The organism is Streptomyces sp. NPDC005483, assembly GCF_040606035.1.
Classification (GTDB): Bacteria; Actinomycetota; Actinomycetes; order Streptomycetales; family Streptomycetaceae; genus Streptomyces.
In genome coordinates this window covers 182479-410737 of record NZ_JBEXEA010000004.1, presented here as the reverse complement: position 1 = coordinate 410737, position 228259 = coordinate 182479, and the positions used below count along the sequence as shown (strand labels likewise).

The 228259-nt window shown below is 70.9% G+C and carries 198 protein-coding genes, 1 tRNA gene, 1 other RNA gene and 6 pseudogenes (2 of these 206 running past the window's edge); 110 read left to right on the top strand and 96 right to left on the bottom strand.

Annotated elements, in window-relative coordinates; translation table 11 throughout:
* Positions 1–132 (top strand): annotated as a pseudogene (locus ABZT06_RS10825) (alpha/beta hydrolase); its annotated part reaches 177 nt to the left of the window's first position; the annotation flags it as partial.
* Between the two features lie 155 nt (positions 133–287).
* On the opposite strand, the gene ABZT06_RS10820 reads toward ABZT06_RS10825, so the two are convergent.
* Entirely contained in the window at positions 288–1643 is a 1356-nt protein-coding gene (locus ABZT06_RS10820) for a DUF2252 domain-containing protein (RefSeq protein WP_355738022.1), read from the bottom strand.
* 234 nt (positions 1644–1877) lie between these two features.
* Between ABZT06_RS10820 and ABZT06_RS10815 the strand changes: the two genes are divergently transcribed.
* Positions 1878–3071, top strand: coding sequence for a winged helix DNA-binding domain-containing protein (locus ABZT06_RS10815; RefSeq protein ID WP_355738020.1), 1194 nt, complete (start codon positions 1878–1880; stop codon positions 3069–3071).
* Between the two features lie 400 nt (positions 3072–3471).
* Here ABZT06_RS10815 and ABZT06_RS10810 read toward each other — a convergent pair whose 3' ends face one another.
* Entirely contained in the window at positions 3472–3786 is a 315-nt protein-coding gene (locus tag ABZT06_RS10810; protein WP_355738018.1) for a hypothetical protein, read from the bottom strand.
* A gap of 163 nt (positions 3787–3949) precedes the next feature.
* Between ABZT06_RS10810 and ABZT06_RS10805 the strand changes: the two genes are divergently transcribed.
* Together ABZT06_RS10805 and ABZT06_RS10800 are read left to right on the top strand one after the other, a co-directional pair.
* Positions 3950–4312: an arsenate reductase family protein gene (locus ABZT06_RS10805; protein ID WP_355738015.1), complete on the top strand. Its 363-nt coding sequence runs from the start codon at positions 3950–3952 to the stop codon at positions 4310–4312.
* A gap of 107 nt (positions 4313–4419) precedes the next feature.
* Entirely contained in the window at positions 4420–5097 is a 678-nt protein-coding gene (locus ABZT06_RS10800) for a hypothetical protein (RefSeq protein WP_355738013.1), read from the top strand.
* Positions 5098–5099: 2 nt separating this feature from the next.
* Here the strand turns inward: ABZT06_RS10800 and ABZT06_RS10795 are convergent, their stop codons facing one another.
* A complete protein-coding gene (locus ABZT06_RS10795; protein WP_355738010.1) occupies positions 5100–5966 on the bottom strand; it encodes an alpha/beta fold hydrolase in 867 nt (288 codons plus the stop codon).
* Between the two features lie 67 nt (positions 5967–6033).
* On the opposite strand from ABZT06_RS10795, the gene ABZT06_RS10790 reads away from it, so the two are divergent.
* Complete coding sequence (locus ABZT06_RS10790; protein ID WP_355738008.1) at positions 6034–6483, top strand: MarR family transcriptional regulator; 450 nt, start codon at positions 6034–6036, stop codon at positions 6481–6483.
* A gap of 41 nt (positions 6484–6524) precedes the next feature.
* Here the strand turns inward: ABZT06_RS10790 and ABZT06_RS10785 are convergent, their stop codons facing one another.
* From ABZT06_RS10785 to glnII, 3 genes are all read right to left on the bottom strand, one after another.
* A complete protein-coding gene (locus ABZT06_RS10785; RefSeq protein WP_355738005.1) occupies positions 6525–7532 on the bottom strand; it encodes an SDR family oxidoreductase in 1008 nt (335 codons plus the stop codon).
* A 60-nt stretch (positions 7533–7592) separates the two neighbouring features.
* Entirely contained in the window at positions 7593–8147 is a 555-nt protein-coding gene (locus ABZT06_RS10780; protein WP_355738003.1) for a winged helix-turn-helix domain-containing protein, read from the bottom strand.
* Between the two features lie 372 nt (positions 8148–8519).
* Complete coding sequence (glnII, locus tag ABZT06_RS10775; protein ID WP_355738001.1) at positions 8520–9548, bottom strand: glutamine synthetase; 1029 nt, start codon at positions 9546–9548, stop codon at positions 8520–8522.
* Between the two features lie 279 nt (positions 9549–9827).
* On the opposite strand from glnII, the gene ABZT06_RS10770 reads away from it, so the two are divergent.
* The 3 genes from ABZT06_RS10770 to ABZT06_RS10760 all read left to right on the top strand — a co-directional run bounded on the left by ABZT06_RS10770 (position 9828) and on the right by ABZT06_RS10760 (position 13504).
* The gene (locus ABZT06_RS10770; protein ID WP_355737998.1) at positions 9828–11099 is read left to right on the top strand and encodes a sensor domain-containing protein; all 1272 of its coding nucleotides are present in this window, start codon (positions 9828–9830) and stop codon (positions 11097–11099) included.
* Positions 11090–11743, top strand: coding sequence for a response regulator transcription factor (locus ABZT06_RS10765; RefSeq protein ID WP_355737996.1), 654 nt, complete (start codon positions 11090–11092; stop codon positions 11741–11743). Before ABZT06_RS10770 ends, ABZT06_RS10765 begins: the two co-directional genes overlap by 10 nt.
* Before the next feature lie 183 nt (positions 11744–11926).
* Positions 11927–13504 carry a DUF1996 domain-containing protein gene (locus ABZT06_RS10760; RefSeq protein WP_355737993.1) on the top strand — a complete coding sequence of 526 codons (1578 nt, stop codon included), beginning with the start codon at positions 11927–11929 and terminating at the stop codon, positions 13502–13504.
* A gap of 59 nt (positions 13505–13563) precedes the next feature.
* On the opposite strand, the gene ABZT06_RS10755 is transcribed toward ABZT06_RS10760, so the two are convergent.
* Positions 13564–14001: a hypothetical protein gene (locus tag ABZT06_RS10755; protein ID WP_355737990.1), complete on the bottom strand. Its 438-nt coding sequence runs from the start codon at positions 13999–14001 to the stop codon at positions 13564–13566.
* Positions 14002–14130: 129 nt separating this feature from the next.
* On the opposite strand from ABZT06_RS10755, the gene ABZT06_RS10750 reads away from it, so the two are divergent.
* From ABZT06_RS10750 to ABZT06_RS10740, 3 genes are all read left to right on the top strand, one after another.
* Entirely contained in the window at positions 14131–14631 is a 501-nt protein-coding gene (locus tag ABZT06_RS10750; protein ID WP_355737988.1) for a tetratricopeptide repeat protein, read from the top strand.
* A gap of 49 nt (positions 14632–14680) precedes the next feature.
* Positions 14681–16606, top strand: coding sequence for a hypothetical protein (locus ABZT06_RS10745; protein WP_355737985.1), 1926 nt, complete (start codon positions 14681–14683; stop codon positions 16604–16606).
* A 96-nt stretch (positions 16607–16702) separates the two neighbouring features.
* Positions 16703–17392, top strand: coding sequence for a TetR/AcrR family transcriptional regulator (locus tag ABZT06_RS10740; protein ID WP_355737983.1), 690 nt, complete (start codon positions 16703–16705; stop codon positions 17390–17392).
* Here the strand turns inward: ABZT06_RS10740 and ABZT06_RS10735 are convergent.
* The 4 genes from ABZT06_RS10735 to ABZT06_RS10720 form a co-directional block, all read right to left on the bottom strand.
* Positions 17389–17742, bottom strand: coding sequence for an isomerase (locus tag ABZT06_RS10735; protein ID WP_355737980.1), 354 nt, complete (start codon positions 17740–17742; stop codon positions 17389–17391). The two genes, ABZT06_RS10740 and ABZT06_RS10735, sit on opposite strands and share 4 nt — an antisense overlap.
* 28 nt (positions 17743–17770) lie before the next feature.
* Positions 17771–19390, bottom strand: a complete 1620-nt coding sequence (locus tag ABZT06_RS10730; RefSeq protein WP_355737978.1) for a fused response regulator/phosphatase — start codon at positions 19388–19390, stop codon at positions 17771–17773.
* Between the two features lie 73 nt (positions 19391–19463).
* Positions 19464–24869: a pullulanase-type alpha-1,6-glucosidase gene (gene pulA, locus ABZT06_RS10725; RefSeq protein WP_355737975.1), complete on the bottom strand. Its 5406-nt coding sequence runs from the start codon at positions 24867–24869 to the stop codon at positions 19464–19466.
* A gap of 106 nt (positions 24870–24975) precedes the next feature.
* Positions 24976–26370, bottom strand: a complete 1395-nt coding sequence (locus tag ABZT06_RS10720; RefSeq protein ID WP_355737972.1) for a glycoside hydrolase family 30 beta sandwich domain-containing protein — start codon at positions 26368–26370, stop codon at positions 24976–24978.
* A 129-nt stretch (positions 26371–26499) separates the two neighbouring features.
* Between ABZT06_RS10720 and ABZT06_RS10715 the strand changes: the two genes are divergently transcribed.
* Positions 26500–26847: a hypothetical protein gene (locus ABZT06_RS10715; protein WP_355737970.1), complete on the top strand. Its 348-nt coding sequence runs from the start codon at positions 26500–26502 to the stop codon at positions 26845–26847.
* A 4-nt stretch (positions 26848–26851) separates the two neighbouring features.
* Here ABZT06_RS10715 and ABZT06_RS10710 read toward each other — a convergent pair whose 3' ends face one another.
* The 6 genes from ABZT06_RS10710 to ABZT06_RS10685 form a co-directional block, all read right to left on the bottom strand.
* Positions 26852–28243 carry an alpha-amylase family protein gene (locus ABZT06_RS10710; RefSeq protein WP_355737968.1) on the bottom strand — a complete coding sequence of 464 codons (1392 nt, stop codon included), beginning with the start codon at positions 28241–28243 and terminating at the stop codon, positions 26852–26854.
* A gap of 134 nt (positions 28244–28377) precedes the next feature.
* Positions 28378–28944, bottom strand: coding sequence for a dihydrofolate reductase family protein (locus tag ABZT06_RS10705; RefSeq protein ID WP_355737965.1), 567 nt, complete (start codon positions 28942–28944; stop codon positions 28378–28380).
* Positions 28945–29074: 130 nt separating this feature from the next.
* Entirely contained in the window at positions 29075–30790 is a 1716-nt protein-coding gene (locus tag ABZT06_RS10700) for a glycoside hydrolase family 13 protein (RefSeq protein ID WP_355738290.1), read from the bottom strand.
* 192 nt (positions 30791–30982) lie between these two features.
* Complete coding sequence (locus tag ABZT06_RS10695; protein ID WP_355737963.1) at positions 30983–31891, bottom strand: ABC transporter permease subunit; 909 nt, start codon at positions 31889–31891, stop codon at positions 30983–30985.
* Between the two features lie 13 nt (positions 31892–31904).
* The gene (locus ABZT06_RS10690) at positions 31905–32909 is read right to left on the bottom strand and encodes a sugar ABC transporter permease (protein WP_355737960.1); all 1005 of its coding nucleotides are present in this window, start codon (positions 32907–32909) and stop codon (positions 31905–31907) included.
* A gap of 106 nt (positions 32910–33015) precedes the next feature.
* Positions 33016–34284 (bottom strand): extracellular solute-binding protein, encoded by a 1269-nt coding sequence (locus tag ABZT06_RS10685; protein WP_355737957.1) that lies wholly within the window; start codon positions 34282–34284, stop codon positions 33016–33018.
* A gap of 362 nt (positions 34285–34646) precedes the next feature.
* Here ABZT06_RS10685 and ABZT06_RS10680 point away from each other — a divergent pair, with 362 nt between their 5' ends.
* Complete coding sequence (locus tag ABZT06_RS10680) at positions 34647–35681, top strand: LacI family DNA-binding transcriptional regulator (protein ID WP_355737955.1); 1035 nt, start codon at positions 34647–34649, stop codon at positions 35679–35681.
* A gap of 131 nt (positions 35682–35812) precedes the next feature.
* Positions 35813–36688 (top strand): phosphatase PAP2 family protein, encoded by an 876-nt coding sequence (locus ABZT06_RS10675; protein WP_355737953.1) that lies wholly within the window; start codon positions 35813–35815, stop codon positions 36686–36688.
* On the opposite strand, the gene ABZT06_RS10670 is transcribed toward ABZT06_RS10675, so the two are convergent.
* Positions 36676–39663 (bottom strand): bifunctional [glutamine synthetase] adenylyltransferase/[glutamine synthetase]-adenylyl-L-tyrosine phosphorylase, encoded by a 2988-nt coding sequence (locus tag ABZT06_RS10670; RefSeq protein ID WP_355737950.1) that lies wholly within the window; start codon positions 39661–39663, stop codon positions 36676–36678. The two genes, ABZT06_RS10675 and ABZT06_RS10670, sit on opposite strands and share 13 nt — an antisense overlap.
* A 468-nt stretch (positions 39664–40131) precedes the next feature.
* On the opposite strand from ABZT06_RS10670, the gene ABZT06_RS10665 reads away from it, so the two are divergent.
* On the top strand, positions 40132–40641 hold the full coding sequence (locus tag ABZT06_RS10665; RefSeq protein ID WP_355737948.1) for a pyridoxamine 5'-phosphate oxidase family protein: 510 nt from the start codon (positions 40132–40134) through the stop codon (positions 40639–40641).
* A gap of 40 nt (positions 40642–40681) precedes the next feature.
* Positions 40682–41116: a VOC family protein gene (locus ABZT06_RS10660; protein WP_355737944.1), complete on the top strand. Its 435-nt coding sequence runs from the start codon at positions 40682–40684 to the stop codon at positions 41114–41116.
* 88 nt (positions 41117–41204) lie between these two features.
* Here ABZT06_RS10660 and ABZT06_RS10655 read toward each other — a convergent pair whose 3' ends face one another.
* Positions 41205–41339, bottom strand: coding sequence for a glutamine synthetase (locus tag ABZT06_RS10655; RefSeq protein ID WP_355737941.1), 135 nt, complete (start codon positions 41337–41339; stop codon positions 41205–41207).
* 297 nt (positions 41340–41636) lie between these two features.
* Positions 41637–42440, bottom strand: a complete 804-nt coding sequence (locus ABZT06_RS10650) for an NAD(P)H-binding protein (protein ID WP_355737938.1) — start codon at positions 42438–42440, stop codon at positions 41637–41639.
* A gap of 63 nt (positions 42441–42503) precedes the next feature.
* Here ABZT06_RS10650 and ABZT06_RS10645 point away from each other — a divergent pair, with 63 nt between their 5' ends.
* On the top strand, positions 42504–43190 hold the full coding sequence (locus ABZT06_RS10645) for an AraC family transcriptional regulator (protein WP_355737936.1): 687 nt from the start codon (positions 42504–42506) through the stop codon (positions 43188–43190).
* A gap of 738 nt (positions 43191–43928) precedes the next feature.
* Here ABZT06_RS10645 and glnA read toward each other — a convergent pair.
* On the bottom strand, positions 43929–45290 hold the full coding sequence (gene glnA / locus ABZT06_RS10640) for a type I glutamate--ammonia ligase (protein WP_355737933.1): 1362 nt from the start codon (positions 45288–45290) through the stop codon (positions 43929–43931).
* A gap of 339 nt (positions 45291–45629) precedes the next feature.
* On the opposite strand from glnA, the gene ABZT06_RS10635 reads away from it, so the two are divergent.
* The 3 genes from ABZT06_RS10635 to ABZT06_RS10625 all read left to right on the top strand — a co-directional run bounded on the left by ABZT06_RS10635 (position 45630) and on the right by ABZT06_RS10625 (position 48987).
* On the top strand, positions 45630–46289 hold the full coding sequence (locus tag ABZT06_RS10635) for a DUF3105 domain-containing protein (protein WP_355737930.1): 660 nt from the start codon (positions 45630–45632) through the stop codon (positions 46287–46289).
* An 11-nt stretch (positions 46290–46300) separates the two neighbouring features.
* Complete coding sequence (locus ABZT06_RS10630) at positions 46301–46900, top strand: DUF305 domain-containing protein (RefSeq protein WP_355737927.1); 600 nt, start codon at positions 46301–46303, stop codon at positions 46898–46900.
* A gap of 146 nt (positions 46901–47046) precedes the next feature.
* Positions 47047–48987 carry a S53 family peptidase gene (locus tag ABZT06_RS10625; RefSeq protein ID WP_355737924.1) on the top strand — a complete coding sequence of 647 codons (1941 nt, stop codon included), beginning with the start codon at positions 47047–47049 and terminating at the stop codon, positions 48985–48987.
* 90 nt (positions 48988–49077) lie between these two features.
* Here ABZT06_RS10625 and ABZT06_RS10620 read toward each other — a convergent pair whose 3' ends face one another.
* Positions 49078–49488, bottom strand: coding sequence for a hypothetical protein (locus tag ABZT06_RS10620; RefSeq protein ID WP_355737922.1), 411 nt, complete (start codon positions 49486–49488; stop codon positions 49078–49080).
* A 158-nt stretch (positions 49489–49646) separates the two neighbouring features.
* Here ABZT06_RS10620 and ABZT06_RS10615 point away from each other — a divergent pair, with 158 nt between their 5' ends.
* Positions 49647–51698, top strand: coding sequence for an NAD(+) synthase (locus tag ABZT06_RS10615; protein ID WP_355737919.1), 2052 nt, complete (start codon positions 49647–49649; stop codon positions 51696–51698).
* Between the two features lie 641 nt (positions 51699–52339).
* Here ABZT06_RS10615 and ABZT06_RS10610 read toward each other — a convergent pair.
* A pseudogene (locus ABZT06_RS10610) lies at positions 52340–52741 on the bottom strand (VOC family protein); the annotation flags it as partial.
* Between the two features lie 378 nt (positions 52742–53119).
* Complete coding sequence (gene panB, locus ABZT06_RS10605) at positions 53120–53986, bottom strand: 3-methyl-2-oxobutanoate hydroxymethyltransferase (protein ID WP_355737916.1); 867 nt, start codon at positions 53984–53986, stop codon at positions 53120–53122.
* A gap of 181 nt (positions 53987–54167) precedes the next feature.
* Between panB and ABZT06_RS10600 the strand changes: the two genes are divergently transcribed.
* The 4 genes from ABZT06_RS10600 to ABZT06_RS10585 all read left to right on the top strand — a co-directional run bounded on the left by ABZT06_RS10600 (position 54168) and on the right by ABZT06_RS10585 (position 59432).
* Positions 54168–55757, top strand: coding sequence for an MFS transporter (locus ABZT06_RS10600; protein WP_355737913.1), 1590 nt, complete (start codon positions 54168–54170; stop codon positions 55755–55757).
* Between the two features lie 464 nt (positions 55758–56221).
* Positions 56222–56845: a TetR/AcrR family transcriptional regulator gene (locus ABZT06_RS10595; RefSeq protein WP_355737910.1), complete on the top strand. Its 624-nt coding sequence runs from the start codon at positions 56222–56224 to the stop codon at positions 56843–56845.
* Positions 56846–57068: 223 nt separating this feature from the next.
* Positions 57069–58118, top strand: a complete 1050-nt coding sequence (locus tag ABZT06_RS10590; protein ID WP_355737907.1) for an endonuclease/exonuclease/phosphatase family protein — start codon at positions 57069–57071, stop codon at positions 58116–58118.
* A gap of 93 nt (positions 58119–58211) precedes the next feature.
* On the top strand, positions 58212–59432 hold the full coding sequence (locus ABZT06_RS10585; RefSeq protein WP_355737904.1) for an MFS transporter: 1221 nt from the start codon (positions 58212–58214) through the stop codon (positions 59430–59432).
* Positions 59433–59496: 64 nt separating this feature from the next.
* Here ABZT06_RS10585 and ABZT06_RS10580 read toward each other — a convergent pair whose 3' ends face one another.
* On the bottom strand, positions 59497–59973 hold the full coding sequence (locus ABZT06_RS10580; protein WP_355737902.1) for a hypothetical protein: 477 nt from the start codon (positions 59971–59973) through the stop codon (positions 59497–59499).
* 101 nt (positions 59974–60074) lie between these two features.
* Between ABZT06_RS10580 and ABZT06_RS10575 the strand changes: the two genes are divergently transcribed.
* Positions 60075–61100 carry an ATP-binding cassette domain-containing protein gene (locus tag ABZT06_RS10575; protein WP_355737899.1) on the top strand — a complete coding sequence of 342 codons (1026 nt, stop codon included), beginning with the start codon at positions 60075–60077 and terminating at the stop codon, positions 61098–61100.
* Positions 61097–61912, top strand: coding sequence for an ABC transporter permease (locus ABZT06_RS10570; RefSeq protein WP_355737896.1), 816 nt, complete (start codon positions 61097–61099; stop codon positions 61910–61912). Before ABZT06_RS10575 ends, ABZT06_RS10570 begins: the two co-directional genes overlap by 4 nt.
* A 19-nt stretch (positions 61913–61931) precedes the next feature.
* On the opposite strand, the gene ABZT06_RS10565 is transcribed toward ABZT06_RS10570, so the two are convergent.
* A complete protein-coding gene (locus tag ABZT06_RS10565) occupies positions 61932–65291 on the bottom strand; it encodes a BTAD domain-containing putative transcriptional regulator (protein ID WP_355737893.1) in 3360 nt (1119 codons plus the stop codon).
* Between the two features lie 737 nt (positions 65292–66028).
* Complete coding sequence (locus ABZT06_RS10560; protein ID WP_355737890.1) at positions 66029–66631, bottom strand: DUF6578 domain-containing protein; 603 nt, start codon at positions 66629–66631, stop codon at positions 66029–66031.
* A 114-nt stretch (positions 66632–66745) separates the two neighbouring features.
* On the opposite strand from ABZT06_RS10560, the gene ABZT06_RS10555 reads away from it, so the two are divergent.
* Positions 66746–67543, top strand: coding sequence for a site-2 protease family protein (locus tag ABZT06_RS10555; protein ID WP_355737887.1), 798 nt, complete (start codon positions 66746–66748; stop codon positions 67541–67543).
* Here ABZT06_RS10555 and ABZT06_RS10550 read toward each other — a convergent pair.
* On the bottom strand, positions 67533–67769 hold the full coding sequence (locus tag ABZT06_RS10550) for a hypothetical protein (protein WP_355737884.1): 237 nt from the start codon (positions 67767–67769) through the stop codon (positions 67533–67535). The two genes, ABZT06_RS10555 and ABZT06_RS10550, sit on opposite strands and share 11 nt — an antisense overlap.
* A 14-nt stretch (positions 67770–67783) precedes the next feature.
* A complete protein-coding gene (gene npdG / locus ABZT06_RS10545) occupies positions 67784–68491 on the bottom strand; it encodes an NADPH-dependent F420 reductase (protein WP_355737881.1) in 708 nt (235 codons plus the stop codon).
* Between the two features lie 185 nt (positions 68492–68676).
* Here npdG and ABZT06_RS10540 point away from each other — a divergent pair, with 185 nt between their 5' ends.
* Both ABZT06_RS10540 and ABZT06_RS10535 read left to right on the top strand, forming a co-directional pair.
* Positions 68677–69285 carry a hypothetical protein gene (locus ABZT06_RS10540; RefSeq protein ID WP_355737878.1) on the top strand — a complete coding sequence of 203 codons (609 nt, stop codon included), beginning with the start codon at positions 68677–68679 and terminating at the stop codon, positions 69283–69285.
* Between the two features lie 94 nt (positions 69286–69379).
* Positions 69380–70703 (top strand): annotated as a pseudogene (locus ABZT06_RS10535) (MFS transporter).
* Here ABZT06_RS10535 and ABZT06_RS10530 read toward each other — a convergent pair.
* Positions 70704–70934: a hypothetical protein gene (locus tag ABZT06_RS10530; protein ID WP_355737876.1), complete on the bottom strand. Its 231-nt coding sequence runs from the start codon at positions 70932–70934 to the stop codon at positions 70704–70706.
* A 94-nt stretch (positions 70935–71028) separates the two neighbouring features.
* Positions 71029–72489, bottom strand: coding sequence for an IS607 family element RNA-guided endonuclease TnpB (gene tnpB, locus ABZT06_RS10525; RefSeq protein WP_355737874.1), 1461 nt, complete (start codon positions 72487–72489; stop codon positions 71029–71031).
* Positions 72490–72635: 146 nt separating this feature from the next.
* On the opposite strand from tnpB, the gene map reads away from it, so the two are divergent.
* A complete protein-coding gene (gene map, locus ABZT06_RS10520) occupies positions 72636–73493 on the top strand; it encodes a type I methionyl aminopeptidase (protein WP_355737872.1) in 858 nt (285 codons plus the stop codon).
* A gap of 229 nt (positions 73494–73722) precedes the next feature.
* Here map and ABZT06_RS10515 read toward each other — a convergent pair whose 3' ends face one another.
* Positions 73723–74367, bottom strand: coding sequence for a PhzF family phenazine biosynthesis protein (locus ABZT06_RS10515; RefSeq protein WP_355737870.1), 645 nt, complete (start codon positions 74365–74367; stop codon positions 73723–73725).
* 211 nt (positions 74368–74578) lie between these two features.
* On the opposite strand from ABZT06_RS10515, the gene efeO reads away from it, so the two are divergent.
* Genes efeO through ABZT06_RS10495 form a run of 4 tightly spaced genes read left to right on the top strand, consistent with a single transcriptional unit; the run spans position 74579 to position 78816 of the window.
* Positions 74579–75724, top strand: a complete 1146-nt coding sequence (efeO, locus tag ABZT06_RS10510; RefSeq protein ID WP_355737868.1) for an iron uptake system protein EfeO — start codon at positions 74579–74581, stop codon at positions 75722–75724.
* Between the two features lie 10 nt (positions 75725–75734).
* Positions 75735–76982 (top strand): iron uptake transporter deferrochelatase/peroxidase subunit, encoded by a 1248-nt coding sequence (gene efeB, locus ABZT06_RS10505; RefSeq protein WP_355737866.1) that lies wholly within the window; start codon positions 75735–75737, stop codon positions 76980–76982.
* Between the two features lie 3 nt (positions 76983–76985).
* Positions 76986–77858 (top strand): iron uptake transporter permease EfeU, encoded by an 873-nt coding sequence (gene efeU / locus ABZT06_RS10500; RefSeq protein ID WP_355737863.1) that lies wholly within the window; start codon positions 76986–76988, stop codon positions 77856–77858.
* The gene (locus ABZT06_RS10495) at positions 77818–78816 is read left to right on the top strand and encodes a hypothetical protein (RefSeq protein ID WP_355737861.1); all 999 of its coding nucleotides are present in this window, start codon (positions 77818–77820) and stop codon (positions 78814–78816) included. The genes efeU and ABZT06_RS10495 overlap by 41 nt, the downstream gene beginning before the upstream one ends.
* Positions 78817–78834: 18 nt before the next feature.
* Here ABZT06_RS10495 and ABZT06_RS10490 read toward each other — a convergent pair whose 3' ends face one another.
* The 5 genes from ABZT06_RS10490 to ABZT06_RS10470 form a co-directional block, all read right to left on the bottom strand.
* Complete coding sequence (locus ABZT06_RS10490; RefSeq protein WP_355737858.1) at positions 78835–79572, bottom strand: bifunctional DNA primase/polymerase; 738 nt, start codon at positions 79570–79572, stop codon at positions 78835–78837.
* Between the two features lie 124 nt (positions 79573–79696).
* A complete protein-coding gene (locus ABZT06_RS10485; RefSeq protein ID WP_355737855.1) occupies positions 79697–80314 on the bottom strand; it encodes a TetR/AcrR family transcriptional regulator in 618 nt (205 codons plus the stop codon).
* A 42-nt stretch (positions 80315–80356) separates the two neighbouring features.
* Positions 80357–81340 carry a small ribosomal subunit Rsm22 family protein gene (locus ABZT06_RS10480; RefSeq protein ID WP_355737852.1) on the bottom strand — a complete coding sequence of 328 codons (984 nt, stop codon included), beginning with the start codon at positions 81338–81340 and terminating at the stop codon, positions 80357–80359.
* 783 nt (positions 81341–82123) lie between these two features.
* Entirely contained in the window at positions 82124–83308 is a 1185-nt protein-coding gene (locus ABZT06_RS10475; protein ID WP_355737850.1) for a serine hydrolase domain-containing protein, read from the bottom strand.
* Entirely contained in the window at positions 83260–84555 is a 1296-nt protein-coding gene (locus ABZT06_RS10470; protein ID WP_355737847.1) for a multidrug effflux MFS transporter, read from the bottom strand. Before ABZT06_RS10470 ends, ABZT06_RS10475 begins: the two co-directional genes overlap by 49 nt.
* Before the next feature lie 88 nt (positions 84556–84643).
* On the opposite strand from ABZT06_RS10470, the gene ABZT06_RS10465 reads away from it, so the two are divergent.
* From ABZT06_RS10465 to ABZT06_RS10450, 4 genes are all read left to right on the top strand, one after another.
* The gene (locus ABZT06_RS10465) at positions 84644–85672 is read left to right on the top strand and encodes a Gfo/Idh/MocA family oxidoreductase (RefSeq protein ID WP_355737844.1); all 1029 of its coding nucleotides are present in this window, start codon (positions 84644–84646) and stop codon (positions 85670–85672) included.
* A gap of 21 nt (positions 85673–85693) precedes the next feature.
* The gene (locus tag ABZT06_RS10460; protein ID WP_355737841.1) at positions 85694–86452 is read left to right on the top strand and encodes an SDR family oxidoreductase; all 759 of its coding nucleotides are present in this window, start codon (positions 85694–85696) and stop codon (positions 86450–86452) included.
* A gap of 344 nt (positions 86453–86796) precedes the next feature.
* Positions 86797–88269, top strand: a complete 1473-nt coding sequence (locus ABZT06_RS10455; RefSeq protein ID WP_355737839.1) for an ABC transporter permease — start codon at positions 86797–86799, stop codon at positions 88267–88269.
* 72 nt (positions 88270–88341) lie between these two features.
* Positions 88342–89031 (top strand): ABC transporter ATP-binding protein, encoded by a 690-nt coding sequence (locus ABZT06_RS10450; protein ID WP_355737837.1) that lies wholly within the window; start codon positions 88342–88344, stop codon positions 89029–89031.
* Between the two features lie 22 nt (positions 89032–89053).
* Here ABZT06_RS10450 and ABZT06_RS10445 read toward each other — a convergent pair whose 3' ends face one another.
* Together ABZT06_RS10445 and ABZT06_RS10440 are read right to left on the bottom strand one after the other, a co-directional pair.
* Entirely contained in the window at positions 89054–90034 is a 981-nt protein-coding gene (locus ABZT06_RS10445; RefSeq protein ID WP_355737834.1) for an aldo/keto reductase, read from the bottom strand.
* A 56-nt stretch (positions 90035–90090) separates the two neighbouring features.
* Positions 90091–90417, bottom strand: coding sequence for a nuclear transport factor 2 family protein (locus ABZT06_RS10440; RefSeq protein WP_355737832.1), 327 nt, complete (start codon positions 90415–90417; stop codon positions 90091–90093).
* 137 nt (positions 90418–90554) lie between these two features.
* On the opposite strand from ABZT06_RS10440, the gene ABZT06_RS10435 reads away from it, so the two are divergent.
* The 5 genes and pseudogenes from ABZT06_RS10435 to ABZT06_RS10415 all read left to right on the top strand — a co-directional run bounded on the left by ABZT06_RS10435 (position 90555) and on the right by ABZT06_RS10415 (position 94046).
* Positions 90555–91130 (top strand): DoxX family membrane protein, encoded by a 576-nt coding sequence (locus tag ABZT06_RS10435; protein ID WP_355737830.1) that lies wholly within the window; start codon positions 90555–90557, stop codon positions 91128–91130.
* 69 nt (positions 91131–91199) lie between these two features.
* Entirely contained in the window at positions 91200–91565 is a 366-nt protein-coding gene (locus ABZT06_RS10430; RefSeq protein ID WP_355737828.1) for a MazG-like family protein, read from the top strand.
* Between the two features lie 161 nt (positions 91566–91726).
* Positions 91727–92556: pseudogene (locus tag ABZT06_RS10425) on the top strand (Xaa-Pro peptidase family protein); the annotation flags it as partial.
* 120 nt (positions 92557–92676) lie between these two features.
* The gene (locus ABZT06_RS10420; RefSeq protein ID WP_355737826.1) at positions 92677–93246 is read left to right on the top strand and encodes a hypothetical protein; all 570 of its coding nucleotides are present in this window, start codon (positions 92677–92679) and stop codon (positions 93244–93246) included.
* 362 nt (positions 93247–93608) lie between these two features.
* Positions 93609–94046: a hypothetical protein gene (locus tag ABZT06_RS10415; RefSeq protein WP_355737824.1), complete on the top strand. Its 438-nt coding sequence runs from the start codon at positions 93609–93611 to the stop codon at positions 94044–94046.
* Positions 94047–94251: 205 nt separating this feature from the next.
* Here the strand turns inward: ABZT06_RS10415 and ABZT06_RS10410 are convergent, their stop codons facing one another.
* The gene (locus ABZT06_RS10410; RefSeq protein WP_355737821.1) at positions 94252–94500 is read right to left on the bottom strand and encodes a hypothetical protein; all 249 of its coding nucleotides are present in this window, start codon (positions 94498–94500) and stop codon (positions 94252–94254) included.
* Between the two features lie 135 nt (positions 94501–94635).
* Here ABZT06_RS10410 and ABZT06_RS10405 point away from each other — a divergent pair, with 135 nt between their 5' ends.
* Positions 94636–97206, top strand: a complete 2571-nt coding sequence (locus tag ABZT06_RS10405) for a DUF262 domain-containing protein (protein WP_355737819.1) — start codon at positions 94636–94638, stop codon at positions 97204–97206.
* A gap of 85 nt (positions 97207–97291) precedes the next feature.
* Here the strand turns inward: ABZT06_RS10405 and ABZT06_RS10400 are convergent, their stop codons facing one another.
* From ABZT06_RS10400 to ABZT06_RS10390, 3 genes are all read right to left on the bottom strand, one after another.
* Complete coding sequence (locus tag ABZT06_RS10400; protein ID WP_355737817.1) at positions 97292–100663, bottom strand: ATP-binding domain-containing protein; 3372 nt, start codon at positions 100661–100663, stop codon at positions 97292–97294.
* A 99-nt stretch (positions 100664–100762) separates the two neighbouring features.
* Complete coding sequence (locus tag ABZT06_RS10395) at positions 100763–101131, bottom strand: hypothetical protein (RefSeq protein WP_355737814.1); 369 nt, start codon at positions 101129–101131, stop codon at positions 100763–100765.
* A complete protein-coding gene (locus tag ABZT06_RS10390) occupies positions 101131–103593 on the bottom strand; it encodes an AAA family ATPase (protein WP_355737811.1) in 2463 nt (820 codons plus the stop codon). Before ABZT06_RS10390 ends, ABZT06_RS10395 begins: the two co-directional genes overlap by 1 nt.
* Positions 103594–103933: 340 nt before the next feature.
* On the opposite strand from ABZT06_RS10390, the gene ABZT06_RS10385 reads away from it, so the two are divergent.
* The 5 genes from ABZT06_RS10385 to ABZT06_RS10365 all read left to right on the top strand — a co-directional run bounded on the left by ABZT06_RS10385 (position 103934) and on the right by ABZT06_RS10365 (position 114146).
* Positions 103934–106171, top strand: a complete 2238-nt coding sequence (locus ABZT06_RS10385) for an N-6 DNA methylase (RefSeq protein ID WP_355737809.1) — start codon at positions 103934–103936, stop codon at positions 106169–106171.
* Positions 106172–106262: 91 nt separating this feature from the next.
* Entirely contained in the window at positions 106263–108272 is a 2010-nt protein-coding gene (locus ABZT06_RS10380) for a class I SAM-dependent DNA methyltransferase (protein WP_355737806.1), read from the top strand.
* Positions 108269–109495, top strand: a complete 1227-nt coding sequence (locus ABZT06_RS10375) for a restriction endonuclease subunit S (RefSeq protein ID WP_355737803.1) — start codon at positions 108269–108271, stop codon at positions 109493–109495. Before ABZT06_RS10380 ends, ABZT06_RS10375 begins: the two co-directional genes overlap by 4 nt.
* A gap of 2 nt (positions 109496–109497) precedes the next feature.
* The gene (locus ABZT06_RS10370) at positions 109498–112695 is read left to right on the top strand and encodes a type I restriction endonuclease (protein WP_355737800.1); all 3198 of its coding nucleotides are present in this window, start codon (positions 109498–109500) and stop codon (positions 112693–112695) included.
* A gap of 143 nt (positions 112696–112838) precedes the next feature.
* Positions 112839–114146: a hypothetical protein gene (locus ABZT06_RS10365; protein ID WP_355737797.1), complete on the top strand. Its 1308-nt coding sequence runs from the start codon at positions 112839–112841 to the stop codon at positions 114144–114146.
* A gap of 94 nt (positions 114147–114240) precedes the next feature.
* Here the strand turns inward: ABZT06_RS10365 and ABZT06_RS10360 are convergent, their stop codons facing one another.
* Both ABZT06_RS10360 and ABZT06_RS10355 read right to left on the bottom strand, forming a co-directional pair.
* On the bottom strand, positions 114241–114453 hold the full coding sequence (locus ABZT06_RS10360) for a DUF397 domain-containing protein (protein ID WP_355737795.1): 213 nt from the start codon (positions 114451–114453) through the stop codon (positions 114241–114243).
* Positions 114450–115334 carry a helix-turn-helix transcriptional regulator gene (locus ABZT06_RS10355; protein WP_355737792.1) on the bottom strand — a complete coding sequence of 295 codons (885 nt, stop codon included), beginning with the start codon at positions 115332–115334 and terminating at the stop codon, positions 114450–114452. The genes ABZT06_RS10360 and ABZT06_RS10355 overlap by 4 nt, the downstream gene beginning before the upstream one ends.
* Before the next feature lie 160 nt (positions 115335–115494).
* Here ABZT06_RS10355 and ABZT06_RS10350 point away from each other — a divergent pair, with 160 nt between their 5' ends.
* The 16 genes from ABZT06_RS10350 (at position 115495) to ABZT06_RS10275 (ending at position 132547) form a co-directional block, all read left to right on the top strand.
* Positions 115495–115962, top strand: coding sequence for an ATP-binding protein (locus ABZT06_RS10350; protein ID WP_355737789.1), 468 nt, complete (start codon positions 115495–115497; stop codon positions 115960–115962).
* A gap of 144 nt (positions 115963–116106) precedes the next feature.
* Positions 116107–117693: a protein kinase gene (locus tag ABZT06_RS10345; protein ID WP_355737786.1), complete on the top strand. Its 1587-nt coding sequence runs from the start codon at positions 116107–116109 to the stop codon at positions 117691–117693.
* A 306-nt stretch (positions 117694–117999) separates the two neighbouring features.
* Positions 118000–118566, top strand: a complete 567-nt coding sequence (locus ABZT06_RS10340; RefSeq protein WP_062025128.1) for a Uma2 family endonuclease — start codon at positions 118000–118002, stop codon at positions 118564–118566.
* A gap of 622 nt (positions 118567–119188) precedes the next feature.
* Complete coding sequence (locus tag ABZT06_RS10335; protein WP_355738287.1) at positions 119189–120238, top strand: lytic murein transglycosylase; 1050 nt, start codon at positions 119189–119191, stop codon at positions 120236–120238.
* A gap of 75 nt (positions 120239–120313) precedes the next feature.
* Positions 120314–121396: a sigma-70 family RNA polymerase sigma factor gene (locus ABZT06_RS10330; RefSeq protein ID WP_355737782.1), complete on the top strand. Its 1083-nt coding sequence runs from the start codon at positions 120314–120316 to the stop codon at positions 121394–121396.
* A 235-nt stretch (positions 121397–121631) separates the two neighbouring features.
* Complete coding sequence (locus tag ABZT06_RS10325) at positions 121632–122576, top strand: ABC transporter ATP-binding protein (RefSeq protein ID WP_355737779.1); 945 nt, start codon at positions 121632–121634, stop codon at positions 122574–122576.
* Entirely contained in the window at positions 122573–123343 is a 771-nt protein-coding gene (locus ABZT06_RS10320; RefSeq protein WP_355737776.1) for an ABC transporter permease, read from the top strand. The genes ABZT06_RS10325 and ABZT06_RS10320 overlap by 4 nt, the downstream gene beginning before the upstream one ends.
* A gap of 3 nt (positions 123344–123346) precedes the next feature.
* Positions 123347–124162 carry an ABC transporter permease gene (locus ABZT06_RS10315; protein WP_355737773.1) on the top strand — a complete coding sequence of 272 codons (816 nt, stop codon included), beginning with the start codon at positions 123347–123349 and terminating at the stop codon, positions 124160–124162.
* 5 nt (positions 124163–124167) lie between these two features.
* A complete protein-coding gene (locus ABZT06_RS10310; protein ID WP_355737771.1) occupies positions 124168–125412 on the top strand; it encodes an MCE family protein in 1245 nt (414 codons plus the stop codon).
* On the top strand, positions 125409–126446 hold the full coding sequence (locus ABZT06_RS10305; RefSeq protein WP_355737768.1) for an MlaD family protein: 1038 nt from the start codon (positions 125409–125411) through the stop codon (positions 126444–126446). Before ABZT06_RS10310 ends, ABZT06_RS10305 begins: the two co-directional genes overlap by 4 nt.
* Positions 126447–126553: 107 nt before the next feature.
* Positions 126554–127534: an MCE family protein gene (locus ABZT06_RS10300; protein WP_355738284.1), complete on the top strand. Its 981-nt coding sequence runs from the start codon at positions 126554–126556 to the stop codon at positions 127532–127534.
* Positions 127531–128655, top strand: a complete 1125-nt coding sequence (locus tag ABZT06_RS10295) for an MCE family protein (protein ID WP_355737765.1) — start codon at positions 127531–127533, stop codon at positions 128653–128655. Before ABZT06_RS10300 ends, ABZT06_RS10295 begins: the two co-directional genes overlap by 4 nt.
* An 11-nt stretch (positions 128656–128666) precedes the next feature.
* Positions 128667–129950, top strand: a complete 1284-nt coding sequence (locus ABZT06_RS10290) for an MCE family protein (protein WP_355738281.1) — start codon at positions 128667–128669, stop codon at positions 129948–129950.
* Positions 129947–131224 (top strand): MlaD family protein, encoded by a 1278-nt coding sequence (locus tag ABZT06_RS10285; RefSeq protein ID WP_355737762.1) that lies wholly within the window; start codon positions 129947–129949, stop codon positions 131222–131224. The genes ABZT06_RS10290 and ABZT06_RS10285 overlap by 4 nt, the downstream gene beginning before the upstream one ends.
* A complete protein-coding gene (locus ABZT06_RS10280) occupies positions 131221–131712 on the top strand; it encodes a hypothetical protein (protein WP_355737759.1) in 492 nt (163 codons plus the stop codon). Before ABZT06_RS10285 ends, ABZT06_RS10280 begins: the two co-directional genes overlap by 4 nt.
* Before the next feature lie 37 nt (positions 131713–131749).
* The gene (locus ABZT06_RS10275; RefSeq protein WP_355737756.1) at positions 131750–132547 is read left to right on the top strand and encodes a hypothetical protein; all 798 of its coding nucleotides are present in this window, start codon (positions 131750–131752) and stop codon (positions 132545–132547) included.
* A gap of 101 nt (positions 132548–132648) precedes the next feature.
* Here ABZT06_RS10275 and rnpB read toward each other — a convergent pair.
* The 5 genes and pseudogenes from rnpB to ABZT06_RS10250 form a co-directional block, all read right to left on the bottom strand.
* An RNA gene (gene rnpB / locus ABZT06_RS10270) (RNase P RNA component class A) lies at positions 132649–133053 on the bottom strand.
* Positions 133054–133219: 166 nt separating this feature from the next.
* A pseudogene (locus ABZT06_RS10265) lies at positions 133220–134002 on the bottom strand (DMT family transporter); the annotation flags it as partial.
* 18 nt (positions 134003–134020) lie between these two features.
* The gene (locus ABZT06_RS10260) at positions 134021–134848 is read right to left on the bottom strand and encodes an AraC family transcriptional regulator (protein ID WP_355737753.1); all 828 of its coding nucleotides are present in this window, start codon (positions 134846–134848) and stop codon (positions 134021–134023) included.
* Between the two features lie 48 nt (positions 134849–134896).
* Positions 134897–135475 (bottom strand): Uma2 family endonuclease, encoded by a 579-nt coding sequence (locus ABZT06_RS10255; protein WP_355737750.1) that lies wholly within the window; start codon positions 135473–135475, stop codon positions 134897–134899.
* A 112-nt stretch (positions 135476–135587) separates the two neighbouring features.
* Positions 135588–137036 (bottom strand): RNB domain-containing ribonuclease, encoded by a 1449-nt coding sequence (locus tag ABZT06_RS10250; RefSeq protein ID WP_355737747.1) that lies wholly within the window; start codon positions 137034–137036, stop codon positions 135588–135590.
* 63 nt (positions 137037–137099) lie between these two features.
* On the opposite strand from ABZT06_RS10250, the gene yaaA reads away from it, so the two are divergent.
* Entirely contained in the window at positions 137100–137882 is a 783-nt protein-coding gene (yaaA, locus tag ABZT06_RS10245; RefSeq protein ID WP_355737744.1) for a peroxide stress protein YaaA, read from the top strand.
* 63 nt (positions 137883–137945) lie between these two features.
* A complete protein-coding gene (gene eda / locus ABZT06_RS10240; protein ID WP_355737741.1) occupies positions 137946–138599 on the top strand; it encodes a bifunctional 4-hydroxy-2-oxoglutarate aldolase/2-dehydro-3-deoxy-phosphogluconate aldolase in 654 nt (217 codons plus the stop codon).
* Here eda and ABZT06_RS10235 read toward each other — a convergent pair.
* Genes ABZT06_RS10235 through ABZT06_RS10225 form a run of 3 tightly spaced genes read right to left on the bottom strand, consistent with a single transcriptional unit; the run spans position 138582 to position 141331 of the window.
* The gene (locus ABZT06_RS10235) at positions 138582–139739 is read right to left on the bottom strand and encodes a bifunctional RNase H/acid phosphatase (protein WP_355737739.1); all 1158 of its coding nucleotides are present in this window, start codon (positions 139737–139739) and stop codon (positions 138582–138584) included. The two genes, eda and ABZT06_RS10235, sit on opposite strands and share 18 nt — an antisense overlap.
* 12 nt (positions 139740–139751) lie before the next feature.
* Positions 139752–140495: a C4-type zinc ribbon domain-containing protein gene (locus tag ABZT06_RS10230; protein ID WP_355738278.1), complete on the bottom strand. Its 744-nt coding sequence runs from the start codon at positions 140493–140495 to the stop codon at positions 139752–139754.
* Positions 140492–141331 carry a Nif3-like dinuclear metal center hexameric protein gene (locus tag ABZT06_RS10225; RefSeq protein ID WP_355737736.1) on the bottom strand — a complete coding sequence of 280 codons (840 nt, stop codon included), beginning with the start codon at positions 141329–141331 and terminating at the stop codon, positions 140492–140494. The genes ABZT06_RS10230 and ABZT06_RS10225 overlap by 4 nt, the downstream gene beginning before the upstream one ends.
* A 187-nt stretch (positions 141332–141518) precedes the next feature.
* Between ABZT06_RS10225 and ABZT06_RS10220 the strand changes: the two genes are divergently transcribed.
* Together ABZT06_RS10220 and ABZT06_RS10215 are read left to right on the top strand one after the other, a co-directional pair.
* Complete coding sequence (locus tag ABZT06_RS10220; RefSeq protein ID WP_355737734.1) at positions 141519–142826, top strand: hypothetical protein; 1308 nt, start codon at positions 141519–141521, stop codon at positions 142824–142826.
* Positions 142827–142922: 96 nt separating this feature from the next.
* On the top strand, positions 142923–143075 hold the full coding sequence (locus ABZT06_RS10215) for a hypothetical protein (protein WP_355737732.1): 153 nt from the start codon (positions 142923–142925) through the stop codon (positions 143073–143075).
* Between the two features lie 57 nt (positions 143076–143132).
* Here ABZT06_RS10215 and ABZT06_RS10210 read toward each other — a convergent pair whose 3' ends face one another.
* The 3 genes from ABZT06_RS10210 to ABZT06_RS10200 are packed head-to-tail and all read right to left on the bottom strand — an operon-like array spanning position 143133 to position 146058.
* Positions 143133–144083: a 3-oxoacyl-ACP reductase gene (locus tag ABZT06_RS10210; protein WP_355737729.1), complete on the bottom strand. Its 951-nt coding sequence runs from the start codon at positions 144081–144083 to the stop codon at positions 143133–143135.
* 9 nt (positions 144084–144092) lie between these two features.
* Entirely contained in the window at positions 144093–145169 is a 1077-nt protein-coding gene (locus ABZT06_RS10205; RefSeq protein ID WP_355737726.1) for a Zn-dependent alcohol dehydrogenase, read from the bottom strand.
* A 31-nt stretch (positions 145170–145200) separates the two neighbouring features.
* Complete coding sequence (locus ABZT06_RS10200; RefSeq protein WP_355737723.1) at positions 145201–146058, bottom strand: MaoC/PaaZ C-terminal domain-containing protein; 858 nt, start codon at positions 146056–146058, stop codon at positions 145201–145203.
* Between the two features lie 270 nt (positions 146059–146328).
* Here ABZT06_RS10200 and ABZT06_RS10195 point away from each other — a divergent pair, with 270 nt between their 5' ends.
* Positions 146329–147684 carry a sensor histidine kinase gene (locus ABZT06_RS10195; protein ID WP_355737720.1) on the top strand — a complete coding sequence of 452 codons (1356 nt, stop codon included), beginning with the start codon at positions 146329–146331 and terminating at the stop codon, positions 147682–147684.
* 199 nt (positions 147685–147883) lie between these two features.
* On the top strand, positions 147884–148516 hold the full coding sequence (locus ABZT06_RS10190) for a response regulator transcription factor (RefSeq protein WP_355738275.1): 633 nt from the start codon (positions 147884–147886) through the stop codon (positions 148514–148516).
* A 123-nt stretch (positions 148517–148639) separates the two neighbouring features.
* On the opposite strand, the gene ABZT06_RS10185 is transcribed toward ABZT06_RS10190, so the two are convergent.
* The 3 genes and pseudogenes from ABZT06_RS10185 to ABZT06_RS10175 form a co-directional block, all read right to left on the bottom strand.
* A complete protein-coding gene (locus tag ABZT06_RS10185; RefSeq protein ID WP_355737717.1) occupies positions 148640–149440 on the bottom strand; it encodes a hypothetical protein in 801 nt (266 codons plus the stop codon).
* On the bottom strand, positions 149440–149979 hold the full coding sequence (locus tag ABZT06_RS10180; protein WP_355737714.1) for a SigE family RNA polymerase sigma factor: 540 nt from the start codon (positions 149977–149979) through the stop codon (positions 149440–149442). Before ABZT06_RS10180 ends, ABZT06_RS10185 begins: the two co-directional genes overlap by 1 nt.
* 51 nt (positions 149980–150030) lie before the next feature.
* Positions 150031–151484, bottom strand: a pseudogene (locus ABZT06_RS10175) (MFS transporter).
* Between the two features lie 145 nt (positions 151485–151629).
* Here ABZT06_RS10175 and ABZT06_RS10170 point away from each other — a divergent pair.
* The 6 genes from ABZT06_RS10170 to ABZT06_RS10145 all read left to right on the top strand — a co-directional run bounded on the left by ABZT06_RS10170 (position 151630) and on the right by ABZT06_RS10145 (position 157695).
* Entirely contained in the window at positions 151630–153363 is a 1734-nt protein-coding gene (locus ABZT06_RS10170) for an MFS transporter (protein ID WP_355737711.1), read from the top strand.
* Between the two features lie 378 nt (positions 153364–153741).
* Positions 153742–154395: a class I SAM-dependent methyltransferase gene (locus ABZT06_RS10165; RefSeq protein ID WP_355738272.1), complete on the top strand. Its 654-nt coding sequence runs from the start codon at positions 153742–153744 to the stop codon at positions 154393–154395.
* A 22-nt stretch (positions 154396–154417) separates the two neighbouring features.
* Positions 154418–155320, top strand: coding sequence for an N-acetylmuramoyl-L-alanine amidase (locus ABZT06_RS10160; protein WP_355737708.1), 903 nt, complete (start codon positions 154418–154420; stop codon positions 155318–155320).
* An 86-nt stretch (positions 155321–155406) separates the two neighbouring features.
* Positions 155407–156246, top strand: a complete 840-nt coding sequence (locus tag ABZT06_RS10155; protein ID WP_355737706.1) for a hypothetical protein — start codon at positions 155407–155409, stop codon at positions 156244–156246.
* A gap of 104 nt (positions 156247–156350) precedes the next feature.
* The gene (locus ABZT06_RS10150) at positions 156351–157361 is read left to right on the top strand and encodes an LLM class F420-dependent oxidoreductase (RefSeq protein WP_355737703.1); all 1011 of its coding nucleotides are present in this window, start codon (positions 156351–156353) and stop codon (positions 157359–157361) included.
* Between the two features lie 40 nt (positions 157362–157401).
* Positions 157402–157695, top strand: coding sequence for a hypothetical protein (locus tag ABZT06_RS10145; protein WP_355737700.1), 294 nt, complete (start codon positions 157402–157404; stop codon positions 157693–157695).
* 82 nt (positions 157696–157777) lie between these two features.
* Here the strand turns inward: ABZT06_RS10145 and ABZT06_RS10140 are convergent, their stop codons facing one another.
* From ABZT06_RS10140 to ABZT06_RS10130, 3 genes are read right to left on the bottom strand one after another with little or no spacing between them, the layout of a single operon-like run.
* Complete coding sequence (locus ABZT06_RS10140) at positions 157778–158848, bottom strand: prenyltransferase/squalene oxidase repeat-containing protein (RefSeq protein WP_355737697.1); 1071 nt, start codon at positions 158846–158848, stop codon at positions 157778–157780.
* Positions 158845–159579 (bottom strand): class I SAM-dependent methyltransferase, encoded by a 735-nt coding sequence (locus ABZT06_RS10135; RefSeq protein ID WP_355737694.1) that lies wholly within the window; start codon positions 159577–159579, stop codon positions 158845–158847. The genes ABZT06_RS10140 and ABZT06_RS10135 overlap by 4 nt, the downstream gene beginning before the upstream one ends.
* Positions 159573–161687 carry a glycosyltransferase gene (locus ABZT06_RS10130; protein WP_355737691.1) on the bottom strand — a complete coding sequence of 705 codons (2115 nt, stop codon included), beginning with the start codon at positions 161685–161687 and terminating at the stop codon, positions 159573–159575. Before ABZT06_RS10130 ends, ABZT06_RS10135 begins: the two co-directional genes overlap by 7 nt.
* A gap of 227 nt (positions 161688–161914) precedes the next feature.
* Here ABZT06_RS10130 and ABZT06_RS10125 point away from each other — a divergent pair, with 227 nt between their 5' ends.
* Positions 161915–162565, top strand: coding sequence for a TetR family transcriptional regulator (locus ABZT06_RS10125; protein ID WP_355737688.1), 651 nt, complete (start codon positions 161915–161917; stop codon positions 162563–162565).
* Between the two features lie 28 nt (positions 162566–162593).
* On the opposite strand, the gene ABZT06_RS10120 is transcribed toward ABZT06_RS10125, so the two are convergent.
* The 3 genes from ABZT06_RS10120 to ABZT06_RS10110 all read right to left on the bottom strand — a co-directional run bounded on the left by ABZT06_RS10120 (position 162594) and on the right by ABZT06_RS10110 (position 165457).
* Complete coding sequence (locus ABZT06_RS10120) at positions 162594–163454, bottom strand: tetratricopeptide repeat protein (RefSeq protein WP_355737686.1); 861 nt, start codon at positions 163452–163454, stop codon at positions 162594–162596.
* A gap of 305 nt (positions 163455–163759) precedes the next feature.
* Positions 163760–163993 carry a ferredoxin gene (locus ABZT06_RS10115; protein WP_355737683.1) on the bottom strand — a complete coding sequence of 78 codons (234 nt, stop codon included), beginning with the start codon at positions 163991–163993 and terminating at the stop codon, positions 163760–163762.
* A 6-nt stretch (positions 163994–163999) separates the two neighbouring features.
* Positions 164000–165457 (bottom strand): aldehyde dehydrogenase, encoded by a 1458-nt coding sequence (locus tag ABZT06_RS10110; RefSeq protein ID WP_355737681.1) that lies wholly within the window; start codon positions 165455–165457, stop codon positions 164000–164002.
* Positions 165458–165626: 169 nt separating this feature from the next.
* Between ABZT06_RS10110 and ABZT06_RS10105 the strand changes: the two genes are divergently transcribed.
* The 7 genes from ABZT06_RS10105 to ABZT06_RS10075 all read left to right on the top strand — a co-directional run bounded on the left by ABZT06_RS10105 (position 165627) and on the right by ABZT06_RS10075 (position 173022).
* Positions 165627–166652, top strand: coding sequence for an MBL fold metallo-hydrolase (locus tag ABZT06_RS10105; protein ID WP_355737678.1), 1026 nt, complete (start codon positions 165627–165629; stop codon positions 166650–166652).
* A 333-nt stretch (positions 166653–166985) separates the two neighbouring features.
* Entirely contained in the window at positions 166986–168161 is a 1176-nt protein-coding gene (locus ABZT06_RS10100; RefSeq protein ID WP_355737675.1) for a prenyltransferase/squalene oxidase repeat-containing protein, read from the top strand.
* The gene (locus ABZT06_RS10095) at positions 168158–168799 is read left to right on the top strand and encodes an SCO2322 family protein (RefSeq protein ID WP_355737672.1); all 642 of its coding nucleotides are present in this window, start codon (positions 168158–168160) and stop codon (positions 168797–168799) included. The genes ABZT06_RS10100 and ABZT06_RS10095 overlap by 4 nt, the downstream gene beginning before the upstream one ends.
* A complete protein-coding gene (locus tag ABZT06_RS10090) occupies positions 168789–169892 on the top strand; it encodes an energy-coupling factor transporter transmembrane component T (protein WP_355737669.1) in 1104 nt (367 codons plus the stop codon). Before ABZT06_RS10095 ends, ABZT06_RS10090 begins: the two co-directional genes overlap by 11 nt.
* Positions 169889–171565 carry an ATP-binding cassette domain-containing protein gene (locus ABZT06_RS10085; protein ID WP_355737666.1) on the top strand — a complete coding sequence of 559 codons (1677 nt, stop codon included), beginning with the start codon at positions 169889–169891 and terminating at the stop codon, positions 171563–171565. The genes ABZT06_RS10090 and ABZT06_RS10085 overlap by 4 nt, the downstream gene beginning before the upstream one ends.
* A complete protein-coding gene (locus ABZT06_RS10080) occupies positions 171562–172371 on the top strand; it encodes an ECF transporter S component (protein WP_355737663.1) in 810 nt (269 codons plus the stop codon). The genes ABZT06_RS10085 and ABZT06_RS10080 overlap by 4 nt, the downstream gene beginning before the upstream one ends.
* A 294-nt stretch (positions 172372–172665) precedes the next feature.
* Entirely contained in the window at positions 172666–173022 is a 357-nt protein-coding gene (locus ABZT06_RS10075) for a transglycosylase SLT domain-containing protein (RefSeq protein ID WP_355737660.1), read from the top strand.
* A gap of 43 nt (positions 173023–173065) precedes the next feature.
* Here ABZT06_RS10075 and ABZT06_RS10070 read toward each other — a convergent pair whose 3' ends face one another.
* Positions 173066–174316, bottom strand: a complete 1251-nt coding sequence (locus ABZT06_RS10070) for an alpha/beta hydrolase (RefSeq protein WP_355737657.1) — start codon at positions 174314–174316, stop codon at positions 173066–173068.
* A 102-nt stretch (positions 174317–174418) separates the two neighbouring features.
* Here ABZT06_RS10070 and ABZT06_RS10065 point away from each other — a divergent pair, with 102 nt between their 5' ends.
* Entirely contained in the window at positions 174419–175117 is a 699-nt protein-coding gene (locus ABZT06_RS10065; RefSeq protein WP_355737653.1) for a YoaK family protein, read from the top strand.
* 5 nt (positions 175118–175122) lie between these two features.
* Here the strand turns inward: ABZT06_RS10065 and ABZT06_RS10060 are convergent, their stop codons facing one another.
* The gene (locus tag ABZT06_RS10060; protein ID WP_355737651.1) at positions 175123–175956 is read right to left on the bottom strand and encodes an alpha/beta hydrolase; all 834 of its coding nucleotides are present in this window, start codon (positions 175954–175956) and stop codon (positions 175123–175125) included.
* Positions 175957–176086: 130 nt separating this feature from the next.
* On the opposite strand from ABZT06_RS10060, the gene ABZT06_RS10055 reads away from it, so the two are divergent.
* Positions 176087–178348: an NB-ARC domain-containing protein gene (locus ABZT06_RS10055; RefSeq protein WP_355737648.1), complete on the top strand. Its 2262-nt coding sequence runs from the start codon at positions 176087–176089 to the stop codon at positions 178346–178348.
* Between the two features lie 788 nt (positions 178349–179136).
* Here the strand turns inward: ABZT06_RS10055 and ABZT06_RS10050 are convergent.
* The 5 genes from ABZT06_RS10050 to ABZT06_RS10030 form a co-directional block, all read right to left on the bottom strand.
* Positions 179137–179553 (bottom strand): hypothetical protein, encoded by a 417-nt coding sequence (locus ABZT06_RS10050; RefSeq protein WP_355737645.1) that lies wholly within the window; start codon positions 179551–179553, stop codon positions 179137–179139.
* Positions 179554–179680: 127 nt separating this feature from the next.
* A complete protein-coding gene (locus ABZT06_RS10045; RefSeq protein ID WP_355737642.1) occupies positions 179681–180154 on the bottom strand; it encodes a pyridoxamine 5'-phosphate oxidase family protein in 474 nt (157 codons plus the stop codon).
* Between the two features lies 1 nt (position 180155).
* Positions 180156–180659 carry a hypothetical protein gene (locus ABZT06_RS10040; RefSeq protein ID WP_355737639.1) on the bottom strand — a complete coding sequence of 168 codons (504 nt, stop codon included), beginning with the start codon at positions 180657–180659 and terminating at the stop codon, positions 180156–180158.
* A 60-nt stretch (positions 180660–180719) separates the two neighbouring features.
* Positions 180720–180959 carry a hypothetical protein gene (locus ABZT06_RS10035; protein WP_355737636.1) on the bottom strand — a complete coding sequence of 80 codons (240 nt, stop codon included), beginning with the start codon at positions 180957–180959 and terminating at the stop codon, positions 180720–180722.
* A gap of 34 nt (positions 180960–180993) precedes the next feature.
* Positions 180994–182163, bottom strand: a complete 1170-nt coding sequence (locus tag ABZT06_RS10030; protein WP_355737633.1) for a steroid 3-ketoacyl-CoA thiolase — start codon at positions 182161–182163, stop codon at positions 180994–180996.
* A 243-nt stretch (positions 182164–182406) separates the two neighbouring features.
* Here ABZT06_RS10030 and ABZT06_RS10025 point away from each other — a divergent pair, with 243 nt between their 5' ends.
* Positions 182407–183645 (top strand): cytochrome P450, encoded by a 1239-nt coding sequence (locus tag ABZT06_RS10025; protein WP_355737630.1) that lies wholly within the window; start codon positions 182407–182409, stop codon positions 183643–183645.
* Between the two features lie 26 nt (positions 183646–183671).
* Here the strand turns inward: ABZT06_RS10025 and ABZT06_RS10020 are convergent, their stop codons facing one another.
* Positions 183672–185678 carry a bifunctional glycosyltransferase 87/phosphatase PAP2 family protein gene (locus ABZT06_RS10020; RefSeq protein WP_355737627.1) on the bottom strand — a complete coding sequence of 669 codons (2007 nt, stop codon included), beginning with the start codon at positions 185676–185678 and terminating at the stop codon, positions 183672–183674.
* A 310-nt stretch (positions 185679–185988) separates the two neighbouring features.
* On the opposite strand from ABZT06_RS10020, the gene proP reads away from it, so the two are divergent.
* On the top strand, positions 185989–187353 hold the full coding sequence (proP, locus tag ABZT06_RS10015) for a glycine betaine/L-proline transporter ProP (protein ID WP_355737623.1): 1365 nt from the start codon (positions 185989–185991) through the stop codon (positions 187351–187353).
* 87 nt (positions 187354–187440) lie between these two features.
* A complete protein-coding gene (locus tag ABZT06_RS10010) occupies positions 187441–188112 on the top strand; it encodes an O-methyltransferase (RefSeq protein WP_355737620.1) in 672 nt (223 codons plus the stop codon).
* 10 nt (positions 188113–188122) lie between these two features.
* On the opposite strand, the gene ABZT06_RS10005 is transcribed toward ABZT06_RS10010, so the two are convergent.
* The 3 genes from ABZT06_RS10005 to ABZT06_RS09995 form a co-directional block, all read right to left on the bottom strand.
* Positions 188123–188515, bottom strand: a complete 393-nt coding sequence (locus tag ABZT06_RS10005; RefSeq protein WP_355737617.1) for a hypothetical protein — start codon at positions 188513–188515, stop codon at positions 188123–188125.
* A gap of 156 nt (positions 188516–188671) precedes the next feature.
* The gene (locus tag ABZT06_RS10000; RefSeq protein WP_355737615.1) at positions 188672–189346 is read right to left on the bottom strand and encodes a hypothetical protein; all 675 of its coding nucleotides are present in this window, start codon (positions 189344–189346) and stop codon (positions 188672–188674) included.
* Between the two features lie 6 nt (positions 189347–189352).
* Positions 189353–190048: a hypothetical protein gene (locus tag ABZT06_RS09995; RefSeq protein WP_355737612.1), complete on the bottom strand. Its 696-nt coding sequence runs from the start codon at positions 190046–190048 to the stop codon at positions 189353–189355.
* Positions 190049–190115: 67 nt separating this feature from the next.
* Here ABZT06_RS09995 and ABZT06_RS09990 point away from each other — a divergent pair, with 67 nt between their 5' ends.
* On the top strand, positions 190116–190604 hold the full coding sequence (locus ABZT06_RS09990; protein ID WP_355737610.1) for a GNAT family N-acetyltransferase: 489 nt from the start codon (positions 190116–190118) through the stop codon (positions 190602–190604).
* 121 nt (positions 190605–190725) lie between these two features.
* Here ABZT06_RS09990 and ABZT06_RS09985 read toward each other — a convergent pair whose 3' ends face one another.
* On the bottom strand, positions 190726–192768 hold the full coding sequence (locus ABZT06_RS09985) for an MDR family MFS transporter (RefSeq protein WP_355737607.1): 2043 nt from the start codon (positions 192766–192768) through the stop codon (positions 190726–190728).
* A gap of 160 nt (positions 192769–192928) precedes the next feature.
* Between ABZT06_RS09985 and ABZT06_RS09980 the strand changes: the two genes are divergently transcribed.
* Positions 192929–193873, top strand: coding sequence for a peptidoglycan-binding protein (locus ABZT06_RS09980; RefSeq protein WP_355737604.1), 945 nt, complete (start codon positions 192929–192931; stop codon positions 193871–193873).
* Positions 193874–194533: 660 nt separating this feature from the next.
* On the opposite strand, the gene ABZT06_RS09975 is transcribed toward ABZT06_RS09980, so the two are convergent.
* Entirely contained in the window at positions 194534–195202 is a 669-nt protein-coding gene (locus tag ABZT06_RS09975; RefSeq protein WP_355737601.1) for an HAD-IA family hydrolase, read from the bottom strand.
* A 192-nt stretch (positions 195203–195394) separates the two neighbouring features.
* Complete coding sequence (locus ABZT06_RS09970; RefSeq protein WP_355737598.1) at positions 195395–195976, bottom strand: TMEM165/GDT1 family protein; 582 nt, start codon at positions 195974–195976, stop codon at positions 195395–195397.
* A gap of 343 nt (positions 195977–196319) precedes the next feature.
* On the opposite strand from ABZT06_RS09970, the gene ABZT06_RS09965 reads away from it, so the two are divergent.
* The 4 genes from ABZT06_RS09965 (at position 196320) to ABZT06_RS09950 (ending at position 200226) form a co-directional block, all read left to right on the top strand.
* Positions 196320–196964: an HNH endonuclease family protein gene (locus tag ABZT06_RS09965; protein ID WP_355737595.1), complete on the top strand. Its 645-nt coding sequence runs from the start codon at positions 196320–196322 to the stop codon at positions 196962–196964.
* Positions 196965–197035: 71 nt separating this feature from the next.
* Entirely contained in the window at positions 197036–198700 is a 1665-nt protein-coding gene (locus tag ABZT06_RS09960) for an alkaline phosphatase D family protein (protein WP_355737593.1), read from the top strand.
* A gap of 301 nt (positions 198701–199001) precedes the next feature.
* Positions 199002–199451, top strand: a complete 450-nt coding sequence (locus ABZT06_RS09955; protein WP_355737590.1) for a DoxX family protein — start codon at positions 199002–199004, stop codon at positions 199449–199451.
* A gap of 163 nt (positions 199452–199614) precedes the next feature.
* A complete protein-coding gene (locus ABZT06_RS09950) occupies positions 199615–200226 on the top strand; it encodes a VTT domain-containing protein (protein WP_355737587.1) in 612 nt (203 codons plus the stop codon).
* A gap of 553 nt (positions 200227–200779) precedes the next feature.
* Here the strand turns inward: ABZT06_RS09950 and ABZT06_RS09945 are convergent.
* The gene (locus ABZT06_RS09945; RefSeq protein ID WP_355737585.1) at positions 200780–201010 is read right to left on the bottom strand and encodes a DUF2277 domain-containing protein; all 231 of its coding nucleotides are present in this window, start codon (positions 201008–201010) and stop codon (positions 200780–200782) included.
* Positions 201011–201127: 117 nt separating this feature from the next.
* On the opposite strand from ABZT06_RS09945, the gene ABZT06_RS09940 reads away from it, so the two are divergent.
* A complete protein-coding gene (locus ABZT06_RS09940) occupies positions 201128–202039 on the top strand; it encodes a 2-dehydropantoate 2-reductase (protein WP_355737582.1) in 912 nt (303 codons plus the stop codon).
* Between the two features lie 41 nt (positions 202040–202080).
* Here the strand turns inward: ABZT06_RS09940 and ABZT06_RS09935 are convergent, their stop codons facing one another.
* On the bottom strand, positions 202081–202593 hold the full coding sequence (locus tag ABZT06_RS09935) for a GNAT family N-acetyltransferase (protein WP_355737579.1): 513 nt from the start codon (positions 202591–202593) through the stop codon (positions 202081–202083).
* A 133-nt stretch (positions 202594–202726) separates the two neighbouring features.
* Here ABZT06_RS09935 and ABZT06_RS09930 point away from each other — a divergent pair, with 133 nt between their 5' ends.
* Positions 202727–203713, top strand: a complete 987-nt coding sequence (locus ABZT06_RS09930) for an alpha/beta hydrolase (RefSeq protein ID WP_355737576.1) — start codon at positions 202727–202729, stop codon at positions 203711–203713.
* Here the strand turns inward: ABZT06_RS09930 and ABZT06_RS09925 are convergent.
* Positions 203671–204282: a dihydrofolate reductase family protein gene (locus ABZT06_RS09925; RefSeq protein ID WP_355737573.1), complete on the bottom strand. Its 612-nt coding sequence runs from the start codon at positions 204280–204282 to the stop codon at positions 203671–203673. The genes ABZT06_RS09930 and ABZT06_RS09925 overlap by 43 nt on opposite strands.
* A 505-nt stretch (positions 204283–204787) precedes the next feature.
* Positions 204788–206005, bottom strand: coding sequence for an MFS transporter (locus ABZT06_RS09920; RefSeq protein WP_355737570.1), 1218 nt, complete (start codon positions 206003–206005; stop codon positions 204788–204790).
* Between the two features lie 101 nt (positions 206006–206106).
* Here ABZT06_RS09920 and ABZT06_RS09915 point away from each other — a divergent pair, with 101 nt between their 5' ends.
* The 3 genes from ABZT06_RS09915 (at position 206107) to ABZT06_RS09905 (ending at position 208491) form a co-directional block, all read left to right on the top strand.
* Positions 206107–206853: a hypothetical protein gene (locus tag ABZT06_RS09915; protein WP_355737567.1), complete on the top strand. Its 747-nt coding sequence runs from the start codon at positions 206107–206109 to the stop codon at positions 206851–206853.
* Between the two features lie 41 nt (positions 206854–206894).
* Positions 206895–207443: a YciI family protein gene (locus ABZT06_RS09910; RefSeq protein ID WP_355737564.1), complete on the top strand. Its 549-nt coding sequence runs from the start codon at positions 206895–206897 to the stop codon at positions 207441–207443.
* A gap of 82 nt (positions 207444–207525) precedes the next feature.
* A complete protein-coding gene (locus ABZT06_RS09905) occupies positions 207526–208491 on the top strand; it encodes a YihY/virulence factor BrkB family protein (protein WP_355737562.1) in 966 nt (321 codons plus the stop codon).
* A gap of 29 nt (positions 208492–208520) precedes the next feature.
* On the opposite strand, the gene ABZT06_RS09900 is transcribed toward ABZT06_RS09905, so the two are convergent.
* Positions 208521–208946: a DUF6003 family protein gene (locus ABZT06_RS09900; protein WP_355737559.1), complete on the bottom strand. Its 426-nt coding sequence runs from the start codon at positions 208944–208946 to the stop codon at positions 208521–208523.
* A gap of 231 nt (positions 208947–209177) precedes the next feature.
* On the opposite strand from ABZT06_RS09900, the gene ABZT06_RS09895 reads away from it, so the two are divergent.
* The gene (locus tag ABZT06_RS09895) at positions 209178–210476 is read left to right on the top strand and encodes an MFS transporter (protein WP_355737556.1); all 1299 of its coding nucleotides are present in this window, start codon (positions 209178–209180) and stop codon (positions 210474–210476) included.
* A 51-nt stretch (positions 210477–210527) separates the two neighbouring features.
* Positions 210528–210866, top strand: coding sequence for a hypothetical protein (locus tag ABZT06_RS09890; RefSeq protein ID WP_355737553.1), 339 nt, complete (start codon positions 210528–210530; stop codon positions 210864–210866).
* A gap of 46 nt (positions 210867–210912) precedes the next feature.
* Here ABZT06_RS09890 and ABZT06_RS09885 read toward each other — a convergent pair.
* Positions 210913–210984: transfer RNA gene (locus ABZT06_RS09885), tRNA-Val, on the bottom strand.
* Positions 210985–211197: 213 nt separating this feature from the next.
* Between ABZT06_RS09885 and ABZT06_RS09880 the strand changes: the two genes are divergently transcribed.
* Positions 211198–211968, top strand: a complete 771-nt coding sequence (locus tag ABZT06_RS09880; protein WP_355737550.1) for a DUF4097 family beta strand repeat-containing protein — start codon at positions 211198–211200, stop codon at positions 211966–211968.
* Positions 211969–212047: 79 nt separating this feature from the next.
* Complete coding sequence (locus ABZT06_RS09875; RefSeq protein ID WP_355737548.1) at positions 212048–213424, top strand: hypothetical protein; 1377 nt, start codon at positions 212048–212050, stop codon at positions 213422–213424.
* A gap of 202 nt (positions 213425–213626) precedes the next feature.
* On the opposite strand, the gene ABZT06_RS09870 is transcribed toward ABZT06_RS09875, so the two are convergent.
* Both ABZT06_RS09870 and ABZT06_RS09865 read right to left on the bottom strand, forming a co-directional pair.
* A complete protein-coding gene (locus ABZT06_RS09870) occupies positions 213627–214991 on the bottom strand; it encodes an alpha-lytic protease prodomain-containing protein (RefSeq protein WP_355737545.1) in 1365 nt (454 codons plus the stop codon).
* A gap of 175 nt (positions 214992–215166) precedes the next feature.
* Positions 215167–216792 carry an alkaline phosphatase D family protein gene (locus tag ABZT06_RS09865; RefSeq protein ID WP_355737542.1) on the bottom strand — a complete coding sequence of 542 codons (1626 nt, stop codon included), beginning with the start codon at positions 216790–216792 and terminating at the stop codon, positions 215167–215169.
* 105 nt (positions 216793–216897) lie between these two features.
* On the opposite strand from ABZT06_RS09865, the gene ABZT06_RS09860 reads away from it, so the two are divergent.
* Together ABZT06_RS09860 and ABZT06_RS09855 are read left to right on the top strand one after the other, a co-directional pair.
* On the top strand, positions 216898–217122 hold the full coding sequence (locus ABZT06_RS09860; protein ID WP_053850450.1) for a zinc ribbon domain-containing protein: 225 nt from the start codon (positions 216898–216900) through the stop codon (positions 217120–217122).
* Positions 217123–217179: 57 nt separating this feature from the next.
* A complete protein-coding gene (locus tag ABZT06_RS09855) occupies positions 217180–217806 on the top strand; it encodes a DedA family protein (protein WP_355737539.1) in 627 nt (208 codons plus the stop codon).
* On the opposite strand, the gene ABZT06_RS09850 is transcribed toward ABZT06_RS09855, so the two are convergent.
* Genes ABZT06_RS09850 through ABZT06_RS09840 form a run of 3 tightly spaced genes read right to left on the bottom strand, consistent with a single transcriptional unit; the run spans position 217781 to position 222294 of the window.
* The gene (locus tag ABZT06_RS09850; protein WP_355737536.1) at positions 217781–218611 is read right to left on the bottom strand and encodes an HAD family hydrolase; all 831 of its coding nucleotides are present in this window, start codon (positions 218609–218611) and stop codon (positions 217781–217783) included. The two genes, ABZT06_RS09855 and ABZT06_RS09850, sit on opposite strands and share 26 nt — an antisense overlap.
* The gene (locus ABZT06_RS09845; protein ID WP_355737533.1) at positions 218611–221106 is read right to left on the bottom strand and encodes a phosphoribosyltransferase; all 2496 of its coding nucleotides are present in this window, start codon (positions 221104–221106) and stop codon (positions 218611–218613) included. Before ABZT06_RS09845 ends, ABZT06_RS09850 begins: the two co-directional genes overlap by 1 nt.
* A gap of 24 nt (positions 221107–221130) precedes the next feature.
* Positions 221131–222294 (bottom strand): HpcH/HpaI aldolase/citrate lyase family protein, encoded by a 1164-nt coding sequence (locus tag ABZT06_RS09840; protein ID WP_355737530.1) that lies wholly within the window; start codon positions 222292–222294, stop codon positions 221131–221133.
* Between the two features lie 206 nt (positions 222295–222500).
* Between ABZT06_RS09840 and ABZT06_RS09835 the strand changes: the two genes are divergently transcribed.
* The gene (locus tag ABZT06_RS09835; RefSeq protein ID WP_355737527.1) at positions 222501–223292 is read left to right on the top strand and encodes a TerD family protein; all 792 of its coding nucleotides are present in this window, start codon (positions 222501–222503) and stop codon (positions 223290–223292) included.
* A gap of 6 nt (positions 223293–223298) precedes the next feature.
* Here the strand turns inward: ABZT06_RS09835 and ABZT06_RS09830 are convergent, their stop codons facing one another.
* From ABZT06_RS09830 to ABZT06_RS09805, 6 genes are all read right to left on the bottom strand, one after another.
* Entirely contained in the window at positions 223299–224036 is a 738-nt protein-coding gene (locus ABZT06_RS09830) for a Tellurium resistance (protein WP_280851750.1), read from the bottom strand.
* A gap of 87 nt (positions 224037–224123) precedes the next feature.
* Positions 224124–225272, bottom strand: a complete 1149-nt coding sequence (locus ABZT06_RS09825; protein ID WP_355737523.1) for a DUF475 domain-containing protein — start codon at positions 225270–225272, stop codon at positions 224124–224126.
* Between the two features lie 125 nt (positions 225273–225397).
* Complete coding sequence (locus ABZT06_RS09820; RefSeq protein ID WP_355737520.1) at positions 225398–225973, bottom strand: TerD family protein; 576 nt, start codon at positions 225971–225973, stop codon at positions 225398–225400.
* A gap of 127 nt (positions 225974–226100) precedes the next feature.
* Positions 226101–226676: a calcium homeostasis/redox stress adaptation protein gene (locus ABZT06_RS09815; protein WP_007381726.1), complete on the bottom strand. Its 576-nt coding sequence runs from the start codon at positions 226674–226676 to the stop codon at positions 226101–226103.
* Positions 226677–226772: 96 nt separating this feature from the next.
* On the bottom strand, positions 226773–227231 hold the full coding sequence (locus ABZT06_RS09810; RefSeq protein WP_355737516.1) for a peroxiredoxin: 459 nt from the start codon (positions 227229–227231) through the stop codon (positions 226773–226775).
* A 109-nt stretch (positions 227232–227340) separates the two neighbouring features.
* The gene (locus tag ABZT06_RS09805) at positions 227341–227772 is read right to left on the bottom strand and encodes a DUF3052 domain-containing protein (RefSeq protein ID WP_030931848.1); all 432 of its coding nucleotides are present in this window, start codon (positions 227770–227772) and stop codon (positions 227341–227343) included.
* A gap of 342 nt (positions 227773–228114) precedes the next feature.
* Here ABZT06_RS09805 and aceE point away from each other — a divergent pair, with 342 nt between their 5' ends.
* On the top strand, positions 228115–228259 hold the 5' end (the start) of the coding sequence (gene aceE, locus ABZT06_RS09800; RefSeq protein WP_355737512.1) for a pyruvate dehydrogenase (acetyl-transferring), homodimeric type. Its footprint extends 2603 nt past the window's final position; the window shows 145 of its 2748 coding nt (coding positions 1–145); the start codon lies at positions 228115–228117; its stop codon lies off the right edge, out of view.

Sequence of the window (228259 nt, the reverse complement as noted above, 5' to 3'; positions counted from 1 at the left end):
TTCTCGGGACACGGCGAAAGCTCGGGCGAGCCGGCCGAGTTGAGTCTGCGGCGCCGGTTCGAGCAGGCGGTCGCCGTGATCGACGCGCGTGTTCCGGGGGACGGGCCGCTGGTGCTGGTCGGGTTCAGCATGCCCTCGCCTACTGTCCCGACGCGGCCAAGCTCGCCGGACCGTGGCGTGAGCTCGGACGGAGCGAGCTGGCGCCGGAGGTGTTGAGTGGGCGGCTGGAGTCCTACGTACGGGAGTTGGTGGAGCGGTACGGGTGAGCGGTGGGTCGGGGGCGGGGCTCACTCTCCCGGGGCCGCGCTGATGACGCCTGCCGCGATGGCGGCGCACAGCATCGCGTGGTCGGACGTGGTGCGGGCGGCGTAGGCGAGCGCGAAGTCGGCGATCGCCTGGTCGAAGGTGTCGGAGCCGCCCAGATACGCGGCGATGGCGATGCGGTCGCCGGAGCGGGCGTGGGCGCGTGCCAGGGTGGTGCCGCAGAGGCGGGCGTAGGCCCTGAGGTCGGCCGGGGGCATGGCGGCGACGTCCGCGGGCCCCTGCGTATCGCGCAGTTGGCGCCAGTAGTAGGACCGTCCCTGCGGTCCGCTCATCCAGCCCAGGAAGATGTCGCCGGCCGCCTGGAGCAGCCGCTGGCCCACGACCACCCGGTGGCCGGGATGGACGTACGGGCCGTGCGGCAGATGTTCCTCCAGTACGGACGTCCGCGCCTCCTTGAGCTGCAGGAACAGCGGGTCGTTGGCGTCCCGCCCGGCCAGCAGCACGATGAAGCAGCGCATGCCAACGCTGCCGACGCCGACGACCTTGCGGGCCGCGTCGACGAAGCGGTAGCGGTCCAGGAGCACCCGTCGTTCCTCGGAGAGCGTGGAACGGTAGTCGCTGAAGATCTTGCGCAGGCCGGCCATGTCGGGGCCGCCGGCCGGTTCGAGGAGCGGCGGGTCGTGGACGATGCGGCGGCGGCCGTCGACGACCTCGGTGAGCTTGTCGAGGGCCTGGAGGCTGGTGCGGCGGCGGGCCCGGGCGAGGCTGGACTCCACCTGCCGGCGGTGCCAAGTGGAGCGGACGAAGGGCGGCAGGCTGTCGGCGCCGAGGCCCGCGTACCAGACCTCCAGCTCACCCATGCGGGCCAGCCGGCGCATGGCCGTGCGGTACGCGGTGACCGCCTCTCCCGCCGCCCGGTGGGCTCTGGCCTCGCTGTGCCCGTTCTCGCGGGAGGCCACGGCGACGCTCGCGGCGAGCCGTTTGACGTCCCACTCGAAGGGCCCGGGGAAGGTCTCGTCGAAGTCGTTGAGGTCGAAGAGGAGGGAGCGTTCCGGGGAGGCGTACAGACCGAAGTTGAGCAGGTGGGCGTCGCCGCAGAGCTGCACGGTGAGGCCGGTGTGGGGCTGGGCGGCGAGATCGGCCGCCATCACGGCCGTCGCGCCGCGCAGGAAGGCGAACGGGGAGGCCGACATCCTGCCGTACCGGATCGGCAGCAGCTCCGAGAGGCGGTCGCGGCCCTGTCTCTCCAGTACGGCGACGGGGTCGGGGCGGTCGGCGGAGGGGATCCAGAGGGCGTGGGCGGAACGGCGGACGCGTTCGCGGGCGGCGCGGCCGCGCTCCGCGCGGGCGGCGGGGGTGCCGGTGCCGGGGGTGTTCATGTGCCGTGCCTCTGGGTCACGCCAGCCTCCTGGTCGCCGGTGTGCAGATCACCTCCTGATCGCAGTGAAGGGCCCGAGAGGGATGGTGCGCATGCCGGGTACGGCGATCGGGTGACATGCGCTCCGCCGGAAGTGCGGCGGTATGTCGTCGTTCGTCTGCGGCGCCGTCGTGGCTGGTCGCGCCCTTCCCCGCTGATGGGGCGGGTTGTCAGTGGCCTGCGTCAAGATGGGCCCATGGGTGCTGGGGAGCGGTATATCGGGGTGGGCGAGCGGCGGGCTCGGCTGGCGGTGCGGCAGCAGCTGGCCGGGACGGCTCGCGTGGGGAGTCCGGAGGAGGTGGCCGACGCTCTGGTCGCGCTGCACGGGTCAGACCCCGCGACCGTGTATCTGGCCATCGGCGCGCGGCTCACGGATCCCGCGCGGACCGTCGCCGAAACCGAGCGGGCGTTGTACGAGGACCGGACCCTGGTGCGGATGCACGGCATGCGGCACACCGTGTTCGCGTTTCCGACCGAACTCACCGCGGTCGTGCACGCCTCGACCGGTATCACCGTGGCCGCCCGCGAACGGGCCGGGCTGCTCAAGGACATGGCGAAGGCCGGCGCCCCGGACGCGGCCTGGCTCAAGGAGGTCGAGGAGTCGGCGCTGGCCGCGCTCGCCCGGCGCGGGCAGGCGACGGCGACGGAGCTCTCCGAGGACGAGCCGCGGCTGCGGGAGCAGTTCGCGTACGCGGCCGGGAAGAGCTACGAGGGCGTCCACACCGTCGCGAGCCGCCTGCTGAGGGTGCTCGGTGTGGAGGGCAAGGTGGTCCGCGGCCGGCCGCTCGGCACCTGGATGTCCTCGCAGTTCCGCTGGGCGGTGGCGCCACCGCATCCCGAGCTGGATGTAGCCGGGGCCCAGGCGGAGTTGCTGCGGCGCTGGCTCGCCGTGTGCGGACCGGCCACGGAGACGGACCTGAAGTGGTGGACGGGCTGGAAGGTGACCGACGTACGCCGCGCTCTCACGGCGATCCGCGCGGTGCAGGTGACCGTCGACGAGGGCCCGGCCCACGTCGTGGACGGTGACGCCGGTCCGGTCGCGGAACCCGTGGAGCCCTGGGCCGCGTTGCTGCCCGGACTCGATCCGACGGCGATGGGCTGGCAGCAACGGGACTGGTATCTGGCACCAGCTCTGCGTCCCGCCCTGTTCGACCGCAGCGGCAACGTGGGGCCGACGGTGTGGTGGAACGGGCGGGTGGTGGGCGGTTGGGCGCAGCGGCCCGACGGGGAGATCGTCTGGCGGTTGCTGGACACGGAGGGAGTGGGACGCGAGGCGGAGGCGGCCATCGCGGCGGAGGCCGCCCGGTTGCGGGACTGGGTGGGGGCGACACGGGTACGGCCCCGGTTCCGGACGCCACTGGAGAAGGAGTTGGCGGAAGCCGCCGACTGACCGGAACACTGGTCGACGCCGACGCGGATCGGCCATGGCGCGGCCTGGCGGAGGCCCGGTCGGCCCTGGCGCGGTCGGTCGTGAGGCGGCTGGCGGGGGATCCGGGGCGGCCATGACACGGATCCGGCCATGGCGCGGCTAGCAGAGGACCCGCTCGGCAATGACACGGACCGGTCGTGACGCGTATCGCCCGCGGTACGGCGGACGCCGGCGCAGATCCAGCCACGGCGCCGACTGACGAGAGCCCCGGTCGGCCACGGCGTCGGCTGACGCGCCATGCCGGTCGGCCATGGCACCGGCAGACGGGTCACGCAGAAACAGCCGCGCACCGACCGACGAGGGACGCCCGTCGGGCGTGCTGCCGGGTGCCTCCATGAACTGGGGCCCCCGGCAGCCCGGTTCAGCGCGAGTACCGCATCAGCGCCCGCACCATGTGGCACGTGGTGTCCGACGGCGGGTGGACGCCGATCAGCTCCGCCGCGTCCCGGATCGTCTCGTTGCGGGCCTGGTTCGGCATGTAGACACCGGAGTCGAGCAGGGCGATCGCGAGCCGCATCGCCTTGAGGCGGCGGTTGTGGGTGACATACCACTCGCGGGGACGGCCCGGCGGCAACGGGCGCTTCTCCACGGGGGTGTACGGCAGGTCGAGCAGCACGGGGTGCTTCGCGGTGGACTGGGTCGGGAACGGCTTCGGCTTCAGTGCGGCAGCGGGCACAGGCATCCTCCTGTCGCGGTAAGGACGGTCACCGGGGACCCGGCGACGCCCTCGAACACTGGTTTTATTCTACCGTCCGCCACTGACAAAAGCCCCTGGCCACAAGGCTTTCGGGGGTGCTGTGACGCAGGTGGAAGACGGGTTTTCGCGTACCGTGGGCGCCATGGAGATCTGGATCAATCCGGCCTGTTCGAAGTGCCGCAGCGCCATCAGCCTGCTCGACGCGGAGGGTGCCGAGTACACCGTCCGCCGCTACCTGGAGGACGTCCCGAGCGAGGACGAGATCCGCGAGGTGCTCGAGCGGCTCGGCCTCGAACCGTGGGACATCACCCGCACCCAGGAGGCCGCCGCCAAGGAGCTCGGCCTCAAGGAGTGGGCTCGGGACGACAGTGCACGCGACCGCTGGATCGCCGCGCTCGCCGCACACCCCAAGCTCATCCAGCGCCCGATCATCACGGCGGACGACGGCTCGGCGCTGGTCGCCCGCACCGATGACGCCGTACAGGATGCTCTGTCCAGGAAGTAGCCGGGTGTGACGCAGGTTACGTGACTTGACTCCTGCGACCACTGAGTAACCTCGTTCGGTATCTCGTACATAGCGGCGTACGCTCCCCCAACTCTCAGGAGGCGCGGATGTCGCGCAGGAGAACGCTCGGTACGAAGAAGAAGGTCGCGCTGCTGGTGAGCGCGGCGGCGGTGGCGGGTGGTGGGGCCTTCGCGATGGCCAGCACCTCGAACGCCGCGACTCCGCAGACGGCGGCGGAGTCGACGGTCTGTCAGGGTCTCGCCACCGCGCTCGGCAACAACCAGCGGTTCATCGAGGGGCAACGGGCCACGCCCGACGCGCAGTCGGCGGCCCGGATCGCCAACCGGGAAGCGGTGATCGCACAGATCAAGGTGCAGCAGAAGGCGTCCGGTTGCGCGGTCGGGGAGTCGGCTCAGGACTCCCAGGCCGCCGCGGGGCAGCCCTCGCAGCCCCCGCAGGCCGCGTCCCCGTCGGCGCCCGCCGCTTCCCAGGCACCGCCCGCCTCCCAGGCCCCGCCCGCGGGGAACGCGGCCTCCGGGCAGCAGGTGTGCAACGGCTCGACCGTCACGCTGTCCGGCGAGGCCGGCGCGCCCGCCGCGTCCAGCAACCAGTTCCCGGCCGGTACGAAGCTGAAGGTCACCAACCTGGACAACAACAAGTCCACGACGGTGGAGGTCACTTCGGTCTCCGGCAGCTGTGCCCTGCTCAACAATGCGGCCTTCGAACAGGTGCGGGAACCCGGCAAGTTCCTCATCCGCCGGGCCCTGATCGAGAAGGTGGGGTGAGGCTATTCGCGTCCCTCCCCTAGGAACTCGCTGAGGCGGCGGGCCAGTTCGGGAGGTGCGGACTGCGGCAGCGCATGGTGGGAGGCGCCGGGGACCACGTCGATCTCCGCCCGCGGCAGCAGTTCGCCGGCCTGGGCCGTCACCTTGTACGCGTCATGGGTCCTGCTGTTCGCGGCCACGAGCAGCAGGACCGGCGTTTTCAGGGCGCGCAGCGCGTCGGGGGCGGGGCGTGGACCGGTGACCGGTCTGGCGGCGGGGAAGCCGGCGGCGGCCTCCTGGAGGCGGAGCCAGTCGGGGTCCAGGGCGTCCGCTCCCCCGGTCTCCCAGTCCAGGAAGGCGCGGACCCGGGCCGGCGTGGGGCGCAGCAGCATCGGCAGGGCGTGCAGCAGATACGCCGCCTTGAACCCGGCGAAGCACTGGGTCGGGTCCAGGAGGAACAGGCGGCGCATCCGCTCGGGGGCACGCAGGGCCTGGTGCAGGGCGATCCAGGCGCCGTAGGAGTGCCCGCCGAAGTCGGCCCGGGTGACGCCGAGTCCGTCGAGGAGGGCGTCCAGCCAGGCGCTCAGGTCGGCGACCGTACGGGGGTGACGGTCGGCGGCCGGTGCGCTGCGGCCCGGGGCGCCGATGAGGTCGACGGCGAGGACCCGGCGGGTGCGGGCGAGGTGGGCGGCCTGGGCGTACCAGGACGCGGAGGTCGCTCCCCCGCCGCCCGGCAGCAGGACGAGCGGGGGCGCGTCGGCCGGGCCGCACGCGTTGACGTGGGTCGTGCCGAACGGGGTGGGCACGCGCAGCGCCTCCCGGTCGGCGGGCCACTTGGCCATCACCTTGTCGTAGGCGGCCTTGAACGCGTCGCCGTCGTATCTGCCCATCGGCCCCTCCGATATTATCTCGTTCAGCGAGATACTCGATGAGCGAGATGATAGTCGGAGGGTGCACATGCCGTCCCAGGGACCCGATATGGAGATCGTCCATCTCCTGCGCGCGGTGACCGTCGAACTCGGTCTGCACAGCGCCCGGTTCGCGCAGCGCAACGCCATGCACCCGACGGACGTACGCGCCCTGATCGCCCTCATGGACGCCTCCCGGGCGGGCGAGGAGATGACGGCGGGGCGGCTCGGCGCGGAGCTCGGGCTCAACTCGGCCGGGACGACCTCGCTGATCGACCGGCTGGAGCGGGCCGGTCATGTGCGGCGGGTACGGGGGCGACAGGACCGGCGCAGGGTGGTCGTCGAGGTGGACGAACGGGCGGTGAAGCTGGGGCAGGCCTTCTTCGGGCCGCTGATCGGGCGGGCGGTGGAGCTGCTCCAGGGGTACGACGAGGCCGAACGGGCGGCGATCCGGGGGTTCTTGGCGGGGGTGCGGGACGCGGCGGCCGAGGGTGCCTGACCCCCACCCCGGACCCCCGCGCGCGAACCGGCCCCTGCTTCTCAGCCGTGCGCTCCGGCCGCCAGTACCTTCGCCTCCGTCTCGGGGGCCACGCCCACCGCCGGCCGGTCCGGGCGCTGCGGCGCCGTCCCGCCGATCTCCCGCAGCCAGCGCCAGGTGTCCGCCACCGTCTCGGTGACCGGACGGCAGCGCAGGCCCGCCGCGGCGGCGCGGGAGGTGTCCCCCTCGTGGAGGGTGGTGTGCAGGTCGGTGTCCGGCGGGACCCACACCGGCAGATCGGTCCACGGGGCGATGCCCGCGCCGAGGACGATGTCCGGGTCGGTCCAGCGCAGTTCGGCGTCCGAGCCGGTCACGGCCACGCAGGCGTCGAGGAGTTCGCCCATGGTGGTGTGGCCCCGGGGACTGACGACGTTGTACGGGCCGCTCCTCCCGGTCCCTGCGGCCTCCAGCACCCACTCCGCCAGGTCCCGGACGTCGACGTACTGGAGGGGAAGGTCCCGTGGGCCGGGCGCGAGGACCGGGCCGCCGCGGGCGATCCGGCCCAGCCACCAAGGCAGCCGGCCGATGTTCTCGTACGGGCCGAGGATCAGACCGGCCCGTACGAACAGGGAACGGTCCGGGCCGAAGGCGTCGAGCGCGGCGAGTTCACCGCCCCGCTTGTCCCGCGCGTAGTCGGTCTGGTCCGCGTCGGCGGAGGCTCCCTCCACCACGGGGGCGGCCTCGGTGTACCCGGCCGGCTGGGGCCACGTGTACACCGAGCAACTCGACACGTACGCGTACCGGTCGGCGCGGTCCCGCAGCAGCCGTGCCGCGTCCCGGACCGCACGGGGCGCCGCCGACCAGGTGTCCACGACCAGGTCCCAGGGGCCCCCTTCGGCCAGGGCCGTGAGCCCGCCGGGCGCGGTGCGGTCGCCGGGCAGCGACCGCACCCCGGCCACGGGCGCGTGCCGTCCCCGGTGGAAGACGGTCACGTCCCAGCCGTGTGCCAGGGCCGCCTCGGCGACGGCCCGGCCGACGAACTCCGTACCGCCCAGCAGAAGAAGTCTCATGCCGGTGACTGTGCCCGCCCGGGCGGCTCGGGGGAACCCTGATCTGCCGAGGGCAGACGGTCAACCGCCGGTCGGCGGGGTGTACTTGTAGCCGACCCGCCGCACGGTCTGGATCGCGCCCCGGAAGTCCGCGCCCAGCTTGCGGCGCAGCCGGGCGATGTGGACGTCGACGGTACGGCCGTCGCCCACGTGGCCGTAGCCCCAGACGGTGGTGACCAGCTGGTCGCGGGTGTGCACCCGGTGGGGGTGCTGGACGAGGTGGGCGAGGAGCTCGAACTCCAGGTAGGTGAGGTCGAGTTCGCGGCCGTTCACCTCGGCGGTGCGCTGCACGGTGTCGATCCGCACGAGCGGGGCGTCGGTGTCCGTGACCTCGGGTTCCTGCGGGAAGGGCGGGTGCTGGTCGGCCGGGACGAGCACCAGGTAGCCGATCATCGGAGGCTGGCCCGGCAGGGTGGGCAGGGTGTGCTGGGGCGCGGGCAGCCAGGTGGCGCCCGGGGGGAGGAACTCCGCCATGTACGGGACCTCGTCCGGGCCGACGGCTCGGAGCCGGTGCCGTGTGCCGTTCTCGGACGGGGTGGGAAGGGTGGCGGTGGAGAGGGAACGAGGGGTTGCCATGAGGTCAGCTCTTTCGCGCGAGAGGGTCGTCGGAGGACGTACGTCTGCGCGCTGGCCGAAGGCCGGGATGTACGGCTTTAGAGGGCCGGCGCGTTCATCGCGCGGCAACACACCCGGTCGAAGTCGTGGTGCTGACGGGAAGGCCAGAAGGGCTCAAGGTCATGGCGACCCGTCGCGATGCACTTCCGGTAGCTGGCCATGAGGTCATTGAAGCAGACGTCGGCCGCCAAGAGGAGCCTCCTCTCACTGCTCGGACACTTCCTTGGCGTGAAATGTGCGTGACCCGCCTCCCGCAGCGCCTGCTCACCGCCGGTAACGCGCCGAGGGGCGCCCACCGTGGCCGGTGGACGCCCCTCGGGAGAGCGGTGGGGATCAGACCTGGCCGGCCTTCTCCAGCGCGGAGCAGCAGGTGTCGACGATCAGACGCGTCACGACGTACGGGTCGACGTTGGCGTTCGGGCGGCGGTCCTCGATGTAGCCCTTGCCGTCCTTCTCGACCTGCCACGGGATACGGACCGAGGCGCCGCGGTTGGAGACGCCGTAGGAGTACTCGTTCCACGGGGCGGTCTCGTGCAGGCCGGTCAGGCGGTCGTCGATGCCGGCGCCGTAGTTCTTGACGTGGTCGAGCGGCTTGGAGCCCTCGCCCAGCGACTCGGCGGCGGTGATGATCGCCTCGTAGGTCTCGCGCATCGCCTTGGTGGAGAAGTTGGTGTGCGCGCCCGCGCCGTTCCAGTCGCCCTTCACCGGCTTCGGGTCCAGGGTCGCGGCGATGCCGAAGTCCTCGGCGGTGCGGTAGAGCAGCCAGCGGGCCACCCACAGGTGGTCGGAGACCTCCAGCGGGGAGACGGGGCCGACCTGGAACTCCCACTGGCCGGGCATGACCTCGGCGTTGATGCCGGAGATCGCGAGGCCCGCCTTGAGGCAGTTGTCGAGGTGCGCCTCGACGACGTCACGGCCGAAGATCTCGTCCGCGCCGACACCGCAGTAGTAGCCGCCCTGCGGGGCCGGGAAGCCGCCCTTGGGGAAGCCGAGCGGGTAGCCGTCCTTGAAGAACGTGTACTCCTGCTCGATGCCGAAGATCGGCTCCTGGGCGGCGAACTTCTCGGCGACCTCGGTGAGCGCGGCACGGGTGTTGGACTCGTGCGGCGTCATGTCGATGTTGAGGACCTCGCACATCACGAGGATGTCGTCGCCGCCGCGGATCGGGTCGGGGCAGGAGAAGACCGGCTTGAGGACACGGTCCGAGGAGTGGCCTTCGGCCTGGTTCGTGGAGGACCCGTCGAAACCCCAGATCGGCAGCTCGGCACCCTTGGCGTCGTCCGCCAGGATCTTCGTCTTGGAACGGAGCTTGGCCGTCGGCTGGGTGCCGTCGATCCAGATGTACTCAGCCTTGAAGGTCACGGGCCACTTCCTTCGGGGATGTGTCTACGCACTGCGGGTGCTGCGGCGCTGCGGCACTGAAACGCCGCCTCTCGGTGCCCGCGAGCCTGTCAACAGGCGATTTCCCGGTCATTGCTCGAATGTGAACCCCGTGTTACCTGGTGGTGCTGTGGCGCGATTCACTGTGTGAGCGCGGCGAGGAGGGCATACGCGCGCGGCAGTGGGGTGTACCTGGCACCACCCCCCGACCCTGCGGCCAGGCCCAGTGACCCGCGTCGCCCGCTCGACCAGACTGGCCGTATGACCATGGAGACGCGGAACGGCAGCTGGGGTTCGAGGGTGCGGGACACGGGGCTGGCGGCTGTACGGGGGTTCGCGCTGGCGCTGGTGTCGCTGCCGGGGGCGGTCCTCGGGTTCACGCTCAGCCTGGTGTCCATCGCCCTCGTCCCGGTGGGGATCGGGGCCTTCACGACCCCCTGGGTGCTGACGGGCGTGCGCGCCTTCGCGGACTGGCGGCGGGTGCTCGCGGCCGAGTGGAGCGGGGTGCGGATCCCGTCGGCGTACCGGCCGATACCCAAGGACGCCAACACCTGGGCACGCACCTACGCGATGCTGCGCGACCCGGCGACCTGGCGGGATCTGCGGTGGCTCCAGGTGGACATGACGGCCGGGTTCGTGACGGCACTGCTGCCGGCGGTGCTCGTGTTCTATCCGCTGGAGGGGCTCGCGGTCGCGGCCGGGCTGTGGCGGCCGTTCGCGGAGCTGGGCGGCTACTGGTACGGCTTCGTACACGTCACCGACCAGGCCTCGGCGCTCGCCGCGGGCGCCCTCGGCATCGCCCTGCTGGCCCTCGCCTCCCTCGCGCCCCGCCTGCTGACCGTCCACTTCCGGCTCACCCGGGCCGTACTCGGCGCCGGGCAGGGCGAGCTGGCCGAACGCGTCCGCATCCTCACCGAGACCCGGCGGGACGCCGTCGACACCTCCGCGGCCGAACTGCGGCGCATCGAGCGGGACCTGCACGACGGGGCGCAGGCCCGCCTGGTCGCCATGGGCATGGATCTCGGCACCATCGAGATGCTCCTCGACAAGGACCCCGCGCAGGCGAAGCGGCTCCTCGCGCAGGCCCGGCAGTCCTCCGTGGACGCCCTCGCCGAACTGCGCGACCTGGTGCGCGGCATCCATCCGCCGGTACTGGCGGAGCGTGGACTGGGCGACGCGGTAAGGGCGTTGGCGCTCAGGATGCCGGTCCCGACGGAGGTGGGCGTGGACCTTCCGGGCCGCGCGGAGGCACCCGTGGAGTCGGCCGCCTACTTCGCCGTCAGTGAGGTGCTCACCAACGCGGTCAAGCACTCGGGCGCCGACCGGATCTGGATCGACCTGCATCACGTGGAAGAAGGAGCGGGGATGCTGCGCATCAGCGTCACCGACAACGGCCGGGGCGGCGCGGTCGTCGCGACCGGTTCCGGCCTGGCCGGAGTCGAGCGGCGGCTGGGTACATTCGACGGCGTCCTGGCCGTCAGCTCACCCGCGGGCGGCCCCACCATGGTGACCATGGAGATCCCTTGCGCGTAGTCCTGGCCGAAGACCTCTTCCTGCTGCGCGACGGCCTCGTCCGGCTCCTGGAGGCCCACGGCTTCGAGATCGCCGCGGCCGTCGAGAGCGGGCCCGAGCTGACCCGCGCGCTGGCCGAGCTGGCACCGGACGTCGCCGTGGTCGACGTGCGCCTGCCGCCCACGCACACCGACGAGGGCCTGCAGTGCGCGCTGAACGCCCGGCGGGACAGACCCGGACTGCCGGTGCTGGTGCTCTCCCAGCATGTGGAGCAGCTGTACGCGCGCGAGCTGCTGGCCGACGGCACCGGCGGGGTGGGGTATCTGCTCAAGGACCGGGTGTTCGACGCCGAGCAGTTCGTGGACGCCGTACGGCGGGTCGCGGCGGGCGGTACGGCGATGGACCCGCAGGTGATCCAGCAGTTGCTGAGCCGGCGGGCGGCGGACGACCAACCGCTCGCCCGGATCACGCCCCGTGAGCGCGAGGTGCTCGAACTGATGGCGCAGGGGCGGTCGAACGCGGCGATCGCCGGCAAGCTCGTCGTCACAGAACGGGCCATCGCCAAGCACACCGCCAACATCTTCGCCAAACTGGGCCTTGAGGTGTCGGACGACGACAATCGCCGCGTTCTGGCGGTGCTCGCGTTCCTGGACCGGGGCCGGTGAGCAGACCTTCATTCTCTGTAACTCCTGCTGCTCAGGGGGCTATTGCCACCCGAAGGCCCGGCAAACCTCTGATTTGTTTGTGGGACGGCTGAACACCCATGGGACGCCCTGCGTATGGGAGGGCGCCGCTTCACTCCTGTCGGGCGCCTCGATAGCCCCGAAAAAGGAAGTCAGAGGAGTTCCATGGGACGCAATACACGTAAACGCCGCTCGTCGATGGCCAACAAGGCCATAGCCGCGTCGGCGGCCCTAGCGCTCGGTGGGGGCGGGCTGATCTGGGCGAACTTCTACGCTTCGGCGCACGAGTCCAACAGCAACGGCTGGTCGCAGAACCAGACCAAGGCCGCCGCCGCGCAGGTGGCGACCATCTCGTGCCCCGACGTCGGTCAGAAGCTGACGAACGTGCCTCAGAACGCGCGTCAGGGGGTGGCCACCGAACTGGCCAACCTGGACAAGCAGATCACCGAGGCCTACGCCAGGCTCGCCTCGACGCGACAGGCCCAGGCGGGTGACTCGGGCTTCGTCCAGAACGCCATCGTCGGCCCCCTGAAGGAGAAGCGGGCGGCCACGATCGACCGGATCCGCATCGACATCCAGCGGGTCGGGGGCCAGTTCAACAGCTCGCTCAGCCAGTTGGCGGCCTGCACCACGCAGAACGCTCAGACGAACGCCGGCCAGGCCGGTGGCCAGCAGCAGAACGGCGGTCAGCAGCAGGGCGGCCAGCAGCAGAACGGCGGTCAGCAGCAGGGCGGCCAGCAGCAGGGTGGCCAGCAGAACGGCGGCCAGCAGCAGGGTGGCCAGCAGGGCAACGGCGGACAGGGCGGCAACGGCCCGGTCGCGGCCGACTTCGTGGACATCACCAAGGTCCAGGGCGGCAGCGCCCAGATCGGTGTGGGCGCGAACGGCCTGCCCGCCAACGGCAACTCGGGCTCGCGGGGCAGCTTCACCACCAAGTGCGGCACCAACGCGAACAAGAACCACAACACGGACAACGTGATCGTGGCTCCCGGTGTCGCCAACGGCGCCCACCACCTGCACGACTACGTCGGCAACCAGAGCAACGACGCTTTCGCGAGCGACCAGGAACTGGCGGCGGCCCAGACCACCTGCCAGAACCAGGGCGACAAGTCCTCGTACTTCTGGCCGGTGCTGCGACTGCAGAACGGCACGCAGGACTTCGACCAGAACGCCGACGGCGGTGGCAAGGAAGGCAACGTCGGCAAGATCCTGCAGGCCTCCCAGGCGCAGATCAAGTTCGTCGGCAACAAGAAGGGCAACGTCGTCGCGATGCCGACCGCCCTGCGCATCATCACCGGTGACGCCAAGGCCTTCGTCAACGGCAACGCCAACGCCAACGTGAACTGGTCCTGCACCGGCTTCGAGAACAAGGTGCAGCTGCACGACAAGTACCCGATCTGCCCGCAGGGCAGCCAGGTGGTACGCACGACCGACTTCCAGAGCTGCTGGGACGGTCAGAACATCGACAGCGCCAACCACCGCACCCACGTGGCGTTCGCCGCGGCGGACGGCAGCTGCGCCAACGGCTTCAAGGCGATCCCGCAGCTCCAGGTCCGGCTCGTCTACAACGTCCCGGCCCCGAAGCTCCAGAACGGCACGGTCGTCAACCCGTACGCGGTGGACACCTTCCCGGAGAACCTGCACAAGCCGATCACCGACCACAACGACTTCATCAACTTCTTCTCCCAGAACACGATGAACCAGATGGTCAACTGCATCAACACCGGCAAGAAGTGCCAGTGACGCACTGAGAAAGCCGGCGGTGAGAATCTCTCACCGCCGGCTTTCGCGTGTCCGCGTCCTCAGTGGGCCGAGTGCGTGGCGCCCATCTTCGAGTGGTCCGTGCCCTCCTCGATGTCCCCGCCGAGCGTCTTGCGCAGCACCGTCACCGTCTTGGTGGTGTCACCGACGGCGACCCACTTGCGGCCGACCAGGAAGTGACCGCCGTAGTCCTTGGCGCCGTTGATCCACTCGCGCTGGCCGCGGTCGGTGGCGAAGGTGGCGAGGATGAACTTGCCGTCGGCGTCCTTGGCCTTCTTGCACACGGCCTGGCGCAGTTCGTCGGCGTCGATCTGGATGTTGGGCGTGCACTTCACCTCGGCGGCCAGGTGCTCCAGGCTGCCGGTGGCCGCCGACGGCACCGCGGCGGCGGCCTTCGCGTCACCGCCGGATCCGCAGCCCGCCAGCGCCAGCACCGCGGCCGCGCCGGTCAGCGCGAGCATCGGTCGGGTCAACCTCATCTGTTCCTCCGGTCACGGGGTCAGCTCGGACGGGCCCCGGCGGGGGTCCGTCTCCTCCCATACGGCTGTGGGGCGCGGGACGCTCAAATCCTGGTGTCGTCGCGGGTACGGCTGTGCGAAAGTGTGCCGGTGAACGAGGACTGGGAAAAGCGAGTGACCGCCGCGTGGGACACCTTCGACGACTTTCCCGAGGAGCGTGCGGCCGAGTTCCGGGTCGTGATCGACGCGCTCGTGGCCGAGCTGCCGGACGACAGCCCGGACGGTCCGTTCGAACGGGCCTGCGCCTGGGACTCGACGGGGCACTCGGACATGGCGGCCCCGCTGTACCGGGAGGCGCTCGCGAAGGGGCTGCGCGGGTACAAGGGGCGGCGCGCCAAGATCCAACTGTCGAGTTCCCTGCGGAACATCGGGCAGGCGGAGGAGGGCGTCAAGCTGCTCACGCCCGAACTGGACGGCCCGTCCGACGAGTTGGACGATGCCGTACGGGCCACGCTCGCCCTGTGTCTGTCCAGCCTCGGCCGCGACCGCGAGGGGCTGTCGCTGGTCCTGGGCGCGCTCGCCCCCCATCTGCCGCGCTACCAGCGGTCGATGGCCAACTACGCGCGCGCCCTGGTCGAACCGGAAAGCTGATCCACCCGGGCGGCGGTGACCAACCGACGATTCGCTCGTTCTGCTGAACGTGCAGTCACAGGATGTCGCCCCGCGCCCCGCACCCGCCTCCGGCTCCGCCGCCGACCCCGTCGTCGATGTCGAGCAGGCCGAGGCCGCACTGGTCGAGCACTACCCCCGGCTGGTCCGGCTCGCCTATCTGGTACTGCCGCCGGGCCTCGGCCGGGGCCGGCGGGTCCTGACCGCGCACGCCCTCACCCAGCGTGCCCTGCCGCGGGGCCGGACCGCGACGCCCGTGATCCCGGCCCAGTCGGGCGGCCGCGAGGGCGACCCCGGCTACGCCTTCGTCCGCCTCCAGGTGGTGCGTACGGCCCTGGAGGCCGGCCTGCCGCTCAGGCGCAGGGCGTGGCCCAAGCGCTCCCAACTCCCGCCGCTGCTCCCCCAGGTGTGGGGCCTGAGGTTCTTCCCGCGCTCCGGCGGCGCCGACGAACTCGCCCTGGACCAGCGCCTGTCGGCCATGTCGGGTCCGGCCCGCGCCGCCTATGTCCTGCGCGGCCTGGAGAAGCTCGCCGACGGCGACGTACGGGAGCTGCTGACGGCGGCCGGCGTGGCCGACGTGGGCGCGGCGCTCGACGAGGCCGCCGGTGCCGAGGACCGGTACGCCCTCCTCGACTCCCCCGAGTTCGACCCCTGTTCGCTCCAGGCCCGCCCCACCGACCTGATGCGGCGCAGGCAGCACATGAAGGCCGCGCTCGCCGCCGCGGCGGCCGTGGCCGTGTGCGGGGCGCTGCTCGGCATGCCCGGCGACGGCTGGGGTCCCGACGGCGCCGCCGCGCCCCCCTACGCGCAGAACCCCGCCGCCCGGGCCGCCCTGAACCCGGCCCTGCTGCTCAAGGTCCCGGCCGCCGCGTGGGAGTCCTCGGCGCGCACCGACTTCTCGGTGTGGCCCGCGCGCGGTGACCTCACCGGCGACAGTGCCCTGCTGCGCCGCGCCCTCGCCGTCTGGGCCCGTCCCGGCGAGAGTGTCCAGGTCTCCGCGACCCCCGGCACCCCGTCGGGCGGCCCCTCCGGCCCGCCGCAGCTCCTGTACGCGGGCACCGTCGACAACGCGCGCGTGGTGCTCCTGTACGACGGTCTGCGCATCGTCCGCTACGCCGAGCCGCGGGACGACACCAAGGGAGCCGCCCTCGACTTCGCCCGGGTCGACAGCGCGGACCGGGCCGGGGCGGGCGCGGTCGTCCTGGGCCGGGCCGACGGCAACATCCGCTATCTGACGGCCCCTTGGGTGACGAAGGCGGCCGAGCGGGACCTGCTGAAGCCGGGCTCCGGCGCCATGGACCTCCCGCTGACCGGCGGCGCCACCGCGCCGATGGCCGGCCCCGCGCAGAGCGGCGCCTGCACCTCCTGGAACGTGCTCCAGCTGACGGACGCGTCCGGCACCCGGCTGCTGACCGACCTCGGCGAACTCGTCCCGGCCCGCCTCACCACCGGCCGCCCCGGGTCCGTGAAGGACGCCTCCGGAGCCGGGGGCCTGCGCGCCTGGGCGCCGTACGCCTGCTCGCTCGGTGCGATGCGCTCCTCGGGCGTGCGCAGTGTGAACGCCTGGGCCTACGCCGCGCAGCCGCTGCCCGACGCGAGCGGGACGGCCGACTGGGTGTGCACCCGGGCCGAGACCTGGCAGGGCGGCGGGGAGCGGGTGCTGGCCCAGTTCCACACCCCGGGCTCGACCTACGGGGCGGTCGCGGCGAAGGCCGCGAACGTGCCGGCGTGCGGGGCGAAGGATCCGCAGGTGCTGGCCGGGGTGCTGTGGAAGTCGGGGGCCGGATCCTGGTACCTGCTGGCGGCGGGGAGCCGGGGGACGTCGTCGATCAGCGCGACGGGCGGGGTCACGGGTTCCGCCCGGGGCAACCTGCTGGCGGTGCGGGCGCAGCAGGGCGGCCAGGCCGAGCTGAAGGGGATCCTGGAGGACGGGCGGGCGGTCAGCGGACTGCGGTAGGGCGTCGTCCCCATGTGATCGACTGGTGCCGGACATGTGAACACCGCTGGCAGATCCGGCCCGTTCGAGGCCGGATCCGATCGGTAAGGTGTTCGCATGACAACCGGGGTCCGTCGAAGAATGGGAGTCGAGGAACGGCGTCAGCAGTTGATCGGCGTCGCCCTCGAACTGTTCGCCCGTCGCTCGCCCGACGAGGTCTCCATCGACGAGATAGCGTCGGCGGCCGGTATCTCGCGGCCACTGGTCTACCACTACTTCCCCGGCAAACTCAGCCTGTACGAGGCGGCGTTGAAGCGGGCCGCGCAGGATCTGGCGAGCCGGTTCGAGGAGCCGCACGAGGGTTCGCTGGGCGGCCGGCTGCTGCGGGTGATGCGCCGGTTCTTCGACTTCGTGGACGAACACGGGCCGGGTTTCTCGGCGTTGATGCGCGGTGGGCCCGCCGTGGGCTCGTCGGCGACGAACGCGCTCATCGACTCCGTACGGCAGGTCGCCTACGAACAGATCCTGTCGCATCTGCGCGTGGACGATCCGCCCGCGCGACTGGAACTGGTCGTCCGCTCCTGGATCTCGCTCGTCGAGTCGACGGCCCTGCTCTGGCTGGACGGCCGACGCATCCCGCGCGCCGAGCTGGAGTTGAAGCTCGTGCACGACTTCGCGGCGCTGGCCGCGGTGAGCGCGGCCTTCGACGAGGAGATGACCGCGCTGCTGCGCCACATGCTCAAGGACGAGCCGAACGACGGCCCGTTCACCGACCTCGCCGCCCGGCTGATCTCCCTGGCCTCCTAGAGCACGGCCTTGGTGTAGGAGGCGTCCAGGTCGCGCACCTCGGCGGAGAGGTGCACGGTGAGGCCGTCCACGGGCCCGACATGCTTGCGCAGCAGTTCCACGACGGCCTCGGTGAGCTTCGCCTTGGTCTCCTCGGACCGTCCTGCGAGCAGGGCCAGCGTGACGTTCACGATCGCGTGGTTCTCCTTCTCACCGCCGACCGCCTCGTCCTCGCTGCGCAGCACCCGGGTCTTGCACGCCTCGAGCTTCGCGGCCGCCGTCTCCACCACGACCGGGTGCAGCGCCAAAGCGAACTCCTCCCAGTCGACATGGTCGAGATGCGGGGAGCGTTCGACGGTGATCTGCGGCATGGGCACTCCTGTTCTACGGCGACACAGGTCACCCTAGCCGCAGCGCCAGCATCGCGATGTCGTCCTCCCGGTCGTGACCGAAGGTGTCCAGGAGGGTGTCGCACAGCGCGTCCAGTCCGGGCAGGGCGCCCGAGGAGGCCGCGCGCAGCTGTTCCAGGGAGGCCGTGAGGTCGGTGCCCCGGGTCTCGATGAGACCGTCGGTGACCATGAGGAGCCGGTCGGTGGGTTCGAGGAACAGCTCGGTGGCCGGCGGATGGGGCAGGCCGACCCCGAGCAGCGGGCCCGACGCCTCGGCGTAGTCGGCGGTGCCGTTGTCGCGGACGATCAGCGGCGGGATGTGACCGGCGTTGGCGATCCGGGTGCGCCCGGTGTCCGGGTCGATCAGGGCCAGACAGACGGTGGCCGTGGTGTCGGGGTGGTAGCGCCGCAGTGTCCGGTCGAGGCGCTCGGCGAGCACGGCCGGGTCGCTCTCGTCGACGGCGTAGGCGCGCAGCGCGTGCCGGAGCTCGACCATGACGGTCGCCGCGTCCAGCGAGTGCCCGACGACGTCGCCGACCGCGGTGAGCACGCCCTCGTCGACGCGCAGCGCGGCGTAGAAGTCGCCGCCGATCTCGGTCTGCCGGGAGGCGGGGACGTACCGGACCACTACGTCCATGCCGGGCAGCTCGGGCAGCTTGTGCGGCTGGGGCAGGAAGCTGTGCTGGAGGGTGAGGGCGACATGCCGCTCGACCTTGTACATGAGCAGCGGCTCGGCGGCCAGCGCGGTGGCCTGAGCGAGCTGGGCCAGCAGGGCCTCGCCCTCCAGGCCCACCCTGCGCATCCCGCGCGCAGGCGCGGCCAGGCACACCGGGGCCCGGCCGTCCTGGGTGACGACGAGCGCGAGGCGGGCGTCGTGCTCGACGCCGGGCCGGAAGAACCCGGCGGGCCACAGCGGCGCCGGCACGGTGGTGAGCTGCACTCCGGCCTGCCCCCGGGTGAGCCGGCGCAGCAGGGTGGCCACGGCCCGGTCGGCGTCGTCGTCGGGCAGCGCGACGGGGATGCGGTCGCGGGACAGGCCGCGGTAGAGCATGTCGTCCTGGTCGAGGACGAAGACGGCGGCGGGGGTGCCGGTGAGCCGCGAGACGCCCTCGGCGGCCGCGTCGGACAGTTCCTGGAGGGTGCGCGCCGACTGGATGGTGACGATCGTCTCGGACAGCAGGGTGAGCCGTCGTACCAGTGCCCGGTCGCCGGCCCGCAGTTGCGCGTTGCGTACGGCGGCCCGGACGACGGCCTCGATCTCCAGGGGCTCGGCGGGCACCTTCAGATAGGCCTCGACGCCGGTGTCCATGCCCGCGCAGTGCACGGCGGGGGGCACGGCGGAGGCCGAGAAGTGCACGACGGGCATCCCGGCCGTGTGCGGGCGTTCCTTGAACAGCCGGCACAGGTCGAAGCCGCTCATGTCGGGCAGCCCCACGTCGACCAGCGCCACGTCCGGCAGGGTGCCCTTGAGCAGCCGTGTCTCGAGTTCGGCGAGGGCCTCGCCGCCGGTGGCGACCGGTACGACCCGGTGTCCGGCACGGCTCAGCACGGTGCCCACGGCGTACCGGCTGGCCTCCACGTCGTCCACGACCAGCACGGTCGTGCCGGTCAGCTTGCCTTGTGCGTCCATCTGTCACCCCTCGGGCAACACCGGTGGAGCAGACCGGGGTTCGGGGCCTGCTCCACCAAGGTAATGCCTTCAGCTAGGGATGGCGGACGAAAATGGCCACGGTTCGTGCCGGAACGGCGAACGTGCCCGATTTCTTCTCGTAGGACGCCTCCTTGACGGTAGAGTCCGCCCCCGCCGCCTGCACGGGGTGCAGCCGGTAGGTGCTTCCGGCAAGGGCGTCGACCCGCTGTCCCTGTGCCTTCGGCGTCGCGTTGAAGACGACGACCAGGTCGCCGAGCTCCATCGTGATCACACCGGGTGTCTCCTCCTCTCCGGACAGCGGGAAGGACAGCCGCGACTGCACCTGGTCCGCCGTGCCGAGCGAGAACGCCTGCTCCGTCGTACGGATCCTCAGCAAATCCCGGTACGCGGCCGACGCCCCCTCGATCTGCGCGCAGCCGACCTTCACCGAGCCCAGCAGCGGCCTGGCGTACGGCCACTTGGACGCGTTGTCGGCCGCCGGGGGCAGTCCGCGGCCGAAGCCGTTGCCGTCCTGGCAGTTCCAGTGGATCGCGTTGAACCAGTCGCCGCTGTCGAAGGAGTTGCGGTCCAGGGACTTGGACCGCAGCAGGTCGGTACCGGCCTGGGAGAGCGCCGGGCCCTGCGAGAGGGCCGCCGTGGCCAGGGCGAGGACCTGCATCCGGGCCCGGTCGGAGGCGCTGGTGCCGGCGGGCAGTTTGTACGTCAGCGCGTCGAACAGGGACTCGTTGTCGTGCGCGTCGGCGTAGGCGAGGGCGTCACCGGGCGCCTGCGCGTATCCGGCGGGCTGCCCGTTGTAGTCGACCTGGGCGCCGGTGACCTCCTTGCCGTCGCTGTCGGTGAAGCGGTATGTCGCGAGGTTGCCGGACAGACCCACCTTGATGAGGTCCTGGTAGTGGAGCAGGCGCGCCTTCTGTTCCTGCGACGTCCCGTTCGCGGTGGACGCGTTGGGGTCGGTGTACAGCCCGGACGCGAAGCCCTGGACGCCGGGGTCCTCGTCGAAGGGGCCGCCGCCGCGTACGGCGTCACGGGCGCGGTCGGAGAAGGTCGCGATCCCGGTCCCGGCCATGTTCTTCTGCGTGGCCTGCACGAAGCGGGCGTCGTCGGCGACCTCACCGAAGTTCCAGCCCTCCCCGTAGAGGATGATCTTCTTTCCGTCGACGCCGTCCTTCTTGGGGGTCAGCGCGTCCAGGGCCCTGCGTACGGCGAGGATGTTGGCCTTGGGGTGGTGGCCCATGAGGTCGAAGCGGAAGCCGTCGACCTTGTACTCCCTGGCCCAGGTGACGACCGAGTCGACGACCAGCTTGCCCATCATGGCGTTCTCGGTGGCCGTGTTGGCGCAGCAAGTGCTGTTGGCGACCGAGCCGTCGGCGAGGAGCCGCTGGTAGTAACCGGGGACGATCCGGTCGAGCACGCTCGTCGCGGCCTGCCCGCTCGCCGCGGTGTGGTTGTAGACGACGTCCATGACGACCCTGAGGCCGTCGTCGTTCAGGGACTTGACCATCTTGCGGAACTCGACCGTACGGCCGGTGCCGTCCGGGTCGGTCGCGTACGAACCCTCCGGGACGGTGTAGTGGTACGGGTCGTAGCCCCAGTTGTAGGCGTCCTTCGCGGCGGCCTTGGCCACGCACTCCTGCTGCCGGTCGGAGTCGGCCGGGTAGGAGGCGAGGTCGCAGTCGGGGGTGGCCTGGTCCTCCCGGCGTTCGGGAATGGTGGCGATGTCGAAGGCGGGCAACAGGTGCACGTAGCTCGTCCCCGACTTCGCGAGCTCTCGCAGGTGCTTCGAGCCGTCGCCGCCCTTGTCGGTGAAGGCGAGATAGGTGCCCCGGTCCTTCGCGGGCACGGTCCCGTCCGCCACCGAGAAGTCCCGGATGTGCAGCTCCTGGATCTCGGCGTCCTTGAGGGGCACGGCCTTCGGCTTGGTGTACGTCGCCCAGCCGCCCGGCGCGAGGGACCTGTCGTCCAGGTCGACGACGAGGCTGCGCTCGGAGTCGGTGGTGAGGGCCACCGAGTAGGGGTCGGTCACCTTGTTGGTGACGACCTTCCCGACGCTGGGCGCCCATACCTTCACGACGTACCGGTAGGGCTTGCCCTTCCAGGACGCCGGGCCGGTGACGGACCAGACGCCGGTGGCGGAGTCGCGTCTCATGGCGACCGTGGAACCGCCGAGTTCGAGCTTCACCGACTGCGCGGTCGGCGCCCAGACCGCGAGCGTCGGGCGCCCCTTGCTGAACGTCGGCCCGAGGTCCGCGGCCGTCGCCTTCGGGTACAGGTCGTCGAGCACGCCGGCGATCTGGACTCCCGTCACCGCCAGCACGGCTCCGTTGGCGGCCCGTTGGGAGGCGACGAGCTGACCGCTGAGGGCTTCCTTCACGCGATCGCGGTCACGCGGGTCGACGGACCAGGCCGTGTAGTCCTTCAGATGCGGGAACTTCGCCTTCTGCGCGTCCGTGAGGGCGGTCCTGGTGAGTCGCAGCCACCGCTCGTCGTCGCTGGTCAGGGCTCCGCCCTGGACGGCGATCGAGCCGTCGTGGGAGTACAGCAGCTGTGTGGAGGCCGCCGCCTCGGAACCGTTCCAGGCGACCGTGTTCCGGTCGAGCCAGACCGCCTTGGACGTGGTGAGGTCGAGCGCTGCGGCGGACCCGGCGGGCTGCGGGAGCAGGTACTTGTCCTGGCCGTTCAACAGCCACACCTCGTGACCGTTCGCCGTGAGATCCAGGGACTGGTCGGTGGGCAGGTCCTTCGCGTCGCCCTTGTGGATGATGTAACTGAGGCTCGTGGCACCGTCGTTGAGGGGCACCTCGTAGACCGCGCCGTAGGCGTCGGTCCGCACCGGCTCCAGCGGCTTCGACCAGTCGGTGGGGTTCGCGGCGCCCGTCCAGACGTGCAGACCCCAGCCGTCGTAGTTCCCGTCGGCGCGGTGGTAGTGGACGACCGCCTTGCTCTTGTCCTGCGCCGGGTAGTCGGGCCGCTCGGTCCGTACGGCGTCCTTGCCCTGCTCGATCCACACCTCGCCGGTCTTCGTGACGTCGATCGTGCGGTCGGCGGAGACGTCCTTGTCGCCGTCCTTGTCGATGACGAGGAAGCCGACGTTCGAGGCGCCGGGCTTCAGCTTGACGTAGGCGAAGGCGCCGTACGCGTCCCTGCCGACGAAGGGGTGGCTGTCGGGCCAGGTGGTGGACTCGCCGTCGGCCAGGTCGCCCCAGGCGTACAGACCCCAGTCGGCGTAGTCGCCGTCGGTGCGCTTGTAGTGGACGACCGCGTAGTCGCGGGAGGAGGCGGTCGGGGTCTCCTCGACGGGCGGGGTGCCGGTCTCCGAGGAGGCGGTGGCACTGGCCGTGCGCCCGGCCGAGTCGATCACGACCGCCTTGTAGCGCAGGGCGGTCGCGGCCGGTACGGCCTTGTCGATGACCTGCGTGACCTTGTAGGGCGCGTGGTCGGCGGAGCCCAGCGTCCGCCACTCGCCGTTGCCGACCTGCGCCGCGAAGACGACCCGGTCGAGGCGTCCGCCGGCCACGTCGGCGGTGAGCTCGACGGTTCCGGTGGCTCCGGCGGCCGGGGCCTTGAGGGCGAGCGTCGGCTCGGTGGCGGGCTCGGCGGGCTTGCCGGCCGCCTTGAGGACGATCGCGGAACCGGCGGGGACGGTGACGGTGATCTTCTTGTCGGCGTCGGAGGTGACGCTCGGGGCACCGCCGTAGACACCCTTGAAGGCCATGTCCGCCGAACCGGTCGCGAAGGTGGCCGACTTGGCCTCGCCCGCGTTGTTGAAGGCGACGACGTACTCGGTGCCGGTCTTCGCGTCGGTGCGCGAGAAGGCGTACACCCCCGCCCCGTCCGCCGCGTACCGCTCCTCCTGGACGCCGTCCGCCAGCGCCGGGTCGGTTTTGCGGAGCTTCGCCAGTTCCGCGATCTGCCGGTACAGCGGCGCGCTCGTGTCGTACGCGTCGCTCGTGTGCGTGCGGTCGGTGCCGATCTCGTCGTCGTCGAGGTAGTCGGCCGTCTTGGACGCGAACATCGTCTGGCGGGCGTCCTTGTCACCGCCGGCGCCGGTGAAGCCCTGTTCGTCGCCGTAGTAGACGACCGGGTTGCCGCGGCTGAGGAACATCAGCTCGTTGGCGAGCCGGTCCTTGGCGAGCAGTTCGGCGTCGGTGGCCTTCGGGTTGTCCTGGTTCAGGAAGTACCCGATGCGGCCCATGTCGTGGTTGCCGAGGAAGGTGACCTGCTCGTAGGCGTTGGCCTTGTCGGTCGTGTACTTGTAGTCGTCTCCGAAGACCTTCGCGAGGGACTGTGCGCTGCCGCCCTGGGAGGCGTACTGCCGGGCGGCCTCCTGGAAGGGGAAGTCGAGCGTGGCGTCGAGACGGCCCTGGGTGACGTACGGCGAGGTGATCGACGTGTCGGCGGAGTAGACCTCGCCGAACATGAAGAAGTTCTTCCGGCCCTGCTTTGCCGCGTAGGCGTCGAGGGCCGTGGCCCACTGGGTCCAGAACTCCATGTTCACGTGCTTCACGGTGTCGATCCGGAAGCCGTCGATGCCGAAGTCCCTGACCCAGCGCTGGTAGATCCGCTCCATGCCGGAGACGACCTCGGGGCGCTCGGTCCACAGGTCGTCGAGGCCGGAGAAGTCACCGTAGGTCGTGGACTCACCGGCGTAGGTCGAGTCGCCGCGGTTGTGGTACATCGCCGGGTCGTTGAGCCAGGAGGGGACCTTGGCGCCCGTGCCGGTGACCGTCGGTGTGCGCGGGAAGGAGTCGGCGTCCACCGCCGGGAACTTGCGGGCGCCGGACGCGTAGTCGGCGTCGTCGAACGGCTCCCCGTCCTTCGTCAGATAAGGGAAGGCGCCCTTGGACAGGTAGTCGTAGGACTTCTCCTCGTAGTCGACGACGTCGGCCGTGTGGTTGGTGATGACGTCGAAGAAGACCTTCATGCCCTTGGCGTGGGCCTTGGAGATCAGGGTCTCCAGATCCTTGTTGGTGCCGAAGTGGGAGTCGACCTGGGTGAAGTCCGTGATCCAGTACCCGTGATAGCCGGCGGAGGCGTTGCTCCCCGTCCCCTGCACGGGCCGGTTTTTGAAGATCGGGGCCATCCAGATGGAGGTGGTGCCGAGCCCCTTGATGTAGTCGAGCTTCTTGGTCAGGCCCTTGAGGTCGCCGCCCTGGTAGAAGCCCTTGTCGGTGGGGTCGTAGCCGGTGCTCAGCCGGGAACCGGTGAGCCCGCCCCGGTCGTTCGAGGTGTCACCGTTGGCGAAACGGTCCGGCAGGACGAAGTAGAACTGCTCACGGGTGTCGTCGTGCCGGGCCGGCTGCGCGGCGAGCTTCGCGTCGGAGGGCGGTGGCGGCGGGGTGTCCGCCCGGGCGGACAGCGGCTGGACGAGCGCTGCGGCCAACGCGGTCACGGTGACCGCGGCGACCCGTCCGGCATGCGTGGTGCGGCGCCTGGACGGCACCGGCCATCTGGGTATCACAGACGTGGACTCCTTGCGATGTACGGCTCTGCGGGTCCGACCCCGCGTGACCGTATCGCCGCCGTAAGGATTACAGCAAGAGTCCTGAAACAGCCGGAAAGAACTTTCAGCGCCGGATGGTGTAGGTGACGAGCGAACGGGCCGGGACGGTGGCCGTCAGCGAGCCCCCGGTGACCGGGACCGGCGCCTGGCGGGCGGTGCTGTTCGAGCCGTTGGTGAGGTACGGGGTCGCGGTCCCGCTGGTGATCCCGGTGTTGCGGAGGCTGAATCCGACCTGGTTCGCCTCGGTGGCGGTGTTCAGCGCGACGACCGTGACCGTGCCGTCGGTGTTGCGGAACGCCGAGAGCTTCAGGGCGCTGTCGGTCGTCGTGGCGCCGACCCGGGTGGCGCCGGGGCGGACGAAACGGCTGTAGTTGGCCATCGCCCACAGCCGCTTGGAGACGTGGTAGCTGTCGCCGTCCATCTGGATCAGACCCCGGGTCGCGCCGAGGGAGGCGCCGTACCAGTAGACGTACCCGCTGACGTTCCCCTTGGTGAGGGCGTCGTGGATGGCGGAGGCGACCGTGAAGCCGTCGTAGCCGCTGCCGTCGTCCCAGTTCTCGTTCCAGGTGGTGCCGTTGGGCGACCACTCCGACATCCAGGTGCGCCTGGATGTCGGCAGCGGACTGTCGACCGCGCTGGCGTAGTTGTGGCCGGTGTGGGTGCTCACGTAACCGCGGGCGATGGCGTCGGCCTCGATCGCGCTCGTGTAAGCCTTCTGCTGGGTCCAGCCGAAGGAGTCGCAGCAGGCGACCTGGTATCCGGCCGCCTTCGCGAGGGGACCGAAGAACTTCACGTACTCCGTCGCCTGGGCGGGCGTGAGGCGCATCGAGTCGTACGTCGCCGTCCAGTCGGGTTCGTTGGTGAAGCCGATGTCGGTGATGCCGACGCCCTCCTGGCCGTAGAACCTGGCCCACTGCACAAGGAAGTCGGCGTACGCCTTACGCCAGTCCCCGCTCGCGCAGCCGGCTCCCGAAAGGCCGCACAGGGTGCCGCCGTTGGCATCCGTCCCGTTGGTCTTCATGTAGCCGGGCGCGGTCCAGGCGTCGGCGTAGAAGCGCTTGACGCCGTACGCCTTCGCCTCCTTGGCGAGCCACACCTGGCCCTTGTCGTAGCCGTCCCAGGTGTACCGGGGGGTGGCGTTCGGGCCGCCGGGGTCGGTGGGCTGGATGCCGGAGTCGATGCCCAGGCGCAGGATGCTGAGGCCGGCGCCGGTGGTGCGGCTGAGCAGCAGATCGAGTAACTCGCGCTGATGCTGGGCCGACAGGCCCTCGGAGCCGTTCATGACGGCGGCCCGGCCGAAGTGCTCGGAGAAGCCGAAGCCGTCGATGGGCTGGTAGGCGGTGGAGCCGTCGATGGTGGCGGTGGTGGACGCCTTCGGCAGGTCGGCCGCGGTGACACCGACGACGGCGAGCAGTGCCGCCGCCGAGGTCACCGTCCAGGTTCTGAGCGTACGTATCATGATCCACCCAATCGTGGGAGCGCTCCCATGTCATCGCGGACCGTAAGACCGCCTTCCTGCCCCGTCAACCCCTCCTGTACCGCCCATAATCGGTCGCCCCACCCGCGGCCGGACGACTACGTTCCCCGCATGGATCAGGAACCGCCCCTGGTGCGCGAGGTCTTCCCGGACCTGGTGGATGAACTGGCCGCTCTGCTCGAAGCGGAGGGGGAACGCGACCTGGCCGTCTGCGTCCGCGATGTCCGGCTGGTCGGCGAGTGCGGCTGCGGGGACGACTTCTGCCAGAGCATCCGCACGGCGGACCATCCGCGGGGGCAGCCGTTCGGTCCCGGCCATCGCTGCGTGCCGCTCCTGCCCTCGTCGGGCGAGCTGATCCTCGACGTCGTGGACGGCCGGATCATGTACGTCGAGATACTCGGACGGCCGCCCCTGCGCCGGAACCAACAGCGGGAACAGGGGCGGCAGCCAGAGGTGTAGCGGCTCAGCAGCTCGACTTGCCCGCGTAGATCGCCAGCGCCGTGTCGGCGCCGAGGGTGGCGGTGAACTGGCCGTTGGAGCCGACCGTCACGCTCGTGTTGTTCTGCACGTTGCAGTACGTCCCGGCGGGCAGCGAGGTCTGGTAGGTCCGGCTCAGGCTGCTCGACTCGTGGTTGATGGCGACGTACCCCTTGGCGCCCCGCCCGAAGGCGATCGCGTCGCCGCCGTTGTCCCACCAGTTGGTGACCGACTCACCGCGCACGGCGTTGCGGAAGGCGACCATGCGCAGGATCTCCGGCCAGGCGTGCTGGCACTTCCAGCCGTCCTGCCAACAGGCGTTCACGGAGCCGTTGTCGGGCGGGCCCGCATCCTTGTCCGACCACTCGTAACCGGAGTTGATGTCCGGGGCGCCGTACGGGTAGGCGAGCATGAAGACGTTGGCGAGGGTGTAGCCGGCGTTGTCCTTGTAGCTGAGCGTGGAGCCGTTGCGCTCGGTGTCATGGTTGTCGACGAATACGCCGGCCACCGAGCTGCTCATATAGCCCCAGCCCTCGCCGTAGTTCTTCAGATAGGCGAGGTTCTCGTTGTTGAAGACGCGCTTGAGGTCGTAGGCGTAGCGGAACTCCTGGACGTCCCCGTTGCCCGTGTACTCGGTGGGCTGGACGGCCTCCCCGCTGCCGTAGATGACCTCCTGCTTCCAGTACACCGACGGATTGCTCAGCCGGGACTTGATGTTGGCGAGGTCGGTGGCGGGGATGTGCTTGGCCGCGTCGATGCGGAAGCCGTCGACGCCGTAACCCAGGAGGGAGTTCATGTATCCGGCGATGGTGGCGCGGACGTACTCCTCGCCGGTGTCCAGGTCGGCGAGGCCGACGAGTTCGCAGTTCTGGACGTTGGCGCGGTTGGTGTAGTCGCTGATCGTGGACGTGCAGTCGTCCATGTCGAAGGAGGAGTACAGGCCCGGGTAGTTGTACTTCGAGTACGACGAGCCGCCGGTACCGGTGCCGCTGCCCGCGGCCATGTGGTTGACGACCGTGTCGACGACGACCTTCACCCCGGCCGCGTGGCAGGTGCTGACCATGTTCTGGAACGCGCCGGCGTCGCCCAGGCGCCCCGCGATCTTGTAGCTGACCGGCTGGTACGAGGTCCACCACTGCGAGCCCTGGATGTGCTCGGCGGGCGGGGAGACCTGGACATAGCCGTATCCGGCGGGGCCGAGGGTGCGGGTGCACTCCTTGGCGACGGAGGTGTAGTTCCACTCGAAGAGGACTGCGGTGACGTCCTTGGCGCCCGGCGGGGAGGCCTGGGCGGCGGTGGGGGTGAGGACGGCGACCGTGGCGGCGAGCACGGTCGCCGCGGCGGTCGTGGTTGCCCTTGCGGACCTTCTCGGTATCACGTGGGGGTTCTCCTTACGTGACGGCCGGGCGTCTTTGCCCGGCGCCGGCGAGAACGTACCGCTGTTGAAATGTTTACAGCAAGAGGCGTGAAAGCAAGGGCAAGAACTTTCACGACCTCTCTTCGACGGGCGGCTCAGCGCTGGCTGGCCGGCTTGACCGGAAGGTCCTCGCGCTTCTCCCCGCAGGAGTAGACGATCTCCACCGCCCCCTCGGGCAGGGCCCGCTGGCTGACGAAGGTCAGGCCGGTCTCGGGGCTGAGGGCGGGGGTCAGCTGCATGCCGCCGCCGAAAAGCATGGGCAGGACGACCAGTTCGAGGCGGTCGAGCGCGCCGAGGGCGTGGAAGGTGCCGATCGTGCGCGGGCCGCCGATGAGGTGGACGTCGCCGCCCCGGTTGGCCGCGCGGAGCTTCTCCAGCAGGCGCACCGGGTCGCTGTCGGTGGTGACGTGGTCCGGGGTGCCCGCCGGGCGGTGCGAGCCGAGCACGAACACGTCGAGGTCGGGCCACGGCCAGCGGCTGTTGGTCAGCGCGGGCTCGAAGGTCGTACGGCCCATGAGCGCGGCCTCGCAGCCGGCCAGGAACTCCCGGATCCCATGGCTTTGGCCGGAGACGAAGGCGGGGTCGGCGGTCAGCGCGGGCCAGCCGTTCGGGGTGGTCACATAGCCGTCGGCACTCATGCTCAGGCGGGCGCGGATCTGCATGGTTCTCTCCTTGAGGCGTCGGGCGCTGTTCGCCCTTCCACCCAAGCGTCGATCGCGCGTCACGCCGATCGACACGCCCGGCAGAAAAATCACCGGGCCCCCGAGGGAGCCCGGTGATCCCCGTATGCGCTCAGGCGGTCGTCCACCACACGGTCGTGTCGGCCGGCACCTTCGCGTCCCCGTCGACCTCGGCGACCTCCCCGCTGGCGAGCAGCAGACGGCCGTACGCCGGAGTCGTCACTGACTCACCGCCGGTGTTGGCGACGCAGACGAACTCGCCGCGCCGGAAGGCGAGGACGCCCTCGGGTGCCCGGAGCCATTCGACCGCGTCGCCGGCGCCCAGGTCGGGCTGGGCGCGGCGGACGGCGAGGGCAGTGCGGTACAGCTCCAGGGTGGAGTCGGGGTCGCCGGTCTGCGCCTCCACGCTCAGCTCCGCCCACTCCGGCGGCTGGGGCAGCCAGCTGCCGCCCGCGCCGAAGCCGTACGACGATCCCTCGCGCGTCCACGGGATCGGCACCCGGCAGCCGTCGCGGAAGCCGTCCTGGCCCGCGCCGCGGAAGTACGCCGGGTCCTGCCGGACCTCGTCGGAGAGGTCGACGACGTCCGGGAGGCCGAGCTCCTCGCCCTGGTAGATGTACGCCGATCCGGGCAGCGCCAGCATGAGCAGCGTGGCGGCGCGGGCGCGGCGCAGCCCCAGCTCCCGGTCCCCCGCCGTGCGGATCTGGGTGCCGAGGCCGGGCGGGTTGGCGAAGCGGGTGGTGTGGCGGGTGACGTCGTGGTTGGAGAGCACCCAGGTGGCCGGGGCGCCGACCGGGCGCATCGCCTCCAGCGTGCGGTCGATGACCTCGCGCAGCTCCTCGGCGTCCCAGGCGGTGCTCAGGTACTGGAAGTTGAAGGCCTGGTGCAGCTCGTCGGGGCGGACGTAGTTCGCGGTGCGCTCGATGGTCGGGGTCCATGCCTCGGCGACGAAGATCCGCCCACCCGTCTCCCGCCCCCGCCCTTCTGAGGAAGGCCCTCCGGGCCCCTTCTTGTTTCCGCTGTACTCGTCGAGGATCAGCCGCCACTGGCGGTAGATCTCGTGCACGCCGTCCTGGTCGAAGAACGGCATGACATCGTTGCCCAGAAGCTTGACCTGGTCGTGGGATCCAAGGTCGGGCAGCCCCTCCGCCTTCACCAGGCCGTGTGCCACGTCGATGCGGAAACCGTCCACGCCCATGTCCAGCCAGAAGCGCAGGATCGAGCGGAACTCGTCGCCGACGGCCGGGTGCTCCCAGTTGAAGTCGGGCTGCTCGGGGGCGAAGAGGTGGAGGTACCACTCCCCGTCCGCGACGCGCGTCCAGGCGGGGCCGCCGAAGATCGACTCCCAGTCGTTGGGCGGGAGTTCGCCGTTCTCGCCCTTGCCGGGCCGGAAGTGGTAGCGGTCCCGGAGCGGAGATCCCGGGCCCTCGGCGACCGCCCGCTTGAACCACTCGTGCTGGTCGGAGGAGTGGTTGGGCACCAGGTCGACGATGGTCCTGAGCCCCAGTGCGCGGGCGTCCCGGATCAGCGCGTCGGCGTCCAGGAGGTTGCCGAACATGGGGTCCACGGCCCGGTAGTCGGCGACGTCGTAGCCGGCGTCGGCCTGCGGGGAGGCGTAGAAGGGGCTGAGCCACACGGCGTCCACGCCGAGGTCGCGCAGGTACGGCAGTCGGGTGCGGATGCCCTCCAGGTCGCCCATGCCGTCGCCGTTGCTGTCGGCGAAGCTGCGCGGGTAGACCTGGTAGATCACCGCGTCCCGCCACCAGTCGCTGCGCTTGGCTTCGGCGGAGTGGGGGGCCGGGGCGAGGGCGGAGTGCTGCTGGCTCATGGCGTCCTTGATGTGTAACGGGTTCATCAGGTCAAAGGTAGGGAGATGGCGAGGCGGCCGCAGTCACAGCGGGGTCGGATGGAGACCACGACCGCCTCGGGTCCTTGGGGGCGCGGGGCTGCATCGATATGCGGCTCCGCCGCGTGGGCGCGATCAGCCACGACGGCGCCGCGGCCGAAAGACAACCGGCACCTACCCCTTCGTGCCGCCGGCAGTAAGCCCGGTGACCAGGTTCTTCTGCACCAGGTAGAAGAACGCCGACACCGGTATCGCGATCAGCACCGCCGTCGCCGCCATCAGGTTCCGCTGGGCGTCGTGCTCGCTCACGAAGCTCTGCAGTCCCACCGCGAAGGTGTACTTCGTGTCGGACAGCATGAACGTCGAGGCGAACGCGACCTCACCGAAGGCCGTGAGGAAGCTGTAGAACGCGGCGACCGCGAGCCCCGGCTTGGCGAGCGGCAGGATCAGCCGCGCGAACGTGCCGAAGGGGGTCAGCCCGTCGACGCGTCCGGCCTCGTCGATCTCGAACGGGATGGTGTCGAAATAGCCCTTGAGCAGCCAGGCGCAGTACGGCACCGCGGTCGTGCAGTACACGAGGATGAGTCCAAGATAGCTGTCGATGAGCTGAAGGTCCGAGAGCATCTGGTACATCGGCACCATGAGTACCGCCACCGGGAACATCTGGGTGACCAGGAGCACCCACATGAACTTCCGGTAGCCCGGAAAGCGCATCCGGGACACGGCGTACCCGGTGGTCGCGGCGATCAGCACACCGATCACGGTCGTGCCGAGCGAGACGATCAGGGAGCTCTTGAGCCAGCTGAAGAACTCGGTGTGCTGGAGGACGAACGAGTAGTTGTCGAACGTCATCTTCTTCCAGATGCCGCCCGGGTGGAGGTAGTCGTCCTTGTCCGGGCCGAGCGACAGGAACACCAGCCAGGCGATCGGGAACAGCGCGATCAGGCTCGCGACGATCAGGATGCCGTGAGAGGCGAGGGAGCCGGCCAGGCTCTGCTCTCCGCGGCGGCGGATCCGGCCGGGTGCCTGTGCGGGGCCGGCCTCCGACACCGTGGCGGAGGTCTCGACTGTGGTCGTACTCATGGGAGCTCCTGCCTCAGATCGCGAGCTGTTGGTCATTGCGGTTCAGCCAGCGGCGGTAGAAGGAGGTGAAGACGATCAGGATGGCCAGCAGCAGGATGCCGTACGCGGCCGACTGCGCGAAGTCACGCGGCTGCTGCCCGAAGCCCAGGTAGTAGGCCCAGGTGACGAGGATCTGCGCGTCGGGCGCGGTGTTGCCGAACAGCAGGAAGATCACGGCGAACTGGTTGAATGTCCAGATGATGCCGAGCAGCACGACGGTGGAGCTGACGCTTCGGAGTCCGGGGAGGGTGACGTACCGGAACCGCTGCCAGGCGGTCGCGCCGTCCATCTCGGCGGCCTCGTACAGCGAGGCGTCGATGGACTGGAGCCCGCCGAGCAGCGAGACCATCATGAACGGCACTCCGCACCAGGTGTTGACCATGATCGCGGCGAACCGCTGCCAGAAGGTGTCCTCCAGCCATGCGGGGCTCGGCAGGTGGAGTGCGTCCAGGGCGGTGTTGATGACGCCGCCGTCGGCGAGCATGAACCGCCAGCCGAAGACGGTGACGAAGGTGGGCACGGCCCAGGGCAGCACCAGGATCAGCCGGTAGAACGTGCGTCCGCGCAGCTTCTGGTTGAGCAGCAGGGCGAGGCCGAGGCCGATGCAGTAGTGCAGGGTCACGCACAGGGCCGTCCAGACGATCGTCCAGATGAAGTGCGACCAGAAGCGGTCGTAGGCCGTGTCGCCCCACAGGATGTCGGCGTAGTTGTCCAGGCCGATGAACTTGTAGGTGGCGTCGATGTGGTTGACGCCGATAGTGCGGGCCGTGTTCAGGCTGTTGGCGTCGGTGAGTGTGAGGTAGACGCCGTAGACCAGGGGGTAGAGCACGAGGACGCCGAGGACGACGGCCACCGGGGTGATCATCGCGTAGGCGTACCAGTGTTTCTGGTAGCTGTGCTTCAGGCGTTGGCCCAGCCCGGGCCGCGGCGCGGGGTCACCGTGGCGCTTGCCGGTGGCGCGGTCGATGGCGACTGTCATGTACGACACCTTCTGGAAGTTCTACGGCTCTGAGAAGTGGCTGCGCACAAGCCGGTGGCCGCCGGATCCCTCCCCCATGACCGGGAGATCCGGCGGCCACGCGGGCTCACTTGCTGAAGTCCGGCACCAGCTTCGCGATGGCGACCTCGGCGTTGCCCAGGCCCTTGTCCAGGGACTCCTTGCCGCCCGCGATGCTGTTCAGCTCGGTGTCGAGCGGGGTCAGCAGGGAGCTGTACTCCGGCAGGGCCGGGCGCGGCTGGGCGCTGGCGAGGACCGTCTGGTAGCCGGCGATGCCCGGGTCGGCCTTGACCTCGGCGGTGTAGGCGTCGTCGCGGGTGGGCAGCGTGGAGTTCTTCAGCGCGATCTCGGTCTGCGACTTCGCGGAGGTCATGAAGCCCACGAACTTCTCTGCCGCCTTCTGGTGGGCGGAGTCCGAGCCGGCGTAGACGGAGAGGTTGTGGCCGCCGGTCGGGGCGCCCGCCTTGCCGGTGGAGCCGGCCGGGACGGTGGCGATGCCGAGGTTGGCCTTGTCCGTGAAGGCCGAGCCCTTGTAGAAGTTGGTGATCTCCCAGGGGCCCTGGATGATCGCGGCGACCTTGCCGTTGACGAACGCGTCCTGGATGTGGGCGTAGGCGTCGGCGGTGGTGTCGGCCTTGTGCAGGCCCTTGCCGGAGAAGAGGCTCAGCCAGGTGCCGTAGCCCTTCTGGGCGGCGTCCGAGTTCACCGTGATCTTCTTGGCGGAGACGTCGACGGTGTCGGTGCCCTCGCCGAAGAGGAAGGTCTGGGCGTAGTAGGCCTGGGTGGAGCCCCAGTAGCCGTCGACGCCGGTCTTCGACTTGATCGTGGCGGCCGCGGTCTTCAGGTCGTCCCAGGTCTTGGGGGCCTCGACGCCGGCCTTCGCGAAGAGCTGCTTGTTGTAGACCAGGGCGAGGGTGTCGGTGACGAAGGGGACGCCGTAGGTCTTGCCGTCGTACTGGGCCTGCTCGATCAGGTTCGGCTTGAACTTGGCCTCGTCCGCCAGGGCCTCGGTGCCGTCGAGGGGCAGGAAGTAGCCCTTCTTGGCGAAGGCGGGGGTCCAGCCGACGTCGGAACGCAGCACGTCCGGGGCGCCGCTCGCGCCGGCCGCGGTGTCGAACTTGTTCTGCGCCTGGTCGAACGGGACGTTGACGTACTTGACCTTGACGTCCTTGTTGGCGGCCTCGAACTCCTTGATCAGGGCCTTGTACGTCGGCGCCTCATTGGTGGCGTTGGAGGTGTCCCACCAGGTGATGGTGACCGGACCGTCGGCCTTGTCGCCGCTGTCGCTTCCGCCGCAGGCCGTCGCCGCGAGGGCGAAAGACGCCACCAGCGCGGTGGCCGCTATGCCACGCCGCATGAGTTCTCCTTGAGGGTGAAAAGCCCGTGTGCTGCGGAGAGAGGCCCCGTCTGCCCTCTCCGTCTACCGACTGCGCCTTTGCGGCCGCCGGGCGAGTGGGAACGTAACAGCGATGCAAGACTTGCGAAAGACCTTGCAGAAAAAAAGTGCAAGAGACGGTGGAAGTTACCCCCTTGTGACCCCTCGTCGACCGCCACGAGACCCTTGTTTTACGGGGCTGAGCGGGGCGACTACAGGTTGTGCAAGACTCTGCAAGCTCTTGCCATCCGCGTCCCGGACAGGAATCATCCCCTTGCGGGACAAGGGGCACCGACCAGAACAGAGGGACCGCGATGACGATACGGCCGGTACAGTCCGGTGCCGTGACCACACGGCTAGCCGACATCGCTGCTCAGGCGGGGGTGAGCGAAGCGACCGTCAGCCGCGTCCTCAACGGGAAGCCGGGTGTCGCCGCCACCACCCGCCAGTCCGTTCTCGCCGCACTCGACGTGCTCGGCTACGAACGCCCGGTGCGGCTGCGGCAGCGCAGCGAGGGCCTGGTGGGCCTGATCACCCCCGAGCTGGAGAACCCGATATTCCCGGCCCTGGCCCAGGTGATCGGCCAGGCGCTGACCCGGCAGGGCTACACCCCGGTCCTCGCCACCCAGACGCCGGGCGGCTCCACGGAGGACGAGCTGACCGAGATGCTCGTCGACCGGGGCGTGGCGGGCATCATCTTCGTCTCCGGGCTGCACGCGGACACCTCGGCGGACATGCAGCGCTACGAGCAGCTGCGGGCGCAGGGTGTGCCGTTCGTGCTCGTGGACGGCTTCTCGCCGAAGGTGCAGGCGCCGTTCATCTCCCCCGACGACCGCGCGGCGATGGCACTGGCGGTGACGCACCTGGTGTCGCTGGGCCACACGAAGATCGGTCTCGCCCTCGGCCCCAAGCGTTTCGTGCCGGTCCAGCGCAAGATCGAGGGCTTCGTGCGTACCATGCAGGACCAGCTCGGGCTCGCCGCGGCGACCGTCGAGGCGGACCTCGTCCAGCACTCGCTGTACACCCTGGAGGGTGGGCAGGCGGCCGCGACTGCCCTCATCGAACGTGACTGCACGGCGGTCGTGTGCGCGAGCGACATGATGGCGCTGGGCGCGATACGGGCGGCCCGGCAGCGGGGCCTCGAGGTCCCCCGGGACGTGTCGGTCGTGGGTTTCGACGACTCCCCGCTGATCGCCTTCACCGACCCGCCGCTGACGACGGTCCGCAAGCCGGTGCCGGCCATGGGACAGGCGGCGGTACGGACCCTGCTGGAGGAGATCGGCGGAACGCCCGCGCCGCACAGCGAGTTCGTGTTCATGCCTGAGCTGGTGGTACGCGGTTCGACGGCTTCGGCCCCTGGGGAGCGCTCTCGTCCGTAGGGCGGAGAAACCATGCCTTCCCCCGTGCGCCGGTAGGAGAACGGGACAGTCTTCTCGTCGTAGGACATGCGACCCGAACCCGACCGCGGGATGATCGGTGGGGTAAGGCGCTTCTGGCAGACTTTGTGTCTATGGGTGACTCGACGGTGACCAGTCTGGAAGACCGCGAGGACGCGGCCGCTCCTGACTCCCTCACGGCCGCGGACCGGCCGGGTCTCCTTCGCCGGCTGCGCACCCCGAGCCGGCCGCGGCTGTGGTTCGAGATCCTGCTGATCGCGGTGAGTTACTGGACGTATTCTCAGATCCGCAATGCGGTGCCGGAGCAGAAGACGGAGGCACTGCGCAACGCCGACTGGATCTGGCGGATGGAGCACCATCTGGGCATCGCGGTCGAGGAGTCCGTCAACCACGCGGTGAACTCGGTGACTTGGCTCGTCGTCGGCATGAACTACTACTACGCGACGCTGCACTTCGTCGTGACGCTGAGCGTCCTGGTCTGGCTCTACCGCAGCCATCCCGGCCGCTACGCGGCGACACGTCTGGTGCTCTTCGCGACGACAGGTGTGGCCCTGGTCGGTTACTACCTGTATCCGCTCGCTCCCCCGCGGTTGATGACCCGCGGCGACTTCGTCGACACGGTCATGGTCCACCAGACCTGGGGCTCGATGGCCTCGGGCGACCTGAAGCACATGTCCAACCAGTACGCCGCGATGCCGTCCATGCACATCGGCTGGTCCCTGTGGTGCGGCCTGACGATCTTCGCGCTGGCGTCGGTGCCCTGGGTGCGTGTCCTGGGCCTCGTCTACCCGGCGGCGACGCTCGTGGTCATCGTCGCCACGGCCAACCACTTCTGGCTCGACGCGGTCGGCGGCATCCTGTGCCTGCTGTTCGGCTACACGGTGGCACGGCTCTGGTACGGGGCGCTGCCGTACGCGCTGCCCAAGGCGGTCCCGGACAGGGGGGCGCGGGACAGGAGGGCCCGGGACCGGAAGGTCTACGCCCCGTAGAACAACTCCTCCACCACGCCCCGGGCCCGCCGCGCGGTCCGCCGGTAGTCGTCCAGCATGTCCCCCGCATGGCCCGGCCCGTACCCCAGGTACCGCCCGACGGCGGCGAGCTCACGTGCCTCGGTCGGAAAGGTGTCCCCGGCCCGTCCCCGCACCAGCATCACCGCGTTGCGCACCCGGGTCGCCAGCACCCACGCCTCGTCGAGGACCTGGGTCTCGTCCGCGGAGAGGAACCTGGCGTCCCGCGCGGCGGTGAGGGCGGCGCGGGTACGGGTCGTGCGCAGCCCCGGCACCTGCGATCCGTGCCGCATCTGGAGCAGCTGGACCGTCCACTCGACATCCGACAGCCCGCCGGGCCCGAGCTTGGTGTGCAGTTTCGGGTCGGCGCCGCGCGGCATCCGCTCGGACTCCATGCGTGCCTTGAGCCGCCGGATCTCGCGTACGGCGTCGTCGCCGAGGCCGTCCGCCGGATGGCGCAGGGGGTCGATGAGCTCGATGAAGCGGCGGCCCAGCTCCTCGTCCCCGGCGACCGGTTCGGCCCGCAGCAGCGCCTGTGACTCCCAGACGAGCGACCAGCGGCGGTAGTAGGCCGCGTACGACGTCAGCGTGCGCACCAGCGGCCCGGACTTGCCCTCCGGACGCAGGTCGGCGTCGATCAGCAGCGGCGGGTCGGCGCTGGGGATCTGGAGCAGGCGGCGCATCTCGGAGACGACCTTGTTGGCAGCCTGGGAGGCCTCCCGCTCGTCGACGCCGTCGCGCGGTTCGTGCACGAACAGGACGTCCGCGTCGGAGCCGTAGCCGAGTTCGTGACCGCCGAAGCGGCCCATGCCGATGACGGCGAACCGGGTCGGCAGGGTGTCCCCCCAGCCGTCCCGCACGACCGCGCGCAGGGTGCCGGCCAGCGTCGCGGCGGTCAGCTCGGACACGGCGGCGCCGACGCGGTCCACCAGGGCGCCCTGGTCCGGTTCGGCGGGCTGGGTCTCGGTGCCGTAGGAGCCGACGATGTCCGCGGCGGCCGTACGGAAGAGTTCCCGGCGGCGGACTCCGCGGGCGGCCGTGACACCCTGGACGGCGCCGTCGGCGCGACCGACCGCGGCGAGGATCTCCTGTTCGAGGCCGGCGCGCCCGCGCGGAGCGAGCCCGCCGCCGTCGCCGTCCCCGAGGAGCGCCACGGCCTCGGGGGCGCGCATCAGCAGGTCGGGGGCGAGACGGCCGGCGGACAGCACACGCGCGAGGTTCTCGGCGGCGGCACCCTCGTCGCGGAGGAGGCGCAGATACCAGGGGGTCTTGCCCAACGCGTCCGACACCTTGCGGAAGTTGAGCAGTCCGGCGTCCGGGTCGGCGGACTCGGCGAACCAACCCAGCAGTACGGGAAGGAGGGTGCGCTGGATGGCCGCCTTGCGGGTGACGCCGGAGGCGAGGGCCTCCAGATGGCGCAGGGCGGAGGCGGGATCGGCGTACCCGAGCGCGACCAGCCGCTCCCGTGCCGCCCCGGCGCTCAACCTGATCTCGCCGGGCCCGAGTTGGGCCACGGCGTCCAGCAGCGGCCGGTAGAACAGCTTCTCGTGCAGGCGTCGTACGACGGAGGCGTGCCGCTTCCACTCGCGGTTCAGGTCGGTCACCGGGTCGGCGCGCAGGCCCAGGGAGCGGCCGAGGCGCCGCAGGTCGGCCTCGTCCTCGGGGACGAGGTGGGTGCGGCGCAACCGGTAGAGCTGGATGCGGTGCTCCATGGAGCGCAGGAAGCGGTAGGCGTCGTCGAGCTGGGCGGCGTCGGCCCGGCCGACGTAGCCGCCGGCGGCGAGGGCGTGCAGGGCGTTGAGGGTGGTGCCGCTGCGCAGCGAGCCGTCCTCGCGGCCGTGCACCAACTGCAGGAGCTGCACGGCGAATTCGACGTCCCTCAGGCCGCCGGGACCGAGCTTCAGCTGCCGGTCGAGCTCGGCGACGGGGATGTTCTCGACCACCCTCCGCCGCATCTTCTGCACGTCGGCGACGAAGTTCTCGCGCTCGGCGGCCTTCCAGACGAGGGGTTCGAGGGCCGCGACGTACTCCTCGCCCAGCTCCAGGTCGCCGGCGACCGGGCGGGCCTTGAGCAGGGCCTGGAACTCCCAGGTCTTGGCCCAGCGCTGGTAGTAGGCGAGGTGGCTGGAGAGGGTGCGCACCAGCGGGCCGTTCCTGCCCTCGGGCCGCAGATTGGCGTCGACGGGCCAGATGGACCCCTCGACGGTGGTCTCGGAGCAGACGCGCATCATGTGCGAGGCGAGCTTGGTGGCGGCGCGCAGGGCCTTGCCCTCGTCGGCCCCGTCGATCGCCTCGCCCACGAAGATCACGTCGACGTCGGAGACGTAGTTGAGTTCGTGGCCGCCGCACTTGCCCATCGCGATCACCGCGAGCCGGCACAGTGCCGCGTCCTCGGGCGTGGCCGCCCGCGCTATGGCCAGCGCAGCGCGCAGGGTGGCGGTGGCGAGGTCGGCGAGTTCGGCGGCGGTCTCGGCGAGGTCGGTGGTACCGCACACGTCACGGGCGGCGATCGACAGCAGACAGCGCCGGTAGGCGACGCGCAGGGCGACGGGGTCGGTGGCCTCGGCGAGCCCGCGTTCGAACTCCTCGACGCCGGGGTGCAGGTCCCGCGGCTCGTAGGTGACGAGGGCGTGCCAGTCGCCGGGGTGCCGGGCCAGGTGCTCGGCGAGCGCCTCGGACGCGCCGAGCACCCCGAGCAGCCGGTCGCGGAACGGCTTCGCCGCTATCACGGTGTCGAGCAGCTCCCGGTCGGGCTGCGCCTCCAGGAGCCTTACGAGGCCGTGCAGGGCGAGATCGGGGTCGGCGGTCGCGCCGAGCGCCTCCAGCAGCACCGGGTCGTTGCGTACGCCGCTCAGCTCCGCGCTCTCCAGCAGCCGCTCGGCAGCCGAGGGATCGGTGAAACCGTGCCGCAGCAGCCGCGTGAAGGTACTGCTCCTGCGTCCCGGCGCCGCCGTCATCCCGGCCTCCCGTCCGATCAAGGTCGTATCGACTGAGCCTAACCGGAGAGCCGGTGATGAGCGCCGGGCTGTGGATGCCGTTGCCACACCTGCCGCCCCGACGGACCGAGAAGCGGCGGCCGGGGCCGTGCGGGGCGCGGGCGCCGACCGAGGTGCCGGTGACGTTGATACACGCGCGCCCCCGAGGGCCGAGGAACGTTAGCCGAGACCCCGTACGGGCGCCCGGGCACCGAGTGGAGCGCGGGCGGCCGGCCGGACCGACGGTGGCGCGGGTACACCCACGCCCCGACCGACCGAGCGACGGCGGCCCGGATCTCGTGCGGGGTCGCGGGGGCTCGGGCCGGGGCGTGGTCCCGCCGTCGGGCAGATCGTCGTCCTCCCCGCATCCGGGGTACCCCTTGGGCAGACTGGAAGTGTCGAGCCGGACCGCCGCGGTGGCCCGGGTGTCCCCGAGCCGGAGGCCCTGTGATGACCGAGAAGGAACCCGAGACCCGCCTCGACCCGCGCTACAGCGACCCCGACGCCACGGCACACTCCTGGGCCGACGCGAAGTCGCTGCTGGCCTCCGCCGAACTTTTCTGGATCTCCACGGTACGGCCGGACGGGCGGCCGCACGTCACGCCGCTGCCGGGCGTGTGGGCGCACGACGCACTGCACTTCTGCACCGGCCCCGAGGAGCGCAAGGCGAAGAACCTCGCGCACAACGCGCACGTGACGCTGACGACCGGCACCAACATCTGGGACAAGGGCTACGACCTCGTGGTGGAGGGCGAGGCGGTGCGGGTCTCCGACGACACGAGGCTGCGCGAGCTGGCCGCGGCGTGGGAGGCCAAGTACGGGGACTTCTGGCGCTTCGAGGTGCGGGACGGCTACTTCCATCACGGACCAGGACACGCCGTCGTCTATGCGGTGGCGCCGCGCACGGTTTTCGGCTTCGGTAAGGGACAGCCGTTCAGCCAGACGCGGTGGCGCTTCTGAGAACGGCCCTCTGTACTGACGTCGACAAGGGAGTCACGCCATGGACATGAGCCTCGAAGTGATCATGCTGCCGGTCACGGACGTCGACCGCGCCAAGGAGTTCTACCGCGACAAGGTCGGTTTCCACGTGGATCTGGACGGCGAGGTGATGGAGGGCGTCCGCATCTGCCAGCTGACCCCGCCCGGCTCCGGCTGTTCCATCGCCCTGGTCGACGGCCTCCAGGTCCCGACGGGAGCTCCGCAGCCCGGCACGTACCACGGCATGCAACTGTGCGTGACGGACGCGAAGGCGGCGTACGAGGAACTCACCTCCCGCGGCCTGGACGTCAGCGAGCCGGTCCAGTTCGCCCCGCAGGACGGCGCCACCTTCATGTACTTCAAGGACCCGGACGGCAACGGCTGGGCGATCCAGGAGTACAAGCGCCGGGAGACGGAGCCGCTGCACCGGGTCCTGGCACAGCAGGCGGCTCAGTAGCTCACCTGTAGGGGCGCGGGGAACTGCGCGACAAGCCCCCCACCGGGCGCCAACCGTCGCGACAACCCCACGCCCCTACGGCGGAGCCCTACAGCACCGCCAGGTTCTTCCGCAGCTCGAACGCGGTGACCTCGCTGCGGTACTCCTCCCACTCCTGGCGCTTGTTGCGGAGGAAGTGGCGTCGGCCCTGAGCGACCTCATCCGATCGACGTTGGCGCGGCACGGATCAGCGGTCGAACGGTTGTCATTGGTCGTTGATGGTCACTGTGGGCCCCCTTGGACGGCCCACAGACGGCCCGGCGGCACCGCAACCCTCCGTCAGGGCTGGAGCCAGTCGATCAGCCAACGCTATCGCTCGTACGCCTCCAGAGACGAAGCCGCTCACGCCGGCACGGACCAGAGTCTGGCGTTCTGGGCTGTTCTCACCAGCTCCAGGGAAGCACCAAAAGAGAACGGGCTCTGTCCCTCGAACTATGAGGACCTCTTGCCCGAGAGCCTGGCGGCCGTCGGCGGCGGTGGGTTACGGCATTGCCGCGAATTTCTCCCGATGGTCTCGGGCCCACTGCTCGAACGTGCGCGCCGGTCGGCCGAGCACCTGCGGCACGTGGTCGGTGACGTAGGCCGCACCGCCAGCGCGCGCCCAGCCGATGCCAGTGCTCATCCCGGGCGGCAACTGGTCGAGCGCATTCGTCTCGGTGATCTTGACCGGCCGTTCCAGCACGCGCTCCAGGATCGCCGCCTGGTCTGCGAATGTCAGCAGCTCTGGCCCGGTCAGGTCGTACCGCTGTCCGTCGTGCGCATCGCTGGTCATGGCGGCGACGGCGACCGCTGCCACGTCCCTCGGGTCCACGATGGCCTGCCGGGAGTCGCCGACGAGGTTCGGGATCGGCTCTCCGGACTGGATCAGCGCCCGGTACCACAAGAAGTTGGAGGCGAAGCTCGGCGGGCGGAGCATCGTCCACATGAGCCCGCTGGCCTCGATCGCCTTCTCCGCGGCGAGGTGCCACGCGCCGACGGTCGCCCCGTCGAACCGCTCGCCGCTGCCGATGGCGGACAGCTTGACGATCTTACGGAGGCCCGCCGCCCGAGCGGCCGTGACCAGGGCGATGTCATGGTCCGCGGTCGGCACGGGGGGCACGGTTACGAGGAAGACCGTGTCGACGTCGGCCACCGCGCGCGTCAGAGACGCCGGGTCGTCGAAGTCGGCCCGCACCCCGCCGGGTCGCTCGCGGCGGGACATCGCCCGGAACGGCACGCCCCGTTCGGTGAGCAGACGGACGACGTGACTACCGATGGTGCCGGTGGCACCGGTAACAAGGATCATGTCCCGACGATCGCATCGCTCTCACGCCGCGTGATAGGAAGTTTCGGCACTATCGTGAGCTGCGTGAGCTCTCTCGTCGTGCCGCCTGCCCTTCTGCGTTGGGTGTCCGGGATCGATGTCGCTACGGCGGGTGCTTCGGCGGCGGTCGATGTGCCCGATCACGCCACCACACTTGTCCTGCGCATCGACAAGCGTGAGCTGATCGCCCTGGGTCCCCGCACCCAGGCCGCCTATCACGCCGACGCGCCCGGGCATTCGTGCGTGCGGGTTCGCATGCGGCCGGGGCGTGCCCAAGCCCTGCTCGGCCGCCCGCTGCGTGATCTCGCCGACCGGGCCCTGCCGCTCCGCGAACTACCGGGCCTGGACGTCGACCGGCTCGCCGCCGATCCGGTCGCCGCTCTCGAAGAAGCAATGGCCGATCGGCCGGAGCCGCCGGAGCGGCTCGAAGAGGCGGCACACCTTCTGGTCAGTGGCACTGTCGCCACGACCGCGGCACGGTTGCACATCAGTGAGCGCCGCCTGCACACCTTGTTCACCGCCGGCACCGGATTGTCCCCCAAGCACTTCGCACGCATCGACCGCGTTCGCACCGTGCTCGCGGCCGAAGCCGGCCGGTGGTCGGACATCGCCGCGACGGCGGGTTACTACGACCAGTCCCACATGACGGCCGAGTTCCGCCGCTTCATGGGTGTCCCGCCCGCCGCGTTCACCGCAGGGCGACGCCCCGCAGCGACTCCGTGCACTGCCTGAGTTCCAGGACTGGCAAAGGAGAGTTGCAGCAGCTTGTCGAAGATGGTCACAGGGGTTCGGTCAGCCATGATGGCAAGGCAGGCACAGGTCTCCCGGTGATCACAGAGAGTCGCAACTCCATGGTCGCCAGGGCCTGTTCCTCTTTTGCTTCCGAGGTGCCCATCGAACCTATCTGCGCGAGTTCTAAGGGCCTCCGTCAGTCAAAACCGACGGAGGCCCTTCGGCCCCTCGATGCGAACTACGGGCAGGCTGGTCGCTGAGGTTTGCCATTACCGACGGTCAACGCCGGTCCGTATGGTTGCTGTACTCCGGTGCTGTACGGCGCAGGATGTGCCAAGTGCGGTCATCAGCGCGAAGACATCCAGATATGCGCCACGGCACCACTACCTCAACCCACCACTCTCCCCAGCCCCCATCCCGTCCGCCGTCGACCCGCACACCGTGGAGCGGGCGTGGTTCATGGCGTCCAGGTGGAGCGCGCCACTGTACGAACGACCCGGACGCCATGGGCTGCGTCTGCTCGGCTCTGCCTGGGTCGATGATGGACGGGATGGGAGCTCGCCGCGCACGCCACTTCGGGCCCGCGGCCGCGTACGGCGCCCCCCCCATCCGTCGAGCACCGCCAGCCCTTTCAACGGCCCAGGGACGGCCCAGGGCACGTGAGACGAGATGAGGCTGGGGATCTGCGACCCCCAGCCTCATTCGTCGAAACAACAGCAAACCTGCTCTGACCTGCCCTTACAGCACCGGCAGGTTCTTCCGCAGCTCGAAGGCCGTGACCTCGCTGCGGTACTCCTCCCACTCGCTCTTCTTGTTGCGGAGGAAGAAGTCGAAGACGTGCTCGCCCAGGGTCTCGGCGACCAGGTCGCTGCGCTCCATCAGGGTGAGGGCCTCGCCCAGGTTCTGGGGCAGGGGCTCGATGCCCATGGCGCGGCGCTCGGAGTTGGACAGGGCCCAGACGTCGTCCTCGGCGCCCGGCGGGAGCTCGTAGCCCTCCTCGACGCCCTTGAGGCCGGCGGCCAGGAGCAGGGCGTACGCCAGGTACGGGTTGGCGCCGGAGTCGAGGGAACGGACCTCGATACGGGCCGAGCCGGTCTTGCCGGGCTTGTACATCGGGACGCGGACCAGGGCCGAGCGGTTGTTGTGGCCCCAGCAGATGTAGGAGGGTGCCTCGCCGCCGGCGCCGGCGGTGCGCTCGGTGCCGCCCCAGATGCGCTTGTAGGAGTTGACCCACTGGTTGGTGACCGCGGAGATCTCCGCGGCGTGCTTCAGCAGGCCTGCGATGAAGGAGCGGCCGACCTTGGAGAGCTGGTACTCCGAGCCGGACTCGTAGAACGCGTTCCGGTCGCCCTCGAAGAGGGAGAGGTGGGTGTGCATGCCCGAGCCGGGGTGCTCCGAGAACGGCTTCGGCATGAACGTCGCCTGGACGCCCTGCTCCAGCGCCACCTGCTTCATGACCAGGCGGAACGTCATGATGTTGTCCGCGGTGGAGAGGGCGTCCGCGTAACGGAGGTCGATCTCCTGCTGGCCCGGCGCTCCCTCGTGGTGGGAGAACTCGACCGAGATGCCCATCGACTCCAGCATGGTGATCGCCTGGCGGCGGAAGTCCATGCCGATGTTCTGCGGGGTGTGGTCGAAATAGCCGGAGTTGTCGGCCGGGGTCGGGCGCGAGCCATCCAGCGGGCGGTCCTTCAGGAGGAAGAACTCGATCTCCGGGTGGGTGTAGAACGTGAAGCCCAGGTCGGAGGTGCGGGCCAGGGCGCGCTTGAGGACATAGCGCGGGTCCGCGAAGGACGGGCTGCCGTCCGGCATGAGGATGTCGCAGAACATCCGGGCCGTGCCGGGGGCCTCGGCGCGCCAGGGCAGGATCTGGAACGTCGACGGGTCCGGCTTGGCGATCATGTCGGATTCGTATACACGAGCGAATCCCTCGATCGCGGAGCCGTCGAAGCCGATGCCCTCGTCGAAGGCCTGTTCCAGCTCCGCCGGGGCCACGGCCACGGACTTGAGGAAGCCCAGCACGTCCGTGAACCACAGGCGTACGAACCGGATGTCGCGCTCCTCCAAGGTCCGGAGCACGAACTCCTGCTGCTTGTCCATCTTCCGCTTCCCCATCCTTGCTGGTCAGGCCGCCTGTCTCCGTGTCCCGCAGGAGGCGGTCGGGCACCTGAGCATCACACCACAACAGCATTTCGTGCGCGTTGCCGACCTTGATCGTCCCGGCGACCCGGGAGTGAACGCCTCACGTCCGGTGGATGTACTGCTCCGCTGCCCATCTTGCCTGCTCGGACTGACATACGTAATGCCCGGCCCGCCCCGTCTCACCACGCGTCCTGGTTTCCTGTGGGCTCCCTGCGGGAAGCCACCCCCGCCCCACTACGATCAGCGGACCGGTCGTCACCATCCGTCCCGCCCCTTTCCCCCAGAAGGACACACCTCATGGGTTCCGCCAAGAAGAGCACCGCCACGGCACGCAAGGCGCGCATAGAGGAGATGCGGCGCGCCGAGCAGTCCAGGGAGCGCCGCAACCGCATCCTCACCATCGCCGCCAGCGCGGTCGTGGTCGCCGGTCTGGTCGCCGGCACCGTCGTGCTGGTGCAGTCGCAGTCCGACGACAGCACGGCGGCCGACGGCAAGGGGAAGGGGCACTTCGTCACGGGCTCGGACGGGGTGAGGACCTGGAAGGGCACGCTGGGCCGCAACCACGTCGCCAAGACCGTGAGCTACCCGATGGAGCCCCCGGTCGGCGGCGACCACAACCAGGTCTGGATGAACTGCAACGGCGACGTGTACGCCAAGGCGCTCAACAACATGAACGCCGTGCACTCGCTGGAGCACGGGGCGGTCTGGGTGACGTACACCAGCAAGGCGAAGAAGGCGGACGTGGACGCGCTCGCGGCGAAGGTGAAGAAGACGCCGTACACGCTGATGAGCCCGGACGACAGGCAGAAGGACCCGATCATGCTGTCGGCGTGGGGTCACCAGCGGACGGTGACGGGCGCGAGCGACCCGAACGTGGACAAGTTCTTCGCGAAGTTCGTGCAGGGCGCGCAGACGCCTGAGCCCGGCGCGGCGTGCACGAACGGTCTGTCGCAGTGAGGTTCGCGGGGGTGGCCGTCGCCGTGGCGGGCGTACTCGTCGCGGCGGGCGCGATCACCTACGCCGTGGCCGAGGACGGCGCCTCGGGCGACACCCCGTCCGCGGAGTCCGCGGACGCCGGTTTCGCCCGCGACATGGCCGTACACCACCAGCAGGCCGTCGAGATGTCGTACATCGTGCGTGACCGCACCAAGGACGTCGAGGTGCGGCGGCTCGCCTACGACATCGCGCAGACGCAGGCCAACCAGCGCGGCATGCTGCTGGGTTGGCTGGATCTGTGGGAGCTGCCCAAGGTGTCTGCGGATCCGCCGATGACGTGGATGGGCATGGGTGACATGCCGTCGGCCGGTGAGGGCTCGCTGATGCCGGGCATGGCGACCGACAGCGAGATGAAGAAGCTGGGCACGCTGAACGGCAAGCAGGCCGAGATCTTCTACCTGCAGTTGATGACGGACCATCACCAAGGCGGCATCCACATGGCGAAGGGCTGTGTGCAGAAGTGCACGGTCGGTGTGGAGAAGCGGCTCGCGCAGGGGATGGTCGCCGCGCAGCAGTCGGAGATCGACCTGATGGCCGGGATGCTGAAGGAGCGGGGCGCGAAGCCGCGATGATAGAGGGTTAACCCTCGAACGAGCCTTTTTCATTAGGTTAATTGGGCTCTTCTTGGCATGCCCATTCCCCAGGCATGAACCGTTCGTCGCAAGAGTGGCCACACCGTCGAGTGATCACTCGCGACGAACCGCATCCAGGGGGTTCCATGAGATCCAACCGCGCCACATTCCGCGCCGGGGTGAGCATGGCGGCGACACTGCCGATGCTCGCGGGCGCGCTGGCGCTCGGTATACCCGCGGCTCACGCCGCGGACAGCCCGAACCGTGACACGCTGGCCGGGACCAAGCCCGCGTGGGCCACCGCCAAGGCCGACAAGGGCGCCGCCTCGGACAGTGCCCAGGTCTCCGCCCGGGTCTACCTCGCCGGCAAGAACGCCGCCGGCCTCGCCGCCTACGCGAAGTCGGTGTCCGACCCGGCCTCGGCGTCGTACGGCAAGTACCTGAGCGCGAAGCAGGCGCAGGCCCGCTTCGGCGCCACCAAGGCGCAGGTCGCCGCGGTGAAGTCCTGGCTGGAGTCGGCGGGCCTGAAGGTCACCGGGGTCTCGCAGCACTACGTCTCCGTCACCGGTGACGTGGCCGCCGCCGAGAAGGCCTTCGGTACCCAGCTGCACAACTACACCAAGGGCTCGAAGACCTACCGCGCCCCGGCCAAGACCGCCTCCGCGCCAGCCGCTCTGGACGGTGCCGTCCTGACCGTCACCGGTCTGGACAACGCGCCGCACAAGGCGAGCAGCAAGGAACAACTGCCGCCGCCGGACGCCGTGTTCAAGAACTCCGGGCCGTTCTCCTCGTACTACGGCTCGAAGATCGCGAGCACGCTGCCCGAGGCCTACGGCTCGAAGATCCCGTACGCGATCAAGGGCTACAAGGGCAAGCAGCTGCGCGCCGCCTACGGCGCGGGCAAGTACACCGGCAAGGGAGTGCGCGTCGCCATCACCGACGCCTACGCCTCGCCGACCATCGCCTTCGACGCGGCCACCTACGCGAAGAAGAACGGTGACGCGGCCTACAACACCGGCCAGCTGAAGCAGGTCCTGCCGAAGAACTACACGAAGACCGAGGAGTGCGGGGCGGCCGGCTGGTACGGCGAGGAGACCCTCGACGTCGAGGCCGTGCACGCGGTGGCGCCGGACGCGAACATCACGTACGTGGGTGCCGCGTCCTGCTACGACGACGATCTGCTCGACTCGCTCAGCAAGGTCGTCGACAACCACCTGGCCGACATCGTCTCCAATTCCTGGGGCGACATCGAGGCCAACCAGACGCCGGACCTCGCGGCCGCCTACGACCAGGTCTTCCAGTTCGGCGCGGTCGAGGGGATCGGCTTCTACTTCTCCTCCGGTGACAACGGCGACGAGGTCGCCAACACCGGTACGAAGCAGGTCGACACCCCGGCCAACTCGGCGTGGGTGACGGCGGTCGGCGGTACCTCGCTGGCCGTCGGCAAGGGCGACAAGTACCTGTGGGAGACCGGCTGGGGCACCGAGAAGGCCGCGCTGTCCGCGGACGGCAAGAGCTGGACCAACTTCCCCGGCGCGTTCACCTCGGGTGCGGGCGGTGGCACCAGCAAGACGGTCGCCGAGCCCTCCTACCAGAAGGGTGTCGTCCCGGACGCGCTCGCCACGGCCAACAACGCCGCCGGCAACCGTGTCGTCCCGGACATCTCCGCGATCGCCGACCCGAACACCGGTTTCCTGGTGGGGCAGACGCAGACCTTCCCTGACGGCTCGCAGCAGTACAGCGAGTACCGCATCGGCGGCACCTCGCTGGCCTCCCCGGTGATCGCGGCCGTGCAGGCGCTGGCGCAGCAGGCGGCCGGCGGCAAGGCGCTCGGCTTCGCCAACCCGTCGATCTACTCCAAGTTCGGCTCCCGCGTGTACCACGACGTCACGGACAACCCCACGGGCTCCGGACTCGCGGTGGCGCGTGTCGACTTCATCAACGGCTCTGACGCCAGCGGTGGGTTGAGCACCTCGGTCCGCAGCCTCGGCAAGGACAGCTCGCTGTCCGCGGTGAAGGGCTACGACGACGTGACCGGCGTGGGTACGCCCGCGAACGGTTACGTGCAGTCGTTCGGCCGGCACTGACCGGACGCGCGTCCACGGCGCGCATCCACAGGGGCCCGGTCCCGAAGGCGAGAACCTTCGGGGCCGGGCCCCGGCGCGTGTGCCTCCTGGCTACCGTCCGGGCGTACGGTCCGCCCGCTCGCGACGGCCGTTCAGCACGTGGATCACGACACCCGCGAGCAGCAGGACGGCCCCGACGGCGAGGAACGGAACCGGCGTGTACTCGTCGGTGCAGGACTGTCCGCCCGACACCGCGTGGCACACCTCGCCCGGACCGTCCCGGTTCAGGTACGCGAGGTAGAACAGGGGCAGGGCCATCCCCGAGACACCGCCCACGACAGCGCGTCCAGGACCCCTGCGGAGCAGCAACACCGCGGCCACCGCGGCGAGTACGAGGAAGGCCGCGCCCACCGTGAGGATCGCCGCGAGGCCGATGCCGCCGCACGCTCCCACGAGGAGCCAGGCCAGGAACCAGCCCCATCCCGCCGTACGGCCGGGGGTGCCGTCTCGCGTAGTGCTCATGCCGGTCATGCCGCTCATTAAGGCAAGGTCATGACAATCCAGCAAGGGACGTCAGGGAGTCATTGCCGGACCATCACGCAGACATGGCCTCGGGCAGACCGTCCCGCACCGCGGGGCCCCCTCCCCTATCGCGTCGCTCTGACGATTACACTGATCCCGTGCCTGCCTCGAACTTCTGGTCCATCTATCAGCACGGGTTCGCACGCGTCGCAGCGTGTACGGGTCACACCGTCATCGCGGACCCGCCCGCCAACGCCGAAGCGGTACTGCGCCACGCGCGCCGGTGCGCCGCGGAAGGGGTCGCCGTCGCCGTCTTCCCGGAGCTGGGGCTGTGCGGCTACTCCATCGAGGACCTGCTCCTCCAGGACGCGCTGCTCGACGAGGTGGAGACGGCCCTCGGGGAGGTGGTCGCCGGGTCGGCCGAGCTGCTCCCGGTGCTGGTCGTCGGGGCCCCGCTGCGCCACCGCAACCGGGTCTACAACTGCGCGGTGATCGTGCACCGCGGCCGAGTGCTGGGAGTCGTACCGAAGTCGTACCCGCCCAACTACCGCGAGTTCTACGAGCGTCGGCAGATCGGCGACGGCGCCGACGAGCGCGGTGGGTCGATCCGGGTCGGCGGCGCGAGCGTGCCGTTCGGCGTGGACCTGCTGTTCGAGGCGGCCGACGTCCCTGGTCTCGTCCTGCACGCGGAGATCTGCGAGGACATGTGGGTGCCGGTGCCGCCCAGCGCGGAGGCCGCCCTCGCCGGTGCGACCGTCCTGGTCAACCTGTCCGGCAGCCCGATCACGGTCGGGCGGGCCGAGGACCGCAAGCTGCTGTGCCGCTCGGCGTCGTCCCGCTGTCTCGCCGCGTACGTCTACGCGGCGGCCGGACTCGGCGAGTCGACCACCGACCTGTCCTGGGACGGACAGGCCATGGTCTACGAGAACGGCGTCCTGCTGGCCGAGACGGAGCGGTTCCCGCAGGGCGACGAGTACGCGGTGGCCGACGTGGACCTGGACCTGCTGCGGCAGGAGCGGATGCGGATGGGCACGTTCGACGAGAACCGGCGTACGCATCAGGCGCGCACCGGTGACTTCCGTACGGTGTCGTTCGAACTCGACCCGCCATCGGGCGACCTGGGTCTCAAGCGCCGTCTGGAGCGCTACCCGTTCGTGCCTGCCGACGCCGAGCGGCTCGCCCAGGACTGCTACGAGGCCTACAACATCCAGGTCGCCGGGCTCCAGCAGCGGCTCGCGGCGATCGGCGGCCCGAAGGTGGTCATCGGCGTCTCCGGGGGCCTGGACTCCACGCACGCGCTGATCGTCGCCGCCCGCGCGATGGACCGGGCAGGGCGGCCGCGCAGCGACATCCTCGCCTGGACGCTGCCCGGCTTCGCCACCAGCGACCACACCAAGGACAACGCCCACAAGCTGATGCGGGCCCTCGGCGTCACCGCGGCCGAGCTGGACATCACGCCGACCGCGCGGCTGATGCTCCAGGAGATGGACCATCCCTTCGCCTCCGGCGAGCCGGTGTACGACGTCACCTTCGAGAACGTCCAGGCGGGACTGCGCACCGACTACCTGTTCCGGCTGGCCAACCAGCGCGGCGGCATCGTGCTCGGCACCGGTGACCTCTCCGAGCTGGCGCTCGGCTGGTCCACGTACGGTGTGGGCGACCAGATGAGCCACTACAACGTCAACTCGGGCGTGCCGAAGACGCTGATGCAGCATCTGATCCGCTGGGTGATCAGCAGCGGGCAGTTCGACGAGGAGACCGGCGACATCCTCGCCGCGATCCTCGACACCGAGATCAGCCCGGAGCTGGTGCCGGGCGAGGAGATGCAGTCCACCGAGTCCAAGATCGGCCCGTACGCGCTGCACGACTTCACGCTCTTCCACGTCCTGCGCTACGGCTTCCGGCCCTCGAAGATCGCCTTCCTGGCCTGGCACGCCTGGCACGACGTCGACGCGGGCGAGTGGCCCCCCGGTTTCCCCGAGGCCAAGCGCGGGACGTACGACCTGCCGGAGATCCGCCGGTGGCTGGAGGTGTTCTGCAAGCGCTTCTTCGCCTTCGCCCAGTTCAAGCGCTCGGCCATGCCGAACGGCCCCAAGGTCTCGGCGGGCGGTTCCCTGTCCCCCCGCGGAGACTGGCGGGCCCCGTCGGACAGCTCGGCGGGGGCGTGGCTGCGGGATCTGGAACGGTTCGACGAGGCCGGCACGGTTTGACCGGGCTGCGCGGATGGCCGTGACCGGTGCGGGTCGAATGGACCGGCGTGGCTCGACCAGGCCGTGGGGTTCGAATGGACCCGCGTGGTACGACCGGGCCGTGCGGTTCGACCGGACCGACGTGCCTCGACCGGGCCGTGCGGTTCGACCGGGCCGGCGTGCCTCGACCGGGCCGTGCGGTTCGACCGGGCCGACGTGCCTCAACCGGGCCGTGCGGTTCGACCGGACCGGCGTGCCTCAACCGGGCCGTGCGGTTCGACCGAACCGACGCGCCTCAACCGGGCCGTGCGGTTCGACCGAACCGACGCGCCTCAACCGGGCCGTGCGGTTCGACCGGGCCGAGGCGAACCCGCCGGTGTGGGGCCGGACTGACAAGCCGGCGCGGGGTCGACGGGACCGACCAGAGCCGCTGGCCCGAAACGGACCTAGTGGCCCGGAATCCGTAGGCCCGTTCACGGACCCACTGGCCCGACGCCGAACCCGCAGGCCCGGCGCGGGACCTGCCGGTCCGGCCCGGGGCCGACCGAGCCGGTGCAAGACCACCTCGTCTCGCGAAGACCGGCGGGCCCGGTACGGAGGGATTCTCCGGCGCGGCGAGCCCGGTACGGACCGGTGGACCCCGCGCCGGATTCAGGCCCCGGCCTGACCGGTGGGCTCCCCCGGCCTTCTCGGCGCCCCGTCATCTCCGCGTCGAAGGTCTCCTGGGCCACCCGCATCGCCTCCGCGTACGCGGGCTCCCGGAGCCGCTTCCGCATCTGGTCCTCGGGGCCGTCCTCGACGTGGGTGAACACCCACCAGATGTTGCCGAAGGGGTCCTTGACGCGGCCGCCGCGCTGACCGAAGGCGCTGTCCGCCAGTGAGGTGACGACACGGGCGCCGGCCGCCACCGCCCGGGAGAACGTGGCGTCCGCGCCCGCGCCGAAGACCCGCAGCAGGCTCGGCATGACCGGCCGGCCGGGGGCCCGGTCGAAGGCCAGGACGACCGTGTCTCCGATCCGGATCTCGCCATGCCCGATCGCACCGGACTCGGTTCCCACCCTGCCCTTCGCCGGCCCGCACGTCGGAGAGGACGGGGGTGACCGGGCGTCCACCTCGTCGGCGTCGGTCCGCAGTCGGCCGTTCTGGTGGTAGGAGGTGCGAACCCCGAACGGGTAGGCGACCCCAAGTGGTGTCGACACCGGGGGTGACGGTCCAGGTGACGGGGACGCTCTGCCCGGGGCCGAGGGTACGCACTCGTGCGCCGCCCGTCGGTTCGGCGGTCCAGCCGTCCGGGAGCTTTTGTTTCGGATGCCGACGACGTCAGGCGGCCATCAGGCCAGTTCCTGTCCTGGAACACGTGTCCTGGAACAGAGGGCGCCCCGCCGACGGGGGAAGATCGGCGGGGCGCTTGGTGCCACTGTGGTTCCGGGGGGCCGTGGGCCCTAGTGGACGGAGTGCTCCTCCAGCGGGAACGTGCCGCCGACGACGTCCTCCGCGAAGGCCTTGACCGCGCCGGACATCACCTCGCGCAGGTTGGCGTACTGCTTGACGAACTTCGGGACCCGCCCGCCGGTGAGGCCGAGCATGTCGGTCCAGACGAGGACCTGTGCGTCGGTCTCCGGTCCCGCGCCGATGCCGACGGTCGGGATGTGCAGGACCCGGGTGACCTCGGCCGCGAGCTCCGCCGGGACCAGCTCCAGGACGACGGCGAACGCGCCCGCGTCCTGGACGGCCTTCGCGTCACGCAGCAGCTGCTGGGCCGCCTCCTCGCCACGGCCCTGGACGCGGTAGCCCATGGCGTTGACGGACTGGGGGGTCAGGCCGATGTGGGCCATGACCGGGACGCCGGACTCCACCAGCAGCCGGATCTGCTCGTGGGAGCGCTCGCCGCCCTCCAGCTTCACGGCGCCGACGCCCGCCTCCTTGACCAGCCGGGTCGCCGAGCGCAGCGCCTGCACCGGGCCCTCCTGGTACGAGCCGAAGGGCAGGTCGCCGACGATCAGGGCGCGCGAGGTGCCCCGTACGACGGCCGCCGACAGCATGGTCATCTGGTCCATCGTGACGGGCACGGTGGTCTCGTAGCCGAGATGGCAGTTGCCCGCCGAGTCGCCGACGAGCATGACCGGGATGCCGGCCTCGTCGAAGACGGACGCGGTCATCGCGTCGTAGGCGGTGAGCATGGGCCACTTCTCGCCGCGTTCCTTGGCGAGGGCGATGTCCCGGACAGTGATGCGGCGCGTGCCCTTGCCCCCGTACAGCGCCTTGCTGCCGTCGGAGGGCTTGTCGTGGGCAGCCGAAAGCTGCGTCATTGCAACGGCTCCTTACGTCATCTCGAGGCGCCCTCACGGCGTCCCCGGATCAACTCCATGGTGGCACCTCGTGCCAGTCAGGGCCAGAGGTGGTAGGTGTGACCGTTCAGGCACGTAAGGTCTCGGTAAAGACTTACGATACGAGACGGTTCCGTATCGTAATGGGGTTACTCTCGGACGCATGACTACCGCAGTCCCTGACTCCCGGGTATCGGAGGCGGTGCACCGGCGCCGCTGGGCGATCCTCGGCGTACTGATGCTGAGCCTGCTGATCGTGGTGCTCGACAACTCGATCCTGAACGTCGCGATCAAGACGATCTCGACTCCGGCCCCGACCGGCCTGGGCGCCACCCAGAGCGAGCTGGAGTGGGCGATCAACGCCTACACCCTGGTCTTCGCCGGCCTCCTGTTCACCGCGGGCCTGCTCGGCGACCGGCTCGGCCGCAAGAAGGTGCTGCTGGGCGGCCTGGTCGTGTTCGGCGCCGGTTCCGCGCTCGCCGCCTTCTCCGGCTCGCCGGTCCAGCTGATCGCCTTCCGCGCGCTGATGGGCCTCGGCGCGGCGTTCGTCATGCCGGCCACGCTCGCCGTGCTGATGAACGTCTTCGAGCGCGAGGAGCAGCCCAAGGCCATCGGCATCTGGGCGGGTGGCGTCGGACTCGCCATCGCCATCGGGCCGATCACCGGCGGTGTGCTCCTCGACCACTTCTGGTGGGGTTCCGTCTTCCTCATCAACGTGCCGATCGTGGTGCTCGCCCTCGGGCTGATGATGTGGCTGGTGCCCGACTCCCGTGACCCCAACCCTGGCCGGATCGACCCCGTCGGTGTCGTGCTGTCGGTCATCGGACTGGTCCTGCTCGTCTACGGCATCATCAAGGGCGGCCAGCTCGCCGACTTCACGGACGCGACCGTACTGGCCACCATCGGTGCCGGTCTCGCCGTGCTCGTCGCGTTCGTGGTGTTCGAGAAGCGCAGCGACCACCCGTCGATCGATGTCACCTACTTCAAGAACAAGGTCTTCTCGGCCGCGATCGGCGCCATAGGGCTGGTGTTCTTCGCGCTGATGGGCGTGACCTTCTTCTCGGTCTTCTACACCCAGAGCGTGCGGGGCTACTCGCCGCTGCAGACCGGTCTGCTGATGCTGCCGCTGGCCGCCGCGCAGCTGATCTTCGCGCCGCGCGCCCGGCTGGTCGTCGACCGCTTCGGCAACCGGGCGACGACGACCGGGGGCATGCTGCTGATCGCCGCGATGCTGGTCGCGTTCGCCGGACTGGAGGCGGACACGCCGATCTGGCTCCTCGAGGTGATCTTCTTCCTCATGGGCACCGGCATGGCGCACATCATGACCCCGACCAGCGTCGTCATCATGCAGGCCCTGCCGCGCGAGAAGGCCGGCTCCGCGTCCGCGCTCAGCAACACCTTCCGGCAGGTCGGCGGCGCGCTCGGCATCGCCGTCCTCGGCTCGGTGCTCTCCACGGCCTACCGCAACGGCATCGAGTCCCATCTCGGAGCGGTTCCGGCAGGCGTACGGCACACCGCGGGCGAGTCCATCGAGGCCACGCTCGGCGTCGCCGCGAAGCTCGGCCCCCGGGGCGACGCCCTGGTCGGCCCGGCCAACGACGCCTTCCTGCACGCGATGCACGTCACCGCGCTGTGGGGAGCGGGCGTGGCCCTGGTCGGCGCCCTGGTGGTGGCCCTGTACCTGCCGGGCCGCCCGGCGGAGCGTCAGCCGGGCGAGGAGGAGCAGGAGTTGGTGCCCGCCGCCGGCGAGTGAACCCGCCCGGTGGAGCACCGACAGGGACGGTGCCCACCGGGCAGAACAGCCGGGAGCCCCGATACCGGGGGCGGTACCCGGGCCGGAGACCGGGAGCCCGACGGCAGCAAGCCGGCAGCAGCGGCACCGGCACCGGCACCGGCACCGGCAGGGACTGTGCCCCAACTGGCAGAACAGCCGGGAACCCTGATGCCGGGGACCGCACCCGGGCCGGAGACCGGGAGCCCGCGGCAGCAGGCGGAAGCCGGCGGCAGGCAGCAGCGGCACCGAAGGGATTCCGGCCGGCCTGGGCACGGCCCGGCCAGATGGATCGACCGGCTACGACCAGGAGTTGAGGAGGTCACCGGACCGGAGCGGGCGGCGGGCCGATCCCGCCGAGGACGGGGGCCGAACATCACCCCGCCCCTCCCGCGACGCCGTGGACCAGGGAGAATCACCTCATCCCACAGAGAGGACCAAGCGACGTGAGCGGCCTCGCCGAGAGTGAGCCCAGGCAGACGGGGGCCGGGCGGGGGCGGCCCCGCAGTGAGGCCGTGGAGCGGTCCATCATCGAGGCCGTCATCAAACTGCTGGAGGACGGCGTGCCGCTCGCCGAGCTGTCCATCGAGCGCATCGCACGTACCGCGGGCGTCGGCAAGGCCACCATCTACCGCCGCTGGAACGGCAAGGAGGAGCTCTTCGTCGACGTCGTGCGCACCGCCGAGCCCCCGGACGCCGAACTGCCCGGCACCTCGATGCGCGACGATCTCGTGGCGCTGCTGGAGCAGTTGAGGCAGCGCGGGCTGATGACCCGTTCCTCGGCGCTGCTGCACAGTGTCTTCGCCCAGATGAAGAGCAGCCCGAAGGTCTGGGACGCCTACCACACCAGCGTCATCGCGCCCCGGCGCCGCAGGCAGGTCGCCATCCTGCGCCGGGGGCAGGCCAACGGCGAGCTGCGCACGGACATCGACGTCGAGCTGGTCAACGACCTTTTCACCGGCCCCATGCTCTTTCGCACCATCATGCAGCCCAACGCCGCCCTGCCGGAGGGCCTCTCCGAACAGATCGTCGACACCGTCCTCGAAGGCCTACGCCCCGTCAGTTCCTAGAGCCCGTCCGGGCCCCGCGGCCCGCGTGTGCGCGTTTCGTCACAGAGGGCGCTTTCCCCGCGCGGACGGGGAACTCCGTAAGGCGACTTGTACGTCATCGCCCCCGTACGGTCGTCATGGGACGACGAGACGGAAGCCGATCATCCCCTAGGGTCGTACGGGGTGTCTGACGCCCCACGACAGCGGGGCGAACGGTGTGCACGGCAGGTAGTGAGGCGACGGTATGGCGCAGCAGGCATACGTGACGGAGACGGCGGACGGCGGCTCGGGACCCGAGCGCCGCAGAGACCGGTTCCGGCGCCTGCTCGGCCGCCCCCTCTCCGGCTGGCGCGGTGACCGCCGGATCTGGCGCCGCGGGCTCGTCCTGACCGCCCTCGCGGTGATCGTCGCCCTGGTGATGCTGCTGCACGCGCAGATCCCGAACGCGGTGGGCAACCTCGGCAGTCTCACCGAGACCTTCCTGCCCTGGCTGGGCGTGTTCGTCCCGGTGCTGCTCGTGCTCGGTTTCCTGCGCAGGTCGGCGATCGCGCTGATCGCGGTGCTGCTCCCGGCGGTCGTGTGGCTGAACCTCTTCGGCGGGCTGCTCTCCGACAAGTCCGGCACCGGCGGCGACCTCACGGTGGCCACCCACAACGTCAACGCCGACAACGCCGACCCGTCCGGCACCGCCCGGGACGTGGCCGCCTCCGGCGCGGACGTGGTGGCCCTGGAGGAGCTGACCGCCTCGGCGGTGCCGGTGTACGAGAAGGCGCTGGCGTCGGCGTACCGGTACCACGCGGTCGAGGGCACCGTGGGGCTGTGGAGCAAGTACCCGCTGACCGGTGTGCGGGCCGTCGACATCAAGCTGGGCTGGACCCGGGCCATGCGCGCCGCGGTGACCGCGCCGGACGGTCAGGTCGCGGTGTACGTCGCCCACCTGCCGTCCGTACGGGTGAAGATGGAGGCCGGGTTCACCGCCCGGCAGCGCGACAAGAGCGCCGACGCGCTGGGCGAGGCCATCGCCGACGAGAGGCTCCCCCGCAAGATCCTGCTCGGCGATCTCAACGGCACGATGAACGACCGGGCGCTCAACGCGGTCACCTCCCAGATGCGGTCCACGCAGGGCGCGGCGGGCAGCGGGTTCGGGTTCAGCTGGCCGGCGTCGTTCCCGATGGCGCGGATCGACCAGATCATGGTGCAGGGCGTGGAGCCGTTGAGCTCGTGGACGCTGCCCGCCACCGGGAGCGACCATCTGCCGGTGGCGGCCCGTGTGAACCTCGCCACCTCGTCGTAACCCTTGGGAAGCCTGGGGATGCGGTCTTTGTTCCGTAACTGAACATAAGCTAGGTACGGAACTCCGCTCTCCCCTGAAAGGCTCGACCTCTTTATGCCTCTGGCCCTGCTCGCACTGGCCGTCGGCGCTTTCGGTCTCGGCACCACCGAATTCGTGATGATGGGCCTGCTGCCCGACGTCGCCGACGACCTGGGCATCTCGATCCCCACCGCAGGCCACCTGGTCTCGGCGTACGCGCTGGGCGTGGTGATCGGCGCCCCGCTGCTCGCCGCGGTCACGGCCCGGATGTCCCGCCGCACGGTCCTCATCGGCCTGATGGGACTGTTCGTGGCCGGCAACGCGCTCTCCGCCCTCGCCCCCGGCGAGCACTGGCTGCTCGCGGCCCGCTTCCTGAGCGGGCTGCCGCACGGTGCCTTCTTCGGGGTGGGCGCGGTCGTCGCCACGGGCATGGTGGCGCCGGAACGCAAGGCCCGCTCGGTCTCCCTGATGTTCCTCGGCCTGACCCTCGCCAACATCGCGGGCGTGCCCGTCGCCACCCTCATGGGCCAGCACCTGGGCTGGCGCGCGACCTTCCTCGGCGTCAGCGCGATCGGCCTGGCGGCGATAGCCTCCCTGGCACTCCTCATCCCGCACGACCACGCGCACGCGCCCCGGGTGGGCCTCCGCGGCGAGATGGCCGCCCTGCGGTCCCTCCCCGTCTGGCTGGCGCTCGGCACGACGGTCGCCGGCTTCGGCGCGCTGTTCGCCGCGTACAGCTACATCACGCCGATGCTCACGGACGCGGCCGGCTACGCCGACTCCAGCGTGACGCTTCTCCTCGCCCTGTTCGGCGTGGGCGCCACGGCGGGCAACCTGGTCGGCGGGCGGCTCGCCGACCACTCGCTGCGCGGCACCCTGTTCGGCGGCCTGACCTCGCTGGTCGTGGTCCTGGCCCTGTTCCCGGTGCTGATGTCGACGCAGTGGAGCGCGGCGGTGGCGGTCGTGCTGCTGGGCACGGCGGCCTTCGTCACCGGCTCCCCGCTCCAGCTGATGGTCATGGAGAAGGCGTCGGCCGCCCCCTCCCTGGCCTCCTCCGCCAACCAGGCCGCCTTCAACCTGGCCAACGCCGGCGGCGCCTGGATCGGCGGCCTCGCCCTGGCCGCGGGCCTCGGCGCGACGTCCCCGGCCCTGACGGGCGCCGCCCTGGCCGTGCTCGGCCTCGGGGTCGCCGCGGTGGCCACGGTCGTGGACCGGCGGCGCGCGGGCGTGCCGTCCGGCCGGGAGCGTGTGGTCGCGACCCATCTGCCGGAGCAGGTCGAGACCGTACGGTACTGAGCAGTCGTACGACGGAAGGGGCGCCCGGTGGTCACCGGGCGCCCCTTCCTGTGCCCGGTGCCGGCTACCCCATGGCCCCCCGGGCGGCGTCCAGGAACGCCAGGCGGTTGGCCTCCAGGTAGTCCCGCACGCTCTCGCCCTCCGGCAGGCCCTCCCACACCGTCCGGTTGAGGTCGAGGAAGTAGGCGCGGGCCGCTTCGTGGACGGGGAGGGGGAACTGGACACGGATGAGGCGTTCGGCCACCCAGAGGCGGTTCATGGCGTCGCTGGTCGTGAGGTACCAGGGGTCGGTGCGGTCGTGGTCGGTGGGGCGGGAGAAGGCCGCGCGTTCCGCCTCGGCACCGACCTCGATGAAGCGTTCCAGCAGGGCCAGGCGTTCCGCGCGCCGGGCCTCCGACACGGCGAGCTGCCGGCGCTGCCGCTCGGCGCGGTCCGCCGACTGCTGGGTCCGGTGCTGGACGAGGTAGGAGAGCACGCCGCCCAGAGCGACGCCGCCCAGCGAGATGAGAGACACCCAGACCTGGCCCGACATGCGGGTCATCGTCCCACGCGCGCGGGCCGTGCCGGGGCTGTCGGTGGCGTGCAGGTCCCTGTCGGTGACCTGTCGGTGGTTTGTCGGTGGGGGCTGGCACTGTCCTCGGTATGACGCGAATCGACAAGAACCCCCAGAGCGGGGACTCCGCCGTTTCCGTGCGGGGGCTGGTCAAGCACTACGGCGAGACCAAGGCGCTGGACGGCGTCGACCTGGACGTGCGCGAGGGCACCGTGATGGGTGTGCTCGGGCCGAACGGCGCCGGGAAGACCACCCTCGTACGCATCCTGTCCACCCTCATCACCCCGGACGCGGGGCAGGCCACCGTCGCCGGTTACGACGCCGTGCGCCAGCCCCGTCAGCTGCGGCGGGTGATCGGGCTCACCGGGCAGTACGCCTCGGTGGACGAGAAGCTGCCGGGCTGGGAGAACCTGTACATGATCGGGCGACTGCTCGACCTGCCCCGCAAGGAGGCCCGCACCCGGGCCGACGAGCTGCTGGAGCGGTTCTCGCTCACGGACGCGGCGAAGCGGCCGGCGAGCACCTACTCCGGCGGTATGCGGCGGCGGCTCGACCTCGCCGCCTCGATGATCGGGCGCCCCCAGGTGCTCTTCCTCGACGAGCCCACCACCGGTCTCGACCCGCGCACCCGCAACGAGGTGTGGGACGAGGTCAAGCGGATGGTCGGGGACGGCGTGACCGTCCTGCTGACCACCCAGTACATGGAGGAGGCCGAGCAGCTCGCCTCCGAGCTGACCGTCGTGGACCACGGCAAGGTCATCGCCGCCGGGGCCATCGAAGAGCTCAAGGCGAAGGTCGGCGGACGCTCGCTGCGGGTACGGCCCCTGGATCCGCTGCAGCTGCAGCCGCTCGCCGGGTGGATCGACGAGCTCGGCATCACCGGGCTCGCGACCTCCACCGTGGACACCGAGAGCGGCACCCTCGTCGTCCCGATCCTCAGCGACGAGCAGCTGACCGCCGTGGTCGGCGCGGTCACCGCGCGTGGCGTCACCCTCTCCTCCATCACCACCGAACTGCCCAGCCTGGACGAGGTGTTCCTGTCCCTCACCGGCCACCGCGCCAGTGCCCCGCAGGACACCGTCCCCACCGAGACCCGCGAGGAGGTCGCCGCATGAGCGCCGCAACCGCCACCATCGTCGACGCCGACGCCCGGATCCCCCTGCGCGGGCATCTGCGGCACACCGGCGCCCTCATCCGCCGCAACCTGCTGTGGATCCGCCAGGACCCGGAGTCGATGTTCGACGCGATCCTGATGCCGGTCGTCTTCACCCTGCTCTTCGTCTACGTCTTCGGCGGCTCGATCGGGCAGGCCCTGGGCGGCGGACAGGACGGATACGTCCAGTACGTCATCCCGGGCATGATCGCGATGATGAGCATGACCCTGTCCCAGGGCGTCGGCACCGGCTTCAGCCAGGACTTCAACTCCGGTGTCATGGACCGGTTCCGGTCGCTGCCCATCGGGCGCGGCTCGGTGCTGTTCGCGAAGATCTCCGTGGAACTGCTGCGGATGCTGTTCGCGACCACCGTGCTGATGATCGTCGCCCTCCTGGTCGGGTTCGACATCAACCACTGGGCCGGTCTGTTCGCGGCGGTCGGTCTGTCCGCCGTGTTCGCCTCCTCGATCATGTGGGTGTTCCTCACCCTGGGCGTGATCCTGAAGAACGCGCAGTCCGTGCAGGCGATGGGCTTCCTGGTGCTCTTCCCGCTCCAGTTCGGCTCGTCGATCTTCGCGCCGACGAACTCGATGCCGGGCTGGCTCCAGCACTTCACCGACTACAACCCGCTGTCCACGCTCGCCGACGCGGCCCGCGGGCTGATGGTGGGCGGCCCGGTCGCCCACGACCTGTGGGTCACGCTCGCCTGGTCGGCGGCCATCACCGCGGTCGCGGCACCGTACGCGATCCACAAGTTCCGTACGAAGAACTGAAGTCCGGCTTCGGTGCGCGTCACACCAGGGCGGCGGCCTCCTTCGGGGAGAGGCCGTCGCCCTCCGCGTACGCCGCCTCGTAGGCCGCGTCGCCGAGCACCGCGCGCAGTCGCTGCTCGGCCCTGTCCCGCACGGTGCGCTCGACGGTCGTCGGGACATGGCTGGGCGGCAGCAGCACGTCCCCGACCCTGAGGAAGCGGGCGCCGTCGCGGGCGCGGGCACCCCCGTCCGCCCCGGCGAGGGCGAGCCCCGCGGTGTGCAGGTACATGGTGCGCATGTGCGGGGCGATGGTCAGGGCCAGCGGGTCCTCGGACTTCTCCAACGCCCGGCGGGTCAGGGTCAGGCACTCCTCGTAGCAGCCGTCCAGGGCCTCGAGCCAGGCCTCCGAGCCGAGGATGAAGGCGTCGAAGATGACGAAGTGGGCGATGCCGAACTGCTGGCGCAGCAACTGGAGTTGTTCCCGTGCCTCGGGGATGCGCCCGGTCAGGCCGAGCCAGCCGGCGAGGAACATCCGGGAGGCGGGCATCGCCTCGTTGCGGGCGCCCTCCTGGTCGGCGATCACCTCGCGCAGCAGGCGTTCACCGCGCTCGGCCTCCCCCGTCTCCAGCAGCGTGCTGCCCAGTCGGGCGTTGAGCACGGACCTCTGGGCGCGGGCGCCGAGCTGTTCGGCGCGCTCGATCGCCCTCTCGTAATCGGCGGCGGCCGCGCTCCACTTCCCCTTGCGCTCATGCGCCTCGGCTCGCGCGGAGAGCGCCTCGGCGGTGCCCCACACGTCGCCGAGCCGCTCGTAGAGCTCCAGCGCCTCCTCGGCGTCGTGGATGGCGTCGCCGGCCCAGTCGGAGCGGTTGGCGAGCAGGTTGGCCCGCCACTGGAGGGCCGCGGCGAGCTCCCAGTCGTAGCCCGGCGTGGCACGGCAGGTGTCGACGGTCGCCTGGATGACGTCCCGCAGCCGCTCCATGTCCCCGGTGAGCATGATGGCGAAGAACCACAGAGAGCCCGGCATCCGGCAGGTCTGCGGCATGCCGGGGTCGTAGGTGGCGGCGATGGACCGCAGCTTCGCCTGCGCGTGCTGGTTCTGCCAGGCGTCCAACTCGGTGTCCATGCAGGCGAGATGGACGAGGTGGGCGCCACGCCGGGCCTCCTCCAGCACCTCGCCGGTCCACGGCGGCGGGGTGTCGGTGCAGCGCTCCCACACCGGTACGGCGGGGCGGACCGGCTCGGTGAACGGGTCGGGGCCGAGGCCCTGGACCTCGCGGGACCAGTTGCGGGCCTCGATGCGCAGGTCGCGCATCTGCCAGTACCAGGCCAGCGAAAGGACCAGGCACAGCCCTTCCTGCTCGTCCCGGTCGGCGACGGCCCGGCGCAGGGCGGTGCGGAGGTTCTCGTACTCGCGCTCCAGGCGCTCGATGGCGGCTAGTTGGCCGGAGCCGCGCAGCAACGGGTCCGTGGTGCGGGCGAGTTCGCGGTAGTACGTCAGATGCGCGCGCTCGGCGTCGGCACGGGAGCCGTCCGTCTCGTCGAGGCGCTCACCGGCGTACTCGCCGACCGTCTCCAGGAGCCGGTAGCGCATCTCGCCGTCTCCCGAAGGGGCCGCCACCACAAGGGACTTGTCGACGAGCGAACCGAGCGCGTCCAGCGCGGCCGGACCGCACACCGCCTCGGCGGCGGCCAGGTCGCAGCCGCCGGCGAACACCGAAAGGCGCCGCAGGACGTCGCGTTCCTCCTCGTCGAGCAGGTCCCAGGACCAGTCGACGACGGCCCGCAGGGTCTGCTGACGGGGCAGGACGGTACGGCTGCCGGAGGTCAGGAGGCGGAAGCGGTCGTCGAGGCGGTCGGCGATCTGGCGGGGGGTCAGCATCCGCAGCCGGGCGGCGGCGAGCTCGATGCCGAGGGGCAGGCCGTCGAGGCGCCGGCAGATCTCGGCGCAGGCCGCCGCGGTCTCCTCGTCGGCGTCGACCCGGAATCCGGGCCGGGCGGCGGCACCCCGCTCGGCGAGCAGGCGCAGCGCGACCGGCTCGGGCAGGGGTTCCACGGGGCGCAGCAACTCCCCCGGTACGCCGAGGGGTTCACGGCTGGTGGCCAGGACGGTCAGCCCCGGGCAGCGCTCCAGAAGCGTCTCGGCCAGACGGGCGGCCGCGTCGACCACGTGCTCGCAGTTGTCGAGGATCAGCAGCATGCTGCGCCGGCCGCAGTGCTCCGCGAGCCGCTCGACCGGTTCGTCGAGCCGCTCGCTCCCGGCGGCCCGCATCGCCTCGGCACCGGCGCCGTACAGCACGGTCTCGCGGGCACCGACGGCGGTGAGCACGGCCTCGGGCACGGCCTCGGGGTCGTCGACCGGCGCGAGCTCGGCCAGCCACACCCCGTCCCGCACCACGTCCCCCACGGTCTCGGCGGCCTCCTGCGAGAGCCGGGTCTTCCCGGCCCCGCCCGGCCCGAGCAGCGTGACCAGCCGCGCGCCGGTGAGGTCCCCGCGAATCGCCTCGATGTCGGCTTCCCGGCCGACGAAGGAGGTGAGACGGGCGCGGAGGTTGCCGGAGGGTGGGCCGGGGGCGGGAGCCGGATGAGCGGGGGTTGCGGCGGACCCGGTCGCCCCGCTCCTCTCAAGGACCATGGCGGGCACCCGGCCGCCCGGACCGCCCGCGGCAGACGGCTCGGGCCGCAGCAACTCACCGTGCAGCGCCCGCAGTTCGGTCCCCGGGTCCGCACCCAGCCGGTCCGCGAGCAGCTGTCGTACGGACTCGTACGCGGCCAGTGCCTCCGCCGTGCGGCCCGTGTCGCGCAGGGCGCGCAGGCGGAGGGACTGGAGGGGTTCGTCGAGGGGGTGGGTGTCGCAGAGGGCGGTCAGTTCGGGAAGGGACTGGTCGGCCTGACCGAGGGCGAGCGCGGCGGTGTGGCGGGCGCGCAGGGCGTCCAGCCGGCGGGCCTCCGCGCGGGCCGCCTCGGCCGTACGGTCGGGCAGGTCGGCCAGGGCCGGCCCCCGCCACAGGGCGAGGGCGTCGTCCAGCACCACGGCCGCCTTCGCGGGGTCGCCGTCGGACAGGGCTCGCATGCCGTCACCGGTGAGCCGCTCGAAACGGTGCAGGTCGATGTCGTCGGACGCGGCGGTCAGCCGGTACCCGCCGTCCACCGAGGCCACCGCCTCCGCCCCGAGCGCCCTCCTGAGCCGCCCCACCAGCGCCTGCACCGCGCCCGTGGCGTCGGCGGGCGGATCGCCGTCCCACACCTCGTCGACGAGGACGCTCACCGGGACGGTACGGCAGGGCCGCAGAGCGAGCACGGTCAGCAGCGCGCGCAGCCGCGTGCCGCCGACCGGGACGGAGGTTCCGTCGGGGCGGAGTGCCTGGGTGGTACCGAGGATGCGATAGCGCACGGGGTCCATTGTCTCTGCTGGGGTCGGGGCCGGTCACGGGGTTCCGCTCGCGGGGTGTCGACGGATCGGTCGCCGCCGGATGTGGCGGGTCGGGTGGTCGGGGGGCGCGGGTGGTCGCGCGGTTTCCTCCGGGCGGCTGCGGGCGGGTCGTGGCTGCTCGTGTGGATCCCGCCGGGCAGCCGCAGACAGGCCATGGCCGCCGCCCGGGTCCCACCATGCAGCCCCGGGTGGGTCGTGACCGCCCACCCCCGGCCCCACCGTGCAACCGCAGACGAGCCTTGCCCACCCGCCCCGGATCCCACCAGGCAGCCACAAGCGGGCCATTGCCGCCCACCCCCGGCCCCACCGGGCAACCGCAGACGAGCCTTGCCCACCCGCCCGGATCCCACCGGGCAGCCGCAGAGGGACCGTGGCCGCCGCCCGGATCCCACCAGGCAGCCGCAGACGGGCCGCTGCCGCCACCCTGCCCACCGGGCAACCACAAACGAGCCTTGCCCGCCCGCCCGGATCCCACCAGGCAGCCACAAGCGGGCCATTGCCGCCCACCCCCGGCCCCACCGGGCAACCGCAGACGAGCCTTGCCCACCCGCCCGGATCCCACCAGGCAGCCGCAGACGGGCCGCTGCCGCCCACCCGCGCCCCACCACACAACCGCACACAAGCCCTGCCCGCCCACCCAGGTCCCCGCGCCTCTGGGCCGTCCCAGCCGTCGCGGACACCCGCCCCACCCCCCCACCACCACAGCCTCAGGCCCTGCTCAGCCCCGCCAGCAGCTCGGCCAGCGCGTCGGGCGGCAGGTCCGCCGTCTCCGTGCCGGGCGGTGAGCCGGGCGGGAGGTTCCGGGTCCTGCGGACGGCGTGCGAGAGCCGCGAGTCCGTGTCCGGAACCTCCAGGGTGACCACGAGCCCCGCCTCGGACCGCGCGCCCCCGCCGCCGGCGAACCACTTCGGGCTCGCGTCCACCGACCGCAGCGACCTGCGCCCCGGCACCGGCTCCGTCTCGCCGTACTCCTGGGTCACGACCTGCACGCACCGCACCTGGCCGCCGGCCTCGGGCAGCCGGCCCCCGTGCGTCTCGACCGTGAGCAGCCCGACGAGCGGGGTGGAGTCGCCCGGTGTTGCCACGCTCTCGCCGACCCCGACGACCAGGCCGCTCCTGTCCCGCAGCACCCGCCCGGCGTCCTGTTCCACCGGCCCGGCGAGTTCGGTGAGCTGGTCGCGCCAACCGCCCCCGAGGACGTCTCCGCCCGCCCGGAACAGCAGCGGCCAGCTCACGTCCTCCCCCACCGAGAACGGCGTACCGCAGCACTCCATCTGCCAGTCCGCGTAGAACACGTGCCAGAGCCCCATGTCCCCACCCTTCCATGGAACCCCCGCCCCACCCCAAGACGTTTTCACCTGTGCCCGGTACCGTCGGGCAGTCTCACCGCGCCCACCGCGTGGCCGTTCAGTCCAGGGAGCCCCATGACCACCGCCACCACCCGCCACAGCGACCGGCGGATCAGCCCCGTCTTCCTCGGGATCTGCGCCGTGACGGCGGTGACCGGCTGGGCCACCTGGAGCGGATTCGCCGAGCTGCCCGGCGTGGCGGTGTTCCTCTTCGTCACCGCGGCCTGGGTGATCTCCCTCTGTCTGCACGAGTACGCACACGCGCGTACCGCCTTGCACAGCGGTGACATCACCGTCGGGAGCAAGGGCTATTTGAGCCTCAATCCGCTCGCCTACACGCACGCCCTGCTCAGCATCGTGCTGCCGGTGCTGTTCGTGATCATGGGCGGTATCGGTCTGCCCGGCGGCGCCGTGTTCATCGAGCGCGACCGGATCCGGGGCCGCTGGAGGCACAGCCTGATCTCGGCGGCGGGCCCGCTGACGAACGTCCTGTTCGCCGCCGTGTGCACCGCACCCTTCTGGCTGGACGCCCTCGACGGGGTCCCGCGGGACTTCCGGTACGCGCTCGCGTTCCTCGCGCTGCTCCAGGTCTCCGCCGCGCTCCTGAACTTCCTGCCGGTGCCGGGCCTGGACGGGTACGGCGTCATCGAGCCCTGGCTGTCGTACGGCATCAAGCGCCAGATCGAGCCCTTCGCGCCCTTCGGCCTGCTGTTCGTGTTCGCGCTGCTGTGGGTGCCGGCGGTCAACCACGTGTTCTTCGACGTGATCGACTCGATTCTGGCCTCGCTCGGCATCGACGATCTCGAGAGGTACTGCGGCCAGGACCTGTACCGGTTCTGGCAGACGAGCGACTTCTGCTCGGTCAGCGGGTGACGGACCTCTCGGCCCGGCCCCGCTTGAGGTAGTACCAGCACATGTTGGACGAGAGCCCCGCCAGCAGCACCCACACGACCCCGAGCCAGTTGCCCTGCACGAAGGAGACGACCGCCGCCGCCACGGCGAGGAGGCAGACGACGAGGGCGTAGAGGGCGAGGCGGGGCATTTTCGTGGGCTCCTGTCGGGGGGACACTGCTGCACTACGACGACCAGTGTCCCCCATCGGCTCATCTCGGCTCACACGTCCGTGACCCGCAGCCCCGCGTGCGCCTTGTACCGCCGGTTGACCGAGATCAGGTTGGCGACCAGCGACTCCACCTGGTGGGCGTTGCGCAGCCGGCCCGCGAAGATGCCGCGCATGCCGGGGATCCGGCCGGCCAGCGCCTGCACGATCTCCACGTCGGCCCGCTCCTCGCCGAGCACCATGACGTCGGTGTCGATCTCCTCGACCTGCGGGTCCTGGAGCAGCACGGCCGACAGATGGTGGAAGGCGGCGGCGACCCGCGACTCCGGGAGCAGGGCCGCCGCCTGTTCGGCCGCGCTGCCCTCCTCCGGCTTCAGCGCGTAGGCGCCCTTCTTGTCGAAGCCGAGCGGGTTGACGCAGTCGACGACCAGCTTGCCGACGAGCTCCTCGCGCAGCGACTCCAGCGTCTTGCCGTGGCCGTCCCAGGGCACGGCGACGATCACGATGTCGCTGCGGCGCGCGGTCTCGGCGTTGTCGGCGCCCTCGACCCCGTGCCCGAGTTCGTCCGCGGCGGCCTGGGCGCGGTCGGCGGCACGCGAGCCGATGATCACCTTCTGTCCGGCGCGGGCCAGCCGGTAGGCGAGGCCCTTGCCCTGCGGCCCGGTCCCGCCGAGCACGCCGACGACGAGCCCGGAGACGTCGGGAAGGTCCCAGGGGTCCTTGGCGGGAGCCTTCTGTGCAGCACTGTCGGTAGAGGTCATGGGCCCGACTTTACGTCCGCCCCAGCCGCCCCGGCCGATCGGGTGAGCCGCGTCACGGACACCCGCCCGGAAGCGCGCGGGCGCCGAAGTCCCGGTCACCCGGGGGAGCCCGGCCCTGCCCGGTTCGGGCGAATCCGGGGTGAACCGCGGGTGACGGACGTGCGCTTGCGGCAGGATGCGACGCCATGGACGCCGTACGGGTCGCGCTGCTGCGCGAAGTGCTCGCCGGGACCGAGTGGTTGGGAGCCACGCGGCGCTTCGCGGGCGTGCTGCGCGGCTCGGTGGTCTCGCACGGCGGTGGACTGCTCCTGGTCGGCACGCCGGAGTACGAGCCGTGGCATCTGGCGGCCCATCTGGTCGACGAGGCCGCGTGGTCGGGCATGCCGGAGCTGGCCCCCACTCTCGTACGCCACGACGCGCGCCCCTCCGACCCCCCGCACCTGTCGGTGGGGCCGGGGCGGCTCGCGGCGGCCCGGCGCGGCGAGACCCTGCTGGTGGTGTCCCCGTCCCCGGACCGGCCGGGTGCCCCGCTTCTGGAGCAGGTCCACGACGCCCGGCGGGCCGGCGCGACGGTCCTCTCCCTCGGCCCCGGCGAGGGCGAACTCGCCGCGATGGCCCACGAGTCGCTGGCCGTGCCGGAGGGCACGGACCTCGATCTGGACACCGTGCAGCACCTGGTGAGCGCGGCGGCCGGGGAGAACGCCGTCCCCGCGCCCAGGGGCCGGCGGCGGTTCCGGGACCGGTTGTCGAGACTGGCCGACCAGCTGACGGCGCCGCCTCCGGCCCGCTGGTAGCCCGCGAAAAGCAGTTGCCGGACCGGCAGGCATCCCCGGACCATGACGGGTCGTGACCGACGACGCCCCCCAACCCCCTTCCGGCCTGCGCGCGATGCTCCCCGACCTCGCCCCCTGGCGGACCTCCCGGGACTTCCGGCGGCTGTGGTACTCGGGGCTGATCTCGAACTTCGGCAGCTTCCTGACCTTCGTGGCACTGCCGGTGCAGCTGAAGGGCCTGACGGGGTCGGCGGCGGCGGTGGGCGCGATCGGGGCCGTGGAGCTGATACCCCTCCTGGTCTTCGGCCTGTACGGCGGCGCGCTCGCGGACGCCTGGGACAAGCGGAAGCTGATCGTGTGGACCGAGGCCGGGCAGGGCCTGCTGAGCGCGGCCCTGCTGCTCAACGCGCTGCTCCCGCGCCCCGCCGTCTGGCCGCTGTACGTCGTCGCCGCCGTGTCCTCCGCCCTGGTCTCGGTACAGCGCCCGGCGCTCGACTCCCTGTGGCCCCGGATCGTGGCCCACGAACACCTCCCGGCGGCGGGCTCGCTGAACTCCTTCCGCTGGACGGTCGGCGGGGTCGCGGGCCCGGCGCTGGCGGGCGTGGTGGTGGCCTACGCGGGCCTCGGCTGGGCGTACGGTGCGGACCTGCTGACGTTCGTCGTCTCGGTCGCCCTGATCGTGGGGATCGCGGCGGCCCCCGCCTCCCTCCCCCACTCTCGGCTTCGCTCGAGCGGGGGGACCCCCATGGCGGCGAAGCCCTCCCTGAAGGCCATCGCGGAGGGCGCGCGGTACGCCTGGAGCCGCAAGGAACTGCTCGGCACCTACGCCGTCGACCTAGCGGCGATGTTCCTGGCGATGCCGCTGGCCCTGCTGCCGTTCCTCGCGGACGAACTGGACGCGCAGTGGTCGCTGAGCCATGGGGGTCCCCCCACGCCTTAGAGCAGTGGGGGAGTACGCGAGCATCCCGCTCGGCGCCCTGCTGGTGAGCCTGGTCAGCGGCTGGACCACGCGGGTCCACCGGCACGGGCGGATGGTGGTGCTGTCGGCCGCCCTGTGGGGCCTGGCGATCGTGGCGGCCGGGGTCATGGACGACGTGTGGCTGGTGCTGCTGTTCCTGACCGTGGCCGGCGGCTGCGACATGGTCAGCGGGATCTTCCGGGGGATCATGTGGAACCAGACGATCCCGGACGAGCTGCGCGGACGGCTCGCCGGGATCGAACTGCTGTCGTACTCGGTGGGCCCGACCGTCGGCCAGGTCCGCAGCGGTGGTTTCGCCGCGTGGTGGGGCGTGCGGACGTCGGTCTGGTCGGGCGGGGTGCTGTGCGCGGGGGCGGTGGGCCTGCTGGCCCTGTGCCTGCCGAAACTGATGTCCTACGACGCCCGCACGGACGAGCACGCGGCACAGGTGCGGGAACAGCGAGCCGCAGCCGCGGTGTGATCAGTCGTCGTCGCGGCCCCCCGCCGGGGCGTCGTGCCACTTGGGGTCGTTCTCCCACTCGAGGTTGCGCTCGCGGGCCGTCTCCATCGCGTGCTGGGCCTCCGCGCGGCTCGCGTAGGGCCCGAAGCGGTCCTTGGCCGGGCACTCGGGCCCTTCCTCGACCTTCTTGTGCTCCAGGCAGTAGTACCACTCGCCGGGCTTACCGACCGTGCGCTTCTTGAACAAGGCCATGACCTGCTCCTCTCGCCAACAGCATGTTCCCGTTACCCAAATCTCAGTGATCTGAGCATTCCAGGCGTTTCCGTCTGGAAGGTCCGTGACGGTGTCATCGCAGCGCGGAGTGCGCTGCGGCGTCCTGACTACGGTCTCCCGTTTCCTTCTGTCGCGGGTGCGGCAGGCTTGCGCCACCTGCCCGCCCGCCTCGGCCAGTGTCCTGGTCGGGGCGTTGGCGGCGGGTCTTGCGGTCGGCTCCACGGGGCTTCGACACGCGTGGCGTGTCCTGGTCTCCGGCCACTCCGGTACCAGCGGGGCAGGCCGCGAGAGCGACCAGGTTGCGGGCCGCGTTCTCGTCCCGGTCCAGGACCGGGCCACAGGCGTCGCAGGTGAAGACTCGGACGTGCAGCGGCAGTTTGGCTTTCACCGCGCCGCAGTTCGAGCAGGTCTTGGAGGAGGGGTACCAGCGGTTGGCCACGATCGTGCGGCAGGCGTTGCGCCGGCCCTTATAGGTGAGCTGGCGGCGAATCTCCCCGAACCCGGCATCGGCCACCTGGCGGGCGAGGCGCCCGTTGCGGAGCAGGCCGGCGACGTTGAGGTCCTCGACGACCACGGTGCCGTATTCGGCCCTGATCCGGGTGGTGAGTTTGTGCAACGCGTCGGTGCGCAGGTCGGCCACCCGATGGTGGAGCCTGTTGCGCTCGCGGTTGGCCTTCTCCCACCGTTTCGAGGGCTTCTGGTCGGTCCTGTGGTCGGGGCCCTGCCTACGGGTCACGCGGCGTGAATGGAACTTCAGGAGCTTCAGCATCCCGTCCAGGTGCCGCGGGTTGGGCTCGTAGCGGATCTCGCCGTCACTGTCCGCCAGGACCGCTAGGTGCTTGACACCGACGTCGATCCCTACGGCGGTGTCAGGCCTTGCGACGCGGGTGATGTCCCGGGCAGTCTCGACCTGGAAGGAGACGAACCAGCGTCCACGCTCGTGCCGCACAGTCACCGACAAGACGCGCGTCCCTCGGGTTCGCAGGCGAGCCAGCAACTTTGCCGTCGGTTCGTGTGTGCGGATCGTGCCCAGCCTGGGCAGGGTGACGTGTCGACCGCCGGGCTCGACGCGGATCGTGCCGGTGGTGAACCGGCAGGCCAGGCGGGCCTTCCGCTTGACCTTCCGGCGCGGGACACCCACCCGGCCCCCCTTGCGTCGGCCCTGCCTGGACTTGGCGTAGTTGTCGAAGGCTGCTGCCGCGTTCGCCAGGCCGGTGTTGTAGGCCTCCTTGGAGTTCTCCTGCCACCAGTCCGCGAACGTCGGATCGGTGGTCTTGATCCGGTTGAACTCCTTGCGCAGAACAGGCAGCGACCACGAGCGCCACGGTGTCAGCCCGTCCTCATCGATGCCGTACGAGGCTTCGGCCCTGCGCTGCCACCACGAAGCGGTCACCCACGACACGGCCCAGTTGTATGCGGCGCGAGCCGCACCGCAGTGGGAACGCAGACCCTGCTCCTGCGCAGCATTCGGATCGAACGCGAACCTGTAGCCCTGCACCACGCAGCCGGGCCGCAGCCGAAACGTCCCGCCCATGCGACAGCCCCCCGCTCGAAGATCCCTCATCTACCCAACGAGCACCCCAGAACAAGGTCACCCATTCGATCAGGGAATTGCTGTTCCCATCTCAGCGGGACAGAGCCCAGCGGCCGGCCCCTCCGCCGCTGGATAGACTCGTCCGCATGTCTGGCCAGTCGCTGCTCGTGCCCGGGGAACTGTCCCCCACCCGTTCCGTGCCCGGAAACATCCGTCGCCCCGAGTACGTCGGCAAGCCCGCGCCGACGCCGTACACGGGTCCGGAGGTGCAGACCCCGGAGACCGTCGAGGCGATGCGGATCGCCGGCCGTATCGCGGCCCGGGCGATGGCGGAGGCCGCGAAGCTGATCGCCCCCGGCGTGACCACCGACGCACTGGACAAGGTGGCGCACGAGTACATGTGCGACCACGGCGCCTACCCGTCGACGCTCGGTTACCGGGGTTTCCCGAAGTCCCTGTGCACCAGCCTCAACGAGGTGATCTGCCACGGCATTCCGGACTCCACCGTGCTCCGGGACGGCGACATCATCAACCTCGACGTGACGGCGTACATCGGCGGGGTGCACGGCGACAACAACGCGACGTACCTGGTGGGTGACGTCGACGAGGAGAGCCGCCTGCTGGTGGAGCGCACCCGGGAGTCCCTGGAGCGCGCGATCAAGGCGGTCAAGCCGGGCCGTCAGATCAACATCATCGGCCGCGTGATCGAGTCGTACGCCAAGCGCTTCGGCTACGGAGTCGTCCGCGACTTCACGGGCCACGGCATCAACTCGTCCTTCCACAGCGGCCTGATCGTCCCGCACTACGACAGCCCGCACGCGACGACGGTCATCCAGCCCGGCATGACGTTCACGATCGAGCCGATGCTGACGCTCGGGACGCACGAGTACGACATGTGGGACGACGGCTGGACGGTCGTGACGAAGGACCGCAAGCGGACGGCCCAGTTCGAGCACACGCTGGTGGTGACGGAGACGGGGGCGGAGATCCTGACGCTGCCGTAGTGAGTCCTGGACGCCTTGATGGTCGCCCGGGGCGGAGCAGCCGGCGGGGGACCCGGTGGCGGGCGCGTTCATCCGGCCGGAGCTGTTCCGGCCGGGGCACTTGCGCGGGACCTGGCTCATCTGCCGGGTGCGCGCCTGCGCGCGGTCCTGTCCGGTCGGCGGGCGACGGCGTCCGCTTCTACGTCTTCGCGTTCCACGTCTCGAGGAGATCCCCCTGTCGGCGTGAGCCTCACCGCTCCAGGAGGACCCGTCCGCCCACCTCGACCCAGCCGCCCGGCTGGGGAGCCGTGAGGATCTGGGAGCCGGCGCCCTGGACGATGTTCAGGGCCCGCCCCAGCGCGTCGGTGAGCTGGAGGGCCGCCGCGCCGGTGGCCTCGTCCTCCTCGACACCGTCGCCCCGGCCGGGGAAGCCGCGGGCCCGGACCCGTCCGGCGGCCTCGTCCTCCCAGGCCCAGGCGTAGATCCACTCCCCCGCAGGCGGGACGGCGAGGTCGTCCACCTCGGCGGCGGTGCCGTACTGCCGGAACGTCCGTGGCGCCGCCCACTCGGCCCGCGCCTCGATCCAGCTGAACTCCCCGTCGAGCCGCGTGCCGACGATCCCGGCGGGCGTGACGAGCTCGGGGACGTCGAGCAACCAGGCGGCGCCGACGCACGGGTACCCGGCGAACGCCAGCCGCACGGAGGGCGTGTAGATGTCGATGACGCCCCGCTCGGGATCGTCGACGAACACGGTCTCGCTGAACCCGAGCTTCGCGGCGAGAGCCTGCCGCTCGTCCCGGTCCGGCAGCACGGAGCCCTCACGGACGACGCCCAGCTCGTTGCCGTAGCCGCCGTTCGCCGCGCAGAAGACGCGCAGCACGTCGTAGTCAGTCACGGGGGAATTGAAACATCCGCGGCGGGCACCCCGGGACGGGTGAGGGCGCACGCCCCCGGCGCGGAACCTTTGACCTTCCTTTGACCTTCCCTTGGTGTCTGTTTTGAGCCATCCCGCGGTATCACTCAGGTTAGCCTCAGATAAGTTAGGCTAGCCTCACTTACTTTGTGATGCCCGTCACGTGATGTTTCAGCCAGCACCAGGAGCCCGCATGCGAGCCGCCAGACTGTCCGTCGTCACCGCCACCGCCGTGGCGGCTTTGACCGCCGTCACGGGGTGCACGGAGAAGGGAAGCTCCGGCGACAGCGACCGCGTGATCGACGTGACCGCCACGGACAGCAAGTGCGAGGTCTCCAAGAAGGAGTTCCCGGCCGGCCACGTGGAACTCGCGATCGAGAACAAGGGCTCCAAGGTCACCGAGGTCTACGTCCTGTTCCCGGACGACCGGATCGTCACCGAGCGGGAGAACATCGGCCCGGGCACCAAGCAGAAGGTCACCGCCGAGGTGAAGGCCGGTGCCTACACGATCGCCTGCAAGCCCGGCATGAAGGGCGACGGCATCCGCCAGGAGATCAAGGCCACCGGCGGGACCGCGGCCAAGCGCGACCCGCGCCTCGACGCGGCCGTCGCCGCGTACCGCAAGTACGCGCAGGAGCAGGCCGACGCGACCCTGCCGCTGGCGAAGACCTTCGCAGCCGCGGTCAAGGCCGGGGATCTGGAGGCCGCCAAGAAGGCCTACGCTCCCTCCCGCATCGGCTGGGAGCGCACCGAGCCGGTCGCGGAGTCCTTCGGTGACATCGACCCCAAGGTCGACGTCCGCGAGGACGGGCTGGAGGGCGGCCAGAAGTGGACCGGCTGGCACCGCCTGGAGAAGTCCCTCTGGCAGGACAAGAAGATCACCGCCGAGGACAAGACCCTGGCCGACCAGCTGATCACCGACCTCACCGACTGGCAGAACCGGGTCGGCAAGGCGGACATCACCCCGACCTCCATGGCCAACGGCGCCAAGGAACTCCTCGACGAGGTCGCCACCGGCAAGGTCACCGGCGAGGAGGAGCGCTACTCGCACACCGACCTCGTCGACTTCAAGGCCAACGTCGAGGGCGCCGAGAAGTCGTACGAGCTGCTGAAGCCGGTCGCCAAGGAGAACAACGCCACTCTGGTCACCGAGCTCGACAAGCAGTTCGCGGCGATCGACGCGCTGCTGGACAAGTACCGCGCCGACAAGACGTCCTACGACTTCACCTCGTACGACAAGGTCGGCGACGCCGATCGCAAGCAGCTGTCGGACGGTGTGAACGCGCTCGCGGAACCGCTGTCCAAGCTCGCCGCCGCCGTCGTCACCAAGTCCTCCTGAGGCGGGGGACATGACAGACACGGAGAAGACCACGGCTCCCTCGCGCCGCGCGCTCATCGGCTGGGGCGGGGCCGGGCTCGCGCTCGGTGCCGCCGCGGCCGGTGGCACGGTCGCGATGACCCGCACCGGGGACGACATCACCCCGACCGCCGCCGACGCGGGTGCCGCCGTGGAGTTCCACGGCACCCACCAGGCCGGTATCGCCACGCCCGTGCAGGACCGGCTGCACTTCGCCGCGTTCGACGTGACGACCGACGACCGTGCCGAGTTCGTCCAGATGCTCAAGGACTGGACGGCCGCCGCCCGCCGGATGACCGCGGGCAAGGCGGTCGGCGAGGGGGCGTACGGGGGTCTCGCCGAGGCCCCGCCGGACGACACCGGGGAGGCGCTCGGGCTCAAGCCGTCGCGGCTGACGCTGACGATCGGCTTCGGCCCGTCCCTGTTCGAGAAGTTCGACCTGGCCGGCCGGCGGCCCGAGGCGCTCGTCGACCTCCCCCAGTTCGCCGGGGACAACCTCGACAAGAACCGCAGCGGCGGCGACCTGTGCATCCAGGCCTGCGCGGACGACCCGCAGGTCGCCGTGCACGCGATCCGCAACCTCGCCCGGATCGGCTTCGGCAAGGTCGTCATCAGGTGGTCGCAGCTCGGCTTCGGCAAGACGTCCTCGACCACGCCCGACGCGCAGACCCCGCGCAACCTGATGGGCTTCAAGGACGGCACCCGCAACATCGCGGGCACCGAGACGGACCGGCTGAAGAAGTTCGTGTGGGCGGACGGCAAGGACGCCGACTGGATGGCCGGCGGCTCCTACCTCGTCGCCCGCCGCATCCGCATGCACATCGAGACCTGGGACCGCACCTCCCTGCAGGAGCAGGAGGACGTCTTCGGCCGCGACAAGGGCGAGGGCGCCCCGGTCGGCAAGGCGAAGGAGCGCGACAAGCCGTTCCTGCCGGCGATGAAGCCCGACGCGCACGTGCGGCTCGCGCACCCCGACTCCAACGGCGGGGCGACGATCCTGCGCCGCGGCTACTCCTTCACCGACGGCACGGACGGCCTCGGCCGGCTGGACGCGGGCCTGTTCTTCCTGGCGTACATGAAGGACGTCCGCGAAGGCTTCATCCGCATCCAGCGGCATCTGTCCACCGACGCGCTCAACGAGTACATCCAGCACGTGGGTTCGGCGGTCTTCGCCGTCCCGCCCGGCGTCCGTGACCGGGACGACTGGTGGGGCAGCACGCTGTTCTCCAAGGAGGCCTGACCCGTGTTCTCCAACTACCTGATCGGTCTGCGCGAGGGTCTCGAAGCCAGCCTGGTCGTCTGCATCCTCATCGCCTACCTGGTCAAGACGGGCCGCCGGGACGCCCTGAGGCCGATCTGGATCGGCATCGGCGTCGCGGTGGCGCTCGCCCTCGGCTTCGGGAGCGCGCTCGAATTCGGCTCGCAGGAGCTGACGTTCGAGGCGCAGGAGGCGCTCGGCGGCTCCCTGTCGGTCATCGCGGTCGGCCTGGTGACGTGGATGGTCTTCTGGATGCGGCGCACCGCCCGGCACCTGAAGTCCGAGCTGCACGGCAAGCTGGACGCCGCCCTGCAGATGGGCACCGCCGCCCTGGTCGCCACCGCGTTCCTCGCGGTCGGCCGGGAGGGCCTGGAGACCGCCCTGTTCGTGTGGGCGTCGGTGCACGCGGCCGGCGACGGCACCCCGCGCCCGCTGATCGGCGCGGCCCTCGGCATCGCCACGGCGGTCTTCCTGGGCTGGCTGTTCTACCGCGGTGCCCTGCGCATCAACCTGGCCAAGTTCTTCACCTGGACCGGCGGCATGCTGGTCGTCGTGGCCGCGGGTGTGCTGGCGTACGGCTTCCACGACCTCCAGGAGGCGAACTGGCTGCCCGGCCTGCGCGACAGAGCCTTCGACATCAGTGACACCATCCCGCCGGACAGCTGGTACGGCACGCTCCTCAAGGGCGTGTTCAACTTCCAGCCGGACCCGACGGTGCTTCAGGTCACGGTGTGGCTGCTGTACTTGATCCCGACGCTCGTGCTGTTCCTCGCCCCGGTAGGGTTCGCCTCCGGGAAGGGGAAGGTGAAAGCACCTGATGAGCAGGGATCGCGGCCCTCGAAGGCTCCGCAGGCTTGACCGGAGCGCACTGATAGCAGCCTCTGTGACCGCTTTGTCGTTGACGGCGAGCGGATGCATGGTGGTGCACGGCGAGCGGGAGGTGCTTCCCGCGACCACCCAGGCGGAGGCCGCCAAGGCGCTCCAGCAGTTCACGAACGCGTACAACGCGGCGGACAAGGCCTACGACAGCTCGCTCGACGCGGCCCATGTCACCGGCGCGCTCGGGGCCATCGACGCGGCGCGGCTGAAGGCCGGCAAGGCCAACAGCCCGAGCGGCAACGCCACGCACACACCGCTGAAGCTGTCCGACGTGACGTACACCATCCCGAAGAAGGCGGGCTGGCCGCGCTGGTTCGTCGCCGACGCGGCCGGCAACAAGGGCGGCACCGCGCGCTGGCTGCTCGTGTTCACCCGCGACGGGCTGGACGAGCCGTTCCAGGTGGCGTATCTGACGCTGGTCGCCGAGGGCAAGGTGCCGGAGTTCAAGAAGGACGCGGACGGCTGGGCCGAGGCGGTGCCGGCGAACTCGGCCGAACTGGCCCTCCCGCCCGGCGACCTGGGACCGGGGTACGCGACCTACCTCAAGAGCGGCAGCGACGCCTTCGCCGACGGCGCGTACACCAGCGCCTGGCGGGCGGCGCGGGCGAAGGACGCCAAGCGGCCGGGTCTGGTCACCCAGTACATCGACGAACCGATGACGAGCGGCGACTACGCGCCGCTGGCCCTGCGGACGTCGGACGGCGGGGCGCTGGTGTTCTTCGCCACGCACCTCTACTCGAAGCAGACGGCCGCCCCGGGCACCTCGATCCCCACCACCGACGACGTGCGGGCCCTGACGACCGGCGAGATCAAGCAGTCCCTGACGATGGAGATCGTCTCCAACTCGGTGGCCCTCGACCCGCCGAAGGGCTCGGGTGGCCGGCAGGTCACCGTGCTCGGCCGGATCCAGGGGCTGACGTCCGCGAAGGGTTCGTAGCGGCCCGGAGTCCGGGCGCTACCGGCGCAGGGGCCAGGCCGCGTCCGCGTGGTCCGGCTCCTCGCCCACGTGGCGGGCGCAGGCGTCGGTGAGGACTTCCAGGAGGGTCAGCGGGTCGGGCAGCGGGTGTTCGAGGCCGCGGACCCAGTGCACGGTCTGGTCGCCGGGCAGCCGGGCGGGCGGTACGAGGACGTAGGAGCCGCGGCAGTGCCAGCGCAGGCCGGGGTGTTCGTCCGCCGTCTCGGGGTGGCAGTCCAGTTCGCACGGCCACCACTCGTCCTCGTCCTCGGGGGTACCGCGGGTGAGGGTGAAGAAGAGGAGCCGCCCGTCGTCGCTCTCGGCGACCGGGCCCACGTCGACGCCGGCGTCCAGGAGCCGCTCCAGGGCCTCCCGGCCGGCTTCCAGGGGTACGTCGAGGACGTCGTGGACCATGCCGGTCGCGGTGATGAAGTTGGCCTGCGGCTGGTGCCGGGCCCAGCGCTCGATCTGCGCGCGGTCGGTGGTCGACTGGGTCTGCCAGGCGAAGGACACGGGGTGCCGGGCGGGCGTCGGACAGCCGACCCGGTCACAGGAACAGCGGTATCCGGGAGCGGGATGCGCGGCGGGCGCGAGCGGGAGTCCCGCTGAGGCGGCGGCCAGCAGCAGGGCCTCACGACCGCCGTCGTCCCCGGCGGCGGCCTCCTTCGGCCGGCGTCCGCGCAGCCACTGGGAGAGTTTGCCCTGCAGGCCGGTCCGGCCTCCCGACTCCTCGCTCATCTACCACCCTCGCCTCGCTGTCGTGCAAAACAGCATGCCCTATGGTCCCACCTTCCTCTGCTCCGGGGGGCCCTGAGCGGATATGAGGGGTTGGGGGCAGCAATGCCCGTTGACCGTGTACGGCTCAGCGGGGTGCGATGCCGTGGAGGGCGTAGTCGACGAGGGTGTCGGTGTAGTCGTAGCTGATCGGGCCGGTGTACTGGAGCCAGCGCTGGGCGAGGGGGGAGACCCAGAGTTCGAGGGCGATGCGCGGGTCGATCTCGGGGCGCACCTGGCCGGCCCGCTGGGCGGCGCACACCCGGTCGACGTACAGCTGGAGCGAGGGTTCGAGGAGCTTGGTCACGAAGGCGCGGCCGACCTCCTCGTTGACGACGCCCTCGGCCGCCAGGGCGCGGGAGGGGGCCTCGAAGCGGGGGTCCTTGAGCTGGTCGACGGTGAGCCGCAGTACGGCCTTGAGGTCGGCGGCGAGGTCACCGGTGTCCGGGATGGCGTACGCCTCCTCGGGACCGGCCTCGCGTGCCGCCTGCTCGCTCAGGTCGAGGAACGCCTCCATCAGCACCTGCGCCTTCGACGACCACCAGCGGTAGATCGTCTGCTTGCCGACACCGGCGCGGGCGGCGATGCCCTCGATCGTGGTCTTCGGGTAGCCGACCTCGGCCACGAGGTCGAGGGCGGCGTCGTAGATGGCGCGGCGGGACCGCTCGCTGCGGCGGGTGGTGTCGGGGGCGGGCTGTTTGACCATGGGGCGACGGTAGCAGGGCGGTGAGACGGCGCGTCTCGTGTGCTACGGCGGCGGCCAGGGGTCGCCCCAGGCCGCGTCCCGCGCCGCCCGGTACAGCTCGCCGTGGCGCTTGGTGACCGTGCGCCGGGACAGCCGCTCGTCGGGTTCGCACAGGTCGAGGAGGACCTGGCCCTTGCGGATCTGGGGGCGGCGGATCACCCGGGCGGGTGCCGGGTCGGCCGGGAGGCGGGTGGCGGCGACGTAGCTGAACTTCTCGTCCTCGTACGGCAGCGAGCCGCCCTTGACCTTGCGGTGCAGGGAGGAGCGGCTGACCCGCGCCGAGAAGTGGCACCAGTCCTCGCCGGGGACGATCGGGCAGGCGGCGCTGTGCGGGCAGGGCGCGGCGATACGGAAGCCGGCGGCGATCAGGCGGTCGCGGGCCTCGATGACGCGGGCGTACCCGGCGGGGGTGCCGGCCTCGACGATCACGACCGCCTGGGCCGACGCCGCCGCGGTGTCCACGAGGGCGGTGCGGTCGGCCGGGGTGAGTTCGTTGAGGACGTACGAGACGGTGACCAGGTCCGTGGCGGGCAGAGTGAGGTCCTTGCCGATCCTGGCGCGCTGCCAGTGGGCGTCGCTCAGGGCCGGGTTCGCGGTGGCGATCTCTCGGCCGAGGGCGAGCGCGGGGTCGGACCAGTCGAGGACGGTGACCGCCCGGTCGCCCGGCCAGGTGGCGGTGACGGCCCAGGTCGCGGCACCGGTGCCGCCGCCGACGTCGGTGTGGTCGGCGGGGGCCCAGCCGGGGACGGCCCCGGCGAACGCCTCCAGCGCCGCGTGGACCGCCTCGAAGGTGGCGGGCATGCGGTAGGCGGCGTAGGCGGCCACGTCCGCGCGGTCGCGGAGGATGGGGGCGCCGGTGGGCGTGGTCCCCCGGTAGCTGGCGATCAGCCGGTCCACCGCCTGGGCGGCCTGCTTGGGCGGGAGTCCGTCGAGGAGGACGGCGAGCCTGGTACGGAGGGTCTCGGCCGGGGGGGCGGGGGCGGTCACCCGGTGATTCTATGGGCGACCGGGGTGGGGGTGGACGTCGCGGGTTCCGGGGCACGGTGCGGGGTTCCCGCCCCCCGGTGCAGCTTGGAAGGCCCTGGCGCCCTCTCCGCCCTCGCCCGGCTGTCCGGTGGGCGTTGCGGATTCCCGCGCCCGGTGAGGGGTGGGCGTCACGGGTTTCCGCCTCCCGGCGCGGCTTGGAATCCCGTGTCGCCATCTCTGCCCTCGCCCTCCTGTCCGGTGGGCCTCGACGCTTCCCGCCCCCGGGGCAGGGGTGGGCTTCGCGGATTCCCGCGCCCGGGGCGAGGGGGTTGTCGCAGGTTCCTGCCCCCGCCGCGGCTGGCAGCCCCCTGGCGCCATCTCCGCCCTGTCCGGTGGGCGTCGCGGATTCCCGCCTCCCGGGGCAGGGGTGGGCTTCGCGGATTCCCGCGCCCGGGGCGAGGGGGTTGTCGCAGGTTCCTGCCCCCGCCGCGGCTGGCAAGCCCCTGCCCGCCCGCTGTCCGGTGGGCCTCGCGGGTTCCCGTGCCGTGCGTGGGTGGGCGTCGCGGATTCCCGCCTCCCGGTGCCGGGGCGGGCGTCGCGGATTTCCGCCCCCGTCGCGGCTGGGAAGCCCCTCACCCCGTAGCGGCTAAGAGGCCCCCGTCCCCCTGACCGCCCGCGTCACCCATGGCGCCCTCGCCCGGTTGTCCGGTGAGGTCGCGCCTTCCCGCCCTCGCCCGCGTGTCCGGTGAGCCTCGCGGATTCCCACTCCCGCCGCGGCTGACAAGCCCCTCGACCCCCTCGCCGCTAAGAGGCCCCCGTCCCCCTGACCGCCCGCGCCACCCGTGTCGCCATCTCCGCTCTGGGGCGGTTGTCCGGTGGGCGTCTCCTCGGGTGGACCGTGTTGGCCAGGAGGACGACGAATGTGTCTGTCGCCGGGTCCAGGACCAGTGACGTGCCCGTGAAGCCCGTGTGGCCTGCCGCTCCCCGCCCCGCCAGCTCCCCCATGAACCACTTCTGGTCGATGGCGAACCCCAGCCCGGGTGGCGTCAGCAGGAGTTCCACGAAGTCCGGGCCGAGGATGCGGGCGGGGCCGTACGCGCCGCCCGCCAGCAGGGCCCGGCAGAAGATCGCGAGGTCGCGGGCGGTCGAGAAGAGGCCCGCGTGGCCCGCCACCCCGCCCAGCGACCACGCGTTCTCGTCGTGGACCACGCCCCGCAGCATCCCCCGGTCCACCTTGGCCCACGGTCTGCGTTGGTCCTCCGTGGCCGCCGCCCCCGGGCAGGGGCCGAAGCGGGTGGACGTCATGCCGAGGGGGCGGGTGATGCCCTCGTGGACGAGGACGTCGAGGGACCGGCCGGTGATGCGTTCCAGGACGTGCTGGAGGAGGAGCGGGTTGAGGTCGGAGTAGGTGTAGGTGCCGGGGACCCCGACGGGCGGCTCCGCGCGCAGGAGGTTCAGGCGGTCCTCGTCGTCGTCGCAGTCGTGGAGCGGGAGTTCGGGGCGCAGGCCCGAGGTGTGGGTGAGCAGTTCGCGGACGGTGATCCCGTGCGTCGCGGCCGCCGTGAAGTCCGGAAGGTACGCGCCGACCCGCGCGTCGATGCCCAGCGTGCCGCGCTCGATCTGCTGCACCGCCGCCACGGCCGTGAACAGTTTGGTGAGCGACGCCAGGTCGAAGGGGGTGTCCACCCGGGCGGGAACGCGTGCCTCCGGTGGCAGCTCCACACCCGCGTCGGCCTCGGGGTCGTAGGACGAGTAGCGGACGGCCCAGCCCGAGGCCTCCTCCACCGCGATCACCGGGCCGCGCCCCGCGACGAGGACGGCGCCTGGGGTCCAGGGGCGTGCGCCGGTGGTGAGGATGCGGAAATCCCGGACAAGCCGCCGGAGTTCCCCGGGGTCGAGCCCGGCCCGTTCCGGAGTGTCGGTGCGCAGTCTCGGTGCGCTCAGCTCTCTGCTCCCTCCACAGTCGCACGCCTGTTCCAAGGACGGCACATTGCCATGAAACACAGGAGCGCTACCAGTGCGGCCGCCAGTTGGACGACCGCCATCGGGACGGCCGTGTCCTCCCCGGCCATCCCTACCAGTGGGGAGGCGACGGCGCCGATGAGGAAGGAGGACGTGCCGAGCAGGGCGGACGCGGAACCGGCGGAGTGCTTGGTGCGCAGGAGCGCGAGGGACTGGGCGTTGGGCAGGGTGACACCCATCGCGGACATCAGGACGAACAGGCCGGCGGCGACGGGGAACAGGCCCACCTCGCCGAAGACCCCGGTCGTCATCAGCAGCAGCGCCGCGGCCGCCGCCGTCACCGTGAGCAGGCCCACGCCGAGGACCCGGTCCAGGCCGACCCGGCCCACCAGCACCTTGCCGTTGATCTGCCCGACCACGACAAGGCCCACCGAGTTCACGCCGAACAGCAGGCTGAAGGTCTGCGGGGAGGCGCCGTAGATCTCCTGGACCACGAATGGGGACGCCGAGATGTAGGCGAACAGTGCGGCGAAGGCGAAGCCGCCGGTGAGCATGTAGCCGGTGAAGGGCAGGTCGGCGAGAAGACGGCGCATGGAGTGCAGGGCGTCGGTGACGCCGCCGGTGTGCCGCTCGGTGGCGGGCAGCGTCTCGGGCAGCCTCGCCCACACCAGGCCCGCGAGCAGCGCCCCGATGACCGTCAGGACCACGAAGACGCCCCGCCAGTCCGTCACCCGCAGGATCTGCCCGCCGATCAGCGGAGCCACGACCGGCGCGACCCCGCCGATCAGCATGAGGGTGGAGAAGAACCGGGCCATCGCGACCCCGTCGTACAGGTCCCGGACCACGGCCCGGGCGATCACTATGCCCGCGGCGCCCGCGAGACCCTGGGCCAGCCGGAAGCCGACCAGGAACTCCACGGTCGGCGCGACGGCGCACAGCGCGGTGGCGAGGACGTACACGAGGAGACCGGCGAGCAGCGGGCGCCTGCGGCCCCAGCGGTCGCTCATCGGGCCGACCACCAGTTGCCCGAGCGCCATGCCGAGCAGGCAGGCGGTGAGGGTGAGCTGGACGGTGGCGGCGGGCGCGTGCAGGGAGTCGGTGACCTCCGGCAGGGACGGCAGGTACATGTCCATCGCGAGCGGGGGCGTGGCGGTGAGGCCGCCGAGGAGCAGGGTGACGAGCAGGCCGGTGCGGCGTACGGCGACCGTGGGCGGTTCGCCGGCCGCGGCCGCCTGCTGCTTCAGGTGCGGTGTCGGTGCCCCCTGCTCGGGCATGTGCCCCTCCCTCTTCCAGTGATCCGCCACCTATGCTCTCAGCTCGTACAGGGTGGCGAGGGTCAGGTGAGCGAGGGTGGAGCCGGGAATGACGGAGCAGAGGGTGCGCTGGGGGATTCTGGCGACGGGCGGGATCGCGGCGGCGTTCACCGCGGACCTGGTGGATCTGCCGGACGCGGAGGTGGTCGCGGTGGCCTCCCGGTCCGAGACCTCGGCGAAGGCGTTCGCGGAACGGTTCGGGATCGAGCGGGCGTACGGCGACTGGGGCGCCCTCGCCGAGGACGCGGACATCGATGTCGTGTACGTCGCCACCCCGCACGCGGCGCATCGCGCGGCCGCCGGGCTGTGCCTGACCGCCGGACGCAATGTCCTGTGCGAGAAGGCGTTCACGCTGAACACGCGGGAGGCCGAGGAGCTGGTCGCTCTCGCGAAGGAGCACGGGCGCTTCCTCATGGAGGCCATGTGGATGTACTGCAACCCGCTGGTCCGGCGGCTCAAGACCCTCGTCGACGACGGTGCGATCGGCGAGGTGCGTACCGTGCAGGCCGACTTCGGGCTCGCGGGCCCCTTCCCGCCCTCGCACCGGCTGCGGGATCCGGCGCAGGGCGGGGGCGCGCTGCTCGACCTCGGGGTGTACCCGGTGTCGTTCGCGCAGCTGCTGCTCGGGGAGCCCTCGGACGTCACGGCGAAGGCGGTGCTCTCCGAGGAGGGCGTCGACCTCCAGACGGGCGCGCTGCTCTCCTGGGACAGTGGTGCGCTCGCGTCCCTGCACTGCTCGCTGACCGGCGGTACGGCCACGATCGCCTCGGTCACCGGCTCGCTGGGCCGGATCGACATCCCGAACGGCTTCTTCCACCCGGACCGTTTCGTCCTGCACCGCGACGGGCGCGACCCGGAGGAGTTCGTCGCCGACCCGGCCGACGGGCCCCGCAACAGCCTCAAGCACGAGGCCCGCGAGGTCATGCGGGCGCTGCGGGCCGGTGAGACGCAGTCCTCACTGGTGCCGCTGGAGGGCACGCTCGCGGTGATGCGGACGCTGGACGCGGTACGGGAGCGGATCGGCGTCCGCTACCCGGGAGAGCCGGCCGGGGAGGCCGTCACGCCGGCGTCGGTCTGAGACCACCTACGCTGCGGGGCCATGGACACCAAGAACGTGAAGAGCGCCGTGGTGACCGGCGCGGGCTCCGGGATCGGGCGCGCGGTCGCCGTGGAACTGCTGCGGACGGGCTGGTCGGTGACGCTGGCGGGGCGGCGGACCGAGACGCTGGAGGAGACGGCGGCCCTCGTGCCCGAGGGGGCCGCTCTCGACGTACGGACGGACGTCTCGCGCCCCGACGAGGTGGCCGCGCTGTTCGCCGCCGCCGTGGAGCGGTTCGGGCGGGTGGACCTGCTGTTCAACAACGCGGGGACCTTCGGGCCCGGCGGGGTGCCGGTGGAGGAGCTGCCGTACGAGGCGTGGCGGCACGTGGTGGACACCAACCTCAACGGCGCGTTCCTGTGCGCGCAGGCGGCGTACCGCCAGATGAAGGAGCAGGATCCGCGGGGCGGCCGGATCATCAACAACGGGTCGATCTCGGCGCACACGCCCCGGCCGCACTCCGTCGCCTACACCGCGACCAAGCATGCCCTCACCGGCCTCACCAAGTCGTTGTCGCTGGACGGGCGGCCGTACGGCATCGCGGTGGGGCAGATCGACATCGGGAACGCGGCGACCGACATGACCGCGAGCATGGGGGCCGGGGCGTTGCAGGCCAACGGCGAGGTCGTGCCGGAACCTGTGATGGACGTGGCCGACGTGGCCCGCACGGTGCGGCACATGGCGGAGCTGCCGCTGGAGGCGAACGTGCAGTTCGCGACCGTACTGGCGACGGCGATGCCGTATGTGGGACGCGGCTGAGAAGTCGATTTCCACAAGCGGAATTTCTGATTCCACCCCCTTCGTGGCCGATCGACGGCTTATGCTCATCACACGCCCTCCACAAGAGATTCACACTTGGGGGAAGGCGTTCCGTCGACTCCATCCGAGGGGGGAGCGCGGCGGCCGTCCATGGACCGGATGGGGGTGGATCTCGCGTGGGACCGCGAGGTACGCACCGGTCCGTGGACGGCCACCGCGCACATTCTCAGCTCGCGCACATCCCTTCCCAGCCGACGCACAACCCTTCCTCACGGCCCCGCAATCCTTCGTCCCTACCTTGAGGACGCGCCCACAGCGGGCGCCAAGAACCTTCGAGGAACGGGATGTTTGGCATCTATCTCAAGCGCGAGCTGGGCCGGCGCAAGAAGGCGGCTCTGGTCATCGCTCTGGGTCTGGCGCTCGGTATCGCGCTGGTCATCACCGTCAACTCGGTGTCGGCCGGTATGACTCAGGCTCAGGACAAGGTCCTGAAGTCGCTGTACGGCCTCGGCACCGACATGACCGTCACCAAGACCAGGTCGGCCCCGACGTCCGGCAGTTCGGGCAGACCGAACTTCCAGTTCGACGCGAACTCCGACGACAGCGACGACACACAGAGCTCCGACCGCGTGATGACCCAGGGCGGTCAGGCCCTGGCGGCCGGCGTGGTCACGAAGGTCGCCCAGCAGAAGGGCGTGGCGAGCGCGGTGGGCGCGCTGACCCTCAACGTCACCAAGGTCGACGGCTCCTTCACCCAGGGCAAGGCGCAGAGCTCCGGCGGAAACACCGGGAACAGCGGCCAGGGCGGTCCGGGCGGCGGCTCCGGCGGCAACAGCACCGCCGCGCCCAAGGTCCAGGGCGGCGGCGCCGACTTCGACGTGAACTCCTACTCGGTCGCGGGCGTCGACGTCAGCGACCAGACGCTCGGCCCGCTGGCGGGCTCGAAGATCACCACCGGCAAGACCTTCACCGCGGCGCAGACCGACGCGAAGGTCGCGGTCGTCAGCAAGTCGTACGCCAAGGAGAACTCCCTCAAGGCCGGGAAGACCCTGAAGATCTCCGGCACCAAGTACACGATCATCGGCATCGCGACGCCCGACAGCAGCGAGTCCACCACCGACGTCTACCTGCCGCTCAAGCAGGCCCAGACGCTGGCCGACGCCAAGAACAAGGTCACCACGATCTACGTCAAGGCGACCGACTCCCAGCAGATCGACTCCGTCAAGGCGGCGATCCAGAAGAACATCTCCGGTACGACCGTCACGACCTCCGCCGACCTCGCGGAGACCGTCTCCGGCTCCCTGTCCACCGCCTCCAACCTCGCGACCAGCGTCGGCAAGTGGCTCTCCATCGCCGTGCTCGTCGCCGCCTTCCTGGTCGCCGCGCTGCTGACCTCCTCGGCGGTCTCGCGCCGGGTGCGGGAGTTCGGCACCCTGAAGGCGCTCGGCTGGCCGAGTCGCCGGGTCACCCGGCAGGTCGTCGGCGAATCGATCGTGAACGGCCTGCTCGGCGGTGTCCTCGGCATCGGCCTGGGCCTCGCGGCCGCGTACACGGTGACCATGATCAGCCCCAAGCTGACCGCGCAACTCGGCAACACCGGCGGCGGTGGCGGCGCGGGCGGGCCCGGCGGTGGCGGCGGCCCCGGTCAGCAGGCCGGCCAGAACACCATGGAGATCGCGCTGTCCGCGCCGGTCTCGATGACCACCATCGCGCTCGCCGTGGGCCTCGCGGTGACCGGCGGGCTGATCGCCGGGGCGATGGGCGGGTGGCGGGCCTCCCGGATGCGGCCGGCGGACGCGCTGCGCAGCGTGTCCTGACGCTCCCCTCCCCTCCCCTGCCCTCCTTCTTCTCTACGGCTTTCTTCTCTACGGCTTCTCTACGGAGTTCTCATGCACAGACTCACCGGCGTCACCAAGCGCTACACGCGCGGCAAGGAGACCGTCGAGGCACTGCGCGGCGTCGACCTCACCATCGAGGACGGCGACCAGCTGGTCATCCAGGGCCCCACCGGCGGCGGCAAGTCCACGCTGCTGCAGATGATCGGCGGACTGGACCGCCCCACCGAGGGCAGCGTCGAGCTGGACGGCGTCGACCTCGCGAAGATCAGCGAGGCGAAGCTGACCCGGCTCCGGGCCGAGAAGATTGGCATCATCTTCCAGTCGTTCAACCTCATCCCCACGCTCACGGCGCAGGAGAACGTGGAGACGGCGCTGGTCCCGCTGGGAGTGAAGCCGGCGGAACGGCGTGAGCGGGCGGCCGAGGCGCTCCGCTCGGTGGGGCTGGGTGAGCGACTCACCCACGCGCCGGCCGAACTCTCCGGCGGGCAGCAGCAGCGGGTGGCCATCGCGCGGGCGTTGGTCAAGAAGCCGAAGGTGCTGCTCGCCGACGAGCCGACCGGCAACCTCGACGAGTCGATGCGGGACGAGATCATGGCGTTGCTGGAAGGGCTGTGGCACGAGTACGGGTTGACGTTCATCATGGTCACGCATGACTCGTCGATCGCGCGGCGGGCGCCTCGGCTTGCCACCATCAAGGCGGGACTGATCACGCTGACCGAGCAGTCGTTGGCTCAGGGATAGGCGTCGTCCGGGACGGGGCCGCTCATCGTCCGAGAAGGCTGTCGACCTCGGTCAGCTGGTCGGCGGTGAGCGGGCCCTTCTCCATGGCTGCCGCGTTCTGCTCCGCCTGGACCACCGAACGGAAACCCGGGATCGGGACCGTGCGCGGGCTGCGGGCCCAGATCCACGCGAGGGCGCCCTGCGCGAGCGTACGGCCGTCGCTCGTCAGGATCTCCTTCAGCGCGTCGATCCTCTCCAGCCACTCCGGGTCGGCCGCCGTACCCTCCCCGAAGCCCTGCAGCCAGGCCGGGGGCTTGCTGCGGATGTCCCCCGCGTCCTGCGGACGTTGACGCTTGCCCGCGAGCAACCCCATGGCGAGCGGGCTGCGGTTGACACTCGTGAGCCCCAACTCCTCGCACAGCGCCAGCATTTCGGGTGCGTCCTGCATCACGTTCAGCGCGTGCTGTACGGCCGCACAGTGCTCCCCCTGGGCGAACACCGCGGCGCGGGCCGGGTCGTCGGTGCTCCAGGCGTAGGCGCGGATGAGCCCTTCACTCACGAACTCCTCGCAGAGGTCCCGGAGTTCGGCCGCGAGGAGCGGGTCGAGGTCGGACAGGTGGAGCTGGTAGAGGTCGATGTGATCGGTGCCCAGGCGTGCCAGGGAAGCGGTGAGAGCGCGGCGGGCGTACTCCGGTGTGTGGTCGGAGCCGGTGAGGGTGCGGGTGTCCTCGTCGAAGACGTTGCCCCACTTGGTGGCGAGGACGACGTCGTCCCGGCGCTTGCCCAGCGCACGGCCCAGCACCCGCTCGCTGTGCCCCGCGCCGTAGGTGTCGGCCGTGTCGAAGAAGGTGACACCCAGGTCGAGGGCGCGTCGGACGGCCCGGACGGACTCCTCGTCGTCGACCTTGCCCCAGCCGAGCGGCTGCCCGTCGGCGTCCTGCCATTCGCCGCCGATGGCCCAGCAGCCGAAGCCGAGAGCGCTGACCTCGATGCCGGAGCGGCCGAGAGTGCGTGTGATCTCCATGCCTGAGAACGCTAGGAGTTGGAGCGCACACGAAGGCAAGGGGCCGTAGGGGATTTCTACGCCTGGCCGGTCTCGAAGCGGGAGATCCTGCCGTCCTCGCCGACCGTGAAGTCCCAGCGGGTGCGCATCTCGCCCCAGGCGTCGTTGCGGTAGTGGGCGAGGAGGGAACGACCGCCGTTGGACTCGTTGTCGACGTCGAGGTGGCCGTTGGAGGAGAAGATCTCCCGGTCGATCCACTCGTCGAGATCACGGTCGCTGCCGTCGTCCGCCATGGTCGCACCCGGCGCGAGCAGGGCCAGGAGCGCCTCGCGGTCATGGGCGTTGACCGCGGAGACGAAGGCGCGGACGGCCGGGTCGCGGAGTCGGGCGGTCTGAATCGTCATGCCAGCCAGACTCACACCGCTCCCCCGGGCCCGCCACCCGAACGGCCGCGCGAGTGTTCCGGGCAGGTGTGAGCGGTGCGACGGTGGAAACGCGAGGGGGGTCTCGTCTCGTTCCACTTCTTGTGCTGGGAGTCATCGTGACCGCTTACGACCGACGTGATCTGGGCCTGCTGCTGCTCCGGCTGGGAACCGGGGGTGTACTGGCCGCCCACGGCGCGCAGAAACTGCTCGGCTGGTTCGGCGGCGGCGGCCTCGAGGGCACCGGCCAGTTCATGGAGTCCGTCGGCTACGCGCCGGGCAAGGCGAGCGCCACGGCGGCGGGACTGGCCGAGGCGGGCGGCGGCACCCTGCTGGCACTGGGCCTGGCAACCCCGGCGGCGGGTGCGGCGGCGGCCGGCGCGATGGCCGGCGCGTCCGCGGTACACGCGCCCAACGGCTTCTTCAACGCGGGCGGCGGCTACGAGTACGCGGCCTCACTGGGCCTCACGGCAGCGGGCCTCGCGGTGACGGGCCCGGGCCGGATCTCCCTGGACCACGCCCTCGGCCACACGGTGAACCGGGGCTGGATGGTGCCGGTCGCCCTCGGCGCGACGGCGCTGGTGACGACGCTGGTCGTGGGGGCGCGGAATCGGCGGCTGCGGGAGAAGGAGGGTGGGGGTGACGACGGTCAGGCGTCGCTGTTCGAGGAGGAGGAGGCGTTGTTCGGGGAGTAGAACCGACCGGCCGGCTCCCCCTTGGCCTGACCTTTCTGAGGGACGCGCGCCCGTGACAAGCTGCTCCGCATGAGTGATCACGCCATCACCCCCTCTCCGGACCTCTGTGACCTCTGTGACCTCTGGAAGTCCGTCGACGCCCTGTGGACCTGGTTGGAGACGGATCAGCCGGTGAAGGGCCGCGAGGGGCTCCTCCTGCGCATGCTGAAACTGTCCGAGGAGGTCGGCGAGGTCTCCGAGGCGGTCATCGGGGCGATCGGCCAGAACCCCCGCAAGGGCGTCAGCCACACCTGGGACGACGTGCAGGGCGAGCTGTGCGACGTGGTGATCACCGCGTTGGTGGCGCTGCGCACGCTGACCCCGGACACGCGCGAGGTCTTCCACCGCCATCTACAGAAGGTGACGGAGCGTTCGCTGGGGCACGGACCCGCCTGATTCACCCGGAGTGAGCGCCGCGGCGAACGTCACCCGGTCGGTCTACGCCCCGGGCCCCCGCACCCCACTCCTCGGACGATGTACCGGACGACGGCAGCGGTCGGAGGAGCCCCGTGAACGACACCCCCGCCCCCTTCACAGAACAGGACTACGCGGCCCGTATGACCAGGGCGGTCAGGGACACGACCGGGGCCGGCCTGGCCGGACTGCTCCTGCCCCCCGGCCCCGACCTGACCTGACCTGGCTGTGCGGCTACCGCCCCACCGCGACGACGGAACGCCTCACCCTCCTCGTCCTCACCCCCGGCTCCGAACCCCGCCTGCCGGTCCCGTCCCTCGAACGCCCCGACGCGGAAGCGGCCCCCGGCGCGAACGCCCTCCGCATCTCCGACTGGCGCGACGGCCAGGACCCGTACGCCGCAGCCACCGGCCTCCTCCTCCCCAACGGCCGCTAGGCGTCTCCGACACCACCTGGGCCCTCCACCTCCTCGGCCTCCAGGAGGCCCTGCCGCTGACGACCTACCGCCCCCTGACCGTCGTACTCCCCCTGCTCCGCGCGGTGAAGGACACCCACGAGGTGGCCCGCCTCACGGCGGCTGGAGCGGCGACGGACGCGGCGTACGAGGAGATCCTCACCACCCTCCCTCACGGGCCGAAGCGAAAGCCAGGTGGCCGCCGCCCTGGCCGGTCTGCTCCACGAACATGGCGACAGCCAGGTCTTCACCACGGTGGCGTCCGGCCGCAACAGCGCGAACCCGCACCACAAGTCGGCCGACCGGACGCTCAGGAAAGGCGACATGGTGATCCTGCACCTCGGCGGCCGGAAGGACCGCTACAGCTCGCACACGACCCGCACGATCCACGTCGGCGAACCGACGGAGAAGCAACGCACGGTCCACGACACCGTCCGCACGGCCCAGGAGGCCGCCGTCGAGGCGACAGCCCCGGGCATGACCTGCCGGGAGATCGACCACAGGGCACGCGGACTGCTCGAGCTTCAAGAAGGGCAACTGGATGGACATCGGTCTCGACCTGGCCGGATTCGTCCCCTTCGGTGACCTGGCGCGCGTCGGAAAGGTGGCCAAGGGAACGCTCACCGGCGTCAAAATCCCATGAACGTCCTCGACTTCGGTGTGAAGGCCGCCGACTCCTGGAAGCGTGCGGGTGACATCGTCGAGAGTGTCGGCGGAACCGCGAAGCTCGGCGAGGACGCCGAGAAATGGGTGATGCGGAACTGGGGTGAACTCGGCTCGAAGGCGCATGCCATCCACGTCACCGCCGACACTCTCAAGGATCGCTTCGCGGTCGCCGTCGCCAAGGAGTTCGGGGACTCCACCTTGTACCGGGCGGGGGCGGGAGTGTTGGACAGGCCGTTCCAGAAATTGATGCCGACGTTGGTCGAGAACACACCTCTGGGTCGCATTCCGGCGATCGCGGACTCCGTAAGGCCCGTGGTCGACGGCGCGGGCAACACGGTGTCCCATTACGTCGATCCCAGGTCATGGACGGCCCGCGGTTACGAAGCGGTGATGGGCGCGAAGGGGCTGTACACGGAAGGCGCCCGTCTCGTCACGGACGACGTCCAGTACGCGTCCGAGAAGTTCCATGAGAGCGTCGACAGGGCGCGTAATGCCGCCGGGGAGTTCGCGGACCGCGCAGCCGCCGTGAATCCCTTCGGCTGATCCGATCGGCACCTCCAACCTGCGTCAACAGCGGCCGTATCCTCTACGAATCCGTATCTCACCCGGAGCCGGAGACCAGAATGCACCCCACTCCCCAGGAGCAGCCCTCTTCGGCCTTTTCCGCGCCGATGCAGCCGCCGCAGACCCGGTACAGGTTCGTGGTCAAAGCGAACAACCCTGTCCCGGCAGGCTCTCAGCCCGACATCGAGATGAGCTCGACGATCCGGTTGACGGGTGCTCAGCGCGAGGCCGCCCCGGTGGCGGAGGTCTTCGAACAGCGGACGACGGAGCGGTGGAGTCGCCGGTCTCCGATCCCTTTCTGGATCCACGGCGGAGGCGGGGGTGGGGCTGGGGGCGGGCTGATGTGCTCAGTCCAGCCGGCCGGCCCGGACGTCCACGACGTGTACGCCGCCGACGGCACACCACTGGCCCGCATCACGCGCCGCATGGGCCGCTTCCTCCCCTGGCCCCGCCGTGTCCGGTGGACCGTACAACTCAGCGGCGCGCCCAGGGCCTTTACAGGAAAGATCGGGAGCGGGCACACCTGGACCCTGTACATCCTGACCTCTCCACTCTGGCTGCTCTTCTTTCTCTTCATGCTGGTCTACTCACTGTTCGAAGGCGACACGACCGACACCGGCCTTGACGGCCCAACCCGCACGCGCTGGCGCACGCCTGGAGCCGGAACAGCCCTGGACTACCGGGGAATCAACAAGGTCTACCACTACGAGCCCCAGCGCCTGGACGTCCGCGTGGCCTATGCGCAGGCGGTGTTGCATGCGTGGGAGCGGGTGCGCTGACCACGCTGAAACCGCTGGCCTCGATGGGCTCGGTGCTCTCGGCGGTCGCGTCGGCGGGTCGCGAGGGGTTGGGCAGCGTCAGGAAGCCCGCGGCAGCGATCACCAGGATGCCGGCGTCGAGCAGCAGAATGGTGCGGAACGGTGAGGAGAGTCGGCGCGCTGCCGTAGGGCCTCGCGGTTGGCGCCGACGTTCTGGGCATCCGCCTCACCCCTGCTGGATGTCGGTGATCTCCACGGAGAGCTCCGTGGCCGCCGAAGCGGTGCTGACCAGAGACGGTCTGTAGCTGAGGCTGGTCTGGTTCGTCAGCTCGGCGGTCTGAATGACCGGCCCGGACTGGTCTCCGTGGATCTCGTAGGTGATCTCGTAGACGGCGTCCGGGTCGAGGTCCCCACTGCTGCGGAGGTAGGTGAGCTCCGGTTCCACGGTCACGTGCAGCCCGCTGATCCGAAGCACTGCCGCGCGGTGGTGCGCAGGTCGATCGAAAGGCTGTCAGCGTCGACGTCGACGTAATGTCCCGTGACTGTCAGCGAGAGGCCCTATGGTCGTTCCCACGTGTCAGGAAGCCATCAACTGCCAAGGGGGACCAGGTTGCAGGCCAAAGAGACGTTGTTCGCCGATCTCGTGCAGGGGAGGGCCCAGCAGTTCCAAGTGCCGCTCTACCAGCGGACGTACTCCTGGACGGAGAAGCAGCTCAGACAGCTGTGGAGCGACATCCTGGAGCAGGCCGAGTTGATCGAGCGCGGCGAGAAGGCGAACACGCACTTCCTGGGGTCCGTCGTCCTCGCGCCGTCGCCGCAGAACGATGCGACGTTCCCTCGCTGGCTCGTCGTCGACGGCCAGCAGAGGCTGACCACACTCTCCCTCGCCCTGGCCGCGATCCGCGATCACGTCAGGGACGCCCAGCCGCGCGACGCCGAGCGCATCGACGAGCAATACCTGATCAACAAGTGGCAGAACGGCAGCGACCACTTCCGGCTGCTGCCGACCCAGGCGGACCGGTCGCAGTTCGCCGCGCACGTCCGCGGCCCGCTCACGGAACAGGCCGCCGGCGGCGGTGTCGCAGCTGCCTACTGCTTCTTCCGCCGCAAGCTGGTCGAGGCGGCCGATCCCGCCGCTCCGCAGGACGTGTTCCGCATCGAGCAGGCCATCACCTCCCGGCTGACGCTGGTGGCGGTGACCGCCGAGCGCGGCGACAACGTGCACCGCATCTTCGAGTCCCTGAACAACACCGGACTCAAGCTCAGCCAGGCCGACCTGCTGCGCAACTACCTGTTCATGAAGCTGCCCACCCGCGGTGAGCACGTCTACGAGGCCTACTGGCTGCCGCTGCAGGGCAGCCTGAGCAACGAAGAGCTGGAACAGCTCATGTGGCTGCAACTGGTCCTCGACGGCGACGACCGGGTGCGCCGCCAGGACCTCTACGCGGCTCAGCAGCAGCGCTTCGAGCACGGAAAGGCGACCGAGGAGGACATCGAGGCCTACATCATGGAGTTGCACCGCAGTGCCGCTCTCTTCCGCCGCCTGCTGCACCCCGAGGAGGAGCCGGACACATCGGTCCGCGCCCATCTGCGCCGCCTGGACGCTTGGCAGGCTCAGGTCACCTATCCCGCGCTGATGCTGCTGCTCGACCGGCGCGAGCGGGGGGCCCTCGACTCCTCGGACGCGGCCCGTGCGATGTCGTACATCGAGAGTTTCCTGGTGCGCCGGATGATCTGCCGCGTGCCGCCCAACAACCTCAACAGGATCTTCCAGGCCGTTCCCGGGCAGCTCCCTCTCGACGTGCCCGTCGCCGACGGAATGCACCAGCTGCTCTCCGCCGACAACCGGTTCTGGCCCGCCGACGACAAGCTGCGCGAGAAGATCCGGAAGGCACCCTTCTACCAGTTCGGACGGCCCCAGCAGCGCAAGATGGTGCTACAGCGGCTCGAGGAGAGTTACGAGCATCCGGAGCTGGTGGACTTCGCCGCCGCGCAGCTCACCATCGAGCACGTCATGCCGCAGGCCCCCGGCGACGAGTGGCTCCGGATGCTGGGCGAAGACGTGGCCGACGGAGAGCGCGTGGAGGACCTGCACTCCCGGCTGCAGCACACCCTCGGCAACCTGACGCTCACCGCGGTGAACTCGGAGCTGTCGAACCACCCCTTCGAGCGCAAACAGGGCCTGCTCCAAGGCAGCCACCTGGAGATGAACCGCCGCATCGCCGCCACCGAACGGTGGGGTGCGAAGGAGATCTTCGCCCGCGCCGACGAACTCGCCGACCGTGCGGTCGCGTTGTGGCCGGCACCGCTGCGCGGCGTCGGCCGCGCGGAGCGCAGCCGGGACTGGCAACTGGCGCACCAGGTGCTCGCAGCACTCCCCCACGGCAGTTGGACGTCGTACGGTGATCTCGCCGCGTTCCTCGGCTCCGGAGCCCAGGCTGTGGGCAATCACCTGGCGGGGACACCCGGGGTGGCCAACGCGTACCGGGTGCTCACCTCCGAGGGCAGGGTCTCCGAGGGATTCCGCTGGACATCTGACGACGAGGGCGGCGACGTCCGTTCCCGGCTGACAGCCGACGGCATCCGGTTCACGGTGACCGGATCCGCCGACCCGGTCCAGCGCCTCACCGCCGACGACCTCGCGCTGCTGGTCGCTGAGGACGACGACAGGGAGAGCGAGGACACCGCACAACGGACGCCGGGCGGCAGCCAGGGCGAGGAGACGCGCGCCGACCGGTTCTTCCGCCAGCTCGCGGCGGACGACTCCCCCGAGACGGTCGAGGCGGTACGCGCGCTCTTCGCGCGATGGGAGAAGCTCGGCGGCTGGATCGGGCACGGGGCGGGCCAGGTCATGACGAGCGCGTTCCTCATGCTCGGGGAGGCGGGCGCGCCGGGCCGCGGTATCTGGCCGCTGACGCTCTACCCGGGCGGTGGGCGGGGCGGCACGGCGGAGGTGGTGTTCCAGTACCTGGCTGCACGCGAACCCTTCACCGACCGAGCACTGCGCGCCGAACTCCTCTCCCGTCTCAACGAATTGGAGGGCGTAGACATCCCGGAGGGCAAGCTGGAGCTGCGCCCCAACTTCCGCCTGTCAGTGCTGGAGAAGGACCGCAACCGCGAACTGCTCGCCGAGACACTGGCGTGGTTCCGGGGTCGCTGGGAGGAGCGGGGCACGGCCTGAACGCACGAGCACCGATCCTGATCCACTTCAGGCACCCAAGGAGCGCACGAGCGAGCACGGAAGATCGCGCTCCTGTCGAAAGTGGTTACGCTTCGCCGGAGCCCAGGGCGGTTTCCGCGTCGTGGCCGCCCCAACTGTCGGGGGTGCGCCACAGGACCTGAACCCCGAAGACACCGAACACGGTGTTGGCCGACCAGTCCTCGGCGGGCGGTTCGGAGAGCACCAGGTAGAGGCGATCGGCAGGAGCGGGCAGGGTGTGGTTGATCTCCAGGAGGCGGGTGGCTCCCGCGCGGAGGTCGGCGTAGGTGGAGCGGCCGGCACCGAGGACCTCGTAGAGGAAGTGGCCGTCGTCCGCGATCCGGCTGACGTCGACGACCGGGGAGTCGGTCGGCTGCAGGTCCTCCCAGAGCAGGGCGGCCTTGAGAGCATGCCGCACCGCCTCGTGCTTTCTGCACATGCGGTCGGCGGTCGCCGCGCTCTCCAGCGAGTGCAGAAGCCCTTGCGCTGACGCGGGCGTGGCGGGCAGGTCTTCAGCGGGGGTCACGGGCTCGGTTTCCTTCTGCTCGGACTGCTGTTCAGCGGTGGCGGGTGCGTCGTCGGTTTCGGGTTCGCCCGTGGCGACCCGGTGCTGGAGGGCCTCCCGGGCTTCGTGCAGGGCCTGCGCCCAGCCGGCGCGTGCCAGGTCCGGCTGGAGGCGGCTCAGGTCCAGGTCGCCGTCCTTGAGCATGCGGTTGGTGTGCGCCGCGAGGTCGCGCAGGAGGCTGAGGCGATGCTTGTCCGGGGATCCGAGCACGCGGCGCACGTCCACCCAGTCCGCCTGGTCGCGGCGGAGGACGCGGTTGGCCATGCCCTTGAGCTCGGACAGACGATCACGGGCGTTCTCCGGAACGGTTCCGTCGCCGTTGGTCAGTTCGTCGAGAACGCTGAGCGCCGCCAGGTAGCGTTCCGCCATTCTCGGCGATATGGGCTGGCGACCGCGCTGGTCCGCGGTGAGCAGGCAGTGGTTCGTCTCGTGGGCGAACACCCAGCAGTCCAGTTCGTCGCCGGGGCGCGGGGGCACCGAGCCGTGGCGGACGGTCAGGACCAGAGGGACGTCGATCCTGGGAGACAGGGCCTTGGCCTTGTACCGGCCGCCGGGTGCCCGGCCGATCACACGGACTCGGAGGTCCGTGCCGATCTCGGGGATTTCACCGTCGGCCATGCCCGGTTCGCCTTCGGTGGGCGCTGGTTCGGTACCGCCGCCGTCGGTGGTCGTGAGTGCCTCCGGGAGCGGGGACGTGTGCAGGACGGTCAAGCTCTGGGTGCTGCGGGTGAGCGCGACGTACAGCTGGCGCAGACCGGCCGGGCCCCGGTCGGCGATGGTGGCGGGTTCGACGACGAGGACGTGGTCGTACTCCATGCCCTTGGCCTGGGTGGCGGCCAGCACGGACACCGCCTCGCGTCCCTGCTCGGTGATGCCCTCGGCCAGGTCCAGCTGGCGGCTGATCTCGTTGAGCCAGCCGGAGTCGTCCGGGACGATGACCGCCACGGAGCGCAGGGTGTGTCCGTCGCTGGTGCCGATGAGGCGGATGGCTTGGGCCACGGTGTCGCCGAGGAGTTTCCACGGCTCGGTCGCGACCGTGCGGACGGCGTCCTCTCCCGCCGCACGCACGGCCTGCGGGTACGGCAGCTTGGGGGCGACGGTACGGGCCAGGGGGGCGACGAACTCCATGATTTCGGCGGGCACGCGGTAGCTGGTGTTCAGCTCGGCCACACTCCAGTCGCCGTGGTCGGACAGGAGGGTGCCGAGGCGGTCCCAGTCGGTGTGAGTATGGGGGCCGGTGGCCTGGGCGAGGTCACCGAGGATGGTCATCGAGCCCTGCGTGGCGGAGCGTCGGCGCAGGGAGCGGGCCTGCATGGGTGTCAGGTCCTGTGCCTCGTCGACGACGATGTGCCCGTACCGCTGCGGGGTCTCCCCGGTGATGAGATACCGCAGTTCTTCGAGGCAGACCCGATCGTCGAGCGTCCAGGGATCGGCATCGGCCGTGTCGGCCCGGGGACGGTGCACAGCGGCCTGCTCCGCGGCGTCGAGAATGCCCTCGGCGCAGGTACGCAGAAGGTCTTCGGAGTCGTAGAGGGTACGGAGGGCTTCCCTGGCGCCCGGTGACGGCCAGACGCGTTCGATCAGGCGCTCGACCTGACGGTTGCGTTCCAGGTCGCGGCGGATCGTGTCGTCGCGGCTGCGGCGAGGGGCGACGGCGACGAGTTCCCGCAGCAGGCGGTCGACGAGCAGGCCGCGGAAGCGGTCGCGGCGCTCACGGTAGGAGCCGTCGCCTTGGCGCACGTCCTCAAGGAGGGCGATCACCTCGGAGCGCGGGATCCGCAGGGTCGTGCTGCCGACGGTGACGGTGAACTCCGGCTTGGCCCCCTCGTAGGAGGGGGTGGCGGTGAACTCGTCGACGGCCTCGGGACGGCACTCGATCTCGACGCGCCGCCGCAGGACGGCCGCCATGCGTTCATCGGACTTCACCATCCGCGCCGTGGGGATGTCGGTGCCGAGGATCTCGCCGTCCCACAGGCGCGTCACCTGCACGGCGTTGACGTTCCGGGTGCCGAGCGTGGGCAGCACCTGGCTCACGTAGTCCAGGAACCCCTGATGGGGGCCGACGACGAGGACGTCCTGGGCTTTGAAGTGCCCGTTGTTGACGAGCCAGGTCACGCGGTGCAGGCCGACCGCCGACTTGCCGGTACCCGGGCCGCCCTGGATCACGAGGATGTCGGAGGGCGAGCCGGTGACCAGGGCCATCTGGTCGCGGCGGATGGTCTCGACGATGTCCCGCATGCTGCCGCGGCGAGAGCGCTGAAGCTCGCGCAGGAGGAAGTCGTCGGGCTGCAGCGGCTTCTGACGCTGGACGCGGGCGATGTCGGCGGGCGTTGGGACGGGCGAGCTCGGTACTCCCTCCTTCGGCGTGACGGTGGCCGGCTCCGCGGGCTGGGCCTCCCGCTGAGCGTCGTCTACCGCTGGCCGTGGCTGCGGAACGGGGGCGGTGGCAGTGATCTCGTCGAAGTAGTCCTTAACGTCACGCTGTACACAGCGCAGTCGCCGCCGCAGGAGCACCTCGCCCGGGGCTTCAGGCAGCGCCTCGAACCACTTCTTGGCCAGCGGGCTGGTCCACAAGAGGACCACACGGTCGCTGGTCGCGGGGTCGCTGACGCCACGTCGTCCCACGTACCAGGGCCTGTGCTCGTCCTGTACATCGATGCGGCTGATTACCAGCGACTCGTTGCCGAGTCCGTCGTATGCCGCGGCCAGCTCCTCGGCCACGATCCGGTTGGCGACGCTGTCCTTGCCGCTGGCGGAGGCCATGGCGACTGACCCCGCGGTCATTTCGGCCAGCCGTGCGGCATAGCAGTCGTAGGCGCGGTCCACCGCCTTCTGCTCCATGGCGATGATCTCGTTGCGCGTGGTGGTGCCCATGTACATCCCCTCCCCTTGCAGCACCCCGGAGGACGCTGCGACGGGCATACGCCCGGCCCCGCCGAAATAACTATCAGAGACCTGCCGGGTAACGAACAGTCAGATGGTCAACGACCCGACCAGCTCGCCGACCTCCGCCCGCCAGGCGCGAACCTGGTCGTGCGTGGGGCCGATCTCGTACTGGTGGTAATGGCATCCCAGGCAGAGGTGCGACCAGACGGCGTTGGTGCGGCGAGCGGTCTCCGCCGCGGTGTAGCAGTGGAGGCACAGCATCTTGGCCCGCATCGTGGTGTCGGCGAGCCCTGGCACCGCGGCGTCGAGCACGCGGTCGATGGAGAGCTCCAGGGCGGTCCGCAGAGCGAGGGAGGCTCCGCGGTGCCGGCCGGCGGCCGTGGCGCCCGTACGGGCGGCAAGCAGCTGATCCGCCGTCAGCAGGAGCTCCTCGACCGAGGTGGTGGGAGTGCTCATCACACAGTCACCCCCGGCTTGCGCACCTTCTGCGCCATGATCTCGATGTCGTCCACGAAGCGGTGGGGGTCGGCGATCTGCGCTCCCGTGGCGTGGGCGCCGTTCTGACACTCCTTGAGGAGGTCTACAGCACGCGGCCCGCAAAGGGTGCGCAGTTCCCGGTAGACCTCGCCGGTCCGGCCGACGTCGCCGAACAAGGCCAGTGCCGCGACCTTCATGAGCTTGTCGGCGCTGCCGACGGCGGCCTGCAGCTCGTCCTCGGGCGCGCCGGAGCGGTGATGCCGGATCCAGGCGGCTTCGAGGAAGGCGTTCTCCAGGGCGATACGGCACAGGCTGGGCAGCACGTGGGTCCGTGCCGCCGACGGCAGGTGACTGGTACGGGCGAGGGCCCGCGCGTCGTCGAGTGCCTGCCGTACCGGGTCTGTCACCGGCTTGACCTTCACCTTGGACGACTCGGCCCGCTCGACCTCGAACACCGTCACGGGCAGACCCTGGCTGGTGAACGCCCGCTGGAGCCGGGTGTCATGGGTGAACACGACGACCTGTCGGTGCTCGCCGAGCTCATGCAGGACCTGGGCGAGTCCGTTGACCTTGGCGGGGTCCATGGACTGCACGGGGTCATCGATGACGATGAAGCCGAACGGGCTGTCGGCGGTGGCGGCCCGGGGCAGGAACAGAGACAGCGCGAGGGAGTGCTGCTCGCCCTGGCTCATGACGCTGAGAGCCGAGGCCTCCTGGCCGTCGACGGTGACATCCATGACGAGCTTGCGGACGGTGGCCTTCTCGCTGCCCTTCAGGCTCACGGCCTTGAGATCGATGTTGCTCTCCTGGCGGAGCCGCTCCCAGATGCGCTGCGACTGGTCGGCGAAGCCTTCCATCCGCTGTTCCCGCAACTCGGCGGCCAGCGCCTTGATCCAGGCGCTCGCCTTCCTGATGTCCCGCAGCCGGGGCTTGTTCGCCTCCACGGCACGGGCCCTCTCCGCCCAGCCCGCCAGGCGGGTGACGAGCCCGCGCCAGCGTTCGTCCCGCTTCTCCAGTTCCCTGACGGCGCTCTCCTTGACCGCGGCGCAGGCATCGTCCAGGGTCGCGGCGGTTTCGTGGGCGCGCTGGGCGAGCTCGCCGGGATCACTGATCGTCCGGCAGGCGGTCCAGGCGCGCCACGGGTCGGCCAGGGCGGCGGGGATCTGTCGGGGCGTGTGGACGAGGTCCTGCACGGCCCGCGCGGCCGACCGGAGTTCGCTGCGCGCACCCGCTGCCGCCTCCGCCTCCTGTCGCAGTGCGGCGATCTGGGCGATGGCGTCCGTGGCCCATGCCGGGTCCAGCATCCCGTCGGTCCCGCACACGGGGCAGGCGGCCGCATCGGGGTGACGGTCGTGGTGCGCCACAGCCCGTTCGAGGAGTTCCGCACGCCGCAGGGCGTCCTCGGCGCCGGTGCCGCGCAGGTCCTTGACATCGGCGAGAGCATTGCGCAGGCGGTCCAGGGCCGCGTGAACTTGCGCCATCTCGGGTCCCTGCACGTCGGCTTCGGCTCGCAGCCGGGCCAGCAGACCGTCGTCCCCGGCGGCGGGCAGACCGGCGACGAGGGCTTCAACCGTCTCGAAGTCGGGCGTGGCCGTGTCGACGGCGACGAGTGCCTGCACCGCACGCTCGTCGTCCTCCAACTCGTACAGCGCCTCCTTGAGACCAGGCAGCTCCAACTTCGCCGCCTTGTCCGCGTCTTCGAGCGCCTTGGCCTCCTGGCGGAGCCGGCTGTCGGCGGCGCTGAGCTGCCCCAGGCCAAGGATGGTGGCGATGGCGTCGTACATCTCGGAGGGCTTGCCACTGATCATGCGGTCGAGGTCGACGTACGACAGGAAGGGCCGGAAGTCCCGCAGGCCCTGCTTCCAGTCCGCCTGGTCGAGGGGTGCGCGGCCGTGCCCGGGTCGCTTGAGCTCGGCCCGGGAGGCGTCGAAATCGTCGCCCTCCCAGGTGCGGGTGAGGGTGCTGCGGCCGGTGTCTCCCTCGATGGCGAGCTTGACCTCGATCTCCGGCCTGCCGTCGGTGTCGTGGAGGTTGCGCCAGTTGCTGCTGCGCATCGCGTGCTGCCCCTGCCAGCGCATGTTCACGCCGGTGAAGGCCGTCTCGATGCCCTCGGCGATGCTGGACTTGCCGGAGCCGTTGCGCCCCACGACCAGGTTCACACCGGGTCTGGGGCTGAGCTTGAGCCAGGCGCGCGGTCCGATGCCACGGAACCGGGCGACGGCGACGGACTCGAGGTAGATCCGGCCGGCAGGGGAGGTCCCCCGGGGCTCTCCGTCGCCCATGGCCTCCTTCAGGAGCACCTTCACGGGCTCGCTGAGCGCCTCCTCCGCCAGGCGGGCCTTCACCAGAGCAGCCACGGGCACGGGCTGATCGGACGGGGCCGGACGGGCGGGGTCGTTGGGGTGGTGCGCGTTCTGCCGGGGCTGTTCCGTCACGGTCATGCGGGTTCCTCCCGTGTGTGCGGTGGGTGGCGACTGCGGTGCGGAATGGACGCGAAGTGGACGGCCCCGAGGTATGGCGTTGCGACGAGAAGGGACCGGGAGAGATCGGATGCGTGGCGCGGTACGGCGCCAGGACGCTTCACGGTGAGGGTGCGGAGTCACAGCCATGCTTCCATCCGGAAGCGTGACCAGGTAAGCATAGCCGTGAAAGCACTGTCAAACAGCTTGACGAACTTGACGGCTGTTGTAATGTGTTAACCGTCCCTGTCCGACTGGCCCGAGAGGTGCGGAACTCCACGCCATGCCCCAGCCACCAGCCCGACCGGCGCCCTCCGCACACGTGACAGCCGCCGAGATCTCCCGCATCGCGGGGGTCACACGCGCCACCGTCAGCAACTGGCGCCGCCGCCACGACGACTTCCCGGCACCCAGCGCAGGCACGGAAGCCAGCCCGCTCTACGATCTGCCGGCCGTCCAGACATGGCTGCGTGGCCGCGGTCACACCTCCGCCGCCTCGCCGACCGAGGAACTGCGGACGGCCCTACGGCTGCTGGGGCCCGGCTCGGGGGTGGCCGCGCGACTCTTCCCGCTGGTGGCCGCCGCGTCCCGCCGTACACAGGAGGAGCTGGCCGAACTCGCCGCCGTGCCCGACGACCAGCTGCTCGCCCGAGCGGAGAAGGCCGCGGGCGAGCTCCCGGCCACCGTGCCCGAGGCCGAGCCGGTCCACTACGGCCCGGACGACGCGGGCGCGGTCCGCGCCCTGCTGGGCTGCGTCCGTGAGGCGGGGGCCCAGGCCGCCCTCGACGTCCTCGCCGAACGCGAACTGGACGAGGGCGCCGCCAGCGGCGTCTACCAGACCCCGGAGGGCCTGGCCCGGCTCATGGCACGGCTCCTGCCCGCCGACGTGCCCCGCGTCCTCGACCCCGCCTGCGGCAGCGGTACGCTCCTCGCCGCCGCCGCACGGCAGGGCGCGCGGGAGCTGTTCGGACAGGACTCGCTCCCCGTCCAGGGCCAACGCACCGCGGTCCGGCTGCTGATCGCCGCACCCGAGGCCGAGACGGCGATCCGCGTCGGCGACAGCCTGCGCGCCGACGCCTTCCCCGACGTCACCGTGGACGCCGTCCTGTGCAACCCGCCGTTCGGCGACCGCGACTGGGGTCACGACGAGCTGGCCTACGACCCTAGGTGGGCGTACGGGGTCCCGCCGCGCTTCGAGTCCGAACTGGCCTGGGTGCAGCACGCCCTCGCTCACCTGGAGCCCGGCGGCCACGCGGTCATGCTGCTGCCGCCCGCGTTGGCTTTCCGCTCCTCCGGCCGCCGCGTCCGCTCGGAACTCATCCGCGGCGGGGCCCTGCGCGCCGTCGTCTCCCTTCCGGCGCGTGCCGCGTATCCGCTCCACATCGGCCTGCAGATCTGGGTGTTCCAACGCCCCGAGCCGGGCGGCACGGACCGTGCGGCGGTGCTTTTCGTCGATGGGGAGGGCGAGCAGCGGGACGGCTCCACGGGCACGCCGTCCGCCACCGGTATGGCGACGGCGGGTGCCGGCTCCCGCGGCGGCTCGCGCTCCCGCCGGTCCGGCTCTTCCGCTTCCGCTGCCTCCGCCCCCGCCTCTTCGGCCACCGCCGCCACCTTCGACTGGGAGGGGCTGTCGGAGCGGGTCCTCGGCCAGTGGGCCGCGTTCACCACCGCCCCCGACACGTACACCGACGAGCCCGGCGTCTCCCGCGCGGTGCCGCTCGTCGACCTCCTCGACGACGTCGTCGACGTCACCCCGGCCCGTCATGTCCGGGCGACCGCGGCCGACATCGACCCGGCGGCCCTGGCCCAGCGCGTCCACGACCTGCACGACCAACTGGCCGAGCAGGTCGCCGCCCTGTCATCCGCCTCCGCGTCCGGCGGGTGGCTGTCGTCCGGAGCCTCGGCCCGCGAGTGGCGTACGGCGACCGTCTCCGACCTGGCGCGCGGCGGGGCCCTGACCGTGCTGCGGGCGGCGGCGCCCGGCACCCGCGGCTCCAAGGGCTCCGCCGTCCCCGCCGTGGACCGGCCGGTCCTCACCGTCCAGGACGTCTCCACCGGAAACCCCCCGTCCGGCGGGGCCCTGGACCTCCACGCCGACGCCGCACAGCCCGTCGCCACCGGGGACGTCCTCGTCCGCGCCCTCGCGGGCAGCGGCAACGAGTCCGCGATGACCCGGGTCGCGGACGACCGGGACGCCGGAGCGCTGCTCGGTCAGCACATCCACCTCCTGCGCCCCGACCCGGCCCGCCTCGACCCGTGGTTCCTCGCCGGATTCCTCGGCGCCGACGACAACATCGCCTCCGCGTCCACCGGCTCCACCCACGTGCACGTCACACCGGGCCGCCTGCGCGTACCGCTGCTGCCGCTGGAGGAACAGCGGCGCTACGGGGAGGCCTTCCGCCGCGTGTACGAACTGCGCGCGGCCGTCCGCCGAACCGCCGACCTCGCCGCTGACACCGCGGCCACCCTGACCACCGGCCTCACCGCCGGCGTACTCCTGCCACCGGACACCCTGGGCAGCCCGGATATGTCGGGCACCCCGGACAGCCGTTCTGTCTGAAACGCCCCACGCGTCCCACCGCGTACGACCACACTGGATCCCTGCCGTCCCCCGCCCGGACGGCGTCTCTTCGGAAGGAAGCCGGGACCTCTTGAACAGCAGTAAGCACACGGAGTTGGCGAACCACGCCTGGTCCGTCGCCGATCTCCTGCGCGGCGACTACAAGCAGTCCGACTACGGCAAGGTCATCCTGCCGTTCACGGTGCTGCGCCGCCTGGAGTGCGTCCTGGAACCGACGCGTGACAAGGTCGTCGAGACCGTCGCCAGGTTCGCGGACCAGGACATCGACACCGGCCACTTCCTGCGCAGGGCCTCGGGCCACTCCTTCTACAACAAGAGCGACCTCACGCTGCGGAAGATCGCGGCCGACCCGCAGAACGCGGCGAAGAACCTGCAGATCTACGTCGGCGCCTTCTCCGACAACGCCCGCGAGGTCCTCGACAAGTACGAGTTCAACCAGCAGGTCAGGAAGCTCGACGGCGCGAACCTGCTCTACCAGGTCATCGGCAGGTTCACCGACCTCGACCTGCACCCCGACGTCGTGCCCAACCACAACATGGGTTACATCTTCGAGGAGCTGATCCGCCGTTTCGCCGAGCAGTCGAACGAGACCGCGGGTGAGCATTTCACCCCGCGCGAGGTCATCAAGCTCATGGTGAACCTGCTGGTGGCGCCCGACGCGGACGCCCTCACCGTGCCAGGTGTCGTCCGCACGGTCATGGACCCGGCATGTGGCACGGGCGGCATGCTCAGCGCCGCCGACGACCGCATCAAGGCCCTCAACCCGGACGCGACGGTCGAGGTGTACGGGCAGGAGCTCAACCCCGAGTCCTGGGCGATCTGCCGGTCCGACCTCATGATCAAGGGCCAGGACCCGGAGAACATCCGCTTCGGCAACTCCTTCTCCGACGACGGCCACGCCCGCCGGAAGTTCGACTACATCCTGGCCAACCCGCCGTTCGGCGTGGAGTGGAAGAAGGTCAAGGAGGAGGTCGAGTACGAGCACAAGTCGCTCGGCGACGCCGGCCGCTTCGGCGCGGGCCTGCCGCGCATCAATGACGGCTCGCTGCTCTTCCTCCAGCACATGATCTCGAAGATGAAGCCGGTGGACGTCAACGGCGGGGGCGGCTCCCGCATCGCCATCGTCTTCAACGGCTCCCCGCTGTTCACGGGCGCGGCCGAGTCCGGCGAGTCCAACATCCGCCGCTGGATCCTGGAGAACGACTGGCTGGAGGCGATCGTCGCCCTCCCGGACCAGCTCTTCTACAACACCGGTATCTCCACGTACTTCTGGATCCTCACCAACCGCAAGGACGCCGACCACAAGGGCAAGGTCGTCCTGCTGGACGCGCGCGACCAGTGGCAGAAGATGCGCAAGTCACTCGGCGACAAGCGCAAGGAGCTGGGCGACGGAACGAACGGCCGCCCCGACCACATCGCCGACATCACCCGGCTGTACGCGGAGGCTCTCCAGGTAGCGGGTGATGCGGAGCACCCGTTGCACGGCAAGGTCAAGGTCTTCGCCAACGAGGACTTCGGCTACCAGCGCATCACCGTCGAAAGGCCGTTGAAGCTGCGCTTCGAGGTCACGGAGGAGACGTTGGCGGCGCTGGCGGAGGCCAAGCCGGTGGCCAGGCTGGAGCGGAGCGAGGAGTTCGTCGGGGCGGTGCGTACGTTGCTCGGCTCGTCCTGGACGACGAAGTCCGACGCGTTCATCGCGCTCAAGGACGCGGTGGTCGCGGCCGGCCTGACCTGGCCGTCGGGAGCGCCGTTCGCGAAGGCGGTACGGGAGACGATCGGCGTCCGGGACCCCGAGGGCGAGGTCCAGAAGCTCAAGGGCGCCCCGGAACCGGACACGGACCTGCGGGACTACGAGAACGTTCCGCTGGGCGAGGACGTCGAGGAGTACCTCAAGCGGGAGGTGCTGCCGCACGTGCCGGACGCGTGGATCGACCACACGAAGACCAAGATCGGCTACGAGATCCCGTTCACGCGACACTTCTACGTGTACAAGCCGCCGAGGCCGTTGGGGGAGATCGACGCGGAGCTGAAGTCGCTGGAGGCGGAGATTCAGGCGCTGCTGGGTGAGGTGACCCAGTGAGCCAGGCCTCGATTCCGCTGTGGACCATCCTCCGGAGCCGTGAACAGTACGGCGGCCCAGATCTCCCGCTGCTAACCGTGAAGTCTGAATCGGGTGTGGAAGTTCGAGACCTCTCCCAAGGCCGCCAGCCAAGTGAAGACATGTCCAGCTACCGTGTTGTGCAGCAGGGCGACTTGGTGGTCAATCGGCTCTGGGCGCGCTTTGGAGCCTACGGCACCTCGCAACATGCTGGGGTGATCTCACCTGCATACTGGGTGCTCGATGTCGAAAACTCCAAGGTTGATTCCCGATACCTGCATCACCTCTTGAGGTCCGAGCCCTACCGTCAAGAAATTGGGCGTCGCTCAAAGAACATGCCCCCCAATGGCTTCGATTTGCCGTGGGACCAGTTCAAGAAGATCGAACTACCTGTCCTCCCGCTGGAGGAGCAGCGCCGCATCGCCGACTTCCTCGACGCCGAGACCGCCCGCATCGACGCCCTCGCCGCCGCCATGAACAGCCAGGACCTTTCCCTCAAACAACGCCGTCTTCGTGTTCTCGACTTCGCTTCGGAGCACACCCCGGGGACGCCGTTTGCCCGACTTGGCTATCTGAGCAGCCTTGTAACGAGTGGTTCTCGAGGGTGGGGAGATTTCGTATCTGACACTGGCGCCCTGTTCTTCCGCAGTGCCAATTTGCATTCTGATCGCGTCCAGCCGAAGCTGACCAACCTCGTTTATGTGCAGGTGCCCGCAGCTGCCTCGTCCGAGGCTCAGCGATCTCGCATCGAACCCGGTGATGTCCTTGTCGGAATCACCGGAGCCAATGCTGGATGGGTCTGCATGGCCAACGGTGATGTGGCTGGTGGGCATGTAAGTCAGCACGTCTGTCTGGTTAGACCGGATAAGCGTCAAATTAACGGCAAATGGCTTGCTTTCCTCATCGCCGCACCTGTGACGCAAAGCAAGTTGATGGGGAACCAGTATGGTGGAACGAAGACGCAGCTGTCGTTGCCGGATATTCGCGACATTCGGATTCCGGTGCTGCCTCTCGAACAGCAAATGCAGATGGCTCGCTCTATCGAGCAACAGATCGACGCGCTCGACAGACAGCGCCTCCTCCGTCAACGACAACTCGCGTTGCTCACCGAGCGCCGCCAGGCCCTCATCACCGCTGCCGTAACCGGCCAGTTCGACGTATCCACCGCCAGCGGACGCAACGTAATGGACGGAGTCACCGCGTAGCCATGAGCCCGATACACACGGAGTCCGCCTTCGGTGACGCCATTGTCGCCGCCATGGTCGAGCGCGGCTGGCGCGAAGCCCGCCCGCAGGACTACCGGGCCGATCTCGGCCTGGACACCAACGAGTTGTTCACCTTCATCGGGGCTACCCAGCCCGACGAGTGGAATGAACTGCTCACCGTCTACCGGGGCGACCCGAACGAGGCGCAGCGCGGGTTCGCCGGCCGCCTCGACCAGGCCATCGCGACCAACGGGCTCCTCGATGTGCTCCGCAACGGCGTCAAAGACCGGGGCGTCCTGCTCCGCGTCGCCTACTTCAAGCCGAACCTCGTCGCCCACGACTCCGTGCTGGATGGCTACCGGGCCAACCGCCTCACCGTCGTCCGGGAACTCGTGTACGCGACGAAGCAGGCCGACTGGGGCAACAAACTCGACCTCGCCCTCTTCCTCAACGGAATCCCCGTCGCCACGGCCGAGTTGAAGAACCCGCTGACCAAGCAAGGGGTGGAGCAGGCCAAGGAGCAGTACCGCACCGACCGCGACCCCACCGAACTGATCTTCACGCGCCGAGTCGTCGCGAACTTCGCCGTCGACCCGGATCTGGTCTTCGTCGCCACCCAGCTCAAGGGCAAGAACACCCGCTTCCTCCCGTTCAACACCGGCTCCAACGGCCCCGGTCAGCCGGGCGGCGCCGGCAACCCGGCCCCGACCGCCTACGGCACGTACGCGACCTCGTATCTCTGGGAGCAGGTCTGGCAGCCGGACAACTGGCTGGACCTGCTCCAGCGGTTCGTGCACCTGCACAAGAGCAAGACGCCCGGCGGCGGCAGCACCAAGACGATGGTCTTCCCCCGGTTCCAGCAGTGGGACGCGGTCAAGAAGCTCACCGCGCACGCCGCCACGCACGGTGCGGGACACGACTACCTGGTCATGGCCTCGGCCGGCTCGGGCAAGTCGAACACCATCGGCTGGCTCGCGCACCGCCTCAGCGACCTGCACACCCCCGCCGACCCGCGCGAACTCGACGCCGAGGCCATCGCCAAGGGCCTCAAGCCCGGCGTGCCGGTCTTTGACAAGGTCATCGTCATCACCGACCGCCGCAACCTGGACGCCCAGCTCCGGGAGACGGTCGGCAGCTTCGAGCAGACCGCGGGCCTCGTCGTGAAAATCGACGAGAAGCACGGGGCGAAGGGCGAGCAGCTCGCCAAGGCCCTCTCCCGCGACACCGGGAAGATCGTCACGGTCACCCTGCACTCGTTCCCGGCGCTGCTCGACTACCTCCAGCGCAACCCCACCGAGATCAAGGGCAGCAGTTTCGCGATCATCGTGGACGAGGCGCACTCCTCGCAGTCCGGCGACGCCGCCACGGCCGTACGGTCCGCCCTGCGCGACCTCGGCCTGGACTCCGACTCGGACGACGTGGGCGCGACCACGGTCAAGGCCGAAGACGCCACCCTCGACGAGCAGCTGAAGAAGCGGGCCGAACAGCGCTCCCGCGCCGCGAACCTCTCCTACTTCGCGTTCACCGCCACGCCGAAGGCCAAGACTCTCGAACTCTTCGGCACGCTCCAAGACATCGATGGCAAGGCGACCTACCGGCCCTTCCACACGTACTCGATGCGGCAGGCGATCGAGGAGGGCTTCATCCTCGACCCGCTGCGCAACTACGTCACGTACAACACGTACTGGAAGCTGGTGAACCAGAACCCGGACGAGCGGGAGGTCGACCCGTCGAAGGCGAACGGCCTGCTTGCTCGGTACGCGCTGACCCATGACTCGACGGTCGCCCAGCACGCCCAGGTGATCGTGGAGCACTTCGTGGCGCACAGTCGGGGCCGTCTCGGCGGGCGGGCCAAATCGATGGTGGTGACGGCCTCTCGGCAGTCCGCCGTCCAGATGGCGCGCGCGATCAAGAGCTACATCAAGGACCGGGACTACGACACCAAGTACCCCGACCTGGGTGTCCTGGTCGCCTTCTCCGGCTCGCTCACCATCGACGGCGAAGAGACCACCGAGCCGAAGGAGAACGGCGGGCTGTCGGAGAGCGCGCTGCCGAAGGCGTTCGCGTACACGCGTGCCGACGACAAGGCCGCCCGAGCCGGTGGTCCGGGCCAGCGCGAGTACAAGATCCTGGTCGTGGCGGAGAAGTATCAGACCGGCTTCGACCAGCCACTCCTCACGACGATGTACGTCAACAAGACGCTGACCGGCATCTCCGCCGTCCAGACGCTGTCCCGGCTGAACCGCACCGCCGAGCGCAAGACCCAGGCGGACCTTGCGGTCCTGGACTTCGTCAACAACGCTGAGGACATACAGGACTCCTTCCGCCCGTACTTCGAGGAGGCGAACACCCTCCCCTCCGACCCCAACCTGCTCTACACCGCTCAGAGCCGGGTCATGCAGGCAGCGATCCTGTCCGGCCAGGAGATGGACGAGTTCGCCGCCGCGTACTTCGCCGCCAAGGAGAAGGCGGCGGGCTCACAGTCCAAGTGGGAGAAGCTGCATGCCGAGTTGTACCGGCTGCTGTCCCCGGCGGTCGCCCGCTTCACTCACCTGCTCGAAAGCGAGGACGAGGACGATCAGGAGGCGGCGGAGGGCTTCCGCTCCGACCTCAACGACTACGTCAGGAAGTACGGCTTCCTCGCGCAGATCGTCCCCTACCGGGACGCCGAGCTGGAACGGCTACACCTCTACGGCCGCTACCTCCTCAACCGGCTGCCGCGCCGCGCGGACGGCGGCGTGGACATAGGCGAGGTCGACCTCAGCCACCTGCGGGTGGAGAAGACCGGCGAGTACGACGTCTCCCTGACCCCCGAGGGGCCGGCGACAATGCCGGGCTTCGGTGACGGTTCGGGCAGTGCGAAGGAGGCGGAGAAGTCGCTGCTCTCCGAGTTGATCGAGAAGTTCAACGAACGGTTCGGCACCGAGTTCACCGAGCAGGACGTCATCCGCCCGTTCGAAGAGGCCAAGGCCGACCCGAAGGTGCGGGCGGCGGCCGTCGTCAACGACGAGGAGAACTTCGGCCTCGTCTTCGACAACGTCTTCGCGGACAAGATGGCCGACCACATCGACACCATCGCGGGCATGGGCCGCCAGTACTTCGGCCCCGACAAGGGCTTCAAGTCCAGCCTGGACCGCAGCGCCCGCAAGGCCGCGTGGCGGATGATCCGCCGCGAGGAGGGGCTGGACGACGACGTCTGATGCGTACGCCCCGGCTGGATATGCCAGCCGGGGCAAACTATGGCCTCGATTCGTCTGCAGCCTGACGGCCGTAGGCACACGAGGGTCATGCCGTTTTTGTCGGACGTCAGCCATAGGCTGCTGTTGGAAAACAAGGGGAGACAATGAGTGACGACCGCACGGCAAGCGTTCCGGTGTGGACGCTGGCAACCGGTGATGTCCGGGTGCCAGGATTGGCTGCGGGAGAGTCGATGACGGCTGAGCGCCTGGCTGAGCTGCGCGGAGTGCTGGCCGTCCTGGCCGACCAGCCGATCGTCACACTTGAGGTACATCCGCTGCCCGACAAGATCGACCGCGGCCGTGGCATCCCGCTCGACGCCGCGAGTCCCCTGGCGCAGCACCTGTCACAGTTCATCACGCAATCGACGCGAAGTTCCCTCACGGCGGCCAGAGCAACTGCTTCCGGCGAGAGTCTGTATCGCATGGTGGTCCCGGCGAAGGTCGCCGCCCAGTTCGGGCAGGGCATCGTTCGCCCGATGGCGTCGAAGGTGGCGACCGGAGGCATCCACAGTGCACTCATGAACTCGACGGGCATCGCCGCCAATGCGACGTTCGTGCCAGTCGGTAAAGCGGCAGCAGCAGGCGCAGTCGGTGGAGCCGGTGCGACCGCCGGTGCCGCGGTCGCCGGCGGCACGGCGCTCACCGTGGCCGCTCCGCTCGTGCTCATGGCCGTGGCGGTGGGGGTGAGCGCGCACGCCGACCACAAGCGCCAGCAGGCCATCGAACACATCACGGAACTGCTGGAGCAACTTCAGGAGGACAAGCTCGACGACGAGCACAGCGAACTCGACGGCTGCCGCGGCGCTATCGACAAAGCCACTGCCATTCTGCTCGACCAGGGCAAGCTCGGTGTGTCGCTGGGACTCGACTCGGCGGTGCATGCCATTGACACGGCCCTGAGCAAAGCTGGCCGCCGCCTTGCCCGATGGCAGAGCGCGCTCGACGGGCTGCCCGAGGGCGAGGCCGTCGAACTCGGCACGTTGACCAAGTCGTTCCCCGGCGTCGACGACCATGGCGGCACGTTCCGCACTCACCTCGAACTCGCTTCCCTGGCTATCGCGCTGAAGCGGCGGGTCGTCGTCCTCCAGGCCGTCGATCACGCCCAGAGCGACCCCGGCAATCCGTTCGAGAACTTCACCCGCGCGCTCAAGCGCGATCAGCAGGGCCTCGACGAACTGGAGTCGGGTATCGCCGGTGTCCTGGTACGCCTGTCGGCACTGGAGCTGGCGAGCCCGACCGGTTTGCGACCCGTCTTCACGACCGGTGAAGTCGAACGCCTGATGCGCGCGGCATACCGGATTCGCAAGCTGGGCGACGGCGTCAGGGTCAACAGCCGCACGACAGACGTGGCGATTGCGATTGCCCGCAGCAAGGACGGCTCGGTGGTCGTGTTTCCTGCGCTGGCCGCGTAGGAGTAAGCGCGCTCGCCCGCGTTCGCGTCGCGGGCGGTGGTGTGGCCCAGCCGCATGTGCGACTGGGCCACCACGGGGCTTACGAATGTACGGCTCAGATGGTCTGGCCGACCGCCAGACCGACGAACCCCGCCCACGCCTCGGGGGTGACCGTCAGAACCGGTCCGGATCGGACCTTCGAGTCGCGGATGTGTATGCCGTCGACGGCGGCTGCGATCTCTACGCAGTCGCCCCCCTCAGCGCCGCTGTAGCTGCTTTTGCACCAGGCGAGTTCCAGAGCGGCATCCGAGTTCTCTGCGGTGTTCATAGCTCTCCCAGCAACTTCTCGATGAATCCCAGGGACTCTCGCGGAGTGAGAGCCTGGGACCGGATGATCCCATAGCGCGCGGCGGCGAGACGCACCTCTTCTCGGTCCGTCAGGAGGCTGCTGCGCCCTTGCACCTCCATGTACGTGACCTGCTCGCCGCCCTTTCGCGTAAGAACCGTGAACGGGCCGTCCACTCCCGCGTTGTCCTCACGGTCGAGCGGCATGACCTGGATCTCCACATTGCGCTTCTGGCCGAAGAGCAGCACCTGTTCGAGCTGCCCTCGCAGCACTGCCTTCCCACCGAGGGGCTTACGCAACACGGACTCTTCGAGCACGAAGCTGAGCAGTGGTGCAGGCCAGCGCTCGAAGATCACCTGCCGAGCGAGCCGCGCTGCCACCCGCAGCTCGATCGTCTCCTCGTCCAGCAGCGGGCGTCGCATGGCGAGCAACGCCCGCGTGTACTCCTCCGTCTGCAACAGCCCCTTGACCACGTGGGAGTCGTAGGAGCACAACTCGACCGCCTCCGCCTCCAACCGCGCCATGTCCCGGAAGAACGCCGGATACTGCGCCCGCCCCACCTCCTCCTTCAGCGCCTTGAGGACACCCCCGGCGTCCAGCACCTCGTCCGCGCGGTCGATGAACCTCGGCGGGGGAATCCGCCGCCCCTGCTCGAAGGACGCGATCGACTGGGCCGCGTAGCCCGTCAGCTTCCCGAACTCCGGCCGTTCCAGGCCCGCCCGTACCCGCAGCAGCTTCAACTGCCGCCCGAACGCCGTCACCACGCCCGATCCCGGTTCGTCCTCCGGCCTCGGCCCGGCGTCTTCCCGCGCGCACTCGGCCTCGCCCTGCTCCACCGACTCCACCGACTCCAGCGACTCCATCGGTCCACCGCCTCCCCGGCCCAGTTCCCCGGCCCAACGCGCCCACCCCGAGCCGGTCACGCGGCGCGCCTCGTACACCTCCCGCCCCGTCGCGTACAACCGGCACGCGACGGCGCGTCACCACTGGTCACGCTACGCCACTGCCGGAAGCGTTGAGGGCATGAACAATGAGATCGCCGCTCCTTCTCGTATCGGCCAACCCATCGGCCCCGCAGGACACTTCGCGATGCGGTTCAGCTCCACCCCGCGCGGCGCCCGGCTCGCCCGGCGGCTTGCCGGGCAGCGGCTCGACGCGTGGGGCATCCCCTACGACTGCGACACGCACCACGCTCTAACGTTGATCGTCGCCGAGCTCGCCGCCAACGCCGTCCAACACGGCCGGATCCCCGGTCGCGACTTCCACCTCGCGCTGGCCTGCGACGCCACGACCGTACGGATCGAGGTCACCGACACCCGCACCGACGGCGTACCGGTCGTACCGGTCGCAGCGATGCCCACGGACCTCCGCGACACCGGCCGCGGCCTGCTCCTGGTGGAGCACCTCGCCGACCGCTGGGACTGGCACCCGCGCCGGGACGCCCCCGGCAAGACCGTGTGGGCGGAGTACGTCCTGCCGGCGGGAGGCTGATCGGCCGCCGCCCCCTCCCTGCCCGCCGTCCACCGACCGTCGCGCCCAAGTCCATCTCGCACCGCGACCGCTGGACGGCGGATCGACACAGCGGTCACACTTGACCCCAGACCGTGACTGTTCTTCACGCACACCGGGGGCAAGGTGCCGCAGGAGGCGATCTCCGACCGTTACGAACTCCTGGAGGAGCTCAACCACGGCGGCATGGGCGACGTGTGGCGCGGCTACGACGCCGTGCTCGACCGGCCCGTCGCCGTGAAGCTCATCCGGCAGGCGTCGGTGACCTCCCCGCAGTTGGCCGAGGAGTTCGCCAAGCGCTTCCGTCGCGAGGCCCGCATCACCGCGCGCATCCAGCACCCCGGCGTGCCGCAGGTGTACGACGCGGTGCTCGACGCGTCGTACGAGCGGCTGTTCCTGGTGATGGAACTCGTCGACGGCGTACCGCTGTCCGCCTACCTCGACCCCAGCCGGCCGCTGCCGGTCAGCTGGGCTGCCGCCGTCGCCGCGCAGGTCGCGACCGTGCTGTCGTACGCGCACGACGTGCCGGTGATCCACCGCGACCTCAAGCCGGGCAACATCCTCGTCGCCCGCGACGGCACCGTGAAGGTCCTCGACTTCGGCATCGCGGCGATGCTGCGGACCGACGTCACCAAGCTGACCGCGACCGGCAGCCCCATCGGCACCCACCAGTACATGTCGCCCGAGCAGGTCCGCGGCGGACGCATCACCCCGCAGACCGACCTGTACGCGCTCGGCTGTGTGCTGCACGAACTCCTCAGCGGACGGCTCGTGTTCGAGGCGGAGAGCGAGTACCTGCTGATGTACCAGCACGTCAACGCCGCCCCCACCCCGCTGCGACAGCTGCGCCCCGACGTCCCCGAGGCGCTGGAGGAGCTGGTCCTGCACCTGCTGCGCAAGGCGCCCGAGGCGCGGCCCGCCGACACACAGGAGGTGTACGCGCGGCTGCTGCCGTTCCTCCCGCCGCCGGGCCAGGAGCCCGGCACGGCGGACGCCGGGCCGACCGGCGCGCCCGACCCGACGGACGTGTTCCGTCGCCCCTTCGCGCCCCGCGCCCGCGCCCAGGCCCCGGAGCCCGGCGGTCCGGCGCCGACGGCCGTCCTCCCGGGGGCCCCGCCGGTGCCCGTCCCCGCCCGGCTGCGCGAGGACATCAAGGAGGCGTACGCCCAGTCCGACGCCCTGCTGGAGGAAGAGCGGTTCGCGCAGGCCGCCGAGGTGCTCGGCGAGGTCATCGAACCCGCCGCCCTCGCCCTCGGCTCCGAGAGCAAGCAGGTCCTGGCGCTGCGCCGCCAGCGGGCAGCGATCCGCCTCCTCGGCGGCGACTACCGGGCCGCGCTGCCCGAGTTCGACGCCCTCGCCGACGCCTACGCCCGTATCGCCGGGCCCACCGGCGAGCAGGCCCGCGCCTGCCGCGCCCAGGCTGCCCGCTGCCGCGCCGAACTCGGCCAGGTCACCGACGCGCTGGCCGCACTCCAGGGTGTGCTGAACGTCGTGCGGGCCGTCGACAGCGACGTGAGCGAGGAAGCCGTGGAGCTGCGGCACAACATCGGGATGCTGCTGCTCGCCCAGGGCCGGACCGCCGAGGCGCGGCAGGTCCTCGAACCGCTCCACCAGGACATGTGCATGGTGTTCGGCCCGGAGGACGAGATGACCATCGAAATCGCCGAGGCGCTCGCCGTGATCCGCCTCGACCTCGACGGTTCGGCTTCCTGACCCGCTTCGTCCAGAAGCAGCATCGCCAAAACCATGCTGCTCTGCGGCCGAGGGTTTCGCGACGGTCACGTCGCCGGGTGGTTCAGCGCTCACCGGTGTGGCCGTCAGGTCAGTGGTGCCGCCGACCGTGTTCCGATCCTCTGGCGACGAGTCCACCGCGCCGGTCTCCCACTTGTCGTGGGCTTGCTGGTCGGATGTCGGCCGACGGGAGGGAGCGTGAGCGAGATCAGCGTGCCGGAAGGACGGCAGACAGTACGCTGAATCCAGCGGGATCAGGCCCGCGGCGCAGTGTGCGGGAGGTGCTTCATGACGGCCGAGATGGTGGCCCCGGCATGGATGCATGAGCAGATCACGGCGGAGGAGTACGACTCCTGGTCCGAGGAGCAGTGCGCCGGTATCGAGGTCGTGGACGGGATGGTCGTCGTGAGTCCGAGCGCGTCCAAGCGGCACAACCGGCTGGCTCGGATTCTGGCGAACGCCCTGGATGCCGCCGCGGGCCCGGAGTGGAACGCGGACACGGACTTCGACGTCCGGCTTCAGGACGTCCCGCTCACCAATCGCCGCCCGGACGTCGTCGTGTACCGCGCAGACACGATCGACATCACCCCCACTCGCCCTGAACACGTGCTGCTGGTCGCCGAGGTGGTGTCGCCGGGCTCGGAGACCACCGACCGGATCGTGAAGGTCGACCAGTACGCCAAGGCAGGCATTGCCTTCTACTGGCGGATCGAGCAGGCCGTGACAGGCGTTCCTCTCGTGTACACCTATGTTCTCGACCCCGCGACGAAGACCTACCGGGACGGAGACGTCTTCACCGGCGTCCTCAAGGTCGCGGCCCCCTTCCCGGTGGAGGTCGACCTCGGCCAGGTCTGACCATGCACTGCTTGGCAGCCGGCGACGCGTGAGCGATACGTGAGGGCGGCATGAGCCGGATCAAGCGGCTCGCCGCGCGGCTCTGACCAGGGAAAACAGCACCGTACGGCAGCGCCAGGCAGCCCTCGGCGGGGATTCGATCCCACTCCCATAGCGGGTGTCGCAGGTTCGAATCCTGCCGCGACACAGACAAATAGCTGTTCAGCGGCCCTTCCATCCAAGATCACGGAAGGGCCTCGACCCTTCCAGAACCCATTCATTGCGCGGAGGAGGTGGCGTTGTCGCAGGCCGGCCGGTGGCTGTACGAAGCCTTGAGACCCTCTCGACGGTCGGTGATGTTGCACTTCCGGGTGCGTCAGGATGTTGATCGAGCCCAGGTGGATCTTGTGCGTGTGCAGATCGCCACCGCGGACAAGTCCGCCGCGATCCTCACCGAGCCGCTCACCCTCTCCGTGGACGCGCGTGCGGACCCCGCTTCCCGAAATCTCCCCGCTCCGTGCGACGGACGCGCCGCCCTGCCCCGTAGAGCAGAAGCAGGCGACATCAATCCAAAGGGAGGGAGCGCGACGTGGCAGGGCACAGAGTCAGAGGTGCCAGAGGGGTGGCGATCGCGGCGGTGGCCATGGCGGCGCTGACCGCGTCACAGGCGCCGGGGGCGGTCCCGGCACGGGCCTCCGTACCCCAGCGGGAGGCACCCGTCGAGCACGGGCCGAGCGTGTCGGGCGACACCCTGTACCGCACCGAACTCCCGCCGCTGCGGACCCGGGAGCGCGAGCCTGGGGCGTCGGTGCGTGGGGCAGCGGTGCGTGGGGCGGGGGCGGGCGCCACGCTCCCGGCGAGCGTGTTCGCCGCCTACCGGCGCGCCGAGGCGGAGCTCGCGCGCACCGCTCCCGGCTGCCGGCTGCGCTGGCAGTTGCTGGCCGCGATCGGCCAGGTGGAGTCCGGGCAGGCGCGGGGTGGTCGGGTGACGGCGGACGGTACGACCGTGGCGCCGATCCTCGGGCCGCGGCTGGACGGCGGCGCCTTCGCCGTCGTACCGGACACCGACGGCGGCGCGTACGACGGGGACCCGGCCTACGACCGGGCGGTCGGACCGATGCAGTTCATCCCGTCGACCTGGGCCCGCTGGGGCACGGACGGCAACGGCGACGGGCGGGCCGACCCGGGCAACGTCTTCGACGCGGCACTCGCCGCCGGGCGCTACCTGTGCGCGGGCGGGCGGGACCTCTCCGACCCGGCCGCGTTGGACCGGGCGGTCCTCGGCTACAACCACTCGGAGGCGTATCTCCGCACGGTCAGAGCCTGGTACGCCTACTACCTGGAAGGTCATCGGGTGGTGCCGGACAGCTCCGCGGAGGGTTCGAGACACCTCGAGCCGTCGCGGCCGAAACCTACGCCGGAACACACGCCGGAATCCAAGCCGAAGCCGACCCCGTCCCCCCGTCCCAGCGCCTCCCCGTCCGGGACTCCGTCGGCACCTGGCTCGCCGACCCCTGGCACGTCCCGTCCATCAGCCGGGGGCACGGAGACGAAGGAACCCCAACTCCCCGCGCCCGGCGGGGACATCGAACTGCCCGGCGGGGACCTGCTGCCCAGCGGCGCTCCGCTGGGCAGCGACAGTGCGGACTCGATGGCCTCCACCCCCTCCACAACCGCGGATACTGGGCGGTAATGTCGCCATCCGCCGGACAGCACGAGACCGGCGGATGAGCGCGAAGGGGCCCTCATGGCGATGGACATGCCCGACATGCCTGACATGCCTGCGGAGATACAGGCGGCCCACGACCGTTGGCAGCGCATGTGGAGCCACCGCGAGCAACTGCTCAAGGTGGCCCGGCGCAGGTCGATGAGCCCTGAGGACGCCGAGGACGCGGTGCACGAGGCCATGCTGCGTGCCGCGGAGCGCCCCGACCTGGACGACGAGCGCCTCGGCGCCTGGCTGACGACCGTGACCATGCGGCTGTGCGTCGACCGGTACCGCCAGGTCAACCGTGAGGCCGAGGTACGCAGCAGCCCCACGCTCGTCGCGCCAGGCCCGGTGCCCGTCGAGGAGGCGGTGTGCGACCGGGCCGAGGCCAAGTGGCTGGCCGTGCGCAGCGGGGAACTGCCCGCGCGCCAGGCCGAAGCGCTGCGGCTGAAGTCCGAGGACCTCGACGTCGGCCAGGTCGCCGTGCGCATGGGGCTGAGCTATCGGACCGTCGAGTCGCTGCTCGCCCGAGCCCGGCGCACGCTGCGTACCTCGCTGGCCGGAACGCTGGGCGTCGCCCTGTTCCTTTGGGGGCGCGGGAAGCTGCGCGCGGGCGGACACGCGCAGGCTGTGGTGGTGACCTCGACGGCCGCGACCCTGGTGGTGGCGGGGTTCGTGTTGCCGTACGTCCACGACGGGGACGGGCAGGGCACTCCCCGGCCCTCGGTGTCCCGTATGGCCCAGGCGACCACGCGGACCGTCCGGCCCGACGACGTCGGCCGGGCAGCCACCCCGAACGCCCGTGATCTGTCGGCCGCCTCGACGTCTCACGAAGCGACGCCGACGCCGACAGTGCCGCCCGGCGATCACGACCGGTCGCTGCTGCCACTGTCGGTGCCACCGTTGCCGGACGCCTCGCTGACAGCGGTGCCGTCCGTCCCCGACGTTCCCAACGTTCCCGATGTTCCCGGCGTCCCCGGCGTGTCCGACCTGCCGAACGCGTCCGACCTCCCCCACCTCCCCGATCTGCCGGCCGCGTCCACGGTCCCGACGGCGCTGCCGGCCGTCCCTGAGGCTCCCGCCACACCCTCCGCCGCGTCCTCCGCCGCGGTCCGCGTACCGACGCCGACCCCGCTGCCGTAGAACCGCGCCAAGAGCGCCGCCGTAGGCGGCCGGAGGGAGGTCTCCGGCCGCAGTGGCACCGCCGGAATAGGCGCTGTTCTGGAACCAGTGGCACCACCGGAAATGGCGCCGCCGTCGACCTGACGGAAGCCCCGCCGCAGGCCCCGGAAAAAAATCCGCGTCCCTCGCGACGGACACCCCGCCCCTCCCCGTAGAGCAGATGTCAGAGCTGCTCCATGGCTGAAGGGTGGACCGGATGGGTGTCGAGATCTGTGTGGAAGGGCTGACGAAGTCCTTCGGTCACCAGGTCATCTGGGAGGACGTCTCGCTGACGCTGCCCGCCGGGGAGGTCTCGGTCATGCTCGGCCCCTCGGGTACGGGCAAGTCGGTGTTCCTCAAGACGCTCGTCGGACTGCTGAAGCCGGAGCGCGGTTCCGTGAAGGTCGCGGGCCGGGACGTGACCAAGCTGCGCGAGCACGAGCTCTACGAAGTGCGGAAGCTCTTCGGCGTGCTGTTCCAGGACGGCGCGCTGTTCGGCTCGATGAGCCTGTACGACAACATCGCCTTCCCGCTGCGCGAGCACACCCGCAAGTCCGAGAGCCAGATCCGGCGCATCGTGCTCGAGAAGATGGACATGGTCGGGCTGATCGGGTCCGAAGGGAAGCTGCCCGGCGAGATCTCCGGCGGAATGCGCAAGCGGGCCGGGTTGGCGCGGGCGCTGGTGCTCGACCCGGAGATCATTCTGTTCGACGAGCCGGACTCGGGCCTCGACCCGGTGCGCGTCGCGTACCTCAACCAGCTCATCGTCGACCTCAACGCGCAGATCAACGCGACGTTCCTGATCGTCACGCACGACATCGCCTCGGCCCGGCAGGTGCCGGACAACATCGGGCTGTTGTTCCGCCGCGAGCTGGTCATGTTCGGGCCCCGCGAGAAGCTGCTGACCAGCGAAGAGCCGGTCGTACGGCAGTTCCTGAACGGCCGGATGCAGGGCCCGATCGGCATGGCGGAGGAGAAGGACGCCGCCCAGGTCGAGCAGGAGCTGGCCCAGCTCGGCGACGGAGCGCACACGAAGACTCCCGGCAGTCAGGCTCTGACGCCCCGCCTGTTGCCGGGGCCGGGCATCACCCGCCCGCCCCGATGGGAGGCGATCGCGAGACGCGAGGCCGAGCTGCACCGGAAGGAGGTGGCGGACGCATGAGCCTGTCACCGACCGGGGCGCTCAGGCAGTCGGGGAACCTCTTCGCGATGGCGCTGGACGTCGTCCGGACCGTGCCCCGACGGCCCTTCCAGGCAAGGGAGTTCATCCAGCAGGCCTGGTTCGTCGCGAGCGTCACCATCCTGCCGACGGCCCTCGTGTCCATCCCCTTCGGCGCGGTCATCGCGCTGCAGATCGGCAGTCTGACCCGGCAGCTCGGCGCCCAGTCGTTCTCCGGGGCCGCCTCGGTCCTCGCGGTGCTGCGGGAGGCATCGCCGATCGTCACCGCGCTGCTGATCGCGGGCGCCGGCGGCACGGCCATCTGCGCGGACCTCGGGGCGCGGAAGATCCGCGAGGAGATCGACGCGATGCAGGTGCTGGGCATCGACCCCATTCACCGGCTGGTCGTCCCGCGCGTGCTGGCGTCGATGGTGGTGGCGGTGCTGCTCAACGGGCTGGTGTCCGTCGTCGGTGTCGCAGGCGGCTACTTCTTCAACGTCGTGCTGCAGAACGGCACACCGGGCGCCTATCTCGCCTCCTTCACCACGCTGGCCCAGCTGTCCGACCTGTGGGCGGCCGAGGTCAAGGCGCTGGTGTTCGGTGCGATCGCGGCGATCGTCGCCTCGTACAAGGGACTTACGGCGAAGGGCGGGCCGAAGGGCGTGGGCGACGCCGTGAACCAGTCGGTGGTGATCACCTTCATGTTGCTGTTCGTGACGAACTTCGTGATGACCGCGGTGTACTTCCAAGTCGCCCCGCAGAGGGGTTAGCCGATGCGACTTCTCGACCGCCCGCTCAAGTCCCTCGAAGAGCTCGGCGCCCAACTCTCCTTCTACGGCCGCTCGCTCGCCTGGACCGGCCGCACCCTGCGCCGCTACAAGAAGGAGATCCTGCGGCTGCTCGCCGAGGTGAGCTTCGGCCGTGGCGCGCTCGCCGTCGTGGGCGGCACGGTCGGCGTCATCGCCTTCCTGTCGTTCTTCACCGGCACGGAGGTGGGCCTGCAGGGGTACGCCGCGCTCAACCAGCTCGGCACGTCCAATTTCGTGGCGTTCCTCTCGGCGTACTTCAACACCCGGGAGATCGCCCCGCTGGTGGCCGGGCTCGCCCTGTCCGCCACGGTCGGCGCCGGGTTCACGGCACAGCTCGGCGCGATGCGGATCAGCGAGGAGACCGACGCGCTCGAAGTCATGGGCGTCCCCTCGCTGCCGTTCCTGGTGACCACCCGAATGATCGCCGGCTTCGTCGCGGTGATCCCGCTGTACGTGGTCGGGCTGCTGTCCTCGTACTTCGCCGCCCGCACCATCACCACCGGCTACTACGGGCAGTCCGCGGGCACCTACGACCACTACTTCCAGCAGTACCTGCCGCCGGTCGACGTGCTGTGGTCCTTCGGGAAGGTGCTCGTCTTCGCCGTCCTGATCATCCTGGTGCACTGCTTCTACGGCTACTACGCGAGCGGCGGCCCGGCGGGCGTCGGCGTCGCCGTGGGCCGCGCCGTGCGCACCTCGATCGTCGCGATCAACGTCCTGGACTTCTTCCTGTCGCTCGCGATCTGGGGCGCCAACACGACCGTGCGGATTGCGGGGTGAGCCGTATGAGAGTGCTGAGACTGCGGTTGTACGGCCTGGTGTTCCTCGCCGTGCTCGGCCTGCTGCTGTCCCTGTCCGTCGCCGTGTACCAGCAGGTGTTCACCTCGGCCGTACGGATCAGGCTGGAGGCCGACAGCCTCGGCAACCAGCTCGATCCGCGGGCCGACGTCAAGCTGCGCGGGCTGCTGGTCGGCGAGGTGCGCGCGGTGCACGCCGACGGGACGAAGGCGACGCTCGACATCGCGCTGAAGCCGGAGTACGTCGCGCACATCCCGTCCGACGTGCACGCACGCCTGCTGCCCAAGACGCTGTTCGGCGAGAAGTACGTCGATCTGGTCGCGCCCGCGCACTCCGCGCACTCGTCGGGTCGCCCCATCCGCGCCGGGGACGTCATCACCCAGGACCGCACCCGTGTCGGCATCGAGCTCCAGCAGTTGATGAACGACCTGCTGCCGCTGCTGCGGACCGTGCAGCCCGGCAAGCTCGACGCCACGCTCTCCGCGTTCGCCACCGCCCTCGAAGGGCGCGGCGACCGGATCGGCGACAACCTCACGCGCGTGGAGGACTATCTACACCGCCTCAATCCCCACCTGCCGTCCCTCACCGAGGACTTCGCACGCCTGGCCGACGTCGCCGAGGTGTACGGCGACGCGGCTCCCGACCTGATGGAGATCCTGCGCAACACCGTCACCACCAGCCGCACCGTCGTCCAGCAGCGGGACCGGCTCGCGTCCGCGCTCACCACGACGGCCACCGCCGCGGGCACCGCGGACGACTTCCTCGGCGCGAACGGCGACCGGCTGATCACCCTGGGCCGGATCTCCCGCCCCACGCTCGACCTCTTCGCCCGCTACTCGCCCGAGTACCCCTGTCTCCTCGCCGGCCTGGTCCGTGAGGAGCGTGCCTCCGAGCAGGCGTTCCGCGGCGGCAAGATGCACATCACGCTCGAGGTCGTGCGCCAGCAGGGGGCGTACGAACCCGGTGAGTACCCCCGCTACGGCGAACGGTCCGGGCCCAACTGCCGCGACCTGCCCCATCCGCCGGTGCCCGCACCCGGGGTCCACCTCAACGACGGTTCGAAGAAGGGGAGGCCGTCCGGCCCGGCCGGCGTGTCCGCCACCCGGGCCGAGCAGCGCGCAGTCGGCTCACTCGTGGCACCCGTCATGGGCGTGCCCGCCGACCAGGTGCCGCCGGTGGCGACCCTGCTGTTCGGGCCGATGGCGCGCGGGACGGCTGTGAGCGTCGCATGAGGAACACAGGAGCCCGACAGGCCGCCGCACCGCTGATCAAGTTCAGCCTCTTCGCCCTGGTGACGATCCTGGCGACGGCCCTGCTCGCCGCCACCATCGTCAACATCTCCCTCACCCCCGAGCACACGTACCGCGCGGTGTTCAGCGATGTCACCGGCCTGGAGCAGGGCGACGACATCCGGGTGGCCGGGGTACGCGTCGGCGAGGTCGAGGGCATCAGCATCAAGGACCGGACGCTGGCGCAGGTCACCTTCACGGTCAGCGCGGACCGTCCGCTGCTCAGCAGCACCGGCGCGGTCGTCCGCTACCGGAACCTGGTCGGACAGCGCTATGTCGCCCTGACCGAGGGCGCGGGAGACGGCACCCGGCTGAAGCCCGGCGCCACGATCCCGCTGTCGCGCACGCAGCCCGCGCTGGACCTCAACGCACTGCTGAACGGCTTCAAGCCACTGTTCGCCGCGCTCAGCCCGCAAGACGTCAACCAGCTCGCCACCGAGATCATCCGGACACTCCAGGGCGAGGGCGGCACCGTGAACAGCCTGCTGGTGCACACGGCTTCGCTCACCACGACCCTGGCAAGCCGCGACAAGCTGATCGGCTCGGTGATCGACAACCTCAACACCGTGCTGGGGACGCTGGACGAGCGCGGCACCCGCTTCTCCGGGCTGCTCAAGCAGTTGCGCCGGCTGATCTCGGGCCTGTCCGCCGACCGCAAGCCCATCGGGCAGTCGCTGGTGAGCATCGGCGACCTGACGGACGCCACCTCGGGGCTGCTCACGGACGCGCGTCCACCGTTGAAGGACGACATCGCCGAGCTGACCGAACTGACCGGAACGCTCAACAAGAACGAGAAGACCGTGGAGGGCGTGCTGAAGCGGCTGCCGAACAAGCTGGACGAGCTGACGGGGACCGCGTCCTACGGCTCGTGGTTCAACTTCTACCTCTGCGACTTCGACGGCCGGGTCGTGCTGCCGAAGACACAGCAGGTGCTCACACCGGAGCTGCACGTGGCCAGGGCGAGGTGCGGCGCATGATGAAGCGTTCCCGCAAGCCCCGCCCGGAGCCGTTGGTCAAGGTCCGCGTCGACCCACCCAAGCTCCCGAACATACGGCTGCCCCGCATACGGATACGCCGCCCGCGCCTGACCCCGTTCCGCGAGCGGAACCCGGTGGTGATCGGAGCGGTCGGCCTCACCGTCCTCGGGCTGCTGGCCGTGGCCGCGTTCAACGCCGACAGCCTGCCGCTGATCGGCGACGGCGAGACGTACAGCGCGGCCTTCTCGGAGGCGGGCGGCCTCAAGCCCGGCGACGAGGTGCGGATCGCCGGGGTCAAGGTCGGCAAGGTCGAGGACGTCGATCTGGACGGTGACCACGTCAAGATCACCTTCAAGATCAAGGGCGACCCGGAGTTCGGCACCCAGACCGGCGCATCGATCCGGGTCAAGACCATCCTCGGCGCGAAGTACCTCGCGCTGCAGCCCAAGGGACCGGGGCAGCTGACGTCCGGCAGCGAGATACCGCTGAAGCGGACGGTTCCGGCGTACGACGTCGTACAGGCGTTCAGCGATCTCACCACGACGACCGAGGACGTCGACACCGACCGGCTCGCGAAGGCCCTGGACACCATCTCCACCACCTTCCAGGACTCGCCCGCAGAGGTAAGGGCGTCCATCGAGGGCCTGTCGAAGATCTCCCGGACCGTGGCTTCGCGCGACAAGGCGCTGAGCGAACTCCTGGACCACGCGAACGGCGTCACGGGCGTACTGGCCGACCACTCCAAGGACTTCTCCGCACTGGTCAAGGACGGCGACAAGCTGTTCAAGGAGATCAGCAGGCGGCGCGAAGCGATCCACAAGCTGCTGAAGAGCTCCGCAACGCTCGGCATCGAGCTCTCCGGCCTCGTCGACGACAACGACAAGGAGATCGGGCCCGCGCTCAAGGGCCTGGACCGCGTGGTGCGGATGCTCGAACGCAATGAGTCCAGCCTCGACCGGAGCGTCGAGCTGCTCGCGCCCTACGTACGGGTCTTCACCAACGCCCTCGGCAACGGCCGCTGGTTCGACAGCTATGTCCAGAACCTGGTCGCCGCTCCGGTGGAACCGCGTTCAGGAGGCTCGCAGTGAGGAACCCGAAGAGGCGCCTGGCCCTGCTCACCGCACTCGCCCTGGTCGCCGCGCTCACTTACGTGCTGTGGCCGCGCTCCGAGTCCGTGCGTATCACCGCGTACTTCCCACGCACCGTCGGCATCTACCCCGGCTCGGACGTCCGCGTCCTCGGCGTCCGGATCGGCGAGGTCAAGGGGATCACGCCGCAGGGCGACCGGGTGCGCGTGGAGCTGGAGTACGACGCGGGCCGCAAGGTCCCGGCCGACGCCAAGGCCGCGATCATCAACTCCTCGGTGGTCAGCGACCGTTACGTACAACTGCTGCCGGTCTACCGGGGTGGTCCGGCGATGCGCGACGGCGCCGTCATCCCCGAGCGGCGCACGGCCGTACCGGTCGAACTGGACCGCGTCTTCGACAGTCTGCACACGACGGCCGAGGCGCTCGGCCCCCAGGGCGCCAACAAGGACGGCTCGCTGTCGCGGCTGCTCGGGGTGAGCGCGGACAACCTCCACGGCCAGGGCAAGAACCTCAACCAGACGGTCGAGGACCTCTCGCAGGCGGTCACCACGCTGTCCGACGGCCGCACGGACCTCTTCGGCACGGTCCGGAACCTGCAGGTGTTCACGGCGGCGCTGGCCGCCGACGACACGAGCGTGCGGTCGTTCAACACCAGCCTCGCCGACGTCGCCGGTCAGCTCGCGGGTGAGCGCGAGGACCTCGCGGCGGCGCTTCGGAACCTGGCGGCGGCGCTCGGCGACGTGTCCCACTTCGTGAAGGAGAACAAGAAGTCTCTGACCTCGAACGTGAAGGGTCTGAGCAAGGTGACCAAGGTGCTCGTCACCCAACGGGCCGCGCTGGAGGAGCTGTTGAGAGTCGCACCCACGGGTCTGTCGAACCTGAACAACGCCTACAACCCGTCCGCGGGCACCCTCGACACCCGCAACAACGCCCGGCAGGCACAGGATCCGGCCTCGCTGCTGTGCTCCGTACTGAGGACGACCGGCGACGAAGGCGGCAAGAACCCCGACTGCAAGGAGCTCAAGGAGCTCTTCGACTCCCTGCCGAAGGTGCCTCAGGGCTCCGCGGCGACCGGCACCACCGACCGCACCCTCGGCGGAATCCTGGGGGCCGACGCATGAGCGCACGACGCGTGAGCGCCCTGCGCAAGGGCGGGGCGGTCGCCTGGGCGGCCGTCGGCTCGCTGCTGCTGACCGGCTGCGAGTTCAACGGCTGGTACGACGTCCAGCTGCCCGGCGGTGCCGCCGCGGACGGCCACGCCTACCACGTCACCGTCGAGTTCCGCGACGTACTCGACCTGGTGCCGCAGTCGGCGGTGAAGGTGAACAACGTCACCGTGGGCGCGGTCGAGAAGGTGCGGCTGAACGGCTGGCACGCACGCGTACGGCTGCGGGTCGCCGACTCGGTGAAGCTGCCCTCCAACGCGGTCGCCGAGCTGCGCCAGACCAGCGTGCTCGGCGAGAAGTACGTGGCGCTCTCCGCCCCGCCCGGCACCGCGCCGGTGGGCCGGCTCGGCGACGGCGACCGCATCCCGCTGTCCCGCAGCGGCCGCAACCCGGAGATCGAGGAGGTGCTGTCCGCGCTGTCCGCACTGCTCAACGGCGGCGGAGTGGCCCAACTCAAGACGATCACCGTGGAGCTGAACAAGGCCCTGAACGGCCGGGAGAACCGGGTCAGGTCGCTGCTCAAGGAGCTGAACACGTTCGTCGGCGGCCTGGACGACCAGCGCGCGGACATCGTCCGTGCCCTCAAGGCCGTCGACGCGCTCGCCGAGCGGCTCGGGAAGGAGAGGAAGACGATCGCCGAGGCCGTCGACACGATGCCGCCCGCCCTGAAGGTCCTCGCCGACCAGCGGCGCGATCTGACGAAGATGCTCACCGCCCTGGCGAAGCTGGGCAGGACGGGCACCAGGGTGGTCACGGCCTCGCACGACGACACGGTCGCGAACCTCAGGCGACTGCGGCCGGTCCTGCAGCAACTGAACAAGGCGGGCGCCGATCTGCCCAACTCTCTTGAACTGCTGACCACTTACCCGTTCCCGCGCAACGCGGCGGACGCAGTCAAGGGCGACTACGTCAACCTCGACATGACCGCCGACCTCGACCTGTCGGACGTCTACGAGAACCTGACGGGCGGGTCCGGCAAGTCCGGCAACGGCAACGGCGACTCCAAGGAACCCGGGACCCCCGACGTACCCGGTCTTCCGGACCTGCCGGCCGTCCCGACACCCACCGCGCTGCCCAGCGCCCCGAGTGTGCCGTCCCCCTCGGTCCCCTCGGTTCCGTCGGCCCCGCAGGGCGGCGGCGGTCCGCTGTGCCCGCCGGTGTGCACCAGCAGCTACACCACCCGAGGAGAGCTGCCCGAGGGGATCGACCTCGCGCTCGCGGAGCTGATGCTGAAGGGGGTTCAGCCGTGATCACACGTACGGTCAAAGTCCAGTTGCTCGCCTTCGCCGTCGTCACCGCCGTCGGGGTGTCGTACGTCGGCGCCGAGTACACCGGACTGGTGGACGACGTCCTGGGCCACGGTTACACCGTGCGGGCGGACTTCGCCGACTCCGGGGGAATCTTCCCCGGTGCCGAGGTCACCTACCGCGGGGTGCCGGTGGGCCGCGTCGGCGCGCTGCGGCTGACCGGCTCCGACGGGGTCTCGGTCTCCCTCGACATCAAGGACGGCGCACCGCACATCCCGGCGGACACGCTCGCCGTGGTGGCGAACCGTTCGGCGGTGGGCGAGCAGTACGTCGATCTGCAGCCGCGTACTTCCCACGGCCCGTATCTGTTCGACGGCAGCTCCATCCCACGCGGCAGAACCCGCGTGCCGCTGCCCACGACGGACCTGGTTCTCAGCCTGGACCGGCTGGTGAACTCGGTCGGCAAGGACGATCTGCGGGTCACCGTCGACGAGTTGGGCAAGGCCTTCTCCGGCACCGGACCGAACCTGAGCCGGCTGGTGGACTCGGGCAACGCGCTCGTCGAGTCCGCGTCCGACTCACTGCCCCAGACGATCTCACTCATCGAGGACTCGCGGAAGGTCCTCAAGACGCAGGCCGACCAGGGCTCGTCCATCAAGTCGTTCGCGCACGATCTGGCGGCGCTCTCCGCGCAGCTGAAGTCGAGCGACGGGGACCTGCGCAAGCTGATCGGCAACGCCACGCCGGCCGCGCAACAGGTGAACTCGCTGCTGAAGTCCACCGGACCACGGCTGTCGGTCCTGCTGGCCAACCTCATCAGCGGCGGCCAGGTCACACTGGCGCACCTGCCCGGCGTGGAGCAGGCCCTGGTCACCTTCCCGGCAGTGGTCGCAGGCAGCTACACGGTCGTTCCGGGCGACGGCACCACCCACTTCGGCCTGGTGGTGAACGCCGACGACCCGCCGCCGTGCACCCAGGGATACGGAACGACATGGCGCGACCCCGCGGACACCAGCACGCGCAGGGCGAACACCGACGCGCGCTGCACGGCCCCGCGCGGAAGCAAGACGTCGGTGCGGGGCGCCCAGAACGCCCCCGGCGCGTCCGCCACTTCCGGCGGAACGAACCAGACGGCGTACGTCACCCCGTACGACCCGGAGACCGGCACTGCCACCGGCCCGGACGGAAGGCCCGTCGAGATCGGCTCGATGGGCGGCCAGCAGGCCGTGTTCGGAAAGGAGTCGTGGCAATGGCTGCTCGTTGGACCGATGGCATGAACAGGACCCTGACGGGCAAGGCGTGGTCGGTGGGGCTCGTCGTGGCGACCGTCCTCACCATCGCCCTGACGATCTGGCTGAGCGTTGAGCGCTACGACCAACGCGAGGCGGAGCAGCAGCGCCAGGACATCCTGGCCGCGAGCCGCCAGTCGACGCTGAACTTCACCTCGCTCGACTACCGGCACTACGACCGGGACAGCGCGAACGTCCTCAAGGACGCCACCGGCGACTTCAAGAAGCAGTTCGCCGCGCAGACCGGGCAGTTGACCAGGCTCGTCGCCGAGAACAAGTCCGTGTCCGAGGGCCAGGTCCTCGAAGCGGGCATCGTCCGGTCCGACGAGCACTCGGCCCGCGTCCTGGTGGTCGCCGACAGCAAGGTGACCAACACCGCCGCGCCCGAGGGCGAGGCCCGTACCTATCGGCTGCAGCTCGACCTGGTGCACCGGGGCGGCCGCTGGCTGACCTCCGACGTCGAGTTCGTCGGCTGACCGCACCTCCCCGCCGTACCACCAGAGGAGTAAGACCGTGGCGAAGACGACCACCCGAGGCAGCGGCTCCGGACCCGGCACCCGGCGCACCATGACCGCGGCTGCCCGCGCGGCGGCCAAGCGCGCGGAGCGCGGCCACCGCGAGCCGGGCCCGGCGGCCACCGACGAGGAGGCCCCGGGGCGGCCCGAGGCGCCGGCCCCCGGACGCACCGTGCTCGTCGAGGCCGCGGACGAGGACGGCTGGGAAGACCCGCCCGAGCCCTCGCCGGAGTCCTTCGGGGAGCACCCGCCGCAGGAGGAGGACGAGCCCGGCCCCGGTACGGCGACGCGGCGCGGTCCGCTGCGGCGACTCAACGCGGTCCTGTGCGTCCTGCTCGCCGCGGGCCTGGTCGCGGTCGGCTTGCTCGGGTGGCGCTATCGGGAGGACGTGCGGGCCGAACAGGCCCGGGTGCAGGCGCTCACGGCCGCGCGGCAGGCGGCGCCCGTCGTGCTGTCGTACGACTACCGGCATCTGGACCGCGACTTCGCCGCGGCCCGCGCCCGGCTCACCGGGCACTTCCGCGACACATACCGGAAGACCACCACGACGGTGGTCGGGCCGACGGCCAGGAAGTACCACGGGGTGGTGAAAGCGACGGTGGCGCAGCCCACCGGCGGCTCCCCTGCAGCCTCCGTGGTGTCGTCCTCGGCGGACCGGGCCGTGATCCTCCTCTTCGTCAACCAGGTGACCAAGAGCACTCAGGTCTCAGGCTCCCGGGTGGACCTGAACCGGGTGCGGATGACGCTGACCCGTACAGCCGACGGCTGGAAGGTGAGCGCCATCGACGCGCTCTGACCCGCACGGACACAAGGTCGTTGAGTGCGGAGTCCGAGGCGGTCAGTACGCGCGTCAGCCGGGCGGCGAGGCTCATCGGCCACTCCTATGGACCCTACGGGCAGACGAGTCGGGCTGTACGCCGGGTTCTGTCGCCCGGTCGCCTCGCGGCGGCCGGGGAGACGGCCATCCATCTAGGACCGGCGTTGCCGCCGGTCTCGTGCGGTCTACCCGGGGACTCGGGCGGGCAGCCCTCGAACGTCCCCGCAGGGTCACCATTACGGTGGCCCCTTTTGACCTTGCTCCGGGTGGGGTTTACCTAGCTGCTCAGGTCGCCCTGGGCACTGGTGGTCTCTTACACCACCGTTTCACCCTTACCCGGTGCCGAAGCACCGGGCGGTTTGTTTTCTGTGGCACTTTCCCGCGGGTCACCCCGGGTGGCCGTTAGCCATCACCCTGCCCTGTGGAGCCCGGACGTTCCTCGGGAAGCCCCCTGAGGGACTTCACGCGGCCGTCCGCCCGGCTCGTCTGCCGTGTCGACCATGTTACCGGGCGCACGCCTCGCCTCTGCCCGGCCGGGGTCCCGCCCGCGGCCTCGCCCCCAGGGTGACTCGACGCCGGGCGGGCGGCGGTCGCCAGTACCGAACCCGCCAGGATCAGGGTGAAGGCCGCGACGATGGCCGCCGTCAGGGGCTCGGACAGGAAGATCGCGCCCGCTGCCACCGCCACCGCCGGATTGACGTAGGTGAACACCGTCGACCTCGTCGGACCGGCCTCCTTGATCAGCTCCAGGAAGGCCACGAAGGCGACCGCGGTGCAGAGCACGCCCAGGGTGGCCAGCGCGGTCAGGACCGAGGGGGAGGGCATCGCCGACGGCCAGGTCATCGCCGCCGCCGGGGCGTAGACCAGGGCCGCGAGGGCCAGGCAGGGGGCGATGAGCTGGAGGGTCGGGACGTCCTTCAGGTAGCGCGCGGCGATCAGCGGGGCCGTCGCGTAGCCGATCACCGTCACCAGGACCTCGGCCAGGGAGCGGGCGTCCCCGCCGGTCAGGTGCGGGACCGTGAGGACTCCGACGCCGGCCAGGCCCAGGCCGAGCCCGACGACGCGCCGCACTCCCAGCCTCTCCGTCTCGCCGAAGAAGCGGGCCAGGGCCACTCCTACGATCGGGACGCCCGCGATCAGCAGGCCCGCTGTCGAGCTGGACAGGTGGCGTTCCGCGTCGGTCAGGGTCCACCACGGGCCGATGATCTCGATGCACGCGAAGGCCAGCATCGGGCGCCAGTGGGTTCGAACGGCGGCAGGCAGGCCGCCCTGCCGTATCGCGAAGGGCAGGAGCAGGGCCGCGCCCAGCGCGCAGCGCGTGAACACCACCATCGACGGGGACAGTGGGGCATCCACCGCCACCTTGATCAGCAGGTAGGGGATGCCCCAGACCACTCCCATCAGGGAGAACAGGAACCAGCCGCGTGCAGTCATGCGGCTATGTTCGCCACGTCAGCGGCGGCCGTCTTGAACGCTGTTGCGGTACGCCGCCGGGGTGACCCCGAGGACCCGCCGGAACCAGCGGGTCAGGTGCGCCTGGTCGGCGAAGCCCACCAGGCCCGCGACCTCGGCCGGCTTGAGTCCGGATTCCAGTAGTCCGCGGGCCCGGTGCACCCGGTGCTGCGCCAGCCAGGCGTACGGGGGTATCCCCATCGTCGTACGGAAGGCTCGGAGGAGTTGGTAGCGGGACAGGCCCAAAGCAGTCGCCAGTTCGGCGAGGGAGGGGGGCTCCAGGAGGTCGTCGGCCAGACGGTCCCGTACCGCGTGGGCGATGTGGGCGGCGCCCGGCACCATGTCGTTCGTCGCGCGGGCCGTGGAGTGGCGGCGGGCGAGGGCCGTCAGCAGCCACGGGAGGCGGGACTCCGTCTCCAGCGGGTCGGGGCAGGCGCTCAGTTCGGTGTGGGCGCGGCTGAGGGCTGTGGCGAGTTCGGGGTCGTCGAGGAGGGGCTCGGGGAAGTACGGGAGACCGCCGCCGAGGGTGCCTTCGGTGAGGAGGGAAGGGTCGGGGTACAGGGCGCGGTAGGCGTAGCCGCCGTCGGAGGCTGCGGGGCGGCCGGTGTGCATTTCGCCGGGGGCCAGGACGACGATGGAACCCGGGCCTGGACGGAGGTGGTCGCCTCGGTAGTCGATGACCTCGGAGCCGCCGACGCAGATGCCGATGCTGAACTGCTCGTGCGTGTGCGAGGCGTAGACGTGGCGGTCGAAGCGGGCGGTCAGGAGGTCGAGCGGGGGGCCGCAGCGGCCCAGCCGTGCCCTGGTCCACAGTGCCTGTTCCGCCACGGTCCGTCCCCCTGTCCGTCTTGCTCAGAGGGTGCAACGCCGTGGCGGTCAGAGAAAGTCCGCAGTCTCCAGGTCGAAGGCGAACGGGTCGGGGAGAGAGATCGGCTTGCCGAACGAACGGGTGCAGTGTTCCCGGTAATCGTCCTTCTCCGGAACGCTGAACAGGGTGAGCGACGAGGCCTCGCGGTCTACGAGGAGGTAGAGCGGGATGCCGCCGCGGGCGTAGCAACGCCGTTTCGCCTCGCGGTCCGCCTCGGGTTTGGTCGACGTCACCTCCAGGACCATGGCGACTCCGTCGCAGGGCATCCAGGAGTCGGCACCCCGGTAAAGCCGCCGCTCAGCAGGGGCGAACGTGCCGTCCGGGATCACGTGATTCTTCGGGCAGCCGCCTCCGCTTCGCAGCTTGAGCCCCTTGTTGCCGGAGAATTGCATATCCGTCTGGGCTCGTCTGATCACCTGGTTCACGATCAGCCCGATGCAGTCCTCGTGATCTCCATCCGGCGGCGGCGTCACAACGATCTCCCCCTCGATCAGTTCAGCCCGGAAGCCCTCCGGGGTGTCGAGGGCCAGGAAGATCTCCAGCAGTCCCTCAGCCGGCGTGAGCGGCTCATGGGCCACGGCACTCATGTCACGCCCCTCCTTCTGTCGCTCACCAGGTTGGGACATCGAAGATCACCTGTCCGTGCGATCGGGAACCGTTCCCTCGATCGTGGCACACGACCGGTGCCTGAACACGCGATCAGGCAGGCGCGAAACGCACCTTCGCAGCCATCGGAGACGTCCCCGCAGACGCCCCAGGACCAGGATCCGGCCCCACGACCCGCACCCGCAGCCGCTCCCCCAGCACCAGCCCCTCCCCGTCGATCCGGCCGATGACCGCCGGGGACTCCAACTGCACGGTGCCCACGTCCGGACGGCGCTCCTCCACCTCCACGACGCAGCCGTCGAACACCTCCCCCACCCGGTCCTTCAGCAGCGCCGCCTCGACGAGGTCGACGCAGGCCCGTTCGACCGCGCCCGCGCGTCGGCCGCCCTCGGACATCTCCCCCGGCAAGGCGTCCAGCGCGGCCCCCACCCACTCCGGCACCGGCTCCCCCGCCACCGCCGCCAGGCAGATCTCCGACGCGTACCGGTCGGCGAGGCGCCGCAGCGGGGCCGTGCAGTGGGCGTACGGGGCGGCCACCGCCGCGTGGGTGGTGATGTCCGGCAGGACGCCGTCCCGGAAGACCGTGTAACCCGCGCCCCGCAGCAGCGTCGTGCACTCCTGGAGGAAGGCCGCGTGGTGGGGGATCCAGGGGTCCAGGGAACGGATCAGCGCCGCGTACGACACATGGTGCGGCCAGTCGATGTGCAGGGCGTGCGCGGTGCGGCGCAGGCGGCCCACCGCGCCGTCGGGGGCGGCGGGGAGCGTCCGGAGGACCCCTGTGCCGTACGCCAGCATCAGGTCCGCCGCCGCCATGCCTGTGAGCAGGGAGATCTGGGCGTTCCAGCCGTCGGCGGGCACCCCGGCGCGGTACGTCAGCTCGTACGTGCCGTCCCTCTCGACGATCTCCTGTTCGGGGACCCGCAAGGAGATGCCGCCGCGCTCGGCCTCCAGCCGCTCCCGCAGCTCGCCGACTACACGGAGCAGCGCGAGCGGCTCCTCCGCCGTCCCCGAGTCGATCGCCCGCTGCACGCCCTCGTAGTCGAGCTTGGCCCGGCTGCGGACCAGGGCCCGGCGGACCTCGGCCGCGGTGGTACGGCCTTCCGCGTCGAGGTCGATCGTCCACAGGGCGGCCGGGCGGACCTGGTCCGGGAGCAGGCTCGCGGCGCCCTCGCTCAACACCGGCGGATGGAGCGGCACGCGGGTGTCCGGGAAGTACAGGGTCATCGCCCGCCGGTGCGTCTCCGCATCGAGAAAGCCGCCCGGTACGACGAAGGCGGCGACGTCGGCGATGGCGTACCGGAGGCGGTAGCCGGTGCCGTGTCGGGAGAGGTGCATCGCCTGGTCGAGGTCGGTGGAGGCGGGCGGGTCGATGGTGAAGAGAGGGACGTCGGTGGCGTCGTCGTACCCCTTCAGTACAGGCACGCCTTCCGCCTCCGCCGTCGCCTCGGGCGGGAAGTCCGCGGGCACGCCGAGTTCGGTGCGCAGGGCGGCGAATGCGGTCCGCAGGGGGACGTCGGTCACACGTATGCGGCGGCGGGGCATACAGCGAGGGTAAGCAGATCGGGCCCCGTACGCTGTCCGGAGCTCAACAGAAGGAGATGTTCCGTGCTGGTCCTGCTGCCTCCCTCCGAAGGCAAGGCGTCCTCCGGTCGTGGCGCCCCGCTGAAGCTGGAGTCGCTGTCGCTGCCGGGGCTCAACGAGAGCCGGGAGGCCGTCCTCGACGCGCTCGTCGAGCTGTGTGCCGCGGACGAGGAGAAGGCGCGCGAGGTGCTCGGGTTGAGCGAGGGGCTGCGGGGCGAGGTCGCGAAGAACGTCGAGCTGAGGACGGCGGGGGCGCGGCCCGCCGGGGAGATCTACACCGGTGTGCTCTACGACGCCCTCGACCTGGCCTCCCTGGACGCGGCCGCGAAGAGGCGGGCTGCCCGCTCGCTGCTCGTGTTCTCCGGCCTTTGGGGCGCTGTCCGGGTGACCGACCGGATTCCGTCGTACCGGTGCTCGATGGGGGTGAAGCTGCCGGGACTCGGGGCGCTGGGCGCGCACTGGAAGACACCGATGGCCTCCGTCCTGACCGAGACCGCCGGGAGCGGGCTCGTCCTCGATCTGCGGTCCTCCGCCTACGCGGCCGCGTGGAAGCCGAAGGGTGAGGTCGCGGGGCGGACCGCCACCGTGCGGGTGCTGCACGCGCCGACCCGGAAGGTCGTCAGCCACTTCAACAAGGCGACGAAGGGGCGGATGGTGCGCAGTCTGCTGTCGGCGGGCGTCTCCCCGAAGGGCCCGGCCGAGCTGGTGGAGGCGCTGCGGGAGCTCGGGTACGTGGTGGAGGCGACGGCGCCCGTCAAGGCGGGGCAGGCGTGGGCCCTGGACGTGCTGGTGGACGAGATCCACTGACCTGCCATTGCAGGATATGCAACGACCTTTGCGCACGGTGCATCGCTTCGACAGGATGAGGCCATGGCCTCCTCGCATGCCTCCCATGCCTCCCATGCCTCGCTGCTCGACCTCGCGCCCGTCGTCCCCGTCGTCGTCATCGCGGACGTCTCCGACGCCGTACCGCTCGCCCGGGCGCTGGTCGCCGGAGGGCTCCCCGCGATCGAGGTGACGTTGCGGACGCGCGTCGCGCTGGACGCCGTCCGGGCGATCGCGGAGGAGGTGCCGGACGCGGTGGTGGGTGCGGGCACCGTCCTCACGCCGGACCAGGTTCACGACTCGGTGGCCTCCGGCGCGCGCTTTCTCGTCAGTCCGGGCTGGACAGACGTACTCCTGGAGGCGATGCGGGGGTCCGGGGTGCCGTTCCTGCCGGGGGTGTCGACGACCTCGGAGGTCGTGGCGCTGCTGGAGCGGGGGGTGACGGAGATGAAGTTCTTCCCGGCGGAGGCCGCGGGCGGTACGGCGTATCTGAAGTCGCTCTCCGGGCCGTTGCCGCAGGCGCGGTTCTGTCCGACGGGAGGGATCGGGGCCGCGAACGCCCCCGAGTACCTTTCCCTGCCCAACGTCGGCTGTGTGGGCGGCACTTGGATGCTGCCCGCGGACGCGATCGCCGCGCGGGACTGGGCGCGGGTCGAGAAGCTGGCCCGGGAGGCTTCCCGGCTAGGGCCGCAGGTGTGACGTGTCGTTGAGGAGCCGCACGCTCGCGTTGCCGTCGGCGTAGTACGCGACCGCCGAGATCGAGGCCGCCGAGAGTTCCATGCGGAACAGGGACTCGGGCGGGGCGCCGAGGGCGAGGCGTACGAACGTCTTGATCGGCGTGACGTGGGTGACCAGCAGGACCGTGCGGCCCGCGTACGCCGCGACGAGCCTGTCCCTCGTCGCCGCGATCCGGGTCGCCGTGGCCGCGAAGCTCTCGCCGCCGCCGGTGGGTTCGGCCTCCGGGTCGGACAGCCAGGTGGTGAGGTCGTCCGGGTAGCGCTCGCGCACCTCGCCGAAGGTGAGGCCCTCCCAGGCGCCGAAGTCGGTCTCGATCAGGCCGTCCTCGACGGTGACCTCGATACCGAGCCGGTCGGCCACGGCGGCGGCGGTCTCCCTCGTACGGGTCAGCGGCGAGGCGAGGATGTGCTGGATCGTGCCCCGCTCGGCCAGGGCTTCGGCGGCCCTCCTGGCCTGTTCCCTGCCGATGTCGGAGAGTGCGGGATCGGTGCCGCCGCTTCCCGAGAACCGCTTCTGGGGGGTCAGGGGTGTCTCCCCGTGCCGCAGGAGCACGAAGACGGCGGGCGCGCCCATGTCGGCCGGGGCCCAACCGGGGCTCGCCACGGCCTTGGCGGCACGTACGTCGGCCTCGTCCTTGGGGGCACGCACGTCAGCCACGGCCTCAGCAGAGGACAGCTTCCGTACCGAACTCGCCGACGCCCCCGAATCCATCGCCTCGTTCGCCAGCCGGTCCGCGTGCTTGTTCTGCTCGCGCGGGATCCACTCGTACGTGACCTGCCCGGGCGGGTAGACCCGCCCCGCTTCCCTCGCCAGCGGCTTCATGTCGGGGTGCTTGATCTTCCAGCGCCCCGACATCTGCTCGACGACGAGCTTGGAGTCCATGCGGACGTGCACGGAGGCGGACGGGTCCAGGTCGTGCGCGGCGCGCAGGCCCGCCAGCAGCCCCCGGTACTCGGCGACGTTGTTGGTGACGACGCCGAGGTACTCGTACGTCTCGACCAGCGTCTCCCCCGTCGCCGCGTCCAGCACCACGGAGCCGTAGCCGGCCGGCCCGGGGTTGCCCCGCGAACCGCCGTCGGCCTCGACGATGAACTCCCGCACGCCCGACGCCCCTTACAGGCCGGACTCGGACGTGCGCACCAGGATGCGGCGGCAGTTCTCGCAGCGCACCACGGTGTCGGGCGCGGCCGCGCGGATCTCGTTGATGTCGGTGATGGCGAGCTCCTGGCGGCAGCCCTGGCAGGTGCGCTGGTACAGCTTGGCCGCGCCGATGCCGCCCTGCTGCTCGCGGAGCTTGTCGTACAGCTTGAGGAGGTCGGCGGGGACGGAACCGGAGATGACCTCGCGCTCCTTGGTCACCGAGGCGATCTCGCCGTCCAGCGCCTCGAGGGCGGCGTCCCGGCGGGCGGTCGCATCCTCGATCTTCGACTGGACGGAGGTGACGCGCCCGGTCAGCTCCGCCACCCGCTCCTGCGCGGACTCCAGACGCTCCATGACCTCCAGGACGACGTCCTCCAGGTCGCCCTGGCGCTTGGCGAGGGAGGTGATCTCGCGCTGGAGGTTCTCCAGGTCCTTGGGGGAGGTCACGGCGCCGGAGTCCAGGCGCTGCTGGTCGCGGGCGGAGCGCTGGCGCACCTGGTCCACGTCCTGCTCGGCCTTGGTCTGCTCGCGGGCGGTGTCGCTCTCCTCGGTCTGGGCGGCAACGAGCAGGTCGCGCAGTTGGGTGGCGTCCTTGGTGAGCGACTCGATCTCGGCGTGCTCGGGCAGCGACCTGCGCTTGTGGGTGAGCTGCTGGAGGCGGACGTCGAGGTCCTGGACGTCGAGGAGTCGGATCTGGTCGGCGGGCGCGGCGTTCAGTTGGGGGCTCCAGGTGAAGGGGAGTGGCTGGTCCAGGGGTCGGTGACCGTCTTGGAGACGTGCACGCGCAGGTTCCAGCCGTGGCGGTCGGAGATCTCGTCGAGCTGGGCGGCGGCCAGCTCGCACCAGGGCCACTCGGTGGCCCAGTGCGCCGCGTCGAGCAGCGCGAGAGGACTGTGGGCACGGGCCTCTGACACCGGGTGGTGGCGCAGGTCCGCGGTGAGGAAGGCGTCGACACCGGCCGCGCGGACCTGGTCGAAGAGGCTGTCGCCGGAGCCGCCGCTGACGGCGACCGTGCGGACGGTGGCCTCGGGGTCGCCCGCCACGCGGATGCCCTGCGCGGTGGCGGGCAGGCGGGCGGCGGCTCGCGCGGCGAGTTCGCGGACCGTGGTCGGGGGGTCGAGCTCACACACGCGCCCCAGGCCCCGGCGTCCGGACGGATCCGTCGGGTCCGGCACCAGCGGCCGTACGACCCGGAGGTCGAGGGCGCCCGCGAGCGCGTCGGAGACGCCCGGGTCGGCGGTGTCCGCGTTGGTGTGGGCCACGTGCAGGGCGATGTCGTTCTTGATCAACGTATGCACGACCCGGCCCTTGAAGTGCGAGGCCGCCACGGTCGTCGTACCGCGCAGGTAGAGGGGGTGGTGGGTGACCAGCAGGTCCGCGCCCAGCTGTACCGCCTCGTCGACGATCTCCTGGACCGGGTCGACGGCGAAGAGGACCCGCGTGACCTCCTGGTCGGGTTCGCCCACGACGGTGCCGACCGCGTCCCAGGACTCGGCCCGCTCGGCGGGCCACAGGTTCTCCAGCGCGGCGATGACTTCAGACAGACGGGGCACGGGGAAAGGCTACCTGCCTGGTCTCTCCCTCTGAACCTGAGCCGCCCACCGCCGTCCCGGTCAGCACAGTCGCCCCGTTTTCCTCAGGCGAATCGTTCCTGTGCCACCCCTTTGTGTGAAGCGGGAGCCGGCCCGTCCCACATCTGGGCGCGCGAAAACTACTTTCGTCACTGGAGGTGACCGGACGATGACGGCCTGTGCCATCGAACCCGCGGCGGCGAACGAGGAGAACGGGGGCGGGGAGACCTCGACGACGGAGGGCGCGATCACCGAGGAAGGGGGGCCGCCGCGGACGGGGCCCGCGATCAGCGAGTACGGCGAGGCCCCGCGGACGGAGTGCGTGATCACCGTCGACGGCTCCTACGCGGCCCGCCTCGCCCGGGACGGCGACTCCTGGTTCCCGGAGCGCTGGACTCTGGACGGTCCCGAGCCCTATGCGGTGCCGCTGCCCGGCAACCAGCCCGAGGAGCCCGGCACCGAGGTGCAGCCGATGGGCGACGGGCGCGTTCTGATCAGGCGGTTCACCGACGGGCGGCACGTCTTCCGGCTGCTCTACCCGACCGGGCCGCAGACGGGCGAACTGCCGCTGGGCGCGGTCGAGTGCCCGGCGGACGGGACGGTTCTGCGACTGCTGCCACCGGCGCCGGGCGGCGAGAAGGCGTACGCCCTCGCCGTGGGCCCGCGCTCCAGTGCCGTGTGGCTGGTGGCGGGCGGTGCCTTCGGGCCGGAGCACCTCGCGGAGATCCCGGGGCGCTGCTCGGGCGGGGTGTGGCTGGACCGGACCGGGCGGATGCTGGCCCTGGACCGGGAGACTGGGGGGCGGACCAAGGCGGTCGTGGTCGATCTGCAGCGGGGCGGGGAGGTGTCGCCGCTGCTGCAGATCACCGACGGCAGCGACGACCGACTGCTGCTGGCCGCCCCGGACAGCGGGCTGCTGCTCATCTCCTCGGACGCGCCCTCGCCGGGGCGCGCACGGCTGGGCTGGGGGGTGCTGGGCAGCACGCTGCCGGTGCGTTTCCCGGAGTGCCTGCGGGTCCCGGACTGCGCGGTGACGCCGTTCGCGATCCAGCCGGGGCAGGTGCTGATGCCGGAGGGCTGCGGGGTGGCGCTGCGCGTCGACGGCCCGATGGGCAGCTGGCTGGGCGTGTGGCGGCCCGCCGCCCGACAGATCCTCCATCTCCGGGCGCCCGAGGGGTGGTTGACGGGTGCCGGGCTGTGGACCGAGAACGGGGAGCTGCTCCTGCCGTACGCCACCGCGGACGCGCCGTGCGGGGTGGCGCGGTGGGCGGCGGCCTCGGGGAACGGGGCCCTCGGCGGGGAGGCGGAGGGGCCGGGGGGAACGGGGGCTACGGGGGCGGGGGATGCGGGCCCGGAGGGTCCGGAAGGCGGCGGCGGTACGGTCGCGCAGTCGCCCGAACCGGACCCTCCGGAGCCCGTCGTGGCACGCCCTGTGCCCTTGCAGCAGGCCCCGTTGGGCAATCTTGTAACGAAGTAGTGCCGGTTGGCCCGGCCGCCTGGATTCGCCCTGTGGTGTGCCGGTTAAACTCCCCCCGCTGTAAGAAAGATCATGTTGACGGGGTGAATTACTTCCATGAGCGACGCCAGCACGAAGCAGTCGACTGCCGACGTCCAGGAGCGCACGGGCCACGGTAAGCACCGGGGTCCGGTCTCGGTCCAGGACAGCGACACGGCCCCGCGTGGCCGTCACCGCAAGTCGGTCGAGCAGACCGAGGCCGCGGCCTGAGCGCAGACGACGACACACGGCCCCGCCCTTACTGCAAGGGGTGGGGCCGTTTCGTCTCTACTCCCTTTTGAGGCCCAGCACTTCGGCCGCAGCGAACGTCTCCCCGGCCGGCCGCCGCGCGTAGTGCGGGGTGAGCAGCGCGTCCAGTTCGTCGTAGGTGAACGTGTCCTGCTTGCTGTCGAACTTGGCCTGTACCCGCGGTCGTTCGACGATGGCGACCATCCCTCCGTGTAAGACCATCAGCTGGCCGTTGACGCGCTCGGCGGCCGGTGAGGCCAAGTAGCCGACGAGCGGAGCGACATGCTCGGGGGCGAGGGGGTCGAGTCCCGACTCGGGCTGCTCGAACCCCGCTCCCGAGAAGACGTCCTCGGTCATCCGGGTGCGGGCGCGCGGGCAGATGGCGTTCGCGGTGACGCCGTACTTGGCGAGCGCGAGGGCCGTGGAGGTGGTGAGTCCGACGATCCCGCCCTTGGCGGCCGCGTAGTTGGGCTGTCCGGCGGACCCGGCGAGGAACGCCTCCGAGGAGGTGTTCACGATACGGCCGTACACCGGCCCGCCCGCCGCCTTGGCTCGCTCGCGCCAGTGCGCGGCCGCGAACCGGGTGGTGTTGAAGTGGCCCTTGAGGTGGACCCGGATCACGGCGTCCCACTCGCCCTCGGTCATGGAGAAGACCATGCGGTCGCGCAGGATGCCCGCGTTGTTGACGAGGATGTCGAGCTTGCCGTACTCGGCGATCGCCAACCCGACCAGTTCTCCCGCCTGTCGGTGGTCCCCCACGTCCCCGATGTGGGCGACGGCCTGTCCGCCCTCGGCCCGGATCTCCTCGGCGACCTGTTCGGCGGGGCCCGCGTCGGCCTCGCCGGAGCCGTCCCGGCCGGGCTGCCCGTAGTCGTTGACGACCACGGCGGCGCCGAGCCGGGCCAGCTCCAGTGCCTCGGCCCGGCCCAGTCCCCGGCCGGCGCCGGTGACGATCGCCGCGAGCCCCTCGAGTGGCTGTGGCACGGTCATTGCGGCCCCTCAGATCTCGATGCAGGTGCGGAGTGAGGCCCCGGTGCGCATCTGGTCGAGCGCCTCGTTGATCTCGCTCAGCGGCACCCGGTGGGTGATCAGGCCGTCCAGGTCGACGCGGCCGGCCCGCCACAGGGCGATGGTCCGCTCGTAGGAGCGCAGGACGTCCCCGCCGCCGTACATGGAGGGCAGGATGCGCTTCTCGTCGAAGAACAGCTCGAACATGTTGAGCTGGAGGAAGTCGTCCATGGCGCCCGCGCCGACGACCACGAGGGTGCCGCCGCGCCGGGTGTTCTCGTAGGCCGTGCGGGCGGTCGCCGACCTGCCGACGACCTCGAAGACGTAGTCGAAGCCCTCGCCGGCGGTGACCTGCTGCTTGGCGTCGGCGAGTTCGTCCGGGGAGACGGCCCGGGTGGCGCCGAACTTCAGCGCGGCCTCGCGGCGCGAGGCGACCGGGTCGACGGCGACGATCTCGGCGGCGCCCTTCAGCCGCGCGCCCTGGATGGCGGAGATGCCGACCCCGCCGCAGCCGATGACGGCGACCGACGAACCGGCCTCCACGTCCGCCGTGTTGAGCGCGGCACCGAGTCCGGTGGTGACCCCGCAGCCGATCAGTGCCGCGATGTCGAAGGGCACGTCGTCGGGTATCGGCACCGCGCAGCCCGCGTCGACGACGACCTCCTCGGCGAAGGTGCCGGTGCCCGCGAAGCCGAAGACATCACCGCCGGGGCGCCGGAAGTTGGGGGTGCCCGCGTTCATGAACCCGGCCAGGCACAGCTCGGTCTGGCCGCGCTTGCACGCGGGACAGGCTCCGCAGGCGGGCAGCCAGCAGACGACGACCCGGTCGCCCACCTTCAAGTGGCTGACGCCCTCCCCGACTTCGAGGACCTCGCCCGCTCCCTCGTGCCCGGGGACGAAGGGCGCCGGCTGCGGCAGGACCCCGCCCATCGCGGACAGGTCCGAGTGGCACAACCCCGTGGCCCGCACCCGGATCCTGACCCTGCCGGGCCCGAAGCCCACCGCCTCGACGTCGTCGTGGACTTCGAGCTTTTCCTGGCCGATCTCGTGCAGTACGGCTGCGCGCATGGTGCGGCTCCCCTCGTACGGCGTTCTGGGTTCAGGAGTGTTCGACGACGGTGTCGGCGAGGACGGGCGCGTCGTCGCGTTCCACGGCACTGACGGCGACCCTGGTGGACTCCGGCCTGTGCCACATACGGATCCGCAGGGTCTCCCCCGGGTACACGACTCCGGCGAACCGGGTGCCGTACGACCGCACCCGGGTCACGTCCCCGCCGAGCAGCGTGTCGACGACCGCCTTGAGCGTCATGCCGTAGGTGCACAGCCCGTGCAGGATGGGCCGTTCGAACCCGGCGACCTTGGCGAACTCCGGGTCGGCGTGCAGCGGGTTCCAGTCGCCGGAGAGGCGGTAGAGGAGGGCCTGGTCCTCGCGGATGGGCCGCTCCACGGTCCGGTCGGGTTCACCGGTGGGGGGTTCGAGGCGGGCGGAGGGGCCCCGGTCGCCACCCCAGCCGCCCTCTCCCCGTACGAAGATCTGGGCGTCGTTGGTCCACAACGGGCCCTCAGGGTCCGCGACTTCGGTGCGCATGACCAGGACGGCCGCCTTGCCCTTGTCGTACACGGCGGCGATGCGGTGGGTGGCGGTCGCGGTGCCCTGGGCGGGGAGGGGGCGGTGGTTGACCAGTGACTGGCCGCCGTGCAGGACCTTGGCGAGATCGACGTCGACGCCGGGCATGGACAAGCCGCTGATCACTCCCGGCGATCCCGAGCCCGCCACCGTGGCGAAGCTCGGCAGGACGTGCAACCGGGACTCGAGGGTGTAGCGCAGTTCGTCGGGGTCGGTGGCGGGAACGCCCGCTCCGATGCCGAGGTGGTAGAGCTGGACGTCCTTGGAGTTCCAGGAGATCTCGCCGGTCCGGGGTTCGGCGGCGAGGGCCTTGGCTGCGTCGATGGGCATACGGCTCCTGACAGGGGCTCGGTCAAGACCTCGGTACGGCCGTCCGCACCGTCGGCCGCACCGAGGTCGTCGCGGGCCGATCTAGAACGCGTTCCAGTCCGGCGACCTCTGTATAGCCGAGCGCACCGCAGTTGTGAAGGCTCCTGACGGCGTGTCAGGTGAGTCGTCAGGAGCGGTCTCGCCCGGGTTCCGGCACCGTGACATTTGTACTGCCCAAGTCCGTACACGCACATCTGCCGGGCGGGGTCCGCGAGACGTAGCGTCGCCGGTATGACAACAGGGGACAAGCTCTCGTGCCGCGTGGACGAGATCCGCGAGGGGGTCCGCGAGGCGCGGAAGCACCAGCGGTACTACAAGGCGAACAAGAAGCGCCTCAACGCCGAGTACAAGGCCGCGGAGAAGGCCGGGGAGGTCCACACGAAGGCGGGCCTGGGCAGCGGGTTCGGTCTGCTGCCGTGGCTGCTGTTGGGGATGGGCGCCTTCTCCGACCTCTTCCAGGGCGAGGCCTCCAACCCGTGGATCGGCGGCCTGGGGCTGCTCACGTTCAACTCGCTCTACATCTACGTCGCCTTCCGCGCCTTCCACAAGCAGACCCGGGACGCGGTCTCCACTCGGGTGGCCCTGGTGCTGATGGGACTGGTCACCTGCGGTCTGGCGATGGGATACGGCGGCAACTGGCTGCTGTTCTTCCCCTTGTTCGGGCTCGCGACGGGCGCGGTCGTGCGGCTGCCTCACCTGCGGTGGGTGGGCGCGGTGGTGACCGTGGTCGCCGGCGCGGCCTCCGTCTTCCGCGACGGCTGGGGCGGACTCGACACCGCGTACGCCACCTGGATCTCCACGATGGTCACGGCCGCGATCATGTCCCTCTCGGAGGCGGTACGGCAGCTGCGGGAGGCCCGCGAGGAACTGGCCCGGCGTGCGGTCGAGGAGGAGCGGATGCGGTTCTCCCGCGATCTGCACGACCTGCTCGGGCACACGCTGTCGGTGATCGTGGTGAAGTCGGAAGCGGCCCGGCGCCTCGCCCCCCGCGATCTGGACGCGGCGCTCGTCCAGGTCTCCGACATCGAGTCGGTGGGCCGCCAGGCACTCACCGAGATCCGCGAGGCGGTGACCGGCTACCGCGAGGGCAGCCTCAGCACGGACCTCGACCGGGCCGCCTCGGCCCTGCGCGCCGCGGGCATCGAGCCGGTCGTCCACCGTTCCGGCCACCCGCTCGCCGCCCAGACCGAGGCCCTGCTGGGCTGGGTGGTCCGCGAGGCGGTCACCAACGCGGTGCGGCACAGCGGGGCGGAGCGCTGCGAGATCTCCGTGCAGGGCTCGGCGGAACGGGTACGGCTGCGGATCTGGGACGACGGCCGGGGGACGGCGGCGGGCACGGCGCCGACCCTGGGTGAGTGCGGGGGTGAGAACGCCGGCACGGTGTCCATCCCGGTCGTCGGCGGCACCGGTCTCAAGGGGCTCGCCGAGCGGCTGGCCGCGGCCGGCGGGTCGTTGGAGGCAGGTCCGGGGCCACGGGGTGGATTCGTGGTGCGGGCCGAGCTGCCGGTCGAGTCGGTGGCGCCGAAGCCGTCCGGGGAGCCGACGGGGGCGGTGCGCGCGGCCCGGATCGGCGAGGTGGCGGGGTGACGCCGTACAGGTCCGTCCCCTCTTCGGTTCTCAAGGATGCGGCGGAGGCCGCGGCGCGGGAGCAGGAGACGAGCGGCGCGGCGGGCGGCTCGGGCAGCGGCCCGTTGGCAATGAGGACGGTGAGCCGCGCGCTCCGGCGCAACGACGTCGCACCCCCACCGCTCCCCCCGACGCGCCCTACTCTTGGGCCGTGAACGAGATGCCCCGGGAGCACCGGGCCGCCAAGTCCATCCGTGTGCTGCTCGCCGAGGACCAGGGCATGATGCGCGGGGCGCTCGCGCTGCTGCTCGGGATGGAGCCGGACATCGAGGTCGTGGCCCAGGTCGCGGCCGGGGACGCGATCGTGGACGCGGCGCTCGTCCACCGCCCCGACGTGGCGCTGCTCGACATCGAGCTGCCGGGCATGAGCGGTCTGGACGCCGCCGCCGAACTGCGCGACCAGGCGCCGGACTGCCGGGTGCTGATCCTGACCACCTTCGGACGACCCGGTTACCTCCGCCGGGCCATGGAGGCGGGTGCCGCCGGTTTCCTCGTCAAGGACGGTCCCGTGGAGGAGCTGGCGGTCTCGATCCGCCGGGTGCTGACCGGCGAGACCGTGATCGACCCCACCCTCGCCGCGGCCGCCCTGAGCGCCGGCCCGAACCCCCTCACCGCCCGCGAGTGCGATGTCCTCAAGGCGTCCACGGACGGCGCGACGGTCGCCGACATCGCCGGCAGGCTCCACCTCTCCGAGTCCACCGTCCGCAACTACCTCTCCTCCGCCATCGGCAAGACGGGCACCCGCAACCGGATGGAGGCGGTACGGGCGGCCCGGCAGCAGGGGTGGCTTTGAATTAACGCACCCCGATCCCACAGACACCACCCCGACCAGCGATCACCGGCACACGCGTTGGCATCGCCTCGGCGATGTCGACAGCGGTGCGGGCGCTCCGCGCCCTGAACCTGATACGGCTCCCTACCCGATCACCTCCGCCGTCTTGTAGTCGGCGCCCTTCGGTGCCAGGCACACGAACCAGTTGTAGGGGGAGCCCGCCGCCGACCGGATCGCCGGGACGTCGGTGCCGGTCGCGGAGCCGGCCTTCTCCACCACCGTCGCCGTCTCGTTCGTCCAGGTGCAGTTGACGCGTTGGGCGGTCTTGGCGACGTAGCCGATGACGAGCCGTACGTCCGCCTTGGCGTCGGGCTGGAGCGGGAGCGAGCCGGAGATGAGGTCGGTGCCGGTCATGGTGTCCGACTCGGGGACCGTGTTCTCCATGACCTTCGTGGTCCTGTCGCCGTAGGCACGGTGGACGAAGTAGGTGACCTTGCCGATGAGGTCGGAGGCCTTGTGGGCGTCCGGCGGGGTCTCACCGCGCGAGGCCATGGCGGCGCGCTGGGCCTCTGCCTGCTTCTCGTCCCGCGGGGCCGACCACACGTCGATCAGGACCCGCCACTCGGTGCCCTGGTCGGTGCCGGTCGCCAGCGTGGTGCGCAGGGCCTTGGAGGGGTCGGCGGCGGCCGGGACGGACGGCCGGGTCGCCACCTGCCCGCCGTCCCCGCCCGGCAGCCCCGCCACCGCGAGCGTCGCGGAGGAGCCCGCGAGCACCAGTGCCGTGGCCGCGGCCACCGCCCAGCGGCGGGCCCGGCGCCTGCGGCCACCGCGGAGCACGGCCTGGTAGGGGGCTATGCCGATCTCGACCTCGTCGGCGGCGTCGGCCAGCAGGAGGGCGATGTCGCTGTCGTTCATGTGGTGGCTCTTCTCCCGGTCCGCGCTCATCACTTCCGCCCTCCCTGGGTCACCATGTCGGCCAGTCCGGGTATGGCGCGAAGTTTCGCGATCCCCTTGGCCGCGTTGCTCTTCACCGAGCCGACCGAGCAGCCCATCGCCTCGGCCGTCTGGGTCTCGGTCAGGTCCTCCCAGTACCGCAGGACCACCGCCTCCCGCTGCCGTGGCGGCAGTTGGGCCAGCGCCGTCAGCAGGGCCCCGCGGTCGTCGGCCTGGGCCATGCGGTCACCGGTGTCGGCGATCTCGCGCACCAGGCCCGAGTCGTCCCCCCGCGCCAGGAACTCCTTGAGCCTCCTGCGGTGCCTGCGCGCGTGCGCGTTGATCATCACGCGCCGTACATACGCCTCCGGATCGTCCGCCGAGCCGACCCTGCGCCAGGCCACATAGGCCTGTTCGAGCGTCGTCTGGACCAGGTCCTCCGCGGCGTGCTGCTCCCCCGTGAGGAGAAATGCCGTCCGCATCAGCCGCGGCCAGCGGCCGATGACAAAGCTCTGGAACTCCTCGTCCCGAGCCTGTTTCCGATCCCCCATGGGCACCTCCTAGATGTCTGAAGGAGTCCATGAGCGGCCCGGACCGTTGCCTCACCCGGCAGGAATTCTTCTAGGCAGCCACACCACCATCAGCGCCAGCCCGCAGAGCAGCACCCCCGCCCCCACCCGGAAGGCCAGCGCGTACCCCTCCGTCAGCGCCTCCGGCGAGCCCGCACCCCCCGTCCGGGCCGCCGCGAGTGTCGACAGGACCGCGAGCCCCAGCGAACCGCCCATCGTGCGCGAGGTGTTGACCAGCCCCGACACCAGCCCGGCCTCTCCCGGTGCCGCCCCCGACGTGGCCAGCGAGGCGAGCGGGGTCGAGGCGAGACCCGCGCCCAGCATCATCAGGATCCCGGGTCCCATGATCGAGGTGAGGTAGCCGCCGTCCGCGGTCATCGTCGACTGCCAGCCGTAGCCGGTCAGCGCGACGAGCGTCCCCAGAGCCGCCACCCGGCGCGCCCCGAGCCGGTGCATGAGGCGGGGCGCGAGCTTGGATCCGAGCACGATCGCCAGGGAGCTCGGCAGCATGGAGAGCCCGGCTTCGAGCGGGGAGTATCCGAGGACGTTCTGAGCGTAGAGCGTGATGAAGTACCACGTGCAGAACAGGCTGCCTTCGGCACTGGGAGCCGCTCAGGAACTCCCCCAGAGGGGGCACCCCCAGCGTTCGCCGACGCCACCGCGCGCACCCTGAGCAGGCCGAGCGGCATCAGCGGGGCCGTCGTACGCGACTCGACGACGAGGAAGCCCGCCACCAGCGCGAGCCCGACGGCCAGCGGGACCAGGGTGGCGGCCGCCGTCCACCCCTCGGCCTCGGTCTGCGAGATGCCGTAGGCCAGCACCGCCAGTCCGCCGGTCACCAGCAGCGCTCCCGGCAGGTCGAGGCGCCGTCCGTCCCCGCTACGGCTCTCGGTCAGCCAGAGCAGGGAGCCCAGCAGGACCACCGCGCCGACCGGCACGTTGATCAGCAGCACCCAGCGCCAGGACAGGGTGTCGACGAGGAGTCCGCCGACGAAGCCCCCGGCCGCGCCGCCGCCTGCTCCGACGGCCGTCCAGGTGGCGATGGCCCGGGCCCGCGCGGGCCCCTCCGGGACGGCGGAGGTGACGATCGTCAGGGTCGCGGGGGCCAGCACCGCGGCGCCGAGGCCCTGCAAGGTCCGGGCAAGCAGCAGTTCCCCGCCCTGCTGGGCCAGGCCGCCGGCCAGCGAGGCGACCGTGAACAGGCCGAGGCCGACCAGGAACATCCGCTTGCGGCCGTAGAGGTCACCGGCCCGGCCGCCGAGGAGCATGAACCCGGCGAAGGCGATGGAGTACGCGTTGACGACCCACTGGAGTCCGGATGCGCTCATGCCCAGGTCGGCGCGCATGGACGGCAGCGCCACGTTGACGACGGACACGTCGAGGACGACCAGGAACTGGCCCGCGCACGCCAGTGCCACCACCAGCCAGGCGGGCGGAGCCGACCGGGTGCGGCGGGATCTGCGGGCGACTTCGGCGGCTTCCAGCATGGCCGCCATGGTCTCAACCCGGCTCCGCTTTCCCAAGAGAATATAAAGAAATCGTTAGTATGCCGAAGCATCGGAATAGTTGCCCATGCATACGTAGTTCAAGCCACACGTAAGCCGATCTTCCAGGCCCGGAGGCCTTCCTCACATGACGCACACGCCGACCGACCAGCCCACCCGGAGAGCGTCCGGCGCTGTCGTCCCGGTGCTCGCCTTCGCGGGCATCGTGGTCGCGGTGATGCAGACCCTGCTCGTCCCGGTCATCAAGGACCTGCCGCAGCTGCTGGACACCGAGCCCAGCAACGCCACCTGGGTCCTGACATCCACCCTGCTCTCGGGCGCCGTCGCCACCCCGATCATGGGCCGCCTCGGCGACCTGTACGGCAAGCGCCGGCTGCTCATCCTCAGCCTCGCCGTGATGGTCGTGGGCGCCCTGGTCAGCGCCCTCACCAGCGACCTGCTCACGATGATCGCCGGGCGCACCCTCCAGGGCTTCGCCATGGGCGCGATCCCCCTCGGCATCGGCCTGATGCGCGACATGCTGCCGCGCGAGAAGCTCGGCTCGGCCATGGCCCTGATGAGCTCCTCGATCGGCGTCGGCGGCGGCCTCGCACTGCCGCTCGCGGCCCTGATCGCGCAGCACGCCGACTGGCACGCCCTCTTCTACGGTGCCGCGGGCCTCGGCGCCCTCGCGATCGTCCTCACCCTCCTCGTCGTGCCGGAGTCCCCGGCGCGCGCCGAAGGCACCTTCGACGTCCTGGGGGCGATCGGCCTCTCCACCGGTCTCGTCCTCTTCCTGCTGCCGATCACCAAGGGCAGCGACTGGGGCTGGACCTCGGGCACCACGCTCGGCCTCTTCGCCGCCGCCGCGGTCGTGCTCGTCCTGTGGGGCGTCATGGAGCTGCGACTGAAGGCCCCGCTGGTCGACCTGCGCACCACGGCCCGCCCGGCCGTCCTCTTCACCAACCTGGCGTCGATCATGGTCGGTGTCTCCTTCTACGTCGTCTCGCTGGTCCTTCCCCAGCTCCTCCAGCTCCCCAAGGCGACCGGCTACGGCCTGGGCCAGTCGATGGTCACCGCGGGCCTGCTGGTCGCTCCGCTGGGTCTGACGATGATGCTCACGGCGCCGGTCTACGCCCGGCTGTCGGCGAAGTACGGCCCCAAGGTCACCCTCATCCTCGGCATGCTGATCATCGCGATCGGCTACGGCGCGGGCCTCGGCCTCATGAGCGCGGCCTGGCAGAGCCTCGTGATCGCGGTGGTCCTCGGCGCCGGCATCGGGCTCGCCTACTCCTCGCTGCCCGCCCTGATCGTCGGCGCGGTGCCGGCGTCGGAGACGGGTGCGGCGAACGGGCTCAACACCCTGATGCGCTCCATCGGTACGTCCGTGTCGAGCGCCGTGATCGGGATGGTGCTGGCGAACACGGCGAACAACGTCGGCGGCGTCGCGGTGCCGACCATGCACGGCTTCCGGGTGTCCTTCCTCATCGCGACCGGTGCGGTGGCCGTCGGCCTCCTGATGGCACTGTTCCTGCCGAAGCCGAACAAGGCGCCGCAGCTCCGGGCCACCAGTGAGGAGGAGGCGGCCATCGAGCGCGCCGAGGAGGTGCTGCGGGGCTTCCGTGGCCGTGTCCTGGACGCCTCCGGCACTCCCGTCGCCCGCGCCAAGGTCACGCTGATCGACCGCCGGGGCCGGCAGGCGGGCGCCACGCTCTCCGCCGACGACGGCTCGTACGTCCTTGCCGTCCCCACCCAGGGCGCCTACGTCCTCGCCGCCCGCGCCACCGGCCACGGCCCCCTGGCCTCCTCGGCCACCCACACGGGCGACGACCGCCCTGTCGACCTGGACCTGGCCCTGCCGGGCGAGACGGTCACGGCCTGACCGAAAAGTCGCCTGACCGCGCCCTCGCCCCGCACCCGGGGCGGGGGCGCGTCGCGTCGGGGGCGCCTGGAAGGCCGTAGGACCGACGGGGCCCACTGCGTGCCCGCCCGAAGCGTGCTCGCGCCCGTCGAACCCGCACCCACCCGCGGCACCGTCGGAAACGGCCGCGAGGCCGGGGTTCGGTCCGGCCCGCCCGACGACCAAGGCGGGCGTCCTCCTGACGACGCCCCCTGCCACCTGCCGCCCCGCCTTCGCCGTACGTTCCTCACCCCCTGTCCCCCCTCGGGCGGAGGGTGCGGCAGCATGGGGTCCGGAGGGGCGTACGGCGGCATGGCGGTCGTACGGCGTCTGCCCACACGTACGACCGAGAGGAACCCCATGGCCGCGGCCGCACCCAAGCCCGAGATCCTGGCCGCCTTCGGGGCCGCGAAAGGGTTCATGCCGGTCGGCGAGGGACTGGCCCTCTACGCGGCCGCCCTGGACGCGGGACGGCTCGGGCTGCCGCTTCTGGAAGTCGGAACGTACTGCGGCCGTTCCGCGATCCTGCTCGGTGCCGCGGCCCGGGAGGCCGGGGTCACCGCACTGACCGTCGACCATCACCGCGGCAGCGAGGAGCAGCAGCCGGGGTGGGAGTACCACGATCCGGAGACCGTCGATCCCGAGCTCGGGGTGATGGACACGCTGCCGACCTTCCGCAGGACCCTCCACCGGGCCGGGCTGGAGGAGCACGTGGTCGCCCTGGTCGGCCGTTCTCCGCAGATCGCGAAGATCTGGGGCACCCCTCTCGGCCTGGTCTTCGTCGACGGTGGTCACACCGACGAGCACGCGAACGCCGACTACGAGGGCTGGGCCCCGCACGTGGCCGAGGGCGGGCTGCTCGTCATCCATGACGTGTTCCCGGAGCCGGAGGACGAGTTCACCGGTCAGGCGCCGTACCGCGTGTACCTCCGGGCCCTTGCTTCCGGCGCCTTCACGGAGGTCTCGGCAACCGACTCGCTGCGGGTGTTGCGGCGGACGCGGGCGGGGATCTGAGGGCGGGGCTAGAGTCGCAGTCGTGTCGTACGCAGGCCCTGAATTCGAGACCCCCCAGCCCCGCCGCCCCCGGCGTCGGCCGCTGGCCCTCTCCCTCGCCGTGCTCGTGCCGGGCGCGCTGCTCGGGTGGCTGGTGTACGAGGGGGTGAGCGGGGCGGCCGACGGCAACGGGACGGCGGCCGCGGCGAGTCCGCGGGCGAGCGCTCCGCCGACCGCCTCCTCCACCACCGCCGACGACAAGGCACCGTCCGCCTCACTCAGGGGCAAGGTCGTCGTCATCGACCCGGGGCACAACCTCACCAACTTCCGGCACCCGGCCGAGATCAACCGCAAGGTGGACATCGGCACCAACCGCAAGGAGTGCGACACGACGGGGACGTCGACCAACTCCGGTTACGCGGAGGCCAAGTTCACCCTCGACGTCGCCCACCGGCTGCGCACCCTGCTGGAGCGGCAGGGCGCGACGGTGAAACTGACGCAGGACGGCGGCCGGCCGTTCGGCCCCTGTGTGGACGAGCGGGCCAGGATCGGCAACAAGGCGAAGGCCGACGCGGTGGTGTCGATCCACGCGGACGGCGCGGGCGCCGGGCAGCGCGGCTACCACGTGATCCTTCCGGGCCGCGTCCACAAGGGCATCGCCGACACCCGCCGGATCGCCGCCCCCTCCGCCGAACTCGGGAAACTGATCGCGACCGACTTCGGCCACGCGACGCACACCAGACCCTCCAACTACATCGGCCACGGCACCGGTCTCGACACCCGCACCGACCTGGGCGGCCTCAACCTGTCAAAGGTTCCCAAGGTGTTCATCGAATGCGGCAACATGCGCGACAGCAAGGACGCGGCGCTGCTCACCAGCAAGGCGTGGCGGCAGAAGGCGGCGCAAGGGATCTCTGAGGGAATCGTGAGATTCCTGCGCGGGTGACGATCAGGGCGCTGAACCCGTCGTACGCTCCGCCCGGGCGGGCGATAGGGTCTACCGACGATGAGACGACCTACAAAGGACTTGACGTGAATATCCGCTCCCTCACTCGAGGCGACGGCGTGGTGATCGGTGCAGCGGTGTTGCTGTTCATCGCGTCGTTCCTGGATCTGTACTCGGTCGACGGAGCCCCCGACGACGCCGATCTCCCCAGCGCCTGGGCGAGCGGTCCGGTCGTGATGGGGGTGGTCCTCGCGGGCATCATCGGCGCCGCTCTCGTCGTCCTGTCGCGCGGTCTGTCGCAGCTCCCCAAGGTGGCGGGCCTCGACCTCGGCCAGGTCGGCGCCGCGTTCACGGTCTTCGCCGCCTGGAGCGCGCTCGGGAACGTCTTCGACCCGCTCAGCGCCGCGGACTACGGCTCCAGTTCGGACACCGTCAGCGCCGGCATCGGACTGATCCTCGCTCTCGTCGCCACCTTGGTCATGGCCGCGGCCGCCATCGCCACTCCCCTCGTCCCCGCCCTGCAGGCCGGCCTCGTCCCGGCCCCGAAGCCGGTCCAGCCGCAGCCCTACGGCGCTCAGCCCCCCGGTGGTTACGGCTACCCGGGCGCCCAGCAGCAGGGGCAGCCGGGCCAGCAGGGGCAGCAGCCGTACGGCGGTCAGCCGCAGCCGGGGCAGCCCTTCGGTGCGCAGCCCCAGCCCCAGGCGCAGGCCCCGCAGCCGCCGGCCGCGGAGTTCTCGCCGTTCTGGTTCGCCGTGCCGGTGCCGCGTCCGCTGTTCGCGGAGGACGGTTCGCCGACGCCGATCGCCGAACTCGCCCCGGGTACCTGGTACCTGGCGGTCGAGCAGCGCGGTCCGAGTCTGGTCGCGCAGACGCAGGACGGCCGCCGCGGTGTGCTGCAGGACACGAGCGGTATCCAGCGCGGCTGAGCCCTTCGAGGTCGTACGACGGCCCCTCGCCCCTTCCGGGCGGGGGGCCGTTGCCGTACATTCGCGAGCGATCGCGAAGAGCTGACGAATCGTCAGGAGGCGTCGTGCGACTCGGCCTTACGCTCGGCTACTGGGGCCGCGGCCCCTCCCCCGACCAGGTGCCGCTGGCCCAGGAGGCGGAGCGGCTCGGCTATCACTCGGTGTGGACGGCCGAGTCGTGGGGGTCGGACGTGTTCACGCCGCTCACCTGGATCGCGGCGCGGACCTCAACGATCAGGCTGGGTACGGCGGTTGCACAGATGGCCGCACGGTCGCCGACCACCACCGCCATGCACGCCCTCACCCTGGACCATCTCTCCGGCGGGCGGGTCATGCTCGGCCTCGGACTGTCCGGGCCACAGGTCGTCGAGGGCTGGTACGGCCGTCCGTTCCCCAAGTCGCCGCTGACCGCGACCCGGGAGTACGTCGACGTCGTACGGCAGGTGCTGAGGCGTCAGGCGCCGGTCGAGGTGGACGGGCGTTTCCACTCCCACCCCTACCGGGGCGAGGACGGCACCGGGCTCGGCAAGGCGCTCAAGCCGATCACCCATCCCCTGCGCGCCGATCTGCCGATCCTCCTCGGTGCCGAGGGGCCGAAGAACATCGCCCAGACCACCCGGATCGCGGACGGCTGGCTGCCGTTGTACTGGTCGCCGAACCGGCCCGAGGTCTACGAAGCCTCGCTCACCGAAGCCCCGGAGGGGTTCCTCGTCGCCCCCATGGCCCAGGTGCGGGTCTGCGACGACGTGGCCGAAGGGCTGCTGCCCGTCAAGACGATGCTCGGCTTCTACATCGGCGGAATGGGCCACGCGGCCCGCAACTTCCACGCCGACCTGATGGCCCGCATGGGGTACGAGGAGCAGGCGCGCAGGATCCAGCGGCTCTTCCTCGAGGGCCGCCGCGAGGAGGCGGTGCTCGCGGTGCCGGACGCGTTCGCCGACGAGATCTCCCTGGTCGGCCCCCGCGAACGCATCGCCGAGCGGCTGGAGTCGTGGCGCAAGGGGCCGGTGACGGACCTGCTGGCGCTGGCCCCGGACCGGGAGTCGCTGCGCGTGCTGGCCGAACTCAACGTGTGACGCCGGGTTTCGTCAAGGAATTCGGGGCCATTCGAACACCATGTCCACTGTATCTCGCCGCGGTTCCAATTCCGCCGGGACGGTCATAGCGGTCGTCGCCGACATCATGGCCTTCATCCTGGGCCTGTGGATCCTGATGTACCTGCTGGACGCCAACCGTGCGAACGACTTCGTGCAGTTCATCCACGACGCCGCTCGCTGGCTCGCCGGCTGGTCCTACAACCTCTTCACCTTCGACGAGGCCTGGGCCCGAGTGGTCGCGGGCTACGGCTTGGCAGCCGTCGTGTACCTGTTCGTGGGCCACGCGATCGCCAACCGGGCACATCGCCACTGAGACGTGCCCCGTAGGGGCAGCGGGGAACTGCGCGACAGCGACTGACACCACGCACTCGCTGTCGCGCAGAACCCCCGGGCGCTCAGGCGCAGCAGTCCGGGTCCAGCCCGACCGGCATCCGGTCCCCGCCGAAAACGGCACACGTGGCCTCGTGGCCGCCCAGCGCGGCGACGGCCAGCAGTAGCGACCCCGCCGTCCACGTGGTCAGTTCCCGAGGCCACACCGCCCCGTCCTCGAACACGTACCCGGTCCAGTACAACCCGCTCTCCGCGTCCCGCAGATGCTGGATCGACTGCAGGATCTCCAGAGCCCGGTCGGACTCGCCCATCACCCACAGGGCCAGGGCCAGTTCGGCCGACTCCCCGCCCGTCACCCACGGGTTGGGGACGACACAGCGCACCCCGAGACCGGGTACGACGAACCGCTCCCAGCCCTCCTCGACACGGGACTTGGCCTCCGCACCGGTCAACGCCCCGCCCAGGACCGGGTAGTACCAGTCCATGGAGTAGCGGTCCTTGTCGAGGAAGCGTTCGGGGTGTCGGCGGATCGCGTGCCGTAGCGCACCGACCGCCAACTCCCAGTCCGGCTGCGCCTCTTCGCGCTGTTCGGCGATCGCGAGCGCGCATCGCAGCGCGTGGTGGATCGAGGAGGACCCGGTGAGCAGCCCGTCGGTGACGGGCCTGCCGTCGTCCTCCCGCTTCCAGCCGATCTGCCCGCCCGGCTGCTGGAGTTCGAGGACGAACTCCATCGCGGCGTACACCGTCGGCCACATCCGGTCGAGGAACGTGTCGTCGCCGGTGGACAGGTAGTGGTGCCACACTCCCACGGCTATGTAGGCCACGAAGTTGGTCTCGCGCCCGCGGTCGGTGACCTCGGTGAAGTCCCCGTCCTGGTAGGCGGCGTACCAGGAACCGTCCTCGTTCTGGTGCCGTGCGAGCCATTCGTAGGCCCGCTCGGCCGCCTCGTGCTCGCCCGCTGCGTCCAGCGCCATGGCGGCCTCGGTGTGGTCCCACGGGTCGAGGTGGTGCCCGCGGAACCACGGGATGGCCCCGTCCTCGCGCTGCGCGGCCAGGATTCCGGCGACGGTCGCGGCGGCCTGCTCGGCGGTGAGGACCCCGGGCAGGACGAGGTGTTCTGTCCGGGGAGTGGTCACGAGGTGGCCACCCGCGGCAGGTGCGGCTTGGTCGCGTAGGCCACGAAGCTCTTGCCGATCAGCGGGTTGAGCGCCTGTTCGGCGACCCGGGTGGCCAGCGGTTTCTTCATGATGTCCCAGACCAGCAGCTTGTGGTACGCCTGCACCGGCAGCGCCTTGTCGTTGTCGACGCCGAACGCGCACTTCAGCCACCAGTACGGGGAGTGCAGGGCGTGCGCGTGGTGGGTGCCGTACGGCTTGAGACCGGCCTCGCGGATCTTCGTGAGCAGTTCGTCCGCCTTGTAGATGCGGATGTGGCCGCCCTCGACCTCGTGGTAGGCATCGGACAGGGCCCAGCAGACCTTCTCGGGGCCGTAGCGCGGGACGGTGATCGCGATCCGGCCGCCCGGCTTCAACACCCGGACCATCTCGGCGAGTACGCCCTTGTCGTCGGGGATGTGCTCCATCACCTCGGAGATGATCACGACGTCGAAGGACTCGTCGGGGAAGGGGAGGGCCAGGGCATCGCCCTCCATGGCCGTGGCGGTGGCGCCCTCGGGGGCCTCCCCGGCCTCCTTCATCGCCGCGAACCACTTGGCGACCTCGCGGATTTCGTCGGCGTTCTGGTCCAGGGCCACGACCTGCGCGCCGCGCCGGTAGCACTCGAACGCGTGCCGGCCGGCCCCGCAGCCGAGGTCCAGGACGCGGTCGCCCGGCGCGAGCGGGAACCTGGAGAAGTCGACGGTCAGCACGTGGCCCTGCTTTCGGGATAGACACCGGTGTCACTGGAGGAGGCTGCGGGGGCAGCGGCGGTCTTCGGGGCGGCGGATACGGCGCTGTCCGAGGGCGGCGCGGGAGTGTCGGTGGCGCCCACAGCACCGCCCTCCCCCGACACGGCGTCCCGTCCCCGACTCCTGGAGTCCCCGGCCCGGCCAGGACCCGGGCCGGCGTCATCCGAAGACGCGGAGGGGGCTACGTCCGTGTCGGCCGGGTCTGCCGTGGAGCGGGCGGGGGCTGCCGCCGTACGGGACTCGCCCGCCGCCCCCCGCGCACGTTCCGCCGCGGAGCGGGCCGGCGCCGCCGCCGCGCCGGCCGGGTCTGCCGTGGAGCCGGCGGAGGCTGCCACCGTACGGGACTCGCCCGCCGCCCCCCGCGCAGGTTCCGCCGCGGAGCGGGCCGGGGCTGCGGCCGTGCCGGCCGGGGCTGCCGTGGAGCGGGCCGGGACCTCCGCGCCGGCCACGTCTGCCGCCGTACCGACCGGAGTTGCCGCCGAAGGGGCCGGAGCCACCGCCGTTCCGGCCGCGGCTGCCGTGCCGCCGACCGAGCCGGCCAGGTCTGCCACCGAGCGAGCCCGGCTCGCGGCGCGGCCATGGTCCGGAACCGCCGAGCGAGCCGGGCCACCCGCGGAGCGACCCTGGCCCGGAACCCTGGAACGACCTTCGTCCGAGGCCACCGAGCGAGACGGGTCCGCTGCCGGGTGAGCCGGGCTCGCGGAGTGGCCCGGGCCCGGAACCGCCGAGCGGGACGGGTTGGTCGTCGGACCGGGCGTAGTCCCTGTCGTGGCGGCGGCCATGGCCTCCCGGTATCTGGTCACCGTTCCCTCGGCGGCGCGTGCCCAGGTGAAGTGGGAGAGCACTCGCTCGCGTCCCGCCGCGCCCAGCCGTGCCCGCAGGTCCGGGTCGCCCAGCAGCCGGCTCAGCCCTGCCGCCAGCGCGCCGGAGTCCCCCGGCGGTACCGCGAGGCAGGTCTCGCCGTCGCGTCCCGCGACCTCGGGGATCGCACCGCCCGTCGTGGCGACCAGCGGGGTTCCGGTCGCCATCGCCTCGGCGGCCGGCAGGGAGAAGCCCTCGTAGAGCGACGGCACGCAGGCGACCTCCGCCGAGCGGACCAGGTCGACGAGTTCGGCGTCGGAGATGCCCTTGACGAAGTCGACGGCGCCTTCGAGGCCGTAGCGCTCGATGGTCTGGGCGACCGGGCCCTCGGTCGGCCGCTTGCCCACGACGACCACGTGCGCCCCGGGGTGTTCCGTGCGGACCTTCGCCAGCGCCTCGACGAGGAAGACCAGGCCCTTGAGGGGGACGTCCGCGCTGGAGGTCGTGACGATCCGGCCCGGAACCACGGGGACCGACGGATCCGGCGAGAACTGGTCGGTGTCGGCGCCGATGTGGACGACGTGGACACGGTCCTCACGGACGCCGAGGTGGTCGACGATCTCCTGGCGGGAAATGCCGGAGACGGTGAGCACGGAAGGCAACCGGCGGGCCACCCGCTTCTGCATACGGGTGAAGGCGTACCAGCGGCGCTTGGACAGCCGCTGCCACCGGCCCTCGGCCGCGTCCAGCTCCAACTGCCGGTCCACGGTGATGGGGTGGTGGATGGTGGTCACCAGGGGTGCGCCGACGTCGCCCAACAGGCCGTAGCCGAGGGTCTGGTTGTCGTGGATCACGTCGAACTCACCGCTGCGGGCCCGGAGATGGCGTCGGGCCCGCAGGGAGAAGGTGAGTGGCTCCGGGAAGCCGCCGGTCCACATCGTGGCGACTTCCAGGGCGTCGATCCAGTCGCGGTACTCGTCCCGCCGCGGGGTGCGGAAGGGGTCCGGGGAGCGGTAGAGGTCCAGGCTCGGCAGCTCGGTCAGGCTCAGACCGTCGTACCCCGGGTCGAGGACCGGGTACGGCTGGGAGCCGATGACCTCGACGCGATGGCCGAGGCGGGCCAGTTCACGCGAGAGGTGCCGTACATAGACACCCTGACCGCCGCAGAACGGGTTCCCTTTGTAGGTGAGGAGCGCGATACGGAGCGGTCGCTCGCCGTCGGCGGCCGGGCTCTCGAAGGCCCCGGCCTGACTGGCCTCAGCGGTCACTCTGGGCCCCCTTCTGCCTGCATTGTCCCGCGAGATTACGACGAGAAGGTAATCTAGAACAAGTTTCAGACTTGATCGTTCAGGAGGCTCTGAATCTACCGGCAGGTAGGGGTCCTGTGAGCGGTGGATCAGGTGATTCACGCCACGAACGCCGCGACCACGCCCCGGCCCGGCAGCCTGCCATGCTGTGTGATCGCGAGCCCTCACGGACTGTCACGGAACCCAAGGTGGACAAGGTGGCCAAGCCGGCCGGAGTGGAAGCCAGTACCGCGCGATCCGACGCGCCACCGCTGACCGAGCGGCAGGAGGCGCGGCGCCGCCGCATCCTGCACGCGAGCGCGCAACTGGCGAGCCGTGGCGGGTTCGACGCGGTGCAGATGCGGGAGGTCGCGGAGTCCTCGCAGGTGGCCCTCGGCACCCTCTACCGCTACTTCCCCTCCAAGATCCATCTGCTGGTCGCCACCATGCAGGACCAGCTGGAACACATGCACGGCACGCTCCGCAAGAAGCCGCCGCAGGGGGAGACGGCGGCCGAGCGGGTCGCGGAGACCCTGATGCGCGCCTTCAGGGCGCTCCAGCGCGAGCCGCATCTGGCCGACGCGATGGTGCGCGCGCTGACCTTCGCGGACCGCAGTGTGAGCCCGGAGGTCGACCAGGTCTCCCACCAGACCACGCTGATCGTCCTGGACGCCATGGGCCTCGACGACCCGACGGCCGAGCAGCTCTCCGCGGTCCGCGTCATCGAGCACACCTGGCACTCGGCCCTGATCACCTGGCTCTCGGGCCGCGCCTCCATCGCCCAGGTGAAGATCGACATCGAGACGGTGTGCCGGCTGATCGACCTCACGGAACCCCGGTCCCGACCAAACCGGCCCTGACCGACCGCGCCCCTCACCGACCCCGCCCCTAGCCGACGGCCGCGAGCCCGCTCCAGCTCCGTCCGGTCTCCGCCTCCCCCGCCCACCGCTCCAGCAGTCGCCGGGCCTCCCCCTCGGGGGCGCCGAGCGAGACCTGCTGGGCGCCCGCCTCGACGGAGCGCTCCTGGGTGTGGGTGCCCTCGCTGCAGCAGGCGCACAGCACACGGACGCTGCTCGCGGGTTCGGCGCCGAAGCCGTGGTCGGTGAACAGCTCGACCAGTGCCTCCAGGTCGGCCGTCTCGCCCGCGGCCACCGTGACCTCCAGGGTGGGCAGTTCGGACGCCTCGAAGAGCAGGAGTTCCTCGAAGACGGGGTAGGTGGAGCCCTCGACGACCCGCTCGCCCTTCGGTTCGCCGTCGTGGACGACGATCTCGCCGTAGCGCCGCCCGCCGGTGACGGGCACGCTGACGACCCGGCCGCGGGTGGGGCACAGCCGCTCGATCCAGACGACCTCGCGCTCGCCGGTGTCGAGGCGCACGCAGGCGTACCCGAAGCCGTCGTCGATCGGCCCCTCCCCGTCCCGGAGCCGGATGCCGAAGCCCGTCCAGGCGTCCCTCGCGGTCGCCCAGTCACGCTGGATGGTGGCAGCGACGCCGAGGTTCCAGTACGCCGGGTCGCCCTCGCCGCGCGGAGAGCGGGCCGCGGCCTCCCGGCCGAGCTCGTACGCCTTGGCCCAGTTGCGCAGGAACTTGTGGGCGAGCGCGGCGTCGTACCACCAGGCCGCGCTCGCCTCCAGGTCCGGGAAGTGCGCGAGCACCCGCTCGTACAGCTCGGCGGCGCACAGCCACTCCTCGGCGTCCCAGGCCGCACGCGCCTGCTCGATCAGCTCTCTGGCCTCGGACTTCTCCACGTTTCTTTCCCACCCCATCGGTCCCGATCGACGACCGCAGGAGCGTACGCCCACACGCGAAGGACCTACGAGACGGGTTCCCTTCGCCGGCATGGTCCGGATCAGGTCCTGGGGGTCGCCGTCGAGCCTTCCCGATGCTCTCCGGCCTCTCAGCCCTACCGTCGACGTCGGCCCCGGCGGAAACCTTCGCATCTCGCCCGAGTCGGCTACTCCGGTGGGACTCCCTCACTCGTCTCGTAGGCCTGACTCCAGAATAGAACGCGAGACCGGGAATGAAACCCATCAAAACATGATTTTCTCGACGTCTACTCCTCCGGTGGGAACACCGGCTCCCCGCTCCCCAGGAGGCTGATCATGATGGCCTCCACCGGGCAGTTCTCCGCCGCGGCCAGGATCTTCTCGTTGGCATCGGCCTCCGGCTCGGCGGGGTGGGACTGACGGGCGGTGTCCAGGCGGAATCCGTCGGGGGCGGTGTGGACGCACTGCGCGGAGCCGATGCACAGGGAGCGGTCGACCTCGACGTGCCAGCGGTCACCCATCGCCGCTCACGCCTCCCAGCCGGCCGGCAGATGGATCATCTTGTGCTCCAGGTACTCGCTGTATCCCTCCGGGCCGAACTCCCGTCCCAGACCGGAGTTCTTGTAGCCGCCGAAGGGGCCGAGCATGTCGAGGCTGAAGGTGTTGACGTTGTAGGTGCCGGTGCGGACCTGCTTCGCGACCTCGATACCGCGCTCGACGTCGGCCGTCCACACGCTGCCGGAGAGGCCGTAGTCGGAGTCGTTGGCGATCTTCACGGCCTCGGACTCGTCGCCGTAGGGGAGCAGGCAGATCACGGGCCCGAAGATCTCCTCCCGCGCGATCCGCATCGAGTTGTCGACGTCCCCGAAAAGCGTCGGCTCGACGTACCAGCCGCGGTCCAGGCCGGCCGGACGACCGCCACCGGTGAGGATCTTGGCGCCCTCCTCCTGGCCGATCCTGATGTAGTCGAGGTTGCGGCGCTGCTGGCGTTCGGCGACCAGGGGGCCGACCTGGGTGGCGGGGTCCAGCGGGTCTCCGACGACCAGTGAACTCGCCGCCGCGGCGAGGGCTTCGGCGAACTCGTCGTAGCGGGAGCGGGGCAGCAGGATGCGGGTCTGGGCCACGCAGGCCTGGCCGTTGTTCATCCAGGCGGACGGGACGATCCCGGCGACGGCCGTCTCGACGTCCGCGTCCGGGAGGACCACGGCCGCCGACTTGCCGCCCAACTCCAGTGTCACGCGGGTGAGGTTGCGGGCGGCGACCTCCATCACGCGCTTGCCCGCGCCCACCGAGCCGGTGAAGGAGACCTTGTCGACCCCCGGGTGTCCGACCAGGTACTCGCTGACCTCGCGGTCGGCCGGGAGGATGGAGAGGACCCCCTCGGGCAGCCCGGCCTCCTTGGTGATCTCGGCCAGGATGTACGCGTCCAGCGGCGATTCGGGCGACGGCTTGAGCACCACCGTGCAGCCGGTGAGCAGAGCGGGCGCGAGCTTGGCGGCGGCGACGAACTGCGGGACGTTCCAAGGGACTACGGCGGCGACGACCCCGACCGGCTCGCGGCGCACGAGGATGCGGCCGAGGACTCCGTCGCGGGTCTCCTCGTACGTGAAGTTCCGGGCTACGGTGATCGCCGAGTCCCAGACCATCATCGCGCCGAGGGCCTGCGCGAGGACGCTCCAGGAGTACGGGGAGCCGTTCTCGGAGGAGATCACGCGGGCGATCTCCTCGTGCCGTACCGCGATGGCGTCCTTGATCCTGGTGACGACCTCGATGCGCTCGTCGAGCGTCATCCGGGGCCAGGGCCCCTCGTCGAAGGCGGTGCGCGCGGCGGCGACCGCCGCGTCCACGTCCGCGCGGGAGGCGTGCGGCACCCTTCCGATGACCTCCTGGGTGTGCGGGGAGATCACCTCGATGACGTCCTCGCCCAGGGGGTCGGTCAACTCCCCGCCGATGAACAGCTGTCCGTGTTCCACGAGCTCGGTCATGGCGAACGCCTCCCTGCGGCGGCTTACTGACGAACCATCAGATACGGAACTGATACCAGTTCCACTCCGAGGAGTCCACGGGCCGCACGCCGTGGCTGTTGGTGACCTCGGGCTCCCATCGAAACTCGTTCTAGTTATAGTGACCGGAACGCGGGTGATTGGGGAACTCATGGCGCAGGTGCACGACCATGGCGGAGGCGTCCGGTCCGTCCAGGTGCCCATCCCGGACAACCCCCTCGGCCACACGCTCGTGTACGTCGTGGACACCGACCGGGGGCCGGTACTGATCGACACCGGCTGGGACGACCCGGACTCCTGGGACACCCTCGCCGAGGGGCTGACGGCCTGCGGCACCTCCGTCGACGAGATCCACGGCGTGGTCATCACCCACCACCACCCCGACCACCACGGCCTGTCGGGCAAGGTGCGGGACGCCTCCGGCGCCTGGATCGCGATGCACGCGGCGGACTCCGCGATCGTGCGGCGCACCCGGGAGACCCGGGCCGAGCGCTGGTTCACCTACATGACGGCCAAGCTGGAGGCGGCGGGCGCCCCCGAGGAACACGTGGCCCCCTTGCGCACCGCACGCCGCCGCGAACTCCCGGGCTTCTCCCCCGCGCTGCCCGACCGCGAGATCGTCCCCGGCGAACTCCTCGACCTCCCTGGCCGCAGGCTCCGCGCGATCTGGACCCCGGGGCACACCCCCGGCCATGTCTGCCTGCACCTGGAGGAGGAACACCCGGCCCAACTGCCCGGCCACGGGCGCCTGTTCTCCGGTGACCACCTTCTCCCCGAGATCACCCCGCACATCGGCCTGTACGAGGACCCCGACGACGCCACCGTCACCGACCCCCTCGGCGACTACCTCGACTCCCTGGAACGCGTCGGCCGGCTCGCCCCCGCCGAGGTCCTCCCCGCCCACCAGCATGTCTTCAGCGACGCGAGCGCCCGGGTGCGGGAGCTGCTCGCCCACCACGAGGAACGCCTCACCGACCTGCGTTCCCTCCTCGCCGAGCCCCTCACCCCCTGGCAGCTCGCCGAGCGCATGGAGTGGAACCGGCCCTGGGACCAGATCCCCTACGGCTCACGGAACATCGCGGTCTCGGAGGCCGAGGCGCATCTGCGGCGGCTGGTGAAGCTGGGGCGGGCGGAGGCGGTGACGGGGAGCGATCCGGTGACGTACGTGGCCGCCTGAGGACACGGGCCTCACCTGCGCAGGTTGCACAGGGTGCTCTCAGGCGCTTCCCTACGGGCGAGTACAGTAGCCAGGTCGTATCACACCCGTACGGGGGGAAGCCGGTGCAATTCCGGCGCTGACCCTCCCCCAGTGCCTTAAGGGCCTGGGAGGTGCCCCCATCGCGAACCGTCCCGCCGACGGTGAGCCGGACTGCCCCGTGCGTTTCGTGACCGGCTCGCGCGCACCGGCAACCGGCCGGTGTGCGGCACCGTCGAGGTATACGGAGCCGAGCCGCCCGGGGGTCCTCCCGTGCTGCCCGGCTCTCCGCAGGGAGAAGGGCATCCGCCGATCATGAACGTCCGCCGCAGCGCCGCGGTCCTGGCCGCCACCGTCGTGATCGGCACGGCCGCACCCGCCGTCGCCGCCTCGCCGTCCCCCTCGCCGTCCCTGCCCTCGGGGCTGTACGGCAACAGCGACCCCACCTACGACGGGGTCTGGCGGCAGTCGTTCGCGCTCATCGCCCTGTACCGGGTGCACGCGGAGCCCGCGGCCGCGGCCGTCGACTGGCTGGCCGGGCAGCAGTGCGAGAACGGGGCGTTCCCGGCGTTCCGCGCGAACCCGGCCAAGGCCTGCGACGCCAAGCTGATGGTCGACACCAACAGCACAGCGGCAGCCGCCCAGGCCCTGTCCGCGGTCGGCGGGCACGGCAGCGCGGTCACGAAGGCGGTGAACTGGCTGAAGTCCGTCCAGAACAAGGACGGCGGCTGGGGCTTCGCCCCCGGCGGGGCCAGCGACGCCAACTCGACATCCGTGGTCATGGGCGCCCTCGCCACCCAGAACATCCCCGTCTCGAAGGTCCGCGTCGGCGCGAAGTCGCCCTACGACGCCCTGCTGAAGCTGTCCCTGCCGTGTGCCGACGGGGGCGCCTTCGCCTACCAGCCGGACAAGAAGGGCAAGCTCAGGGCCAACGCGGACGCGACGGCGGCTGCCGTCCTCGCCGCGCGCGGAACGGGTCCGCTGACGGCGAGGGCCGGCACCACGAGGGAGACCACCTGCGCCGACGCACCGGACCTCACCCCGGAGCAGGCCGCGGCCAACGGAGCCTCCTTCCTCGCCGAGGCGGTCGCGAAGGACGGCTACCTGAAGTCCGTCCTCCCCGGTGCCGAGAACCAGCCCGACTACGGCAACACGGCGGACGCGGTCGTCGCACTCGCCGTACAGGGCGGTCCCGAGGCCGTGCGAAGGCCCCTGGCGTGGCTGGAGAAGAACTCCGCGAAGTGGACCCGGCAGAGCGGCCCGGCGGCCTACGCCCAGCTGATCCTCGCCGCCGAGGCGGCCGGCGCCGACCCGAGCGACTTCGGCGGCACCGACCTGGTGAAGCAGCTGACCGCGACGGGACCGGCGCCGGTCACCGCGTCCCAGGACGACTCCGGCACGTACGTCTGGTGGATGGTCGGCGCGGGTCTCGCCGCCGGGGCGGGCATCGGCTTCCTCCTCAGCAGCCGCAACAAGAGGAAGCAGCCGTGATACGGCGGGCGGTCCTCCTCTCCTTCCTGGTCGGTCTCCTCCTGGCCACCGTGAGCCCGGCCCGGGCCGCCGGGTACCGCTACTGGTCCTTCTGGGACCGCACCGGCACGACCTGGACCTACGCCACCCAGGGCCCCTCGACCGCGGTCCCCTCCGACGGCGACGTCCAGGGCTTCCGCTTCGCGGTGAGCGAGGACTCGGCCGACGCGGACAAGCCCCGCGGGACGGCGTCGTTCACGGCGATCTGCGGGGACACGGCGGTGCGGGACGGCCGTAAGCGCGTGGCGTTGGTCATCGACTTCGGTACGGCCGCGGACGCCCCGCCCGGCGAGCAGCCCCCGGCGAGCCGTACCGAGTGCGCGGTGGTGCCCCGGGACGCGACCGCGGCGGAGGCCCTGGCGGCGGCCGCGAAGCCACTGCGCTACAGCACGAATGCCCTGCTCTGCGCGATCGCCGGGTATCCGGCGGCCGGTTGCGGGGAGCAGGTGACGGGCAACGCGAAGAGGAAGCAACCGGGGAAGAAGTCGGCCCCGTCGGACGGCGGCCCGTCCGTGGGTCTGCTCGCGGGCCTGGCGGCGATCGCCGTACTGGGAGCGGCGGCGGTGTGGCAATCGAGGCGGCGCAGGAATGCGCCGTAGCTCATCCGTCCGGCCCGCCCCCCTGCACCCCGGCGCCTGGTGGCTCTGGTCCCTCTCCCTCGGGATCGCGGCCACCCGCACCACCAACCCCCTCCTGCTCGCCCTTCTCGTCGCCACCTCCGCCTACGTGGTGGCGTCCTGTCGCCGGCCCACCCCCTGGGCCCGCTCGTACAGCGCGTTCCTCAAGCTCGCCCTCGGCGTGCTCCTCGTCCGGCTCCTCTTCACGATCGTCCTCGGCTCGCCCGTTCCCGGCACCCATGTGCTCGTCACCCTCCCCGAACTCCCCCTCCCCGACTGGGCCCAGGGCATCCGCCTGGGCGGCAGGGTCACCGCGGAGTCCCTCGTCTTCGCCCTCTACGACGGCCTGAAGCTGGCCACCCTCCTCGTCTGCGTCGGCGCGGCGAACGCCCTCGCCAACCCGCACCGCCTCCTCAAGTCCCTCCCCGGCGCCCTCTACGAACTCGGCGTGGCAGTGGTCGTGGCCCTCACCTTCGCCCCCCATCTCATCGCCGACGTGCAACGCCTGCGCGCCGCCCGCCGCCTCCGGGGCCGCCCCGACACCGGCGTCCGGGGCCTCCTCCAGGTCGGACTCCCGGTCCTGGAGGGCGCGTTGGAGCGTTCGGTCGCCCTCGCCGCGGCGATGGACGCCCGCGGCTACGGCCGAACCGCAGAGGTCCCGCCCGGAGTTCGCCGTACGACCACCGCGCTCACCCTCGGCGGCCTGCTCGGCGTCTGCGCGGGAACGTACGGACTGCTCACCGCCGAGGGCGGCACGTACGGCATCCCGGTCCTCCTCACCGGTCTCGCCGCCGCCCTCGCGGGGCTGCGTCTGGGCGGCCGCCGCACCCCGCGCACCCGGTACCGTCCGGACCGCTGGACCACGCGGTCCTTCCTGGTCGCCGGCTCCGGCGCGGCCGTGGCGGCGGCGATGTTCCTCGCGGGCGCCACCGATCCGGCCGCCCTGCACCCCGGCGTGCTGCCCCTCGTCGCCCCCGCCCTCCCCGTCCGGCCGGCCGCGGCGGTCCTCCTGGGCCTCCTGCCGGCCTTCATCGCCCCCGCACCCGCACCCGCACCAGAGGAGCCGTCGTCGTGATCCGCTTCGAGGATGTCTCCGTGACGTACGACGGGGCGTCCGAACCCACCGTCCGGGGCGTCGACTTCGAAGTGCCCGAGGGTGAACTCGTCCTGCTCGTCGGCCCGTCGGGGGTCGGCAAGTCCACGATCCTCGGCGCGGTCAGCGGGCTCGTCCCGCACTTCACGGGCGGCACCCTGCGCGGCCGGGTCACGGTGGCCGGCCGCGACACCCGCACCCACAAGCCGCGCGAACTGGCGGACGTGGTCGGCACGGTGGGCCAGGACCCGCTGTCCCACTTCGTGACGGACACCGTGGAGGACGAACTCGCCTACGGCATGGAGTCGTTGGGCCTGCCACCGACCGTGATGCGCCGCCGGGTGGAGGAGACCCTGGACCTGCTGGGCCTGGCGCCCCTGCGCGACCGCCCGCTGGCCACCCTCTCCGGCGGCCAGCAGCAGCGCGTGGCGATCGGCTCGGTCCTCACCCCGCACCCCCGGGTCCTGGTCCTGGACGAACCGACCTCGGCCCTGGACCCCGCGGCGGCGGAAGAGGTCCTCGCCGTCCTCCAGCGCCTGGTCCACGACCTGGGCACCACGATCCTCATGGCCGAACACCGCCTGGAACGCGTCATCCAGTACGCCGACCAGGTCGCCCTCCTGCCCGCCCACGGAGAGGCACCGGTCCTCGGCGGCCCGGCCGAGATGATGGCCGTGTCCCCGGTGTATCCGCCGGTGGTGGACCTGGGGCGGCTGGCGGGCTGGGCTCCGTTGCCGCTGACGGTGCGGGACGCGCGCCGCAGGGCGGGGGAACTGCGGGAGCGGCTGGCCGGGCGAGCACTCATGGACGTCCCCCCGGCGGCCGACAGCGAGACCGAGTCCCCGGCCGAAGGCCGGGCGCCCCGCCGATTCCGCCGCCGCAAGCCGATCACCCCCACCCCCTCCCACCTCGCCGAAGTCCGCTCCCTCTCCGTTCGCCGAGCCCGCGTCCAGGCCCTGCGCCACGTCGACCTCACCCTCCGCCCCGGCGAGACCATCGCCCTCATGGGCCGCAACGGCGCCGGCAAGTCCACCCTCCTCAACGCCCTGGTCGGCCTCACCGAACCCTCCGCCGGATCGGTCCGGGTGGGCGGCGCCCAGCCCCACCGCACCGCCCCCCGGGACCTCGTCCGCCGAGTGGGCCTCGTCCCCCAGGAACCCCGGGACCTCCTCTACGCCGACACGGTCGCCGCCGAATGCCGGGCCGCCGACCGTGACGCAGGCGCCGCACCCGGCACCTGCCGCGCGCTGGTCGACGACCTCCTCCCCGGCGTGACCGACGACACCCACCCCCGCGATCTCTCCGAAGGCCAGCGGCTCGCCCTCGCCCTCGCCGTGGTCCTGACCGCCCGCCCGCCCCTCCTGCTCCTCGACGAGCCGACCCGTGGCCTGGACTACGCGGCGAAGGCCCGCCTGGTCGGCCTGCTGAGGGAACTCGCGGCCACCGGTCACGCGATCATGCTGGCCACGCACGACGTGGAACTGGCCGCCGAGCTCGCCCACCGGGTGATCCTGCTGGCCGAGGGCGAGGTGATCGCCGACGGCCCGGCGGCGGACGTCATCACCTCGTCCCCCTCCTTCGCCCCACAGGTCAGCAAGATCCTCGCTCCACAGCGGTGGCTCACGGTCACGCAGGTACGGCAGGCCCTGTCATGACCCGAGCCGTCCACCTCGGCCCCCGCTCCCTCCTCACCCTCGCCCTGGTCAGCGCCGTGGGCGTCGTCGCCTTCGGCTGGCCCTTCCTCGCCCCGCCCACCTCCCAGGTCGGCACCCACACGCAGGACGCCCCCTGGCTCTTCGCCGGACTGCTCGTCCTCCTCGTCGCGGTGGTCGCCGCCGCGCTCGCGGAGTCGGGGCTCGGCCCCAAGGCGGTGGCGATGCTCGGTGTACTCGCCGCGACCGGCGCCGCGCTCAGGCCGATCGGCGCCGGCACCGCCGGTATCGAGCCGATGTTCTTCCTGATGGTGCTCAGCGGCCGCGTCCTCGGCCCTGGCTTCGGCTTCGTGCTCGGGAACGTCACGATGTTCGCGTCCGCCCTGCTCACGGGCGGGGTGGGGCCGTGGATGCCGTTCCAGATGCTGGCGATGGGCTGGTTCACGATGGGCGCGGGTCTGCTGCCGGTACCGGCCCGCGCGCAGGGCCGTACGGAGGTCCGGCTGCTGGCCGCCTACGGCTTCCTCGCCGCTTTCGCCTACGGCACCGCCATGAACATGGCCGGCTGGCCCTTCATGGGTGCCCTGGCCTCGGACATCGCCTTCGACGCGCACGCCGGCGTCCCCGCCAACCTGGCGCGTTTCGTGGCGTACTGCCTGGCCACGTCCCTCGGCTGGGACCTGGGCCGGGCGGTGGTCACGGTCGTCCTGACGCTCACCCTCGGCCCGGCCCTCCTCAGGGGCCTGCGCCGGGCCACCCGGCGCGCCGCCTTCGAGGCCCAGGTCACATTCGAGGCGCCCGAGCGGTGAAGCGCCCCACATGACCCAGCTCACTTACTAAGGGGAACAGTAGGAACATTTCGGATATAACACCCAGCATGCACCCCCTCTGACCTGCAGCTTGAGAGCCGGATCACATGGACGGCCTTTCCCGGCGATTCGGCCACAACTAGTAAAAGGGGTCATTGCGGGCGCCTTCCGAGCCTGTTTCTCTGGACGACGTCGCACGGCGCCGACAAGCCCACGGGCCTCGGCGCCGACGCATGTCCCCCGGGATCGCGAGCGACAGCCCCGTCCCCGAAGAAGGCCATCACCACCGTCGCGATGGCCGCCGCCACCGCCGGTCTGGCCCTGAGCGCGGCGCCGGCCCAGGCGGCCACCACCAACTCGCCCGCCCAGGCCCAGGCCGTCGCGCACAAGATGATCCCGAACGCCGCGCAGTACGCCGCGTTCAGCAAGATCGTCGAGCACGAGAGCGGCTGGGACATCGACGCGACGAACTCCTCCTCCGGCGCCTACGGCCTGGTCCAGGCCCTGCCCGGCTCCAAGATGGCCTCCGCGGGCTCCGACTGGAAGACCAACGCCAAGACCCAGATCAAGTGGGGTCTCGACTACATGAACTCCCGCTACGGCAGCCCGACCGGCGCCTGGGCCTTCTGGCAGGCCAACGGCTGGTACTGAGCCGCCGCACGCGTCACCGCCGTACGCGTCCCCGTCGCTCACCTCACCGCCGTACGCCGTCGAAGAACCGCACCACCTGCGGGGCCGACACCACGATCGAACCGAAGTGGTCCACCGGCCCCTGCTCGACCACCCGCACCCTCGCTCCCTGACCTGCGAGGGTGCGGGTGCATGCCCGGGTGTTGCCGATGGGCACGTCGGTGTCGGCGGTACCGGCGTACAGCCGTACCGGCACCTCCGGCTTCCAGTGGCAGGTGTGGTCGGCGGCGCGCATCGCGTCCAGCACGGCGCCGGACGGGTGCCGCAGACGCTCGTAGGAGGCGGGCGTGAGCAGCTGCTTCACCGAGGGCGCGAGCCCCCTGACGACGTCCTCCTCCTCGTGGCTCCCGTCGAGCAGGCCCTCGACGCGGCTCGCGTACGGCGCGCGGAAGACCTCGGCGGGGTCCTTGTAGAGGGGGTGCAGGCGGTTCTGCGCGACCAGCCAGTACGAGAGGTAGAGAACCCCGCTGGTGTCGTTGACCCGGCCCTCGAACAGCGCGGGCATCTCCTGGCCCTCCAGGTCGTACGGGCCGCTGACCGGCGCGAGCGCCCTCAGCCGGAAGTGCCGGTCGGCGCCCCTCTGCAGGGCCTTGCCGAGCGCCATCGCGACCTGGCCACCCTGTGAGAAGCCCGTGGCGTACACCTGGCCGGTCAGCGGGCGGCCGAGCCGTTGCGAGGCCGTCCGCGCGGCGCGCAGCATGTCGACGGAGGCGGTCACGGACGAGGCGGTGTCCATGTACGGATGCGGGCCCGGGCCCTTGCCGAGACCGAGGTAGTCGGGGGCGGCGACCGCGCGGCCCGCGGCGGCGTTGAGATACGACGGCACCCGTCCGAAGTCCTCGCTCGCCGAGGGCGCGTAGTCGCGGTCGACCATCGTGCCGTGGGTGTCCGAGACCAGGTCGAGGCGGTGGGTGCCGCCCCGGGGAAGCGTCAGCAGCCCGGTCGCGGTGGTGGGCCGGCCGTACGGGTCGACGGTCCGGTAGGTCAGCCGGTACGCCTTTACGCCGTACCGCACCACGCCGGTGTCGACGTCTCGTTCGGCCAGGAAGGACCTGACCTGCCTGGCGTCCCGGTCGGCGACCGGCTCGACGGAGACCAGGTCACCGCGTCGCGGCTGCTGCGCCCGCTCACCGGCGGCCGCTGCCACCGGGGCCGCGGCGAGCCCGGCGAGCAGCAGGGCCGCCGCTCCGGCGAGTCCCCTCCGGGTACGCCAACTCACCCGCGTTGCATGGGATGTGCGCGTCTCATCACTCATGTCCCCGACGCTACGGACGCGCGGGGCGCCCCGACATCCGAGAGTCCCCCGCAACCATGGTGGACTTGGGTGCACCCGACCGTCCGGCCGTCCGGAGACGCGATGAGCGAACAGAGCAGCACCGACACGAAGGCAGATGGCGATCCCGAGGCGCGCGGGCTGCGTCTGGTGGCCGTGCTGCTGGGGCTGACGGTGGTCAGCGGACTGATCGACGCCGTCAGCTATCTGGGCCTCGAACACGTCTTCACCGCGAACATGACCGGCAACGTGGTCGTGCTCGGGTTCGCCGCGGCCGGCGCCCCCGGCTTCTCGGTGGAGCACACGCTGACCTCGCTGGGGTCCTTCGTGGTGGGCGCGATCGCGGGCGGCCGGGTCGCCGTACGGCTCGGCGGGGGATCCCGCCGCACCTGGGCCCGGCTCACCCTCGCCGCCGAGGCGGTGCTCCTGGGGGTCTCGGCCGTGGTCGCCTTCGCCGCGCCCGGCGCCACGGCCACCGCCTACACCCTCATCGCCGTCACGGCGTTCGCCATGGGGCTGCGCAACGCCACGGTCCGCAGGCTCGGTGTCCCTGACCTGACGACGACCGTGCTGACCATGACGTTGACCGGCCTCGCCGCCGACTCCCGGGCCGGCGGCGGCCCGGGCACCCGCTCCCCCCGCCGGACGGCGTCCGTGATCGCGATGGTGGCCGGGGCCGGGGTGGGAGCGTGGCTGGTGCTCCACCACGGCCTCGCGATTCCGCTGGCGATCGCGGCGGGTCTGGTGGCCCTGCTGGCGGTGACCGCCTCGGGGCGCGAGTAGCCCGGCTACTTCGCGAGGAAGGCCAGCAGCGCCGAGGTGACCTCCTCCGCGTGCGTCCACAGCAGGCCGTGCGGCGCGCCCTCGATCTCGACGTACTCGGCGGACGGCAGCAGCGCGTGGAAGGGCCGGCCGGTCGCGTCGATGGGCAGGATCCGGTCGCCGGTGCCGTGCAGGATCAGCGCCGGTACGTCGATCTTCGCCACGTCCGCGCGGAAGTCGGTGATCCAGGTCGGCACGCAGGCCACCGACGCGTGCGCCGAGGCGCCCGCCGCCACGTTCCAGCTGCCCCGGACGGCCGCTTCGCTGATCCGGCTGCCGAGCGTCTCGTCCAGGTTGTAGAAGTCCTGGTAGAAGGCGTCGAAGTAGGCGTACCGGTCCTTGGTGACGGCCTCCAGGATGCCGTCGAACACCGACTGGTCCACGCCCGTCGGGTTGTCGTCGGTCTTCAGCAGGAAGGGCTCCAGGGAGGCCAGGAAGGCGGCCTTCGCGATCCGGCCCGAGCCGTAGGTGCCCAGGTAGCGGCCCACTTCGCCGGTGCCCATCGAGAAGCCGACGAGGACCGCGTCCGTCAGGTCGAGGGTGGTGAGCACCTTGTCGAGGTCGGCGGCGAAGGTGTCGTAGTCGTAGCCGGTGGTGGGCTGCGAGGAGCGGCCGAAACCGCGGCGGTCGTAGGTGATGACCCGGTGGCCGGCCTCCAGCAGCGCGGGGAGCTGCTTCTCCCAGGAGTGGCCGTCGAGCGGGTAGCCGTGGATCAGCACGACGGGCTGTCCGGTGCCGTGGTCCTCGTAGTAGAGCTCGATCGGCGTGCTGTTCTCTTCGCCGACGGTGATGTACGCCATGTCGTTGCGTCCTCTGGTAGGTGAGTCTCCAGCACACCAGGGGCGGGCGGTGATCACCAGGCAGAAGTACCGGCGGAAGTACCGGCGGAAGTAGCGGCGGAAGCAGGAAGCGCTTGTTCTAATTGTCGTGATGACCAGTCATGATCACGGAGTTGCGCAGTCCGAGGTACCGCACGGCGGCACCGCCTTCGGTGTGATGCTGCGGTCCCTGCGCCGGACCGCCCGGCTCACCCTGGAGGAGTTGTCCGAGGCGTCCGGGGTGAGCGTGCGCGCGCTCGGCGACCTGGAGCGCGGACGCAGCCGGGGACCGCAGCGCCGCACGGTCGACGCGCTCGCCGCCGCCCTGCGGCTCGACGCCGAGCAGGGTGAGCGCTTGCGGCGGCTGGCCGACGCCGGCCGGGACCGCGGGGGTCCGCCGGTCTCGCCGTATCTCCTGCGGACCGTCCCGGACTTCACCGGCCGCAAGCAGGAACTGGCGGATCTTCAGGCGCTCGCCACCGGCACGCGCACGCGTGCGGCGGTGCTCTTCGGGCCGGGCGGGCAGGGCAAGACGACCCTGGCGGCGGAAGCGGTACGGCGGCTGGCCGACGCTTTCCCGGACGGCAGCGTCTGCGTCCAGCTGCACGGCATGAGCGACTCCCCGCTGCCGGCCGCCGAGGCGCTGGTCCTCCTGCTGACGGCCCTGGGCCACCCCCCGGACCGGATCCCGGTCGACCCCGTCGCCCGCGAGGCCGTCTACCGGGCCGCGCTCACCGGCCGGCGGGCGCTGGTCGTCCTCGACGACGCGGCCGACGAGACCCAGACCAGGCCGCTGCTGCCGGACGCCGAGGGCAGTTTCGTGCTGGTCACCAGCAGACGGCCGCTGGCGGGTCTCGAAGGCGTCCGGCGGATCAGGCTCGGCGGTCTCAGTGGCGGGGAGTCGACGAGGCTGCTGGAGCGGATCCTCGGCGCCCCGCGCACCGACGGCCAGTCCGAGGCGATCACCCGGCTGAGCGAGCTGTGCGGGCACCTCCCGCTGGCCCTGCGAATCGTCGGCAACCGCCTGTCCAGCCGCCCGAGTTGGACCCCGGCCCGGCTGGTGGGCCAACTGGCCGACGAGGAACGCAGGTTGAGCGGCCTGGTCGCGGGTGACCTCGCCGTACGCAGTGCCCTCACCCTCTCCTACGGTCAACTCACCGACCCGCACCGCGTCTTGCTGCGCCGCCTCTCCCTCGTACCCGGCCACGACATCGGGCCCGACCTCGCCGCGGTCCTCACCGGCGAGGACCCGTTCACCACCGAGGACTCCCTCGACCTGCTGGTCGACCGGGGCCTGCTGGAGGAGACCGCGCCGGGCCGGTACGCCCTGCACGATCTCGTACGGCTCTTCGCGCGCGAGCGGCTTCGGGACGAGGAGGAAGCCGCGCTCCAGGTCAAGCTCCGGATGGCGGACTGGCTGTTGCGTTCGGCCTCGATGGCGGGCCGCCTGTTCGAGGCGCCGGGGGCGCCGGAGCCGTGGGCGGGCGGACCCGCCCCTTTCACTCCCGCGTCCACCGCCGAGGCCGAGGAGTGGCTGACCGTCGAACGCGCCCACTGGGCAGGCGCGTTGCCGGTGATGTTCGCGGCGGGCCGGCACCGGGAGATCCTCCACACGGCTCGCACGCTGTACTGGTTCTCGGACCGCTGGGACGCCTGGCCGGAGTGGCGCACCCTGTTCTCCCACGGTGTCCGCTCGGCGGCGGCGCTCGGCGACCGGGCGGCCGAGGCCCACCAGCTCAACTGCCTCGCCTGGACGTACGCGGTGAGCGAGGGCCGGCACCAGCAGGCCGAGGAACACGCCCGCCGCGCACTGGAGTTGGCGACGGAGGCGGGCGACATCGCGCAGCAGGCGTGGGCGTCGACCTACATCGCGGGGGCCTGTATGAACCTGGACCGCCCCGCGGAGGCGGCCGAGGCAGCCGAAGCCGCCGTGCGACTCTTCACCGCCACCGGTGACGAGGCGGGCCAGGCAGTCTCCCGGCGTGTCCTGGGCAGCGCCCTGCGGGAATCGGGCCGCGCCGAGGAGGCGCTGGCCGTCCACCTGGCCCTGCTCGGCAACCGGGCCGGTGACGTGCCCGGGTTCCAGGAGTTCGCCGAGGCCATCGTCCGTCACCAGATCGCCCGCGACCTGCTCGCCCTGGAGCGCTGGCCCGAAGCCGTGGAGGCCTTCCGGGCCGTCATGACACCTGTCACCCACGGCGGCACCAGCCGCTTCCAGGGCCGGGCGCTCCTGGGCCTCGCCACGGCCCTGGAACACTGCGGCGAGCTCACCGAGGCCCGCGAACATCTCACCCGGGCGTACGACCTGTTCACGGCGGCGGGCGACACGGGGTCCGCGGCGGAGACGGCGGCGGCGATCGGGCGCGTCGGGTGACTCCGTGCCCGTGGCCTGTGGGCGGTGCCGCCTTTTTCCCACTGGCCGGAAGGGGGGTCGGTCGTCGTGGCGGGCTACGCGTCGGCAGGCGCTCGGTCATCGAACCGGTCGACGCAGGGCCCGTCGGTCGTCGTGGCGGGCTATGCGTCGGCGGGCGCTCGGTCATCGAACCGGTCGACGCAGGGCTGACCAGCACGACCAACCACCCGCCGACGCAAGCTCGACCAGCACGACCACCACCGGCCGGGTGCGGCCCGCCGCAGCCGATCTTCACGGCTGGGCCAGGCCCGAGGCGCCCGGCACGCCCGGCCCCTGCCCGCCGCGGCCGACCTAGCCACCAGGCGCTGCCGCCACAACTGACCTCCGTACCTGAGCGCCGGGCCCCACACCAGGCCCTCGCACCCCCAGCACCAAGCCCAACACCCGACGCTCCCACCCCAGCACCCGGCACCCCAGCACCGGCCCCCGCACACGGCACCCGCGCTCCCGACGACGAGCCCAACCCCCGGCACCCGCACCCAGCGCCGACCCCAACACCCGGCGCTCGCACCCCAGGCGCCGACCCCAACGCCAAGCGCCCGCGCCCCCAGCACTACCCCGGCATCGCCGACCCCGACCCCCGGAGGCCCCGCTCCGAGCGACGACCCCAACACCCGGCACAACCCCCACCCCAGCACCGGCCCCCGCACACGGCGCCCGCGCCCGCCCCGACGACGCCCCCGCCACCCGGCACCCGCGCCCCACTCACCCGCCCCCCGGCATCTGCCCCAGCACCTCACCCCACCGCGTCACGCCCAAGGCGTGCCCTGCACCGCGGGGCGCTGCGCGTCCTCCTCGGCGCTCTTGCGGTGGCTCGTCACGAGGCCGCCCGCCGCGCCCAGCGAGACCATGCCCATCGCGGAGGCCGCGATGACGCCGTCCACCCCGCCGAGGACGAAGTACAAGGTCACGGCCATGCCGCCGTTGAAGAGGAACAGGAACCACAGCGCGCCGGGGCGCGACAGGAACGCCTTGATCCTCGGCTTCCGGGCGATCCGCGACCCCGCGATGAGCGCGACCACGCCACCGGCGTAGGTCGCCATGTCCTTCTGCGTGCCGTCGAGGACGGATCCGGCGGCACCGCTCGCGGCGAGGCCGCCGGCGAAGAGGGGCCAGAGCAGGAGGTCGGCGAAGAGGGACTTGACGGCAGTGGGCGAAGAGGACACGGGGTCTTCCTTACGTGGGCGGTGACCTGGACCGACGGACCGTTGCGATCCGTGATCCACGATCCCGGCCCGCGCCCGCCGCCACGAGGGACCGCACACCCGGACCCGGGTGCAGCCCGCTACACCCTCACCCCAGCTCGACCGTCACCCGGTGATCCGGCCGCCCGTCCTTCGCCAGCATCGAGTGCGTTCCGGCCACCGCCCGGTACAGCCGCATCCCCGAGTCGCCCCGGACGTCGTCGAGGGTCCAGACGCGGCCGCCGTGCCCCAGTGACCGCCGGGAGAAGACCTCCAGCGCCCGCTCGGCCCCGTCCACCAGCTCGGCGGCGACGGCGGACACGTACACCCCCTGCCCGGTGCCGATCTCGACCGAGGAGTCGAAGACCGCGATCCCCACCTCGGGCCGCACCGCGATGTTCCGCGAATGGACGGCCTCGGGCGAGGACACCCAGAGGAATTCCCGGCACGCCACATGCGCGAAGTACACCGGGGTACTCCAGGGCCGTCTCTCCGCGTCCGCGGTGGCCAGCACCAGGTACCGGCTCGCGTCGACGATCGCGCGCGCGTTCTCGACCGTGGGCCGCCTGTCGGCGGACCTCATCTCAGCGGCTCCTGCGGTACGTCAGCCCGAAGTCGGTCTCCCACTCGGCCGAACCGTCCTTCGTCCGCTCCCAGAGGCCGTGGACGCTGTCGCCGTCGGCGCTCAGCCTCCCGGTGAAGCGCTGCCGGAAGGACAGCGGGGAGAAGTCCTCCTCCTCACGCAGCAGTTGCCACACCTCGCCGTCGAAGGTCATCGCGTAGAGCCGTACGACACCCCGCGCGTCGAAGTAGTGCTGCGTGTACGCCCCCGTCCCCGGCTCCACCGCCACGATGGCCGTGCTGTCCGGCGCGGGGTCCGGGACGTCGGTCCGCTGCACCAGGAACTGCCCGTCCAGCGTCCACTCGAACACCGTCCGCCCGATCCCCGTCGCCTGTCCGGGAAACTCCGCCTCCACCACCCACTCCCCGGCCAGAACCCGCAGCCGCTCCAGAGCTTCCTGCCGTACCGACGCGCCCATCGCGAACACCTCCTGGCAGTCAGGACCGAGGCGACGGCGGAAACTCATCGGCGCGGCTCGCCCTGGGCAGGATGCTGGCACGGCACCCCGCCCTCTCCGGCAGCGGCGCTACGCCGGCGCGGCGACACCCCCTTCCTTCGCCGCCCGGTGGGTTCTCCACTCCTTGCGGAAGAAGAATCCGCGCAGGACCGCGATCGCCAGGAACAACAACCCCATACCGGCCCGGCCCAGGCCCCCTGCCATGACGAACCAGTAGAGGCCCAGCCCGGAGAAGAAGAGACAGATCGCGATCATGATCGGTTCGCGGATGTAGAAGGGCAGGACACGGAGGATCACGTTGATCAGCATGGAACCGAGTTGACCAGTTCGCATCAAGACCTGTCTACAGCCGCTGAATGATCGTCCCCGTCGCCAGCGCCCCGCCCGCGCACATCGTGATCAGCGCGAACTCCTTGTCCGTGCGCTCCAGTTCATGCAGGGCCGTCGTGATGAGCCGCGCCCCGGTCGCCCCCACCGGGTGCCCGAGCGCGATCGCGCCGCCGTTGACGTTGACCTTCTCCAGGTCCTGTTCGAAGACCTGGGCCCAGCTGAGCACCACGGAGGCGAACGCCTCGTTGATCTCGACGAGGTCGATGTCCTTCAGGGACATGCCCGCCTTGCCGAGCACCGCGCGGGTCGCGTCGACCGGGCCGTCGAGGTGGAAGTGCGGGTCGGCGCCGACCAGCGCCTGCGCCACGATCCGCGCCCGCGGCCGCAGCTTCAGCGCCCGCGCCATCCGCTTCGACGCCCACATGATCGCCGCGGCACCGTCGCTGATCTGGGACGAGTTGCCCGCCGTGTGGATCGCCGTCGGCATGACCGGCTTCAGGCCGGCCAGCGCCTCCATGGACGTGTCGCGCAGCCCTTCGTCCCGGTCGACGAGCCGCCACATGCCCTGCCCGGCCCGCTGTTCGTCCTCGGTGGTCGGCACCTGGACCGCGAACGTCTCCCGCTTGAAACGCTCCTCGGACCAGGCGACGGCCGCCCGCTCCTGGGAGATCAGTCCGAGCGAGTCGACGTTCTCCCGGGTCAGCCCCCGGCGCCGCGCGATCCGTTCGGCCGCCTCGAACTGATTGGGCAGGTCGACGTTCCACTCGTCCGGGAACGGCTTGCCGGGCCCGTGCTTCGAGCCCGACCCCAGCGGCACTCGGGACATCGCCTCGACACCGCAGCTGATGCCGACGTCGATGACCCCGGCCGCGACCATGTTGGCGACCATGTGGGAGGCCTGCTGGGAGGAGCCGCACTGGCAGTCGACCGTCGTGGCCGCCGTCTCGTACGGCAGACCGACGGTCAGCCAGGCGGTGCGCGCGGGGTTCATGGACTGCTCGCCGGCGTGGGTGACCGTGCCGCCGACGATCTGTTCCACCGCGTCGGCGGGGATGCCGGCGCGGCCGAGGAGTTCACGGTAGGTCTCGCCCAGCAGATAGGCGGGATGAAGATTGGCGAGCGCGCCGCCGCGCCTGCCGATGGGGGTACGGACGGCTTCGACGATCACGGGTTCGGCGGCCATGGGTGCGGGTCCTCTCCTCCGAACGGATCCAAGGAACTTCCGTGGCGCAGACGCAGAACTAGTACGTGTTCTACTTCGTGCCGCTTTGCAGTCTGCTGACGAGCCACCCACCACCGCAAGGGTCGTGCACACAATTGGAGGTCCCGTGCCCCTTGCCTCTTGTAGAACCCGTTACTACCTTCACGGCAGCTCTGTTCCTGATGGGCCGTCAGAAAGTTGTCGAACGGCTGGAGTGAGTTGCCGATGTCGTGTCCAGCGCTTCCCGACGGGTTCGACTTCACCGACCCCGACCTGCTGCAAAGCCGCGTACCGCTGCCGGAGTTCGCCGAACTGCGCCGGGCCGAACCGGTGCGCTGGATCCCTCAGCCGGGCAATGTCGCCGGCTTCCAGGACGAGGGGTACTGGGCGGTCACCCGGCACGCGGACGTCAAGTACGTCTCCACCCACCCGGAGATCTTCTCGTCGTACCTCAACACGGCGATCATCCGCTTCAACGAACGCATCGAGCGCGACGCGATCGACGCGCAGCGCCTGATCCTCCTCAACATGGACCCGCCGGAGCACACCAGGGTCCGCGGGATCGTCCAGCGGGTGTTCACCCCCCGGGCCATCCGCGCCCTGGAGGAACGCCTGCGCAACCGCGCCCACGCCATCGTGGAGACCGCCCGCACCCTGCCCGGCGAGTCCTTCGACTTCGTCACCCAGGTCGCCTGCGAGCTGCCCCTGCAGGCCATCGCCGAGCTCATCGGCATCCCGCAGGACGACCGGGCGAAGATCTTCGACTGGTCCAACAAGATGATCTCGTACGACGATCCGGAGTACGCCGTCAGCGAGCAGGTCGGCCAGGAGTCGGCCATGGAGGTCATCGCCTACGCGATGAACATGGCCGCCGACCGCAAGCAGTGCCCGGCGAAGGACATCGTCACGACACTGGTGGCCGCGGAGGACGAAGGCAATCTGAACTCCGACGAGTTCGGCTTCTTCGTGCTCATGCTGGCGGTCGCGGGCAACGAGACGACCCGCAACGCCATCACCCACGGCATGCACGCCTTCCTCACCCACCCCGACCAGTGGGAGCTCTACAAGGCCGAACGCCCCTCGACGGCGGCCGAGGAGATCGTCCGCTGGGCCACCCCGGTCAACTCCTTCCAGCGCACGGCCACCCAGGACACGGAACTGGGCGGCAAGCAGATCAGGAAGGGCGACCGGGTCGGCATCTTCTACGCCGCTGCCAACCACGACCCCGAGGTCTTCGAGAACCCGGACGTCTTCGACATCACCCGCGACCCCAACCCCCACCTCGGCTTCGGCGGCGGAGGCCCGCACTACTGCCTCGGCAAGTCCCTCGCGGTCCTGGAGATCAACCTGATCTTCAACGCCATCGCCGACGCCATGCCGAACCTACGAGCGGCGGGCGACCCTCGCCGCCTGCGCTCGGCGTGGATCAACGGCGTCAAGGAGCTCCAAGTGACGCTCGGTTGAGGTCTGTGTCTTTCAGGGGCGCGCAGCTACCTCTTCACCAACGCCCGCTCCTCATCGGCTTCCGCCGCCACCCGGACCACCCGTGCCCGCGGCCCCTGGAAGACGTACGACAACCCGAACCCACCGCCGACGACCACCGCACCCCCGACCGCGTCCAGCACCCAGTGATTCCCGGTGGCCACGATCGCCGACACCGTGAAGAACGGATGCAGCAACCCCAGCCCCTTCATCCACCACCTCGGCGCGACGACCGCGATCACCACCCCGCACCACAGCGACCACCCGAAGTGCAGCGAGGGCATCGCCGCGTACTGGTTGGTCAGCGCGGTCAGCGTCCCGTAATCCGGCTTCGAGAAGTCCTGCACCCCGTGCACGGTGTCGATGATCCCGAGCGCCGGCATGAGCCGCGGCGGCGCCAGCGGATAGAGCCAGAACCCGACCAGGGCCAGCAGGGTCGCGAACCCGAGCGAGGCCCGGGCCCAGCGGTAGTCCACCGGGCGCCGCCAGTACAGGACGGCCAGCACGCTCAGCGGGACCACGAAGTGGAAGGACTCGTAGTAGAAGTCGAAGAAGTTCCGCAGCCAGTCGACCTTGACGACCGCGTGGTTGACCCAGTGCTCGATGTCGATGTGCAGCAGGCGTTCCAGGTCGTAGACCTGCCGGCCGTGCTCCTCCGCGGTGAGCCGTCCCGCCGAGTTGCTGCCCCCGGTCGCCGCGAGCCTCACCTGCTGGTAGGCGGCGTAGGTGACCCGCATGAGCAGCAGTTCGAGGAGCAGGTTCGGCCGAGTGAGCACGCGCCGCAGGAACGGCAGCAGCGGTACGCGCCGCAACCGCGCGGGCACCGCGGGGGCGTATTCCGTGGGGATCGGCGTCTGGTAGTGCGGTGAGGTGCGCGACAGGAAGGGGATCACCGTGGCGGCCGCGAGCGCGGCCAGCAGCACCATGTTGTCCCGCAGGGGGTACAGCGCCGAGATGTGCGGCAGCAGCATCGTCGTCGGCAGGGTCATCACCACGACGACGGCGACCGGCCACACGTACCGGTCGGAGGACCGCTTGCCGACTCGCCCGACGACCGCGAGCAGCACCCACAGGAGCTGGTGCGGCCAGGTGGTCGGCGAGACGGCGATCGCCGCGCAGCCGGTGATCGCGACGGCGAGCAGCAGCTGGCCGTCGCGGGCGTAGCGCACGGCCCGGCGCACGCCCAGCGCGGCGACGGCCGCCCCGAGCGCGAGGAAGAGGGAGATCTCCAGCGGTCCCGTGACGCCCAGGCGCAGCAGCAGGCCGTGCAGGGACTGGTTGGCGAGGTCGTCGGCGGGGCCGCCGAGGCCGGTGCCGGCGATGTGGTGCACCCAGTAGGTGTACGAGTCGTGCGGCAGCGCGGCCCAGGCGAGCGCGGTGCCGGCGGCGAAGGTCGCGGCCGTGGTGAGGGCGCTCCGGCGGCGGCCGGTGAACCAGAGCAGGGGCGCGAAGAGCAGGACCGTGGGCTGGAGTGCGGCGGCGAGACCGATGAGCAGTCCGCTGACCCGCTCACCCCGTACGGCGAAGCAGCCGACCAGGACGAGCAGGACCGGGATGATGCTGGTCTGCCCGAGGTAGAGCGTGTTGCGCACGGGCAGCGACAGCATGAGGAGGCTGATCGCGACCGGCGCGGCCAGCAGGGAGGTGCGGCGGCCGACCGGCTGGGGCAGGGCGCGGGCGGCGACCAGACCGAGGGCGACGACCAGGAGCAGGGTGCCGAAGGTCCAGCCCCAGCCGAGGGCCTGTTCGGCTGCGCGGGTGAGCGGCTTCAGGACGAGTCCCCCGAACGGGGTACCGGTGAACTGGGTCGAGTCGTACAGCGAGCCCTTCACGTGCAGGACGCCGTCCGGGCCGACCCAGGTCTCCAGGTCCGTCAGCCGCTCGCCTCTGGGGGTCCTGAGGACGACGGCCAGCTCGCGTGCGGCGAGGACGGCCGCCACCAGCCATAGAGCGAGCCTTGCCGCGCGCAGCCGCGCCTGGACCTCGGTGGTCCCCCTGTGCTCCGCATTCGCCACGCCGCGTCGGCCTCTCGTCCCGTTCGTGCCATGCCCCCATGAGGAAGGACGCAGGCCACCCCACCTTCACCTGACGTCCGTCTCCTTTTGTCCGAATGACACTAGTCCGCCGGGAGGGGCGACGCGCAGTCAGGCGCGAGATGGATCACACGCGCTCCGGGAAGGCGCGTCCCGAACCGGGCGCAGGGTACCTGCATACAGCACGTTTATTTACGGTTCGCGACCGGACGTGAGCAGGACGTAAGCCCGGCAAGTCCGCCTATGGTCGCTTTTTGCCCTTGTCCCCGTCGAAAGGCAGGCGAGCGAAGTTTTGGCGAGTGCTCCCGCCCTCTCTCACCCCGTCCGCACCCCTCACGACCCCGGCACCCCCGAGGCCGTCGCCGTCGATCCGGCCCTCGTGAAGCGAGCCGTGAAGGCCGCCGCGCTGGGCAACGCCATGGAGTGGTTCGACTTCGGCGTCTACAGCTACATCGCCGTCACCCTGGGCAAGGTCTTCTTCCCGTCCGGCAACCCGACCGCCCAGCTCCTGTCCACGTTCGGCGCCTTCGCCGCGGCCTTCCTGGTCCGCCCCCTCGGCGGCCTGGTCTTCGGCCCGCTGGGCGATCGCGTGGGCCGCCAGAAGGTCCTCGCCGTGACCATGATCATGATGGCGGCCGGCACCTTCGCCATCGGCCTGATCCCGTCGTACGCCACGATCGGCGTCGGCGCCCCGCTGCTGCTCCTGGCCGCCCGCCTGGTCCAGGGCTTCTCCACCGGCGGCGAGTACGCGGGCGCCTCCACCTTCATCGCCGAGTACGCGCCCGACAAGAAGCGCGGCTTCCTCGGCAGCTGGCTGGAGTTCGGCACCCTGGCCGGATACATCGCCGGCGCCGGCCTGGTCACGCTGATGACGGCCCTGCTGTCCACCGAGGACCTGGTGTCCTGGGGCTGGCGGATCCCGTTCCTGATCGCCGGCCCGATGGGTGTCATTGGCCTCTATCTGCGGCTGCGCCTGGAGGAGACCCCGGCGTTCACGGCCGAGGCCGCGAAGGCCGAGTCGAGCCGCCGAAAGGTCCCGCTGCGCGAGATGATCACCGGCCAGTGGCAGGCCCTGCTGCTGTGCGTGGGCCTGGTCCTGGTCTTCAACGTCACCGACTACATGCTGCTGTCGTACATGCCGAGCTATCTGACCAGCGAGCTCAAGTACGACGAGACGCACGGCCTGCTGGTCGTCCTCGCCGTGATGGCGCTGATGATGGTCGTCCAGCCCTTCGCGGGCGCCCTGAGCGACCGCGTCGGCCGCCGCCCGGTGATCGCCGCGGGCTGCGCGGGCTTCCTGTTCCTCTCGGTCCCGGCCCTGCTGCTGATCCGCCAGGGCAGCCTGTTCGCGATCGCGCTCGGCATGGGCGCGCTGGGCCTGCTGCTGGTCTGCTTCACGGCGGCGATGCCGTCCGCCCTCCCGGCCCTCTTCCCCACCCGGGTGCGCTACAGCTCCCTCTCGGTCGGCTTCAACGTCTCGGTGTCCCTCTTCGGCGGCACGACCCCGCTGGTGGTGACCGCGCTGATCGGCGCGACCGGGAACATGATGATGCCCGCCTACTACATGATGGCCGCTGCCGTGATCGGCGGTGTGGCGGTGTGGTTCATGACGGAGTCGGCGGGCCGGCCGCTGCCCGGCTCGCCGCCGCAGAACTGAATCTCCTGACAGGGCGTGGGAGCGCGACTATATTCATTAGCGCAACTAGTTAGCCGATCTAACTAGGCATATGAAAGGCACAGGTGCATGAGCGAGTCGCAGCTCTGGGACGACGTCGACGACTACTTCACCACCCACCTCGCGCCCGAGGACGAAGTACTCCGGGCGGCCTTGCGCGACAGCGAGGCCGCCGACCTGCCGCAGATCGCGATCACCGCGCCACAGGGCAAGTTCCTGCAGCTCCTCGCCCAGATCCAGGGCGCCCGCACGGTCCTGGAACTCGGCACGCTCGGCGGCTACAGCACGATCTGGCTGGCCCGCGCCCTGCCCGCCGACGGCCGGCTGGTCTCGCTGGAGTACAACCCGAAGCACGCCGAGGTCGCCCACCGCAACCTCGCGCGCGCGGGCCTCGACAAGGTCGTCGAGGTGCGGGTCGGCCCCGCCCTGGAGTCCCTCCCCCGGCTGGCCGACGAGAACCCGCCCCCCTTCGACCTGGTCTTCATCGACGCCGACAAGGCCAACAACCCGCACTACGTGGAGTGGGCGATCAAGCTCACCAGCGCGGGCAGCCTGATCGTGGTGGACAACGTCGTACGGGGCGGCCGGGTGGCCGACCCCGACAACCCCGCCCCCGACGTACAGGGCACCCGCACCGCGCTCGAACTGATCGGCGGGCACCCGAGGTTGAGCGCCACGGCGATCCAGACGGTGGGCGGCAAGGGCTACGACGGCTTCGCGCTGGCGCGCGTACTGCCGTGAGCCGGGACGCTCATGCCTCGTGGTAGAAGCCGACGTTGACGCTGCGTGGGGCGGTGCGGTCGCGGATGATGATCTCGCCGTTGCCACCCCGGGGCAGCGTCACGGAGCCGCCGTAGACCAGCGGCTGCGCGTAGGCCCCGGCCACCAGTTGCACCTCGGACGAGGGATCGGGCTGCGAGCCCTGCAACCAGGTCACCTGCCAGACGCCCTCGGGCCCGCACAGGAACTCCAGGTGCACCCGGGAGACGAACAGCCAGTCGTCGGGGGTCGCGAGCCGGCACACGGACTTGTCCCGGCCCACCCGCAGCACGGTGCCCGGGTCACTGGGCGCGTCGGCCATCTGCATCCCGGCCGTGGCACCCTCCTCCGCCGCGGTGACGACGGCCATGGTGAGTTCGAGCACGTACGCTCCTCCTGGAAGGTCCTTGCGCGGCAACCACGTCGGCTCACCGCCGCCGCATGATAAATCGCCCGGCACGGCGGTGTCCGGCGCAAGGTACCCAAAGCGGCCTGCCGCCCGACTTCGGGCGGCAGGCCGGTCGTACGTATGGACGAGGTGTCAGCTGTGCAGCAGCCGCTCCGTCAGCTCGCGGTAGTCCCGCAGCGCCAGCCGGAGTTGCTCGGTGTCACCGGCGCTCATGGCCTTGTCCCGGCCGCCGTCGCCGCTCTGCCAGGAGTTGCGCAGGGTGCGCCGACGCTGCGTCACGGCCTCGGTGAACCGGGCGGCGGCCTCCTCCAGCACGTGGTCGGCCTCCTCGACGGCGGACCGGGGTTCGTCCACGAACCCGGCGACGGCGTGCTGGAGCCGCGTGCTGAGCTTGTCGCACTCGTCGTGCGGCAGCAGCCCGGCTTCGTGACCCTCGTGGCCCTCGCGACCCAGGTGGCCTTCGTGACTCCTGTGGCCCGAGGGGCCGCCCACGCCCGTTCCGACACCGCCGACGGCGTCGGAACCGGCGTCCCGCCCCTTCTCGGTCTCACGACCGAGGCCGGACGTCCTGTCACGGCCGGCAGCCGTGTCACCGCCGAAGCCGCCCTCGTCACCGGCGCCCGGCCTGCGCCGCTCGGCGCCGCTCGTGCCCGCCGGACGTCCCGCCGGGTCCAGATCCGGCGCCTCGGTCTCGGTGGGCGTGACCAGGGGGCTGTGCGAACCCGCGGGGTCGTCGCCCGTGCCCCTGCCGATCCTTCCCTCACCCCGGGTGCCGTCGGCGCCCGGCTTGCTCGTGGCATCCGTCATGTCAGCTCAACTCCCCTTCGCGTGACGCCTGTTGAATGCCCACGGCAGATGTCCCCGGCTGTCGTGGCGACCGTCGCGGGGCTGACCCGCGCGCGCGGGGGACTCGCCGGTGGGTGTACGGGACTCCTCGCGGCTGCGCGGCGGGCCGACGAGGTCCTCGAAGAGGGCCCGCGCCTCGACCATGGCGGCACGCATGTCCTCCGTGTCCGTCCGGCCGTCGCCGTCCTGCCGGGCGTTGGCGCCGGCACCGGCCACCGCGTGCACCCGCCGATAGCCGTGCACGTGGTCCGCGTGGTGCACGGACAGCGCGTTGAACTGTTCGTCGTACTGCCCGCCGCCGGGGAAGCCCCGGGCCTCGGCGAGCTCGGCGAGCAGCCGGTCGGCTTCGGCGACGGCCTCCCGAGGGGAGTCCACGAAGCGTTCCTGGGCGGCCGTCCAGCGGTCCTCGTACCGCTGGCGCTCCGCCGGTTCCAGTGGCTGCTCGCGCAGGGATCCGTGCCGCTCGACGCGCTCGGCGAGTTCGCGTTCGGCGGCCTTCTCGTCCCCGTCGTGCCGGGCCACGGTACGGTCGTATTCGGGCCCGAAGCGTCGCTTCAGGCCCCGGCCGTGCTGCGCGCCCCGGCCACGCAGGGTCAGGACGGCCGCCACTATGAGGACGGCCGCCACGATCACGATCAGAGCGATGATCAGGCCTGTTGACATAATTGGCGGGTTGCCCTGAACGTTTTATTCAAACCGTCTCCGTATATGTGTACGCGACAATCGGGCCATGACCTGGACCATCACCCCCGAAGCTCCCGGCTCCCCCACGGCAGCGGCACTCTGGCGCGCCTACTACACGGAGGTCAGCGACCGCTACTACCTGCTCCACGAGAACCGCAGGACAGACCCGGCCGAGCTGGAGCGGGAGGTGGCGAGCCACACGGGCGGCGAACTGGCGCCTCCGACAGGCCTGTTGCTGGTGGCCAGGTACGCGGGTGAGCCGGCCGGCACAGCGGGCATACGGCTGCGCCCCGACGGAAGCGCCGAGCTCACCAGGGTCTACCTGCACGAGGACATGCGCGGCAAGGGCGGCGCGGTCCTCCTCGTCGAAGCGGCGGAGTCCGCGGCCCGGGCCCTGGGCGCCACCCGCGTGATCCTGGAGACCCGCAAGGACCTGACCGAGGCCCTGGCCCTGTACGCGCGGCTCGGCTACGAGGAGATCGAGCCGTACAGCGACGACATCTACGCGGACCACACGCTGGGCAAGAGGTTGTAGCGAGGAGGACGGGCGCCAGGGGCGCGGGGAACTGCGCGACCAGCCACAACGCACCCGCACTCGCCCGGCAACCGAACCCGGCACCCCCTCAGGCGCCCCAGCCCGACCGCCCGGGGCACCGTCACAGCCGGGCCGCCGGCCCCTCACGCGGCTGTTCCCGGTCGGAGCCGCACAGTTCGTCGTTCAGGTCCTTGACCAGCTGGGCGAGATCCGTGGGCCGGTCGGGCCCCCACCAGTCCCCCAGCAGCTCCCCCAGCGACTCCTCCCGAGCCGACGCGAGCCGCGCGGCGACCTCCCGCCCCGAATCGGTGAGCTGCATGTCGAGGCCCTGCCGGGACGCCAGCCCCCGTCCCTCCACCTGCCGCGCCGCCTCGATGATCGCGCTCAGCGGCACGGAGGTGCGCTCGGCGAGCAGGGCCGGCTCCACCCACCCGTACTTCCGCATCCGCAGCACGAGCCAGCTCGACGCGGGCAGCAGGTCGTACCCGGCCCGCACGGTGATCTCCCGGTAGATCTCCCGCCGCCCCTCCCGGGTCCCGAGCACCGACAGTGCCCGGCACACCTCGTCGTAGGACGAGCGTTCCACGGGGTTGCTGGCCAGCGTCTCCGTGACGTCGGGCGCCGTGACCGACCCCCGCAGCCGGTCCTCCTTGAGGAACCACGCGAGCACGAACCCGAGAAAGGCGACGGGCGCGGCGTAGAGGAAGACGTCGGTGATCGAGGAGGCGTACGCGTGCAGCGCCTCGGGCCTGAGCGAGCCCGGCAGTTGCGCGAGCCCCCGGGAGTCGGCCTCGATCCCCGACACCGAGACACCGGGCGGCAGTTGGGCCCCCCGCAGGGCCTCGGCCAGCTTGTCCCCGAGCCGGTTGGCGAAGACCGTACCGAAGATGGCGACGCCGAAGGACGCCCCGATGGAGCGGAAGAAGGTCGCGCCGGACGTGGCGACGCCGAGATCCTCGTAGGAGACGGCGTTCTGCACGATCAGCACCAGTACCTGCATGACCAGGCCGAGTCCCAGCCCGAACACACAGAAGTAGAGGCTCATCAGCCAGGTGGAACTGCTCTCGTCGAGCCGGTGCAGGAGCAGCAGCCCCAGCGTGGTGACCGCGGTCCCGGCCACCGGGAACACCTTCCAGCGCCCGGTACGGCTGACGATCTGCCCGGAAACCGTCGAGGACAGCAGCAGGCCGAAGACCATGGGCAGCATGTGCACACCGGACATGGTCGGCGAGACCCCCTGCACCACCTGGAGGAAGGTGGGCAGATAGGTCATGGCCCCGAACATCGCGAACCCGACGATGAAGCTGATGACGGCGGACAGGGTGAAGGTCCGCACCCGGAACAGCTTCAACGGCAACACGGGCTCGGCGGCCCGCCGTTCGACCGCCACGAACGCGACCGCCAGCAACACCCCCAGAACGGCGAGCCCGACGATCTGGGGCGAGCCCCAGCCCCAGGTGTTGCCGCCCAGCGAGGCCACCAGCACCAGGCAGGTGGCGACGGCGGCGATGAGGAAGGTCCCCAGGTAGTCGATGACGTGCTTCGTCGACTTGCGGGGAATCCGCAGCACGACGGCGATCACGGCCAGCGCGACCACGCCCACCGGAAGATTGACGTAGAACACCCAACGCCAGCTCAGATGCTCGGTGAACAGCCCGCCCAGCAGCGGTCCGAGCACACTGGTCGCCCCGAAGACGGCCCCGAACAGCCCCTGGTAGCGCCCCCGTTCGCGCGGTGGGACGAGGTCGCCGACGATCGCCATCGACAGCACCATCAGCCCGCCGCCGCCCAGCCCCTGCAGAGCCCGGAAGGCGATCAGCTGGGTCATGTCCTGGGACATGCCGCACAGTGCCGAACCGATCAGGAAGATCACGATCGCGGTCTGGAACAGCCGCTTGCGCCCGTACTGGTCACCGAGCTTGCCCCACAGGGGTGTCGCCGCCGTGGAGGCGAGCAGATACGCGGTCACCACCCACGACAGATGCTCCATGCCGCCGAGGTCGCTGACGATGGTGGGCAGCGCGGTGGACACGATCGTCTGGTCCAGCGCGGCGAGCAGCATGCCGAGCAGCAGGGCCCCGATCGAGACGAGGACGTTGCCGGACACGTGGTGCTCTCCCGTGTCTCGCACATCCTCCGTCATACCGTGCGCATCCGCGGCCATGAAGACCTCCCGAGGCTTTCGTTGTCTCTCCATCGTGGTCGGTGTGACCGCTTACGGCCTGTTGAGTCCCTTTGGAAGCTGATATTCCGGGGGCTTCCGAAAGTCGGCTGTGGAGGGGTTCTGCATAATCCTTGGAGTTTGTGAGGGGAGGGACGAACACATGGCGGAGCCGAACGGCCATCTGTGCCCGGAGTGCGGGGCGCCGAGAGGGGCGGACAACACCCCCTCCTGCGGGTGCACCCAGCGCGCGTCGGACGCCCTGCGGGACGCGCGTACGGCGGAGGCGGCCGCGGCGGAGGACTTCGATCCGCTGCGCATACGGCCGTACGTGGAGCTGGACGACGAGACGGCACCGGTGCCGAGGGTGCCCGCGCCGGACGAGACGATGCCGCTGCGCGCGCTGACCCCGCCGACGGCCACCCCGAACCCCACCGACCTGAGCCTGTTCGAAGCTGCGGGGGGCTCCTCCGCTCGCGGCGAGACCACCCACGCGCACCCGCGCCGCACTCGACGCCGTACGGTCCTCCTCGCCACCGCCGGGGCGGTCGTGGCCGTGGTGGCCGCGGCCGGCCTGGCCAGCGGGCTGTTCGCGTACGAGCCGCCGTCGCGCGACGAGGCGGCACCGCGGGACGTACGGCCGGCGGTCCCGGACGCGACGACGACCGCGGCGTCGGCGCCTCCGTCCACGGCCACGGCGTCCGCACGGCCGTCCGCCGCGTCCCCGTCCGCCACGGTGAGCGCTAGCCCGTCAGCCTCCCCGTCCCCTTCGGCTTCCAGCGCCTCCCCCAGCCCGTCCCGGTCGGCCGGACCCTCGGCGACCCCGACGGCCTCCGCCACGACCAACCCGGCCGCCGGGTCGGACGCGGCGCGCGAGACGGCTCCGCCGGTTCTGCGGCGGGGGTCCGAGGGGCCGGAGGTGGTCGAGCTCGAACTGCGGCTCACCCAGGCCGGGCAGTACGCGAGGAAGGCGAGCGGGCATTACAACGAGGGTGTCGAGGACGCGGTGAGCCGGTACCAGTGGGCCAGGGGGCTCCAGGTGCAGGAGTACGGGGTGTACGACCTGGTGACCCGAGAGCGGCTGGAGTCGGAGACGACGGAACCTTAGGCCGTTTTCCGGGTGCGCGGCCAGTGGAGCCGGTCGCGCACGTGGAGCCGGACCGCACTGTCCCCCAACGGCTCCGCCCGCACCCACGTCAGGTCCAGTACCACGACGTCCAGGCCCTACCCGAGCCACAGGCCGCTTTCGACTGCGCGCCCCGCTGGAGACCGGGGTTGCGCGCCCCGCGGCCTGGAAGCCGGTCAAGCATGCTGCCTCGTCCTGAGGCGTCCAGCACACGTGGAGAAGGACCGCGCCGGCCCCCCGCCGACTCCGCCCGCACCCACGTCAGGTCCAGTACCACCACGTCCAGGCCCTACCAGAGCCACAGGCCGCTTTCGACTGCGCGCCCCGCTGGAGACCGGTTGTGCGCCCCGCGGCCCGGAATCCGGTCAAGCATGTTGCCTCGTCCTGAGGCGTCCAGCACACGTGGAGACGGATCGCACTGTCCCCTAACGACTCCGCCCGCACCCGCGTCAGGTCCAGTACCACCACGTCCAGGCCCTACCCGAGCCACAGGCCGCTTTCGACTGCGCGCCCCGCTGGAGACCGGTTGCGCGCCCCGCGGGCCCGGAATCCGGTCAAGCATGTTGCCTCGTCCTGAGGCGTCCAGCACACGTGGAGCCGGACCACGCCGGCCCCCCGCCGACTCCCCCTCCGCGTCGGCGTCTAGCTCACGTGGAGACGGACCGTGCCGTCCTCCACCGGCTCCACCCTCACCTGCGTCAGGTCCCGCACCACCACGTCCGGGCCGTGCAGACCGGCCCGCGGGCCCACCCCCACCACGCGCATCCCGGCCGCCTTTCCGGCCGCGATCCCCGCCCCGGAGTCCTCGAAGACCACACACTCCGCCGGTGCCACGCCCAGCTCCGCGGCCCCCTTGAGGAACCCCTCGGGGTCGGGCTTGCTCGCCCCCACGGACTCGGCGGTGACCCGGACATCCGGCAGCCCCAGCCCCGCGGCCGCCATCCGGGCCGTGGACAGCGGGACGTCGGCCGAGGTCACCAGCGCGTGGGGCAGCCCGCGCAGGGAGGCCAGGAACTCCGGCGCGCCCGGGATCGCCACCACACCGTCCATGTCCGCGGTCTCCTCCGCGAGCATGCGTGCGTTGTCCGCGAGGTTCTGCTCCATGGGCCGGCCGGGCAGCAGGAGCGCCATCGACGCGTGCCCCTGGCGGCCGTGGACGACGTTCATGACCTCGTCGGCGTCCAGCCCGTGGTGTTCGGCCCAGCGGCGCCAGATGCGCTCCACGACGGCGTCGGAGTTGACGAGGGTGCCGTCCATGTCGAGCAGGAGGGCGCGGGCGGTGAGCACGGTGGGGGCGGCGGTGGCCGTCATCGGCAGCTCCAAGACGCGGGACGTAGGGCTTCGGAGGTGTCTCCCCCGCGCCCCCCGAAGGGACAAGGCGGCCCCGCCCGCCGGTCAGGGAAAACGGGCGGAGGCCACTTTGTTCCTCCACGGTACAAAATCGGGCGGGTTCCCGCCACCACTCCCCTGGGACCGCCGGGAACAGTTCACCCGCCGTTCAGCTCATCCGGTCACGGCCTCCCAGAGGCTCCACAGCCCGAGCGCCAGCATCAGCAGCGCCGCGACCTTGGTGATGAGCTTCAGCGGGACCCGCTTCATCAGGGCCTTTCCGCCGACGATGCCGAGTCCGGCCACCGCCCACAGCGCGAGCACCGCGCCGAGACCGACGGAGAGCGGGTCGTCGTATCGGGCCGCGAGGTTCGCCGTCATGATCTGCGTCAGGTCCCCGAACTCGGCGACCAGGATGAGCATGAACCCGGCCCCGGCGACCTTCCAGAAGGACTGGTCCGCCGGGTTGCGGATCTCCTCGTCACCGTCGTCCTTCTTCAGGAGCAGGACGGCCGCGCCCCCCAGGAAGAGCACACCCGTCACCGCCTGCACGATCTGCTGCGGCAGCAGCGTCAGCACACTGCCCGCCGCCACGGCGAGCGCGACATGCAGCGCGAAGGCGGCGGCGACGCCCGCGAAGACGTAGGAGGCGCGGTAGCGGGTGCCGAGGACGAGACCGGCGAGCGCGGTCTTGTCGGGCAGTTCGGCGAGGAAGACGACGCCGAAGACGACGGCCGTCACGGTGAAGCTGATCAAGGGTCCTCAATCGGTCGGGGCTGCCCCACCGAGAGTTTCTGCGAAACGACGCCTCGGCACGGCAGCACACAGTCAGTGCACTACTGGCCGAAGGTCTCGCTGGCCGATCCCTGAAGACCTGCCTCCGGGCGCCGGCTCAGACGAGCTGAGCAGTATGTCGACGGTCCGGCGAAGAGCTACTCCCCTTCAACGCCGTCCATCGTACGTGATCGTTTCACCGTAGCCCTTGTCGTGTCATGTACGCGTCACTAACTTCTCACCGAACGCACATCTCCCCGCAACACGGAGCCGCGAGCATTCGATCGCTCGCGCTCCAACACCCCCGCCCCCCAAGGGAGTTCGCATGCCGAAGTTCTACGCGCGTCGACGGCTCAGCATACTTGGCGCGCTCACCGCGCTCATAGCCTCCGTCGCGGTTCTCAACGGCCCGACCGCCTCCGCCGCCCTTCCCACCCCGGTCAGCGCGGCCACCGCCCGCACCTACCTCGCCTCGCTCACCGTGGCGACCGAGAACCGCACCGGCTACGCCCGGGACCTGTTCCCGACGTGGATCACCATCAGCGGCACCTGCAACACCCGCGAGTACATCCTCAAGCGGGACGGCTCGAACGTCGTCACCGACTCCGCCTGCGCCGCCACCAGCGGCAGCTGGTACTCCCCGTACGACGGCGCCACCTGGACCGCCGCCTCCGACGTGGACATCGACCACCTGGTCCCGCTCGCCGAGGCCTGGGACTCCGGCGCCAGCGCCTGGACCACCGCCCGGCGCCAGTCCTTCGCCAACGACGTCACCCGCCCGCAGCTCCTCGCGGTCACCGACAACGTGAACCAGTCCAAGGGCGACCAGGACCCGGCCACCTGGATGCCGTCGCTCACCTCGTACCGCTGCACCTACGTCCGCGCCTGGGTCCAGGTGAAGTACTACTACGGCCTCTCCGTCGACTCCGCGGAGAAGACCGCGCTGACGAACTACCTCGCCAACTGCTGACGATTCCGTAACGGCATCTCCCCGCGGACCTCCGTCGTTCCGTACCGTACGGGGCGACGGAGGAGGATCACGTGACGGATCTGCGGGTCGGACCACTGCTCAGGTACGTCGACGGCTCGTCCGCGACCGTGTGGGTCGAGACGAGCCGTCCGTGCACCGCCGAGGTGCGCTGCTCGGACGGCACCGGCGGCGAGGCCCCCACCTTCCAGATCGCGGGCCACTACTACGCCCTCGTCCCGGTCGACGGCCTCACCCCCGGCACGGAGCGGTCGTACGAGGTGTTCCTGGACGGCACACGCGTGTGGCCGCTGCCCGACTCGCCCTTCCCGCCCTCCGTGATCCACACGCCCACCGAGGAGGCGCCCGTCCGCGTCACCTTCGGCTCCTGCCGCTGGGCCGCGCCCCCGGAGGGCGAGCAGGACCCCGTGGGCCCCGACGCGCTGGACACCCTCGCGGCCCGCATCGCCGCCGAGCCGGAGAGCAAACGGCCGGACGTCCTCGTCCTCCTGGGCGACCAGGTCTACGCCGACGAGACCTCCCCGGCCACGCAGAGCTGGCTGGCCGCACGCCGTGACCTGAGCGACCCGCCGGGCGACCAGGTGGCGGACTACGAGGAGTACACCCACCTCTACTACGAGTCCTGGCTCGACCCCGAGGTGCGCTGGCTGCTGTCCACCGTGCCCAGTTGCATGATCTTCGACGACCACGACGTCATCGACGACTGGAACACCTCCGCCTCCTGGGTCGAGGACATGCGCACCGTCTCGTGGTGGCGGGAGCGGCTGCTGAGCGGGCTGATGTCGTACTGGGTCTACCAGCACCTGGGCAACCTCCCCCCGGCCGAGCTGGCCGCCGACCCGCTCTACGCCGCCGTACGCCGATCCCCCGACGGCACCGACGAGTTGCGCGCCTTCGCCTGCCGGGCCGAGGCCGACGCCGCCTCCGTGCGCTGGAGTTACCGGCGCGACTTCGGCCGGGTGCGGCTGCTCATGGTGGACTCCCGCGCGGCCCGCGTCCTCGACGAGGACAACCGGTCGATGCTGGACCCAGGCGAGGCCCTGTGGCTGCGCGAACAGGCACTGGAGGACCGCGCCTCCTACGACCATCTCCTGATCGGCACCTCGCTGCCCTGGCTGCTGCCGCATCTGGTGCACGACGCCGAGGCGTGGGACGCCGCGCTGTGCCGGGGGGAACGCGGGGCGCGCTGGGCCCGGTTCGGGGAGGATCTGCGGCGCAAGGCGGATCTGGAGCACTGGGCGGCGTTCCCCGACTCCTTCGCGGCGCTGGCGGATCTGATCGCCGAGGTGGGCTCGGGCCCCGGGGCGCCGGCGACGGTGCTGGTGCTGTCGGGGGACGTGCATCACGCGTACGTGGCCGAGCCCAGGTGGCACTCCGGCGGACCGGACGCCCGCGTCCTCCAGCTCACCTGCTCCCCCGTCCACAACTCCGTGCCCGCCTACATCCGGTTCGGCTTCCGCTTCGGCTGGAGCGCGACGGCGCGGGCGCTCGGGCGGGGGCTCGCCCGGCACGGACGCTGTGCCCGACCGCCGGTCTCCTGGCGGCACACGGGCGGTCCCTGGTTCGGCAACCAGCTCATGACACTGACGCTGAACGGGCGTTCGGCACGGCTGCGGCTGGACCATGCGCGGGAGTCGGGTGAGGGACGGACCCGGCTGGTGACGATCACGGAGTCCGAACTCGCCGGGGAGAGCGGTCGAGAGACGTCCCGACTCTGACGAATATCACCTGACGTCTCGTCAAAAACCTTGCTATGTCCGGCGGTTGACAGATGGTTCGCCTGCGGCGCGCCCATGCCGAGTGCGGATTCGGACACACTTTCGGACGCCAACTCGGCGACGAAAGCCCCTTCTACGTGCGGCTGCGACTGAAACGGAAGGGGCAGCAGAGGCAAACCGATGGCTAAATGTTGAACTTGCAAGCATCAATCGGGCGCACCTAACGTGGAGGGCCGACTCGGTCCCATCCCCCTGGGGCGACCCCCCTGTGGGACCGACCCGACCGAAGGAGTCCCCCACAATGACCGGACGCCTGAACAGCGCCCAGCCATACGCCCTCGGCCTGTACCGCATCGTCGTCGGCCTGCTCTTCCTCTGTCACGGCGCGGCCTCCCTCTTCGGTGTCCTCGGCGGTGTCCCGGGCACCGACGGCGGCACCCTCGAACCGGGCACCTGGCCCGGCTGGTACGCGGCCGTGATCCAGCTCGTCTGCGGCGGCCTCGTGCTGCTCGGCCTGGGCACGCGCGCCGCCGCGGTCCTCGCCGCGGGATCCATGGCGTACGCGTACTTCAAGGTGCACCAGCCCACGGCCCTGTGGCCCATGGAGAACGGCGGCGAGGCCGCGGCGATGTTCAGCTGGGCCTTCCTCCTGCTGGTCTTCACCGGGTCCGGCGCGTTCGGCCTGGACCGGCTGTTCGCCAAGCGCTCGGCGGAGGAACGCAAGCCGGCGGCGGAACCTGTGGCCGTCTGAGGCCATCTCGTACGGTGCCCTCCCCCGCGTCCGTGGAGGAGGGCACCGTACGAGGCAGCCGGGTGAACATGCCGCGCTCATCCCATGAGCCCCCCGTGAATCTCCTGCCACTGCCCACGCGTACGCTGTATGGCTGTCTACGGGGGAATCACGGGGAGTCGCGGTGTCGGAGAGCCTGGGGTCACTGACCGGCAGTCCATGGATCTATGCCATGGTCGCGCTGTCGGTGCTCCTCGACGTGTTCGTACCGTTGCTGCCCAGCGGGGTGCTGGTCATCACGGCCGCGACGGCCGCGGCCGCGGGCAGTGCGGCCACCGGCCAGGTCCCCGACGTGATGTCCCTGATCCTCTGCGCGACGACCGCCTCCGTGCTGGGCGACCTGGCGGCGTACCGCCTCGCCTTCCGGGGCGGTGAGCGCCTCGACCGCGCGATCGCGCGCTCGCGTCGTCTCACCACGGCGCAGGAACGTCTCGGCGACGCACTCTCCGCGGGTGGCGGGGCCCTGGTGGTCCTCGCCCGATTCGCTCCCGCCGGCCGCTCGGTGGTCTCCCTCCTGGCCGGCACCGCCCACCGCCGAGCCCGTGACTTCCTCCCCTGGTCCGCCCTCGCGGGCCTGTCCTGGGCGGCGTACAGCGTCGCCCTCGGCTACTTCGGCGCGCACTGGCTGGGGGCCACCTGGCTGGCGACGGGGGTGTCGGTGGCAGCCCTGTTCGGAGCGGGTGCGGCTGCGGCCTATGTGATGCGGCCACGTCCGGGGGAAGCGGAGGCGCGGTAACGGCGTCGGCGTGAGCGTCAGCGGGCGTACGTCACGTTGTGGGCCGGCGGAGCCGTGCACCGGCCCGGCGCCCCGGCGACCAAGTCAGGCGGGACCTGCCCGGCGACGGCTGGGCGCGCGTCGGCCGCGAGCCACGGAAGCCGAGCAACGGCAGACCCCCGCACCCTCGGCAGCCAAGCCAGGAGGGACCTGCCCGGCGACGGCTGGGCGCGCGGTCGGCCGCGAGCCACCGAAGCCGCGCAACGGCACACCCCCTCAGACCCCGGGGCGACCCACGCCAGGGCGAGACCTGTCCGGCCACGGCAGGACTCGCGTCGGCCGCGAGCCACCGAAGCCGCACAACGGCACACCCCCAGCCCCCCGGCGAGCCAAACCAGGGCGAGACCTGTCCAGCCACGGCAGGACGCGCAACGGCCGCGAGCCACGGAAGCCGAGCAGCGGCACGCCCCGCACCGCGGCGGCGCAAACTGGGGCCGCACTGTCCCTGCGGCGGGCAGGACCTGTTTCCCGCGGCCTGCCCCCGCGCCGGGCCCGCAGCCGAGGCCGGTTCGGGTCAGCTCGCCTCGCGCCGGGCCGCTCCCCGGATCTCCAGCCCCGCCAGCAACTCCGCCGTCGCCTCGGCGATCACCTCCACGGCCCGTTCGAAGACCTCCTGGTTGTGGGCGGCGGGGGCCCGGAAGCCCGAGACCTTGCGCACGTACTGAAGTGCGGCGGCCCGGATCTCCTCCTCCGTCGCCTCCTCGGGCAACACCGGCGGACGAAGCGTCTTGATACTGCGGCACATACCGACAGTCTCCCTCCCCGAGCAGATCGGCGCTTCCGTCCGCCCGTTCCGAATGCCATGATCCTCGCCGAGGCGGCCACCGGCTCCGGGGCCGACCGACGAGAGGAACAACCCGACATGGCGCACGACTCCGCGCACCAGAAACTCTCCGTGGCCGTCCTGGGCCCCGGCGGCACCGGCGGCCTCCTCGCCGCCCTCCTGACCCGCGCCGGACACCGGGTGATCTGCCTGGCCGGCGACGACACGGCGGACACCCTGCGCACGGCCGGCATCCAGGTCCGCAGCGGCGTCTTCGGCGACTTCACGACCCCCGTCGAGGCCGACACCGAGCTACGCGAGCCGGTCGACGCCTGCGTGGTCGCCGTCAAGCACACCTCCCTGCACTCCGCCCTCGACCGCGTCCCGCCCACCGCCCTGGGCGACGGCCTGGTCGTCCCCCTCCTGAACGGCGTCGAGCACCCGGCGACCCTGCGCACCCGCTACCGCCCGGACCGGGTCGCCCCCGCGGTGATCCGCGTCGAGTCGACGAGGGTCGCGCCGGGCGTCATCGAGCACGGCAGCCCCTTCGCCGAACTCGACCTGACCGGCGACGGCGTCCCGCGCGAGCGTCTCGACGCGCTGGCCTCCGTGCTGGCCGCGGCCGGACCCAGGACCCGTGTCCTGGACGACGAGGCGGCCGTCCTGTGGGCCAAGATGTCCTTCCTCGCTCCCTTCGCCCTCCTCACCACGCTGCACGCCCTCCCCCTCGGCGAGGTGCGCACCCGCCACCGGGAGGAGCTGACCGCGCTGGTCGAGGAGACCGCCGCGGTCAGCGGAGCCTGCGGCGGCCCCGCCGACCCCGCCCGGGCCCTCGCCCGCTACGACGCCTTCCCGCCCGGGACGAAGTCCTCGATGCAGCGCGACGCAGAGGCGGGCCGACCGCTCGAACTGGACGCGATCGGCGGGGCGTTGCTGCGCGCGGCGGACCGGCACGGGGTGAAGGTGCCCGTCGCGGCCCGGGTGGTACGGGAGCTGGCGGCCGCCGGCTGACGGCCCGCCCGGACCGTCACCGCCCACGCCCACACGCGCTCTCAGCGGCCGTCCCCGCCCTTCAGGTCGAACCGCCAGTCGTTCGACCTGATCCAGTGCCCCTTCGGGTACTCGAACTCGGCCTGTCCGAGCAGCGTGAAACCCGCCCGGCGGCAGACGCCGTTCGACGCGGTGTGCTCCACGCTCGGGAACGCGTGCAGATACCGGTGCCCGCCGGCGGCCCGCGCCTCCTCCACGACGGCGCGGGCGGCCTGCGCGGCCAGTCCCCGCCCCTGGAACTCCGGCAGGATCCCCCACCCGGTCTCCCATATCAGCGAGTCCCGCCACTCACGCTCCCAGAACCCCACCGAGCCGACGGTCTCCCCGCCGGCCGCGAGCGTGACGCGGTACATCCGCCCGGACGGCAGCTCCACGTACCGCCGATGCCGGTCGACGAGCTTCTCCTCGCTCTCCGGCCCGCCCAAGTGGTCGGTCATCTCAGGGCTGTTGGTCCGCTCCAGCAGCCAGAAGTCGCCCTCCGCCCAGGGCACCAGCCGCACCTGCTCCGTATCCATGCCGGCCACCTTAGGCTCCGGGTCTGACAACGCCCCCGGCCTGCGGTTTTGCCGAACCGGCAACGGACCTCGCGCCACCCGTCGCCGTCCCGCAGGATCGTCGTAACCCGTGATCCGTATGTACGGAGGACACATGCCGCACCTCACCCACCGTCTGGTCCCCGGTCCCGCGGGCCGGATCCACCTCGTGGAACAGGGCACCGGGCCCCTCGTGCTGCTGCTGCACGGCTTCCCGGAGTCCTGGTACTCGTGGCGCCACCAGCTGCCGGTGCTGGCCGCGGCCGGTTACCGCGCGGTCGCCGTGGACGTGCGCGGATACGGCCGTTCCTCGAAGCCGGAGGCGGTGGCGGCGTACCGGATGACCGAGCTGGTGGAGGACAACGCGGCCGTGGTGGAGGCGCTCGGCGAGCGTTCCGCGGTGGTCGTCGGACACGACTGGGGCGCGACGATCGCCGCGCACTCGGCGCTGCTCAGGCCGGACGTCTTCCACGCGGTCGCCCTACTGAGCGTGCCGTACACCCCGCCCGGCGGCCCCCGCCCGAGCGAGGTCTTCGCGCGACTCGGTGGGGAGGAGGAGTTCTACGTCTCCTACTTCCAGGAGCCAGGCCGGGCCGAGCGGGAGATCGAGCCGGACGTACGGGGCTGGCTGGCCGGCTTCTACGCCGCGCTCTCCGCCGACACCATGCCCATGGCCGACACCGACCACGTGACCGCCGACCCTCACTTCGTCGCACCCGGCGGCCAGCTGCGCGACCGCTTTCCCGCCGGCCGCCTCCCGGGCTGGCTCACCGAGGACGATCTCGACGCCTACGCCGGGGAGTTCGAGCGCACGGGCTTGACCGGTGCCCTGAACCGCTACCGCGCGATGGACCGGGACTGGGAGGACCTGGCCGCCTACGCGGGCGCTCCGATCCGCCAATCGTCGCTCTTCCTGGGCGGCACCCTGGACGCCTCAACCACCTGGCTGTCCGACGCCATCGACGCTTTCCCCAGCACCCTGCCCGGTCTGCACGCGGTCCACCTCCTCGACGGCTGCGGCCACTGGATCCAGCAGGAACGTCCCGCAGAGGTCGGCCGTCACCTGACCGACTGGCTGGGAGCCGTCGTGAAGGGGCGGTAGCGCACGTTCACCGTCGCCGCGCGGTCGCCGTCGAGGCGTTGCAGGCGGATGGGTGCGCCGCCGGGGTTGTCGAACAACCGGATCCCGTCGCCGAGCAGGACCGGCGCGATGTGGAGGTCGATCTCGTCGATGAGTCCGCGTTCCAGGAGCTGACGGCCGATCGTGGGCGAGAAGACCTCCACGTTCTTGCCGTCGGCGGCTTCCAGGGCGATCCGGACGGCGTCGGCGGCGTCGCAGCTGAGGAAGGTCACGCCGGCGGCGGGTCCCGCGTCCTCGGGGTGGTGCGTGAGGACGAACAACGGCCCGTGCCAGGCGCCGCCGTAGATGGCACCGGCGTCGGGGAAGGCGTCCCAGCCGGCCCGGCCGCCCAGCACGGCCCCGGTCGTGCCGGCGTACTCCTCGACGAGTCCGGGCCGGAACGAGAACCCCGTCATCCAGTCCATCGTGTGCCCGGGACCCGCCACGAACCCGTCCAACGACATGGTGAAGTGCCAGAGCACCTTTCCGGCGGCGGTCTGCGGTTCCATGTCCGGCACCGGCTCCGTGCGCACGTTCTGTGGGTTCGCCATGGCTGTTCCTCTCAGGGGGCACTCCTCGTCTCCTGGGAGACCGACTCCGCCCCGGAAAGTCATCGCCGGCCCGCCGCGGCGCGGTCCAGCCGCCCGGACGACCTCGCCCGACGCGCGGCATCGGCCACGACGGCGACGGCGACGGCGACGGCGCGGTGCACCTCCCCCGGGGGCACCCCATCCCTCCCCTGAAAGCCAGCCCCGCCCCGAAAGTCGCGCCGGGGCCCGCCCTGCCGCCCGGACGCTCCCGCCCGACGCGCGGGAACGGCGATGACGGCGACGGGCGCGGTGCACCCTGCCCCGGCCCGCCCTATCCCCCCTGAAAGCCAGCTCCACCCCCGAAAGTCACGCCGGGCCACCATGGCGCGGTCCAGCCGCCCGGACGACCTCGCCCGACGCGCGGCATCGGCCACGACGGCGACGGCGACGGCGACGGCGACGGCGCGGTGCACCTCCCCCAGGGGCACCTCATCCCTCCCCTGAAAGCCAGCCCCGCCCCCGAAAGTCACCGCCGGACCACCACGACCCCGTCCCGCCGCCCGGACACCCCCGCACGCCGCGCGGCGACAGCCATGACGGCGACGGCGGTGAGCACCATGACCGCTCCGACGTAGAGCGGTGCGGTGTAGCCGAGGCCCGCCGTGATCGCGAGGCCTCCGGCCCAGGCGCCCAGCGCGTTGCCGATGTTGGACGCGGACACGTTGGCGCCGGCGGCCAGGGCCGCGCCCTGTGCGTAGTCGGTGACGCGGGTGATCATGCCGGGTACACCTGCGAAGCCGAACACCCCCATGAGGAACACCAGCACCACCGACGCCGTGGCGCTGGCGGCGAGCAGCCCGAACACGGCCAGGGTCACGGTGAGACCGGCCAGGGCGAGGACCAGCGCGCGGTCACGGTCGTGGTCGGCGGCCCGCCCGCCGATCAGGTTCCCGACGACCAGGCCGACGCCGTACACCATGAGCAGCCAGGCGACGTCCGCCGAGGAGAAGCCGCCGACCTCGGTGAACGTGTAGGCGAGGTAGCTGAACGCGCCGAACATCCCGCCGTAGCCGAGCGCGGTGGCCACCAGCGTCAGCCAGACCTGCCCGGACCGGAACGCGCCGACCTGGGCGCGCAGGGCGGTGGGGGCCGTCGACGGTGTCTGTCCGGCGCGGCCCGGCACGAACGCGATGATCCCCGCGAGCGCGAGCAGGCCGACCGCGGTGACCGCCCAGAACGCGGCCCGCCAGCCCCAGCGCTCCCCCACCAGCGCGCCGAACGGCACGCCGAGGACGTTCGCGACGGTCAGTCCGGCGAACATGACGGCCACCGCGCGGGACTTCCGCTCCGGCGCGACCAGGCTGCGCGCAACGAGGGAGCCGATGCCGAAGAACGAGCCGTGGCACAGTGCCGCGACGATCCGCCCGAGCATCATCACCTCGTAGCTCGGCGCGATCGCGCACAGCAGGTTGCCGAGGACGAAGAGGACCACCAAGCCGACCAGGACGTGTTTGCGGGGCAGCCGCGCGGTCACCGCGGTCAGGACGATCGCGCCGACCGCGACGCTCAGCGCGTACCCCGAGATCAGCCGTCCCGCGGCCGCCTCGGAGACCGCGAAGCTCGACGCCACCTGCGGCAGCAGGCCCGCGATCAGGAACTCGGTCAGCCCGATGCCGAACCCGCCGACGGCCAGCGCGACGAGCCCGCCTGGCGTCCGTCGCCGTTCGATCGCCGGGCTATGCACGACAATCCTCAAGATCCGCACTCATGGACCGACCCTCGCGTCCCGGCGGCTGATCGGTCCATGGACAAAGAAGCGACGGCACTTGGACGAAAGCGGGGCAGATGTTCACGATCGAGGAACGGGACCGCCTGCGGGAGCGGCTGCTCGCGCGCGCGGAAGCCGACGACAGCATCATGGGCGCCGCCTTCACCGGCTCGTACGCCGTCGGGGAGGGTGACCGCTGGTCGGACACCGACCTGGTGCTGGCCGTCCGCGGCGACCTGGCTCCGACCCTCGAGCGGTGGACGAGCTGGCTCTACGACGGTCTCGGCGCCCGGCACCACTGGGACCTGCCCGTCGGGGCCGGCGTCATCCGGGTGTTCCTCCTGCCGGGCTGGCTGGAGATCGACCTGATGTTCGCCCCGGAGGCCGAGTTCGGCCCGCGGGGCCCGCAATGGCAGACGGTCTTCGGCCGGACCCGCCCACTCGAACCCTTCACTCCTCCGGACGGCGACACCTTGGTGGGCCTCCTGTGGCACCACGCCCTCCACGCGCGCGTGTGCGTCGAACGCGCCCGCTGGTGGCAGGCCGAACACTGGATCAGCGCCCTGCGCGACCATGTGATCACCCTGGCCTGTCTACGACTCGGCCACCCCGCCGCGCACGCGAAGGGCGCCCATCTGATCCCCGAAGACCTCTCGACCGCGCTGGAGACGACGCTCGTCCGTTCGCTCACCGCCGCGGAACTCGACCGCGCCCTGGGCGCCACGATCACCGTCGTCACGGCCGAACTCGCACGTTCACGCCCCGAGCTCGCCCCCCGCCTGACCCCGATGCTCGCGGAGCTGACCAACCCGCCGCCAGGCTAATGCCGTTGAGATGTGATCGTCGGTGGACGAGGCTCTGGGGCATGGAGTTCTTCTGCCACCACCGTGACCGGCCCGGCTCCCTGCCTCTGCGGGAGGAGCTGACGGAAGCGCACTGGTCCTACATGGACCGGTACGAGGCCGAACTGATCGCCCGTGGGCCGACGTTCGCCGACAACGGCGAGACGCTCACCGGAAGTGTGCACATCGTCGACCTGCCCGATCCGGCAGCCGCGCGCGCGTTCGCGTTCGACGAGCCCAACTACCAGGCCGGCGCGTACCGGGACGTGCTGCTGCGCCGTTGGGGCAATCTGCTGGGCCGCACCATGTGGGACTTCCCCGGCGGGCGGACCGGGGGCGACCGGTACCTGGTGCTGGGGCTCGGCACGGGAGAGGCCGTCGACCTCGCCGTACCGCCCGCGAGGGACGATCTGATCGCGTACGGCCCCCTGCTCTCGGACGACGCCACCACCTGGCTGGGCACGGCGGCCCTGGTCCGGGCCCCGGATCCGGACCGGGCACGGGCCGTGCTGACCGCCGACCGGTACGCCGCCGTGGAGGTCCACGAGTGGGAGTTCGGCGGACGGCGCTGACAACCTGGTTCTCGACGCTGACAACCCGGTTCTCGGGGCAACCGCACAGGGACCAGCCGTACGAGCAAGGAGCGTCCACGCCATGGGTACCGCCGTCCGCGTCCCACAGACCCGGGACATGATCGGGGACGAGCTCTCCGGAGACGAGGCGTTCACCGCCCTGCGCCACTACGGCGGTCTGCGGCTGCTGACCGACTCCGTCGCGCGGTTCCGTTACGCCGACGGCTTCACCAACGCCCGGGCCCTCGCCTTCCAGGTGGTGCTCGGTCTTGTCCCGTGCACCGTGGCGCTGGTCGGCCTGGCCACGTCGGTGCACACGGAGGGCGTGGGCCGGATCATCGAGCTCACGCTCGGCCGGATCGTGCCGGGCGCGAGCGCCGACGTCGTGAAGGACGCCTTCGACGGGACGCGGCGCACCGCCCACGGAAGTGTCTGGAGCACGCTCGCCCTGTGGCTCGGTCTGGGCTTCGCCCTGTTGAACCTCGCCTCGGCCATGGGCCAGATCGAACGCGGCGCGAACCGGATCTACGGCATCGAGCGCGACCGTCCCTTCCCGCGCAAGTACGCGCGCGGGATCGTGCTCGCGGTCGCCGCCGGTCTGCCCCTGGTGCTCGGCTTCGTCGTGCTCGTCGCCGGAGAGGCCGTGGGAGACGCGGTGGCCGAGTCCGCGGGCCGGGAGGGCGGCGGGCCGCGCTGGTGGGGTGTGCTGGACCTGCCGGTGGGGCTCGGGCTGGCCTGGGTGGCCTCCGCCGTGATCTTCCGCTGGTCGCCGCGCCGGGTGCAGCCCGGCTACACCTGGCTGGCCTTCGGCTCGGCCGTGCATCTGCTGCTGTGGGTGTCGGCCACCCGGCTGCTCGCGCTGTACGTCGAGGAGAGCGGTGCCTTCGGCGCCGTGTACGGGCCGCTCACGGCCTTCATCGCCCTGCTGCTGTGGGCGAACCTCACCGCTGTCGCGCTGTTCCTCGGCATCGCCTTCGCCGCCCAGCTGGAAGCGGCCCGCGCCGGCATCGAGTCGGCCGTGCACCCGGACCCCGGCCCGGGTGAGTGAGGCCGGGAGGCGATCCCGCGGTCCCGCGGTCAGCCCTGCGCGGCGGCGGTGACCGTCGCGGGGTCCACGCCGGTCAGTTCGACGATGCGGTGCGGTGGCACACCGGCGGCCAGCGCGCGGCCGATCAGCGCGTCCAGGCCGTCGGCGCGGTCGCGGTAGGCGAGCAGCTCCTCCTCGACCCCGGCGAGCGACTGCGGTGCCAGGTGGTGGCGGACCCGGCTCAGTTCCTCGTCGCTCAGCGGCACGGGCAGCTTTTCGGCATCCTCGGGCACGGCGGCGGTCTCCTCCGGCGGCAGCAGCCGCAGGTGCGGGGAGGTCGTCGTGGTCCCCTGAGCGTCCAGCCACGCGCGCACCGCGGGAGTCTCCATGCACGCGAGCCCACCGACGGCGGCGGGGGCCACGCCGAGCTGCGCGGCCGCGTCGTCGAGCAGGAACAGGTAGGCGTCGTCGGTCATCCTCGGTCCCTTCTCACCAGGCTGATCGACCTCCCATTACCCCGCCTCGCCCGGCTAATGTTCGGGTTCGGCGAGTGGCCGAAGAGGAGCGAGGACATGGTCGGTTTCCCGAGCGCGCGTTGACGTCGTAGGCCGTGACCGAGGGTCCGGCCTGTCATCGCGTGCTGCCCCTGACGGTGTGGCACAGCAGCCTTCGATCCGAGGATCTCCGTGCCGTCCCCTTCCTCCGCCATGTCCGATTCCGGTCTCCCCGCTCCGTCGAGTCTGTGGCGGGACCGCGACTTCCGTAGCCTCTGGGTGGGCCAGACGGCCTCCCAACTCGGCGAACACACAAGCCTGTTGGTGTTGCCGCTCTTCGCCGTTCTGACCCTCGACACCGGGGCCGGCCAGTTGGGCGTCCTGCGCGCGGTGGGGCAGGCGCCGATCCTGCTGCTCTCGCTCTTCGTGGGCGCGTGGGTGGACCGATGGCGGACCCGCACGGTGATGGTCCTGTCGGACGCCGGGCGGGCCCTGGCCCTGGGCGCCGCCGCCCTGGCCGGGCTGCTCGGCCTGCTCGGCCTGCCCGCGCTGTTCGTGGTCGTCTTCGCCGTCGGGGTCCTGTCCGTGTTCTTCGACGTCGCCTACCAGTCGTCGCTCGTGCGGCTGGTGAGACGTGATCAGCTGGTGCGGGGCAACAGCGCGCTCGAGGGCAGCCGGTCCGCGGCGCAGATCGGCGGCCCCGCACTCGGCGGCGCGCTGGTGTCACTCCTGTCGGCGCCGATCGCCGCCGCCTCCGGTGCGCTGTTCTTCGCGTTGTCGTTCCTGTCGATCCGGCGGATCCGCCGCCACGAGCCGATCCCCGAGCACTCGGAACGTCTCCCTCGCATAGGGCGTCGGATTCACGAGGGTCTGCGTTTCGTCGTCGGCGACACCTCGCTGCGGACGGTGTGCCTGGCCTCGGCCGCCTTCCAGTTCTCCTTCGCCGCCCTGATGACCGTCTATCTGCTCTTCCTGCCACGGGAGTTGCACCTGTCGGGCACCGAGGTGGGACTGTCGCTCGCGGCGACGGGGCCGGGCGCGCTCCTGGGGTCCGTGCTGGCCGCCCGGCTGCCGGGCCGGTTCGGGTACGGCCCGGTACTCCTGTCCGCGGCGGCCGTCGGCGACGGCGCGTTCCTGTGGGTGCCCGCGCTGCACGGCTCCTCCGCGGTGACGGTCGCCGCGCTCCTCGCGGTCGGCTTCGTGTTCGGGGCGGGGGGCCAGTTGGTGAACGTCACGGTCATGGCCGTCCGGCAGGCGCTCACCCCGGACGGGATGCAGGGCCGCGCGGCCGCCACGATCACGTTCGTCGGGATGGGCCTGACCCCGCTCGGCTCCGTACTCGGTGGTTTCCTCGCGCAGGAGTGGGGACTGCGCACCAGCCTCCTGGTGACGGCCGCGGGCATGCTGCTGTCCCCGGTGGTGATGGCCCTGTCGCCGCTCGCCCGGCTGGGGCGGACGCTGCCCGGCCACCCCGATTCCGGGCAGTCGACCGGGCGCCGCCCGTTCGCATGAACCTCCGGAAGCGACTCGCGACCCAAAATCGAACAGGCGTAGCATTGTCTCGTGGCTAAGACCTATGACTTTCCTAGCGACCTCCTCGCCGGTCAGGAGGAGCTGCATCAGGTCCGGGCCGAGCTGTCGGCCCTGCTCAAGCGGCTCCCCTGGTCGGTCGCGCCTCTGGACGGCTTCAGCGACGACAAGGGCTGGCGGAAGGTGGAGCGCCCCGCCTCCCCCGGCTGGACCCCCGACGAACAGGCCGAGGTGGAGAAGCTCCGGCAGCGCGAGCACGAACTCGCGGTCTTCGTCACCACACACCGCTTCTGGACGGACGTGGAGATCCCGGACCGCGTGGACGCCCGCACCGGGCTGAAGCACGCGTCCCGCACGAACGAAACGGGCTGAACGACGAAGGACCCCGGCCGAGATCGGCCGGGGTCCTTCTCCGGTGTGGGCGCGGACGGTTTCGAACCGCCGACATCCTGCTTGTAAGGCAGGCGCTCTACCCCTGAGCTACGCACCCGAGACGATTCGACAGCCTACCTTGCCCGAGGCCCTGTCCTGCAAACCCTTACTCGGGAGCCCGAGGAAGTCAGGGTTGATACGGGGGAAAACCCCACCCCCGATCCGGGAGCGGCCCGGATCCCCCGCCGGAGCCCCGGTCCCTAGGGTCGAAGCAGGGTCGCGGAGTGCCCGCGACCCCGCCCGCTCAGGGCTAGATCAGGGGGAGATCGTCATGGTCCGTTCCGTTCCCGCACGTGCCGCCGCCGCGGCCGGGGTCGTCGCGCTCGTCGTCGCGGGGGCCACCGCCTGCGGTGCCTCCGCCGGGGACGACAAGACCCCCGACCACAAGTCCTTCGCCCTCCACGGCCGCACCCTGACCGTCGACTCCGACGACTCGGCGCTGGAGATCGTCGCCGCCGATTCGAACAAGTCGGGCACGGTCGAGGTCACCCGCTGGTTCCAGGGAAGCGTCGCCTTCGGCGAGGGCCCGAAGGTGACCTGGTCGATGAAGGGCGACCGGCTGGTGCTGCGGATGAAGTGCAGCGGTGTCGTCGCCGACTGCGCGGCCAAGCACCGCATCGAGGTGCCCCGGGACATCACCGTGAAGGTCGAGGACCGCGACGGCAGCGTGCGGGCCCGGGGATTCACCCGGCCGCTGAGCATCAGCACCGGGGACGGTTCCGTGCGGGTCACCGACTCCAGCGGGCCGCTGGAGCTGCACACCGGCGACGGATCGATGAGCGCGGACGTCACCTCCCGCCGGGTCACCGCCCGCACCGGGGACGGCTCGCTCCACCTCGAACTCGGCGCCGTACCGGACCGGGTGGAGACCCGCAGCGGCGACGGCTCGGTGACCGTCGAGCTGCCGAGGGCCACCTACCGCGTGGACACGAAGACCGGCGACGGAGGGGTCGACGTGTCCGTGCCCCGGTCCGACTCCAGCGACCACGTCGTGTCCGCCCAGAGCGGAGACGGGAAGATCACGGTGCGAACCGCGAACTGACCGGCCCGTGTGTTCGTCCCTTACCGGTGGGAGAATGACACCGGGCACCGCCAGGACGAACACAGCACGGGAGAGGGATGTGACGGCGACACCATCGCAGCCGTACTCGTCGTCGTCGGTGCCGCGCGCACACCGTCGGGCGCTCGGGGACACCCTCGCTCTCGTCGGCCTGCCCCTGCTCGCCGCCCTCGCGCTGCCGGCCGCGTTCGCCGGCGGCGGCACCCGGCGCTGGTTCGGCGGGCGCGCGGAGAGCCAGCGGGCCGAGGCGCAGGCCGCCAAGGACGCCGCCGCGGCCGCGTTCTACGAACTGGACACCGCCCAGCGGGATCTGCGGATCTCGATAGAGACGATCACGGCCGTCGACGACTCCCCCGCCGCCCGGCGGGCGGTCGCCGACTTCCAGGCGATCAGCGGCCGGATCGACGAGGCCAGCGGGCGCTACATCGAGGCCGTCGACGCCCATGACCTCGACCGGGACGACCTGGAGGCCGCGGTCGCCGCACACGCGCGCACCGAGCTCACCCGGGCCAAGGACGAGCTGGGCAACGTCAAGACGGAGCTGGACCGTTTCGGCGACAGCCTCGGTCCGCTGCTCGGCAAGGCCGAGACCCAGCTCGCCCGCCTCGCCCCGGCCGTGGAGCGGGCCCGGCAGGGGCTGCTGGCCGCCTCCAACGCCCTGGACGCCGTACGGGAGTCGGGGCTGAAGGCGGACGACCTCGCCGCCCGGCTCGCCACGCTGGGGCCGGAGTTGACCAAGCTCAACCAGGGTGCCGGACAGCACGGCGTGCCCCAGACCCTGGAGCGGGCCGAACGGGTCGCCCGGGAGGCGGAGTCGGTCCGGGTGGAGGCCGAGCGGCTGCCGGAGCGGGCCGCGGAGATCGACCACCGGCTCGTCTCCCTGCGCACCCGCGCCGAGGCCCTCACCACCCGCGCGGGCCAGGTCGACCCGGTCCTCAGCGAACTGCGCCGCCGGTTCACCGCCGCCTGCTGGCAGGACCTCCAGCACGTGCCGGACCAGGCCGCGGAGAACGTCCGGCAGGCCGAGCAGCGGCTCCGTGAGGCCCGTGCCGCGCGTGACGAACAGCGCTGGCCGGACGCGACCTCCCTGCTCTCCACGGTCCGCGCCCTGCTCAACACCACCGACGAGTCCGTCTCCGCCGCCGGCGACCGGCTGCGGAAGCTGAACGCCGTGCAGAAGGACCCCCAGCAGGAGATCGACCGCACCCGCTTCGCCATCCGTGACGCCCAGCGCCTCGCCATGACCGGCCGCACCACCCCCGACCCACGGCACGCGCGCCCCCTGGACGACTCGGTGGCCCGCCTGGACCGGGCGATCGCCACCCTGGAGGGCCGCCACCCCGACTACTGGCACTTCCTCACCGAGACGGAAGCGGTACGGCAGTCGGTGGCCCGGGTGGTCTCGCAGATCCGCGAGGAGCGCGGGGGCGCGCACTAGAGCTGCTCTCGTCACCTCCTCGCGAGCAGAGCGGGAGATTGAATCTCACACGAACTAGACAAATCACCCTTTACCGCGTACGCACTGCTGGCCGAGATGTAGCCACAGGGACGACGGACCTGGGTCGCCCAGGTCATGGCACGGCGCGGGGGGCAGGATTCGTGAACCCCGCCCCCCGCACCACCGCCGCGTCACCGCCTCCTCAGACGCGCTGCCACAGCCCCGTAGCGAGGGCGGGCTCATACGCGGCCTGTGCCTGGTGGGGCTGCAGGCACTCGTAGGTGACACCGTCGAGGGTCACCCGCGCTCCGACCTCGTACACCCGGCCCACGGCCCAGGCGCCCTCCTGGCCGTCCTCGGGGGCGGAGGTGCCGCTCGAGCTCGTGCTGGTGCTGAGCGTGAGGCCGTAGGTGCTGAGGATCGGGTTGATCGGCTGGTAGAAGGTCGTTCCGCCGCTCGTGCAGTCGCCGGAGCCTCCGGACGTGACACCCTGGGCCTGGACCCCCGAGATGTAGGAGCCGCCGGAGTCACCCGGCTCCGCGCACACCGTCGTGCGGGACACTCCGTCGACGGTGCCCTCGGCGTAGTTGACGCTCGTGTCGTGCTGCTGGATCGTGCCGCAGTGCCAGCCCGTGGTGGAACCCGACCGGCACACCGCGGCACCCGCCAGGGCCTGTACCGAGCCGGCGGTCTGCACGTCCTGGTCGCCCTCGCCCTTGACGGCGGGCGTCGCGGTCCAGTCGCTGTTGACGCCCACCCACGCCATGTCCTGCCCCGGGAAGACGGACGCCTGGAAGGTGCCCTGGGCGACCTGGTTGTACCCGGCGGTCTTCGCCCCCGCCTTGCCGCAGTGGCCGGCCGTGGCGAACCCCTGCTGGTCACCCTTGGTGACGCCGAAGCCGATGGAACAGCGGGCCGTGTCGTCGATGTAGAAGGCGTCACCGCCCCGGATGTCGTACAGGGCGCGCGGCTGGTCGGCCGTCACCTTGACGTCCACGAGCGCGTTGTCGACGCCGGCGGTCTTGATGAGCGTGTCCGCGGCGGCGCGGCTCGTCGCCTGCACCGTCACCCGGTTGGTCCGTACGTCGATGTAGCGGACCGGCGTGTCGAGGCCCTTGCCGGTGACGGAGCGGTCCAGCTTCGTCTTGGCCGTCCTCAGGTCCGCCAGCGGGGTCTTGACGACCACCGCCCGCGCACCACCGGCCTCGATGGCGCGGCCGTCCGCGACATCGGTGCTCGCGACGGTCAGGTCGGCTGAGGTGGCGCCGCTCACCCACGCTCCGGCGAAGCGCTTGCCCAGCACGTTCTGGAGCCGGCCGGCCCGGGTGCCCGCCTCGGCCTCGTTCACCAGGCGCGTCCTGGCCTGCGCCTCCGTCAGGCGCAGGTCGCGCTCCATGGCCCGCAGGACCACGGGCGCGGGGCTGTTGGCGCCGAGCGTCTCGGCGGCGGACGGGGCCGGGGCCGGCGCGGGGGGCTCGACGGCCGCGGCCGCGGGCAGCCCCGTGAGCACGAGTGCGCCGAGTACCGTCAACGCGGCACAACCGGCTGAAACGTGTCTGTGGGCCATCAGGCGTCTCCTCGGGTGGGGTACAAAAGCTCTCGAATCCCTAGGTTTTGCTGAAAACGACTCAGATGATGTCCGTCACCCGCTCGTTCCGCGCATCGGACGACAAGAAGAGGCCGCCCGGCGGAGCACGGGATGCCGGCGTCCCGACACACCGGGTAGGCTGCCCGGCTCCCGGTCACGCGGGAGTGAGGCCCGGCTGTCCGGCCTCCGTCACGAAGGACGCGGCGGTCGAGATCGGCGCACCCGGCGTCGTCACGGCGGACACGGTCCGGAAGTCGGCCCGCGCCTTCTGCCGGTCGAGGGTGACCCGCACATAGCCGCGGCGCCCGTCGTAGAACTTCAGATGCGGGTTGGCCTTGTGGTACGTGTCCCAGGTGGAGGGTCTCTCGGCGCCGTCCCGTCCGCTCGCGACCGAGGTGGCGGTGAGCTCCGTGCCGAGGGTGGGGGAGGCCGGGTCGTCGAAGTCGTCCTTGATGTCGAAGGCGTACGCGGCGTGCAGGTCCCCGGTCATCACCACCAGGTTCTCGGCCCCGGCCGATTTCGCGCCGTCGAGGATCCTGCGGCGCGAGGCCCGGTAGCCGTCCCAGGCGTCCATGGACATCTGCGGCTCCGCGGTGAGGTCCAGTTTGCGCTGGGAGAAGCAGACCTGTTGCGCCATCACATTCCACAGGGCCCGCGCGTCACGCCAGCCGTCGATCAGCCAGCTCTCCTGCGCCGCCCCGGTCATGGTGCGTGCCGGGTCGCCCTGCAGGGGGCCGCCAAAGTGCTTGGTGTCCGCGTACACCTGGTCGGAGCGGTACTGGCGGGTGTCGAGGACGTCGACCTGGGCGAGCGTGCCCCACTGGAGCCGGCGGTAGAGCTGGGCGTCGGGGCCGTTCGGCAGCTGTGCGGCGCGCAGTGGCTGGTTCTCCCAGTAGGCCCGGTAGGCGGCGGCGCGGCGCAGCAGGAACTCCTCCGGCGGGTCGTCGTTCTCGCTGATGGCGCCGGCGTAGTTGTTCTCGGTCTCGTGGTCGTCCCAGGTGACGACGAAGGGGTGGGCCGCGTGGACCGCCCTGAGGTCCGGGTCGCTCTTGTAGAGGGCGTACCGCAGCCGGTAGTCCTCCAGGGTCACGGCCTCGCGGTTGAAGAGGGCGGGCAGCTTCCGGTCGGTGTAGGCGCGGTGGCCGCCCACGGAGTTCACGGCGTACTCGTACAGGTAGTCGCCGAGATGGAGGACCACGTCGACGTCGTCCTGGGAGAGATGACGGTGCGCGGTGTAGTACCCGTCGAAGTAGGCCTGGCAGGAGACGGCGGCGTAGGTGAGCGACGCGGCGGCGGCCGTGGTCAGCGGCGCGGTGCGGGTACGGCCCGTCTCGCTGATCCAGGTCCCGGTCCTGAACCGATAGTGGTAGACCCGGTCGGGCTCGAGGCCGTCGACGTCCACGTGCAGGGTGTGGTGGTACTCCGGGTAGGCGACGGCGGTGCCGCTGCGGACGGGCGCGCCGAATGTCTCGTCGAGGGCCACCTCCCACTGGACGACGACGTACTGCTGGGGCAGACCGCCGTCGGGCTCGAACGGGGCGGGGGCGAGCCGGGTCCACAGCAGCACGGAGTCGGGCAGCGGGTCCCCGGAGGCGACGCCGAGCGTGAACGGATCACTGGCGATCCTCGCCGCGTTGAGTTCGCGGGAGCCTGCCGCGCCCCGGGCCGGCATTTGGGTGCTGAACGCGAGAGCGGTGGCCGCCGCGGTGACCGTGAGGAAGCGGCGCCGCCCGAAGTGCCGTGCGGCGGCACGCAGTTCGGGGTCGTGTCGTGAAGCCAAGGGGGCTCCTCCCGCGGTTGATCGCCGGCAGAGAACCCCCGCATGCTAACCAGACAATGATCATATTTCGGACATGCCTGTCGGAGCGCCGGTTAACCTGTGCTCATGCCTCGCTACGAATACCGCTGCCGGACCTGCGGCGACACCTTCGAACTCAGCCGCCCCATGGCCGAGTCCTCCGCCCCCGCCGACTGCCCGGCCGGCCACGACGACACGGTGAAGCTGCTGTCGACGGTGGCGGTGGGCGGCTCGGCGTCCGCGTCGGCCCCGGCGCCCCAGGCGGGCGGTGGTGGTGGCGGCGGTTGCTGCGGCGGAGGGTGCTGCGGCTGACCGCCGTACGCACATCGCTTCAGCCTGCCTTCAGGTCCCCGTGCCTAGCGTGGGCCCATGTCAGCCATCGACTGGGTCAACGGCCTCATGGACACCCTCGGCGCGCCCGGCGCCGGGGTCGCCATCGCGCTGGAGAACCTCTTCCCGCCTATCCCGAGCGAGGCGATCCTGCCACTCGCGGGCTTCGCGGCGAGCACCGGCCGGATGAGCCTGGTCGCCGTGCTGCTGTGGACGACGGCGGGTTCGGTGATCGGCGCCCTCGCGCTCTACGGCGTCGGCGCGCTGCTCGGCCGGGACCGCACGGTGGCGCTCGCGGCCCGGCTGCCCCTGGTGAAGGTCTCGGACATCGAGCGGACCGAGGGCTGGTTCCTGCGGCACGGCACCAAGGCGGTCTTCTTCGGCCGGATGATCCCGGTCTTCCGCAGCCTCGTCTCGATCCCGGCCGGCGTCGAACGCATGCCGCTGCCCGTGTTCCTGACGCTGACCACCCTGGGCAGCGCCCTGTGGAACACGGCGTTCGTCCTCGCGGGCCACGCCCTGGGCGCCAACTGGACCCAGGTCACCGACGTCGTGTCCGCGTACTCGAAGGTCGTGCTCGTGGCCGCCGCGCTCACCGTCCTGGCCTTCGTCGCCGTACGACTGCTGCGGCGGCCCTCCTCTACTGAGGTGTCCGAACCGTCCTGAGGAACTCCCTGAGGATCCGCTCCCCCGCCGCGACACCCCGCTCGGGCAGCGCGCTGATCGCCGGGGCGGTCCAGCCCGCGTCCGCCAGCTCCCCATGCCCCGGGCGCCAGCCACGGTCGGCCGCGAGGAGCAGGTCGGCGTCGAGCAGGGAGTCGCCCGCGGCCAGCGTCAGGGAGGCCCCGGTGCGCCGGGCCACCTCGCGCACGGCCGCGCTCTTGGTGAGCGGCTTGGGGACGGCGTAGATCTTGCGGCCCTGGAGCGACACCGTCCAGCCGCGGTTCTCGGCCCAGACCGCGAGCTCCTTCACCCAGTCCTCGGGCAGCAGTTCGCGCTCGACCACGAGGTAGGCGAAGAGGTCCTCGGCGATCCGGTGCTTGCGCACCCACAGGGGGTCGGCCGTCTCCTGGAGGTGTGCGCGGATCTCCTCCAGCGGGGCGCACTCGTCGGCGAGGCGGGCCGTGACGCCCGCGTGCCAGTCGAGGTCGGTGACGCCGTCGACCAGCAGGTGGCCGCCGTTCGCGCAGATCGCGTAACCGGGCGTGGGGCCGGGGAGGTTGATCCGCTGGTACTGCTTGCGGGTGCGGGTCGTCGTCGGCACGAAGACCGCCTCGTCCCCGAGCTCGCAGAGCAGTCCGGCCGCGGTCTCCGTCATGTAGGACAGCGGCCTGCTCTCGTGCACCTCGACACAGAGCAGCCGGGGCGCCCGCGCGTCCGGCATGGTCAGCGCGAGGGCGGCGGCCGAGTAGATGAGGGTACGGTCGAGGTCGCTCGCGACCAGCACCGGGGCCTGGGCAGGGGCCGGCATCAGACCGTCACCGCCTTGCCGTCGGCGCCGGTCGCCCCGCGCGTGTACTTGGGGTGGATCAACCCCACGCAGGTGTACGGGAGTTCGGCGACCTCTTCCACCGGGACACCTCTCTGCTCGGCCAACAGGCGTACGTGGTCCAGGTCCGCGCCCGCGCCCGCCCTGGCCAGGATCTTCCAGGGCACCCGGCGCAGCAGCACCCGGGTGGTCTCGCCGACACCCGGCTTGACGAGGTTGACGTCGTGGATGCCGTACTCCTCACTGATGCGTTCGACGGCCGCCCAGCCCTCCCAGGTGGGCTCGCGGTCGCCGGCCAGCAGTTCCTTCACCGTGGCGTCAACGGCGTCCACCACCTCGGGGAAACGGGCCGCGACCGCGTCCAGGAAGTCCACCGACACGTCCACGCCCGCGAGTTCGCGGTAGAACTTCGCGCCGTGGAAGTCGTCCGGGCCGACCAGGTCCGCGCGCAGGACCGTCCGCGAAATCAGGCCGGAGACCGTGGAGTTGAGGCAGGCGGAGGGGATGAGGAAGTCCTCCCGGGTGCCGTACGTCCGCACGCACGAGCCCGGGTCGGCGAGTACGGCGATCTCCGGGTCGAAGCCGGCGGGACCGCCATCGGCCTCGAACTTCCGCACCGCTTCCGTCAGTTCACGGGTGATCGCGCCCTTGCCGGTCCAGCCGTCCACGAACACGACGTCGGCGGGGTCGTGGTGTTCGGCCAGCCAGCGCAGGGCGTTGGCGTCGATACCGCGACCGCGGACGATCGAGACGGCGTAGTGCGGCAGGTCGAGGCCGTGCCGGAACCGCGCCCAGCGGCGCATCAGGACGCCGACGGGGGTGCCGGCGCGGGCGAGGGAGACCAGGACGGGGCGGGGCGAGCGTTCCTGGAGCACGATCTCCGTGACGGCGCCGACGGCCTGGGCGAGCCTCGCGGAGGACTCCGTCAGGGCCGTCCGGAACAGCTCCTGGTACTGGTCGCTCGGCTGGTACTCCATCGGCAGCGACTCCGCGTAGTGCGCGCCGCCGCTCTGGATGGCCTCCTCGCGCTCCTCGGTCGGCGCCTCCAGCGTGACGTCCGAGAGGTCCTGGAGCAGCCAGCCGACGTCCTCCGGGGCGTAGGAGGAGAAGGCGGGGCCACGGAGGGGCTCGGGGAGCATGGAGGGCCTTTCGGGGATGTGGCTGGGAATCACCGCGAGGACCGTCTGCCGGGTGTGCGGGGCCAGCTGGGCCAGGAGGCCGTCCGGTGCGTGGAGTTCGGGGGTGTCGGCGGCGGAGTCGACGATCGCGATCACCGCGTCGAAGCCGGCGCCGGCGACGTTGTACGCGTAGCGGTCGCCGGGGCCGTCCGCCGGGTTGTCGTGGGCCGGGAAGGTGAGACGGGTACGGATCGCGTATCCCGGGTCGTCCACGGCGAGGACAGGTGAGCGGGTGGTGGTGGAGTAGGTGAACTCGATGTCCTGGGCGATCTGTTCGAGTTCGCGGGCGAGTCTGAGGGGGGCGTACATCAGCTCTTCGAAGCCGAGGATGTGCACGCGGTGCGCGTCTTGCGGCAGCGCCTCGGCGAGCCTTGCGACCATTGCGGGGAGCGCGGACTCCAGGCGTATTCGGTGTGCCGGGGTGAATCCGTGGCGGCCGCCGTCGGGGAGGTCTCGGGGCCACATCAGGTCTACGCGGTGGTATGCCGGGTGCGGGTGCTTGGGGGCTGGTCGCGCCCGCGCGGCGGTAGCCGCAGATTCAACACAGCCCCGCGACCCTGAGTCGGCGACCTCAAACCTCGTTACGAGGTGCTGTCCCTTCTCCAACACCCCCTCCGGCAGCTTTACGGTGCCGGAGGCCGCCGCTACCAGGTCCACTCTCGCGCCTATTTCCCCCGCGAACTCCTCCAGCCGCCCCGCGTCCGCCTCCGAGCGCATGTCCACCAGGGCGACCACCACGTACCGGTCCCGCGGATAGCGTGCGTGCAGATCCCTGATCGTGTTCAGGACCGTGTTGCCCGTGGAGAACTCGTCGTCGACCAGGACCAGGGGGCCGTCGCCCGCCAGGAGCCCGGGGTCCTCCGGGAGGAGGAGGTGGGACGTGGCGTGGGAGTGGGACTCCTCGAAGCCGCCCGCGGGGGCCACCCCGGGGACCGGGCGGCGGGTGGAGTGGAGGTAGGGGGCGAGGGCGATGCCGTCGGCGACGGAGTGGCCGAGACCCGTCGCCGTCTCCGCGTAGCCGAGGACGACCGCGCGGGCCGCCTCCTGGTCGCCCAGCAGGTCGCGCACCCTGCGGCCCAGTGCGAAGCCGTGGCCGTAGACCACCGACGGGGACTGGGGGACGTGTTTGCCCAGCACGTTGGAGACCAGCAGGTGGGCCCGCTTGGGGTTGCGGCGCAGGGCCAGTCCCAGCAGGTCGGTCAGCCGGCTGTCGCCCACGAGTTCGACGCCGAGCCGGTCGGCGACCCACGTCCCCGACCAGACCCCGCCCGGCGTGCCGTCGTTCACTGCCTTGTTCATGCGTCCCTTGGTGTTCACGGATGTTCAGCCGGAGATTCCGGCGGCGAGCAGCTCCACGAAGCCGATGTCCTCGTTCGCCACCCCGAAGACCTCGGCGCGCAGCAGGGTCCGCTCGGCCCAGGCGCGATGCGGCTTCACTTCGTTCATCTTGTTCGTGTACTGCGACCGCAGCACCCCGCCGCCGCCGCGCTCGGGCCGCAGGATGTCCTGCGCGTCGCTGAACTCCTCGTGGCTGACCACGGACAGCGCGTGCACGGGCAGCACGTGGGAGGGGTGGATGCAGGTCTTGCCGAGCAGGCCGTTGGCCTGGTCGAGGGTGATCTCGCGCAGCAGGCCGTCCATGGCGTGCTCGATGAGCGCCTCGCGCAGCTCCTCGGCCTGGCCCTCCAGGAAGGGGCTGCGGCGCAGCTGCGGCTTGAACATGCGCTCCTGGACCCGGAAGTACTCCCAGACCGGTCCGGTCACGGTGAACCCGGTGCCGTCGGCGCGGCCCAGCATGTTCACCACGTCGGCGATCACGGAGGCGACGATCTGGACGTCCCAGGCGGTCATGTCGGGGGCGCGGCGCAGGCCGTAGGAGGAGCAGAAGTCGGTGACGCCGAGGCGGAGTGCCAGGACCCGGTCGCGGTACTTGTCGACCGCGCGCGCGATGCCCTCCAGGGTCTCTACGCGCGTCTCCCGGTAGAGCAGCTCCGGCGACTCCAGCACCGGCATGGCGAACAGCCGGTGCCCGCTCGCGGCCTCGGCGGAGGAGAGCGCCTCCAGGAAGGGGATGCCGCGCTCCTCGGTGAACTTCGGGAGCACGAATCCGGACAGCAGCCGGACCGCGGGGCCGAGCCGTCGTACGAGGTCGGGTATCTGCTCGGGGTGGCGGACCCGGATGAAGAGCAGCGGAAGGTCCACCTGCCGCTCCGCGAGGTCCGTGAACTGCCGGACGAGGTTCTCCTCGCCCTCGGCGACGTCCTCGTCGCCGATCGAGTCTTCCAGGCACAGCACCATCGAGACCACGCCGCGTCCGGTCTGCTTGACGATGTCGTCGGCGAGCCGCGGCCGGGTCGCCGGACTGTAGAGCGTGGCGCCCAGAGCCGCGGAGAGCAGCCGGGACGGGGAGTCCGCGGTGAACTCGCAGGGCTCCTGGTGGAAGAGGCGCTGACGCACCTCAGGGGCGATGTGCCCGAAATGACGCATATGACTCCCCCGTGGTTGCTGTGCCACCTGTGAAGGGATCACAGGTGGCCGGTAATAGTACGTAGGTACCCATGTCCCAGGTTCCCACCGGGCATGAATTTCAGGTAACGCAGACAAACACGGCCATGTCGACACCGTTACGACATCCACCGGTATCCCGTACCCCGGCGTTGTCGTGACCAGGACCGAGAGGGCAGGATGACCGCATGACGCACGCCATGCTGAAGGGGTCGAACGTCCCGCTGGAAGCCACCACAGTACGTGCCGTGCTGTGCTGGGCGCCCGGGCAGGGGGTCCCGGTCGTCGACGCCTCGGCGCTTCTCCTCGGCCCCGACGGTCATGTGCGATCCGACGAGGACTTCGTCTTCTACAACCAGCCCCGGCACCCCTCCGGGAAGGTCTGGCTCCTCGGCAAGAAGCGGGTCGCCGAGGGTCCCACCGACACGATCCAGACAGATCTCGCCGGTGTCGAGCCCGACGTCAGCCAGATTCTCCTGGTCGCGTCGGTGGACGCGGACGAGGCCACGTTCGCCCGCGTGCAGGGCCTGCGCATCCTGCTGTACGACGCCTCGGTCGCCGACGGCGAGCCGCTGATCCGCTTCGACATCAAGCCGGAGACGGGCCAGGAGACGGCCCTGATCTGCGGCGAGCTGTACCGCCGCGGCGAGGGCTGGAAGTTCCGCGCCCTGGGCGAGGGCTATGTGGAGGGCCTCCAGGGCCTGGCCACGGACTACGGCATCGTGGTGGACGAGTCCGACTCCCCGGAGACTCCGCCGCAGCCCGAGCCCACGTCGTTCGCCCTCCCCCCGGAGCAGCCGGCCCAGTCGGCCACCTCGGTCCCCACCCAGCAGGCCTACGGCTACCCCCAGCAGGCGACCCCGGCGACAGCCCCGGTGGTGGCGGCGTCGGGCTACGGCTACCCGCCGCCCGTGGCTCCGGTGCCGGCCGGGGCGGAGTTCTCTCTGCCTCCCCAGGGCCCGCAGTTCATCGGGCGGTAGCGGAGCTCACCGGTCCGCCTTCGCCTTGTAGCCCCGCCCCCACTGCAGCCCCCACCCGTACAACCGGTCCAGCTCCCCCTGGAAGCCGTACACGAACTGCACCTCACGCCGTACGACGAGCTCGCCCTTGACGTTCTCGATCATCACCACCGCGCACGAGCGGGCCTGCGGGTGCCGCTCGTCGAGGCCTATCTCGATGCGCGGCCCGTTGCTCGGGTACAGCGTCACGATCGCGTGCGTACGGTCGAACGCCGGTGTCTGGTCGTAGATGTACACGAAGACCAGCAACCGCTTGATCTGGTCCCGGTGGTCGAGGTTGACGTACATCGTCTCGCCGGACGCCGAGCCGAACCGGTCGTCCCCGCTGAGCTTCACGTACGGCGGCGCGTTGACGTCGCCCAGCAGCCCGCCGAGGGGCTGGACGACCCCCTTCGTGCCGTCGGCCAGCTCGTACAGGCATCCCAGGTCGAGGTCGACGTTGACCATGCTCTGGCTGTGCCCGAGGACCTCCGGCGGCTTGAGCGCCTTGAAGGGGTGCCGCAGCAGCGACTCCCGCTGTGAGCCCCCGATGTCGGAGGTCCGCATCCGCCAGGTCAGGTTGATACGGAGGTTGCCGGTCGCCGCGCCCTGTTTGGTGAGCGAGACCCGGTTGTGCCGCTTGGTCAGTTCGATCGCGTTGCTGGCCGCGCTGCCCGAGTCGAAGTCGACCTCGCGGCCGCCCCGGAGTCCGTCCAAGAAGCCCATTCCCGCCCCCATGTTCACTTTGGAGAAACCGGCGGGGCGGCCGGAGACCGGCCGCCCCGCTCAGAGCGTTCCTCACCAGGAAGGGTGTCACACCCCGGACGAGACCTCAGTCTTCTCGTCCGAGCCCGCGGCTTTTCCCTCTGCGGCCGCGAGCGCCTTGTTGCGCCGCACGGAGGACCAGAAGGACCAGCCGATCAGGATCACGCCGACGAGACCGGTGATGATCTCGTGGATCTCGTACTGGATGGTCACCATGAGGATCACCGCGAGGGCGCCGATCGCGTAGTGCGCGCCGTGCTCCAGGTAGACGTAGTCGTCGAGGGTGCCCTGGCGGACCAGGTACACGGTCAGCGACCGGACGTACATCGCGCCGATGCCCAGGCCCAGCGCCATCAGGACGATGTCGTTGGTGATGGCGAACGCGCCGATCACGCCGTCGAAGGAGAAGGAGGCGTCCAGGACCTCCAGGTACAGGAACATGAAGAACGCGGCCTGGCCGGCCATCAGGACCGCCGACTTGGGCTTGCCCTGGCGCTCGGCCTGCTCCTCCTCCTCGTGCTCGCGTTCCTCGTCCTCTTCGAGCTTGTCCTCGAAGTAGCCGGAGAGGCCGCCGACCACCATGTAGGTGATCAGGCCCGCGATGCCGGAGATCAGGACGGTCTGTGCCTTGTCGACGTGCGCGCCGCCGTGCTGGTGGGCGTGGGTCGCGAAGGTGAAGGCGGTGATCAGCAGGACGACCAGCGCGATGCAGACCGACAGCATGTCGACCTTGCCGAGCTTGGCCAGCGGCCGCTCGATCCAGCGCAGCCACTGGATGTCCCGGTCCTCGAAGATGAAGTCCAGGAAGATCATCAACAGGAACATGCCGCCGAACGCGGCGATCGCCGGGTGCGCGTCGGTGACCAGCTCCTGGTAGTGGTCCTTGTTGTTGAGGGCGAGGTCGACCGCCTCGATGGGCCCCATCTTCGCGCTGATGGCGACGATGACGACGGGGAAGACCAGCCGCATGCCGAACACGGCGATCAGTACGCCGACCGTGAGGAAGATCTTCTGCCAGAAGGCATTCATCTTCTTCAGGATTCCGGCGTTGACCACCGCGTTGTCGAACGACAGGGAGATCTCGAGGATGGAGAGGATCGCCACGATCCCGAAGCCCTCCCACCCCCCGTAGAGCACCGCAGCGACCAGGCCGAGCGCGGTGACCGCGAACGACCAGCCGAAGGTTTTGAGAACCACTGGCTACCCAATCCGTACGTGTACGGGGGACCCCCGTGCCGCACTCGGCTTTACGAAACTTTGAAGCGAAGTGTAGTCGGGCACCCACGAAGCCCTACCGGGCCCCGGCTTTTGCTCATATCGCGTTATGAGACGTTGACTCCGAAGTCGAGGGCGATGCCCCTGAGGCCCGACGCGTACCCCTGCCCCACCGCCCTGAACTTCCACTCGCCCTGGTGGCGGTAGAGCTCGCCGAAGATCATCGCGGTCTCGGTGGAGGCGTCCTCGGAGAGGTCGTAGCGGGCCAGTTCCTGGCCGTCGGCCTGGTTGACCACACGGATGAAGGCATTGCTGACCTGGCCGAAGGTCTGGCCGCGGTTGTCGGCGTCATGGATCGACACCGGGAAGACGATCTTGTCGCAGGTGTCCGGCACCTTGGAGAGGTCGACCAGGATCGACTCGTCGTCGCCCTCGCCCTCACCGGTGAGGTTGTCGCCGGTGTGCTCGACCGAGCCGTCGGGGCTCTTGAGCTGGTTGTAGAAGATGAAGTACTCGTCACCCAGGACCCGCCCGCTGCTGCACATCAGGGCGCTGGCGTCGAGGTCGAAGTCGGCTCCGGTGGTGGAGCGCGCGTCCCAGCCGAGTCCGACCATCACCTGGGTGAGGTTGGGTGCGGCCTTAGACAGGGAGACGTTCCCTCCCTTGGCGAGCGTGACGCCCATGTGCTGTTCCCTCCCCGAGAGTGTGCTGCTGTGCTGTACCTGCGCGTCCGGCGCCGCACGCAAACGGTGCGGCGCCGGACGAAGAGCCGTTCGAGCGGGTCCGAGGGCCTGCCCGGTGGAGCGGGTCCTAGACGTTGACGCCGAAGTCCTGGGCGATGCCGCGCAGGCCCGAGGCGTAGCCCTGGCCGATGGCGCGGAACTTCCACTCGGCGCCGTTGCGGTAGAGCTCACCGAAGACCATGGCCGTCTCGGTGGACGCGTCCTCGGAGAGGTCGTAGCGGGCGATCTCCGCCTCGCCGGCCTGGTTCACGACGCGGATGAACGCGTTGCGCACCTGGCCGAAGGACTGCTGGCGGTTCTCGGCGTCGTAGATCGAGACCGGAAAGACGATCTTGTCGACGTCGGCGGGGACGGCGGCGAGGTTGACCTTGATCTGCTCGTCGTCGCCCTCGCCCTCACCGGTGATGTTGTCGCCGGTGTGCTCGACCGAGCCGTCCGCGCTCTTGAGGTTGTTGAAGAAGACGAAGTTCGCGTCGCTGGCGACCTTGCCGGCCGCGTTCAGCAGCAGCGCGCTGGCGTCCAGGTCGAAGTCGGTACCGGTCGTGGTGCGGACGTCCCACCCCAGACCGACGATGACCGCGGTCAGGCCCGGGGCCTCCTTGGTCAGCGATACGTTGCCGCCCTTGCTGAGGCTGACTCCCACGAGTCCTCCATAGGTTCGCTGTTTCTGATGCTGCCGGATCAACGATTCGATCCTAGTGACGGGTTCCCGGCACACGCAGTCCCTGGAGGCGAACAATCACAGGGTGTCGAGCGCCTTCACGTACTCGTTCAGGTCGCGGGCGTCCGGCAGGGCGTTGACGACGGTCCAGCGGACCACGCCCTCCTTGTCGATGACGAAGGTGCCGCGCACCGCGCAGCCCTTGTCCTCGGCGAAGACGCCGTAGGCGCGGGAGACCTCGCCGTGCGGCCAGAAGTCGCTGAGCAGCGGGTACTCCAGACCTTCCTGCTCGGCGAAGACGCGCAGGGTGTGGATGGAGTCGTTGGAGACGGCGAGCAGCTGGGTGTCGCGGTCCACGAAGGTGGGGAGGTTGTCACGCAGCTCGCACAGCTCACCGGTGCAGACGCCGGTGAAGGCGAAGGGGTAGAAGAGCAGCACGACGTTCTTGCTGCCACGGAAGTCGGACAGCTTCACGGCCCGGCCGTGGTTGTCCTTGAGCTCGAAGTCGGGGGCTTTTTCGCCGGCCTGGATCGCCATCGCGCGGATGTCCCTTCGGGGGCTGTTCGAGTGACACGACCACCCTACGCAGCGATCACCACGGGAAAGCGGACGGGCCGGTCGCGCCGGCCCGTCCGGTGGTACAGGGCTACCTCTTGGACTTGGCCGCCTTGGGCGTCACCAGCCGGCTGCCACTCCAGTCCTTGCCCACGCTGACGCTCTTGGAGGCGGACAGGCCTGCCGTCGTCGCGGCTTCGGAGATGTCACTCGGCTCCACGTAGCCGTCCCGGCCGGTCTTCGGCGTCAGCAACAGGATCGAGCCGCCCTCCTCGATGTACGTGGTGGCGTCCACCAGCACATCGGTCAGGTCGCCGTCCTCGTCACGGAACCAGAGCACCACGGCATCGGCGACGTCGTCGTAATCCTCGTCCACAAGGTCGCTGCCGATGACTTGCTCGATGGCCTCGCGGAGTTCCTGGTCTACGTCGTCGTCGTAGCCGATCTCCTGGACCACCTGCTCGGGCTGGAACCCCAGCCTCACGGCAGGGCTCGTCTCCGCGTGGTCCGCGGTCGCGCTCACGGGTTGCCTCCTGATCTTGTCTTTGGGTATGTCTCAGGCTTCGCGCGTGCGCGAAGCGTTGGCCGTAGTCCACACGGGCGGGACGGATCGCGCAAGTACCCGGCGTTTCGGACCGCCGAAACGGTGACGTTCCGGACGTGTCCCCCCAACCCCAGGCACATCCTCGCGGTCACGTCGTGACACATGCCACACCTTTCTGCCCTCTTTGCGTGTTTGGGAACCATACCCGGGTACCAGCCTCGGGTTACCCCGGAGTAGAGATGACGTTTGGCCCCCCGAGGTACACGATGGGGAGCGGTGCAGACATACAGGAATACGGCCCTCTGACAGGTAAGGAACAGCGTGGCTTCCGGATCCGATCGCAACCCGATCATCATTGGCGGCCTTCCGAGTCAGGTTCCTGACTTCGACCCCGAGGAAACCCAGGAGTGGCTCGACTCCCTCGACGCCGCCGTGGACGAGCGCGGCCGGGAGCGGGCCCGCTATC

Coding starts and splice junctions, on each gene's coding strand:
- ABZT06_RS10820 (WP_355738022.1), bottom strand. CDS start 1,643: ATGAACACCCCCGGCACCGGCACCCCCGCCGCCCGCGCGGAGCGCGGC.
- ABZT06_RS10815 (WP_355738020.1), top strand. CDS start 1,878: ATGGGTGCTGGGGAGCGGTATATCGGGGTGGGCGAGCGGCGGGCTCGG.
- ABZT06_RS10805 (WP_355738015.1), top strand. CDS start 3,950: ATGGAGATCTGGATCAATCCGGCCTGTTCGAAGTGCCGCAGCGCCATC.
- ABZT06_RS10800 (WP_355738013.1), top strand. CDS start 4,420: ATGTCGCGCAGGAGAACGCTCGGTACGAAGAAGAAGGTCGCGCTGCTG.
- ABZT06_RS10795 (WP_355738010.1), bottom strand. CDS start 5,966: ATGGGCAGATACGACGGCGACGCGTTCAAGGCCGCCTACGACAAGGTG.
- ABZT06_RS10790 (WP_355738008.1), top strand. CDS start 6,034: ATGCCGTCCCAGGGACCCGATATGGAGATCGTCCATCTCCTGCGCGCG.
- ABZT06_RS10785 (WP_355738005.1), bottom strand. CDS start 7,532: ATGAGACTTCTTCTGCTGGGCGGTACGGAGTTCGTCGGCCGGGCCGTC.
- ABZT06_RS10780 (WP_355738003.1), bottom strand. CDS start 8,147: ATGGCAACCCCTCGTTCCCTCTCCACCGCCACCCTTCCCACCCCGTCC.
- ABZT06_RS10770 (WP_355737998.1), top strand. CDS start 9,828: ATGACCATGGAGACGCGGAACGGCAGCTGGGGTTCGAGGGTGCGGGAC.
- ABZT06_RS10760 (WP_355737993.1), top strand. CDS start 11,927: ATGGGACGCAATACACGTAAACGCCGCTCGTCGATGGCCAACAAGGCC.
- ABZT06_RS10755 (WP_355737990.1), bottom strand. CDS start 14,001: ATGAGGTTGACCCGACCGATGCTCGCGCTGACCGGCGCGGCCGCGGTG.
- ABZT06_RS10740 (WP_355737983.1), top strand. CDS start 16,703: ATGACAACCGGGGTCCGTCGAAGAATGGGAGTCGAGGAACGGCGTCAG.
- ABZT06_RS10735 (WP_355737980.1), bottom strand. CDS start 17,742: ATGCCGCAGATCACCGTCGAACGCTCCCCGCATCTCGACCATGTCGAC.
- ABZT06_RS10730 (WP_355737978.1), bottom strand. CDS start 19,390: ATGGACGCACAAGGCAAGCTGACCGGCACGACCGTGCTGGTCGTGGAC.
- ABZT06_RS10720 (WP_355737972.1), bottom strand. CDS start 26,370: ATGATACGTACGCTCAGAACCTGGACGGTGACCTCGGCGGCGGCACTG.
- ABZT06_RS10715 (WP_355737970.1), top strand. CDS start 26,500: ATGGATCAGGAACCGCCCCTGGTGCGCGAGGTCTTCCCGGACCTGGTG.
- ABZT06_RS10705 (WP_355737965.1), bottom strand. CDS start 28,944: ATGCAGATCCGCGCCCGCCTGAGCATGAGTGCCGACGGCTATGTGACC.
- ABZT06_RS10700 (WP_355738290.1), bottom strand. CDS start 30,790: ATGAGCCAGCAGCACTCCGCCCTCGCCCCGGCCCCCCACTCCGCCGAA.
- ABZT06_RS10695 (WP_355737963.1), bottom strand. CDS start 31,891: ATGAGTACGACCACAGTCGAGACCTCCGCCACGGTGTCGGAGGCCGGC.
- ABZT06_RS10690 (WP_355737960.1), bottom strand. CDS start 32,909: ATGACAGTCGCCATCGACCGCGCCACCGGCAAGCGCCACGGTGACCCC.
- ABZT06_RS10685 (WP_355737957.1), bottom strand. CDS start 34,284: ATGCGGCGTGGCATAGCGGCCACCGCGCTGGTGGCGTCTTTCGCCCTC.
- ABZT06_RS10675 (WP_355737953.1), top strand. CDS start 35,813: ATGGGTGACTCGACGGTGACCAGTCTGGAAGACCGCGAGGACGCGGCC.
- ABZT06_RS10670 (WP_355737950.1), bottom strand. CDS start 39,663: ATGACGGCGGCGCCGGGACGCAGGAGCAGTACCTTCACGCGGCTGCTG.
- ABZT06_RS10665 (WP_355737948.1), top strand. CDS start 40,132: ATGACCGAGAAGGAACCCGAGACCCGCCTCGACCCGCGCTACAGCGAC.
- ABZT06_RS10660 (WP_355737944.1), top strand. CDS start 40,682: ATGGACATGAGCCTCGAAGTGATCATGCTGCCGGTCACGGACGTCGAC.
- ABZT06_RS10650 (WP_355737938.1), bottom strand. CDS start 42,440: ATGATCCTTGTTACCGGTGCCACCGGCACCATCGGTAGTCACGTCGTC.
- glnA (WP_355737933.1), bottom strand. CDS start 45,290: ATGGACAAGCAGCAGGAGTTCGTGCTCCGGACCTTGGAGGAGCGCGAC.
- ABZT06_RS10635 (WP_355737930.1), top strand. CDS start 45,630: ATGGGTTCCGCCAAGAAGAGCACCGCCACGGCACGCAAGGCGCGCATA.
- ABZT06_RS10625 (WP_355737924.1), top strand. CDS start 47,047: ATGAGATCCAACCGCGCCACATTCCGCGCCGGGGTGAGCATGGCGGCG.
- ABZT06_RS10620 (WP_355737922.1), bottom strand. CDS start 49,488: ATGAGCACTACGCGAGACGGCACCCCCGGCCGTACGGCGGGATGGGGC.
- panB (WP_355737916.1), bottom strand. CDS start 53,986: ATGACGCAGCTTTCGGCTGCCCACGACAAGCCCTCCGACGGCAGCAAG.
- ABZT06_RS10600 (WP_355737913.1), top strand. CDS start 54,168: ATGACTACCGCAGTCCCTGACTCCCGGGTATCGGAGGCGGTGCACCGG.
- ABZT06_RS10590 (WP_355737907.1), top strand. CDS start 57,069: ATGGCGCAGCAGGCATACGTGACGGAGACGGCGGACGGCGGCTCGGGA.
- ABZT06_RS10585 (WP_355737904.1), top strand. CDS start 58,212: ATGCCTCTGGCCCTGCTCGCACTGGCCGTCGGCGCTTTCGGTCTCGGC.
- ABZT06_RS10580 (WP_355737902.1), bottom strand. CDS start 59,973: ATGACCCGCATGTCGGGCCAGGTCTGGGTGTCTCTCATCTCGCTGGGC.
- ABZT06_RS10575 (WP_355737899.1), top strand. CDS start 60,075: ATGACGCGAATCGACAAGAACCCCCAGAGCGGGGACTCCGCCGTTTCC.
- ABZT06_RS10570 (WP_355737896.1), top strand. CDS start 61,097: ATGAGCGCCGCAACCGCCACCATCGTCGACGCCGACGCCCGGATCCCC.
- ABZT06_RS10565 (WP_355737893.1), bottom strand. CDS start 65,291: ATGGACCCCGTGCGCTATCGCATCCTCGGTACCACCCAGGCACTCCGC.
- ABZT06_RS10560 (WP_355737890.1), bottom strand. CDS start 66,631: ATGGGGCTCTGGCACGTGTTCTACGCGGACTGGCAGATGGAGTGCTGC.
- ABZT06_RS10555 (WP_355737887.1), top strand. CDS start 66,746: ATGACCACCGCCACCACCCGCCACAGCGACCGGCGGATCAGCCCCGTC.
- ABZT06_RS10550 (WP_355737884.1), bottom strand. CDS start 67,769: ATGGGGGACACTGGTCGTCGTAGTGCAGCAGTGTCCCCCCGACAGGAG.
- npdG (WP_355737881.1), bottom strand. CDS start 68,491: ATGACCTCTACCGACAGTGCTGCACAGAAGGCTCCCGCCAAGGACCCC.
- ABZT06_RS10540 (WP_355737878.1), top strand. CDS start 68,677: ATGGACGCCGTACGGGTCGCGCTGCTGCGCGAAGTGCTCGCCGGGACC.
- ABZT06_RS10530 (WP_355737876.1), bottom strand. CDS start 70,934: ATGGCCTTGTTCAAGAAGCGCACGGTCGGTAAGCCCGGCGAGTGGTAC.
- tnpB (WP_355737874.1), bottom strand. CDS start 72,489: ATGGGCGGGACGTTTCGGCTGCGGCCCGGCTGCGTGGTGCAGGGCTAC.
- map (WP_355737872.1), top strand. CDS start 72,636: ATGTCTGGCCAGTCGCTGCTCGTGCCCGGGGAACTGTCCCCCACCCGT.
- efeO (WP_355737868.1), top strand. CDS start 74,579: ATGCGAGCCGCCAGACTGTCCGTCGTCACCGCCACCGCCGTGGCGGCT.
- efeB (WP_355737866.1), top strand. CDS start 75,735: ATGACAGACACGGAGAAGACCACGGCTCCCTCGCGCCGCGCGCTCATC.
- ABZT06_RS10495 (WP_355737861.1), top strand. CDS start 77,818: ATGAGCAGGGATCGCGGCCCTCGAAGGCTCCGCAGGCTTGACCGGAGC.
- ABZT06_RS10490 (WP_355737858.1), bottom strand. CDS start 79,572: ATGAGCGAGGAGTCGGGAGGCCGGACCGGCCTGCAGGGCAAACTCTCC.
- ABZT06_RS10485 (WP_355737855.1), bottom strand. CDS start 80,314: ATGGTCAAACAGCCCGCCCCCGACACCACCCGCCGCAGCGAGCGGTCC.
- ABZT06_RS10470 (WP_355737847.1), bottom strand. CDS start 84,555: ATGCCCGAGCAGGGGGCACCGACACCGCACCTGAAGCAGCAGGCGGCC.
- ABZT06_RS10465 (WP_355737844.1), top strand. CDS start 84,644: ATGACGGAGCAGAGGGTGCGCTGGGGGATTCTGGCGACGGGCGGGATC.
- ABZT06_RS10460 (WP_355737841.1), top strand. CDS start 85,694: ATGGACACCAAGAACGTGAAGAGCGCCGTGGTGACCGGCGCGGGCTCC.
- ABZT06_RS10455 (WP_355737839.1), top strand. CDS start 86,797: ATGTTTGGCATCTATCTCAAGCGCGAGCTGGGCCGGCGCAAGAAGGCG.
- ABZT06_RS10450 (WP_355737837.1), top strand. CDS start 88,342: ATGCACAGACTCACCGGCGTCACCAAGCGCTACACGCGCGGCAAGGAG.
- ABZT06_RS10445 (WP_355737834.1), bottom strand. CDS start 90,034: ATGGAGATCACACGCACTCTCGGCCGCTCCGGCATCGAGGTCAGCGCT.
- ABZT06_RS10440 (WP_355737832.1), bottom strand. CDS start 90,417: ATGACGATTCAGACCGCCCGACTCCGCGACCCGGCCGTCCGCGCCTTC.
- ABZT06_RS10430 (WP_355737828.1), top strand. CDS start 91,200: ATGAGTGATCACGCCATCACCCCCTCTCCGGACCTCTGTGACCTCTGT.
- ABZT06_RS10420 (WP_355737826.1), top strand. CDS start 92,677: ATGAACGTCCTCGACTTCGGTGTGAAGGCCGCCGACTCCTGGAAGCGT.
- ABZT06_RS10415 (WP_355737824.1), top strand. CDS start 93,609: ATGTGCTCAGTCCAGCCGGCCGGCCCGGACGTCCACGACGTGTACGCC.
- ABZT06_RS10400 (WP_355737817.1), bottom strand. CDS start 100,663: ATGGGCACCACCACGCGCAACGAGATCATCGCCATGGAGCAGAAGGCG.
- ABZT06_RS10395 (WP_355737814.1), bottom strand. CDS start 101,131: ATGAGCACTCCCACCACCTCGGTCGAGGAGCTCCTGCTGACGGCGGAT.
- ABZT06_RS10390 (WP_355737811.1), bottom strand. CDS start 103,593: ATGACCGTGACGGAACAGCCCCGGCAGAACGCGCACCACCCCAACGAC.
- ABZT06_RS10370 (WP_355737800.1), top strand. CDS start 109,498: ATGAGCCCGATACACACGGAGTCCGCCTTCGGTGACGCCATTGTCGCC.
- ABZT06_RS10365 (WP_355737797.1), top strand. CDS start 112,839: ATGAGTGACGACCGCACGGCAAGCGTTCCGGTGTGGACGCTGGCAACC.
- ABZT06_RS10360 (WP_355737795.1), bottom strand. CDS start 114,453: ATGAACACCGCAGAGAACTCGGATGCCGCTCTGGAACTCGCCTGGTGC.
- ABZT06_RS10355 (WP_355737792.1), bottom strand. CDS start 115,334: ATGGAGTCGCTGGAGTCGGTGGAGTCGGTGGAGCAGGGCGAGGCCGAG.
- ABZT06_RS10350 (WP_355737789.1), top strand. CDS start 115,495: ATGAACAATGAGATCGCCGCTCCTTCTCGTATCGGCCAACCCATCGGC.
- ABZT06_RS10340 (WP_062025128.1), top strand. CDS start 118,000: ATGACGGCCGAGATGGTGGCCCCGGCATGGATGCATGAGCAGATCACG.
- ABZT06_RS10335 (WP_355738287.1), top strand. CDS start 119,189: ATGGCGGCGCTGACCGCGTCACAGGCGCCGGGGGCGGTCCCGGCACGG.
- ABZT06_RS10330 (WP_355737782.1), top strand. CDS start 120,314: ATGCCTGACATGCCTGCGGAGATACAGGCGGCCCACGACCGTTGGCAG.
- ABZT06_RS10325 (WP_355737779.1), top strand. CDS start 121,632: ATGGGTGTCGAGATCTGTGTGGAAGGGCTGACGAAGTCCTTCGGTCAC.
- ABZT06_RS10320 (WP_355737776.1), top strand. CDS start 122,573: ATGAGCCTGTCACCGACCGGGGCGCTCAGGCAGTCGGGGAACCTCTTC.
- ABZT06_RS10315 (WP_355737773.1), top strand. CDS start 123,347: ATGCGACTTCTCGACCGCCCGCTCAAGTCCCTCGAAGAGCTCGGCGCC.
- ABZT06_RS10310 (WP_355737771.1), top strand. CDS start 124,168: ATGAGAGTGCTGAGACTGCGGTTGTACGGCCTGGTGTTCCTCGCCGTG.
- ABZT06_RS10305 (WP_355737768.1), top strand. CDS start 125,409: ATGAGGAACACAGGAGCCCGACAGGCCGCCGCACCGCTGATCAAGTTC.
- ABZT06_RS10280 (WP_355737759.1), top strand. CDS start 131,221: ATGAACAGGACCCTGACGGGCAAGGCGTGGTCGGTGGGGCTCGTCGTG.
- ABZT06_RS10255 (WP_355737750.1), bottom strand. CDS start 135,475: ATGAGTGCCGTGGCCCATGAGCCGCTCACGCCGGCTGAGGGACTGCTG.
- ABZT06_RS10250 (WP_355737747.1), bottom strand. CDS start 137,036: ATGCCCCGCCGCCGCATACGTGTGACCGACGTCCCCCTGCGGACCGCA.
- eda (WP_355737741.1), top strand. CDS start 137,946: ATGGCCTCCTCGCATGCCTCCCATGCCTCCCATGCCTCGCTGCTCGAC.
- ABZT06_RS10220 (WP_355737734.1), top strand. CDS start 141,519: ATGACGGCCTGTGCCATCGAACCCGCGGCGGCGAACGAGGAGAACGGG.
- ABZT06_RS10215 (WP_355737732.1), top strand. CDS start 142,923: ATGAGCGACGCCAGCACGAAGCAGTCGACTGCCGACGTCCAGGAGCGC.
- ABZT06_RS10210 (WP_355737729.1), bottom strand. CDS start 144,083: ATGACCGTGCCACAGCCACTCGAGGGGCTCGCGGCGATCGTCACCGGC.
- ABZT06_RS10205 (WP_355737726.1), bottom strand. CDS start 145,169: ATGCGCGCAGCCGTACTGCACGAGATCGGCCAGGAAAAGCTCGAAGTC.
- ABZT06_RS10200 (WP_355737723.1), bottom strand. CDS start 146,058: ATGCCCATCGACGCAGCCAAGGCCCTCGCCGCCGAACCCCGGACCGGC.
- ABZT06_RS10195 (WP_355737720.1), top strand. CDS start 146,329: ATGACAACAGGGGACAAGCTCTCGTGCCGCGTGGACGAGATCCGCGAG.
- ABZT06_RS10190 (WP_355738275.1), top strand. CDS start 147,884: ATGCCCCGGGAGCACCGGGCCGCCAAGTCCATCCGTGTGCTGCTCGCC.
- ABZT06_RS10185 (WP_355737717.1), bottom strand. CDS start 149,440: ATGAGCGCGGACCGGGAGAAGAGCCACCACATGAACGACAGCGACATC.
- ABZT06_RS10180 (WP_355737714.1), bottom strand. CDS start 149,979: ATGGGGGATCGGAAACAGGCTCGGGACGAGGAGTTCCAGAGCTTTGTC.
- ABZT06_RS10170 (WP_355737711.1), top strand. CDS start 151,630: ATGACGCACACGCCGACCGACCAGCCCACCCGGAGAGCGTCCGGCGCT.
- ABZT06_RS10165 (WP_355738272.1), top strand. CDS start 153,742: ATGGCCGCGGCCGCACCCAAGCCCGAGATCCTGGCCGCCTTCGGGGCC.
- ABZT06_RS10145 (WP_355737700.1), top strand. CDS start 157,402: ATGTCCACTGTATCTCGCCGCGGTTCCAATTCCGCCGGGACGGTCATA.
- ABZT06_RS10115 (WP_355737683.1), bottom strand. CDS start 163,993: ATGGGTGACCGCTGGCACGTCGAGGTCGACCGCTCCCTGTGCATCGGC.
- ABZT06_RS10110 (WP_355737681.1), bottom strand. CDS start 165,457: ATGACCGAGCTCGTGGAACACGGACAGCTGTTCATCGGCGGGGAGTTG.
- ABZT06_RS10105 (WP_355737678.1), top strand. CDS start 165,627: ATGGCGCAGGTGCACGACCATGGCGGAGGCGTCCGGTCCGTCCAGGTG.
- ABZT06_RS10100 (WP_355737675.1), top strand. CDS start 166,986: ATGAACGTCCGCCGCAGCGCCGCGGTCCTGGCCGCCACCGTCGTGATC.
- ABZT06_RS10090 (WP_355737669.1), top strand. CDS start 168,789: ATGCGCCGTAGCTCATCCGTCCGGCCCGCCCCCCTGCACCCCGGCGCC.
- ABZT06_RS10080 (WP_355737663.1), top strand. CDS start 171,562: ATGACCCGAGCCGTCCACCTCGGCCCCCGCTCCCTCCTCACCCTCGCC.
- ABZT06_RS10075 (WP_355737660.1), top strand. CDS start 172,666: ATGGCCGCCGCCACCGCCGGTCTGGCCCTGAGCGCGGCGCCGGCCCAG.
- ABZT06_RS10070 (WP_355737657.1), bottom strand. CDS start 174,316: ATGAGTGATGAGACGCGCACATCCCATGCAACGCGGGTGAGTTGGCGT.
- ABZT06_RS10065 (WP_355737653.1), top strand. CDS start 174,419: ATGAGCGAACAGAGCAGCACCGACACGAAGGCAGATGGCGATCCCGAG.
- ABZT06_RS10060 (WP_355737651.1), bottom strand. CDS start 175,956: ATGGCGTACATCACCGTCGGCGAAGAGAACAGCACGCCGATCGAGCTC.
- ABZT06_RS10055 (WP_355737648.1), top strand. CDS start 176,087: ATGACCAGTCATGATCACGGAGTTGCGCAGTCCGAGGTACCGCACGGC.
- ABZT06_RS10045 (WP_355737642.1), bottom strand. CDS start 180,154: ATGAGGTCCGCCGACAGGCGGCCCACGGTCGAGAACGCGCGCGCGATC.
- ABZT06_RS10040 (WP_355737639.1), bottom strand. CDS start 180,659: ATGAGTTTCCGCCGTCGCCTCGGTCCTGACTGCCAGGAGGTGTTCGCG.
- ABZT06_RS10035 (WP_355737636.1), bottom strand. CDS start 180,959: ATGCTGATCAACGTGATCCTCCGTGTCCTGCCCTTCTACATCCGCGAA.
- ABZT06_RS10030 (WP_355737633.1), bottom strand. CDS start 182,163: ATGGCCGCCGAACCCGTGATCGTCGAAGCCGTCCGTACCCCCATCGGC.
- ABZT06_RS10025 (WP_355737630.1), top strand. CDS start 182,407: ATGTCGTGTCCAGCGCTTCCCGACGGGTTCGACTTCACCGACCCCGAC.
- ABZT06_RS10010 (WP_355737620.1), top strand. CDS start 187,441: ATGAGCGAGTCGCAGCTCTGGGACGACGTCGACGACTACTTCACCACC.
- ABZT06_RS10000 (WP_355737615.1), bottom strand. CDS start 189,346: ATGACGGATGCCACGAGCAAGCCGGGCGCCGACGGCACCCGGGGTGAG.
- ABZT06_RS09995 (WP_355737612.1), bottom strand. CDS start 190,048: ATGTCAACAGGCCTGATCATCGCTCTGATCGTGATCGTGGCGGCCGTC.
- ABZT06_RS09990 (WP_355737610.1), top strand. CDS start 190,116: ATGACCTGGACCATCACCCCCGAAGCTCCCGGCTCCCCCACGGCAGCG.
- ABZT06_RS09985 (WP_355737607.1), bottom strand. CDS start 192,768: ATGGCCGCGGATGCGCACGGTATGACGGAGGATGTGCGAGACACGGGA.
- ABZT06_RS09980 (WP_355737604.1), top strand. CDS start 192,929: ATGGCGGAGCCGAACGGCCATCTGTGCCCGGAGTGCGGGGCGCCGAGA.
- ABZT06_RS09975 (WP_355737601.1), bottom strand. CDS start 195,202: ATGACGGCCACCGCCGCCCCCACCGTGCTCACCGCCCGCGCCCTCCTG.
- ABZT06_RS09965 (WP_355737595.1), top strand. CDS start 196,320: ATGCCGAAGTTCTACGCGCGTCGACGGCTCAGCATACTTGGCGCGCTC.
- ABZT06_RS09955 (WP_355737590.1), top strand. CDS start 199,002: ATGACCGGACGCCTGAACAGCGCCCAGCCATACGCCCTCGGCCTGTAC.
- ABZT06_RS09945 (WP_355737585.1), bottom strand. CDS start 201,010: ATGTGCCGCAGTATCAAGACGCTTCGTCCGCCGGTGTTGCCCGAGGAG.
- ABZT06_RS09940 (WP_355737582.1), top strand. CDS start 201,128: ATGGCGCACGACTCCGCGCACCAGAAACTCTCCGTGGCCGTCCTGGGC.
- ABZT06_RS09935 (WP_355737579.1), bottom strand. CDS start 202,593: ATGGATACGGAGCAGGTGCGGCTGGTGCCCTGGGCGGAGGGCGACTTC.
- ABZT06_RS09930 (WP_355737576.1), top strand. CDS start 202,727: ATGCCGCACCTCACCCACCGTCTGGTCCCCGGTCCCGCGGGCCGGATC.
- ABZT06_RS09925 (WP_355737573.1), bottom strand. CDS start 204,282: ATGGCGAACCCACAGAACGTGCGCACGGAGCCGGTGCCGGACATGGAA.
- ABZT06_RS09915 (WP_355737567.1), top strand. CDS start 206,107: ATGTTCACGATCGAGGAACGGGACCGCCTGCGGGAGCGGCTGCTCGCG.
- ABZT06_RS09910 (WP_355737564.1), top strand. CDS start 206,895: ATGGAGTTCTTCTGCCACCACCGTGACCGGCCCGGCTCCCTGCCTCTG.
- ABZT06_RS09905 (WP_355737562.1), top strand. CDS start 207,526: ATGGGTACCGCCGTCCGCGTCCCACAGACCCGGGACATGATCGGGGAC.
- ABZT06_RS09900 (WP_355737559.1), bottom strand. CDS start 208,946: ATGACCGACGACGCCTACCTGTTCCTGCTCGACGACGCGGCCGCGCAG.
- ABZT06_RS09895 (WP_355737556.1), top strand. CDS start 209,178: ATGTCCGATTCCGGTCTCCCCGCTCCGTCGAGTCTGTGGCGGGACCGC.
- ABZT06_RS09880 (WP_355737550.1), top strand. CDS start 211,198: ATGGTCCGTTCCGTTCCCGCACGTGCCGCCGCCGCGGCCGGGGTCGTC.
- ABZT06_RS09870 (WP_355737545.1), bottom strand. CDS start 214,991: ATGGCCCACAGACACGTTTCAGCCGGTTGTGCCGCGTTGACGGTACTC.
- ABZT06_RS09860 (WP_053850450.1), top strand. CDS start 216,898: ATGCCTCGCTACGAATACCGCTGCCGGACCTGCGGCGACACCTTCGAA.
- ABZT06_RS09855 (WP_355737539.1), top strand. CDS start 217,180: ATGTCAGCCATCGACTGGGTCAACGGCCTCATGGACACCCTCGGCGCG.
- ABZT06_RS09850 (WP_355737536.1), bottom strand. CDS start 218,611: ATGCCGGCCCCTGCCCAGGCCCCGGTGCTGGTCGCGAGCGACCTCGAC.
- ABZT06_RS09845 (WP_355737533.1), bottom strand. CDS start 221,106: ATGAACAAGGCAGTGAACGACGGCACGCCGGGCGGGGTCTGGTCGGGG.
- ABZT06_RS09840 (WP_355737530.1), bottom strand. CDS start 222,294: ATGCGTCATTTCGGGCACATCGCCCCTGAGGTGCGTCAGCGCCTCTTC.
- ABZT06_RS09835 (WP_355737527.1), top strand. CDS start 222,501: ATGACGCACGCCATGCTGAAGGGGTCGAACGTCCCGCTGGAAGCCACC.
- ABZT06_RS09830 (WP_280851750.1), bottom strand. CDS start 224,036: ATGGGCTTCTTGGACGGACTCCGGGGCGGCCGCGAGGTCGACTTCGAC.
- ABZT06_RS09820 (WP_355737520.1), bottom strand. CDS start 225,973: ATGGGCGTCACGCTCGCCAAGGGAGGGAACGTCTCCCTGTCTAAGGCC.
- ABZT06_RS09810 (WP_355737516.1), bottom strand. CDS start 227,231: ATGGCGATCCAGGCCGGCGAAAAAGCCCCCGACTTCGAGCTCAAGGAC.